This window comes from Natrinema sp. CGMCC1.2065 (assembly GCF_051225675.1).
Classification (GTDB): Archaea; Halobacteriota; Halobacteria; order Halobacteriales; family Natrialbaceae; genus Natrinema; species Natrinema thermotolerans.
In genome coordinates this window covers 1-190,487 of the sequence record NZ_JBPJSJ010000005.1, presented here as the reverse complement: position 1 = coordinate 190,487, position 190,487 = coordinate 1, and the positions used below count along the sequence as shown (strand labels likewise).

Annotated in this window: 199 protein-coding genes, 1 tRNA gene and 4 pseudogenes; 109 read left to right on the top strand and 95 right to left on the bottom strand. The window is 65.8% G+C overall.

What is annotated here, in order from left to right:
* Both ACSBP4_RS07915 and ACSBP4_RS07910 read left to right on the top strand, forming a co-directional pair.
* Window positions 1–239: pseudogene (locus ACSBP4_RS07915) on the top strand (hypothetical protein); the annotation flags it as partial.
* 135 nt (window positions 240–374) lie between these two features.
* Window positions 375–1,613: an MFS transporter gene (locus ACSBP4_RS07910; RefSeq protein ID WP_435551857.1), complete on the top strand. Its 1,239-nt coding sequence runs from the start codon at window positions 375–377 to the stop codon at window positions 1,611–1,613.
* A 154-nt stretch (window positions 1,614–1,767) separates the two neighbouring features.
* Here ACSBP4_RS07910 and ACSBP4_RS07905 read toward each other — a convergent pair whose 3' ends face one another.
* On the bottom strand, window positions 1,768–2,166 hold the full coding sequence (locus ACSBP4_RS07905; protein WP_435551856.1) for a thiol-disulfide oxidoreductase DCC family protein: 399 nt from the start codon (window positions 2,164–2,166) through the stop codon (window positions 1,768–1,770).
* A gap of 159 nt (window positions 2,167–2,325) precedes the next feature.
* Here ACSBP4_RS07905 and ACSBP4_RS07900 point away from each other — a divergent pair, with 159 nt between their 5' ends.
* The gene (locus ACSBP4_RS07900; RefSeq protein WP_435551855.1) at window positions 2,326–3,576 is read left to right on the top strand and encodes a hypothetical protein; all 1,251 of its coding nucleotides are present in this window, start codon (window positions 2,326–2,328) and stop codon (window positions 3,574–3,576) included.
* A 62-nt stretch (window positions 3,577–3,638) separates the two neighbouring features.
* Window positions 3,639–3,902 (top strand): hypothetical protein, encoded by a 264-nt coding sequence (locus ACSBP4_RS07895; protein ID WP_435551854.1) that lies wholly within the window; start codon window positions 3,639–3,641, stop codon window positions 3,900–3,902.
* A 372-nt stretch (window positions 3,903–4,274) separates the two neighbouring features.
* Here ACSBP4_RS07895 and ACSBP4_RS07890 read toward each other — a convergent pair whose 3' ends face one another.
* The 8 genes and pseudogenes from ACSBP4_RS07890 to ACSBP4_RS07855 all read right to left on the bottom strand — a co-directional run.
* On the bottom strand, window positions 4,275–5,552 hold the full coding sequence (locus ACSBP4_RS07890; RefSeq protein ID WP_435551853.1) for a hypothetical protein: 1,278 nt from the start codon (window positions 5,550–5,552) through the stop codon (window positions 4,275–4,277).
* A gap of 347 nt (window positions 5,553–5,899) precedes the next feature.
* Window positions 5,900–6,178 (bottom strand): HalOD1 output domain-containing protein, encoded by a 279-nt coding sequence (locus ACSBP4_RS07885; RefSeq protein WP_435551852.1) that lies wholly within the window; start codon window positions 6,176–6,178, stop codon window positions 5,900–5,902.
* A gap of 160 nt (window positions 6,179–6,338) precedes the next feature.
* On the bottom strand, window positions 6,339–7,238 hold the full coding sequence (gnd, locus tag ACSBP4_RS07880) for a phosphogluconate dehydrogenase (NAD(+)-dependent, decarboxylating) (RefSeq protein WP_373631657.1): 900 nt from the start codon (window positions 7,236–7,238) through the stop codon (window positions 6,339–6,341).
* A gap of 66 nt (window positions 7,239–7,304) precedes the next feature.
* Entirely contained in the window at window positions 7,305–9,728 is a 2,424-nt protein-coding gene (locus ACSBP4_RS07875; protein WP_435551851.1) for a PAS domain S-box protein, read from the bottom strand.
* Between the two features lie 69 nt (window positions 9,729–9,797).
* Window positions 9,798–10,232, bottom strand: a complete 435-nt coding sequence (locus ACSBP4_RS07870; RefSeq protein WP_435551850.1) for a hypothetical protein — start codon at window positions 10,230–10,232, stop codon at window positions 9,798–9,800.
* A gap of 90 nt (window positions 10,233–10,322) precedes the next feature.
* Window positions 10,323–10,787: a copper resistance protein CopD gene (locus tag ACSBP4_RS07865; RefSeq protein ID WP_435551849.1), complete on the bottom strand. Its 465-nt coding sequence runs from the start codon at window positions 10,785–10,787 to the stop codon at window positions 10,323–10,325.
* A gap of 80 nt (window positions 10,788–10,867) precedes the next feature.
* On the bottom strand, window positions 10,868–11,422 hold the full coding sequence (locus tag ACSBP4_RS07860; RefSeq protein ID WP_049905348.1) for a hypothetical protein: 555 nt from the start codon (window positions 11,420–11,422) through the stop codon (window positions 10,868–10,870).
* 42 nt (window positions 11,423–11,464) lie between these two features.
* Window positions 11,465–11,950, bottom strand: a pseudogene (locus ACSBP4_RS07855) (deoxyuridine 5'-triphosphate nucleotidohydrolase); the annotation flags it as partial.
* 299 nt (window positions 11,951–12,249) lie between these two features.
* Between ACSBP4_RS07855 and ACSBP4_RS07850 the strand changes: the two are divergent.
* The 3 genes from ACSBP4_RS07850 to ACSBP4_RS07840 all read left to right on the top strand — a co-directional run bounded on the left by ACSBP4_RS07850 (window position 12,250) and on the right by ACSBP4_RS07840 (window position 16,215).
* The gene (locus tag ACSBP4_RS07850; RefSeq protein ID WP_049965779.1) at window positions 12,250–14,223 is read left to right on the top strand and encodes an aconitate hydratase; all 1,974 of its coding nucleotides are present in this window, start codon (window positions 12,250–12,252) and stop codon (window positions 14,221–14,223) included.
* Window positions 14,224–14,389: 166 nt separating this feature from the next.
* Complete coding sequence (locus ACSBP4_RS07845) at window positions 14,390–15,313, top strand: LLM class oxidoreductase (RefSeq protein WP_435551848.1); 924 nt, start codon at window positions 14,390–14,392, stop codon at window positions 15,311–15,313.
* Window positions 15,314–15,519: 206 nt separating this feature from the next.
* On the top strand, window positions 15,520–16,215 hold the full coding sequence (locus ACSBP4_RS07840; protein WP_435551847.1) for a hypothetical protein: 696 nt from the start codon (window positions 15,520–15,522) through the stop codon (window positions 16,213–16,215).
* Between the two features lie 50 nt (window positions 16,216–16,265).
* Here the strand turns inward: ACSBP4_RS07840 and ACSBP4_RS07835 are convergent, their stop codons facing one another.
* The 6 genes and pseudogenes from ACSBP4_RS07835 to ACSBP4_RS07810 form a co-directional block, all read right to left on the bottom strand.
* Complete coding sequence (locus tag ACSBP4_RS07835; RefSeq protein WP_049965781.1) at window positions 16,266–16,697, bottom strand: hypothetical protein; 432 nt, start codon at window positions 16,695–16,697, stop codon at window positions 16,266–16,268.
* 85 nt (window positions 16,698–16,782) lie between these two features.
* Window positions 16,783–17,136, bottom strand: a pseudogene (locus tag ACSBP4_RS07830) (MBL fold metallo-hydrolase RNA specificity domain-containing protein); the annotation flags it as partial.
* Between the two features lie 202 nt (window positions 17,137–17,338).
* Window positions 17,339–18,121, bottom strand: coding sequence for a hypothetical protein (locus ACSBP4_RS07825; RefSeq protein WP_435551846.1), 783 nt, complete (start codon window positions 18,119–18,121; stop codon window positions 17,339–17,341).
* Window positions 18,121–18,990, bottom strand: coding sequence for a hypothetical protein (locus tag ACSBP4_RS07820; RefSeq protein ID WP_435551845.1), 870 nt, complete (start codon window positions 18,988–18,990; stop codon window positions 18,121–18,123). The genes ACSBP4_RS07825 and ACSBP4_RS07820 overlap by 1 nt, the downstream gene beginning before the upstream one ends.
* Before the next feature lie 181 nt (window positions 18,991–19,171).
* Window positions 19,172–19,915, bottom strand: coding sequence for a DUF429 domain-containing protein (locus ACSBP4_RS07815; RefSeq protein WP_435551844.1), 744 nt, complete (start codon window positions 19,913–19,915; stop codon window positions 19,172–19,174).
* A gap of 30 nt (window positions 19,916–19,945) precedes the next feature.
* Window positions 19,946–21,178, bottom strand: coding sequence for an MBL fold metallo-hydrolase (locus ACSBP4_RS07810; RefSeq protein ID WP_435551843.1), 1,233 nt, complete (start codon window positions 21,176–21,178; stop codon window positions 19,946–19,948).
* Between the two features lie 124 nt (window positions 21,179–21,302).
* Between ACSBP4_RS07810 and ACSBP4_RS07805 the strand changes: the two genes are divergently transcribed.
* Window positions 21,303–21,821, top strand: coding sequence for an Lrp/AsnC family transcriptional regulator (locus tag ACSBP4_RS07805; RefSeq protein WP_049965783.1), 519 nt, complete (start codon window positions 21,303–21,305; stop codon window positions 21,819–21,821).
* A 109-nt stretch (window positions 21,822–21,930) separates the two neighbouring features.
* On the opposite strand, the gene ACSBP4_RS07800 is transcribed toward ACSBP4_RS07805, so the two are convergent.
* Complete coding sequence (locus ACSBP4_RS07800; protein WP_435551842.1) at window positions 21,931–23,100, bottom strand: acyl-CoA dehydrogenase family protein; 1,170 nt, start codon at window positions 23,098–23,100, stop codon at window positions 21,931–21,933.
* On the bottom strand, window positions 23,100–24,473 hold the full coding sequence (locus tag ACSBP4_RS07795) for an aspartate aminotransferase family protein (protein WP_373631665.1): 1,374 nt from the start codon (window positions 24,471–24,473) through the stop codon (window positions 23,100–23,102). Before ACSBP4_RS07795 ends, ACSBP4_RS07800 begins: the two co-directional genes overlap by 1 nt.
* A gap of 341 nt (window positions 24,474–24,814) precedes the next feature.
* Between ACSBP4_RS07795 and ACSBP4_RS07790 the strand changes: the two genes are divergently transcribed.
* Window positions 24,815–26,221, top strand: coding sequence for an APC family permease (locus ACSBP4_RS07790; RefSeq protein ID WP_049965786.1), 1,407 nt, complete (start codon window positions 24,815–24,817; stop codon window positions 26,219–26,221).
* 24 nt (window positions 26,222–26,245) lie between these two features.
* Here ACSBP4_RS07790 and ACSBP4_RS07785 read toward each other — a convergent pair whose 3' ends face one another.
* The 3 genes from ACSBP4_RS07785 to ACSBP4_RS07775 form a co-directional block, all read right to left on the bottom strand.
* Window positions 26,246–26,650: an SHOCT domain-containing protein gene (locus ACSBP4_RS07785; RefSeq protein WP_435551841.1), complete on the bottom strand. Its 405-nt coding sequence runs from the start codon at window positions 26,648–26,650 to the stop codon at window positions 26,246–26,248.
* A 69-nt stretch (window positions 26,651–26,719) separates the two neighbouring features.
* The gene (locus tag ACSBP4_RS07780) at window positions 26,720–27,064 is read right to left on the bottom strand and encodes a hypothetical protein (protein ID WP_006647868.1); all 345 of its coding nucleotides are present in this window, start codon (window positions 27,062–27,064) and stop codon (window positions 26,720–26,722) included.
* Window positions 27,065–27,117: 53 nt separating this feature from the next.
* The gene (locus tag ACSBP4_RS07775) at window positions 27,118–27,396 is read right to left on the bottom strand and encodes a hypothetical protein (protein WP_006647867.1); all 279 of its coding nucleotides are present in this window, start codon (window positions 27,394–27,396) and stop codon (window positions 27,118–27,120) included.
* Between the two features lie 379 nt (window positions 27,397–27,775).
* Between ACSBP4_RS07775 and ACSBP4_RS07770 the strand changes: the two genes are divergently transcribed.
* The 4 genes from ACSBP4_RS07770 (at window position 27,776) to ACSBP4_RS07755 (ending at window position 29,924) form a co-directional block, all read left to right on the top strand.
* Window positions 27,776–28,171 (top strand): 30S ribosomal protein S6e, encoded by a 396-nt coding sequence (locus ACSBP4_RS07770; protein WP_006647866.1) that lies wholly within the window; start codon window positions 27,776–27,778, stop codon window positions 28,169–28,171.
* Window positions 28,172–28,192: 21 nt separating this feature from the next.
* On the top strand, window positions 28,193–28,630 hold the full coding sequence (locus tag ACSBP4_RS07765) for a DUF7112 family protein (protein WP_049905343.1): 438 nt from the start codon (window positions 28,193–28,195) through the stop codon (window positions 28,628–28,630).
* Between the two features lie 95 nt (window positions 28,631–28,725).
* The gene (locus ACSBP4_RS07760) at window positions 28,726–29,154 is read left to right on the top strand and encodes a DUF5807 family protein (RefSeq protein WP_049905342.1); all 429 of its coding nucleotides are present in this window, start codon (window positions 28,726–28,728) and stop codon (window positions 29,152–29,154) included.
* Window positions 29,155–29,228: 74 nt separating this feature from the next.
* Window positions 29,229–29,924: a hypothetical protein gene (locus tag ACSBP4_RS07755; protein WP_435551840.1), complete on the top strand. Its 696-nt coding sequence runs from the start codon at window positions 29,229–29,231 to the stop codon at window positions 29,922–29,924.
* A 291-nt stretch (window positions 29,925–30,215) separates the two neighbouring features.
* Here the strand turns inward: ACSBP4_RS07755 and ACSBP4_RS07750 are convergent, their stop codons facing one another.
* Window positions 30,216–31,481, bottom strand: coding sequence for a DHH family phosphoesterase (locus tag ACSBP4_RS07750; protein WP_435551839.1), 1,266 nt, complete (start codon window positions 31,479–31,481; stop codon window positions 30,216–30,218).
* A gap of 80 nt (window positions 31,482–31,561) precedes the next feature.
* Window positions 31,562–32,023, bottom strand: coding sequence for a universal stress protein (locus ACSBP4_RS07745; protein ID WP_435551838.1), 462 nt, complete (start codon window positions 32,021–32,023; stop codon window positions 31,562–31,564).
* Window positions 32,024–32,136: 113 nt separating this feature from the next.
* Here ACSBP4_RS07745 and ACSBP4_RS07740 point away from each other — a divergent pair, with 113 nt between their 5' ends.
* Window positions 32,137–32,595, top strand: a complete 459-nt coding sequence (locus ACSBP4_RS07740; RefSeq protein WP_006647860.1) for a universal stress protein — start codon at window positions 32,137–32,139, stop codon at window positions 32,593–32,595.
* Between the two features lie 96 nt (window positions 32,596–32,691).
* Here ACSBP4_RS07740 and ACSBP4_RS07735 read toward each other — a convergent pair whose 3' ends face one another.
* Together ACSBP4_RS07735 and ACSBP4_RS07730 are read right to left on the bottom strand one after the other, a co-directional pair.
* Window positions 32,692–33,267, bottom strand: a complete 576-nt coding sequence (locus tag ACSBP4_RS07735) for a GNAT family N-acetyltransferase (protein WP_435551837.1) — start codon at window positions 33,265–33,267, stop codon at window positions 32,692–32,694.
* A gap of 2 nt (window positions 33,268–33,269) precedes the next feature.
* Window positions 33,270–33,641, bottom strand: a complete 372-nt coding sequence (locus ACSBP4_RS07730) for a universal stress protein (protein WP_006180139.1) — start codon at window positions 33,639–33,641, stop codon at window positions 33,270–33,272.
* A 142-nt stretch (window positions 33,642–33,783) separates the two neighbouring features.
* Here ACSBP4_RS07730 and ACSBP4_RS07725 point away from each other — a divergent pair, with 142 nt between their 5' ends.
* The 3 genes from ACSBP4_RS07725 (at window position 33,784) to ACSBP4_RS07715 (ending at window position 36,633) form a co-directional block, all read left to right on the top strand.
* A complete protein-coding gene (locus tag ACSBP4_RS07725; RefSeq protein WP_435551836.1) occupies window positions 33,784–35,235 on the top strand; it encodes an ATP-binding protein in 1,452 nt (483 codons plus the stop codon).
* Window positions 35,236–35,409: 174 nt separating this feature from the next.
* A complete protein-coding gene (locus ACSBP4_RS07720) occupies window positions 35,410–35,739 on the top strand; it encodes a hypothetical protein (protein WP_006647857.1) in 330 nt (109 codons plus the stop codon).
* A 69-nt stretch (window positions 35,740–35,808) separates the two neighbouring features.
* Window positions 35,809–36,633 carry an MBL fold metallo-hydrolase gene (locus ACSBP4_RS07715; RefSeq protein WP_435551835.1) on the top strand — a complete coding sequence of 275 codons (825 nt, stop codon included), beginning with the start codon at window positions 35,809–35,811 and terminating at the stop codon, window positions 36,631–36,633.
* A 49-nt stretch (window positions 36,634–36,682) separates the two neighbouring features.
* Here the strand turns inward: ACSBP4_RS07715 and ACSBP4_RS07710 are convergent, their stop codons facing one another.
* Window positions 36,683–37,687 (bottom strand): DUF5787 family protein, encoded by a 1,005-nt coding sequence (locus ACSBP4_RS07710; RefSeq protein WP_435551834.1) that lies wholly within the window; start codon window positions 37,685–37,687, stop codon window positions 36,683–36,685.
* Between the two features lie 165 nt (window positions 37,688–37,852).
* Here ACSBP4_RS07710 and ACSBP4_RS07705 point away from each other — a divergent pair, with 165 nt between their 5' ends.
* From ACSBP4_RS07705 to ACSBP4_RS07685, 5 genes are read left to right on the top strand one after another with little or no spacing between them, the layout of a single operon-like run.
* Entirely contained in the window at window positions 37,853–39,085 is a 1,233-nt protein-coding gene (locus tag ACSBP4_RS07705; protein ID WP_435551833.1) for a translation initiation factor IF-2 subunit gamma, read from the top strand.
* Between the two features lies 1 nt (window position 39,086).
* Entirely contained in the window at window positions 39,087–39,479 is a 393-nt protein-coding gene (locus ACSBP4_RS07700; protein WP_435551832.1) for a PIN domain-containing protein, read from the top strand.
* Window positions 39,480–40,049, top strand: coding sequence for a DNA-directed RNA polymerase (locus ACSBP4_RS07695; protein WP_006180732.1), 570 nt, complete (start codon window positions 39,480–39,482; stop codon window positions 40,047–40,049).
* 2 nt (window positions 40,050–40,051) lie between these two features.
* On the top strand, window positions 40,052–40,249 hold the full coding sequence (gene spt4 / locus ACSBP4_RS07690) for a transcription elongation factor subunit Spt4 (protein WP_006180733.1): 198 nt from the start codon (window positions 40,052–40,054) through the stop codon (window positions 40,247–40,249).
* A gap of 3 nt (window positions 40,250–40,252) precedes the next feature.
* Window positions 40,253–40,822 (top strand): GTP-dependent dephospho-CoA kinase family protein, encoded by a 570-nt coding sequence (locus ACSBP4_RS07685; RefSeq protein WP_049965800.1) that lies wholly within the window; start codon window positions 40,253–40,255, stop codon window positions 40,820–40,822.
* 1 nt (window position 40,823) lies between these two features.
* Here the strand turns inward: ACSBP4_RS07685 and ACSBP4_RS07680 are convergent, their stop codons facing one another.
* The gene (locus ACSBP4_RS07680; RefSeq protein WP_435551831.1) at window positions 40,824–42,215 is read right to left on the bottom strand and encodes a cryptochrome/photolyase family protein; all 1,392 of its coding nucleotides are present in this window, start codon (window positions 42,213–42,215) and stop codon (window positions 40,824–40,826) included.
* A 110-nt stretch (window positions 42,216–42,325) separates the two neighbouring features.
* On the opposite strand from ACSBP4_RS07680, the gene ACSBP4_RS07675 reads away from it, so the two are divergent.
* The gene (locus tag ACSBP4_RS07675) at window positions 42,326–44,854 is read left to right on the top strand and encodes an efflux RND transporter permease subunit (RefSeq protein WP_435551830.1); all 2,529 of its coding nucleotides are present in this window, start codon (window positions 42,326–42,328) and stop codon (window positions 44,852–44,854) included.
* A 43-nt stretch (window positions 44,855–44,897) separates the two neighbouring features.
* A complete protein-coding gene (locus tag ACSBP4_RS07670; protein ID WP_006647851.1) occupies window positions 44,898–45,260 on the top strand; it encodes a hypothetical protein in 363 nt (120 codons plus the stop codon).
* 15 nt (window positions 45,261–45,275) lie between these two features.
* On the opposite strand, the gene ACSBP4_RS07665 is transcribed toward ACSBP4_RS07670, so the two are convergent.
* The 3 genes from ACSBP4_RS07665 to ACSBP4_RS07655 form a co-directional block, all read right to left on the bottom strand.
* Window positions 45,276–46,262 carry a fumarylacetoacetate hydrolase family protein gene (locus ACSBP4_RS07665; RefSeq protein WP_435551829.1) on the bottom strand — a complete coding sequence of 329 codons (987 nt, stop codon included), beginning with the start codon at window positions 46,260–46,262 and terminating at the stop codon, window positions 45,276–45,278.
* Window positions 46,259–47,083: a cyclase family protein gene (locus ACSBP4_RS07660; protein WP_435551828.1), complete on the bottom strand. Its 825-nt coding sequence runs from the start codon at window positions 47,081–47,083 to the stop codon at window positions 46,259–46,261. Before ACSBP4_RS07660 ends, ACSBP4_RS07665 begins: the two co-directional genes overlap by 4 nt.
* A gap of 83 nt (window positions 47,084–47,166) precedes the next feature.
* On the bottom strand, window positions 47,167–49,173 hold the full coding sequence (locus ACSBP4_RS07655; protein WP_435551827.1) for an SLC13 family permease: 2,007 nt from the start codon (window positions 49,171–49,173) through the stop codon (window positions 47,167–47,169).
* Window positions 49,174–49,414: 241 nt separating this feature from the next.
* On the opposite strand from ACSBP4_RS07655, the gene ACSBP4_RS07650 reads away from it, so the two are divergent.
* Window positions 49,415–50,506, top strand: coding sequence for a geranylgeranyl reductase family protein (locus ACSBP4_RS07650; protein WP_435551826.1), 1,092 nt, complete (start codon window positions 49,415–49,417; stop codon window positions 50,504–50,506).
* A gap of 88 nt (window positions 50,507–50,594) precedes the next feature.
* Window positions 50,595–52,031, top strand: coding sequence for an MATE family efflux transporter (locus ACSBP4_RS07645; protein WP_435551825.1), 1,437 nt, complete (start codon window positions 50,595–50,597; stop codon window positions 52,029–52,031).
* Window positions 52,032–52,204: 173 nt separating this feature from the next.
* Here ACSBP4_RS07645 and ACSBP4_RS07640 read toward each other — a convergent pair whose 3' ends face one another.
* Together ACSBP4_RS07640 and ACSBP4_RS07635 are read right to left on the bottom strand one after the other, a co-directional pair.
* Window positions 52,205–53,551: a TIGR00341 family protein gene (locus ACSBP4_RS07640; RefSeq protein ID WP_435551824.1), complete on the bottom strand. Its 1,347-nt coding sequence runs from the start codon at window positions 53,549–53,551 to the stop codon at window positions 52,205–52,207.
* Window positions 53,552–53,629: 78 nt separating this feature from the next.
* Entirely contained in the window at window positions 53,630–54,043 is a 414-nt protein-coding gene (locus tag ACSBP4_RS07635; RefSeq protein ID WP_435551823.1) for a hypothetical protein, read from the bottom strand.
* A gap of 167 nt (window positions 54,044–54,210) precedes the next feature.
* Between ACSBP4_RS07635 and ACSBP4_RS07630 the strand changes: the two genes are divergently transcribed.
* From ACSBP4_RS07630 to ACSBP4_RS07615, 4 genes are all read left to right on the top strand, one after another.
* On the top strand, window positions 54,211–54,870 hold the full coding sequence (locus tag ACSBP4_RS07630) for a helix-turn-helix domain-containing protein (RefSeq protein ID WP_435551822.1): 660 nt from the start codon (window positions 54,211–54,213) through the stop codon (window positions 54,868–54,870).
* A 71-nt stretch (window positions 54,871–54,941) separates the two neighbouring features.
* Complete coding sequence (locus ACSBP4_RS07625; protein ID WP_006647841.1) at window positions 54,942–55,223, top strand: 4a-hydroxytetrahydrobiopterin dehydratase; 282 nt, start codon at window positions 54,942–54,944, stop codon at window positions 55,221–55,223.
* A 7-nt stretch (window positions 55,224–55,230) separates the two neighbouring features.
* A complete protein-coding gene (gene lwrS / locus ACSBP4_RS07620; RefSeq protein ID WP_435551821.1) occupies window positions 55,231–55,623 on the top strand; it encodes an LWR-salt protein in 393 nt (130 codons plus the stop codon).
* 294 nt (window positions 55,624–55,917) lie between these two features.
* Window positions 55,918–56,472 carry an HTH domain-containing protein gene (locus tag ACSBP4_RS07615; RefSeq protein ID WP_435551820.1) on the top strand — a complete coding sequence of 185 codons (555 nt, stop codon included), beginning with the start codon at window positions 55,918–55,920 and terminating at the stop codon, window positions 56,470–56,472.
* 61 nt (window positions 56,473–56,533) lie between these two features.
* On the opposite strand, the gene ACSBP4_RS07610 is transcribed toward ACSBP4_RS07615, so the two are convergent.
* Entirely contained in the window at window positions 56,534–56,962 is a 429-nt protein-coding gene (locus ACSBP4_RS07610) for a VOC family protein (RefSeq protein ID WP_049965814.1), read from the bottom strand.
* 1 nt (window position 56,963) lies between these two features.
* A complete protein-coding gene (locus tag ACSBP4_RS07605) occupies window positions 56,964–57,335 on the bottom strand; it encodes a cupin domain-containing protein (RefSeq protein ID WP_435551819.1) in 372 nt (123 codons plus the stop codon).
* Between the two features lie 83 nt (window positions 57,336–57,418).
* Here ACSBP4_RS07605 and ACSBP4_RS07600 point away from each other — a divergent pair, with 83 nt between their 5' ends.
* The 5 genes from ACSBP4_RS07600 (at window position 57,419) to ACSBP4_RS07580 (ending at window position 61,393) form a co-directional block, all read left to right on the top strand.
* Window positions 57,419–58,312, top strand: coding sequence for an ABC transporter substrate-binding protein (locus ACSBP4_RS07600; RefSeq protein ID WP_435551818.1), 894 nt, complete (start codon window positions 57,419–57,421; stop codon window positions 58,310–58,312).
* Between the two features lie 9 nt (window positions 58,313–58,321).
* Window positions 58,322–59,341, top strand: a complete 1,020-nt coding sequence (locus tag ACSBP4_RS07595) for an ABC transporter substrate-binding protein (protein WP_435551817.1) — start codon at window positions 58,322–58,324, stop codon at window positions 59,339–59,341.
* Window positions 59,338–60,321: an ABC transporter substrate-binding protein gene (locus ACSBP4_RS07590; RefSeq protein ID WP_435551816.1), complete on the top strand. Its 984-nt coding sequence runs from the start codon at window positions 59,338–59,340 to the stop codon at window positions 60,319–60,321. The genes ACSBP4_RS07595 and ACSBP4_RS07590 overlap by 4 nt, the downstream gene beginning before the upstream one ends.
* 147 nt (window positions 60,322–60,468) lie before the next feature.
* Window positions 60,469–61,104, top strand: coding sequence for an HAD family hydrolase (locus ACSBP4_RS07585; RefSeq protein WP_006647833.1), 636 nt, complete (start codon window positions 60,469–60,471; stop codon window positions 61,102–61,104).
* 91 nt (window positions 61,105–61,195) lie between these two features.
* A complete protein-coding gene (locus ACSBP4_RS07580; RefSeq protein WP_006647832.1) occupies window positions 61,196–61,393 on the top strand; it encodes a hypothetical protein in 198 nt (65 codons plus the stop codon).
* A 23-nt stretch (window positions 61,394–61,416) separates the two neighbouring features.
* Here the strand turns inward: ACSBP4_RS07580 and ACSBP4_RS07575 are convergent, their stop codons facing one another.
* Window positions 61,417–61,677, bottom strand: coding sequence for a glutathione S-transferase N-terminal domain-containing protein (locus tag ACSBP4_RS07575; RefSeq protein ID WP_435551815.1), 261 nt, complete (start codon window positions 61,675–61,677; stop codon window positions 61,417–61,419).
* Window positions 61,678–61,819: 142 nt separating this feature from the next.
* Between ACSBP4_RS07575 and ACSBP4_RS07570 the strand changes: the two genes are divergently transcribed.
* Complete coding sequence (locus ACSBP4_RS07570; RefSeq protein WP_435551814.1) at window positions 61,820–62,149, top strand: hypothetical protein; 330 nt, start codon at window positions 61,820–61,822, stop codon at window positions 62,147–62,149.
* 183 nt (window positions 62,150–62,332) lie between these two features.
* On the opposite strand, the gene hemA is transcribed toward ACSBP4_RS07570, so the two are convergent.
* The 4 genes from hemA to ACSBP4_RS07550 form a co-directional block, all read right to left on the bottom strand.
* The gene (hemA, locus tag ACSBP4_RS07565; protein WP_435551813.1) at window positions 62,333–63,655 is read right to left on the bottom strand and encodes a glutamyl-tRNA reductase; all 1,323 of its coding nucleotides are present in this window, start codon (window positions 63,653–63,655) and stop codon (window positions 62,333–62,335) included.
* A complete protein-coding gene (locus tag ACSBP4_RS07560) occupies window positions 63,655–64,308 on the bottom strand; it encodes a precorrin-2 dehydrogenase/sirohydrochlorin ferrochelatase family protein (protein WP_435551812.1) in 654 nt (217 codons plus the stop codon). Before ACSBP4_RS07560 ends, hemA begins: the two co-directional genes overlap by 1 nt.
* Window positions 64,309–64,337: 29 nt before the next feature.
* Window positions 64,338–65,420 carry a siroheme decarboxylase subunit beta gene (gene ahbB / locus ACSBP4_RS07555; protein ID WP_049965827.1) on the bottom strand — a complete coding sequence of 361 codons (1,083 nt, stop codon included), beginning with the start codon at window positions 65,418–65,420 and terminating at the stop codon, window positions 64,338–64,340.
* Window positions 65,421–65,669: 249 nt separating this feature from the next.
* On the bottom strand, window positions 65,670–66,086 hold the full coding sequence (locus ACSBP4_RS07550) for a DUF5778 family protein (protein WP_006647826.1): 417 nt from the start codon (window positions 66,084–66,086) through the stop codon (window positions 65,670–65,672).
* 166 nt (window positions 66,087–66,252) lie between these two features.
* Between ACSBP4_RS07550 and uppS the strand changes: the two genes are divergently transcribed.
* On the top strand, window positions 66,253–67,185 hold the full coding sequence (gene uppS / locus ACSBP4_RS07545; protein ID WP_435551811.1) for a polyprenyl diphosphate synthase: 933 nt from the start codon (window positions 66,253–66,255) through the stop codon (window positions 67,183–67,185).
* 84 nt (window positions 67,186–67,269) lie between these two features.
* Window positions 67,270–67,644, top strand: a complete 375-nt coding sequence (locus ACSBP4_RS07540; protein WP_006647824.1) for a DUF7344 domain-containing protein — start codon at window positions 67,270–67,272, stop codon at window positions 67,642–67,644.
* A gap of 7 nt (window positions 67,645–67,651) precedes the next feature.
* Here ACSBP4_RS07540 and ACSBP4_RS07535 read toward each other — a convergent pair whose 3' ends face one another.
* Window positions 67,652–68,257, bottom strand: coding sequence for an undecaprenyl diphosphate synthase family protein (locus tag ACSBP4_RS07535; RefSeq protein WP_006647823.1), 606 nt, complete (start codon window positions 68,255–68,257; stop codon window positions 67,652–67,654).
* A 159-nt stretch (window positions 68,258–68,416) separates the two neighbouring features.
* Here ACSBP4_RS07535 and ACSBP4_RS07530 point away from each other — a divergent pair, with 159 nt between their 5' ends.
* Complete coding sequence (locus ACSBP4_RS07530; RefSeq protein ID WP_049965830.1) at window positions 68,417–69,742, top strand: DUF92 domain-containing protein; 1,326 nt, start codon at window positions 68,417–68,419, stop codon at window positions 69,740–69,742.
* A gap of 30 nt (window positions 69,743–69,772) precedes the next feature.
* On the opposite strand, the gene ACSBP4_RS07525 is transcribed toward ACSBP4_RS07530, so the two are convergent.
* From ACSBP4_RS07525 to ACSBP4_RS07510, 4 genes are all read right to left on the bottom strand, one after another.
* On the bottom strand, window positions 69,773–69,946 hold the full coding sequence (locus ACSBP4_RS07525) for a hypothetical protein (protein WP_172704490.1): 174 nt from the start codon (window positions 69,944–69,946) through the stop codon (window positions 69,773–69,775).
* A 130-nt stretch (window positions 69,947–70,076) separates the two neighbouring features.
* The gene (gene dnaG / locus ACSBP4_RS07520; protein ID WP_435551810.1) at window positions 70,077–71,513 is read right to left on the bottom strand and encodes a DNA primase DnaG; all 1,437 of its coding nucleotides are present in this window, start codon (window positions 71,511–71,513) and stop codon (window positions 70,077–70,079) included.
* A gap of 185 nt (window positions 71,514–71,698) precedes the next feature.
* Window positions 71,699–71,884: a DUF7344 domain-containing protein gene (locus ACSBP4_RS07515; RefSeq protein ID WP_435551859.1), complete on the bottom strand. Its 186-nt coding sequence runs from the start codon at window positions 71,882–71,884 to the stop codon at window positions 71,699–71,701.
* Window positions 71,885–71,910: 26 nt separating this feature from the next.
* Window positions 71,911–72,732: an ArsR/SmtB family transcription factor gene (locus ACSBP4_RS07510; protein ID WP_435551809.1), complete on the bottom strand. Its 822-nt coding sequence runs from the start codon at window positions 72,730–72,732 to the stop codon at window positions 71,911–71,913.
* Window positions 72,733–72,908: 176 nt separating this feature from the next.
* Between ACSBP4_RS07510 and ACSBP4_RS07505 the strand changes: the two genes are divergently transcribed.
* From ACSBP4_RS07505 to ACSBP4_RS07475, 7 genes are all read left to right on the top strand, one after another.
* A complete protein-coding gene (locus tag ACSBP4_RS07505; RefSeq protein ID WP_049965833.1) occupies window positions 72,909–73,160 on the top strand; it encodes a DUF3311 domain-containing protein in 252 nt (83 codons plus the stop codon).
* Complete coding sequence (locus ACSBP4_RS07500; protein ID WP_435551808.1) at window positions 73,157–74,632, top strand: sodium:solute symporter family protein; 1,476 nt, start codon at window positions 73,157–73,159, stop codon at window positions 74,630–74,632. Before ACSBP4_RS07505 ends, ACSBP4_RS07500 begins: the two co-directional genes overlap by 4 nt.
* Before the next feature lie 138 nt (window positions 74,633–74,770).
* On the top strand, window positions 74,771–75,409 hold the full coding sequence (locus ACSBP4_RS07495) for a hypothetical protein (RefSeq protein WP_435551807.1): 639 nt from the start codon (window positions 74,771–74,773) through the stop codon (window positions 75,407–75,409).
* 49 nt (window positions 75,410–75,458) lie between these two features.
* Complete coding sequence (locus tag ACSBP4_RS07490) at window positions 75,459–75,686, top strand: hypothetical protein (protein ID WP_006647816.1); 228 nt, start codon at window positions 75,459–75,461, stop codon at window positions 75,684–75,686.
* Between the two features lie 50 nt (window positions 75,687–75,736).
* Window positions 75,737–76,639 carry an HFX_2341 family transcriptional regulator gene (locus ACSBP4_RS07485; protein WP_049965837.1) on the top strand — a complete coding sequence of 301 codons (903 nt, stop codon included), beginning with the start codon at window positions 75,737–75,739 and terminating at the stop codon, window positions 76,637–76,639.
* A gap of 668 nt (window positions 76,640–77,307) precedes the next feature.
* Complete coding sequence (locus ACSBP4_RS07480) at window positions 77,308–79,974, top strand: valine--tRNA ligase (protein ID WP_435551806.1); 2,667 nt, start codon at window positions 77,308–77,310, stop codon at window positions 79,972–79,974.
* Window positions 79,975–80,376: 402 nt separating this feature from the next.
* The gene (locus ACSBP4_RS07475) at window positions 80,377–81,132 is read left to right on the top strand and encodes a glucose 1-dehydrogenase (RefSeq protein WP_435551805.1); all 756 of its coding nucleotides are present in this window, start codon (window positions 80,377–80,379) and stop codon (window positions 81,130–81,132) included.
* 29 nt (window positions 81,133–81,161) lie between these two features.
* Here ACSBP4_RS07475 and ACSBP4_RS07470 read toward each other — a convergent pair whose 3' ends face one another.
* Both ACSBP4_RS07470 and ACSBP4_RS07465 read right to left on the bottom strand, forming a co-directional pair.
* Window positions 81,162–81,797, bottom strand: coding sequence for a TetR/AcrR family transcriptional regulator (locus ACSBP4_RS07470; RefSeq protein ID WP_435551804.1), 636 nt, complete (start codon window positions 81,795–81,797; stop codon window positions 81,162–81,164).
* An 83-nt stretch (window positions 81,798–81,880) separates the two neighbouring features.
* The gene (locus ACSBP4_RS07465) at window positions 81,881–82,573 is read right to left on the bottom strand and encodes a DUF1405 domain-containing protein (RefSeq protein ID WP_435551803.1); all 693 of its coding nucleotides are present in this window, start codon (window positions 82,571–82,573) and stop codon (window positions 81,881–81,883) included.
* A 239-nt stretch (window positions 82,574–82,812) separates the two neighbouring features.
* On the opposite strand from ACSBP4_RS07465, the gene pdxS reads away from it, so the two are divergent.
* Window positions 82,813–83,721: a pyridoxal 5'-phosphate synthase lyase subunit PdxS gene (pdxS, locus tag ACSBP4_RS07460; RefSeq protein ID WP_049965843.1), complete on the top strand. Its 909-nt coding sequence runs from the start codon at window positions 82,813–82,815 to the stop codon at window positions 83,719–83,721.
* 97 nt (window positions 83,722–83,818) lie between these two features.
* Here the strand turns inward: pdxS and ACSBP4_RS07455 are convergent, their stop codons facing one another.
* The 4 genes from ACSBP4_RS07455 to ACSBP4_RS07440 all read right to left on the bottom strand — a co-directional run bounded on the left by ACSBP4_RS07455 (window position 83,819) and on the right by ACSBP4_RS07440 (window position 89,827).
* Window positions 83,819–85,318, bottom strand: coding sequence for a DUF7289 family protein (locus tag ACSBP4_RS07455; protein ID WP_435551802.1), 1,500 nt, complete (start codon window positions 85,316–85,318; stop codon window positions 83,819–83,821).
* Between the two features lie 125 nt (window positions 85,319–85,443).
* The gene (locus ACSBP4_RS07450) at window positions 85,444–85,776 is read right to left on the bottom strand and encodes a hypothetical protein (RefSeq protein ID WP_435551801.1); all 333 of its coding nucleotides are present in this window, start codon (window positions 85,774–85,776) and stop codon (window positions 85,444–85,446) included.
* Between the two features lie 7 nt (window positions 85,777–85,783).
* Complete coding sequence (locus tag ACSBP4_RS07445; protein ID WP_435551800.1) at window positions 85,784–86,671, bottom strand: homoserine kinase; 888 nt, start codon at window positions 86,669–86,671, stop codon at window positions 85,784–85,786.
* 114 nt (window positions 86,672–86,785) lie between these two features.
* The gene (locus ACSBP4_RS07440) at window positions 86,786–89,827 is read right to left on the bottom strand and encodes a methyl-accepting chemotaxis protein (RefSeq protein ID WP_435551799.1); all 3,042 of its coding nucleotides are present in this window, start codon (window positions 89,825–89,827) and stop codon (window positions 86,786–86,788) included.
* A 357-nt stretch (window positions 89,828–90,184) separates the two neighbouring features.
* Between ACSBP4_RS07440 and ACSBP4_RS07435 the strand changes: the two genes are divergently transcribed.
* The 3 genes from ACSBP4_RS07435 to ACSBP4_RS07425 all read left to right on the top strand — a co-directional run bounded on the left by ACSBP4_RS07435 (window position 90,185) and on the right by ACSBP4_RS07425 (window position 94,917).
* Complete coding sequence (locus ACSBP4_RS07435) at window positions 90,185–91,438, top strand: ABC transporter substrate-binding protein (RefSeq protein ID WP_435551798.1); 1,254 nt, start codon at window positions 90,185–90,187, stop codon at window positions 91,436–91,438.
* A gap of 341 nt (window positions 91,439–91,779) precedes the next feature.
* Window positions 91,780–93,117, top strand: a complete 1,338-nt coding sequence (locus ACSBP4_RS07430; RefSeq protein WP_049965850.1) for an ABC transporter substrate-binding protein — start codon at window positions 91,780–91,782, stop codon at window positions 93,115–93,117.
* Window positions 93,118–93,576: 459 nt separating this feature from the next.
* Window positions 93,577–94,917, top strand: a complete 1,341-nt coding sequence (locus tag ACSBP4_RS07425; RefSeq protein WP_435551797.1) for an ABC transporter substrate-binding protein — start codon at window positions 93,577–93,579, stop codon at window positions 94,915–94,917.
* A gap of 65 nt (window positions 94,918–94,982) precedes the next feature.
* Here the strand turns inward: ACSBP4_RS07425 and ACSBP4_RS07420 are convergent, their stop codons facing one another.
* Together ACSBP4_RS07420 and ACSBP4_RS07415 are read right to left on the bottom strand one after the other, a co-directional pair.
* On the bottom strand, window positions 94,983–96,248 hold the full coding sequence (locus ACSBP4_RS07420) for an MFS transporter (RefSeq protein WP_435551796.1): 1,266 nt from the start codon (window positions 96,246–96,248) through the stop codon (window positions 94,983–94,985).
* Between the two features lie 101 nt (window positions 96,249–96,349).
* Complete coding sequence (locus ACSBP4_RS07415) at window positions 96,350–96,928, bottom strand: DUF6149 family protein (protein ID WP_435551795.1); 579 nt, start codon at window positions 96,926–96,928, stop codon at window positions 96,350–96,352.
* Window positions 96,929–97,166: 238 nt separating this feature from the next.
* Here ACSBP4_RS07415 and ACSBP4_RS07410 point away from each other — a divergent pair, with 238 nt between their 5' ends.
* The 6 genes from ACSBP4_RS07410 (at window position 97,167) to ACSBP4_RS07385 (ending at window position 101,981) form a co-directional block, all read left to right on the top strand.
* Window positions 97,167–98,405, top strand: coding sequence for an NAD(P)/FAD-dependent oxidoreductase (locus tag ACSBP4_RS07410; protein WP_435551794.1), 1,239 nt, complete (start codon window positions 97,167–97,169; stop codon window positions 98,403–98,405).
* Between the two features lie 152 nt (window positions 98,406–98,557).
* Complete coding sequence (locus ACSBP4_RS07405) at window positions 98,558–98,806, top strand: hypothetical protein (protein ID WP_006647798.1); 249 nt, start codon at window positions 98,558–98,560, stop codon at window positions 98,804–98,806.
* A gap of 73 nt (window positions 98,807–98,879) precedes the next feature.
* Window positions 98,880–99,290 carry a DUF7124 domain-containing protein gene (locus ACSBP4_RS07400; RefSeq protein ID WP_006647797.1) on the top strand — a complete coding sequence of 137 codons (411 nt, stop codon included), beginning with the start codon at window positions 98,880–98,882 and terminating at the stop codon, window positions 99,288–99,290.
* 227 nt (window positions 99,291–99,517) lie between these two features.
* A complete protein-coding gene (locus ACSBP4_RS07395; RefSeq protein WP_006647796.1) occupies window positions 99,518–100,435 on the top strand; it encodes an ABC transporter ATP-binding protein in 918 nt (305 codons plus the stop codon).
* Window positions 100,432–101,304 carry an ABC transporter permease gene (locus ACSBP4_RS07390; RefSeq protein WP_435551793.1) on the top strand — a complete coding sequence of 291 codons (873 nt, stop codon included), beginning with the start codon at window positions 100,432–100,434 and terminating at the stop codon, window positions 101,302–101,304. The genes ACSBP4_RS07395 and ACSBP4_RS07390 overlap by 4 nt, the downstream gene beginning before the upstream one ends.
* 140 nt (window positions 101,305–101,444) lie before the next feature.
* Window positions 101,445–101,981 carry a DUF5815 family protein gene (locus tag ACSBP4_RS07385; RefSeq protein ID WP_435551792.1) on the top strand — a complete coding sequence of 179 codons (537 nt, stop codon included), beginning with the start codon at window positions 101,445–101,447 and terminating at the stop codon, window positions 101,979–101,981.
* A 17-nt stretch (window positions 101,982–101,998) separates the two neighbouring features.
* Here the strand turns inward: ACSBP4_RS07385 and ACSBP4_RS07380 are convergent, their stop codons facing one another.
* Window positions 101,999–104,371 (bottom strand): PAS domain S-box protein, encoded by a 2,373-nt coding sequence (locus ACSBP4_RS07380; protein ID WP_435551791.1) that lies wholly within the window; start codon window positions 104,369–104,371, stop codon window positions 101,999–102,001.
* Window positions 104,372–104,637: 266 nt separating this feature from the next.
* On the opposite strand from ACSBP4_RS07380, the gene carB reads away from it, so the two are divergent.
* Window positions 104,638–107,814: a carbamoyl-phosphate synthase large subunit gene (gene carB, locus ACSBP4_RS07375; protein WP_435551790.1), complete on the top strand. Its 3,177-nt coding sequence runs from the start codon at window positions 104,638–104,640 to the stop codon at window positions 107,812–107,814.
* Window positions 107,815–107,833: 19 nt separating this feature from the next.
* On the opposite strand, the gene ACSBP4_RS07370 is transcribed toward carB, so the two are convergent.
* Both ACSBP4_RS07370 and ACSBP4_RS07365 read right to left on the bottom strand, forming a co-directional pair.
* Window positions 107,834–108,634 carry an alpha/beta fold hydrolase gene (locus ACSBP4_RS07370; protein ID WP_435551789.1) on the bottom strand — a complete coding sequence of 267 codons (801 nt, stop codon included), beginning with the start codon at window positions 108,632–108,634 and terminating at the stop codon, window positions 107,834–107,836.
* 91 nt (window positions 108,635–108,725) lie between these two features.
* The gene (locus ACSBP4_RS07365) at window positions 108,726–110,396 is read right to left on the bottom strand and encodes a hypothetical protein (protein ID WP_435551788.1); all 1,671 of its coding nucleotides are present in this window, start codon (window positions 110,394–110,396) and stop codon (window positions 108,726–108,728) included.
* A gap of 212 nt (window positions 110,397–110,608) precedes the next feature.
* Here ACSBP4_RS07365 and ACSBP4_RS07360 point away from each other — a divergent pair, with 212 nt between their 5' ends.
* Both ACSBP4_RS07360 and ACSBP4_RS07355 read left to right on the top strand, forming a co-directional pair.
* The gene (locus ACSBP4_RS07360) at window positions 110,609–111,385 is read left to right on the top strand and encodes an ABC transporter ATP-binding protein (protein ID WP_006647790.1); all 777 of its coding nucleotides are present in this window, start codon (window positions 110,609–110,611) and stop codon (window positions 111,383–111,385) included.
* Between the two features lie 152 nt (window positions 111,386–111,537).
* The gene (locus ACSBP4_RS07355) at window positions 111,538–111,780 is read left to right on the top strand and encodes a hypothetical protein (protein WP_435551787.1); all 243 of its coding nucleotides are present in this window, start codon (window positions 111,538–111,540) and stop codon (window positions 111,778–111,780) included.
* Between the two features lie 61 nt (window positions 111,781–111,841).
* Here ACSBP4_RS07355 and ACSBP4_RS07350 read toward each other — a convergent pair whose 3' ends face one another.
* Complete coding sequence (locus ACSBP4_RS07350) at window positions 111,842–112,213, bottom strand: cupin domain-containing protein (protein WP_006647788.1); 372 nt, start codon at window positions 112,211–112,213, stop codon at window positions 111,842–111,844.
* A 192-nt stretch (window positions 112,214–112,405) separates the two neighbouring features.
* On the opposite strand from ACSBP4_RS07350, the gene folP reads away from it, so the two are divergent.
* Window positions 112,406–114,940: a dihydropteroate synthase gene (gene folP / locus ACSBP4_RS07345; RefSeq protein ID WP_435551786.1), complete on the top strand. Its 2,535-nt coding sequence runs from the start codon at window positions 112,406–112,408 to the stop codon at window positions 114,938–114,940.
* 27 nt (window positions 114,941–114,967) lie between these two features.
* Here folP and ACSBP4_RS07340 read toward each other — a convergent pair whose 3' ends face one another.
* From ACSBP4_RS07340 to ACSBP4_RS07330, 3 genes are read right to left on the bottom strand one after another with little or no spacing between them, the layout of a single operon-like run.
* On the bottom strand, window positions 114,968–118,726 hold the full coding sequence (locus tag ACSBP4_RS07340; protein WP_435551785.1) for a UvrD-helicase domain-containing protein: 3,759 nt from the start codon (window positions 118,724–118,726) through the stop codon (window positions 114,968–114,970).
* A complete protein-coding gene (locus ACSBP4_RS07335; RefSeq protein WP_435551784.1) occupies window positions 118,719–119,747 on the bottom strand; it encodes a hypothetical protein in 1,029 nt (342 codons plus the stop codon). The genes ACSBP4_RS07340 and ACSBP4_RS07335 overlap by 8 nt, the downstream gene beginning before the upstream one ends.
* Window positions 119,740–121,959 (bottom strand): hypothetical protein, encoded by a 2,220-nt coding sequence (locus ACSBP4_RS07330; RefSeq protein ID WP_435551783.1) that lies wholly within the window; start codon window positions 121,957–121,959, stop codon window positions 119,740–119,742. Before ACSBP4_RS07330 ends, ACSBP4_RS07335 begins: the two co-directional genes overlap by 8 nt.
* A 141-nt stretch (window positions 121,960–122,100) precedes the next feature.
* Here ACSBP4_RS07330 and ACSBP4_RS07325 point away from each other — a divergent pair, with 141 nt between their 5' ends.
* The gene (locus ACSBP4_RS07325) at window positions 122,101–122,505 is read left to right on the top strand and encodes a CBS domain-containing protein (protein WP_006180811.1); all 405 of its coding nucleotides are present in this window, start codon (window positions 122,101–122,103) and stop codon (window positions 122,503–122,505) included.
* 159 nt (window positions 122,506–122,664) lie between these two features.
* Here the strand turns inward: ACSBP4_RS07325 and ACSBP4_RS07320 are convergent, their stop codons facing one another.
* From ACSBP4_RS07320 to uvrA, 3 genes are all read right to left on the bottom strand, one after another.
* On the bottom strand, window positions 122,665–123,024 hold the full coding sequence (locus tag ACSBP4_RS07320) for a hypothetical protein (protein WP_049965868.1): 360 nt from the start codon (window positions 123,022–123,024) through the stop codon (window positions 122,665–122,667).
* 148 nt (window positions 123,025–123,172) lie between these two features.
* Window positions 123,173–123,589: a hypothetical protein gene (locus tag ACSBP4_RS07315; protein ID WP_435551782.1), complete on the bottom strand. Its 417-nt coding sequence runs from the start codon at window positions 123,587–123,589 to the stop codon at window positions 123,173–123,175.
* A 100-nt stretch (window positions 123,590–123,689) separates the two neighbouring features.
* The gene (uvrA, locus tag ACSBP4_RS07310) at window positions 123,690–126,653 is read right to left on the bottom strand and encodes an excinuclease ABC subunit UvrA (protein ID WP_435551781.1); all 2,964 of its coding nucleotides are present in this window, start codon (window positions 126,651–126,653) and stop codon (window positions 123,690–123,692) included.
* 225 nt (window positions 126,654–126,878) lie between these two features.
* Here uvrA and ACSBP4_RS07305 point away from each other — a divergent pair, with 225 nt between their 5' ends.
* Window positions 126,879–127,112, top strand: a complete 234-nt coding sequence (locus ACSBP4_RS07305; protein WP_006647780.1) for a DUF7385 family protein — start codon at window positions 126,879–126,881, stop codon at window positions 127,110–127,112.
* Window positions 127,113–127,243: 131 nt separating this feature from the next.
* Here ACSBP4_RS07305 and ACSBP4_RS07300 read toward each other — a convergent pair whose 3' ends face one another.
* Entirely contained in the window at window positions 127,244–127,513 is a 270-nt protein-coding gene (locus tag ACSBP4_RS07300; protein WP_049965871.1) for a DUF7571 family protein, read from the bottom strand.
* A 204-nt stretch (window positions 127,514–127,717) separates the two neighbouring features.
* On the opposite strand from ACSBP4_RS07300, the gene ACSBP4_RS07295 reads away from it, so the two are divergent.
* Window positions 127,718–127,924 (top strand): cold-shock protein, encoded by a 207-nt coding sequence (locus tag ACSBP4_RS07295; protein ID WP_006180818.1) that lies wholly within the window; start codon window positions 127,718–127,720, stop codon window positions 127,922–127,924.
* 254 nt (window positions 127,925–128,178) lie between these two features.
* Here the strand turns inward: ACSBP4_RS07295 and ACSBP4_RS07290 are convergent, their stop codons facing one another.
* From ACSBP4_RS07290 to ACSBP4_RS07265, 6 genes are all read right to left on the bottom strand, one after another.
* Window positions 128,179–128,895, bottom strand: a complete 717-nt coding sequence (locus ACSBP4_RS07290; protein WP_435551780.1) for a universal stress protein — start codon at window positions 128,893–128,895, stop codon at window positions 128,179–128,181.
* 425 nt (window positions 128,896–129,320) lie between these two features.
* Window positions 129,321–129,986, bottom strand: coding sequence for a potassium channel family protein (locus tag ACSBP4_RS07285; protein ID WP_049965874.1), 666 nt, complete (start codon window positions 129,984–129,986; stop codon window positions 129,321–129,323).
* 118 nt (window positions 129,987–130,104) lie between these two features.
* The gene (locus ACSBP4_RS07280; RefSeq protein WP_049966888.1) at window positions 130,105–131,634 is read right to left on the bottom strand and encodes a TrkH family potassium uptake protein; all 1,530 of its coding nucleotides are present in this window, start codon (window positions 131,632–131,634) and stop codon (window positions 130,105–130,107) included.
* Window positions 131,635–131,735: 101 nt separating this feature from the next.
* A complete protein-coding gene (locus ACSBP4_RS07275; RefSeq protein WP_049965876.1) occupies window positions 131,736–132,422 on the bottom strand; it encodes a potassium channel family protein in 687 nt (228 codons plus the stop codon).
* A 26-nt stretch (window positions 132,423–132,448) separates the two neighbouring features.
* Window positions 132,449–132,922 carry a universal stress protein gene (locus ACSBP4_RS07270; RefSeq protein ID WP_435551779.1) on the bottom strand — a complete coding sequence of 158 codons (474 nt, stop codon included), beginning with the start codon at window positions 132,920–132,922 and terminating at the stop codon, window positions 132,449–132,451.
* Window positions 132,915–133,274 carry a hypothetical protein gene (locus tag ACSBP4_RS07265; protein ID WP_049965878.1) on the bottom strand — a complete coding sequence of 120 codons (360 nt, stop codon included), beginning with the start codon at window positions 133,272–133,274 and terminating at the stop codon, window positions 132,915–132,917. The genes ACSBP4_RS07270 and ACSBP4_RS07265 overlap by 8 nt, the downstream gene beginning before the upstream one ends.
* Before the next feature lie 430 nt (window positions 133,275–133,704).
* On the opposite strand from ACSBP4_RS07265, the gene ACSBP4_RS07260 reads away from it, so the two are divergent.
* The 3 genes from ACSBP4_RS07260 to ACSBP4_RS07250 all read left to right on the top strand — a co-directional run bounded on the left by ACSBP4_RS07260 (window position 133,705) and on the right by ACSBP4_RS07250 (window position 136,111).
* Entirely contained in the window at window positions 133,705–134,448 is a 744-nt protein-coding gene (locus ACSBP4_RS07260) for an Lrp/AsnC family transcriptional regulator (protein WP_049965879.1), read from the top strand.
* A gap of 100 nt (window positions 134,449–134,548) precedes the next feature.
* Window positions 134,549–135,052: a hypothetical protein gene (locus ACSBP4_RS07255; protein ID WP_049965880.1), complete on the top strand. Its 504-nt coding sequence runs from the start codon at window positions 134,549–134,551 to the stop codon at window positions 135,050–135,052.
* Window positions 135,053–135,181: 129 nt separating this feature from the next.
* A complete protein-coding gene (locus tag ACSBP4_RS07250; protein WP_006647778.1) occupies window positions 135,182–136,111 on the top strand; it encodes a ribonucleotide reductase subunit beta in 930 nt (309 codons plus the stop codon).
* On the opposite strand, the gene ACSBP4_RS07245 is transcribed toward ACSBP4_RS07250, so the two are convergent.
* Window positions 136,074–136,322, bottom strand: a complete 249-nt coding sequence (locus tag ACSBP4_RS07245; RefSeq protein WP_049965882.1) for a hypothetical protein — start codon at window positions 136,320–136,322, stop codon at window positions 136,074–136,076. The genes ACSBP4_RS07250 and ACSBP4_RS07245 overlap by 38 nt on opposite strands.
* Before the next feature lie 314 nt (window positions 136,323–136,636).
* Here ACSBP4_RS07245 and nirK point away from each other — a divergent pair, with 314 nt between their 5' ends.
* On the top strand, window positions 136,637–137,695 hold the full coding sequence (gene nirK / locus ACSBP4_RS07240; protein WP_435551858.1) for a copper-containing nitrite reductase: 1,059 nt from the start codon (window positions 136,637–136,639) through the stop codon (window positions 137,693–137,695).
* A gap of 227 nt (window positions 137,696–137,922) precedes the next feature.
* Window positions 137,923–138,714: a hypothetical protein gene (locus tag ACSBP4_RS07235; protein ID WP_006181557.1), complete on the top strand. Its 792-nt coding sequence runs from the start codon at window positions 137,923–137,925 to the stop codon at window positions 138,712–138,714.
* Between the two features lie 27 nt (window positions 138,715–138,741).
* On the opposite strand, the gene ACSBP4_RS07230 is transcribed toward ACSBP4_RS07235, so the two are convergent.
* Window positions 138,742–138,981: a hypothetical protein gene (locus ACSBP4_RS07230; RefSeq protein ID WP_435551778.1), complete on the bottom strand. Its 240-nt coding sequence runs from the start codon at window positions 138,979–138,981 to the stop codon at window positions 138,742–138,744.
* Between the two features lie 180 nt (window positions 138,982–139,161).
* Here ACSBP4_RS07230 and ACSBP4_RS07225 point away from each other — a divergent pair, with 180 nt between their 5' ends.
* The 4 genes and pseudogenes from ACSBP4_RS07225 to ACSBP4_RS07210 all read left to right on the top strand — a co-directional run bounded on the left by ACSBP4_RS07225 (window position 139,162) and on the right by ACSBP4_RS07210 (window position 142,203).
* Complete coding sequence (locus ACSBP4_RS07225) at window positions 139,162–139,311, top strand: DUF7557 family protein (RefSeq protein ID WP_162834895.1); 150 nt, start codon at window positions 139,162–139,164, stop codon at window positions 139,309–139,311.
* Window positions 139,312–139,316: 5 nt separating this feature from the next.
* Window positions 139,317–140,008 (top strand): annotated as a pseudogene (locus tag ACSBP4_RS07220) (triose-phosphate isomerase).
* A gap of 109 nt (window positions 140,009–140,117) precedes the next feature.
* Window positions 140,118–140,534 (top strand): universal stress protein, encoded by a 417-nt coding sequence (locus ACSBP4_RS07215; RefSeq protein ID WP_006647772.1) that lies wholly within the window; start codon window positions 140,118–140,120, stop codon window positions 140,532–140,534.
* A gap of 418 nt (window positions 140,535–140,952) precedes the next feature.
* Window positions 140,953–142,203 (top strand): digeranylgeranylglycerophospholipid reductase, encoded by a 1,251-nt coding sequence (locus ACSBP4_RS07210; RefSeq protein WP_435551777.1) that lies wholly within the window; start codon window positions 140,953–140,955, stop codon window positions 142,201–142,203.
* Between the two features lie 62 nt (window positions 142,204–142,265).
* Here ACSBP4_RS07210 and ACSBP4_RS07205 read toward each other — a convergent pair whose 3' ends face one another.
* Window positions 142,266–143,906 carry a potassium channel family protein gene (locus ACSBP4_RS07205; RefSeq protein WP_006647770.1) on the bottom strand — a complete coding sequence of 547 codons (1,641 nt, stop codon included), beginning with the start codon at window positions 143,904–143,906 and terminating at the stop codon, window positions 142,266–142,268.
* Window positions 143,907–144,064: 158 nt separating this feature from the next.
* On the opposite strand from ACSBP4_RS07205, the gene ACSBP4_RS07200 reads away from it, so the two are divergent.
* Complete coding sequence (locus ACSBP4_RS07200) at window positions 144,065–144,862, top strand: ZIP family metal transporter (RefSeq protein WP_006647769.1); 798 nt, start codon at window positions 144,065–144,067, stop codon at window positions 144,860–144,862.
* Between the two features lie 66 nt (window positions 144,863–144,928).
* Window positions 144,929–145,372 carry a universal stress protein gene (locus ACSBP4_RS07195; protein ID WP_006181549.1) on the top strand — a complete coding sequence of 148 codons (444 nt, stop codon included), beginning with the start codon at window positions 144,929–144,931 and terminating at the stop codon, window positions 145,370–145,372.
* A gap of 32 nt (window positions 145,373–145,404) precedes the next feature.
* Here ACSBP4_RS07195 and ACSBP4_RS07190 read toward each other — a convergent pair whose 3' ends face one another.
* From ACSBP4_RS07190 to ACSBP4_RS07170, 5 genes are all read right to left on the bottom strand, one after another.
* Entirely contained in the window at window positions 145,405–145,809 is a 405-nt protein-coding gene (locus ACSBP4_RS07190) for a hypothetical protein (RefSeq protein WP_006181548.1), read from the bottom strand.
* A 116-nt stretch (window positions 145,810–145,925) separates the two neighbouring features.
* Window positions 145,926–146,507 carry a cysteine hydrolase family protein gene (locus tag ACSBP4_RS07185; RefSeq protein WP_435551776.1) on the bottom strand — a complete coding sequence of 194 codons (582 nt, stop codon included), beginning with the start codon at window positions 146,505–146,507 and terminating at the stop codon, window positions 145,926–145,928.
* On the bottom strand, window positions 146,504–147,301 hold the full coding sequence (locus tag ACSBP4_RS07180) for a YqcI/YcgG family protein (RefSeq protein ID WP_435551775.1): 798 nt from the start codon (window positions 147,299–147,301) through the stop codon (window positions 146,504–146,506). The genes ACSBP4_RS07185 and ACSBP4_RS07180 overlap by 4 nt, the downstream gene beginning before the upstream one ends.
* Window positions 147,302–147,458: 157 nt before the next feature.
* Window positions 147,459–148,151 (bottom strand): YqjF family protein, encoded by a 693-nt coding sequence (locus ACSBP4_RS07175; RefSeq protein WP_435551774.1) that lies wholly within the window; start codon window positions 148,149–148,151, stop codon window positions 147,459–147,461.
* A 260-nt stretch (window positions 148,152–148,411) separates the two neighbouring features.
* Entirely contained in the window at window positions 148,412–149,152 is a 741-nt protein-coding gene (locus ACSBP4_RS07170) for an SDR family NAD(P)-dependent oxidoreductase (RefSeq protein WP_049965893.1), read from the bottom strand.
* 105 nt (window positions 149,153–149,257) lie between these two features.
* Between ACSBP4_RS07170 and ACSBP4_RS07165 the strand changes: the two genes are divergently transcribed.
* Together ACSBP4_RS07165 and ACSBP4_RS07160 are read left to right on the top strand one after the other, a co-directional pair.
* Window positions 149,258–149,719 carry a universal stress protein gene (locus tag ACSBP4_RS07165; protein ID WP_049905330.1) on the top strand — a complete coding sequence of 154 codons (462 nt, stop codon included), beginning with the start codon at window positions 149,258–149,260 and terminating at the stop codon, window positions 149,717–149,719.
* Between the two features lie 98 nt (window positions 149,720–149,817).
* Entirely contained in the window at window positions 149,818–150,282 is a 465-nt protein-coding gene (locus ACSBP4_RS07160) for a universal stress protein (RefSeq protein WP_049905329.1), read from the top strand.
* A gap of 101 nt (window positions 150,283–150,383) precedes the next feature.
* On the opposite strand, the gene ACSBP4_RS07155 is transcribed toward ACSBP4_RS07160, so the two are convergent.
* Entirely contained in the window at window positions 150,384–150,806 is a 423-nt protein-coding gene (locus tag ACSBP4_RS07155) for a hypothetical protein (RefSeq protein WP_049965894.1), read from the bottom strand.
* A gap of 164 nt (window positions 150,807–150,970) precedes the next feature.
* Between ACSBP4_RS07155 and ACSBP4_RS07150 the strand changes: the two genes are divergently transcribed.
* The 17 genes from ACSBP4_RS07150 (at window position 150,971) to ACSBP4_RS07070 (ending at window position 164,799) form a co-directional block, all read left to right on the top strand.
* On the top strand, window positions 150,971–151,948 hold the full coding sequence (locus ACSBP4_RS07150) for an ROK family protein (RefSeq protein ID WP_006647760.1): 978 nt from the start codon (window positions 150,971–150,973) through the stop codon (window positions 151,946–151,948).
* A gap of 105 nt (window positions 151,949–152,053) precedes the next feature.
* Window positions 152,054–153,469, top strand: a complete 1,416-nt coding sequence (locus ACSBP4_RS07145) for an LVIVD repeat-containing protein (protein ID WP_435551773.1) — start codon at window positions 152,054–152,056, stop codon at window positions 153,467–153,469.
* Window positions 153,470–153,529: 60 nt separating this feature from the next.
* A complete protein-coding gene (locus ACSBP4_RS07140; protein WP_006647758.1) occupies window positions 153,530–153,895 on the top strand; it encodes a NifU family protein in 366 nt (121 codons plus the stop codon).
* Window positions 153,896–154,046: 151 nt separating this feature from the next.
* The gene (locus ACSBP4_RS07135; RefSeq protein ID WP_006647757.1) at window positions 154,047–154,613 is read left to right on the top strand and encodes a hypothetical protein; all 567 of its coding nucleotides are present in this window, start codon (window positions 154,047–154,049) and stop codon (window positions 154,611–154,613) included.
* On the top strand, window positions 154,613–155,560 hold the full coding sequence (locus ACSBP4_RS07130; protein WP_006647756.1) for a homoserine dehydrogenase: 948 nt from the start codon (window positions 154,613–154,615) through the stop codon (window positions 155,558–155,560). Before ACSBP4_RS07135 ends, ACSBP4_RS07130 begins: the two co-directional genes overlap by 1 nt.
* Before the next feature lie 235 nt (window positions 155,561–155,795).
* Window positions 155,796–157,061, top strand: a complete 1,266-nt coding sequence (gene tuf, locus ACSBP4_RS07125) for a translation elongation factor EF-1 subunit alpha (RefSeq protein ID WP_006181534.1) — start codon at window positions 155,796–155,798, stop codon at window positions 157,059–157,061.
* Window positions 157,062–157,370: a 30S ribosomal protein S10 gene (gene rpsJ, locus ACSBP4_RS07120; protein WP_004215311.1), complete on the top strand. Its 309-nt coding sequence runs from the start codon at window positions 157,062–157,064 to the stop codon at window positions 157,368–157,370.
* Between the two features lie 158 nt (window positions 157,371–157,528).
* Window positions 157,529–158,224: a rhomboid family intramembrane serine protease gene (locus ACSBP4_RS07115; protein ID WP_435551772.1), complete on the top strand. Its 696-nt coding sequence runs from the start codon at window positions 157,529–157,531 to the stop codon at window positions 158,222–158,224.
* Between the two features lie 201 nt (window positions 158,225–158,425).
* Window positions 158,426–158,497 (top strand) — tRNA-Ala (locus tag ACSBP4_RS07110).
* Between the two features lie 168 nt (window positions 158,498–158,665).
* Window positions 158,666–158,905, top strand: coding sequence for a DUF7563 family protein (locus tag ACSBP4_RS07105; protein ID WP_049965900.1), 240 nt, complete (start codon window positions 158,666–158,668; stop codon window positions 158,903–158,905).
* A 383-nt stretch (window positions 158,906–159,288) separates the two neighbouring features.
* A complete protein-coding gene (locus tag ACSBP4_RS07100) occupies window positions 159,289–159,795 on the top strand; it encodes a hypothetical protein (protein WP_435551771.1) in 507 nt (168 codons plus the stop codon).
* Window positions 159,792–160,328, top strand: a complete 537-nt coding sequence (locus tag ACSBP4_RS07095; RefSeq protein ID WP_435551770.1) for a DUF488 family protein, N3 subclade — start codon at window positions 159,792–159,794, stop codon at window positions 160,326–160,328. Before ACSBP4_RS07100 ends, ACSBP4_RS07095 begins: the two co-directional genes overlap by 4 nt.
* Before the next feature lie 2 nt (window positions 160,329–160,330).
* Complete coding sequence (locus ACSBP4_RS07090; protein WP_435551769.1) at window positions 160,331–160,528, top strand: hypothetical protein; 198 nt, start codon at window positions 160,331–160,333, stop codon at window positions 160,526–160,528.
* A complete protein-coding gene (locus tag ACSBP4_RS07085) occupies window positions 160,525–162,471 on the top strand; it encodes a hypothetical protein (RefSeq protein WP_435551768.1) in 1,947 nt (648 codons plus the stop codon). The genes ACSBP4_RS07090 and ACSBP4_RS07085 overlap by 4 nt, the downstream gene beginning before the upstream one ends.
* A gap of 368 nt (window positions 162,472–162,839) precedes the next feature.
* The gene (locus ACSBP4_RS07080) at window positions 162,840–163,268 is read left to right on the top strand and encodes a hypothetical protein (RefSeq protein ID WP_435551767.1); all 429 of its coding nucleotides are present in this window, start codon (window positions 162,840–162,842) and stop codon (window positions 163,266–163,268) included.
* A 131-nt stretch (window positions 163,269–163,399) separates the two neighbouring features.
* Window positions 163,400–164,287 (top strand): hypothetical protein, encoded by an 888-nt coding sequence (locus tag ACSBP4_RS07075; protein WP_435551766.1) that lies wholly within the window; start codon window positions 163,400–163,402, stop codon window positions 164,285–164,287.
* A 257-nt stretch (window positions 164,288–164,544) separates the two neighbouring features.
* Window positions 164,545–164,799, top strand: a complete 255-nt coding sequence (locus ACSBP4_RS07070; RefSeq protein ID WP_435551765.1) for a DUF7692 domain-containing protein — start codon at window positions 164,545–164,547, stop codon at window positions 164,797–164,799.
* Between the two features lie 269 nt (window positions 164,800–165,068).
* On the opposite strand, the gene ACSBP4_RS07065 is transcribed toward ACSBP4_RS07070, so the two are convergent.
* From ACSBP4_RS07065 to ACSBP4_RS07020, 10 genes are all read right to left on the bottom strand, one after another.
* Window positions 165,069–165,452 (bottom strand): hypothetical protein, encoded by a 384-nt coding sequence (locus ACSBP4_RS07065; RefSeq protein ID WP_435551764.1) that lies wholly within the window; start codon window positions 165,450–165,452, stop codon window positions 165,069–165,071.
* Window positions 165,449–165,715 carry a hypothetical protein gene (locus tag ACSBP4_RS07060; protein WP_435551763.1) on the bottom strand — a complete coding sequence of 89 codons (267 nt, stop codon included), beginning with the start codon at window positions 165,713–165,715 and terminating at the stop codon, window positions 165,449–165,451. Before ACSBP4_RS07060 ends, ACSBP4_RS07065 begins: the two co-directional genes overlap by 4 nt.
* 244 nt (window positions 165,716–165,959) lie before the next feature.
* Complete coding sequence (locus tag ACSBP4_RS07055) at window positions 165,960–167,135, bottom strand: hypothetical protein (protein ID WP_435551762.1); 1,176 nt, start codon at window positions 167,133–167,135, stop codon at window positions 165,960–165,962.
* Window positions 167,132–167,332: a hypothetical protein gene (locus tag ACSBP4_RS07050; RefSeq protein WP_435551761.1), complete on the bottom strand. Its 201-nt coding sequence runs from the start codon at window positions 167,330–167,332 to the stop codon at window positions 167,132–167,134. Before ACSBP4_RS07050 ends, ACSBP4_RS07055 begins: the two co-directional genes overlap by 4 nt.
* Window positions 167,329–168,138: a hypothetical protein gene (locus tag ACSBP4_RS07045; RefSeq protein ID WP_435551760.1), complete on the bottom strand. Its 810-nt coding sequence runs from the start codon at window positions 168,136–168,138 to the stop codon at window positions 167,329–167,331. The genes ACSBP4_RS07050 and ACSBP4_RS07045 overlap by 4 nt, the downstream gene beginning before the upstream one ends.
* The gene (locus ACSBP4_RS07040; RefSeq protein ID WP_435551759.1) at window positions 168,135–168,710 is read right to left on the bottom strand and encodes a hypothetical protein; all 576 of its coding nucleotides are present in this window, start codon (window positions 168,708–168,710) and stop codon (window positions 168,135–168,137) included. Before ACSBP4_RS07040 ends, ACSBP4_RS07045 begins: the two co-directional genes overlap by 4 nt.
* On the bottom strand, window positions 168,707–170,335 hold the full coding sequence (locus tag ACSBP4_RS07035; RefSeq protein WP_435551758.1) for a hypothetical protein: 1,629 nt from the start codon (window positions 170,333–170,335) through the stop codon (window positions 168,707–168,709). Before ACSBP4_RS07035 ends, ACSBP4_RS07040 begins: the two co-directional genes overlap by 4 nt.
* A gap of 88 nt (window positions 170,336–170,423) precedes the next feature.
* Window positions 170,424–170,945: a hypothetical protein gene (locus ACSBP4_RS07030; RefSeq protein ID WP_066297740.1), complete on the bottom strand. Its 522-nt coding sequence runs from the start codon at window positions 170,943–170,945 to the stop codon at window positions 170,424–170,426.
* Window positions 170,935–171,075, bottom strand: coding sequence for a hypothetical protein (locus tag ACSBP4_RS07025; RefSeq protein ID WP_158413756.1), 141 nt, complete (start codon window positions 171,073–171,075; stop codon window positions 170,935–170,937). The genes ACSBP4_RS07030 and ACSBP4_RS07025 overlap by 11 nt, the downstream gene beginning before the upstream one ends.
* 11 nt (window positions 171,076–171,086) lie before the next feature.
* On the bottom strand, window positions 171,087–171,521 hold the full coding sequence (locus ACSBP4_RS07020) for a hypothetical protein (protein ID WP_435551757.1): 435 nt from the start codon (window positions 171,519–171,521) through the stop codon (window positions 171,087–171,089).
* A gap of 121 nt (window positions 171,522–171,642) precedes the next feature.
* On the opposite strand from ACSBP4_RS07020, the gene ACSBP4_RS07015 reads away from it, so the two are divergent.
* Window positions 171,643–171,828 (top strand): hypothetical protein, encoded by a 186-nt coding sequence (locus ACSBP4_RS07015; protein ID WP_049965913.1) that lies wholly within the window; start codon window positions 171,643–171,645, stop codon window positions 171,826–171,828.
* A gap of 504 nt (window positions 171,829–172,332) precedes the next feature.
* The gene (locus ACSBP4_RS07010; protein ID WP_435551756.1) at window positions 172,333–172,593 is read left to right on the top strand and encodes a DUF7386 family protein; all 261 of its coding nucleotides are present in this window, start codon (window positions 172,333–172,335) and stop codon (window positions 172,591–172,593) included.
* A gap of 67 nt (window positions 172,594–172,660) precedes the next feature.
* Here ACSBP4_RS07010 and ACSBP4_RS07005 read toward each other — a convergent pair whose 3' ends face one another.
* Window positions 172,661–173,062, bottom strand: coding sequence for a type IV pilin (locus tag ACSBP4_RS07005; RefSeq protein WP_435551755.1), 402 nt, complete (start codon window positions 173,060–173,062; stop codon window positions 172,661–172,663).
* A 315-nt stretch (window positions 173,063–173,377) separates the two neighbouring features.
* Between ACSBP4_RS07005 and ACSBP4_RS07000 the strand changes: the two genes are divergently transcribed.
* From ACSBP4_RS07000 to ACSBP4_RS06990, 3 genes are all read left to right on the top strand, one after another.
* Complete coding sequence (locus ACSBP4_RS07000; protein WP_435551754.1) at window positions 173,378–174,175, top strand: hypothetical protein; 798 nt, start codon at window positions 173,378–173,380, stop codon at window positions 174,173–174,175.
* Between the two features lie 158 nt (window positions 174,176–174,333).
* Window positions 174,334–175,344: a Cdc6/Cdc18 family protein gene (locus ACSBP4_RS06995; RefSeq protein ID WP_435551753.1), complete on the top strand. Its 1,011-nt coding sequence runs from the start codon at window positions 174,334–174,336 to the stop codon at window positions 175,342–175,344.
* Between the two features lie 141 nt (window positions 175,345–175,485).
* Complete coding sequence (locus ACSBP4_RS06990) at window positions 175,486–175,767, top strand: hypothetical protein (protein ID WP_435551752.1); 282 nt, start codon at window positions 175,486–175,488, stop codon at window positions 175,765–175,767.
* 5 nt (window positions 175,768–175,772) lie between these two features.
* Here the strand turns inward: ACSBP4_RS06990 and ACSBP4_RS06985 are convergent, their stop codons facing one another.
* Window positions 175,773–176,015, bottom strand: a complete 243-nt coding sequence (locus ACSBP4_RS06985) for a transcriptional regulator (RefSeq protein WP_435551751.1) — start codon at window positions 176,013–176,015, stop codon at window positions 175,773–175,775.
* 255 nt (window positions 176,016–176,270) lie between these two features.
* On the opposite strand from ACSBP4_RS06985, the gene ACSBP4_RS06980 reads away from it, so the two are divergent.
* The 5 genes from ACSBP4_RS06980 (at window position 176,271) to ACSBP4_RS06960 (ending at window position 180,237) form a co-directional block, all read left to right on the top strand.
* Window positions 176,271–176,696 carry a PadR family transcriptional regulator gene (locus ACSBP4_RS06980; protein WP_435551750.1) on the top strand — a complete coding sequence of 142 codons (426 nt, stop codon included), beginning with the start codon at window positions 176,271–176,273 and terminating at the stop codon, window positions 176,694–176,696.
* Entirely contained in the window at window positions 176,689–177,024 is a 336-nt protein-coding gene (locus ACSBP4_RS06975) for a hypothetical protein (RefSeq protein WP_435551749.1), read from the top strand. The genes ACSBP4_RS06980 and ACSBP4_RS06975 overlap by 8 nt, the downstream gene beginning before the upstream one ends.
* Window positions 177,017–178,027, top strand: a complete 1,011-nt coding sequence (locus tag ACSBP4_RS06970; protein WP_435551748.1) for a tyrosine-type recombinase/integrase — start codon at window positions 177,017–177,019, stop codon at window positions 178,025–178,027. The genes ACSBP4_RS06975 and ACSBP4_RS06970 overlap by 8 nt, the downstream gene beginning before the upstream one ends.
* Window positions 178,028–178,251: 224 nt before the next feature.
* Window positions 178,252–179,364 carry a lipid II:glycine glycyltransferase FemX gene (locus ACSBP4_RS06965; protein WP_435551747.1) on the top strand — a complete coding sequence of 371 codons (1,113 nt, stop codon included), beginning with the start codon at window positions 178,252–178,254 and terminating at the stop codon, window positions 179,362–179,364.
* 150 nt (window positions 179,365–179,514) lie between these two features.
* Window positions 179,515–180,237 carry a helix-turn-helix domain-containing protein gene (locus ACSBP4_RS06960; protein ID WP_435551746.1) on the top strand — a complete coding sequence of 241 codons (723 nt, stop codon included), beginning with the start codon at window positions 179,515–179,517 and terminating at the stop codon, window positions 180,235–180,237.
* Window positions 180,238–180,341: 104 nt separating this feature from the next.
* On the opposite strand, the gene ACSBP4_RS06955 is transcribed toward ACSBP4_RS06960, so the two are convergent.
* On the bottom strand, window positions 180,342–181,199 hold the full coding sequence (locus ACSBP4_RS06955) for a hypothetical protein (protein ID WP_435551745.1): 858 nt from the start codon (window positions 181,197–181,199) through the stop codon (window positions 180,342–180,344).
* Window positions 181,192–182,394 (bottom strand): PQQ-binding-like beta-propeller repeat protein, encoded by a 1,203-nt coding sequence (locus ACSBP4_RS06950; RefSeq protein ID WP_435551744.1) that lies wholly within the window; start codon window positions 182,392–182,394, stop codon window positions 181,192–181,194. The genes ACSBP4_RS06955 and ACSBP4_RS06950 overlap by 8 nt, the downstream gene beginning before the upstream one ends.
* A gap of 172 nt (window positions 182,395–182,566) precedes the next feature.
* On the opposite strand from ACSBP4_RS06950, the gene ACSBP4_RS06945 reads away from it, so the two are divergent.
* The 4 genes from ACSBP4_RS06945 to ACSBP4_RS06930 all read left to right on the top strand — a co-directional run bounded on the left by ACSBP4_RS06945 (window position 182,567) and on the right by ACSBP4_RS06930 (window position 185,149).
* A complete protein-coding gene (locus tag ACSBP4_RS06945; RefSeq protein ID WP_006181526.1) occupies window positions 182,567–182,887 on the top strand; it encodes a 30S ribosomal protein S24e in 321 nt (106 codons plus the stop codon).
* Window positions 182,888–183,022 (top strand): 30S ribosomal protein S27ae, encoded by a 135-nt coding sequence (locus tag ACSBP4_RS06940; protein ID WP_006181525.1) that lies wholly within the window; start codon window positions 182,888–182,890, stop codon window positions 183,020–183,022.
* A gap of 124 nt (window positions 183,023–183,146) precedes the next feature.
* Window positions 183,147–184,775, top strand: a complete 1,629-nt coding sequence (locus tag ACSBP4_RS06935; protein ID WP_435551743.1) for a bifunctional N(6)-L-threonylcarbamoyladenine synthase/serine/threonine protein kinase — start codon at window positions 183,147–183,149, stop codon at window positions 184,773–184,775.
* Window positions 184,776–184,864: 89 nt separating this feature from the next.
* Window positions 184,865–185,149, top strand: coding sequence for a DUF5808 domain-containing protein (locus tag ACSBP4_RS06930; RefSeq protein ID WP_006181523.1), 285 nt, complete (start codon window positions 184,865–184,867; stop codon window positions 185,147–185,149).
* Between the two features lie 363 nt (window positions 185,150–185,512).
* On the opposite strand, the gene ACSBP4_RS06925 is transcribed toward ACSBP4_RS06930, so the two are convergent.
* Window positions 185,513–187,183 carry an NADH-quinone oxidoreductase subunit D gene (locus tag ACSBP4_RS06925; RefSeq protein ID WP_435551742.1) on the bottom strand — a complete coding sequence of 557 codons (1,671 nt, stop codon included), beginning with the start codon at window positions 187,181–187,183 and terminating at the stop codon, window positions 185,513–185,515.
* A gap of 83 nt (window positions 187,184–187,266) precedes the next feature.
* On the opposite strand from ACSBP4_RS06925, the gene ACSBP4_RS06920 reads away from it, so the two are divergent.
* Complete coding sequence (locus ACSBP4_RS06920; RefSeq protein ID WP_435551741.1) at window positions 187,267–187,920, top strand: helix-turn-helix domain-containing protein; 654 nt, start codon at window positions 187,267–187,269, stop codon at window positions 187,918–187,920.
* Window positions 187,921–187,943: 23 nt separating this feature from the next.
* Here the strand turns inward: ACSBP4_RS06920 and ACSBP4_RS06915 are convergent, their stop codons facing one another.
* A complete protein-coding gene (locus ACSBP4_RS06915) occupies window positions 187,944–188,270 on the bottom strand; it encodes a cupin domain-containing protein (RefSeq protein ID WP_006651091.1) in 327 nt (108 codons plus the stop codon).
* Window positions 188,271–188,383: 113 nt separating this feature from the next.
* Here ACSBP4_RS06915 and ACSBP4_RS06910 point away from each other — a divergent pair, with 113 nt between their 5' ends.
* Window positions 188,384–188,935 (top strand): XTP/dITP diphosphatase, encoded by a 552-nt coding sequence (locus tag ACSBP4_RS06910; protein ID WP_049965928.1) that lies wholly within the window; start codon window positions 188,384–188,386, stop codon window positions 188,933–188,935.
* A gap of 42 nt (window positions 188,936–188,977) precedes the next feature.
* On the opposite strand, the gene ACSBP4_RS06905 is transcribed toward ACSBP4_RS06910, so the two are convergent.
* Entirely contained in the window at window positions 188,978–190,114 is a 1,137-nt protein-coding gene (locus tag ACSBP4_RS06905) for a guanosine monophosphate reductase (protein WP_435551740.1), read from the bottom strand.
* 71 nt (window positions 190,115–190,185) lie between these two features.
* The coding region (locus ACSBP4_RS06900; RefSeq protein ID WP_435551739.1) for a DUF7384 family protein at window positions 190,186–190,487 on the bottom strand (302 nt) is incomplete at its 5' end.

Sequence of the window (190,487 nt, the reverse complement as noted above, 5' to 3'; positions counted from 1 at the left end):
ACGCGGCCGACGTCGCCATCGCCGACGACGACCTCGCCGCGGTCGAGCGCGCCTTCGCGCTGGCGCGGGCAGCCCGCGACCGGATCAGGCAGAACCTCGGGCTCGCGTTCGCCTACAACGCCCTCGCGATCCCGCCGGCGGTCCTCGGGCTCGTGAACCCGCTGGTGACGACCGTCGCCGTCGTGATCGGCACCCTGCTCGTCGTCGGCAACGCCGAGCGCTCGCTGCTCGCGGACTGATACGGTTTGCTGTCCCGATGTCCCACCGACAATGCCGGACAGTAGACCGTATGAACTGGCGCGCTCGGTTCCGGTGCCGGGGAGACGTACCGGGAGGACAAACTACAGGGATTGCCGTGACCGATCCACGGCCGGATGACTGGACGGATGGACCGTCGCCGCGCGTACGCGGCCGTCGTCGTCGGGACGCTGGGCTATACCTGCCTGATGTTCGTCTGGTTCTCGCTGCCGGCCTATCTCTCGACGATCATCGACGATCTCGGTCTCTCGGGGACCCAGGCCGGCGTCGTCGCCGGGGCGGTGCCGCTTACCTACATCCCGATCGCGCTGTTTTCGGGCGTCGTCGTCGACCGGATCGGGCCGGGCCGGAGCCTCGCCGCGGGCGTGTTGATCTACGGCATCGCACAGGTCACTCGCAGCTTCGCGGCCGGCTTCCCCTCCCTGCTCGCCGCGACCCTCCTGATCGGCGTCGGCGCGACCGCGATCACCTTCGGGCTCCCGAAGCTCGTCTCGGTGCTGTTCCCGCCCGACGAGACCGGCCTCCCGTCCTCGATCTATCTGGTCGGCGCGTCGACGGGGACTGCGAGCGTTTTCGCCGTCGGCCGGCCCGTTCTCGGCCCGCTGCTCGGGGGCTGGCGGCCCCTCTTTCTCTGGAGTGGCGTCGTCGCGATCGCGTACGGCCTGCTGTGGCTCGGCGTCGCGCACCGACTGGGGATCGACGCCCGCAATCGAGCGGCCAACGACGCCGACGACGCGGACTCCTCGCTCTCGCCTGCGGCGATCGCTCGCGACCTGAAACTCGTCCTCACTCACCGCGAACTGCAGCTGGTGGTCGTCGTCGGGACGATGTACCTGCTGATCGCCCACGGCACCCAGAGCTGGCTCCCGACGCTGCTCGAGGCCCGGGGCTACTCGGCGGGTCGGGCCGGCCGGACGACGAGCCTGCTGGTGGCCGCGAACGTCGTCGGCGTGGTGACCGTCCCGGCGGTCGCCGACCGGCTGGGGGTCCGCCGCACCGCCCTGATCGGCTGCGGGCTGATCGCCACGGTCGGCCTCTCGGGCGTCATCTCGAGCGGGCTCGGCCTTCTCCTGCTCGGGAGCGTCCTCGTCACCGGGTTCGGCTTCGGCGGTCTCTCGCCGCTCATCCGGGCGATCCCGCCGGAACTCGAGGGGATCGGCGCGCGGCTGACGGGCACCGCGGTCGGCTTCATCTTCGCCGTCGGCGAGATCGGCGGCTTCCTCGGGCCGGTGCTGGTCGGGACGCTGTACGACCGCACCGGCTCGTACGCGCCGGGGCTGGGGCTGTTGGCCGCGGCGGGGCTCGTCGTGGCGGTCGCCGGCGGCGCGTTGCGGTTTCGGTACGGCGACTCCTGACGGCCGCGGCCGCGCCGGCCTCGAGGGTCTGTCGCGCTCGCTCGAGGCGTCGGGGTCGCGAGCCACGGCCGGCACGACTCGGCGCTATAGTAGCCGCTGAAACGATTCACACACTGATCGCAACGCTGTCGTGCGATCAGGTGTGCAATGACTTTCAGCGGCTACTATATCCGTCGTCCGACTCCCGCCGCGCCGGCGGGGTCTTCGAGAGGTACGACCCCAACCGGCCGCGGTTGTCGGCGACCCAGCGGTAGGCGCGTTCCCGGACCCGTTCGTAGTCCTCGAACTGCCGGAGGAATTCGACGGCGTCGCCGGCGGGCTCGACGACGTCCGTCCGCCTGAACGCCTCCTCGATCGAGGCCCCGCAGGAGTAGACCCCCTCGTCGGTGATCATGTGGGAACACTCCTCGTAGTCCTCGGGCAGTCGCGCCAGGAGGTCGTCCGTGAGATCGCTGAAGCCGACGATCCGGAGGTCCGTCCGGTCGTCGAAGAAGTCGGCCCACCACGTACAGAACCCGCAGTCGTCGTCGTAGACGAGCGTCGCCTCGCTCATATCTCCCCTGTGGGCCCGACGCTACTAACCCTTGTTCTCGAGGCGGGGTGGCGATTCGGCGGGCTCGCGTTCGCTCGAGTCGGACGCGTTCGCGTCTGCGCCGACCGGCGCTCGGTCCCCCGCCGGAACCTTCTTCAAACCGCTGGGCAATCCTGAGCCATGAGCAGCGCGGCCCGGCCGCTGTCGGAACCGCGGGTACTCGCCCACGCCAAGCGGCGGCTCTTTCCCGCCGACGACGAGTCGCCCGCCTACGCGGTGGCCGACACCCAGTTCGCCAGCGAGGAGTGGCTCCCCGGCCGCCCGGTCGCGCCCGCGATCCGCGAGCGGCTGGCCCCGTTCAACCACGTCCGGCTGGGCAGCGGCTACCCTGATCTCGTCGGGGTGCGTGCCCTCGAGCCGGAGCTACTGGCGGTCGAGCGGGTCGGCGACGACCCGCCCCTGATCGCGATCGAGGCGAAGGGCGAGACCAGCGGCGGCGTCGACACCGAGCGCGGGATCGTCCAGGCCTACGACCGGCTCGGCGAGGCGAACGCGGCGTATCTCGCCGCGCCGATCGACGCGGTCTCCGAGACCGACCGCACGCTCGCGACCGAACTGAACGTCGGGATCCTCGGCGTCGACAGCGCGGGCTCGGTCGAGCCCCTCGAGGTGCCCCGCGTCGTCGGCAACCGGACGACGACCGAGGCGACGGCGCTGCGGTTCCAGGCGAGCGTGCAGGGGGTCGCCGACGCTTCCTTCGGGCTGAACCATCCCAAGAACTACCTGGGGTATCCGCTGGCTCACTACGCGGCCGGCGAGACGGCGACGCTGCTGTCGGAATACGACGTCGTCGGGGCCGTCGACGACGCGCGCCGCGGGGCCGCGTTCCTGGGCCTGCTCGAGGACCGGCCCGGTCTCGAGGGCGATTCCCTGACGCCGCTGGGCGAGGAAGTCGTCCGGTTCGCGAAGAGCCACTGCGGGTCGGTCGAGGCGGCGCTTTCGGAGTTCGCGGACTGGTACCGCTCGCGGAAACGGTTCGTCGATCTCGCGCCGGCGTGGGGCCGGCTCGCTCGGCGGGTCCTCTTCGACTACGAGGCGACGGGCCTGCTCGTCCGGGAACTCCAGCACATGCACGAGGACGGGATCGCCGATCCCTCGCTGGTCGACGTCGTCGAATACCTTCACGAACTCCACCCCTCCTTTACCGTCGAGTTGTTCGTCCGCGGCGACGACGGCGTCCGCGGCCGGGTCCTCACCGACGACGGCGAGTTGCGGTGCGAGCCGCTCGAGGACGGCGCGATCTACCACTCGCCGACCGTCTTCCAGCTGAAGACGATGCTGTTCCACGCCGGGATCCTCGATACGCGAGGGTGTGAGCCGCACCGGCTCGAGCCGCTCGCGGATAGTTGGGCGCTTCGGGAGCCGGTGTGACCGCTTCGGCTGGTCGCTTCGAGCGGCCGTTCGGTGATCCCCCAATCAGTATTCTTTCCGCGTTGGTTCTCGAACCAACGACAGAGCGGACGGTTTCGACCGCCGACGATCGCTCCGAGGCCTGCCGACACGTTCGGGAGATCAGAGCCGAGGCCAGCCACGTCGGCCTCCTGCTGTTCGGTCCCGAGATGGCGATTCCCTACGACCCAGCGGCCCACGACGGCGATACACCGGGGGTGTCTCGTAGTCGCTCGCTCACGACGGCGTTTCGGGGTCCAGAGCCCGGGACGCTCGAGCAGGATCGTCAGCAGGACAGCGATGGATAGGTAACGGCTTTGGTTCGTCAGGGCATGTATGAACAGACTCGGCTTATTTTCGATTTCGGGCCCTTGGAGGTCCACTCAGGTCTAATTTGAGGAACTAATCGCTTATCGAGGGACGCAGACGCAGATGGATAAGAAGCGACGGTTCGAATTCTCATACTCGCACATACGACCCGCCATTCACCAATTTCGGCTTACCACACCACTAATTTTGAACATGGGCGAGGGGGAACTTGTCGGCCACTCAGGGATGGATTCCATTCTTACCAGTAGCCCAACTCGAGATATGCTCACGAGGATTTGCGTCTCGTGTGCATATTCGGGAATCGGATTCTATCGACGTACAACCCTAGGGAAGGATGTATAGTCAAGTGGCTAAATCGATTTGTGGGTAAGAAGTTGATCGATAAGTTCCACTTCCCGCTTACGGTGACTCTTCATCTGTTGAAGTCCATGTTTGTCAGTTGATGCCGTATCTAGAATAAAGCGGAAGTCATCATAGTCCCAATCATTCCGGAAATCGATAAAGAACTTAATAAGTGACTCTAAGAGAGTTTTGAGCAGATTCAGATCTTCTTTCTCAGGATGAACATCCACCCCTTCATGCACAAGTTTATTCCTCATATTCCTAACACGCTCGAGACGGTCATCAAACAGTTTTGGATTCTTTGGTTCGATCAACGCCTTAGCTCGTTCTGGAATTTTTCCAAGCCGCTCTTCAGGGTTAGTCATTGTGAGTGTTTCAACAGCTCGCCAATAATGTAGAAAAGCTTCGTCAAGATCGGGTTCAGCTATTGCGGATTGGAATAACTGAAACCCAGAGATTATAACATCATCTACTTTGTTTGGGCTTTGACCGAAATCCGGGATTTCTGGCATTACTGCATCATATCGTCTTCTCTTCTGACTGGTAACTCGAGTTGTCTTTCGGGGGCTTGGATCGCGACTATAGTGATAGGAATTGTAGTATCCATCCTCAAAAACGAGATACACAAAGGGAGATCGAAGGTCAGCCCAACCAGAAACCCAGGGACCGGAATTAACACTCATTCCTTGTGCCCGTTTATAATAGATGGAATAATTTATTTTCCCACACAGCAGGTTGATAATCTCTGAAACTTTGTTAACGGCATAGCGTTCATCTCCTGCCCGGTAGGTCACCTTCCAGTATGTATGGTTGAGTGTATCTAAATCATTCGGTGACTTTTTCAAAAATCGCTCCAATTTATGGTCGTTATCTTTGGCCGGATTTGCATAGTCCTGCCGCCATTTATTCCGCCCAATCCGTTTCACCTGTGAATTAAGCATGTCAAATACCTGTGGTTCATCTCCAGCCGAGAATTTTATATTTAATGGGAAAGCAACTGTATAGTAGTTCTTTCCACTGATACCAAGGTCTCTCTGGATGTTGGAAAGTCGATTTTCAAATTCGTCAATGGGATTAGGATCATCATGTACTTCTTGGAGAAGTGATCTGATTTTTCCTTCAATGGTTTCCTCTGATACTCGGAATGCATGTCTATCTATAGGTATTTCCTTGACTATTAATGGCATCAGACGTTCAATTCTACTAATATTTTCATTCCGGATAACTCCATCATCGTCATGACAGTCAATAGCTTCGCTGATCCAAGACTCTAGCTTACCATTCATATATTATTGAACGAATAGGTGTAGTTTGAGCCTTCTGATATAGTGTCTTTTGTCTACATGAAGTTAACTGCAATTCACTAAGATAACTAGCTACCAATATTTTCGACGAGATATATTATGGTAGGGAATATTATTCACTAATATAATTATATATTATTGTACTAATTTATCCCGTTTCATGTGATTCAACTGGAGTTCTGTGCATAGAGGTGGTGGGGACACTGTAATTTTTGGCGCTGTCGCCTTGGCAACACCTCTGTCCGGAACCAAGACTCCGTCCACTGCACTACGCGCCCTTGAGCGAACCCACCACCACGAAAAGGAGACCAATTCCCTCCCCGAGCCGCCTACCGACCTCGTTCGGGTTCGGACGAGTCCTCGAGCGCGACCTCGATCCCACCCGCTTCAGCAGAGACGGTGATCGAATAGCCGTGATAGTCGAACGCGAGACTGTCGAAGCCCGCGGCGTCGGGCAGCGAGTCCAGAACGTCGGGATCGATCGCGTCGTAGAGTGGCTCGAGCGCCGTTGGATCGGCATCCTCGAGTTGGGAGACGAGGTCGATGACGGCCATACTGAGCTGCTCGCCTTCACTGAGAGAAACGGCTGTCGTCTCGATCGATTGCATCACTCTTGCTGGGGGGCCGTCGGTAAAGAAAATATCCCACTGTTGCAGCCCATCCGTTCTGGACGAAACGACAGTCAGGTTGTCCGATACGCGAGCGGCAGAGCGTCGGTGGGACGGCGGCGCTCTCGGTACCCCGGCCGTGGCGTCGCCGACCGCGGGCTCACTCCCGCCGGGGAACCTCGTGGCGACCGAAACCGTACCGCAGGCGGTTGGCGAGCCGTCGCGAGAACCGGCCGTCGTCGGCCCGCGAGCCGAACCGCTCGGAGAGGGCGGTGTAGATCAGCGGCAGCGGGACCTCCTGCTCGAGCCCCTCCTGGACGGTCCAGGTGCCGGTCGAGCCGCCCTCGACGCGGTCCGCGACGGTGCCCAGATCCGACCCCTCCTCGCGGAAGGCCTCCTCGCAGAGTTCCAGCAGCCACGAGCGGATCACCGCGCCGTTGTTCCAGACCGACGCGACCGACTCGAGGTCGAGGTCGTACCGGCCCTCGTGAAGCAGTTCGAACCCCTCGCCGTAGGCCTGCATCAGCGCGTACTCGACGCCGTTGTGGATCATCTTGACGTAGTGGCCGGAGCCGGCGGGGCCCATCCGCCCGTGGCCGTCCGGGCCCGTCGCGACGGCGTCGAAGACGGGCTCGAGTTCGTCGTAGGCCCACTGGGGGCCGCCGACCATCAGGGAAAAGCCCAGTTCCGCGCCGGCGGGGCCGCCGGAGGTACCGCAGTCGAGGTAGGCCGCGGGGCAGGACTCGGCCCGGCGCACCGAGTCCTCGAAGTAGGAGTTCCCGCCGTCGACGACAACGTCGTCGCCGTCGAGGTGGGGTGCGAGTTCCTCGAGCGTGACGTCGACGGCCTCGCCGGCGGGGACCATCAGCCAGATGCGTTTGTCCGCGCCCAGTCGCTCGAGGAGGTCGTCGATGGAGTCGGCGGGGGTCGCGCCCGCGTCGGCGGCCGTCGCGACGGCTTCCTCGTCGAGGTCGAAGGCGACCACGTCGTGGCCCGCCGCGAGGGTTCGGTCGACGACGATCTGTCCCATTCGTCCGAGTCCGATTACGCCCAGTTGCATGGATAGGGGTCAGCCGGCCGGTATGGTAGGGGTTGCGGTTCCGGGTTCGCGGGCGCGTTGCCGGGTTCAGTCCCCGTGACGCGAGGCCGACGGCGCGGGCTCGAGTGCGATTTCGACCCGGCTGCCGCCCAGGGCCGATTCGCGAAAGGAGACGCTGCCGCCGTAGCTGTCGACCATCCACCGGACCAGCCAGAGGCCGAGCCCGCTGCTGTGGGTCAACTGCGTGATGTCGCTTTCGCCGGTGACGACGTCGATCTCGGCGGGCGGGATACCGGGCCCGTCGTCGGCGACTGCCAGCCGGACCCGACAGTCCTCGTGTGCCACGGCGACCTCGACGGTCGGCTCCGGACCCCCGTGTCGGATGGCGTTCTCGACGAGGTTCTCGACGACCAGCCCCAGTCCGGGGTCGGCCCAGGCCGAGGGGTCGTCGGCCGCCGAGACGGAGACGGTCGCGCCGTCGGGGTCGAGCCCCTCGACGGTCTCCGTGACGGTCGCGGTGACGTCGATCGGCTCGAGGTCGCCGTCGCGATCGAGCGCGTACTGGATGGCACGGGTCTTCTCGCTGGTACCCGCGAGGTCGGCCGCGGTCTCTCTGAGCGTGTCGGCCGCGGCCACGAGGTCCGGGTCGTCGAGCCGTTCGCGGAGGAGTTCGGCGTAGCCGATGACGACGGTGAGATCGTTCCGGAGATTGTGCCGGAGGACGCGGTTGAGGACCTGCAAGTACTGTTCGCGTTCCTTGCGCTGGGTGATGTCCCTGACGACGCTGACGGTACCGTGGAACTCGTCGTCGTCGCCGTCGTGGGGCAACAGCGAACACTCGATCTCGACCGGGAACCGCTCCCCGTCGGCGGTCGTGTAGGTGGCTTCGAAGGTCCCGCTGTCGCAGTCGGCGTCCGAGAGCAGGTCCTCGATGTGGTCGACCGCGCGGTCGTCGGACTCGTCGGCGAAGATGCGGGACACGGGCTCGCCGACGAGTTCGTCGCGATCGTAGCCCAACCGCTCGGCGAGCGGGTCGGTCACGAGCGTCAGGCGAGCGTCGCCGTCGATGGCGTACACCATCCCCTCGACGGTCTCGAGGATCCGTTCGTGGCGCAGCAGTTCCTCGCCGCGTTCGGCCCGTTCTAAGGCGGCGGCCGCGCTGGCGGTCAGCAACTGCGCGAGCTGGACGTGCTGGTCGTCGAACGCGTCGACGACCGGCGACCCGACGTTGAGCAATCCGTGGTCCCCGAGCGGGACGCACATGCCGGCCTGCAGCTGGTCGTACTCGTGTGGCGAGTTGGTTCGGAGGTCCTCGATGAGGACCGGTTCGCCCCGGCGAAACGCCTCTCCCATCGGCCCCTCGCCGAGGCCGACTCGCGTTCGCCTTCGGATTTGATCGCCGCTTGCCTCCGAGACGGCCGTCAGGACGAGATCGTCAGAATCGGCGTCGTGAAGCCGGACCGTGGCGAGATCGAACCCGAGGACGCGTTCGGCGGCCTCGACGACGACCTCCGAGACGTCGGCACGTGACTCACAGGCGAACAGCGAGCGGGTCGTCTCGAGCAACCCGGTGACGACGTCCGCGCGGCGGCGGCGTTCGGTCACGTCGCGGACGACGCAGACGAACGCGATATCGTCCGAACCGGCCGCCGAAAGCGGCGTGACGTTAGCCTCGACGTGGACGACTCCGCCGTCGACTCGCTGGAGTTCGGTTTCGACCGTTTCGCCGGGGGTCGGTGATCCGACTACGGCCATCCAGTCACGGTACGCATCTTCGTCGATGATCGACGCCGCCGAACGCCCGACGAGACCCTCTCGGTCAGCACCCACGAGATCGGCGAAGGCATCGTTGACGTGGACGAATCGCCGATCCGAATCGACGACGATGACGGCGTCGTCGAGCCGATCGAGGGTGCGTCCGCGGGCGGTGCGACCCCGCTCGAGTTCGCGCCGTCGGGACCGGTCCTCGAGTCGCTCCTCGAACGGGTCGTCCCCGGACACGATCGCGTGGAGTCGACCGAGGATCGCGTCGCGCTCCGCAGGCCCGACCGGTGGGGCCTGCCCGTCAACCGTTTCCGTCCGAGCGGTGAGGTCGGTTCCCACGTCGGCCGAAGCGGGCGATTCGGTCGCGGCGTCGACCGTGGCCGGTCGGATCGTGCTGTCTCCCTCGCCGTTCGAGAGGGCCTCGATGCGATCGATGAGGGATGGTTCGCCCGTCCGGACGACGTACTCCGTCGCACCCGCCCGCGTCGCCGCGGCCGCGGCGCTCCCATCGGGCGTCGCCGTCGTATAAATGATCGGCACCGCCGGTGCGACGTCGCGGACTTCGGCGACGGTTTCAACGCGATCGCTGCCGGTCCCGTCGACGATCACACAGTCGACGCGAGTCGTCTCGAGGCAGTCAACGACCGCCGCCCGGTCGCCCGCCGTGACCACGTCGAAGGCGGCGTCGAGGTCACACGGCGGCGTCGGATTACCGACGAAAACGACGTGCTGGCCGGCTCGGGACACGGTCTGGCCAACGGTTGGTGCCGTTGGTCATTAATGTTGTGGCGAGATACCATGGGTCGAGGGAGCAACCTACGCGATCGGTTCCTCGAGGCGGGCCCAGCCGATCGCATCGAGGACGACGATGCGGTCGTTGTACCGGACGTAGACCCCGTTGTACTCGCCGCCGTCGGCGTCGTAGTAAGGCAGCGACTGGCGGATCCGGTCGACGACCGACCACGCGCCGTCGCGATCGAGCGTGACGTGTTCCCACTCCTCGTGTGCGCCGTTGCGGACCGCGCGATCGAGCGCCTGCCGCGCGCCGGGAATTCGTCCGAGTCGATCCGCCGAGGCGTCGACGACCGTGGCGTCGTCGGGGACCTCGTCCCGGCCGATAACCCGCGCGCCGAGATCGGCTTTCGATCGCGAGGAGCCGGTCGCCGACCGCTCCGAACTGAGTACGTAGCCGGCGACGGCGGCCGTCCCGACCGCAAGCAGCGATATGGCCATGTCCTTGCCCCTGATCATTAGCGAGTACCTTACAGTAACTGACTAAGTATCTTTCGCAAGAATGTTCGTTGCGAAGGTGTTCCGCCGGAAACCGACCGTCCGTCGCCGCTACAGGAAGCTGGCGACGTTGCCCGACAGCAGCCCCGCGACCACCAGCAGGCCGACGGCCGCGACCGCCGCCGCCCGGAAAACGGGCAGGGCGTCGCTGGCCGGCTCGCGGATCTTCTTGCCCGTGAGGCCGGTCTCGAGTCGCTTCGCCCCGATCTCGACGAGGGCAGTCAGCGCCAGCCAGAGCGCGAGCATCGAAAGGACGAGGTGGCCGTTCGTCGAGCCAAAGAGCGTCTCGCTGGTGTAGAGCCGCCCCGCCAGATGCCCGCCCGAGAGAAAGAGGACGAGCGAACTCACGCGCGAGACGGTCGTCAGCTTCCCCGAGATCACCTCGAGCGGGTGGGTCGTGTTGAACGCGCCGTCGCGTGCCAGCGGCAAGACGACGGCGGCGACGAAACAGACGCTGCCGGCCCAGAGGGCCGCGAAGACGAGATGGAGTGTTCTGGCTGCGAGAACGTCGATCATACGGCATCGCTCGAACAGCGGGCGTATCAGCGTTCCGACTTCGGATCGCCCGACTGTCGCGACGGCTGTCGTGTCCGCGGTCACTCGAGCCAGTCGGGCGTCCACGCGACCAGCCGTCGCCGACAGAGCGCGTAGAGCAGCGACACCGCGAGGCCGCCGGCGGCGGCGGTGACGAGCCATCCCTCGAAGACGAGCAGGGCCGGAACCGCGAGCGCGACGCCGAGAACGGCGTCTTCCGGCGCGCCGTCGTAGCGGATCCAGCGCCGCGGCCGGAGCCAGCGGCCGCGCACGTGATCGTAGACCGCGCGGTCGGAGCGGTCGTTCCACGGGTCCATCTCCGGCCCGCCGCCGATCGAGTCACTGACGGCGTGGAGCCAGGCCGTGACCGCGAACGCGGCGACCGCAAGCGTCGCGCTCGCCGGAGCGACGGCCGCGACGGCGACGGCGGGGGCGGCGGCCGCGAGCCCGGCGACCGGAAAGTGAAACGTCCGCCGATGCGCGAACGCGAGGTCGAGATCGGGAGCCAGTCCGCCGAGGATCGCCCCGAGCGCGAGCGCCGTCCCGAACTCGGGAACGTGGTACGCGACGGGGGCGACGACCGCGAGCCCGGTAAACACGTGCGTGGTCGCCATCATCGGTACGAGCGGCTACGAGGGGAACGGCAAAAACGGCCGCGGTCACTCGAGGTGTTCGCCCTGATAGCTCCCCTCGTAGACGTCCTCGTGATCGGCCCTGGCAAAGACCAGTTGGGCGATCCGCGCGCCGCGTTCGAGTTCGATGTCGTGGTGGACCTGCAACAGGCCCTCGCCGCGACCCTCGTAGCCGGCGTCCCAGACGGCTGTGTTGAGCATACAGGAGTTGCGCATGAGCGACGACCGGGGGTAGACGAAGCCGACGTGGCCCTCCGGGATCGCGATCCGCTCGCCGTACCGGACGACGTAGGCCCCCTTCGGCAGATAGTAGGTGTCGGGATCGGCCTCCTCGAGTTCCTCGAGCGGGCGGGCGATCCGGTCGCCGATCTGCTTCCCGTCCCGGGTGATGCGGCCCGGTTCTAACTGCTCGAAGACGACGTCGGCGGTCAGGTCAACCCCGTTGGGCTGGACCTGCTCGTCGGTCGTCGGCGAAACGTGGTCGGCGACGAACGCACCGGAACGGAACATCGTGTTGGTTCGACGCCGCGGCGTTGAGAAAAGCGTATCCGTTCGCGGTGACCCGACGGTGCGGTAGCATCCGTCACGCCGCGACCCAGCCCGTCACGGTCCCGTCCGCCGGTTCGTGCCGGCCGGCCCGTCGTCGCGTGTCCCTTGCGGGAGCATCTGGTCCTGCTGAAACTGCGTTCAACGAACGGGCAGCCGACCGGCAATATTTACGGATCGTGTTCCGATTCGGGAGGTGGTATTGGGCCCTACATCGGTAGAAACACGCTGGATTTATCAGGACGGACGGCCGACTTTTGGGTGCTATGGGACAGACTCTCACCGAAAAGATTCTCGACGACCACCTCGTCGAGGGCGAACTCGAGACCGGCGAGGAGATCGGGATCGAGATCGACCAGGTACTTACCCAGGACACGACCGGAACGATGGTCTGGCTCCAGTTCGAAGCGATGGGACTGGACGAAGTCCAGACCGAAATCGCCGCGCAGTACTGCGACCACCAGACTTATCAGTTCGACTTTAAGAACACCGACGACCACCGTTTCCTGCGTTCTGCGGCCGGTAAATACGGCGCTTACTTCTCTCGACCCGGCAACGGTATCTGCCACAACGTCCACCGCGAGAACTTCGCGGCCCCCGGCAAGACCCTGCTGGGTTCGGACAGCCACACGCCCACGCCCGGCGGCCTCGGCGAACTCGCCATCGGCGCCGGCGGGATCGACGTCACCGTCGCCATGGGCGGCGCGCCCTACTACATCGAGATGCCCGAAGTCGTCAACGTCCGCCTCGAGGGCGAACTCCCCGAGTGGGCCACCGCGAAAGACGTCATTTTGGAGCTGCTCCGTCGCCTGACGGTCAAGGGCGGCGTCGGCAAGATCCTCGAGTACACGGGCCCCGGCGTCGAGTCGCTGACCGCGCCCGAGCGGATGACCATCACCAATATGGGCACCGAACTGGGCGCAACCTCGTCGATCTTCCCGACCGACGAGCAGACCGAAGACTACCTCGAGCGTCTCAACCGCGGCGACGAGTACGAGCGGCTCCAGCCCGACGACGACGCCGAGTACGACGACGAGATCGTCGTCGACCTCTCCGACCTCGAGCCGCTGATCGCACAGCCCTCGATGCCGGACAAGGTCGTGCCGGTCCGTGAGGTCGCCGGCCAGTCCGTCGAACAGGTCATCGTCGGCTCCTGTACCAACGGCGGCTACGAGGACGTCCTCCCGGCCGCGAAGATGCTCGAGGGCCGCGAGGTCAACTCCACGACCGAGATGATCGTCGCGCCCGGCTCCAAGCAGGCCTCCGAGATGCTCGCCCGCGAGGGCTGGGTCGCGGAGATGATGGCCGCCGGCGTCAACTTCTCCGAGGCGACGTGTGGTGCCTGTATCGGCATCGGCCACGTCCCCTCCTCGGATTCGGTCTCGCTGCGGACGTTCAACCGCAACTTCGAGGGCCGCTCGGGTATCGAGGACGACAACGTCTTCCTCTGCTCGCCGGAGGTCGCCGCCGCCGCGGCGATCAAGGGCGAAATCATCGACCCGCGCGACCTCGCCGACGAGGAAGACGGTCTCGAGGCACCCGGCATCGAGCTGCCCGACGAGTACGACGGCTCGAAGACGGACCTCATCACGCCCGAGGAAGCCCCCGACGACGAACTCGTCAAGGGCCCGAACATCGGCGACGTCCCGCTGAAGGACCAGCTCGACGCCGACATCGCTGGCGAGGCCCTCCTCAAGATGGAGGACAACATCACGACCGACCACATCATTCCTGCGACCCAGGACATCCTGATGTACCGGTCGAACATCGACAAGCTCTCCGAGTTCACCCTCTCCCGTGTCGACGACACGTTCGCCGAGCGCGCCCGTGAGGCCGACGGCGGCGTCCTCGTCGCCGGCGAGAACTACGGACAGGGCTCCTCGCGTGAACACGCGGCGATGTGTCCGATGTACCTCGGCATCGAGGCCGTCCTCGCACAGAGCTTCGCTCGCATCCACCGCGCGAACCTCTTCAACTTCGGGATCGTTCCGCTGACGATCGACGAGGACACCTACGCCGACATCGACCAGGGCGACGAGGTCGAGATCGTCGACGACGTCTACGACGCCGTCACCTCCGGACAGGAGGAGTTCACCGTCCGCGTCAACGGCGAGGAGTACACCGCGACGCTCGACGCCTCCGAGCGCGAACGCGCGATCCTCGCGGCCGGCGGCAAGCTCTCCTGGACGAAAGAACAGGCCCAGAGCGACGAGGGCGGCGCGACGCCCGCCGACGACTGATCGGCTGCTCGCGACTCTCAATTCTGTCTTTTTTACCGGACTCGAGTGGCGACGCTCCCGGCGGTCGGTTCCCGTTACCCGATCATAGCCGAGGGCTGCCAACCGATGCCGGCAACGATACCGGACAACGCCACCGTCATACCGTTCGGCCGGATAGCACGACCGAATGCCCGTCGACGGACACGAAAACGCTGGGTATCGACGACTGTTCGAACCGGACGGCTTGACCTTCGGTGCCGGCTTTCCCCTGACCGGAGCGAACCGATCGACGCCCGACATCGAGGCCGAAGTCGAACTCGCGAGACACGCCGAAGCCGTCGGCTTCGACGGCCTCTGGGCTCGCGACGTGCCGACCTACTGGCCGAAGTTCGGCGATGCCGGTCAGACGTTCGACACCTGGCCGTGGCTCTCTCACGTCGCGGCCCGGACCGATAATATCGCGCTCGGCACCTCGAGCGTCGTCCTCACGCTCCGCCATCCGCTCCACGTCGCGAAGTCGGCCGCGACGGTCGACCGGCTGTCCGACGGGCGACTCGTCCTCGGGGTCGCCTCCGGCGATCGCGACCCCGAGTACCCCGCCTTCGACGTCGACCGCGAGGAGCGTGGCGCGCTGTTTCGGGAATCCGTCGACGCCCTCCGGACGGTCTGGCGCGAGGAGTTCCCCGAACTCGAGGGCCGGTGGGGCCGGCTCGAGGGCGACCTCGATGTGGTCCCGAAGCCGACGACCGAGACGATCCCGCTGTTGCCGACCGGCAACGCCCGCCAGTCCCAGGAGTGGATCGCCGACCACGGCGACGGCTGGCTGTTCTATCACCTCCCCGAATCGACCCTCGAGAGTTATCTTGCCGAGTGGCGCGCGGCCGCCGGCGACAAGCCCTTCGCCATCGCGGTCCGGGTCGAGCTGGCCGACGACCGGACGGCCGACCCCGAGCCGCTCCACCTGGGCTTTCGGGCCGGTGTCGAGTGGTTCCGGGACTATTTCCGCCGACTCGAGACGTACGGCCTCGATCACGCGATTATCGGGATTCAAAACGACGACCGTGAGGCCGCACTGGCGACGTTCGCCGACGAGATTATCGACGACCTGTAGCGACGGTTAGGGTTGATGAACCGTCGAGCAAATGAGTTCGTGTTATGCTGCACCTCCTGTTACCGCACGACCGCTATTGGTCCCACGGTAGAGATGATACCGTCCGCTGGTTCGGTTCGCCGACGAACGGGTCTCGGTCCGGGAGGGCTGCGTCTCGGATAGTTCGAATGAAACATTTATTCGACCTGACTGGAATGCATAACCGAATGAGCGAACCCGATGCGTACGATCCGATCGAATGTCCCGTTGAGGGCTGTGAATACGAGAACGGGATTCGATCGGTCGCGGCTCACATCAGTGGGACTCACGATGAAAACCACTCGTGGGATCAGCTCGGACACGATGGTGCGCGTGCGTTCGTTATGGCACGCAAACGGCAACAAGAGGATACCAACGAGACGGAAGCAAGCGAATTACCGATCGAATTCGCTTACGAAACACTTGCTTTCTTCGCGCTGGTCGACGAGTATGACTTCGACTCACTTGACGAGCTAGATCCGTTCCGTCTAACGAACCTGTATGCATTGTTGTCAACGATCACTCGATCTTCGAACGATGCCCGCGAGGTCGTCCGAGACGCGTTGCTAGAGCGAATTCACGATGATCGGGCCGTGGAATCTGATTACGGAGAGATTCGTCGGTATACTACGCAGCGACGGTACGTGAGGGATGAAGACGAAGTCCTCGATACGCTTGACCGTGCTGGTATCGATCCAAAGACGGTCCTCAGTGTCGACAAACAGAAGCTAGCAACCGCTATCGAAGAGACAGATATCGATGATGAACAAGTATTCGAAACAGAAGATGCACCCCGAATCCAACGGACCGATGTCAATGAACGAATGTGCGAAGAATACGTGGCATCGCTCCCGAAAGAATACCGCGATCTATTCGAGTTCTAAGCAGGATCGCTGATGGAGGTTCCTGCTTGACACGATAGCAGCAATCTCGATTATCGGTCCTTCGCCCGGTCGCGCAACCGCCGCTTCTGGCGGCGCTCGGTCACGTGGTCGACCCCGTCGGCCAGTTCCTCCCTGACTTCCTCCTCGAAGGTGTCGACCTCGTCGAGGAACTCCCCCGAGAACTCCTCGACGAGTTCGAAGGTCCACTCGTCGCTGATCGCGCCCGCGGGGAGATGCTCGTCCCGGAGGGCGTCGGCCCACTCCTCGTGGCCGGCCTCGCGGAGTCGGTCCTCGGCGTCGCCCATCCGATCCATCGCGTGCCCGAGTTCGTGGTGGAACTCGAGCAGGGTGCCGTAGGCGCGGTGGACGTGTTCGGTCCCGAGTTGGAGTTCGTGTAGCGCCGCCTGTTCGGCGTCGCTCAGCTCGAGGTCGTCGAGGTCGACGTCCGTCTCGGGACCGGCCGTGGAATCGGGATCGCTCATACTAGGTCCGACGGGGACGGCGGTCAAAACGGTCGGCGTTGAACGTGCCGGACCGGCTCCTGCGAGTGGCGGCTCGGCCACATCGTCAGCACTCGCAGCGGTCGCCGAGTTCCGGCGCGGCAGCGTCGAAGCCATCGGTACGAAGCTCCGCGGCGAACGCCGCACAGCGGTCGCCGTGGTTGACCAGCACGCGCGCGTCCTCGTAGGCCGAGAGGAACTCGCGGAGCCCGTCGCGGTCTGCGTGGGCCGAGAAGTCGTACTGCTCGACCTGCGCGCTGACCGGCAGCATCCGGCCGTCGATCTCGGCGCTGCCGGTCTCGAGCAGGTCCCGGCCCGGCGTCCCCTCGACCTGATAGCCGGTCATGGCGATCTTGTTGGTCGGGTGCGAGCGAACGGCAGGGACGTAGGTCATCGCGGGGCCGCCGTGGAGCATCGGAAACGAAGATATACAAGTAGTCTGCTAGCGGTCATGATCCTACTTTGTTACCCGACTCGCCGGTTACATTCAGGAGTCACAACTGTATCTCGCGTTCTTCCCGAGAGACTTCTTGACGATACTGAGTCGGTAACTCACAAGTTCCCATTACGCGCAGTGTTCAGTATGTCTCGGTCAGCAGGGCCACATGGCTGTAATCTCCTACTCACCTCGTATCAGATGCCGATGCGACCTTGTCGATGAACTCCTCACCATCCATATCGAGTACGAGCGGAAACTTTCGGCCGATTCCCTTCTGACCACCTTCGACGTTGTACTCATCGGCAAATCCCCGAGTGACACGGTACCACGGTGCTTGGTCAATCCGTTCACTAATCCGCACAGGCTGGTCAAGTTTTTTAGTCGGTGACAGCCCCTCGACGATTACGATGTCGTCGTGCTTTGGAGTTTCAGCCGCTTCTAACCGCTTTGTATGCGCGTTCTCGGGGAACTCACGCAGCGCGTTATGATATTCATCTCCATCTAACGTAGAGAGATCATGGACCGCCTCAACAGTCATATAGCCGTACAGGAATCGGTTGAGGTTCGAATCACTCGCTCCCTCTTTGAGGCCTGTGTAAAAGCCGAGAACATCTGTTTCATCAGATGAGCCGAAGTTGTCGACGAGCGTACTGCCTTTCCCGCCACCGCCTCGTCGATCACCGAACGTCATCGCTTCGAAGTTGGGGTCATGATGAACCGGATGCGACTCGATCTCGATGGGGTTGTCGATCCAATCACTATCCTCTCCTTTAGGACTGATCGCCGTGACGTAATCGTCTGCGGTGCCATCTCGGTGGTCGAGGTCCAGAGTTCCGTATGTCAGGGTCTCAGTTGTAGGATAAGATTCTGGAATCGGGATGTAGTCGAAATATCCCTCTTCTGTGAGCTGTAGTTTTGGCTTGAGATGCTCTGAATCGGCACCCACACCAACGAGGACAACCGTCATTAGAAGGCCTCGTGAAGGGAATCGACAATCGTGTCAGTACCCATTCTCCGGTCACTATCGTATGCACGAGTACCTTGCCCGCCACCGTATCGATCAGGTCCGTTCCCAACAGTCCAATAGAATGCTGGCTCATTCCAACTCATCCAATATTCAGACGTAGACACGAATTTGAGCCGGTTGGGATCTATATCCTTGTGATAGACGTGATCGTACTCTCGGTTGACAGTCTCCGAGCAGCCACAGGAGGATGTCCCGGAACTGGAGACGTGATCGTGCTCTGGGTATGGGGCATCTGTTCCGACGACTTCGTCGTTATCGACCAGTGCGTGGCAATCTCCGTACTTCCGTGCCCACGCAGAATCGTCGTCTGGGTCAGTCGAGATACGCGGCTTCCAAGCCGACTCGTTCTGGTCTAGCAGGAACCGCCCATAGTCCTCCATGTCACGGAATGCGTGCGTAACCAAGGCGATACTCACGATCCACCGGCGTCTCGATTCAGCCCACTCGGGCCGCTCTGAACCCTCTTTGCCAGCAGTAGTAAAGATGAATAACGGTTCCGTCGGCCGGAGGACACCGGAGTCCTGTTCCTCAAAGTAGTCGAAGAAGTGCTCCTGCCGCATATCATGCTTGCAGCAGGACAGCGACCAGATCCCACCCCAGTACGCCGGCGAACTGGCCGTTTGTACGTGCCCATTGTTTCTTGTATAGTTGATTGAGGATGCGGGATAGATTCTCCCGTTCACTGGCGATTGCTCAAAGGAATCAAGCCTACTATAGAGGTTCTCAACTAATCCGTCCAGGTAATCGACTAATCCCTTCCGGGTGGTGATGTCTTCCCCCTGTCCGTGTTCTAATATCCGCCGTGACATACTCTGGACATCTCTATCCTGTGATGAAAAGTCTGTTCCTAGCAATAATGTGGATACTGAGTAGGTAGAAATCAATCAAGGCCATCATTCCAATCTAGTCCGCCATTAGCGGGCTCTTTGGCGGAAATCGACCCCAAATAGATTGCGAAGGGAGTGGGAATAACGACAATAGAGTTAGTGTTTATTCGTAGGATGGATAGACAATCTCCATCGGCAGGCCTTCACCATCAGTTTGGCCGCCTAAGACCTCAGCTCCATGTTCATAACACAGTCGTGCAGTGGCGGCGAGTACAAGCGCGTCGACAACATCATCTAGCATTCCCACACCGATTCGTCGCTTCCAAGCAGCCTTCGACCTGATCTCCTCCTCCAGTCCTTCGAAGGCATTCCGATACGAGGGAGACACGGTTTCTAAGATCGATAACCGTCTCTCCATGCCCTCGGCATCGCTCTTGTCGGACATGACCGACTCAGATTTTGAGAGAGTAGCGAAGCAGACCTCTGGATGGCTCTCTCGAACGGAGACTTCTGGTGTTGATTCGCGCATGAAGAGGTCAACTTCGTGAATCCGCTCCATGATACCCCACGTCTGTGGGCCAATATCCTCACCTACGACTTTGAGATTCTTCTCACGGGCGCTCTCGTAGGTCGCAGCTTGTACTGCTTGGCGTGCTGGCACATCGAAAACCGATGCTTTCCGAGACGGGTGAACGAGTTCGCGGGCTGCTTCGTCACAGTCCCTAGGACTCATATTCGAGTCACCGGGAAGTCCAATTGGGATGTCTATGAGGAGTAGGTCAGCGTCGTCATGTCTGTCGCACACTGCCTGAAAAGACGGTTCAGTCGCAAAACTGAGTGTCCCATCATGTTCCTCGACAGTAACCCATCTTTTCCCACCCCAGTCCACACCGACGAAGGTACCCATACAAGTCGGATTCTCGTCTAGGTTGATTACTCAAATGGTCTCCACAGAGCCGACTTCAGGCGCAGTTGCCTCAAAGCCGGCCTCCTGAAGTTCAGTAGCAAAGCGCTCGCAACGGTCACCGTGGTTTATCAGGATGGGTGAATCTTCGTACGGGTCGAGAAACTCAAAGAGTCCATTGCGGTCAGCGTGTGCTGAAAAGTCATACTGCTCTACCTTGGCGCTGACCGGCATTACGCGCCCGTCAATCTCAGCGCTACCTGTCTCTACGAGGTCTCGCCCCGGCGTCCCCTCAACTTGATAGCCCGTCATCGTGACCTTGTTCGTCGGATTCGACCGAATTTCAGGGATATAGGTCATAGCGGGGCCACCAGACAGCATTCCACTGGTAGTGATGATCGCTGCTTTCTGGTCGGTAATTCGCTTCCGCTGGCCGTTCCGCCCGGTGACGAACCGGGCGTGAGATTTTGCTCGTCGAAACGCGTCTTCGTCCCGAACGAACTCGGGATACTGCTGGAGCATCTCTGTTACTTGCTTTCCCATTCCGTCGACGTAACAGGGAATGTCGTAGGCGTCACAGATGAGCATCATCTCTTGCGTTCGTCCGATCGCAAATGCAGGAACGACGACCGTCCCTCCCTCCCAGAGCGTTGTCTTAACGCTCTCGGCGAATCGTTTCTCAACCTCGGTTCGATTTTCGTGCTCGACGTCGGAGTAGGTACTCTCGCAGATGACAACGTCGGCGTCAGGTCGTGCGGTGGTTCCCGAGACCAGACGCTGATCGTCAGTGTGGAAATCTCCCGTGTAGAGCAGCCGCGTGTCGCCGTCGTCGACCAGTACGTGGGCGCTGCCGGGGACGTGGCCGGCGTCGAAGAACGTGACCTCGTAGCCCGCGGCCTCGAAGGAGGCCTCGTAGCCATGGGTCTCGGAGACTTCGGCGACGCGGGCGAGTTCCGCCTCGGTGAACGGGCAGTCGTAGCTGCCGCCGTGGAGCTTCAGCGTGTCCCGAGCGAGGACCATCGTGAGGTCGTAGGTCGGCGGCGTCCAGTGGATCTCGGGGCGGGCGTCGCCGGACAGCAGTGCCGGTACCGAACCGACGTGATCGAGGTGGCCGTGGCTGACGACGACGGCCCCGGGGTCGACGTCGCCGATCGGGAACGCCGGCGGGTTCCCCGAGTCCATTCCGAAATCGAGAACGAGCCTCTCGTCGATACAGAGCGCGCTCCGACCGATCTCGCCGGCACCGCCGAGAAACCGTACGTCCATTACCGAGCGGTAACGGTCCGGACCGTTTGACGCCATCGGTTACACCCGGCTGCATACTCGCGATCGGCCCGGCGGACTGATCACCGAAAGAGAATAGGCTCGGGTACGTCAAACGAACGCACGGATGAACAACACACTCGACGAGCGGGACGTCAAGATTCTCTTTGCGATCGCCGATCGGGAGACCGATAACACGGAAATCATCCACGAGGAAACGGGGATCCCGAAGTCGACGGTCCACTATCGCCTGCAGAATCTCAAAGAGGCGGGCGTCATCACGAACGATCTGTACGAACTCGATCTCGACGAAGTCGGCCTGGGGCTGACCGTCATCTCCGAGGTCTGGGCGGAGTTCGATGAGGGGTATCACGAACGGGTCGGCGAACAACTCGCCGATATCGAGGGGATCAACCAGGTGTATTTCACGATGGGTGACACCGACTTCATCCTCATCGGGCGACTGACCTCGCGGGATATGGTCGAACGACTCGTCGAGGACTACGAATCGATCGACGAAATCAACCGGACGAGTTCGAAGTTCGTCATCTCGACGATCAAGACCAGCGAGGGGATCGGCACCCTGCGCGACTACGATCGGGCATCGTTTCTCGAGGCACACGGTCTCTCGGACGAGACGGAATAGCGACGGCGGTATCTCCGCGACGCGTTCCGATCGCTCATTCGTATCGTGCCACTGACAGTCAATACACACCTGCTCACACGACGGCAGTGCGATCAGTGTGTCAATCGTTTCAGCGGCTACTATAGGCGGGGATGCCGGTGAACTCCTCGCCGAGGACGAGCGTGTGGATGTCGTGGGTACCCTCGTAGGTGTAGACCGTCTCGAGGTTGGCCATGTGTCGCATCGGCGAGTAGTCGGTGGTGATGCCGTTGCCGCCGAGCATCTCGCGGGCGATCCGCGACTGGTTGCGCGCCATCCGCACGTTGTTGCGTTTGGCCATCGAGACGTGCTGGGGACGCATCTCGCCGCGTGTTTTCAGCTCGGTGAGACGGGTGACGAGCAACTGGGCGAGCGTGATCTGGGTGCCCATCTCCGCGAGCTTGCGCTGCTGGAGCTGGAATCGACCGATCGGACCGCCGAACTGGTCGCGATCTTTCGCGTACGCCCGCGCCGTCTCGAAACAGTCCCGAGCGGCACCGACGGCACCCCAGGCGATGCCGAACCGAGCCTGTGTGAGACAGGACAGTGGCCCTTTCATTCCGGAAACGCCCGGGAGGACGTTCTCTTCGGGCACGTAGACGTCGTTCAGGCCGATCTCGCCCGTGATCGAGGCCCGCAGCGAGAGTTTGTCGTCGATCTTGTTGGTCGTGACGCCGTCGCGGTCGGTCTCGACGAGGAACCCGCGAACGGGGTCATCCTCGGCCGACTGATCACGCGCCCAGACGACGGCCACGTCGGCGATCGGCGAGTTCGTGATCCAGGTTTTGGAGCCGTTGAGGACGTAGCCGTCGCCGTCCGCTTCGGCACGGGTTTCCATCGCCGACGGGTTCGAGCCGTGTTCGGGTTCGGTCAGCCCGAAACAGCCGACGGCCTCACCGTTGCCGAGCTTCGGCAGCCACTCCTCTTTCTGTGCGTCTGAACCGTAGGTGTGGATCGGGTACATCACGAGCGCACCCTGTACCGAGGCCATCGAGCGCAGCCCCGAGTCACAGGCCTCGAGTTCCCGCATCAACAGGCCGTAGGCCGTCTCGGAGACGTTCGGCGAGCCATAGCCCTCGAGATTGGGGGCGTAAAACCCCATCTCGCCCATCTCCGGAATGAGGTCGGTGGGGAAGCTCCCGCTCTCGAAGTGGTCGCCGATGTTCGGGCGCACCCGATCGTCGACGAACTCGCGTGCCGTGTCCCGGATCAGGCGCTCTTCGTCCGTCAGTTCCGACTCGAGATCGAGGAAATCGAACATCAGTTCCGTCCCTCCGTGGTACTCGCTCGAATCGCGTTACAGAGGATGTTCATCCCGACTTCCGCCTGTTCGCGGGTGAGGACGAGCGGCGGGATCAGCCGCAAGACGTTCCCGTGTCGGCCGGCGTTCCAGACCAGGAGTCCGTTCTCGTAACAGCGGGTCTGGATCGTTTCGACGATATCGGCGCCGGGAGCGCCGTCGGCGTCGACGAACTCCGCGCCGACGAAGAGCCCCTTGCCTCGCACGTCCACCAGTTCCGGCGTCGTCTCCGCGACCTCGTCGAGCCGATCGCGGAGATACTGTCCGAGCGCCGTCGCGTGTGACAGCAGGTCGTGGGATTCGATGTACTCGATCGCTCGCAGCCCGCCGACCATCGCCGGCGCGTTGCCACGGAAGGTCCCGACGTGGCCGCCGGGCCCCCACGTATCGAAGTCCTCGTGATAGAGCATCGCCCCGATCGGCAGGCCGGTCCCGCCCAGTGCCTTCGCCATCGTGATCGCGTCGGGAGTCACGTCGAAGTGGTCGGTCGCGAACCACTCGCCGGTCCGACCCAGTCCGGTCTGGATTTCGTCGACGATCAACATCGCGTCGTTGTCGTCCGCGATGTCGCGAAGCCCCTGGAGAAAGCCCTCCGGGGGCACGACGACGCCACCCTCGCCCTGGATCGGCTCGACCCAGATGCCGGCGGGCGTTTCGTGACCGCCGTAGGGCGCCTCGAACTTTCGTTTGACGGCGTCGAGACACCGCTCACACGCGTCCCGGCCACCAGCGCCCGCGTCCCGCGTCGGATACGGGACGTGAACGGCGTCCGCCAGTAGCGGGCCGTACCCTTTTTTGTACTTCTTGCCCGCGGTGAGACTGAGCGCGCCGGCGGTCGTCCCGTGATACGCCCCCTCGAAGCCCAAAATTCCGTGGCGTCCAGTGTTGTGTTTGGCGAGTTTGATCGATCCCTCGATCGCGTCGCTCCCGCTCGGACCGCCGAACACGACGTTGCTCGAGCCGGCCAACCCGCCCGGGGCGATCGTTCGCAGTTTCTCGATGAGATCGACCCGCGCCTCGGTCGGGAAGTCGATCGTGTGTGCGATCGACTCGAGTTGCTCTTGGGTCCCCTCGAGAACGTAGGGGTTCGAGTGACCGACGTTCAGGACGCCGATCCCCGCGAAGAAATCGAGGAACGTGTTTCCGTCGGCGTCCCGAACCGTCGCTCCCCGGGCCTCTTCGAGCGCGATGGGGACGCGGCGCGGATACGCCACTGCGTTGCTATCGATTTCCCGTTGTCGTTCCAGTAGTTTCCGTGAGTTCGGTCCCGGCACCTCGTCGACCGATGGTTCGGTCGCGAAGTGAAGCTCGTCGATCGATGGGCCTACGGCCATGTGCCCTAGTCACACTCTTTGGATATATTTGGTTCGGTTCCTATCTCGGTGCAGCAGAATAGGAATATAGCCAACAAAGAATGGAATATCATATATTATCCAATTAGGTTGGAATCGTGACGTTCTGTGCGGTCCCTTCGAGTGGCTGTTCTCGAGTCCCTTTGGGCGTCCGCTCGCCGGTAATCGCCGGCCGAACGATTCTGCTAAATATACAATATTAGATGGTGAAGTTGGATAGCTAGCAGTGCAGATACCTGTTCCTGGTAAATATACAATACTGGCGGAAGATATAAGTGGGGGCGTATGCATGCGGTACATGTTAAGAAGTCACAAGACACACCATGTCAGAGACAACACAGAGCGGACTGGAGAAGGCGCTCGGAAGCAAAGAGATGCTGATTCTGGCGTTCGGAGCGATGATCGGGTGGGGATGGATCATCCTCGCCGGTGACTGGATCAACGATGGGGGCCCACTGGGAGCGATCGTCGCGTTTCTCGGAGGAGCCGTCGTCGTCGGTATCGTCGCGATCATTTACAGCGAACTCGCCGCTGCGATGCCGTTAGTCGGGGGCGAACACGTCTATAGCCTCCGCGCCCTCGGACCGACCGGATCGTTCGTTTGCACCTGGGCGATCGTCTTCGGATACGTTACCGTCGCCGCGTTCGAAGCGGTCGCGCTCCCGTCCGCGATGGCGTTTATCGTCCCCGGGTTCAATGCGATCCCGCTCTGGGACGTCGCCGGCGAACCGGTGTACGCGACGTGGATTCTCGTCGGCGTATTCGGCACGCTCGGTATCACGTACCTGAACTATATCGGGATCCGGGTCGCCGCGCAGTTCCAGATCATCATGACCGTCATCATCGCGCTCGCCGGCCTCATCCTGATCGGCGGGGCAGTTACCAACGGGCAACCGTCGCCCGATAGCTCGTTCGGCGCCGGGACCGCTGGCATCTTCACCGTCGTATTGATGACGCCGTTTATGTTCGTCGGCTTCGACGTTATTCCACAATCCGCCGAAGAAGCCGACATTCCGGCGCGGACGCTGGGCCTGCTGATCATCCTCGCCGTCGGGTTGGCCGCCCTGTTCTACATGGCCGTCATCTGGGGCTCGAGTCGCGCGCTCTCCGGGAGTGCCCTCGTCGATAGTTCGCTCCCTGCGGCGGCGGCGATGGCCGAACTGTACGACAGTTCGACCGCCGGCCAACTCATGGCTCTCGCGGGCGTCGCGGGAATCCTCACGAGTTGGAACGCGTTCATCATCGGCGGGAGTCGAGCGCTCTTTGCACTCTCGGAGTCGGGGATGCTCCCGGAACCCCTTTCGAAAGTCCACCCGAAACACAACACTCCGAGCAACGCGATCCTGTTGGTCGGCGGCCTGTCCGCGCTCGCGCCGTTTTTCGGCGAACAGATGCTTACGTGGATCGTCAACGCGGGCGGCCTCGGCATCGTCGTCGCCTGGTTCCTCGTCGTCGTCTCGTTTCTGGTTCTGCGCTACCGTGAACCCGAGATGAATCGGCCGTACGAGGTCCCCGGTGGCCCCGTCGTCGGTATCCTCGGGTTCGTGGCAACGGCGATTTTCATCACGCTCTATCTTCCGGGCGGCCAGTCGGCACTGTTGTGGCCCTACGAGTGGCTCATCGTCCTCGGCTGGTGTGTCCTCGGACTCGTCCTATACGCGGTCTCCGGCGACGGGTCGGTCGAAACGGCCGACGAAGTGGTGAGCAGAATCGAAGCGCTGGACGAGTAACGGCCGCGCCGATCCGCGGCTCCGTCACCGCCGCTCTCGTTCTCGGTGCCGACGACGCGATCGATCGGTCTCGATGTCGTCGACGCCGACCGTCTCCTCGCCGAGAACCCGCTCGAGTTCCCGTTCGAACTCCTCGTCGTCGAGGTCGCCGTCGACGTACCGGGAGCGAACGCGTTCCTCTGGATCGGGGCGGGTTTCGGCCGGCGTGTCCGAGTCGCTCCCGGCGCTCGAGTCCGCGCCGAACAACGAGAACAGACCGACGGCGGCCAGGACGACCAGCGACAGGACGGCAAGCGTCAGCACCAACGAGAGGACGGCCGCGATCACCGAGAGGGCGATGCCGACGATCGTGGCGACGACGCTCAGCACGACGACTGCGAGGACGACCGCGCCGAGCCCTTTGAGCAGGACGGAACTGAGACGTCCCATGGTCGTCGTTCGGTCGACGGGCACAAAAACACGCGGGGCCACCCCAGGCCGCCGTCGCCGGCGGGGTCGTCAGGAACTGTTCGAGCGACGGTCGTCCGCCCCGGCCGGCGGGAGGGTGGTCCGTTCGGCCAGCCCGATGAGATAGACATCGAGCAGACAGACCAGCAGGATCGTCAGCGGGACGGCGACGTCGGTGTAACTCACGGCGTCGAACTGCAGCGCCGTCACCACGAACGGTTCCTCGAGGCTGAGCGCACCCGAGACGGTTCGCGCGCTCAGGAACACGAGCGCGAGGCCGTAACAGAGGAACCAGATCCCGCCGCGTTTCCACCGGCCGAGATAACAGTGGCCGAGGCCGGCGACGAGTATCGATAGCGGGTACGCCGGCCAGACCGGTCGCGACAGTTCGCTCATCGGGGACCCCTACGGCCCGGAGGACAATCGGTGTTACTCTTCGTTGCGGATCGTTATTTCCGATACTGGCGGATGTCGAAGCGGCCGTAGCCGCCGTATGCAAGCTCGAGCGAGCCGATCCACCAGTTCCACCGCTCCGGTGGGGTTCCTTCGGGGGCGTCGGCCAACTCCTCGAGGACGATCTCGTTGGTCAGCGCGGTCCCGACGTCCGATTCGTATTTCCCGGCGTCCGCGAGGTCGACGGCCTGCCGGACGACGACCCGCGATTGGCCCATCGTGCCGCCGAACTCCTCGCGCAGGCGACCCTCGAGTCGCCCCGGATCGATGAACACGGCTCGAGGTAGGCGTTGCAGGTACTTGACTGTTCGAGCGGAACGGGCGGGCAAAGCGTCGAAGACGGTTCGATGGCCGGGAGGACGGCTCGAGCGTTGCGAGAGCCGTCCGACCCGGGGGAGGGCAGGCCGCCCCCCGTTTATCACCGCGAGCGAGGCCGCACGCGGCGCGTAGCGCCGCGATACGTCGAACGGCCGAAGGCCGTGAGACCGGGCGAGCGAGCGGGCCGACGACCGATGTGGAGAGCGCGGAGCGCTCGGAACGGAGGGAGGAGTGCTTTTCATCCAAGTTTTGCCGAGGGTCGGCGAAGCCGGCCCGCAGCGCAAAAGTTGGGTGACGATCGATGTTCTTTTGAGCGACGGCCGTCTTCCGTCGGGCATGGCAAGTTTCACTGTCGTTGTCGGCGACCCCGATTCCGGGTCGTCCTACCAGCTCGAGGCGGAGGAACAGGACGCGAACCGCTTTATCGGCAAGTCGATCGGCGAGGAAGTCGACGGCGGTGCCGTCGGGCTCGACGGCTACACGCTCGAGATCACCGGCGGCTCCGACGAGGCCGGCCGCCCGCTCAACGACGAGGTCGCCGGTTCGAACCTGAAGGAAGTGCTGATGAACGGTCGACAGACCGGCTACAAGCCGTCCCGTGACGGCGAGCGCCGCCGGATCACCGTCCGCGGCCGCGAGGTCTCCGACGCCGTCGCCCAGATCAACGCCTCGATCTCCGAGCGCGGTAGCAGCGATGTCGACGAACTCCTCGGCGACGGCGACGACGAGTAACGCCCTCGCCATCCGTTTTCCATGTCAGATAGAATTTCGAGCGATCATCCCTCGGTGCGGACGGTCCGTGCGACGTGTACGGAGACGGCCACCGGGGTCAAACTCGAGGTGCCGGCCGACGACCGCGACGCCTTTCCGACCGACGAGGTCGTCCGGCTCGTCCTCGAGGGCGAGGAACTGTTCGCACAGATCGAGCGCGCACTGACCGGCGACGAGCTGTCGGTGCCGGGCGTCTACGAGACGCCGGACGGTGCCCGCGATCCCAGCGGCGCGACCGACCGCCTTCCCGAGTGGGTCGACGATCACGACGTTCCCCTCGGCGGCTCGGTGCTTATCGACGTCGTCGAACCCGAGTTCCTCTACGGCTGTCGCGCGCCCGGCGAGACGGTCTTTTACGACGCCCGCGAACCGCCAAGCGACAGCCTCAGCGAGATCGCGAAGGACCTCGAGGACGGGTAGCCACGCGCGATCGGCCTGCCGTGGCTGTCGCCGACCGATGGCGCGGCGAACCGCGAATACGGTCCTTTTTCCACCTCGAGCGCGAATCCGGGGCCATGACTGACCAACGCGCGGAGTTCCTCGCCGGCGATCGCCCCGAGGACGTGGCGCTGTTTCTGGCCGATTCGTTCGTCTCGGACGACCGCTTGGCGCAGTTCGGTGAGCCCGTCGCGGACGGGACGCTGATCGTCGTCGACGGCGAACGGGGCCGTAACGCGTTCCAGGCGGCGACCGGTACCGGCGCGATGGAGTTCGCCAAGTCCGCGATGAGTACCGAAGGGGAGATCGACGACGACCTCGCGGGCGCGCAGTGTCCGGACGCGGCCGACGACGGCGACCACACGATCCAGTTCGTCTTCGCTTTCGCCGAGGAACAGAACGAAGAGGTCGGCGGTATCTACGCCGACGGCGACGTGATCCACGCCTACGCCCAGTGTACCTGTGGCACGGCGTTTTCCGACCGCTGGAACGTGACGGAGGCGTAAGCCCCGGCCCGGCTGCGAGAGTGCAGTCATCGGTAGGCCACAGGCTTTTGCGCCGCACCGGTGTTTCCCCCGTCATGAGCGCGACCGGAACGCCGTCCGAGACCCGCCGCGGGTTCGGTCTCTCGAGTCGGGACGCGCGGGTGATCGGCGGCGCGAGCCTCCTGCTGGCGATCAACGTCGCGGTGATGTACGCGCTGGCGACGACGCCGCTGGCGGCGGTCAACGACTTCCTCTTCTCGGTGCCGATCGTCGGCGCGCTGGTCTACGGCGCGGCGATCATGGCCGGCCAGCTGGTCGCCGAGCGCGGCGTCTCGGGCGGCGACACCGGGATCGCGGTCGTCGGGATGGCGATCCTCCAACTGGCCTTCGGGGTCTTCGGGGCCGGCGTGTTGCGGTTCGTGCCGCGGGAGTCCCAACTGACCGTCCTCGCCGCGACGGCCGTCGTCGTCGCGGTGCTGACGGCGGTCATCGCCGCCTACGTCTACGCCCGCTCGACGACGTTCGAACACTGGGGGTCGTACGCTAACTACGCCTTCATCGGCGGACTCGTCGCCATCGTCGCCGGGACGTTCTACGCGCCGGTCCTGATCGTCGGCTTCGTCCTGATCTTTCTGGGTTTTCTGTTGCGACTCGGCTGGGAGATCTGGAAGGTCCGGGACGAGCGGACCGCGTCGGTCGCGCTCCAGACGATCGGCGTCTACATCGCCGTCGCCGGCGTCTTCGTCCACGTGTTACAGCTCGTAATACGGTACTTCGCGTCTCGAGGCTAGGAGACGTACTCGAGCGGCTCTTTCACAAACGGCGTGATCGATACGGAACGTGGCTGTGGGACGGAGTTCTGCTATCGTGGCAACACGGAGGGGCCACGCCCTCCCCAGCCGATTCGCTCGGTCGCGAGACTCCCTCGCTCATCCCTCGCACAGTGTCGTCTCCCGTCCTCACTATCGTTCGGCCGGTCGACAGTGCGCGCCACCGCATACCGGCCGGTCAGCAGGGAGTGATGTCTCGATGGTTCCGCTCTTGTTAGCAAGAGAAACCGAGATGGGCGCTCTTCGAGCCGATCAGTTCTCGCCGTCGTCGCTACCGCTCTCGCCGTCCTCGGTCGCCTCGTCGACGACCTCGCGGAACGCGTCGAGGATGACCTGCTTGGTCACCGCGCCGCGGGTCGTCCAGTGGTTCGCGAAGTCGAGCATGTCGTCGTAGATGTCGGGCTTGCAGCCGGCGGCCTTCGGGTGGCCGCCGCCGTTTACCTTCCCCGCGACCTCGTGACAGCGGTCGAACGCGTCGGTGCCCCGGATCGAGGCCGAGCCGGCGGGCTTGACGATCACCGAGGCGTCGGCCCCTTCCTCGCGCATCGCCTCCGCGACCTCGTTTTGCGAACAGCGGCCGTAGGTCACGCCGACGGTGTAGCCGCCGATCTCGCGGTACGCCGCGCGCCCGACCGCCCGGTCGATCAGCGCCTCCTTCTCGACGCGGCGCTCGGTGATGTAGTCCTCGGCCCACGCGGGCAGGTCGGCGCCGTACTCGCGGACGACCTCGACGTATTCGGCGGGGTCGGTCCAGTAGGCGTAGTCCGCCAGATCGTCGCTGCGGGGGTCCTCCCGTAGCCAGAGGTCGTGGTCCCGCGTGACCGCCGCGAGTTCCTCGTACATCGGGTCGAACTCGTACTCGAGCGAGCGATAGACCACGTCGGCGGAACACTCCTCGTCGGAGTCGCCGATCACGAGGTCGACGCCGGCCTCGCGGACCGCCGCCGCGACGTCATCGCCCCACTGGTGGTGATCGTACCACGAGACCCGGTCGGCCGTCTCGAGGGCCGCGTCGAGTTCCGACTCGACGTACTCGTATTTGTCCGGCGCGAGGTCACAGACATAGAGGTCGATCCCCTCGTCGCCGTACTCGGCGACGCGGGCCAGTGCGTCCTCGACGTCGTGGGGGCTGGCGGGGATCAAGGCGACGCCGTGGGGCGTCGGCTCGGGTTCCTCGAGCGGGTCGTCGTCCTCGCCGGCCGCGACGGGAGGCGCCGCCTCGTCGATGTCGTCGGTCGCGTCGGCGACCGGTTCGGCACCGTCGTCCCCGGCCCCGGAATCCTCCGGTTCGGGTACGTTCCGGACGTCGTCGTAGGCCTCGCGAAGCAGGGCCACGCAGGCCAGTCCGTCGGCGTCCGGGTCCGCAACGACCGCGACCTCGGCTCCCTCGAGGGCGGCCGCGGCCTGTTGTTCTTCGAGGTCCTCCTCGAGTTCGTCGGGCAGAAAGAAGCCGGTTCCCGGGAGGACCGATTTCCGCGAGAGCGGGAGATCGCCGCTCTCGATGAGTTCGTCGTACATGGTTCCCCGTGGGTGACCGGCGGGGAAGTAACCGCCGGTCTCGAGAGCGCCACGGGCCGGCATCGACGCGCCCGGCGGGGTCAGGCGTCGACCGCCGACTCGCCCCCGTCGTCTCCGGCCGGCTCGAGCTGGCGGACAGTCAGCACGGGCACAGGTGAGGTACGGACGACCCGCTCGGCGACGCTGCCGAGCAGGAGCCGGTTCTCGCCGTGGCGACCGCGGGTCCCGGTCGCGACGACGTCGGCGTCGACCTCGCGGGCGTACTCACAGATCTCGGCGGCGGGCCGGCCGTCGCGTATCGCGGTCGTTACCCCCCTGTCGGCTCGGTCCTCGACGGTGGCCAGCGCCGCGTCCGAGGTCGTCTCGAGCGCGGTGCGGAGTTCGTCCCGGAGCTGCTGGGGCGAGGCGTCGACTTCGCTCGCGTCGACTACCGAGAGGGCGTGGACGTCGGCCTCGAAGCGGGCGGCGAGATCGAGCGCGACGTCGACCGCTCGCGTGACGCTGTCGGAGCCGTCGGTCGCGACCACGACGGTATCGAACATAGCGGGGGTTTCGGTCGGGAACGCTTAAACCTCCCCGTTCGACGGGGCGAACGGGCGTCCCGGTGCCGCCGCGGTGGGATGGCTTTTTCATGCCGGCCCACCCACTGCCGCGTATGGACGCCAGCGAGCCGGTTACCGTCGACACCGTCCTGGTGACGGTCGACGGGAGCGAGGAGTCAGCCACCGCCGTCGAGTACGCCGTCGCGGTCGCGGACCGCTACGACGCCAGCGTCCACGCGCTGTTCGTCCTTGGACGCGGGGTCGTCCGCGGGTTGGACGCCGGGACGGTCGACGAGACCGACGTCGCGGAGACGACACAGGAGTTCTTCGACGACGTCCGGCGGATCGCCGCCGACGCGGACGTCGACCTCGCGACCTCCGTCGACGACGGCTTCTCGCAGACGCGCAAGACCCGCCATCCGGGCAACGTCGTCCTCGACACGGCCGACGCCGTCGACGCCGACTTCGTCGTCCTCCCTCGAGAACCGGTTACTGGCACCGAGGCGGAGGTCTTGGAGCAGGCGGCCGAGTACGTCCTCTCCTACGCGAGCCAACCCGTGCTATCGGTGTAGCGACGGCGACCGTTCCATACGGGCGACTGCGAGTCATCGCCGGTGGGACCGCGATCGCCCTGCGGTTCCACCGTCAACTCGTTACAGTAGACCGTGTCAGCCCTCGGGATCGAGCAGGATCGCCATCTCCTGTTCGAAGCTCTCGGTCCCCGTCGATTCGAACCCGACCCGTTCGTAGAGGGCGATCGCCGGGTTGTTCCAGCGCTCGACGGTCAGCCAGACGCGTTCGATTCCGATCTCGGCCGCGTGGCCCAGTAGGTTCTCGAGCAACACGGTGCCGATCCCGGCCTGCTGATAGGCCTGCAGGACGAAGATCGCCAGCTCCCACTCGATCTCGGCGTTGTCCTCGATCGCCGACGGATCGTCGGTGTCGGGGACCAACATCGCGTGGCCGACGGCGTCGCCATCGTGGGAGGCGACGACGTTGACGCTGTCCTCGCCGATCGTCTCGAGCCAGTTGCGGATGCGGCTCTCGCCGGTCGGCGGGATCCCCTGTGCCCGATCGGCGGGATCGAACGCGAGGTACATCTCGACGACGTCCTCGAGTGCCCCCTCGGCGAACGAGCCGACGGCGCGGATCTCGATGGGGCGGTCCTCGCGGTCCTCAATCGTCGTCGGCGGCGCGGGAAACGGTCCGGACGGGTCGTCCGGGTACTGACGCGAACCCGACATCGTTATCGCACCAACTTGACCGTCGTGGGGGCGTTCAACAGGACGAACTCGGTGATCGGCCCGAGCTGTATCTTCCCCATCGGACTCAGCGTCCCGCCGCCGATGACCAGCTGATCGTACTCGCCCTGTTCGGCGTAATCGACGAGCGCGCTGCCCGGATCGCCCTCGAGTTTCTCGACGGGCCTGTCCTCGAGGCCAGCCTCGTCGAGGGCTTCGCGGGCCTGCTGGCACATTTCGTCTTGCGATCGCTTCGACTCGGGTTTGTCGACGATGGCGACGGTCAGGTCGTCGCCGACGTCGGTCGTTCGCTCGATGGTCCGTCGCAGCGTCTTCACCGACTCGTCGCTGCCGCCCAGACCCAGCAACACGTTCATACACGTGACTGTGAGCCGATACACGAAAACGGTTGTGCCATTTGCCCCCGAATCGCGTCGAGCCGACCGTTCGCGAGCCAGCCAATCGCAGACGTTGTGCAGGACGACGCTGTTAAGAGCGTGTAGTGAATACGTTGACCGAATGAGTGATGCAGCGCTCGATGTCGTGGAGTTCCTGCTCACGACGAGCGTGTATTCGGACGACCGGACGCTAGACGAGAACGATCTCCCGCCGGCGTTTCGCCGGGTCTACTGGACCGGTGGCGTCGACGAGGACGGGGACGACGGGGGCTCGAGCCGCAAACCCGCGGGGATCGATCGCCCGCTCTCGGTCACGACCACGACCGCCCGCGAGGCGACCGATGTCGACCGGCCGTGGGAAGCCATTTCCGACCTGATGTTCACCGAGCGCGACGAGTTCTCGGGGACGATCACCCTCGCTCAACGGAACATGGCCGAGGAGTGGTTCGCCGAACGCGTCGACGCGGAGCGCCTGCTGGAGAACCCGACGCTGGCGAAACACTTCGAGCGCCACGACGACTACGATTTCGACGTTTCCCACGAGGCAGCCCGGGAGCGCAACCGGCCGATCCAGGCCGATCGGGTCTGGATCGACGGCCTCCTGAACGAGTACTTCGACGAGGAGGAAGACGAGGAAATGTTGGACCTCGTGGAAGTCCGCGCGCCCGAGGAGGTCGACATGTCGCTGGACGACCTCGTGCTGACCGACGACCAACAGAACGAACTCAACAAGATCTCGAAGGCGATCGAACACCGCGACTACCTCGCCGACATCGGCCTGCGCGAGATCGGGAAGCTGCTGTTCGTCGGGCCGCCGGGCACCGGGAAGACCTCGACCGCACAGGCGCTCGCACAGGACATGGACCTGCCGTTCGTCGAGGTCAAACTCTCGATGATCACCTCGCAGTACCTCGGCGAGACGGCGAAAAACGTCGACAAGACCTTCGAGGTCGCCAAGCGACTCTCCCCGTGTATCCTCTTTATCGACGAGTTCGACTTCGTCGCCAAGACCCGCCGCAGCGACGAACACGCCGCCCTGAAGCGAGCGGTCAACACCCTGCTCAAGAGCATCGACAACATCTCGCTCATCGAGGACGACGTCTTGCTCATCGGGGCGACCAACCACCCCGACCAACTGGACGACGCCGCCTGGCGGCGCTTCGACGAGATCATCAACTTCCCCAAACCCGACCAGGGCATGCGGGCGGACATCCTCGGGCTCATCACCCGGACGATGGACATCGACGAGTTCGACCCCCAGCTCATCGCCGACGTCACCGAGGGGCTGACCGGCAGCGACCTCCGGATGGTCCTCCGGGAGGCGGTCCTCGAGGCCCTCACCGAGGACCGGACGACGCTGACCCAGCAGGACCTCCTGAACGCCGTCGAGGAGTTCGAGGAGCGGGACACGTTAAAGAACATGGACATGATGGAGGGCGACCACGACGCCTTAGTCGCTGGCGGGGACCTCGACAAGGCCAGCGACGGCGGTGAGCCGAGCGACGCGAGGCGATCCTCGTCGGACCACGGGTCCGACGGCGGCCACTCGCACGACCACGATCACGACCACTGAGCCCTGCGGCGCCCGTCTGAGGCCGTCCCGATACGTTTTCGCAGCGGGTTCGATTCCGCCCCTCGAGCGTTGGCTTCGGGGACGGCGCGACCTGGGGTTGCGTCGCCAACGGGGGCGATGGAGCGCCCGTCCTGCGGGGAATACCCTTTATGCGACGGCTGTCAAGGGGCACCTATGAGCGATGACGCCCCAGCGGGAGACGCCGCGGCGACGTTCGCGGCCCGGGCACAGGACGACCACGGCGAGGCGATCCGCGACCTCGTCGTCTTCGGCGACGCCGTCCGGGGCGACGACCGCGGCGTCCACGCGTCGGTCGAGGTACTGCTGGTCCTCGAGGAGGCGGACCCGGAACGCGAGCGGCGACTCGAGGCCCTCGCCGAAACCGTGGGGGCCGAACACGGCGTCGTCTTCGAGGTACACGTCCTGCCGGCCGAGCGGGTCGAGGCGAATTCGGACCACCCGTTCATCCGGACGGCGCTCGAGGAAGGCCGATCGTATGTGTAGGCGACGAGTCGGGAGTCGCGACCGCCTCGAGCCGGCCCGCCGACACGCCGCCGGGGGGATAAACTGACGATGCGGGTGACCCTGCTCGGCACCGGCGACACGACCGGGACGCCCACCGTCGGCTGTGACTGTGACACCTGCGTAGCGGCTCGAGAGCGCGGCGTCGAACGCACGCGCTTTTCGGTCCACGTCGAGAACGAGCGCGTCGACGAGTCGCTGCTGATCGACTTCAGCCCCGACTTCCGGTACCAGTTCCTCCGGGACGAGGTGCCCCTGCCCGATGCCGCCGTCATCACCCATATCCACTTCGACCACCTCGATGGGCTTGGCAACGTCTTTCGCGTGCTAGACTCCCTCGAGGTCTACGCGGCCGACGAGACCGACCCCGAGACGGGCAAGAGCGTCGCCGAGACGGTGGACGACGACTACCATTATCTCGATCCCGTCTCCGTGGTGCCGACGACGCCGCTCGAGACGGTCCGGATCTGCGGGCTCAACGTGACGCTGGTGCCGGTCGACCACCCGCCGCTGGTCTGTTACGGCCTCTCCGTCGAGGACCCCGTGACGGGCGCGAAGCTGTCGATCACGGGCGATACGAGCTACGACGTTCCCGAGGCGTCCCGAGATGTCCTCGCCGACGCCGACCTCCTGCTGGCCGACGGCATCGTCCCCGCGAGTCTGGCCGACTACCACCCGCTGGGCGGCCGCCACGAGGACGCCGACGGCGTCGCTCGGACGTTCGGCACGAAACACATGACTCGCGAGGGCGCGCTCGCGCTGGCCGAGGAACTGAACGCCGACCGGACGCGGCTGGTTCATCTCGCGCATTTCTACCCCGCCGAGGAGGCCTTCGCGGAGCCGCTGGCGGTCGACGGCGAGGTCTACGAACTATAGATCCGGGGGAACGTGTCCGTCCGGCGCTCGAGCGGCGGCCGCCGGGCCGTCAGCCGAACCGATCGAGTCCCGACTGTCGCCGCCGTTTGCCGTCGGGATCGGCCGTCCACGCGGTCCGGCGGTCGCGTTCGGCCTCGAGGTCGGTCGAGAGGTCGGCCGCCGACTCCGGTTCGTGGCCCGGACAGTCCGGGCCGCACTCCGAGTTGGCGTCGACGACCCGGCCCTTCCACTCGCAGTACGGCAGCGTCGCCCCGCTCGCGTCGTCGGGACGACAGGCCCCGCAGCCGGGGAACTCGTAGGTCCGCCAGCCCTTGCCGTAGGCCCGCTCGGCGAGGCGGCGGCGCGCCCGCGCCTTCGCGTCGGGCGACACGACCTCGATCTCCGTCCGTCCCGGGTGGGCGGCGACGGGCTCGATCCCGGGCTCGTCGGGGGCGAGCGGCGCGGGCTCGCGGACCACGTCGATCTCGAGGCCGTCGCCCGCGTCGGTCTCGTCGCGGTAGACCCGCCAGACGCCGACCGCGTCGGGGATGCGGTTCAGGTGCGCGCGCGTGACGTAGCTCTCTGTCGCGAGGATCGCCTCGTCCAGCAGGGCGAGGCTCACGTCGGTTCGCAGTTGCATCTCGAGGTCGCCCGGCCGGCCCAGATCGGGCTTGTTCTCGATCCCGACGATGCGGTCGTACCAGTCGGGGTAGCGAGCGACTTGCCGGACGTACTCGCGGTTGCTGGCCGCGCTGGCCTCGCGGTCGCGCTCGAAGAAGCCGATCTCGACGGCGCGCTCGGTTGCGCTGCGGGCGCGTTCGGGATGGCAGTCGAAGGCGTCCTTCCAGTAGCGGGCCCGCCCGGTGCCGACCGCCGACTCGATCGCGGCGTCGGGGATCGTCTCACTGGTGAGTTCGACGCGCTCCTCGAACTCGGGGCCGGGCTCGACGCAAAGTACGTCGAGGATCCGGCCGCCGGGATCAGCGACGCTCCCCCCGAGCTGGCGGGCGACGATTCCCTCGCCGCGCTCCTCGAGGTGGGCACACAACTCGAGTTCGAACGCGAACTCGGACACGGTACGTGTGAGGGGCGGACGGGAGATAAGTCGTCGGGATCGCCGGTGTGGAACCACAGCACGGGTGATATTCTCTCGGTTCCGTCGGCCCCGGAATCGACGGGATAGCTCGCAACCTTTATCAGTCGCACAGGGGAATCACTACCCAAGATTACTCATCGTCTTATGGTAGGAAATCGACAACCGGAGGTGAACATCGGGCTCGTCGGTCACGTCGACCACGGCAAGACGACGCTGGTGCAAGCGCTCAGCGGCTCGTGGACGGACCAACACAGCGAAGAGATGAAACGCGGAATCTCGATCAGGCTCGGCTATGCCGACGCCACGTTCCGTCACTGCGAGGGACTGGACGAACCCGAGTGTTACACCGTCGAGGAGGAGTGTCCGGACGGCTCCGAGAGCGAGCCGCTGCGGACCGTCTCGTTCGTCGACGCCCCGGGGCACGAGACCCTGATGGCGACGATGCTGTCCGGCGCGTCCCTGATGGACGGCGCGGTGCTGGTCGTCAGCGCCAACGAACCCGTCCCCCAGCCCCAGACGGAGGAACACCTGATGGCGCTGGACATTATCGGAATCGACAACATCGTCATCGCCCAGAACAAGGTCGACCTCGTCGATGCGGAGACCGCCCGGAACAACTACGACCAGATCAAGGAGTTCGTCGCGGGCACCGTCGCCGAGGACGCTCCGATCGTCCCCGTCTCCGCGGGCCAGGAGGTCAACCTCGACCTGCTGATCCAGGCGATCGAGGAGGAGATCCCCACCCCCGATCGGGATCCCGACGCCGATCCCCGGATGCACGTCGCCCGCAGTTTCGACATCAACAAACCCGGTACGTCCGCGAAGGACCTCGCCGGCGGCGTCCTCGGGGGCAGCCTCGTCGAAGGCGAACTCGAGGTCGGCGACGAGATCGAGATCCGCCCCGGCCGCGAGGTCGAGGAGGGCGGCCAGACGGAGTACGTCCCCATCGAGACGACGATCCGCTCGCTGCAGGCCGGCGGCGAGACCGTCGACACCGTCACGCCGGGCGGCCTGCTCGGCGTCGGGACCGGGCTCGACCCCTCGCTGACCAAAGGCGACGCGCTGGCCGGCCGGATGGCCGGCCCGCCGGGGACGCTCCCGCCGACCTGGAACGAGTTCACGATGGAGGTCGACCTGCTCGAGCGGGTCGTCGGCGCGGACCAGGGCGAGACGGTCGACGAGATCAGCACCGGCGAACCGCTGATGATGACCGTCGGCACGGCGACGACCGTCGGCTCGGTCACCAGCGCCCGCGAGGGCGAGTGCGAGGTCCGACTCAAGCGACCCGTCGCCGCCGAACCGGGGACGAAAATCGCGATCAACCGCCGCATCGGCGCGCGCTGGCGGCTGATCGGTCTCGGTACCCTGACGGACTGAGATGGGACAGTCGACGCGGGTCGCCCTCGACACGAGCGCGCTCATGATGCCGGTCGAACTCGACGTGCGGCTGTTCGAGGAACTCGAGCGGCTGTTGGAGCGCTACGAGCCGACGATCCCACAGGCCGTCCTCGAGGAACTCCGGCGACTTTCCGAGAAGGGCGGGCAGGAGGGAACGGCCGCGACCGTCGGCCACGACTTGGCGACCGAGCGCTGTCTCGCCGTCGACACGGAGGCATCGTACGCCGACGACGCACTGGTCGAACTCGCCCGCGAGGGCAACGTCGACTACGTCGTCACGAACGACCGCCCGCTGCGCGACCGGGTCCTCGAAGCGGGGAGACCGGTAATTGCATTACGCGGGAGAAACAAGTTAGCGATCACTCAACCATAGATGTACAAACGGGTTAGACTGAAGGACACGGTAGAAGTACCGCCGGAAGAACTCGGCGACGTTTCGCCGGATCGAGTCAAACGACTGCTCCAGGACAAACTCGAGGGGCGCATGGACGAGGAGGTGGGCAGCGTCGTCTCCGTCACGGAGGTTCACGATATCGGCGAGGGGACGGTCCTGCCCAACCGCCCCGGAGTGTACTACGAGGCCGAGTTCGACGCGGTGACGTTCGATCCACAGATGCAGGAAGTCGTCGACGGCACCGTCGTCGAAGTCGTCGAGTTCGGTGCCTTCGTCGGCATCGGCCCCGTCGACGGCCTGCTCCACGTCTCGCAGATCAGCGACGAATACCTCGCCTTCGACGGCGAGAACCAGCGGCTCTCATCGAACGAGTCCGACCGCGCGCTCGGCGTCGACGACGCCGTCCGCGCCCGCATCGTCACCAAGAGCATCGACGAACGCAACCCCCGGGACTCGAAGATCGGGCTCACCGCGAAACAGCCCGGCCTCGGCAAACACGCCTGGCTCGAGGACGAACACGAGAAACGCGAAGCCACGGCGGGTGAATAACCATGGCATCCGATCGGCTCGTCTGTCGCGAGTGTCACCGGGTCAACGAACCCGACAACGAGACGTGTGACGCCTGCAACTCCTCCTCGCTGACCGAGGACTGGGCGGGCTACGTCATCATCGCCCACCCCGAGGACAGCGAGATCGCGACGGAGATGCAGATCACCGAACCGGGCGCGTACGCCCTGAAGGTTCGCTGACGCGTGACTCGCGACGACACAGACGACGCGTTCGCCGACGACGACCAGCTACTGGTCCTGCCCGACGCCTTGCGCCACGAACTCAAAGAGCCGATGGGCCCGATCGAGACCGACGCCGACCGGCTCCTCGAGGGCGTCGACGGCCCCCTGATCGCCGTCGGCGACGTCGTCACCTATCACCTCCTGCAGGCGGGCCGCCGGCCCGACGTGGCCCTCGTCGACGGCCGGACCAAACGCACCGAGGTCGACGCCGAAATCCGCGAGGCGGTCACCGAGGGCGCGAGTATCGAGGTCCGAAACCCCCCCGCCGAACTGGGCGTGCCGGTCGTCCGGGCGCTCCGGCGCGCGCTCTCGACCGACGACCCGACCACGATTCTGGTCGACGGCGAGGAGGACCTCGTCGCGCTGCCGGCGATCGTCGCCGCGCCCGAGGGCGCAAGCGTCGTCTACGGCCAGCCCGACGAGGGGATGGTCCACGTGACCGTCACCGACGACCACCGCGCGGAGATGCGCGAGTTACTCGAGCGCTTCGAGGGCGATACCGAACGGTTCTGGGAGTTGCTCGAGGGCTGAGTTACCCGTCGTTTCGTTTTCCGAGCGCCCGCTCGAAGACCCGCTGGGCCCGCTCGTACGCGGCCGTTCTGTTGACGATCGGTGCCGGATAGTCGGGCGCGAGTTCGGCCTGGCGATCGGCCGGCAGCGTCGGCCACTCGACGATCGCCTCGGCGGGCACGTCGGCCAGTTCGGGGACGTACTCGCGGACGAACGCCCCGGTGTCGTCGTACTTAGCGGCCTGTGCGACGGGATCGAAGATCCGAACGTCGACCGAGTCGGTCCCCGTCGAGGCGACCCACTGCCAGTTCCCGGGGTTGACTGCGGGATCGTGATCGACCAGCCGCTCCCGGAAGTGGGCCGCGCCGCGTCGCCAGTCGAGCAGGAGGTGTTTCGTCAGGAAGCTTGCGACGACCTGTCGCGGCCGGTTGTGGATGTACCCGTCCCGCTCGAGCTGGCGCATTCCGGCGTCGACGAGTGGATACCCCGTCTCGCCGCGTTGCCAGGCGCGGAAGTCGGCGTCGTCCGTTCGCCACGCGATCTCGTTCGGGAACTGCTTGTAGTTTACCGTCGCCAGATCGGGGGTGTGGGCGAGCAGGTGGTAGTACAGTTCTCGCCACGTGAGTTCGAACGCGTACTTGTCGACGTTGCGCCGCTCGTCGCCGTCGACGGCGTCCCGGACGTCCGTGACGGTTTCCCAGACCTCGCGGATTCCGATCGCACTGGCGGCCAGATACGGCGAGAGCCGCGAGACGGCCTCGAGCGGGCGCTCGACCGCGGCCGCGAGATCGTCCCGGGTGTCGGCGTAGCGCCGCAGTCCGGCGTCGCGGAATGACGCGAGGCGCTCGCGGGCGGCTTCGGTCCCCGCCTCGGGGAGATCGATATCACTGTTCGCGATCGGGATCGGCTCGTCGGCGGTGACGTCGGCGAGCGCGTCCGGGGCGGGCTCGGGTGCCGGGGCCGGCTTCGGCCGCTCCCGCCAGTCCGCGTGAAACTGGCTGTGGGTCGGGTACGAGGGCTCGAGCGTTCGCGGGTCGACCAAGACCGTATCTACGTGGGTCTCGAGGGGGACCCCGAGCGCGGCGTCGACGGCGGCCGTCCGGTCCCGCCGAACGGGATCGTAGCACTCCGTCGTGACGACGCGGTCGACACCGTACTCGTCGCAGAGGTCGGCGAGGACGTCGGGAGCCGCTCCCGAGCGTACGAGGAGATCGCTCTCGAGGTCGCGGTATCGCTCTCGGAGCGCCCGGACGGTCCGATCGACGAACGCGCGTTTGCGCACCCCGAGTCGGTCGGTGACTGCGGGATCGAACACGTAGACTGGAAGGACGGGTCCGTCCGCGGCGTCGACCGCGGCGGCCAGTCCCCGATCGTCGGCCGTCCGTCGATCGCGCCGGTGCCAGTACAGGAGCATGGTGGTGCTAGCGACTCGAGGGTGTAATGTCCTCCGCGTGGTGGCCGAACTTCAGGCTCGGAAATCGTGATTTCCCGTTTATGGGTTCCCTCGATAGAGGGGGACACGAAATGGTCCGTGACGCACTCGACAGGTGTATCGACGCGGTCACGACCCACAACCGGATCGTGATCGTCGTATTGCTACTGTTGACCGCCGGCGCGGTCGCCGGGATCGGGAACCTCGACACGTCCAATCAGGCCGGCAGCGGCGACGTCGGCGAGACGACGCCCGCACAGAAGGCCGACTACATCGCCGACAACTACGGCGAGCCGGGCGGCGAGTCGAACGTCTCGGCCGCGCCGGTCTACGTCCGCCACGAGGACGGCAACGCCCTCTCGAGGGCGGCCCTGATCGAGTCCCTCGAGTACCAGCAAGCGGTGCTGGACAACGACTCGGTGTCGGCCGCCCTCGCCGACGACGGTGGCGTTACCGGCGTCGCGAACGTCGTCGGGACGCGGGCCGCCGAGGACCCCAACGCGACCCGCGAGGAACGGATCGCCGCGCTCGAGTCGACCGACGACGACGAGTACGCGGCGCTGCTTTCGGAGTCGCTGACGCCCGAGTCGGGCGCGCTCTCCTTGCTGCCACAGCGCTACGACCCCGGAAGCACGACCGCCGAGAGCCACCGGATGGTCTTCCGGTTCGAGACGGACGGGGCGGACTCGGCGGGGGTACCGAGCGACGCGCAACGCGCCCTCTACGAGGCCGCTCAGGACAGTGACGAGCCGAACTACTTCACGCTGGGCGAACACGCGGTCGGCGATCTGAACCAGCAGATGACGGCGAACACAACCACGCTGATCCTGCCGGTCGCGCTGGCGTTGATCCTCGGGATCCTCGCGTTCACCTACCGCGACCTCGTCGACGTCGTCGTCGGGATGATCGGCGTCGTCGTCTCCATCCTATGGATGTTCGGCATCCTGGGCTGGCTCGGGATCTCGGCCGGGATGACGATGATCATCGGGCCGGTGATGATCGCCGGGCTCAGCATCGACTTCGGGTTCCACGTCTTCATGCGGTACCGGGAACAGCGGGGGAGCGACGAGGGGATCCGCCCGCCGATGACGCGGTCGGTCCGCTCGGTCGCCGTCGCGCTTGCACTGGTCACCGTGACGACCGCGATCGGCTTCCTTTCGAACGTCGTCAACCCCGTGACTTCGATCCGCGATATGGCCATTGGGATCACGCTCGGGGTCGTCTCGGCGTTTTTCATCTTCGTGACGCTCGTCCCCGCGTTGAAGATCAGTATCGACGGCCTTCTCGAGCGGGTCGGCGTCGATCGGCACAAGCAACCGCTCGGCTACGGTAGCTATCTGGGCCGCGTCCTCGGCGGCAGCGTCACCCTCGCGAAACGGGCGGCCCCGGTCGTCATCGTCGTCGCGCTCGTTGCGGGGTCTGCCGGCGCGGTGGCCTGGCCCGCGCTCGAGCAGGAGAGTTTCCAGCAGCGGACCGAGTCGGTCGCCGACTGGAAGACAGAACTGCCGGGCCCAATGGCCTGGGAAGAGTCGGCGTTCGTCGAGAACCAACTGTACGTGACCGATCAGTACCGGTCCAGTAACGACGGCGCCGGTCGCTCGGCCGTCCTCATCGAGGGGACCGTGACCGCCGACGGGACCTTGCAACGGATCGACGAGGGGAGCGATACCGCCCGTGAAACCGGTGTTGCCTTCGACCAGCAGGGGGTCGAGTCGGTCCGCTCGCCGCTGTCGGTCATCGAAGCGACCGCCGCGGAGAACGACTCCTTCGCCGCGACGGTCGACTCGGCCGACGCGGACGACGATGGGGTGCCAGATCGGAACCTCGAGTCGGTCTACGACCACCTCTTCGAGGTCGCCCCCGCGGCGGCGGGACAGGTGATCGAGCGCACCGACGACGGGGAGTATCGCTCGCTTCGCATGCTCGTCACCGTCGACCGCGGCGACACCTACGACGATCGTGCCGACGACATGCAGTCGGTGGCCACGGCGATCGAGGACGGCGACGGGGACCTGACCGCCACGGCGGCCGGCCCGGCGGCGGTCACGCAGGCCGAACTGGGCGAGGTCACCGGGGGGATCCTCTACGTATTGCTCCTCGCGCTCGGCGTGATCGCGGTCGCCCTGATCGGCATCTACCGACTGAGCGAGGGCAGCGCGACGCTGGGGGCCGTGACGGTCGTCCCGATCGCGCTGGTCGCCGGCCTCGTCATCGGGAGCATGTCTCTCCTCGAGGTCCCCCTGACGCTGCTGACCGCGCTCCTGATGAGTCTGGTCATCGGGCTGGGGATCGACTACAACATCCACCTCAGCGATCGCTTCGCGCAGGAACTCGGGCGACACGGCGGCGTCTACGACGCGCTCGAGGCGGCCGTCGTCGGGACCGGTGGCGCCTTGCTCGGGAGCACGCTCACTTCTTCGGCGGCGTTTCTGGCGCTACTCCTGCACCCGCATCCGCAACTCCAGAGCCTCGGCCTGTTGGTCGTCCTCTCGCTCGTTACCTCGTTCCTGGTGAGCGTGTTGGTCCTCCCGAGCATGCTCGCGCTGTGGGCGCGCTACGCCGACGTGACCGGCGTCGCAGCGGGTGCGGAACCGACGGCGGCCAGCGCCGGCGACGACTGACGGCGACGGACACGTTTTTATCAGACGAACAACAATACGAACCGTGAACAGGGCACTCCCTGCCGGGTTCGGCATCGGACTGGTCGCCGGCGGCAGTCTCCGCGTCGCGTTCGGGTCGAACTGGTTTCTGGTCCTCGCCGTCGTCACGCTTTATACCGGATTGGGATACTTCACCGTGGAGTATCGCCGACTGTTAACCCGCGAGTATCCTCCGTTCGATCGGTCGGTCGATCGATTCGGCTACGCGATCGGGCTGTTCGGTCTCAGTATCGGTCCCATCGCCGTCAGCCAGCAGTTCACGACGGCCGACGTGAGCCTCCAGCTCTTCGTCGCCTACCTCGGCGTCGTCGGCTTTCTGCTCACCTCGAGCGCCGCGGCGATCGAGAGCGAGCGCGACGCCCGGTAAGGCGCGAGCGGCGGGCTACCTGACGACCGTGTGCTCGAGGGTGCCGATCCCCTCGACCTCGAGTGCGACTGTATCGCCGTCCTCGAGCCACTGGCCCAGCTCGAGGCCACAGCCCTCGCCGACGGTGCCGCTGCCGATGACGTCGCCGGGGTGGAGTGTCTCGGACTGGGAGATATGCTCGATGATCTCGGCGAAGGTGTGATACATCTCGTCGACGGTGCCCTCAGACCAGACCTCGCCGTCGATCCTGGCGGTCATCGGGGCCTCGAGGACGTCGATGTCCTCGCGCGGGACGAAGTAGGGGCCCAGCCCGTTCGCGAAGTCCTTGCCCTTCGCGGGGCCGAGCCGCCCCTCCATCTCCTCGCCCTGGATGTCGCGGGCGCTGAAGTCGTTGAAGACGGTATAGCCGGCGATGTGGTCCTCGGCGTCGGCAGCCGAGATGTTCCGGCCGCGTTTCCCGATCACAGCCGCGATCTCGAGTTCGTAGTCCATGATCTGTGAGTAGTCGGGCCACTGGATCGTCTCGCCGGGCGCGACGACGCTGTCGGCGTTGCCCTTGTAGTAGACCGGCAGCTCGTACCAGACGTCGGCGATCTCGCCGTCCATGCTGTTCTGGACGTGTTCCTCGATCGCCATGCAGTCCCGCAGCGAGTTGGGACGTGGCAGCGGTGGGAGCAGCCGGTATTCGCCGGGCTCGTACCGGAGTTTCGCCTCGCCGGGGCCGCGCTCGGCGTCGGTCTCGGCCGCGTACGCGAGGGCCTCGCGGGCGTCCGCGATCGCCCGGTCGCCGCGCTCGAGGAAGGCGATCATCTCCGGCGGGACGTGTGCGTGGGCCAACTCCGCGGGTGCCGGTTCGCCCTCGGCCTCGAGGACGGCTCCGTAGGCCGCCGTCAGATCGACGAGCGTCGCGTCGCCGGCCGCGGTGTCGTCGGACTCGTCGACGGCACCGATGCGCTCGACCGGACCGACCGGGGTATCGACTTCGAACGTTGCGAGTTTCATGCGCTCTCACCTCCCGTCTCGTCCCCGATAAGGGCGACCGGTCGCACCCAGCCCGCGCTCGCGTCTTCGATTTTGATGGGGAACGCGACAAGGGGGATGTCGGTCTTGCGCGGCAGTTGATCGAGGTTGGCCATCTTCTCGATCTGGCAGTACTCGACGTCTCGCCCCGCGAAGTGGGCCGGCCACAGTTCATCCTCGTCGCCCGACTCGACGTAGCGTTCGCCCATCGCCGCGAATGGCTTGTCGAAGCCGTAGGCGTCCGTCCCGATCACCTTGATCCCTCGCTCGACGAGGTATTTCGTCCCGTCGGCGCTCATTCCAGGGAATTCGGTCAGGTACTCCGGTCGACCCCACAGCTCGTCGGCCCCGGTCTGTATCAGGACGATCTCGCCGGGCGAGAGATCGTGATCCAAGTCCTCGAGGGCGGCCTCGAGGTCCGCGACTCCGATCTCCTCGCCGGGATCCATCGATCGGAAGTCGAGGACGACCGCGTTCCCACGGCACCACTCGAGGGGGATCTCGTCGATCGTCTTCGCGGGCTCGCCGTCGACCTCGGGGCCGTAGTGCCACGGCGCGTCGAGGTGGGTGCCGGCGTGGGGGATGACCGCGAGGTCCTCCCACGCCAGCCCCATCCCCTCGGGGAAGTCCTCGGGGTCGACGTCGTAGCCCTGTTCCTGCAGGGTCTCGGCGAGGCGTTTCGCGCCCGCCTCGTGGTCGAAGGCGTCGATTTCCGGTGGTGTCGGCTCGCTCGCGACGCCGTCCTCGAGGCCGATGCTGAGATCTATCAGTTCGGTCTCGTCGAATGTCAACAGTTCGCTCATGACAACCACGACTGGGGGAACCCATTTGAAACTGACTCACGAGCGACTCGCCGGTCGAGGACGACGGTCACGACCGCCGGCGATCAGAGTCCCCAGATGAGCGTAATGCCGACGGTCGTGACGACCGCCAGCAATAGCTGGAGCGGGCCGCCGACGCGCAGGAAGTCGGTGAACTCGTAGCCGCCGGGCCCGTAGACCATCAGGTTCGTCTGGTAGCCGACGGGCGTCATGAAGGACGTCGCGGAGGCAAACAGCACCGCGAGGAGAAACGAGAACGGCGCAGCGCCGAGGCTCGTCGCCGCGTCGACCGCGATCGGGATCATCAACACGACCGTCGCGACGGGCGTGATGACGTTCGCCAGCAGTCCAGTGACGACGGTAAACAGCAACAGCACCGCCACGAGCGGCAGGTAGGTGGCCGCCGATACCAACCCGGTCGCGATGACTGCCGAGCCGCCGGTGGCCTCGAGGGCGATCCCCAGCGGAATGACCCCCGCCAGCAGGAAGACGACGTTCCACGAGACGGCGTCGTAGGCGTCGTCGATCGAGAGACAGCCGCTGACGACCATCAGGAAGACGCCGGCGAAGGCCGCGATCACGATCGAGAGCAGCCCCAGCGCGGCCGCGCCGATAACGCCGGCCATGATCCCGATCGCGATCGGCGTCTTCGGCGACAGCGGCGCGACGTCCTCGAGGTCGGCGTCGGCCAGCCGGTTGACGGCGTCGTCGACGACGAGCAGGTCGTTCGACGCGGTGAAGTGGGCGATCGCGTCGTCGGAGGTCTGGACCAGGAGGAGGTCGCCGGGGGCGAGTCGGACGGCCGCGAGGTCCGTTCGGAGGAGGTCGCCGCCCCGGCGGATCGCCAGCACGGTCGTCCCGAAGAACTCCCGGAGGGCCGTCTCGCCGAGGCGCTCGCCGGCGAACGCCGACGACTCGGGAACGACGGCCTTCACGAGGACGTCCTCGCTCGGGGCCTCCTCGAACGTCTCCTCGGTCACCGACTCCCGGGCCAGCTGGTGTACCCGCTGGGCCTCGACGAACCGGTTGATCGCTTGCAGGCTCCCATGGACCGTGAGCAGGTCTCCCTCGCGGATCCGCTCGTCGGTCGCGGCCGCGACGAACGACTCGCCATCGGCGGGGATCGACGCCGCGTCTGCCTCGAGTCGCGTCCGGCTGTCGCCGGAGCGCTGGCCGGGGGGCGACGCCTCGGGCCCCGCCTCGAGGGTCGCCTCCCGCTCACCGTCGTACTCGAGGACACGGTCCGCCGACGCGGTTTCGCCGTCACTCCCGTCGCCCGCCCGGCGGAGCTGGAGAACGCGGACATCCGCGTCCGCGCGCGCCTCGAGGTCGTCGACCGTCCGACCGACCGGTGCCGAATCGGCCCGCACTCGAACCGTCGCGAGGTGGTCCTCGAGTTCGAACTCCTCGACGAGGTCGGCGTCGACCGGGATCCGCGCGGGCGTCAGCCACCGACCGACGGTCGCGAGGTATGCGAGCCCGACCAGTAGAATCACGACGCCGAGCGCGGAGAACTCGAACATGCCGATCGGCTCGCGGCCGAGCAGTTCGACGGCGAACTCGCTGGCCAGCAGGTTCGTCGACGTCCCGATCAGCGTCAGCGTGCCGCCCAGAATCGCCGCGTACGACAGCGGCAGGAGGAGCTTCGACGGGGAGATCCCGGTCTTCTCCGCGAGGTCGGTGATCATCGGGACGAAGATCGCCACGATCGGCGTGTTGTTGATAAAGCCCGCGAGCGGCCCGGTCGTACAGATCGTCGCCAACAGCGCCCGCTTCTCGCTGCCGTTCGTGATCGTCGCGAGATAGACGCCGAGACGCTGGACTACACCCGTTCCCTGAATCGCCGCACTGAGCATGTACATGGCGACGATCGTCACCGTCGCGGTGTTGGCGAACCCGGAGATGGCCGCTCTGGGACCGACGCCGGTCATCGGCTCGAGGGCCGCCAGCGAGACGATGATCCCGATCGCGGTCACGTCGGTGGGGATCGCCTCGGTCACGAACAGGACGAGCGCGACGGCGATGAGGCCGAAGACGACCAGCGCGCCGGTCGAGAGTTCCGCGGGGATCACGGTGCGATCAGCTCGCGTTCGCCCCGGGCCATCGCCTGTCTCTCGGTCGGAGTCGGCGCTCGCGTCGCGTTCATATTGTGTGAGATCGGACAACTCACAAAACTGTATCCGTTTATCGACTGTCAGTCGCCGGTCCCGACCATCGTCGGCGTCGGTCGACGGCCGGGACGTTTCGAACGTGTCCGACAGCAGCGAGCGAATCTCGAGAACCTATTTACCGTCCGGCGTGAACGTCCCGAGCATGTACGATTTCGTCGTCGTCGGCGTCGGCCCGCCGGGGGCGCGCTTCGCTCGCCGGGCCGCCGAGGCGGGCTACGACGTCCTCGCCCTCGAGAAAGGGACGATCGGCGAGCCGCTCGCCTGTTCGGGCCACGTGAGTACGGACATCTGGGAGTTCACCGGCGAGGGGGCCCGCGAGGACCTCTTTCAGAACGAGATCTACGGCGCTCGCTTTCACGTCGGCGGACCCGGCAGCGACGCCTATCCGTTCTACAAGGACGCGGTCGCGTCGAACGTCATCGACCGCGTCGGACTCGACCGCCACCTCGCCGAACTGGCCCGCGAGGCGGGTGCGGACGTCCGCGAGAACCACACCGTCACCGGCGTCACCGAACGTCACGACCGGGTCGAGATCGTCGCCAGCGGCCCCGACGGCCGCCTCGAGGTCGAGGCGAAGATGGTCGCGGGCTGTGACGGGCCGCGCTCGCGGGTGCGGGACGAACTCGGCCTCCCACAGCCCGACGAGTTCCTCCACGGCGTCCTCGCCTTTTCGGAGGAGGACGATCACCAGGACTTCGTCGATGTCCATCTCACGCCGCCGACCTTTTTCGCGTGGCGGATCCCCCGCGGCGAGGCCGGCGTCGAGTACGGGCTGGCGGCCCCGCCGGGCGTGCAGGTCACCAAGCACTTCGAGGAGCTGATCGACGGCTACGAGATCGACGTCTCCCATCGCTGTTCGGGCGCGATCCCGGTCGGGCCGCCCGATCGAGTAACGTCCCGACGGGCGTTCCTCATCGGGGACGCGGCCGCCCAGACCAAGCCCTTCACCGGCGGCGGCATCCTCTATAGCATGACCAGCGCCGATCACGCCGCCCGCGAGATCGACCCCGATCGACCGACGACGCTGGCGGCCTACGAGCGCGCCTGGCGCGACGACTTAGCGCGCGAACAGCGACTCGGTCACTGGATCCGGCGCGCCTACTCGCTGCCCGAACCCGTCCAGCGGCTGGGACTGGGCGCGCTGTCGGGCGAGATCGGTGTCCACATGGACCGGCCGACCTCGCTCGTCTCGCCGACCCACCTGAAAGCGATGCTCTCGCGGCTGCGCGGGTAGGCGCTTCGCGGGCTCCACGCGGGAGGAAAGGCCGCCTCGAGTGCCGGAGCCGACAGACCGAAGGCGTCGGTCGCGCAACGGGGGAGCGATGACGGGCCAGCAGTGGCGGGCGACCGCGCTCGCGTTCGTCGCCGGGGCGCTCGAGCGGGCCGGCATCATCGACGGGGAGCGGTTTCGCCCGACGATGGAACTGGCCTGGCCCCGGATCGTCACCGGCTTCGCGATCATGTCCAAGCAGACGGCCGACCTCGCGATGGTCGGGGCCGCGGTCGGGACGGCCGGCACGGCGGGGCTGGCGTTCGCGCTGGGCTACTGGCAGATCGTGACGCTGCTCGGCCTCGGGGTGGCTGGCGGGACCGTCACGCTCGTCTCGCAGAACTACGGCGGCGAGGCGACCGATCGCGCGTCGGTGGCGGTCAACCAGAGCGTCGTCCTCGCGACCGCGCTGGCGGTGCCGATCGCGCTCCTGTTCGTCGCCGTCCCCGGGCCCCTAATCGCCCTGCTCGGCGCCGGACCGGACGCGCTCGTCCACGGGCGGATCTATCTCGTCTACGTCGCGCCCGCGGTGGTCTTCGAACTGCTCAACCTGATCGCCAGCCGCACCTACACCGGCGTCGGCGACACGTTCACCGAGATGGTCGCCCGTGCCGGCGGCGCGGTCCTCAACGTCGCCCTCAGCGGACTCCTGATCTTCGGCTTCGGTCTCGGGGCCGCGGGCGCGGCCATCGGTACCACCCTCGCCAGCGGGTTCGTGACGGTCGTCCTCGCGTGGGGGATGCTCGGGCGCTCCTACGGCCGGCTCGGAATGGAACCCAGTCCAGTCCCGATCACCCGGTCGGGACCGTGGCTCGAGCCGACGCTGTTGCGCCAGCTGATCGAAATTTCCCTGCCGGAGATCGGCCGCCGACTCGCGCAGGGGGCGGTCGTCTTCCCGCTGCTGTGGATCGCCGCCTCCTTCGGCCCGGTCGTCGTGACGGCGCTCGAGGTCGGCCGCCGGGTGCGGGCCCTGATAAACAGCGTCAACTGGGGGCTGTCCCTGGCCGCGAGTTCGCTGGTCGGCCAACATCTCGGCGCGGGCGAGGAGGCGGAGGCAGGGGCCTACGGCGCGGCGATCATCCGGCTCTCGACGGTGATCTACGCTGTCGCGGGGGCGCTGGTCGTGGTCTTCGCGCGGCCAATCGCGGGGCTGTTCGTGAGCGACCCCGCGGCGGTCACGCAGGCCGCCGTCTTCGTCGCCGTCGGCGCGGTCAGTTCGGTCGGCTACGGGCTCGACGGAGCGGCCGCCGGGGCCTTGCTCGGTGCCGGCGACACCCGTTGGCCGTTCGTCGCGTCGCTGCTCGGTCGGTACGCCTTCGCGCTTCCCGCGGCCGCGCTCGGACTCGTCACGCCGCTTGCCGTCGGTGGGCTCTATCTCGCGCTCTTCCTCGAGACGGCCGTCCCGGGCGGGATCAACTACTGGCTGTTCCACAGCGGGCGCTGGAAGGCAGTGAGCCGGCGGTACCGGCCGTCTTCCGAACCCGGCTGACGGCGAGCGTCGACGCGAACCCACCGCGGGAATCGAACCGACGCGGTCGAGCGTGGTCCGGGAAGACGACGAGATCCCCGATCGGCTGTCGAGTCGCCTCATACGGTTTCCGTCGTCGCCAGTGGGGCCGCAGGACGGTCGCGATCCCACCGGGATCGGGACAGCAGCCCGTATCAGGGATCGCTCGCGGTCCGCAACGCCGCGTCCCCGTCCCCGTTTCCATCCTCACCTCGTTCCTCGGCGACCACGTACTGGACTTCGACGACCAGCGGCCCATCGCTGTGGGGTCTGATCGCCTCGTAGAGTCGATCGGCGAGACCCGATTCCGGGCCGGGTTCGCGCTCGGAGACCGTCACGACGACCCGGTCGACCGACTGAATCGGGTAGTCGCCGTCGAGTTCGACCGCGACGTCGTCGCTTTCGAGGCCGTCGTAGCGGGGCTGTGCGAGGACCGCCTCGACCTCGTCCTCGGCGGCGGACTCGAGTTCCGTCGTGTGGAAGTCGAGCAGCGTGACGCTCGCCAGCGGCGCGGCGAGCACCAACAGCCCGACCCCGAAGACCGCCGCGTAGGCGTAGGTCGGCGTCCGGGTCGGCGACACGTCGAAGGGGCCCTGCGGGCGGTAGCCGGCGATCCACAGCGTCGCCAGCGCGGCGAGGTTGATCGACAGGAGGTTGACGACCACGAGGCCGGCGGCACCGATCGCCGCGCCGGACATCCCCCAGGCGACCGTGATGCCGACCGCGGCCGACGGGGGGATCAGCGCCGCCGCGATCATCACGCCGACGATGGCCTCCGAAAAACCCCGCGTGAGACTCAGGATGCCGGCGATTCCCGCGCCCAGCGCGACCGCCAGCGAGAACAGGTTCGGCGCGACCCGTTCCTCGAGTTCGGTCGCGGCGACGATGTCGACCCCGGCGGGCTCGAGGCCGGCCAGCCGAGCCAGCGTCGCGAGGCCGACCGAGGCGGCGATGACCATCGCCACGCCGACGAGCTGATAGGAGAAGCCGGCCCGTTGGAGTCGGTCGTCGCCGGTCACGATGCCGACGTTTGCGGCCAGCGCGGGTCCCAAAAGCGGCGCGATGACCATCGCACCGATCACGACCGCCGGCGAATCGGCGAGCAGCCCCGACGTGGCGACGACCGCGCTGATCAACAGCATGACGGTGTAGATCGCGAAGGGCGGCGTGAGTTCGTCGGCCTTCGTTCGCAGCACCTGCCGCGAGGTGCGCGAGCCCGTCTGGCCGCCGCGGCTGTATCGTTCGCGCAGCGTCGCGAATTCCTCGGAGACGACCGTTTCGGCGTTGATGACGACGACGCTTGCCTCGTCGCCGATCCCGGTCCGCTCGAGCCGATCGAGCAGCGGTTCGACGGCCTGAGTCGGGACCGGAAACCGGACGACCGCCGCCTCCCCGCGACCGCTGGTCTCGTCGCTGACGACGTAGTCGAATCCCTCGTCCTCGAGGACGTCGAGAACGGCCCGCCGCTTCCCCTCGGGGACCGTGATCTCGAGATAGCGCATACGGGGGCCACACCGGAGTCGCGGATAGTCTTCGGGTCGGCAGTGGACGGGTCTCCGTCAGTCGCCGGTGTCGTCGAGTCAGTCCGCGTCGTCGGTCCCGACGATTCCGCAGGCGATCGCTTCGGGCTCGAGCAGGTCCGTACCGTCGACGGCGTCGGGATGGACCACGAGGACCGTGTCGTCGGGCATCTCGCTCTCGACCCGTACGCCACAGCCCAGGGCCGACTCGAGGTCGCCGACGTCGTCGATCCCGGACTCGCGGTCGACGCACAGGTCGGCGTTGGCCCGCGAGCAGACGACCACGAGCGCCCCCGGCTCGAGGTGTTCGCTCTCGGCGGCTTCGAGCAGGGTCTCGAGCGCGTCGGCGCGGACGGCCTCGAGCGAGCGGATCGTCACGCGATCGGTGCCGGAGCCGGGCGCTCGCTGGGACTGAGTGCGGACGCGGGCGGCCAGTTCCGCGAAGTCGGTCTCGGCGTCGAGATCGGCGGTCATGGGCGGTCGTCGGCGGCGGCCGGCCTTGAGAACTCGGCCGGCCAGTTCCGGCTCTCGAGAGCCGCCGCGAGGCGACTCGACCGCGACGGAAGCGGCGGTATCAGCCAGCGCGACAGTCAGGTTCGTCGCGACAGCGGTTTTTACGCACTGGCGGTGTACGACGCCCGATGTCGACGATAGCCGACCTTCGGCTGCCGGCCGCGGAGACGGCGCTTGCCACCGCCTTCGAGCGCGCGCCGGCGGCCACGTTCGAACTCGAGTCCTCGGTATCGAAGACCCGGCCCTCACTGTGGGTGGCCGACGTGGACCGGGAGACGGCCGACGCCGCCTTCGACGCGGACCCGTCGGTCGAGGCCGCCGAACTGCTCGTCGAAACCGACGCCCGGCTGCTGTACGACGTGACCTTCGCCGACGACGCGGGGACGACCCGCCTCTGGGAGGATCTGCTAGTGGATGGCGGCTCCCTGCTCGAGGCCCGGGCCAGCGACGGCTGGTGGCAGGTGACGGTCCGCTACCGGGACCGCGAGACGCTCTGTGAGGCCTACGAGCGGCTGCTCGACCGCGGGATCAACGTCGAACTCCGGCGCGTGACCGACGTGACCGATACCGGCGGCCACGCGACGCGGCTCACGCCCGAACAACAGGAGGCCTTGGAAGCCGCACTCGAGTACGGCTACTTCGAGATCCCGCGCGGGGTCTCGATGGAGGAGCTGGCCGACGAGCTGGGGATCTCGCATCAGGCGCTCTCCGAGCGGTTCCGCCGGGCCTACGAGACGCTGGTCGACGCCGAACTCCAGCCGGCCGGCGAGGGGTCGCGGTTCGATTGACCGCCGACCCCGCCGCCCTCAGGTACGAACGCGGCACAATCGTTATTTGACTGGCTTGCGTTCGGCTCCACATGGCTGATCTGCTTTCCGACGACGAGATCGAAGCGGAACTCCCCGACGGCTGGGACCGCGAGGGGGACGAGATCGTTCGGATCTACGAGTTCGACGACTACCTCCGCGGGGTCAACTTCGCCCAGATGGTCGGCGAGATCGCCGAGGCCCAGTTCCACCACCCCGAAATCATCATCCGCTACGCCGAACTCGAGATCCGATTGACCTCCCACGAGGAAGGCGGCATCACCGAGGACGACATCGAGATGGCGGAACTGATCGAGGCCGAACGCGGGGACTGAACCGACCGTGGACGCCCGCTACGTCTTCCGCGTTCGCGTCCACATAGAGCCCGCTCGGGCGGTCGTCTCGCTCGAGCCCGACAGCGCCGAGACGACGGTGACGCTCTACCGGGACGCGCCGGAACCGGGCACGGAGGGGTGGCTCTTCTTCCGAAACACGCTCTGGCGCGGCGCGGTCGGCGACGACGACTACGCCCGCCGGCTCGCCGCGGAGTGGCTGGGTGTTCCCGAACGGACCGTCGACGCCGTCGATTTCCGCGAACTCCAGACCGACGAGGCGTACCTCGACGCGCTAACGGAAGCGATCGCGGCCGATCTCGAGGCGTTCAAGGCCGACGACGTCGACGACGCGCTCTCGAAGTATCTGGGCTCGAGCATCCGCGTGACCGATGGCGATTGACGGTCGGTGGTGACGATCGTGTCACGGGAACGGGGTCTCGGGAGCCGCAGATAATGGGTGTTGGTAACAACCTTCGCCTACCTTTATATACTCGCTTGTGGCCGCTGTTGGTGATGATCGCGAGCGAACACCGATCGGCGGTTCGGGAGAGACGCGGCTCACGAGGGGCGCGACGTGTCGTGCGTTCCGTCCGCGGCGGCTGGACAGGCCCCGGACGAACGCTCGGGCCGGCGGACGTTCTCGCCGTCGAAGGACGCATCGGCGCAGCAGCCGTCGGACCGACCGGAGGTGACGATGTCCGACCGTGAGCCAGCCGTGTCACTGATCGCCGACCCCGATACGGGCGGGGCGATCGGGGTCGACTGTTACGTCCGCTCGAGCGTCCCGGCCGCCGTCTCCGAACGGATCGCTGCGGTCACCGAGCGGCTTCGGACGCTTCGCGACCGGGGCTACGTCGACGAGTTGCGAATCGACCAGTGGCCGTCCCAGCACGCGACGGGACCGATGCGGACCCGCGACGAACTCATCGCCGAGTTCGAACGCTGGGCGGATCGACACGACTACTGCCTCGAGCCGGGGTTTCGCCGCCGAACGGTCCCGCGATCGCCGTTCGGCGTCGACGTCGACTCGCACGAACGGGTCCGCGTCCCGCTGGTGGCGCTGGCGCTCTACGAGGACGCGGCCGACGGCGAGACGCTGCGGGCCGTCCTCCCGTGTACGGAACTCTCCTACACCGGCGACGAGCGGACCTACACCGTCGACGAGTGGCTCACCGCCGTCGAAACGCGGGCGTTCGACGAACCGGCGTGCGCGTCCCGGATCGACGGACCGGCGGCGCTTCAGGGATAGCCGGCGACCGGGCCGACAGCCGATCGTCACGCTCGCGCCTTCCGTGCCCGCCGACTCGGGACTACGTCACGTCGTCGTGGGTCAGCAGCGGTCGCGTCCGCTCGCCAGCGGGCGGTTCGTAGGTGACGACCTCGAGCAGGTTCCCGTCGGGATCGAGGAAGTAGAACCCCTCGAACTCGCCCCAGTCGTAGGGCCCTTGGTTCGGGAACTGGCCCTCGAGCCGGTCCAGCAACGCGTCGTAGTCCGTGCGGTCGGTCTCGAACGCCAGGTGGGCCTTGTCGAGGGGGTGATCGAGGCCCGTCCGGTCCCAGTTCTCGGCGCGGCCGGTTTCGGCCAGCGTGACGACCGTCTCGCCGGCCCGGAACATCGCGTGATCGCCCTGAAAGTCGTCGGGCGGTCTGACTACCTCCAGACCGAGCGTCTCCCGGTAGAACTCGTAGCAGGGCTCGAGCGCGTCGACGTCGACGTTGACGTGATCGACGGCGTCCATGCTACGACTCCGGTTCGACCCGCGATCGCGACGGGGTTCGTCGCCACTCCGGTCCCTCTCGGGGCGGCGCGAGGACCCCGATGCCGACGGCCGCCTCGTCGCTTCGGTTCTCCGCGCCGTGGCGCTCGTTCGGGTGGAACATGTACGCGTCGCCCGCCCGAAGCGGGTACTCCTCGCCCTCGACGACGGCGACGAGGTCCCCCTCGAGGACGAACCCGATCTGTTCGTTCGCGTGCGTGTGCGAGGGCAGCGTCGCCCCGGGCTCGATCCGCCAGTAGACCATGCTCGCCCGCTCGCCCGCCGGGAGGTCGGCCAGCGACACTCCGTCGGCGACCTCCTCGAACGCCGCGTCGGTCGTCGATACTCGTTCCATGGGAACACGGCTCACTCCCCACGCCGACACTGATAAACGTATCATGAAAACCCTTTAAGCACCTCTTCGGTGTGGGGTGTCCCATGCTAGCACAGAAATCGGTCCGACTGTTCCACCTCCCGTTCTCGTTCATGCTCCCACAGAAGGTAGCCGCCGAGGCGGGATACTTCCGCGAGGAAGGGCTCGCCGTCGAACTGGTCGAACGGGACCGGCGCGACGTCTCCGTCAAGTACATCCCCGCCGAGGAAACGCTGACCGGGGCGTACGACGTGGATCTCTACCCCATCTGTAAGTGGGAGAGCATCCGCCGGACGTGGGAGATGGACGACGGCCGAATCGTCGCCAACGGAACGTTCGCGAACCTTCCCTACACCGTCGTGACCCGTCCCGACTCCGATATCGAGTCCCCGGCCGACCTCGCGAACGTCCCGGTCGGCGTCAACCTGCGAACGGGGCAAGAGTACACCGCACGGAAGGCCCTCGAGGACCACCTCGAGCCCGACGAGATCGACCTCGTCGGCTGCGGAATGCCGACCGACCGGCTACAGGCGCTTTACGAGGGACGGGTCGACGCCGTGACGCTCATCGACCCGCACACCACCCTCGCCGACCACCTCGGCTTCCAGCGGCTGCTCGAGTACGACAACCACATGGGAATCGTCGGCGACGAGAGCATCGATCGGGACGTCCTCGAGGCGTTCCTTCGGGCCTACGGCCGCGCGGTCGAGGACGTCAACGCGCGCCCGGAGGCCTACCGCGAGACCTACCTCGAGATGCTCGCGGCCGACGCCGCGGTCGCGCCCGCACTGTTCGACGACGTGGACATGGATGCGGTCCGCGAGGACCTCACCGTCCCGCGCTACGAGGTGCCCGATCCCGTCGATCCCGACGAACTCGACGGCCACCTCGAGTGGATGCGAGCGCGCGGCCTGATCGACGACGAGGCGGCGATCGACGACATCGTCGCGTCGCTGTGAGTTCCAGCCATGACCGACATCGACATCAGTACCCAACAGGCGGCGATCGACGAGTATCAGGGCGACCCCGGCGACCGACCCGTTCTGCGGGCCCGATTCGAACACAACGGGAGCCCGCGGTACATGCTCTATACGATCACGCGGTTCGGCATCGATCACGACCACGGCTTCCACCTCGACCTGCAACTGGTCTCGGACGAACTGGACGAGGGCCGCGAGACCGTCGAGGCGAAACTCCAGGAGGGCGACGCCGACCTGATCGACATCGACTACGTCTCGACGGCGCGGGAGCGCGCCGCGGGCGCGCCGATCGTCGCCTTCCATCCCTACGGCCAGACGGTCGGCGGCCTCGTCGTCCCCGAGGATTCCCCGATCGACGGGCCCGAGACCCTCTCGGGCCACCGGATCGGCGTCGTCAGACGCCTCGACAAGAACTGGATCCTCGTCCGGGCGGCCTGCCGCGAGTTCCACGGCTTCGATCCCGACGAGACGGCCACCCCGGTCGAGGCCGGCTCGAAGGTCGAACTCACGCGCCTGCTCGAGGACGGCGAGGTCGACGGCGTCCTCCAGTTCTGGCAGATAATTCCCGAAATCGTCGAAACCGGGCCGTATTGCGAGGTCCTCCCGATGTCGCGGGTGGTCGACCGGCTCGCGGACGCCGATGCCGGCGGTGAGGATCGACCGATTCCCGTCTCGACGTTCCTGACGAGCGAGGACTACCTCGCGGCTCACCCCGATGCAGTTCGTGGGTTCCAAGGCGCGTATCGCGACGCGGTCGACCGGTTGCAACGCGACGACGACCTCTGGGACGAGATCGGCGAGCGGCTCATGTACGAGGACGATCCCGCCGTCGTCCGTGCCGTACGGGACCGGTGGCGCGAGATGGTCGTCCGCGACTGGGACGAGGGCACCGTCGACGGGATGGAACGGCTGTTCGACCGACTGAAAGGAGTCGCCGGCGCGGACGCCCTCGGCGTCGCGGAACTCCCCGACGGGCTGTTCCGGCTCGACCTCGAGGTGAAGACATGAGCGGACCCGCTCCGCTCGCCTTCCAACTCAACTGGGAGCCCAACGGCTTCCAAGCACCGTATTTCCTCGCCCGTGAGGCGGGCCACTACGAGGCCGAGGGCCTCGCGGTCGAGTTCGTCGAGGGCCACGGCTCGCCGTACGCGGCCGAACGCGCGGCCCAGGGCGGCGCCGATATCGCGCTGGCCGGGGCCAGCGCCGTGCTGGCGAAACGGAGCGAGGGGTTCGAGCCGCGGGCGATCGCCGCGGTGACCCAGAAGACGCCCGCGGCCGTCTACACCTTGCGCGACGTCTTCGGCGAGCCACTCTCCGAGCCCGAACAGCTGGCCGGGCGGACCGTCGCGCCCTCCGCGACGAAGACCCGGATCCTCACCGCCCAACTGCTCGAGGACGCGGGGATTCGCGACGAGGTCGACCTGCTCGAGGTCGATCCCCACACCCACCACCGCGTCCAGCACAAGGTCATCGACGGGACCGTCGACGCGGCGGTCGGCGTCGTCACGAACGGAATCGAGATCGGCCGCGAACACGACCGGACGCCCGACGAACTGCCGATCGGCGAGTTCCTCGACATCTACGGGATGACGCTGGTCACGAGCCCCGAGTTCGCGGCCGACCACCCCGGGCGGCTCCGATCGTTCCTCCGGGCGACCGCCCGCGGCTGGGCCGACGCGACCCGCGACCCCGAGCGGGCGATCGACGTCCTCGTCGACCGGAACGCCACCCTCGAGCGCAATCGAGCGATCGAGCGGTTGAAATTCGAGACCGCCGCCAACCGGCTGCAGTTCACGCCGTTCGTCCGCGACCACGGCTGGGGGGCACAGGACCCCGACCGCTGGGATCGCCTCGGCGAGACGCTGTCCGAGACGGCGCTGCTCGAGGGCGAGATCGACCCCGACGCCGCCTGGACCGACGAGTTCCGACCGACCGACGAGCAGCTGGTGGCAGAGTACGCCGCCCGGACCCGGCCGACGGCCGACTGAGACGGTTTGTCGTACCGATTTCCCGGTGGGACCGCAGGGCGGTCGCGGTCCTCCCGGCGATGACGGACAGGAGACCGTCCGAGACCGGGCCGGACCCGCGTTCGGGCGACAGGCATTTACTCCGGTAGCCGCTACATTTGTGTCCGAATGACCCTCGACCACGACTACGACTTCTGGTTGCTCGATCTCGACGGGACCCTCGTCGACGTCGAGTGGTCCTACACGCGGGGGGTCTTCGACCGGGTCGGCGACCGGCTCGGTCGCGAGTTTTCCGATCGGCAGGCAGAGATCATCTGGAACGGCCTGACCGGCTCCCGGGACCGCCAACTCGAGGCGTGGGGGGTCGATCCCGACGCGTTCTGGACGGCCTTCCACGAGGAGGAGGACCCGATCGAGCGGGCCGAACGGACCTACCTCCACGAGGACGCCGCCGTCGTCGCCGATCTCGAGGTTCCGGTCGGGCTGGTCACGCACTGCCAGGAGTTTCTCACCGAACCCGTCCTGGATCACCTCGATATCCACGACTGGTTCGACGCGCGACTGTGCTGTACCGAGGAGACGGGCTGGAAGCCGGATCCGGGGCCCGTCGAGCGGGTGATGAACGACCTCGGCGTCGGCCACAACGGCCATCGCGGCGTCCTCGCGGGCGATGGGGCCTGTGACGTGGGTGCGGCCTGGAACGCCGGCCTCGACGCCATCCACGTCGAGCGCGTCGGCCACGAGCAACGGGGCCGCTGCGTTCTCGGGGACCACCGGGTCACGTCCTTCGACGAACTGTACTGACCGGCCTCGTCGTTCGGCCGCTTCGAGAGCGATGGGCGACCCACCGTCTCACCGAAAGGGCTTCAGGAGTACAGTCGGACTCGGAGTTACGATGAAGTACTGTCTCGACTGCGACTGGCACGCGACCGCCGCCGACGACCCCGACCAGCGCGACCGCTCTCGAGCGGCGATCGACCACTACGTCGAAACGGGCCACACGATCGACTCGAGCGAGTCGCTCGTCCGACCGACGACGCCCGACGGACTCGGGACGGTTCTGGCTCGCGAACTGGCTCCCTCGAGCGACTGACGTATCGAACGGCGCGGCCGTCGCTACCCGTAGTACTCCTCGAGATAGTCGACGATCTCGTCGCTCTCGTAGCGCTGTTCTTGTCGGTCGGTGTCGACGAGGAAGGGGATGGCGTCCGTGCCACCGAGGACCGTCATGGCCTCGTGGGCCCATTCGTTGCAAACCTCGCCGTCGCTTCCGGGCCGACGGGGGTTGTGAATCACGTACGAGACGCCGAGTTCCGTCAACGTCTCCCGAACCGTCGCGCTATGCGGGCAGTCCTCCGCCTGATAGAGTTCGAGCATTCGTCGGTCCGACCACACGGATCGCCATCAACGTTGGCCGGGCAGCCGCCGGCGTCGACCGGTCACCTGACCGTCGTATTCACGCCATCTTACCATTATTTCGACAGGAAAGCTTATGCCGGGACCCTCGCGTTATCGAGCCATGGCACGCGACACTCCGGTACAGAACAGTACAGCCGCGGACGCCACCCAGACACTTCCGAACCTCGTCACGATCGTCGGACGGGGCGTTCCATCGAACTTCGAGATCTCGGTCGACGGCGACCTCGAGATGCTGGCCGACGACCCTGTGGCCGAGGGGACCGTCGTCTCCGGCGGCGTCGCCGAGGGTGCGATCGACGTCGGCGTCCAGCGGTTCCGGTTTTCGGGACAGATGGCGAACGTCCGACTCGTGGACTGGAACGGCAACGAGGCGGCCGACTCCGCGAGCGTCCCGACGGTCCACGTCGAGTACGGCTCAACACAGCGATAAGCAGTCGCGACACCCCGTGGACCTGGGGTAGGGTTTTCCGGCTCACGACGCTTCGATAGTCGCCACTGACAGTCACTGTCCATCCGATTGCACGACGGCGTTGCGATCAGTGGTTTCAACGGCTCCTATCGCGACGGCCCCGCGGCTCTCGACAGTTGATCGACTCCTCGAGAACGGTACCGGTCAATCGTCGTCGGTCGCGCCGATGCTCGCCTCGCCGCTCCCGGTGTTGGGTGCGATCGAGGGGGGAGCGATCGGGCCGTCGTTCTCGCCGAACTCCGGATCGAACAACTGCAAGGCGGTGTGGATCGTACTCCAGTCGTCCTCGGCCGCGGCCTCTCGCAGGCTCTTGGTCGGCGCGGCGAGCAGTTGGTTGATCAGCGAGTCGGCCATCGACTCGAGGACCTCGCGGTGTTGCTCCGACGGCTCCTCGAGATGCGAGAGGGCGGTCTCGACCTCCCGTTCTTTGATCCGCTCGGCGGCCTCGTACATCGCCGCGATGGCCTCGTCGGCGCGGGCGCGCTTGTACTGTTCGGTCAGGAGATCGAACTCCCGATCGACGATCGCCTCGACCTCGCGAGCGGCGTCGGTGCGTTTGTCGCGCGTCTCCGCGGTAATCGACTCGAGGTCGTCCAGATCGAAGACTCGAACGGACGACAGGTCGTCGGCCGCCGGGGCGACGTCTCTGGGCTGGCCCAGATCGACGACGACCTGCTCGCTTGGGCCCTCGAGGTGGCGGGGTTCGAGGACCGGCTCCTCGCTACCTGTCGCCGTGACGACGACGTCGGCACGCGAGGCGACGGAATCGAGCGCCTCGAGTGGTGCGGCCCGGGCGTCGGTTTCGGCCTCGAGATCGGCGACCAGATGGTCGGCATGGGCGATGGTCCGGTTGGCGATGACGACTTCCGCGACGTCGGCGGCCGCGAGACTCCGCGCGGCGAGTTGTCCCATCTCGCCGGCCCCGACGACCAGCGCGGTCGCGTCCTCGAGCGCGATCTCCTCGGCGGCCCGGCGGGTCGCGGCCGAGCCAAGCGAGACGACGCCCTCGTTGATCGCGGTCTCGGTGCGGGCGCGTTCGCCGACGTGGATCGCCTTCGTGACGCCGGCCTCGAGCATCGAGCCGATGCCGCCGGCGTCGCGCGAATCCTCGTAGGCGGTCCGGACCTGCCCGATGATCTGGTCCTCGCCGAGGATCACCGACTCGAGGCCGGCGGCGACACGCATGAGATGGCGTAAGCTCTCGTCGTGGTCGGTCACGACGACCGCCTCGTCCGCGACGCCGGCGAAGAACTCCTCGAGGGCGGCTCGACCGACGGCGTGGTCCGGCCCGACGACGTAGGCTTCGACCCGGTTGCACGTCGAGAGGACGTACGCCTCCTCGATGTCGGGAACGGCCAGCAGCTCCTCGACGGCGCTTGACTGGCCGTCGGGACTGGCAGCGGCGAGCTGGTCGACGCTACCGCTTCCGTGTGTCACTCGCGCCGCAGTGACGACTCCGGTCGACATCACGTTCGATCACCCCCTGAGCGTTCCTCGCCGAGCACGTCCTCGATCACTTGGGCACAGTTGGAAGTACCCGTACGTAAAGCTGTCCAAAGGTCCGGGGAATTGACGACGTCGGTGACGATCGCCCGGCGGCGCTCCGCCGGCACGTCGCGGGCCTTGAGTTCCGCCCGCAACTCGCCACAGACCCGCGCCATCTCGCCGGCCCCCGAAAGCGTCTCCTCGAGTTCTTCACGAAGGTACTTGCTCAGCGCGGGCGCGGTGCCGCCGGTCGCGACGGCGACGGTCACCGGATCCTCGCGGACGGTCGCGGGGACGACGACGCTGCCGACGTCGCGTTCCCCCGAGCGATCGGCACGGTTGACCAACGCCCCCCGCTCGCGGGCCGCGTCGGCGACGGCCTCGTTGACCGCCGCGTCGTCGGTCGCGGCGACGACCAGAGCGGGCTCGGTCCGCTCGAGCCACGCCGGGACGTCCGCGGGGTCGGGCGCGGCTCGGACCCGTTCGGCCCCGCCGAACTCGCGATCGGCGAAGGCCGGGCTGACGACGATCACCCGCGCCTCGCGGGCGAACCGCCGGGCCTTCCGGGCCCCGACGGGACCGCCGCCGAAGATCAGCACCGTCTCGTTCGTGAAATCGTGCAAAAGCGGTATCATTGTCGAAGATCTGTGTCGGACGGGCGGCGTTACTGCGCTCTCGTGTTCGCGTCCGCTCGTTCCGCCATTCGTATGCCGGTCTTCTTCAAGATCTGCGTCGAGTGCAAGGTATCCCAGTCGTTGGCCGTTACGTCCCAGTACTCCTCCATCCGTTCCCGAACGTGTTCGACTCGCTGCTGGCTTTCGGCCTCGCTACGGCCGTGGGTCATCGCGAAGAAGTTGTACGGCCAGACGCCCTCGTGACGCGGACGCCGGTAACAGTGTGTCACGAACGGAAGTGCGGCGATTTCGGGGCCGACCTCGGGAACGATTTCATCGGGGACGTTCCAGACCGTCATGCCGTTTTCCGTGTACCCCAGGGCGTAGTGATTCGGCACGACGCCGATCCGGCGGATCTTGCCCTCGCGTTCGAACCGCTTGATCGTCTCGAGGACCCACTCGCGGTCCTGCCCGATCGCGTCGGCGACATCGGCGTAGGGCGTCGCCGTCAGGGGCATGCCGTCCTGGACCTCGATCACGAGGTCGCGTTCGGCCGGGGCAAGCGTCGCCGCGTCGGTCGGCTCGATCGTGGGCCCCAGATCCGAGCGGTCGATGCCGGCCGCCTCGACGTCCCCGTCGCCGTCCAGCGGGCCGTCGACGTAGAACTTGGCCTCGACGCGGAACTCCCGCTGTTTCGGCAGATTGTACGTCTCCTGTCCCGTTTCGGCCTCGATCTCGTCGAGGACCGCCGCGACGCGGTCCTCGTCCGCGACGCTCACGACGAACCAGACGTTGAGGTGGGGGTGTTCGCGCTCGTAGTTGTGGGCCACCTCGCGGTGATCGTTGACCGTCTCGACGATCTCGTCGAACCGGTCTTCGGGGGCGTGCATGGCGACCAGCGTCGCCGCGCCGCCGATCTCCTGGGCGTTGACGAGCGGCCCGAACCGCGAGAGAACGCCCCGGTCGTCGAGGTCGCGGATCGTCTCGAGCAGCTCGGTGGCCGTAATGTCGACCCCGTGGTCGCGCATGGCGGCTGCCGCCGGTTCGAACGGTCGTTCCACGACGGGGAACCCGCCCTGATAGGCGTTGACGACCGCCCGCTCGCGCTCCGTGAGATCGACGTCCGTGGTCATACGAACCCCTCGGGACTGACGGTGTATAAGCGGATTGGAACCTCGGATCCGGCCGTCCACACGGCCGGCTGTCTGCTGCCGACGGTTCACGCCAGTAGTGCGGTACCGGTCGGTATGAAGCAGGTCGTCGACTCGAAATAGCCCGTCTGATCCGCTTCGCGGGCACGACGGACGGCATCGTCCTGCCCCCGAACACGTCGGCCGACCGACAGCGGTTCGGGCACCGGCTGTCGGTCACACGCGACGGTCTTACTCGCCTTCGACGCCGGTCACGTCGAACCCCAACTCGCGGATCCCCTCGAGGATGGCTTCGTGGTCGGCCGTGGCCCGGTAGTAGATGACGATGTCGAAGCTGCCCTCTCGCAGCAGTTGCTGACACTCCCAGACGAACTCCTCGTCCTCCAGCGTCAGGCCCTGGTGTTGGTTCGAGGAGAAGTCGGGGTCGTCGTTGCCCGAGTGGACGAAACAGTCCGTCGGGTCGTAGCCCGACTGTTCGGCGATGATATCGCCGACGTCGATCGTCGCCTGCATCATCTTGACGTCCTCCTGACCGTCGTAGTCGGTGTGGACGATCGCCCCGTTGAGGTCGATCTCGCCGGGCTCGAGCAGTGCCTTGGTCCGCTGGTAGAGGTCCTCGTCGATCGGCTGTTGGTTCGCGTCTGCCATTGTCAGAACCGTGAGGGGCCGGGCCCAAAGCCGTCACGGTTCGGACGGGCCGATCGACCCGTCGTTCGGCGGGATTTTACCCGTCTCGATACACGGTATCAAACCGGTTTCGCGCTCGGAGAAGGACACGCAAGACACATACGCGTCGGTGACCTTCCTTCGAGTAATGAAGCGGTGGCTCCGAAAACGCGTCGACGCGGCGTACGAGCGGTTGCTCGCCCGCGAAGTGTCGGGTGCGCCGACCCACGTCGCCGTCATTCAAGACGGCAACCGACGATACGCCCGCAAACGGGGCAGCGATGCCCACGAAGGCCACCGTGCGGGGGCCGAGACGACCGAACACGTCCTCGAGTGGTGTCAGGACATCGGCGTCGAGGAGTTGACGCTGTACACGTTCTCGACGGAGAACTTCGACCGTCCCGACGAGCAAAACGAGGCGCTGTTCGACCTGCTGTGTGAGAAACTCCACGAGTTCGCGGACGCCGACCGCGTCCACGACAACGAGGTCTGCATTCGCGTGATCGGCGAGACGGACATGCTCCCCGAGCGGGTCCAACACGCCGTCGAATACGCCGAACGCCGCACGCACGACTACGACCGGTTCACGCTCAACATCGCGCTTGCGTACGGCGGTCGCTCGCGACTGCTCGAGGCCACCCGCGGAGTCGCCGCGGACGTGGAGGCGGGCGACCTCGACCCCGAGGAGATTGACATCGAGGACATCGAACGCCGGCTATACGACCGGCCGATCCGGGACGTCGACCTGATAATTCGACCCGCCGGCGAAGAGCGTACCTCGAACTTCCTGCCCTGGCACGCCAACGGCAACGAGGCGGCCGTCTTCTTCTGTACACCCTACTGGCCGGAGTTCTCCAAGGCCGACTTCCTCCGGGGGATCCGAACCTACGAACACCGGGCGGAATCGTGGCGGCGGACCCGCGCCCGGCGCGCGCTGGCCCTGCTCGGTGCCGTCAGCGAGACCGAACTCGCCGAGGCCCGAGCGATCGTCGATCGGTTCCGCGACTCGCTGCCCTCCGCCGAACGGCCCGACGCCGACGATCTCGAGGCCGGTGACTCGGGTAGTCAGGCCGCGGACTGACCGCATCGGTTCTCGTCCCCACCGGTAACGACTACTTCAGCCACCAGAAGACATTTCACTGTCATTATGGCAGTAGTAGTCGTGATGCCGACTCCGAACACCGCCCCTCCAGTCGACGTCGAACGGTTCGTTCGGCTGACGAACGTCCCGCTCGACGAGGCGTACACGCTCCTCGCGAACCCGCGGACGCGTCTCGCCTTGCACGCGCTATCGGCGGCCGAACCACCGGTTTCGGTCACCGAATTGGCCGCCGTCGTCGCCGACCGGGACGGCGCCGACGAGCGGACCGTTGAAGCGTCGCTCGTCCACGTCGTCCTCCCGAAACTCGCGGGTGCGGACGTTCTCGAGTACGACGGTGAAACCGGTCGAATCCGTCTCGAGCGCCCGGTCGTCGCGGCCGCGGATCCGTTCACGGACCCGTCGCTGCCCGACCGATCGGGGCCGAACGCGTCCCCGTGACCCGCGATCAGCGGCCGAACCGCCGCGACCGGTTACAGTACTCTCGGACCGCCCGGAGGAAGTCCCGCTTGCGGAAGTTCCGCCAGTTCACGTCGGTGAAGTACAGTTCCGAGTAGACCGACTGCCAGATCATGAAATCCGAGAGCCGTTCGGCTCCGGTCTTGATCACCAGATCCGGCTCCGACGGGAATATCAGGTGGTCCTCGACGCTGTCGTCGTCGATCTCGTCGGGCGCTAACTCGCCCGCTTCGACCCGTTCGGCCAGCGTCCGGACCGCGCTGGTGAACTCGTGTTTCCCGCCGAGCCCGATCCCGATTCGGATCGGCGCGTCGGCCCGGGCCCGATCGCCCGGGCCGCGAACCGCGACCGGCCGCGGCGCATCGATCGTCTCGAGTTCCCGTTGCAGGGCCGGCACCGCGGCCTCGTCGAGGACGCTCACGTAGACCGTAATCCGCGATGCGTACTCCGTGGCCCACTCGAAGAAATCGGTCAGCGTCTCGTAGGCTCCCCGTTCTAGGAGATCGCGTTCGGTGATCACGAGCGCGACGTGATCGGGCGGGTCGCCGTCGTGACGCCGGATCCGAAAGGCGAGGTACCGTTCGTACAGTCCCACACCGGCGATTTTCTCGGCGGCTGCTATACCGGTTACGGGTTCGGACCGGTCGTTCGACGGCCGGCCGATTCGTCCGGAGTGGGGCCGCTGAGTGCGGTAATACCCGCCTCGAGCGGTTCACGAAGCTTGAAGTAACCGCCACAGAAAGGGATCGATATCGTGACAGCACCCGTTCGGCGAGCCGGCGTGTTCGCGGCGCTCTGTACGCTCTCGCTCGCCGTGCCGCTCTTCGGTCCGCAGGTAGGTGCCGCCGTCGCGGGCGTCGTCCTGCTCGGGGCCTACCTCGTCCCCGAGGGGTCGCTGTTCGACCTGCTCGCCTACCCGGGCGACTACGAGGACGCGCGGCTGTACGGCCTGATCACGTTCGTCCTCGCGGGGGTCGCCCTCGGGCTCATCGCGACCGCGGCGTCGATGCCGGTCGCCGTCTTCGTCGGGACGATCCTGCTGGTCGGCTACGGTAATCTCGGCGAGCAACTCGTCAGGCTCCGGACGGACAACGACGTCGTTCGCGTCGCCGGTTTCTGTCTCGCGGGGAGCCTGGCCGCCGTCGCCGGACTGGCGGGGACGCGGGCTCTCGCCGGCGATCCCGTCGCCGCGGCGCTGCCGGTCGTCGTCTTTCTGGCCGCGAGCGGTGCCGTTCTCGGCGCGTTGCTCCGGGACATGCTGTTGCGGTCCGACGACCCGATCGTCGTCCTCTCGGTCGGCCTCCTGCTGTGGCTGCTCGCCGAACTCGGCCCCTCAATCGGCCGCCTCGAGATCGTCGTCGCGCTCGCGGTCACGGTCGCGCTCGGCTACGCCTCCTACGCCCTCGAGACGGCCTCGATCGCCGGGATGCTCACCGGCGTCTTGCTCGTCTTGCTGACGATCGTTCTCGGGGGGTACGGCTGGGTCGCCGTCCTCGTTTCCTTTTTCGCCATCGGCGGCCTCTCGACGAAGTTCCGGTACGACCGCAAGACGGAACTCGGCGTCGCCGAGGACAACAACGGGGCCCGCGGCAGCGGCAACGTCCTGGGCAACGCCGCGGTCGCGCTCGTCGCCGTCCTCGGCTACGCGGCCAGCGACGCCGGATTGCTCCCCCACGAACCCGAACTCTTTCTCTTCGCGTTCGCCGGGTCGATCGCGACCGCGATGAGCGACACCCTCTCGAGCGAGATCGGTAGCGTCTTCGATCGCCCCCGGCTTATCACGACGCTCGAGCCGGTCGAACCCGGCACCGACGGCGGCGTCACCTGGCAGGGCGAACTCGCCGGTCTCACGGGCGCGACCGTCGTCGCCGCCATCACCGCCGGCGTCTTCCCCGAGATCGACCTCGTCGGCGGGGCGATCGTCGTCGCGGCCGGCGTCGTCGGGATGACCGTCGACAGCCTCCTCGGGGCAACCCTCGAGGGGCCGCTGCTGGGTAATCAGAGCGTGAACTTCCTCGCGACGCTGTCCGGCGCGCTCGCCAGCGCCGCGCTGGTGATGGTCGTTCCTCTCCTCGGCTGACGTTGGCGTGAACGAAAACCGGCACACGAGTCAGTCGTCCGCAGTCGAGAACGACGGCTCCTCGAGTGACTGTTCGGACTGTTCCTCGAGACCGAATCGATCGTCGGCCCGCGCTTGCCCTCTGGCGGCGGTCGTCGTCGCCCATAGGGTCACGAGAATCCAGACGCCGAGCAGCGCGAGCGCGGCGGTCGCGGGTGGTGCCATTACCGGCCGCTCGGCACTCGCCGCCTATCAACGGTTCGGACCGCTCCCGGCCGGTGAGGACGCCGTCGGAGCCACTGCCAGCACTGTCCACCCGGCCCACGACTCTCCTGCGATCAGTACGAAACCCGGTTCAGTGGCTCTTGTTCGTCTCCGGCGGTCGCTCGGCGATCTCGTCGATCGCGTGGATCCGGACGGCCGTCGGCCGTTTGGTGAACTGCCCGAGCGAGCGGGCGACGATCCGGTCGACGCCGCGGTCGGCCGCCAGATCGAGCAGCCGCTGTCCCAAGGCGTCGTCGAGGACGACCGTCGTCGGCACCGGCTCGAGGTCCTCGAGGGCGTCGTACGCGTCGCCGGTGTGGACCTCGTCGATCGTCTCCCCGTCGCCGTCGAGGAACCGAACGCGGTCGGTCTCCGCACGGACGACGGCGGCTGCGTGGCCGTAGACGGTTTCCGGTGAGCGATCGTCGTCCGATTCGGCCTCGTCAGCGGCCGTCCGGTCACCGCCGGATGCCGGGGACGACTCCGCACCGGTTCGGTTCGGTCCGGACTCGTCCGCCGATCGGGTCGTGGCCGTCCGTTCGGTCTTCGCTTTCGCCGGCTGCGTCGGGTCGGCATCGGCGGCGGTCGCCCCGTCGCCGGTCCCGGTCTCGGTCGTGGCCGTCGTCTCTCGACGGTCGGTCGCGTCGGGTCCGGCGTCCGACGGCGGCGGGGACGGCGTCGCACTGCCGTCGGTCGCGGCGACCGCCTCCCGGGGTTCGTTCAGTTCGGCGACGGTGTCGTAGGGGACCTTGTTCCGGAGGGCGGCGAACAGTTCGTGATGGTCCAGGTCCTCGACGGAGCCCTCGGCCGGGGCGAAGGCCACGTAGTCGATGTCGCCGACCTGTGCGAGTTCCTCGAGGATCAGATCGCCGCCGCGGTCGCCGTCGAGGAAGGCCGTGACGGTACGGTGTCGGGTGAGTTCGGCGACCGCGTCGGGGACGTTCGTCCCCTCGACGGCGATGGCGTTTTTGATGCCGTATTTCAACAGCGTGAGGACGTCTGCCCGTCCTTCGACGACGATGATGGCGTCGCTGTCCGTCACCCGGGGACCCGCGGGCAGCCCCTCGTACTCGGTGATGTCCTCGACGCGGACCTGCTGGCGGACCTCCGCGAGGATCTCGTCGGAGGACATGATCGTGTCGTCGAAGCCCGTCCGGAGCAGTTCCTTCGCCCGGTCGACGACTTCCTTTCGCTTTGCCGCCCGGACGTCCTCGATCTCGCGGATCTCGAGGGCGGCCCGACAGGGACCGACCCGCGAGATCGTCTCGAAGGCGGCCGCGAGGGTGGCGGTTTCGACTTTGTCGAGGCTCGTCGCGATGGTTACCTGGCCGTGTGACTGGCCGCCGGTACTCGTGATTTCGACGTCGATACGGCCGACTTTGCCGGACTGACGGAGGTCGCGAAGGTCGAGGTCGTCGCCGAGCAGGCCCTCCGTCTGGCCGAAGATGGCACCGACGACGTCGCTGCGTTCGACGACCCCGTCGGCCGTCACGTCCGCGTGAATGAGGTATTTCGAGGTGTCTTCCATGGGAGATCTGTCCCCGTGAGGGGCGGTGACGCGGGAAACGCGTACAGAGACCGATTTATATACGATTTCGTTCGTGAAAGGCAAATAGCTGTTGACCCGTGCCAGCCTTGCATCCCGGCTCCCGGTCGGACACTCCGTGACTCGTCTCGTGTGATCTCGCGAGGGTGCGGTCGCCGCTGGCTGTACTAACCGTTCGTGGTCGATCGCTCGGCCGCGAGATAGCGCCGGGGTTGCTCGAGGTGCGCTACGTGATCCAGGAGCGCGACCTCATCTCGCTCCTGACTGTAGCGGACGTGGTCCGCGTCCGCCAACTTCGGGACCTGCGTGTGAGAGAGCGAGACGGAGACCCGCTTGACTGCCTCGGCCGAAATCTCCGGCAGCGGGCGGTCGTACTCCCTCAGTACGCCGGTCGGTACCAGTACCAGTAGGCCGCGACCGCGAGCAGCACGGTCAACCCGCCGAGGAAAAACAGCAGTCCCGGCGGAACGGTTCCGAAGACTGCATCCGCCACTTCCGCGCCGCCGTCGGCAACGTTGCCGACCGTCTCGTTGTCCGTGGCGTTCTCGAGGAGGTCGCCGTCGGCACCGTCTGCACCCACATCACCGTCGGCACCGTCCGCACCCGCATCGCCGGCGGTTCCGTTGTCGTTTTCGCCAACGTCTGTCGTCCCCATATCGTTCCCGTCCTCGGTCGATTTAGGGCTCGAGCCGTCGTCGGCCCCACCGTCCGCCCCGACGGGCTGTGCCCCGCTATCGTCCGTCGGCTGCCCGTCCGTGGGTCCGAGCCACCGCGTCGCCGCGTACTGGACCAGCAGGCTTCCGCCGGCCAGCACGCCGACGCCGCCAAGCAGCCGCGAGAGCGCCTCCTTGAGCCGCGTCGCGCGGGACTCGTCGCTGGTCACGATCAGTGGCCCGTCGGTCGTCGCGTAGACGCTCATCTCGTTGCCCCGCGAGGAATACCACGTATCGACGATTTCGACCAGCCCCGCGTCCTCGAGTTTCTCGAGGTGGTAGCGGACGTTCTGGATCGAGGAATCGACCGCCTCGGCGATATCGCTCGGCGTCGCCGGCTCGCCGTCTAGATGCGCGTAGATCCGCCGTGCCGTCGTCGACGAGAGCGCGGCGAAGACCGCGTCGGCGTCCTCTCCCTCGAGATCGACGACGCGGGGCGTGCCTTCCTCGGCGTTCGTTTCGGAGCGAAAGGGAAACAGACGAGCCATACAGGTGTCGGTTCCTATTCGATGACAAACACATATACTCTTTTTCCTCGGTGAAAGACCGATTTCACCTACCGGAAACCGCAGGACATGGTGGGGATGCCCTATCGATGAATATATTTCTTCGATATCGGTATTCGAAGGGCAAGAACTACCCATGTCGGGACGAACGATCCGACATGCGCCGGACTGAACTGTTGCCGTGGCTCGCAGCCGCGGTCGTCCTCGCCGGACTGACCGTGCCGTGGTTCCTGTGGGGCTCCTCGACCGTCGTCGCCGGACTGCCGGTCTGGCTCTGGTGGCACGTCGGCTGGATGTGTCTCGCGTCGGTCGCCTTCTGGCTGTTCGCCCAGCGGGCCTGGGGACTCGGCATCGAAACGGCCGCTGACGGCTCGCGCGACGGGACTGACGTCAGAGGTGACCGCCGATGAACGCCGTCGCCATCCAGCTGTCGATCATCATCGGCTACCTGCTGTTGGCCCTCGCCGTCGGGTTGGTCGCCTACCGGCTGACCGACCGCACCGCCGAGGACTTCTATCTGGCGAGCCGAACCCTCGGAACCGTCGTCCTGCTCTTTACGACGTTTGCGACGTTGCTGTCGGCGTTTACCTTCTTCGCCGGCCCGAACGTCGCCTACGCGCAGGGCCCCGAGTGGATCCTCGTCATGGGGCTGATGGACGGGATCATCTTCGCCGTCCTCTGGTACGTGATCGGCTACAAGCAGTGGCTGCTCGGCCGGCAACACGGCTACGTCACGCTCGGCGAGATGCTCGGCGACCGCTTCGGCTCGCGGTGGCTTCGCGGGCTCGTCGCCGCCGTGAGCCTCGTGTGGCTCTTCCCGTACGTCATGCTCCAGCAGGTCGGGGCCGGCACCGCCCTCGAGGCACTCACGAACGGCGCGGTCTCCTACGCCGCGGGGGCCGGGCTGATCACCGCGTTCATGATCCTCTACGTCGTCGCCGCCGGGATGCGCGGGATCGCCTGGACCGACACGTTACAGGGCGTGTTCATGCTCGTGACCACGTGGGTCGCGCTGCTGTGGGTGCTGTCGGCCGTCGGCGGCCCCGGCGCCGCGACCGAGGCGCTGGCGTCGAACCCGGACACCGCCGGCTTCCTCTCGCTTGGCAGCGACTACTACACCGTCAAGTGGATCCTCTCGACGGCGATCACGATCGGCTTCGGCGTCGCGATGTTCCCGCAGGTCAACCAGCGCTTCTTCGCCGCGGGCTCGAAAACCGTACTCAAGCGTACCTTTGCCCTCTGGCCGATCCTGTGTGTCCTCCTGTTCGTTCCGTCGTTCATGCTCGGCGCGTGGGCCGCCGGCCTCGGCGTGCCGAAGCCCGAGGGCGGGAGCATCCTGCCTGCCGTCCTCGCGGAGTACACCCCGACTTGGTTCGCCGCCTTGGTCATCGCCGGCGCGATGGCCGCGATGATGTCCTCTTCCGACTCGATGCTGCTGTCGGGCTCGTCGTACTTCACGCGGGACCTGTACCGACCGGTCGCCGCCTTTTTCGGCCGGGACCTCTCAGACCGACGCGAGGACCTGATCGCCCGCATCGGGGTCGTCGTCTTCGCGACCGCGGCGTTCGTCGGCAGTCTCCTCCGGCCTGCCGGCCTGTTCGAACTCGGCGAGGCCGCGTTCAGCGGCTTCGCACAGCTCGCGCTGCCGGTCCTGCTCGCGCTCTACTGGCGGTCGATCACGCGGGCCGGCATCACCGCCGGGATCCTCGCCAGTCAGGGCTTTTACCTCTCGAGTCTCTTCCTCGCCGTCGTCCCCGGCTCCTACGCCGGCTGGACGGCCGGCATCGTCGGAATGGGGCTGAGCCTCGTCGTCACCGTCGCCGTCTCACTGGTCACGTCGCCGGCGGCCGAGGAGCGCCGCGCGATCTATAGTAGTCTCTGAAACGGTTCGCGGCCGATCGGTCGCCGTCGGTGATCGGGCGCGGACTGACTTTCAGTGACTACTATCCTTCGATCGACTCGGCGCGGACTGACCCGCGAACCGCCACGCTGAACCGCCCCGCCGTCGTATCCGTCGGCGATGGCTATCGATCTGCCGCCCGCAGTGGCCGACGACTGGCACCACGTCGGCGGCCGGACCGACGACCGGAGTCTCTCGCTGGCCACGATCACCGCCGAGACGGCCGTCTTCCGCCACCGGCCGACCGCCGACGCCCTCGAGCGGCTCCGCGCCGACGGCTCGGTTCCGGCCCGGTCGCTGTTTACCGTCGACCTCGCGATCAGCCCCTCCCTCTCGGCGATCGGGCTCGACCCCGGCGACGCCCTCGAGCTGGCCGCCCCGAAGGCCCGCGACGGCGTCGTCGAGACGCTCGCCGACGACAGGATCGAGGTCGGCGCGGAACGCGCAAACGAGTACATCGACCGGCCCGACGGGGCCATCGGCCACCTGACGGTCCTCGAGGCCGCGTACCCGATCGATGCGAACGCGGCGACCGACGACGGGACGCCCGACGACGACCCCGCGACCATCGACGCCGAGGTCCACGTCGCGGTCTGGCCCGACGGCGAGTCCTACACGCTGGCCGGCGGCCTCCTCCCGCTCGAGGCCCCCGAGTCGGACCTGCTGGCGGCCGCCCTCGACGTCGATCCGGCCCGCGATCGCGAGGCGATCGTGGACCTCTTCCGGGGGCTCGACCTCGAGGCCTCCGACGGCGACTGACCGTCGCTCTGTCGTAATAATTAGGTGATCGGGGCGTGATCACCCAACCATGGCACACTACGGCGGTCGGAACTATTCGAAACTGACGAAGACCGGCTTTTTTGTCGGCCTCGCGCTCTTCGTCGTCGGAACGGGGACCGAACTGGTCGGTCACGCCCTCTTCGGCTCGCTCCCGCAGTGGGAGAACACGCTGCTGTTCGCGATGGCGCTCGTCGGCTTCGCGATCGGATTCGCGTCGCCGTTCGTGTTCGGGATCATCATGCCGCTGACCGAGTGACGCGGCCGAGATTCGAGGGGTTTTGTATCGGCCCGGTCTAATCCCCAGCCATGCAAACCCACATCGTCCCGGTCGGCTTCGACTACGACCGGCTGATCGCGCCGCTGGTCCGCGATCAGATCGACGTCGACAGCGTCATTCTGCTCGAGGGCGCGGTCGGGAGCGAGGCCAACGTCGAGTACTCCCGCCACCTCTCTCAGAAACTCGAGACCGATTTCAAGAACCTGCTGGGGGCCGACACCGATCGGTTCGTCCTCGAGGACGTCTACGACTACGACGACGCCTTCGAGCAGGCCTACGAACTCATTACTGCGGAACTGGACGCCGGCAACGAGGTCTGGGTCAACGTCGCCGCGATGCCCCGGACGGTGAGTTTCGCCTTCGCCAACGCCGCCCACTCGCTGATGGTCGAGCGCCAGGAGGACCGCGAGGGAATCCACACCTACTACACCGCCCCCGAGAAGTACCTCGAGACGGAACTCGCCGAGGAACTCCGTGAACAGATCGCCCTGCTCGAGGACCTCCGGAACGACGACGACCCCGAAGACGACCGGATCGCGACCCGCCTCGAGAGCGCGCGGGACCTGCTGGCCGAGTTCGACGAGCGTGGGACGACGATCGGCGCGAAGGAGATCGACGGCAAACACATCGTCGAGTTACCGGTCGCTTCCTTCTCGAACGTCAAGCCCTTCGAGGAACTCATCCTCTACAAGCTCGGCGAGGACGGCGAGTTCGACTCCGTCTCGGAACTCGCGGAGTCGCTGGCCCGCGAACTCAACGAGGAGTACACCGACAGCTTCCGCTCGAAGGTCATCTACAACGTCGACCGGCTGGGGCCGGGCGGCAAGGGCTACATCGAGCGCGAGGAACACGGGAAATCCTATCGGACGCGGCTGTCGCGGATCGGCGAACTGTGGGTGCGGGCCCACTCGGACGACGATGCAGACGAATGAGATCCTCGGCGGTTGATTTTCTTCGACAGACCATAATATAGACAAAAGTTACTTCAGAATAGAAATTGATTTCATATCTGTATGCGAGAGGCTTTCGGAGGTATCTCCGGTCTCGGAGATCCATGGGTGATCGTTCCTATTTCGCTTGTTATCGCGTCTCTCGGCCTGTATCTGCATCTACATACCGAGCGAAGAGACAGTAGTCGAATTCTGTCTGCTGTGGCGTTCTCACTCCTCGGATATTACACCTATCTTTCGAATCAGCTTCTACTCACAGTATTACTCTCAATAGCAGCAATTTCGACGCTGTTCTCTTTGGCGCATGTGCGATACCTCAATCGATAATACTCGACTAGTATAGTGGTTGGGTGAACGAGTAGAAGACCGGTAATTCTCCGAGTAGCGATCGACAGTGGACGACGAAACACCTAACACCGTTCCCGGGGCAAGTGAGACGTATGATCGAGTCCGTCGCGGCGAACGACCCGTTCGACGGCCCGTGCGGCACCGTTTTCGTAGGGGCCCCGTAGCCCCGCATTCCCACCCCGTTTCGACGGATGTATTGTCGCCGACCAGCATTCACAGCACAACGACCGCTCTATGGACGACGATCGACTGCACGTTCGAACTTCGACGGATCGACGACGCCCGCGACGGGCGGTGAGAGCATGAGCATGGATGCGCCCGACCAGGAAGACGCACCGAGCCTCGAGGGCGGCTACGACCCCGAGGCGGTCGAGTCGCGCTGGCAGGAGCGCTGGGTCGATTCGGACGTCTACGCCTACGACGGCGACGAGAAGCGCGACCCCAACACGGTCTATGCGATCGACACCCCGCCGCCGACGGTCTCGGGGAGCCTGCACATGGGCCATCTCTACGGCTCGACCCTGCAGGACTTCGCCGCGCGATTCCAGCGGATGGCCGACGGCGACGTCCTCTTTCCCTTCGGCTACGACGACAACGGGATCGCGAGCGAGCGCCTGACCGAGAAGGAACTGGACATTCGTCATCAGGACTACGAGCGCCGGGAGTTTCAGGAACTCTGCCGCGAGGTCTGTACGGAGTACGAGGCCGAGTTCACGGAGAAGATGCAGGACCTCGGGACCTCGATCGACTGGAACAACACCTACAAGACGATCGAACCCCGCGTCCAGCGGATCTCCCAGCTGTCCTTCCTCGACCTCTACGAGAAGGGCCGCGAGTACCGCAAAAAGGCCCCGGCGATCTGGTGTCCCGAGTGCGAGACGGCCATCTCGCAGGTCGAGATGGAAGACGACGAGCGCGGCTCGCACTTCAACGACATCGCGTTCGAACTCGCGAGCGACGGGACGGACCGCGACGAGTTCATTATCTCGACGACGCGCCCCGAGCTGATCCCCGCTTGCGTCTCCGTCTTCGTCCACCCCGACGACGAGGAGAACCAGGACCTCGTCGGCGAGACCGCTCGCATCCCGATCTTCGGCCACGAAGTGCCGATCATCGCGGACGAGCGCGTCGACATGGAGAAAGGCAGCGGCGTCGTGATGTGTTGTACCTTCGGCGACCAGAACGACATCGAGTGGTACCAGGCCCACGACCTCCCGCTGCGGGTGGCCATCGACGAGTCCGCGACGATGACCGACCTCGCCGGCGACTACGAGGGCATGTCCACCGAGGAGGCCCGCGAGGCCATCGTCGAGGACTTGGACGACGAGGGTGCCCTCCGTGACCGCTGGGAGATCTCCCACGCCGTGCAGGTCCACGAGCGCTGTGACACCCCCGTCGAGTACCGCGTCTCCAAGCAGTGGTACGTCGAAATTCTGGATCACAAGGAAGAGTACCTCGAGGCCGGCCGGGAGATGGACTGGTACCCGGAAAAGATGTTCACCCGGTACAAGCACTGGATCGAGGGCCTCGAGTGGGACTGGCTGATCTCGCGCCAGCGCGACTCGGGGATTCCGTTCCCGGTCTGGTACTGCGCCGACTGCGATCACGAGGTCATGGCCGCAAAGGAGGACCTTCCGGTCGATCCGCTGAGCGACGACCCACCCGTCGATCACTGTCCGGAGTGTGGCCACGACGAGTTCGCCGCCGAGGACGACGTCTTCGACACGTGGGCGACCTCTTCGCTGACGCCGCTGATCAACGCCGGCTGGGACTGGGACGACGACAGCGAGGCGTTCACGATGGACAACCCCGAACTCTACCCCTTCGATCTCCGTCCGCAGGGCCACGACATCATCTCCTTCTGGCTGTTCCACACCATCGTTAAGTGCTACGAACACACCGGCGAGGTGCCCTTCGACGCGACGATGATCAACGGCCACGTCTTAGACGAGAACCGCGAGAAGATGTCGAAATCGAGAGGGAACATCGTCGCCCCTGACGAGGTCCTGGCGGAGTATCCCGTCGACGCCGTCCGGTTCTGGGCGGCGAGCGCCGCCGTCGGCGACGATTTCCCGTATCAGGAGAAGGACCTCACCGCGGGCGAGAAACTCCTCCGGAAGCTCTGGAACGCCTCGAAGCTCGTCGACACCCTCGCACCGCGCGAGCCCGACGAACCCGCCGACCTCGAGGCGATCGACCGCTGGCTACTGGCGGAACTCGACGACGCCGTCGCGGATCTGACCGCCCACTTCGAGGACTACGAGTTCGCGAAGGCCCGCGACCGCCTGCGGACCTTCTTCTGGAGTACCTTCTGTGACGACTACCTCGAGATCGCCAAGACCCGCGAGGACAACCCGTCGACCCAGTACGCGCTGCGGACGGCCCACCGGACCTTCCTCGAACTCTGGGCGCCGTTCCTGCCCCACGCGACCGAGGAGATCTGGCAGGCCGTCTACAGCGACGACCCCGCGGCCCTCGAGGCGACCAGTATCCACGTCCGCGACTGGCCCAGCCCGCAGGGATACGAGGCGGATCTCGAGGCCGGCGAGACCGCCATGGAAGTCATCTCCGCGCTGCGCCGGTACAAGAGCGAGAACCAACTGCCGCTGAACGCCGACCTCGAGTCGGTGTCGGTCTACGGCCCGGTCGACGGCTTCGAGGCCGCGATCCGGAACGTGATGCACGTGCGGGACCTCACGCTCCTCGAGGACGAGCCCGAGATCTCGACCGAGGTCGCCGAAATCGACCTCGATTACTCGACGCTCGGGCCGAAGTTCGGCTCGAAGGTCGGCGAGATCGACGCCGGCATCGAGAGCGGTGAGTACGAGATCGACGACGAGGACGGCGTGCTGCGCGTCGCCGGCAAAGAACTCGATGACGAGCTGTTCGAGGTCGAACTCGAGCGGACCTACTCCGGCGACGGCGAGATGATCGAGACCGAGTCGGCGGTCGTCATCCTCGAGGGCTGAAACGGCCGCCCAAAGCGGGTCCGTCGGAGCCCCGTTGGAACGTCGAGAAATCAGTACTGCAGTTCGCTAACTGCCGCCGTTCGTCGCGGCTGACTGCTCGATCGCGAACGGTGCTGGCCGTTTTCGCCATTCGTCGCGGTCGGCGACCGGAACGGTCCTCTGGCGCTCGCACCGAGGGTCGTACGGCGTGACACCTACCCGACTGGGCAGTGTTCGGACGATTCTGTGAGGTATTCGCGATAGTGAGGAGCTGTTGTCCCCGTTCGGTGACCCGGAGCGATCCGGATCGCTTCGAGACGGGACGAGTCCGAACCGAGTACACCGTGTTTGGCCTGAACGTGTCGTCCGTTGAGGAAGAGTGTGGCCCAGGATTTATATATTAACCAAATATTCAATACAAGTATGACGGACGAATTCGACGGGAAGACGGTGATCGTAACGGGAGCGGGATCGGGTATCGGACGGGCGTCGGCAGAACAGTTCGCATCTCGAGGGGCACGGGTCGTCGTCGCCGACGTCGACGAGGACGGCGGAACCGAGACCGTCGCCGGGATCGAAGCGGACGGTGGTGAAGCGACCTTCGTGTCAGTCGACGTCACCGACGAAGACGACGTCGAACGGATGGTCGAAACCGCGTGTGAAACCTACGGCGGCCTCGACGTGGCCCACAACAACGCGGGTATCGAGGGGGAAAACGCGCCACTGACCGAACAGACGGCGGAGAACTGGCACCGCGTTCTCGACATCAATCTGACGGGCGTCTGGTTGTCGATGAAATACGAACTCCCGAAACTCGTCGAGGGGGACGGCGGTGCGATCGTCAACACGTCTTCGATCGCCGGCCTCGCAGCTGATGGGACCGCACCCTATACGGCGAGCAAACATGGCGTCGTCGGGCTCACCAAATCTGCGGCCGTCAACTACGCCGATCGGGGTGTTCGCGTCAATGCGGTCTGTCCGGGCGTCGTCAGGACCCCGATGGTGGAACGATCGCTCGAGGAACACCCCGATGCGGTCGAACGGATCACCGGCGAACAGCCCCTCGACAGGATGGCAGAACCGGCGGAAATCGCCAGTACGGTCGCGTGGCTCGCCTCGGCGGACGCGTCGTTCGTGAACGGTCACGCCCTTCCGGTCGAAGGCGGAAAACTCGCCTGAGTGGAGAGCCCCGATCCGACGAGTCCAGTTCAGTCGTCGTCCGCTCGGGGCGCGCTCGAGTCGGCGTCGGCCGAGATGCGGTCGATGTGGGACTCGATCGCGGCCTTGAGCGAGTCGATCGACTCTGCCGGCTCATAGACGGTGAGACGCCGTGCCCGCGTTCCGATCAACAGCGAGAGGAACAGTTCCGCCTCCACTGCCGGATCGATCCGTTCGAAGTCTCCGGCTTCGAGACCGCGCGAGAGGATGTCCGTGAGATGCGATTTGAGTTCGTTGTCGACAGCCAGGTACTGTTCCCGACAGTCGTCGTCGTGGGGCGCGTTGACCCGGAGTTCGAACATCGCGAGCATCACGCGATACGGCTCCTCGTCGACGGTCGTCGGTAACAGCGTGTCGACGAGCGTTTCGAGTTCGTCTCGAGGCGACTCCGAACTGGCCGGAAGTTCCGCGAGAAACCGCTGTAGAACGTAGTCGAGGAAGTCGACGAGCAGTTCGCTTCGCCCGTTGTAGTGGTAATAGATCAGTGTTTTGCTGTTCTCGAACTCGTCCGCGATGTCTTGGATCGTGAGGTCGCTGTACCCGTGTTTACTGACGGCAGTGTACGTCGCCTCCATGATGTCTCGCTTCCGGGGGTCCATCTCGTCGATCGCGTCCGAAGCACACATACCCGAGTCCTGCCGCCCCAGTAGCGTGTTCCTTTCGGGTCCCGAATCGAGGTCGATCGCTGCTTCGCTCCGCCCGTTCCCGTTTACGTCTCGAGTTTTTGCACCCGGATCGCGAGCGCGAGAAACAGTGCCAGCAGGACGAACGTGACCTCGCCGGCGGCGATCACGCCCAGCGCGTCGGCCTCGAGGAACATCGCCGCGTCGCGCTCGACGGGGATGATCGTGTGGTGGGGCTCGCCGACGATCGGGACGAAGTAGTCGACGATCAGGTTGCTCCAGTACCAGACGGCGGCGACGCCGACGGCCCACACCGGGAAGTCGCTGATCCGGTGGAGGACGAAGGCCTGGACGACCATCGCGAGGTGACTCCAGAAGAGGAAGTGATACATCCAGACGGGGAGGTACGCGTAGGAGTCGGCGAAGGCAAGCAGCGTGTACGGCGTCCACAGGCCGAGGACGACGTTGCCGAAAAAGGCGAGCGCGGTCAGCCACGGCTGCTCGCGACCCAGTTTCCAGGCGGCGATCGCCAACGCGATAAACAGCGTCGCGAGCGGACTGTCGGGCACCCAGGGCCACAGCGCGGTCGCGGTCCCGGCGAACTGTCCCGAGTAGTACCAGAAGCCAAAGGCCGTCCCCGCGAGGTTGATCGCGACGACCAGCCACGCAAAGCGCAGGCCGAGGTCCTCGAGCGCTCTCGGGACCGGCGCGAGATAGGCCGGGAGCGACTCCTCGTCGTCCGCGCGTCCGCGCTCCGCCGTCCGAGTCGACGCGGTCATCGTCCGGCGCGACGGACGGCACCCGCAAAACAGTAGCGGTCTCCGAACCGGCACGCGCTGCCTCAAGCAGTGGTCCGGTCCGTGACCGCGGCCGGCCTCGGGAACGTCTCGCGAGCGATCCGACGGCCGACGGCGCAACGGCGGCGATCGACCGCCGGGCGAGGCAAACGATTTCGGGGTCCGCGGCCGGACCGTTCCCAAAGAACACGCGTAAGTGCGACGACTCCTAAGCGCGCAGTATGTCGGAACCAGCCGATCTCGAAGAACTACGACGCGGGACCGATCTCGTCAAGCGCGGGTTCGCGCGGATGCAGAAGGGCGGCGTCATCATGGACGTCGTCAACGAAGAGCAGGCCCGAATCGCCGAGGACGCCGGCGCGGTCGCCGTGATGGCCCTCGAGGCCGTTCCGGCCGACATCCGCAAGCGCGGCGGCGTCGCCCGGATGGCCGACCCCGCCGACGTCGAGGCGATCGTCGACGAGGTCTCGATCCCGGTGATGGGCAAGTCCCGGATCGGCCACACCAAGGAGGCACAGATCCTCGAGGCGATCGGTGTCGACATGATCGACGAGTCGGAGGTCCTGACCCCGGCGGACGACGCCTACCACATCGACAAGCGCGACTTCACCGCGCCCTTCGTCTGTGGCGCGCGCAACCTCGGCGAGGCACTGCGCCGGGTCAACGAGGGCGCGGCGATGATCCGCACCAAAGGCGAAGCCGGCACCGGCGACGTCAACCAGGCCGTCCACCACCAGCGGACGATCAAGGGCGCGATCCGCGAACTCGAAGGGATGACCCACGAGGAACGCGAGGCCTACGCGCGTGAGATCGAAGCGCCCGCGGAACTGGTCCACGAGACCGCCGAACTGGGCCGGCTCCCGGTCGTCAACTTCGCCGCCGGCGGTATCGCGACGCCGGCCGACGCCGCCCTGATGATGCACCACGAGTGTGACGGCATCTTCGTCGGCAGCGGGATCTTCGGCGCGGAGAACCCGCCCGCGATGGCCGAGGCGATCGTCGAGGCGACGAACAACTGGGACGATCCCGAGCGCCTCGCCGAGATCTCGAAGAACCTCGGCAAGGGGATGAAAGGCGACGCGAACGCCGACCTCCCCGAGGAAGAGAAGCTGCAGGACCGCGGCGTCTGATCGGCCACGACTCGTTTCCTCGACGCCTCGTTCTCCGCTCGTCACGGACGCTGCACACCGACCCACGCAGCGTTCGTCGTCACCGGTCAGTCCACACTCACTCCTCGAGCGACACGTCGTAGGCGGTCACGCCGAGACGCCGGAGCCGCGGTCCGGTGGCGGCGACTTCCGCGGCGGCGATCCGCTCGTCGTACGCGACTCCACCGGGTCTGACGTTGCCGACCGCAACGCGTTCGGCGACGATGCCGCCCCGTACTGTCGGGTTTCCCTGCAGCGAGACGCTCGAGTCCGGCGCGTAGACCAGTCCCGCAACCGTCGGGGTGCCCGTCGCAGTCGTGACGGTGCCGTCGGCCGAGACGAGCAATTGCGTTCGGCCCGGGTCGGAGTCGTTCCCGACGACGGCGTTTCCGCCGACGGAAACCGGCCCGTCCACGAGGAGAGTCAGGTCGTTCTCGCCCACGTGACGGAGGGCGTCGCCCCGAACGTCGATCGAGTCCCGGACGACGACCTCGACGTCCCCGTCGGACGTATCGAACGTGTGCCCGTCCTCGAGCGCCTCGACGCAGTAGCGACCGGCCTCGAGGACGTCGTCGGGCTCCTCGAACCCCGTTCGTTCACACGCCGCGACGCGGCCGGAGACGTAGCTATCGACCGACGGGTGGTCGTAGCCCGCTCCGGAGACGCTCCCGTCGACCCGGTCGGCGTCGACGCTGGCCGCGTTGACGTCGCCCTCGATCGGCGGCGCGTTCCGGTGGATGTCGACCTCGTGTGCGGCGATGGCGGTATCGATACCGCCGATGTCGGGCGGGTCGGTCAGTTCGAACCGAACGCGGTCGGTCCGCCCCGCCGAACATCGTTCGGTGACTCCGCCGGAGAGCGTCGATTCGATCTCGCGCTGCCAGCCCTCGCAGTAGGTACTCTCGATCTCGATCCGCACGTCGCCACTTCCCGCCGACCGGCGGTCGCCCCGGCCGACGCGTGTCGGCGATTCCGACCGACTCACGACGCCGTCGATGGCGTTCCCTCGAGTCCGCGTCTCGACGAACCGAACGACGGGGAACCACAGCGACCCGTCCCGATACTCGAGCGGCGGCGCGGAGACGGCGACGGTCCCATCCCCGTCGGACCGCCACACGCCGCCGCCCTGGGACGCGATCTCGGTGTCGCCGTTGGCGTACGTGACCGCTCCGAGCGGTTCGTCGTACAACACCTCGGTCCCCGACCCGTCCTCGCGGACGATCCGCACGCGGCCGGCGTCCGCTCGCGTCTCGAGCGTTCCGCGATCGAGCCCCTCGATCGTCACCGGCACCCGATCGCCGCCCGCTTCGGTCGCGGTCCGGGTCGCGTGCGTGAACTCGACCAGCGAGCGCTCGGCGTGTTCGATCTCGACGGCCGATTCGGATGCCTCGAGGCCGGAACCGCCGAACAACAGGACCGCTCCGGATCCGACGACGACGATACCGACGAGCAACACGTAGCCGAGCAGGTGTGTCTGTCCTCGATCCAGATCCGTCGGGACGCCGCCGGACGACGTTTCGGCGTCCCGCTCGATCCTCGGTACTCCCCCGCTCCGCGGCGCGTCGAACTCCCCCCGCATACGGGAATCGATCCCTGACTGTCACGGATAGTTATCAGTCGAGTTCCGACCCGTAATCGGCGGCCTACCAGGTGGTAGACGGTCGTTACGGCGGTTCGATTCGACGAACTGCCCGGAGAGTTCGACTACCTGGCACGCGATATGACGACGGCAAACAGGAACAGCAGGTACGTCACTAGCGTTCCGATCCCCGCCGAGAGGACTGCCGTCGGTGCGAACGCGACGCCGAGCCCGACGATACCGAACGACAGCGCGAGCGCCGCGAGCTGGACCGGCCTGCGCTCCCAGTACGCCCGGACCGTCCCGTAGTACTGGAACGCGACCAGCTCGAAACCGATCGTCCCGACACAGCCGAGTACAAAACAGGAAATCGAGAGCGGGGAGCCGACGTGAGCGAACGCGATCACGAACCCGGCCAGTGAGATCGACGCAAGTACCGCGTCGGTTCGGGTACCCATCGCCGAGCTACGAGCCGTCCCGGTACAGCGTCGCCCCCTCGCTGACGGTCGTCTGGTAGGCCCGGCTCTCGACGCCGGCGGCGTCGAAGGCGTCGACCATCGCCGAGGCGATCGCCCGCTGATTCTGCCGATGACAGACCGCCAGAATCCCGGGGCCGGCTCCGCTGACGGTGACGCCGGTCGCGCCCGCCTCGAGGGCGGCCTCCCGAACCCGGTCGTAGCCGTCGATGAGTTTGGTGCGCTCGGGCGTGACGACCGTGTCGGCCATCCCCGTGCCGACGAGATCGGGATCGTTCCGGCTCATGCCGACGGCTAGCGTGGCGGCGTTGCCGACGGTATCGACGAGTTCGTCCATCGTCGCCGACTCGGGGACCACGCCGCGCGCATCGCGCGTGGAGACGGAGATATCGGGGAGGCAGACGACGACGGGGACCGAGGCGTCGACCTGCGTGACCCCGTCGTCGGTGACGACGGTAAACCCGCCCAGTAGCGAGGGTGCGACGTTGTCCGCGTGGGCCTCGCCGGAGACGAGCGCCTCGCCCTCGGCGGCGATCGGCACGAGTTCCTCCCGGGTGCGACCGCGGTCGTACAGGGCGTTCAGGGCGACCGCCGCGGCGGCCGCGCTCGCGGCCGACGACCCCAGCCCCGACGAGGGACGGACCCCCTTGTCGATTCGGATGCGAGCGGGGGCGTCGAGCGCCTTCGCAACCGCACCGACGGTGTTCTTCTCGGGGTCTTCGGGGATGTACTCGCTGCCGGCACCGGTGACCGAGATCGTCGTCTCCGGTGCGCGTTCGACCCGGACGACGTCGGCGGGCGTCCCGAGAGCGACGCCGAAGACGTCGAAGCCGCTCCCGAGGTTCGCACTCGTCGCGGGGGCCCGCACGGTGAGCATGCCGATTCCTTTCCAGACTGCAGTCAAAAAGGTAGCGAACGACGACGGCAGCCGCGGCGGCTGCCGTCGTCACCTCGAGCGGTCCCGATCGGGAACCGGCTCGGTCGATCGTCGTTACTCGTCGTCGGCCGTGCCGAACGTGAAGACGTCGTCGTCGGCGGCGTCGTCAGCGTCGGTTCCGCCGTCGTCAGCGTCGTCGACCGGCTCGAGCGGTTCGGCGGCCGCATCGTCGCTGTCGGCTTCCTCGTCGACTTCGAATCCGGGACTCTCGTCGGCCGCGGGTTCGCCCTCGGTCGCCGATTCCGTCTCGTCGGCCAGCGGGTCGGCCGGCTCACTGTCGTCGGCCAGCGGATCCGGTTCGTCGGCGTCGGCCAGCGGGTCGTCCGTCTCGCCGTCGTCCGCGAGCGGATCCGTTTCGGTGTCGCCGCCGAGCGGCTCGGCTGACTCGTCGTCGGCCAGCGGATCCACATCGTCGGTCGCGGTCGCTTCGTCGGCGTCCGTCAGCGGCTCCGCCGCCGCTTCGTCCTCGATGCCGAGAATCTCCTCGGCACCGATCTCCTCGGGGGTGTCGGCGTCCTCGACCGCGGTCGCGGGCTCGGCGTCCGTTTCGTCGGCGCTCGATTGCGTCGCCTCGAGGGCGTCCCCGTCGTTGTCGTCGTCCGTCGGCTCGGCGTCGGCCGCGGGCGCGTCGTCGTCACCGATGCCGGGACTTGCCGCCGTCTCGGTGTCGTCGGCGTCGGTATCGAAGGTAATCCCCTGTTCCTGTTCGTCGGCCCCGTCGTCGACCGCGTACTCGGGTTCGGTCTCGCTAAGTTCCGTATCGACGTCGAACGCCGACTCGAGTTCGACGTCCGCGAGGTCGATCTCGGTGTCGAACCGGTCGAGCGCTTCCGAGAGCTGCGAAGCCTGTTCGGAGAGACTCGAGGCGGACTTGGTGACCTCGGTCAGTGCAGTGGTCTGTTCCTCGGCGGCGGCGGCGACGTTTTCGGCCTCGGAGGTCGTCTCCTCGGAGATCGTGGCCGCGTCGTCGACCATCGCGACGACCTCCTGAGTCGAGGCCGCCTGCTCTTCGGTCGCCGCGGAGATCTCCTGGACGCCGACGTTGGTCTCCTTGGCGAGGTCGGCGATCTCCTCGAGTGCGCTGACCGCCTCCTGGACCTGCCGGCTGGCGTTCTCGATGTCGCTACTCGTGCCCTCGACCTCGGCCGCGGACTGCTCGGTCCGATCGCGGATCGCCTCGAGGCGGTCCTCGGCCTCGTTGGCGGCCTCAGCGACGTCTTCCGAGAGTGCCTTGACTTCCTTGGCGACGACGGAGAACCCTTCGTCGTCGCTGCTGCCGCCCGCGGAGCGGGAGGCCTCGATGTTGGCGTTCAGCGCCAGCATGTTGGTCTGGCGGGCGATCTCGGAGATCGTGTTGATCAGCTCGTCGATCTGCTGGACCTCCTCCTCGAGCCGGCGGATCTCGCTGACGGCCGACTCGGACTCGGTCTCGATCTCTTCCATGGCGGCGATCGCCTCTTGGGCGGCTTCCTGCCCTTCCTGTCCGGTGTTGACGGTCCGTTCGGCGATGTCGGCGACCTCGTTCGAGGAGGCGGCGATCTCCTCGGTCGTCGTCGAGAGGCCGCTCATCTCCTGGTTGACCGACTGTAGCGACTCGTTCTGTCGGTCCGCACCGTCGGAAATCTCCTGAATCGATTCGGTGACCTGCTGGGAGGCCGAGCGGACCTCCTCGCTCGAGGCGGTCACCTGTTCGGAGGCAGTCGCGACGTCGGTCGCGAACCGGTTGAGTTCGGCGATGGTCTGCTCGATCTCGTCGAGCATCTCGTTGAAGTCCTCGCCGATCTGTTGCATCTGCTCGTTGTCGCTGTTGGCGTCCGCGCGGGCAGTGAGATCGCCGTCGGCGGCGTCGCCCATGACCGCACAGTACTCGGCGGCCTTGTCCTCTAGGTGGTCGTTGATCTCTTTGACGCGTTCGCGCTCCTGTTCGGCCTCCTCACGGGCGGCTTCGGCCTCGCGGATCTGTTCGCGAAGGGCGTCACGCATCGAGTCGAAGCCGTTGTAGAGCCGGCCGATGTTGTCGATCCGTTTCGTCTCGAGGTCGACGTCGAGGTTGCCCTCCTCCATCTGGCCGGCCTTGTCGGTCAGTCGGTCGATGGAGACGGCGGTGTTCCGGCCGAGGACGGCACCCACCATGCCGATCATGAGGACGCCGAGGATCGTCGCGTAGATCCCGTACTGGTTGACCGCGTTGACGAACCCGAAGGCCTGATCGGCGGGTTCGTGGGTCACGACGACCCAGTCGGTGCCGAACACGCGTGCGGAACTCGTGACGTACTCGTCGTGGCCGTCCGATCCGAACCCGTAGGCATCGTTCTCGAAGGAGAGTGTGGAACTATCGGTCTGCTGGGTCGTCGCACCCTCGGTCCGTGCGGACTCTAACAGGCTACTGTTGCCGGCGTAGGCGGTCCCCAGCGTCGAGTGGTTGCCGCCGTAGTTGGCGTTGTCGAGCATGATCTCGTCGTCGCCGTCGACGACCATCGTCGTGACCTTCTCGTCTTGGAGCTGGTTGGCGTAGGCCTGCAGGTCGGCGGTGTAGACGATCGCCCGATCCTCAGTTTCGGGCGAGTACTGGACGTACGTGATCACCGTCGTCTCCTCGCCGAGTTCGCCCTCGGCGAGGTAGGCGTCGGAGACCCACGGAACGTTCGTGGTCGCCTCCTCGTAGGCGCTCGCGTCGACGTTGTCCATCTCGGTTGCGGTCGTCCCACGAAGCTCCGCGTCGGTGCTTGCCGTGACCGTGTCGTTGCTGGTATCGACGTAGGAGATGTCGAACGTGTCGGCGTCTAGGTGTTCCTCCCAGTCGAGGAACCGCTGTTGGATCGCCTCCGGATCGTCACTGGCGACGACGTCCGATCTGGCGATCGTACTGATCGTATGTTCGTTCTGTTCGTTCCACATCTGCAGGCTCTGTGCTTCCTGTCCCGCTGCAGACGCGTGGTCGTTCTGCACCCGATCCTCCACCTGGTTGGTAATTGCCCCCGTTGCAGCGTATCCGATGAGACCGACGGAGAGTCCGAGAATCAACAGCGCGATTCCGAACTTGACGGCGTACCGCCGTCGGATAGCTGTCGGCACCAGTCGTCGAGCGAAATCCATGGATAGATCACGCGTGATTTCGTCGGTACATAAATTGTCAGGCGTGGTTATCGAAGCTGATAATGGCACCGTTTCACCACATCGTCACACACATAGTCGAAATCCTCTCCCTTGTCCAATCCTTCCGGGCCAATATAGTAAAATAAAGTATTTCGAACCGTATCGGTGGCTGGAACGAATGTCTCTCCTGCCGCTCTCGACGAGTCACAATGCTATACTTTCGAGATCGGTAGCTTCGCAAACGTTAAGAAACGGAGGTCGAAACGACCGTTCAATATGGCTGAAGATAGCTGCGGCCGTCGGAACGGCGGGCGCGCTCCAACCGATACGCCAGCACGTGGGCCGAACCGCCGCCACGTGCTGAAAACGACGGCCGGCGGTGTCGCCGGACTCTCGCTTGCGGGCTGTCTCGAGACCGCCGGATCGATCGTCGGCGATGAGGAGGTCGAGCCGGTTCGGATCGGCGTGCTGGCACCCGACCCGGATAGCAATCCGACGGGGCAATCGATCGTTTCCGGTGCTGCGATCGCCCGCGCGCAACTCAACGACAACGGCGGCATCGACGGGCGGGATGTCGAACTGGTCCTCGGTGACACGAACGGAAGTCCGCTCGAGGCGCGCCGCCAGTACCAGCGACTGATCCTCGATGAGAAGGTAGACGCGACTATCGGTATTGCCACGACCGAGGTGCTGATGGCGTTGATGGACGACATCGCCGAGCAAGCGGTTCCGCACCTCACTGTCGGTTCCGCGACGTCGGGGGCGAGTCAGTTGGTCAACGACCAATACGAGAAGTACAAGTATCACTTCCGTGCCGGCCCGATCAACGACGTCAATCTCGCCGAAACCCAGATCGACTTCCTGGACGATATGGGCGGCGAAATCGGCTGGGACTCCGTTGCGATTCTCGTGGAGGACTACGACTGGACTGAGAGGCTGTGGCGGGTGTACCAGAACCGACTCGGTGACGTGAACGTCGACGTTGCGATGCAACGACGATACCCGCCGGCAACTGACGACTTCTCGGACATCTACGACGAGGTCGAACGATCGGGTGCCGACGCAGCGATCGTTTCGGCGGCCCACACCGGTACCCAGGCCGTCATGGATTGGGGGCCGGCGGAGCGGCCGTTCGCCTTCGGCGGGATTCACGTCCCGATGCAACTCTCCTCGTACTACGAGAAGGTCAATGGTGCGTGCCGTTACGCGGCCGGCTACGCCTTCGCGACACCGACCGCTGAAACCACCGACAAGACCCAGCCGTTCGTTCAGGAATATCAGAACAGAAACGGAGGGGACGCCCCCGTTTACACCGGCTATATCGCGTTCGACGCGATCAAACTCTTCGCCGATGCGGCCGAACGGGCCGGTACGTTCGATTCCGACGACCTGGTTGGTGCGCTCGAATCGACCTCCTTTACCGGAACGACCGGAACGATCGAGTTCCACGACGCGGACCACGAACACGCCCACGACGTCATCTACGGGGAGGATAACGTCCATCCGCTGTACTTCCAGTGGCGGGAAAACGACGACGGCGAGGGCGTTCAGCGGACGATCTGGCCCGACACGTACTCGACGACCGACTACGTCGAACCCGACTGGTTCTGAGGGGGATTCGGCAGGCAACTGCCTATCGCTCTCTCGCGACTGCCGGCGGTACAGCCAGCGTCTCGGTCGTGGCTGTCTGGCACCATCGAAGTCCGTCGGAACCTCGTCCAGCGGCAGCGAAGCGATGCGGACGGCGAGACGAGACAGCAGGGTGTGACCCGGCCACCAGACGTGGTGATTGCCGACTGCAGTCCTCGTTTCGTCCTTGAGCAGTGACTGCGCGGCGAAGGTGGCGGATGATACGAGCCCCACTCGCCAAGTAGCATATCACATAATATGTCCAATATGTTGATTGTAATATTCGAAAACACTAAGAAACAGAGGTTGAAACGATCGTCAGGATGAATGCGTACAAGGGACGTGGTGGGGAATCGAACGACCGAACGACGTCTCGTTCTCGGAGGGTCGACCGCCGACGGTTCTTGAGGGCGACGGGCGGGATCGCCGCTGGTGCATCGCTTGCGGGCTGTCTCGGGACGTATGGCTCGATCGTCGGGAACGACGAGGCCGAGCCGGTTCGGATCGGCGTGCTGGCACCGGATCCGGACAGCGATTCGACCGGCCGCTCGATCGTGCAGGGCGCTCGGATCGCCGTCGACGAACTCAACGAGAACGATGGGCTGCTTGGCCGAGACGTCGAGATGGTCGTCGGCGACACGAACGCGAGTCCGACGGAAGGTCGTCGCCAGTACCAGCGGCTCATCCTCGAGGAGGACGTCGACGTCACCGTCGGCATCTCGACGACCGAGGTCCTCGAGCCGCTGATGGACGATATCGCCGAACAGGAGACCGTCCATCTCACGGCCGGCTCCGCGACGACGACGGCCAGCGAGAACGTCGGCTCGGACTACGACAAGTACAAGTATCACTTCCGAGTCGGGCCGATCAACGGGACCAACCTCGCACAGGCACAGATCGACTTCCTGACCGAGAAAAGCGAGAGCATGGGCTGGGACTCCATCGCCGTTCTCGCGGAAGACTACGACTGGACCGACGGCCTGTGGGCGTTCTACCAGAGCCAGTTCCCGGACACCGACATCGACGTCGCCACGTGGGAGCGGTATCCGCCGGCGACCGAGGACTTCTCGGACATCTACGATGACGTCGAGGCGTCGGGGGCCGACGCGGCGTTCATCTCGACGGCCCACACCGGTACTGCGGCCTTGCAGGACTGGCGACCGGCCGAACGTGAGTTCGCGTTCGGCGGTATCCACGTGCCGATGCAACTCCCCTCGTACTACGAGGAGACCAATGGTGCCTGTGAGTACGCCGTCGGCTACGCCAGTGCAGTGTCCACCGCGGAGATCACGTCCAAAACGCAGGATTTCGTCTCCACGTACCAGTCCAAACACGGCGGGACGAGTCCGGTCTACACCGGCTACATCGCGTACGACGCGGTCAAGGTGTTCGCGGATGCGGCCACGCGCGGCGAGACCGTCGCGTCGACGGATCTGGTCGGGCCGCTCGAGGAGACCTCGTTTACCGGTACCACCGGCACCATCGAGTTCCACGGCCAGGACGGCCCACACCCCCACGACGTCATTTACGGCGAGGGCAACGTCCATCCCGTCTACTTCCAGTGGCAGGAGACCGACGACGGCGAGGGCGAGCAGACGGTCATCTGGCCCGACGAACACGCGGCCGACGGCGACGAGTACGAACAGCCGGACTGGTTGTAACCCGCTCGAGTTTTTCCCGTTTGCCGCCGTTTCGGCGCTGGTTCCATCCGATAGCGGTCGGTCCTCACGACGACTGCCGTCGTTTTCACCGGTCTCGACGAGCAGCGACGGCCCCGTTTGTCGGTCCAACCTGTACCGCCGAGATATCCGTTCGGATGGGAACTCGGACGACCGGTTAGGCCGATGGCTGGCGCTTGGCCACATCGATTGCGTTCGGAGCGTCCGTCCAGCGACAGTACAGCGATACAGGCGGGAAGTAGGCGACGCAGGAGCCGAGATCCGGTCGCCGGATTCGCCCTGGCCAGTCATCGATTCCCGGTCCCGCTCCGAGCGGCGACTGCCCGGTGGTGCGGACCGGCACGAGCTGCTATGCGTATCGACACGTGTCATTCAATAAGTAATATTCTGATTGTAACTATGCGAAAACACTAAGAAACCCAAGGAGAAACGCTTGTCAAGATGAATGGGAGCAAGGGACACGGTACCGAACCGAACGACCACTCGACGTCGCGTTCTCGGGCACTCGACCGCCGACGGCTCTTGAGAGCGACGGGTGGAGTTGCCGCCGGCGCATCGCTTGCGGGCTGTCTCGGCACGTACGAATCGATCGTCGGCGGAAGCGCTACCGAGGGACCGGTCCGGATCGGGTTGCTCGCACCCGATCCGGACAGCGATCAGATCGGCCGGTCGATGGAACGCGGGGCGTCGGTCGCGGTCGACGAACTCAACGACAACGACGGAATCGACGGGCGGGACGTCGAACTGGTCGTCGGCGACACGAACGGGAGTCCGTCCGAGGCCCGGCGGCAGTATCAGCGGCTCATTCTCGAGGAGGGCGTGGACGTGACGATCGGCGTCTTCGCCAGCGAGGCACTGATGAACATCATCGACGACATCGCCGAACAGGAGACGGTTCACCTCACGTCCGGTGCGGCGACGACGGCGGTAAGCCAGCGCATCAGCGAGCAGTACGAGAAGTACAAGTATCATTTCCGGGTTGGGCCGAACAACAATCACGACCTCGGCCAGATGCAGGTCGACTTCCTGACCGACAAGGCCGACGATATCGGCTGGAACTCCGTCGCCGTCCTCGTCGAGGACTACGACTGGACCGAGGAGCCGTGGAAGGTCTACCAGAACCAGCTCCCGAACGCGGGCGTCGACGTCGTCATGGAAGAGCAGTATCCGCCCGCGACGGAGGACTTCACGGCGATCTACGACGAGGTCGAGGCCGCCGGGGCGGACGCGGCGTTCATCACGACGGCCCACACCGGCACCGACGCGCTCCTGGACTGGGTCACGCCCCAACCGCGCCCGTTCGCGTTCGGCGGCATCCACGTGCCGATGCAACTCCCCTCGTACTACGAGGCGACGAACGAGGCCTGTCGGTTCGGGGTCGGTCAGAGCAGCGCGACGGCACAGAGTGAGCGAACCGACAAGACGGAGCCGTTCGTGAACGCGTATCAGGACACCTACAACGGCTCGAGCCCGGTGTACACCGGCTATCACACGTACGACGCGGTCGCCCTGTTCGCCGACGCCGTCGAGAATACGGGGACGTTCGACGCCGACGAACTCGTCTCGTATATGGAAGAGGTTTCGTTTACCGGCACCGCCGGGACGGTCGAGTTCTACGGTCGGGACCATCAATACACGCACGATCTCCGGTACAACAGCTCCGATCCGGACCCGGTCTACTTCCAGTGGCAGGAAAACGAGGACGGCGAGGGATCACAGGAGATCATCTGGCCGGAGGACCGAGCGACGGCGGAGTACCAGACGCCCACCTGGCTCGCGTAATCTTCCGCTCGAGCAAGCGGCGGCGACCGCGTTTCTCCCCGTCCTGCGTGGGAGCCCAGTGTCGGCTACTCCTTCGCCCCGGCGGGGCGTTCGGCCCCGGTGAAACGACCGAGACCGGCGAGCAGCGCCACCGAGAGGCCGGCCCCGGCGAGGGCGAAGGTCGCGATCACGCCGAAAAATGCCGCCAGCGACGCCTCGCCGAGGACGAACCCGCCGACGGCGATGCTCGCAGCACCGATCCCGAACTCCCCGAGGTAGGTATAGCCGTAGGAGAGCCCCCGGGTGTCCGGCGGCGTGTACACCGCGACGGCGTTCTGGTAGAACGGCTGGATCGCGAAGAGGAAGAACCCGAACACGCCACAGAGCGCGACGACGGGGAGCAGTCCCAGTCCGGTCACGGGAACGAACGCCAGCGCCAGCGCCGCGAGGACGCCGAAAATCGCCAGCAGACCGCGGGCCGGCTCGAGCCGATCGGTCAGTTTCCCGCCGGCGTACTGGCCGCCCATCCCGACGACCAACAGGCCGACGTAGATGTAGTCCGCGGGCTCGATCCCCTCGAGGCCGGCGGGGACGACCAGTCCCTCGATTGCCGGCAGCCCGTGGAGAATCTCCGGGAGGTAGGTGAGCATCCCCCGGTAGTACAGCCCCTCGACGGCAACGATGGCGAAGATCAATGCGAAGGCGCTGGCGAACAGCGCCCGCGAGTCCGCGAGGAACTCCGAGAGCGACAGCGCGTCGTCGGGGCTGGCGTCGACGCCCTCGGCGACGGCCGCGGTGGGATCGAACTCCGCACTGAGTCCGTACAGCACCGCGAGGACGCCCGGCACGGCCAGGAGGGCGGCGACGAGTTGCCACTCGAGGACGATCAGCAGGGTCGCGGCGACGAAGGGGCCGAGCGCGATGCCGGTGTTGCCCGCGATCCCGTGCCAGGCGAAGACGGTGCCCCGTTCCTCGACGCCGGTGCTGATCAGCGCGAGGCCGGCGGGGTGGTAGACGCTGGCGGCGACGCCCCACAGGACGAGGCCGACGGCGATCGCGTAGATCGACGTCGCCAGCGAGAGGACGAGGAAGGCGGCGCTCATCCCAGCCAGACAGGCGACGATGAGCCGCTTCGTGCCGTATCGGTCCGCGAGGACACCGCCGGGCAACGCGCCGAGCCCGAAGGGGGCATAGCCCAGCGCGACGACGACCCCGAACAGGCTCACGCCCGCGTCGAACTCGGCCAGCCAGACGACCAGAAAGATCGGAATCGAGGTTTCGAACCAGTGAACCAGCGCGTGGCCGGCCATGGTAAACGCCGCGATCGATCGGTCGTTGCCCTCGAGTGCCATGATCGAGCCGTTGCTCGAACCGGAACGCTCCGGCTACTTAGCCGTGTGGGAACCGGCTGCCGCCGACCGGGAGAAGCACACGAACAGCGTCGACGCCCCTCTCAGTCCTCGTCCGTGACGACCTGTGAGACGTCGACGTCCTCGGGTTCGTCCTGCCCCCCGACGATCAGCTCGCCGTCGTCGGTCTCGACGTAGACGTCGTCGGCGAACCCGCCCTCGGCGTGTGGGTGATCGGGATCGTCGAGCCGTTCGGGGGTCGACGGTGCCTCGGGCAGTCCCTCCGGCGGGGCGAACTGGCCCAGCGGCTCGTCGATGGTCACGTCCCAGCGCTCGAAGAACTCGCCGTAGCGGTCGTAATGGGCCTCGAGTTCGTCGGCCGGGAACTCCATCATCTCGGTCCAGCCGTGGTTGTAGAAGTCGAAGTTGGCCTGGATATGGGTGATCTCGCGGGCCTCGGCCTCGGAGTACCCCTCCTGGAGCGCCCGCAGGTAGGTGTCCATCGTCGCGTCGAAGAGACCGTCGAGGTGGGCTTTCCGTTCCTCGGCGCGGGCCGGGTCGGCCTTCCCGGTGAAGATCTTGGTGTGGAGCCTGACCAGCCCCGAGTTGGCGACCGAGCGAATCCCGGGCGTCTCGAGGGCCTTGCGATAGGCGAAGTGTTTCGCGTTCTGTCGCAGTTTCATGCCCGACGATTGGGGGGATATCCTAAAGAACGGTTCGGACAACACTGTTAGGGACCGCGATCGTCGGCGATGCCAGCAATCGTTGCATGCTCGAGAAATGGTGCCGGATGGCTCGAGATCGGTAAACTCTGGTGAATATATTCGGCGTTCAGTTTACGCTCGTAGTGTCAAACACTGTCGTCCGGCAAAATAGACGAGATAGCAACCCACTTTAACCCGGATTACGAACCATCGGGATATGACTCAGTACGTCATCATCGGTGACGGGATCTCGGGCAGTTCGGCCGCCGAGACCCTCCGGGAAGAGGACCCGGACGCGAAGATTACCGTCATCACCGATGAGGGGGAGCCACTGTATAACCGGATTCTCATCAAGGAACACGCGAAGGGCAAACTCCCCGAAGCCCCGATCTCGATCCACGACGAGGACTGGTACGAGGACCGCGACATCGACCTCTCGCTCAATACCCACGTCACGAGCGTCGACACGGAGGGGAAGGTCGTCCACACTCACGACAGCGGGGAGATCCCCTACGACAAGCTGCTCGTGGCGACCGGCGGAACGCCGACCCAACTGCCCGTCGAGAACAGCGACGCCGACGGAATCCATCACTTCTGGACCTTCGAGGACGCTCGCGGGATCCGCAACCACGCCGACGAGGCCGACAGGGGCGTCATCGTCGGCGCGGGCCTGCTCGGAATCGACTTCGCCGCGGTCTGTGGCGCACAGGGGATCGACGCCGACTACCTGATGCGCGGTGATCGCTGGTGGCGCTACGCCCTCTCGGCCGAGGGTGCCGAGATCATGCACGAGGGCATGCGCAGCGTCGGTGTCGAGCCGGTCTTCGATAGCGGCGTCGACCACTTCGAGGTCGACGACGACGGCCGCGTCACCGCCGCGGTCGACCCCAACGGCGACCGCTACGAGTGTGACTTCGCCGGCGTCGCTATCGGCCTGTCGTTCAACACCGAGTTCCTCCGCGGGGCCGGCATCGAGCAGGACAACGGGATCGTCGTCGACGAGTACATGCAGACCAACGTCGACGACGTCTATGCGGCCGGCGACCTCACGCAGTTCCACGACGTCCTGCTGGGCGAGCAGGCCCAGAACGGCTCGTGGGGCTCGGCCAAGGAACAGGGTCGGGTCGCCGCCATCAACATGGCCGCCGACGCCGAGGAAGAGGGCTTCCAGTGGGTTTCGTCGTACTCCATTACGCACTTCGACTTCCCGTTCCTCTCTTTCGGTCATCCGACACGCGGCGACGAACACGCCGAGCGCAAATACAGCGACACCGAGTGGCGACGCATCGCCTTCAAGGACGGCAAGATCGTCGGCGGCGTCCTCATCGGCGACCTCTCGCCCCAGAGCAAGTTCAAACAGCTGATGCGCGAACAGCGCGTCGTCGCCGATCAGGCCGAGGTCCTCTTAGAGCAGTCCGTCGACCTCGACGAACTCGCCCCCACGCAGGAGCAGTAGCGGCCACCTCCGTTTTCCGATCCGTTCGCGGCGCTTTTCCGACGAATCGAACCGAGAGACCGGCGTCTCCGCGACGACGAACTGTTCTCCCGTCTCGCCGCCGCCACTGCCGGAAGCGGAACGCTTAACACAGATGGGTACATTTGGTAACAATGAACATGGCGACCAGTGAACTCCAGTCCCGATCAGTACGTCCCGAGTCCGCTGCTGTGCGACTCGAGCGAGTCCCGTCCGTGCCGGCGGACGCGACAGTCCGTCACGTCGATCAGTTCGAGACGGAGACGCTGGACGCCATCTATCGCGCCGTCACCGAGGACCGCCCCGTTTCGGCCGCCGAGACCGACCTCGAGCCGGGCGAGGTGATCGTCTTCACGGACTACTTCCGCGTCGAACGGGTCTGAGCCGCCGGGGCTCCGTCTCCTTCCCGGGGGCGGTATCGAAGTCGTTTTCCCGTGTGCGCGCTTTCGATGACGCATGAACGGCGACAGCGACATGACACTGGCGTTCGAACTCGAGGCGCTCAAGGAACTCGCCTCGCCCGAGCGCGTGTTCGAAGACGCCAGAGGGTGGACCGAGTACATCGGCGTCGTCTCCGAGAAACCGACCTACGTCGTCACGAACTTCACCCGAAAGAACCGCATCCGACAGGACTTCTTCTCCGGGCCCCGGGGCAAAGCCGAGAGCCTCGAGGGCGTCAAAGACCAGTTCGACACCGGACGCTACGTCTACGTCGGAGCCAGCGAGGAGGACGAACAGTTGGCCGAGGAGGTCGACTGGGAGTATCTGGCGGTCGAAGACGCCGCCGACGCGGCCGACTGGATCATCGCCTCGAGCGCCGACGACGAGGACGACGACGCCGAAGAGGTCCGCGACGACTGGCCCTGAGACCGTCGCAGCGACGGCCGGTCCCGTTCCGGGGGAGCCGCGCCGTCCCTGTGTAACCGCATTCGGGACCGACCGCGGCCCCGGCGCACGTGCCCCGTGCCGTGAGTTGCCGTCGTAGCCGACTCCGCGGAAAGACGCTAATCCTTATCGTAGTGGCCGTCCACGAAGCCGTATGCAGACTGTACAACCGCGATCCCTCGGTCCGTCGGCGGTCGGGAGGCTCGGTCATGGCCGCGATTGAACTCGAGGGACTGACCAAGCGGTACGGGGACGTCGTCGCCGTCGACGGACTCGATCTGACCGTCGAGGAGGGCGAAATCTTCGGCTTTCTCGGCCCGAACGGCGCGGGAAAGTCGACGACGATCGACATCCTGCTCGACTTCACTCGACCGACCGGCGGGACCGCGTCCGTGCTGGGTCACGACGCCCAGTCGGAGGGGTTGGCCGTCCGGCAGCGAACCGGTGTGCTTCCGGACGCCTACCACGTCTACGACCGACTCAGCGGTCGCCGGCACGTCGAGTTCGCGATCGAGATGAAAGGCGTCGACGACGATCCCGACGCCCTGCTCGAGCGGGTCCGGGTCGCTGACGCGGCCGATCGTCCCGCCGGCGGCTACTCCAAGGGGATGCGCCAGCGGCTGGTGTTGGCGATGGCGCTGGCCGGCGATCCCGACCTGCTCGTCCTCGACGAGCCGTCGACCGGGCTCGACCCGAACGGCGCTCGGGAAATGCGCGAGATCATCCGCGAGGAGAACGCCCGCGGCACGACCGTCTTCTTCTCGAGTCACATCATGGAACAGGTCGAAGCGGTCTGTGACCGCGTCGCCATCATCGATCGGGGCCGGCTCGTCGCCGTCGACACCATCGACGGCCTCCGGGACGCGACCGAGACCGGCGAGACGCTGTACGTGTACGTCACGGCGCTCGATGAGGGTGTTCTCGAGCGCGTGCGTGGCCTCGATGGCGTCGGGCGAGCGGCGATCGACGAAGGCCGGTTGCGGGTGACCGTCGACGGCGTCTCGAAGTTCGCCGTGTTGCACGCGATCGACGAGATCGCGCCGGTACAAGACTTCTCGGTCGTCGAGTCGTCGCTCGAGGACCTGTTCGTCCGATACACGACCGAGAAACAGGAGGTCGAGGCGTGAGCTGGGTCGCAGTCGCGAAGAAGGACTTCCGGGACGCCGTCCAGTCGCGCGCGCTGTGGGCGCTCGTGGCCGCCTTCGTGGTCCTGTCGATCGTCTCGACGTACGCCTACGTCGAAGCGCCCGCGTTGCTTGGCTCGACGACGGCGGCGACGTTCGGCGGCTTGCTGCTCTTCACGGTCGGTCTCGTCGGCCTCTTCGTCCCGTTGGCCGCGATCGTCGTCTGCTACAAGTCCCTCGCCGGGGAGCGCGAACTCGGGAGCATCAAGCTCTTGCTTTCCCTGCCGACCACGCGTCGGCGGGTCTTCGCCGGGAAGGTCGTCGGCCGTGCCGCCGTCCTCGCGTTCGGGCTGGGCGTCGGCCTCCTCGTCGGTCTCGGGGTCGGTGCGGCACTGCTCGGTGACCTCGACGCCGCCGCGGCACTGCTTTTCGTCCTCATCACGCTGGCGTTCGCGGCCGTCTACGCGACGATCGTCGTCGGCATCTCGGCGGCGACCGGCTCGACGTCCCGGGCGACGACGCTGGCACTTGGCTTCTTCGTCGTCTTCGAACTGCTCTGGGACGTGATCCCGATGGGGATCCTCTACGTCCTCGAGGGCTTTACGATCCCGTCGACGATGCCGGACTGGCTGTACCCCCTGTTGCAGCTGTCGCCCTCGTCGGCGTATCTCTCGACCGTCGTCGCCTTGCTGCCCGACCTCGCGGACGCGTCGGGCACCGAGCCGACTCAGGCGGGAGCCGGCGTCGAAGTCGCGGCCGACGCGGCCGAGCCGTTCTACGCGAGCCCCGAGATCGGCGTCTTCGTTTTGCTCGCGTGGGTCCTCCTATCGCTGGTAATCGGTCTCGTCCTGTTCGACGGGACCGACCTCTGATCGGGACGACTCGCCGCCGCTCGAGGCGAGCCGTCCGTCGTCGCGTTTCCCGGTGCTGGTGTGCGATCCGGCTGGCGTTGCCGCGCCGATCGAGGGTACGAGTCGTCGCCCTTAAGCCCGCTGCGGGCCAACGGCGGGCAATGGCAGGCCCCGGCGCTGCAGGTGCGGACGGCGGCGATCGGCTCGAGTTACCCTGCGGGACCCACCTCGACCCCCACGAGATCGATCTGGGGATGCGCGAGTACGACTGTCCTTGCGGTGACAGCCACGCGGTCGTCACGGACGTCCACCCGCCCTCTCGGTTCTTTCCCGAATCGCTGGTGACGGTCCTGCGGGAGACGATCGACACCGACGACGAGTTCGAGGAGTTCGGCACCCCCCACCTGCTGGGGGTCGTCCTGGAGGAGTTCCCCGAGGCGGTCGTCGTCCACGACGCCAGCGACGACGGTGCGGTCGGCTACACACTCGTCTGGGTCACCGACTTCGACGCCCGCCGACTCCACGAGGTCGTCGTCGAACTCGTCGTCGAACTCATGGAACACGCGATCAGCCACGCCGACGACGACGCCGCCGTCTCCGAGTTCGAGTCCCAGATGCTCGAGTTCGACGTCGAGGCCTTCGTCGAGCAGTACCGGCAGGAACGGGAGTTCGAGAGCGAACACGACCGCGCGCTGTAGGCCGCCCGCCTTGGCGTCTACTCCTCGAACGAAACGGCCAGCCGGAGCCCGCCCGCGTCGCTTTCCTCGACCGCGATCGACCAGCCGTGGGCCTCGATCGCCTCGGAGACGATCGCCAGCCCGAAGCCGGTCCCCTCCGGATCGGTACTGTAGCCGGACTCGAGGATGTCCGTACGTTCGGCTGGCGGGACGCCGGGACCGTCGTCGGCGATCGCGAACCCGTCGGCAGTCCGCTCGACCGTGACCGTCACGTCCTCGCCGACGTGTTCGCGGGCGTTGCGGAAGGCGTTCTCGAAGCAGACGAGCAGCCGCTCCGGATCGGCCTCGACCGTCGGGAGCGAGTCCGCGTGGACGAGGTCGAGGTCGGGATCGACGGTCCGGTGTGCCCGCTCGACGATCTCGTCGAGATCGACCGCGTCCGTCTCCGTCAGGTGCTGGCCGCTCCGGGCCAGTGTGAGAACGTTCTCGATGAGCGTGTTCATCCGCTCGAGCGCCCAGTCGATCTCCTCGCGGTAGCGTTCGCCCTCGCTATCGACGTGGGCCTCGAGGTTCTCGAGGTGGCCCGCCGCGAGGGTCAGCGGGTTCCGCAGGTCGTGGGAGACGGTGCTGGCGAAGGCGTCCAGGCGATCGTTCTGGCGCTCGAGTTCGGCCGTCCGCGCGGCGAGTTCGGCCTCGCGATGGGCCCGCTCGAGGGCGGCCTCGACGTTGGCCGCGAGGATGCGCGCGAGGGTGACCGTCTCGGCGTCGAAATCGTTGGGCGTCGTCGAACCGGCGATGAAGATCCCCGCGTCGCCCAGCGGGATGTGGATCTCGCTCCGCATCGACGTCTCGGGGTTGCGAACGTTATCGGCACGGCGGACGTCGCCGTGGACGAGCGTTTCCCCGGCCGTGAAGGCGTCCCAGGCGATGCTGTCGGGGCCGAGTGCTGGCACCGTCCCGAGCAACTCTTCGGTCCGGTTGGTCGTCGCCGCCGGAACGAGGACGCCGTGTTCGTCCCGTCGTTCGCTGGGGCGGCCGGTCCCTGCGCTCGCGTCGGTAGCCGACGTGGACCGGATCGTCGGCCGCTCCTCGTACAGGTGGACGGCGTTGAGTTCGAGCGACAGCGCGTCGCGGGCGATCTCGGTCGCGACGCGAGCGACCTCGTCGGTGCGTTCGGCCGCCATCAGGCGACGGGTACCCTCGTGGAGGCGGTGGATGCGTCGCTCGCGTTCCTTGCGATCGCTGATGTCGCGGATCACGCCGACGCTGCCGGTGAACGTCCCGTCTTCGTCGACCAGCGGCGCGACGTTGTTCTCGACGAGCAACGGGTCGCCGTCGACGGGCTCGAACTGCATCTCGTAGGTCTCCCACGTCCGATCCTCGTCGGCAAGGATCTCACGGAGGGTCGCTTTCGCCCGTTCGACGTCCTCGTCGGGCATGTAGGCGCTCGGGTGATCCCCGACGAGGTCGGCACGCGTTGTTCCGAGGACGGCTGCCATCGCTTCGTTGACCATCTCGATCCGCCCGTCCGCGTCGAGGACGAACATCGGATCGCCGACGGTATCGACGAGCGTTCGGTACCGCTCGAGGTCACGCTCCCGGCGCTTCTGTGCGGCGATGTCGGTGTAGATCGCATACTCGTGGATCTCGTCGCCGAGATCGACGGCGAACACGCGAAGCAGGAACTCCCGGGGCCCCTCCGCCGTCACCCGCTCGTCGATGGTGGTCACGCTCCCGCCGGGACCCCTTTCCCCGTAGGCGTCGATCGGCTCCGAGCCGTCGGGGACGAGCCGATCCTCGATCGTCGTTCCAACCAGCGTCTCCCGGTCGTACCCGAACATCTCCTCGAACGCCGGATTGACATCGAGAATTCGATTGCCGTCGTCACGAACCGTCAACACGACCGGATCGGGGATGTTCTCGAACAGCGAGCGAAACCGGCCCCGCTCGGTTTCGACGGCCCCGTCCGACCGGGGATCGATCGCCGTCTCGTCGCGTCCCGCCTCCTCGACGGCCCGTCGGATCTGTGCGAGCAATCGCTCGAGTGAATCCTCGCGACCTCTCGGAACGTAGCCGGCCAGTCCGGCCCCGATGGCGTCGCTCGCGAGCAGTTCGTCGCCGTCGCCGGTGTAGAGGACGAACGGGACGGGCGGCTCCTCGCCGGCCGTGACCCGGTCGTACAGCGTCACCGCGCTCGTCCCGCCGAGGTCGCGTTCGGTGACGACACAGGTGCGATCGGACGCCCCTGCGAGCGCGTCGCGGAGCGCGGTCGGCGTCGCAACGGGGACGACCGTGAGTGTGTTCGCTGCCGACTCGAGGGCGTCGACCGTCCGCTGTCGGCGTTCGGTGGATGGATCGGCGTAGATAACGGTCGTCGGTCGAGAGAACTGATCCGAGCCGGGCCTAACCATCTGATTGCTCCGAAGCAAGGAAACGGGCCGTGATAAGAAATTCGGCCGACATATGTGGGTATGACCGCCGATAACGGGAACGGCACGGGGGATCGAATTACGCACGTAATTCATGCTTAACCGGCGGAGATCGGTCGTCGAAACCCGAAACCGGTGTCTCCGGTACCCGTCCGACGCCGTGGGTTCGAATTTCGAAAATCGATTTCGAGATTCGTACTGTATCGTGGGGCTTATTACGATGTGCGAACTCCGATTCGACAAGACAAATGAGTACGGACACCGCCACCGACGCCGAGACGGGCGACGGCCGCACGATCCTGTTGATCGGCAGCGGCCCGATCCAGATCGGACAGGCCGCCGAATTCGACTACTCGGGCGCACAGGCCTGCCGGGCGCTCCAGGAAGAGGGCGCTCGCGTCGTCCTCGTCAACTCGAATCCGGCGACGATCATGACCGACCCGGAGATGGCCGACGAAGTCTACATCGAGCCGATCACCACCGACGCCATCGCCGAGATCATCCGCAAGGAAAACCCCGACGGCGTCATCGCCGGGCTGGGCGGCCAGACCGGTCTGAACGTCACCGCCGAACTCGCCGAGGAGGGCGTCTTAGAGGAGTACGACGTCGAGATCATGGGGACGCCGCTGGATACGATCTACGCGACCGAAGACCGCGACCTCTTCCGCCAGCGCATGGAGAAGATCGGCCAGCCGGTCCCCGCCTCGACGACCATCTCGCTCGAGGAGGGCGAAGAGGTCTCGGAGATGACCGAGGAGGGCCTGAAAGAACGCGTGCAGGCCGCCGTCGACGAGGTCGGCGGGCTGCCGGTCATCGCCCGCACGACCTACACGCTGGGGGGCTCCGGCTCCGGCGTCGTCCACGAGATGGACGAACTGCTGCGCCGCGTCCGCAAGGGCCTGCGCCTCTCCCGGAACAGCGAGGTCCTCATCACCGAGTCCATCGCCGGCTGGGTCGAGTACGAGTACGAAGTGATGCGCGACGCCGACGACTCCTGTATCATCATCTGTAATATGGAGAACATCGACCCGATGGGCATCCACACCGGGGAGTCGACGGTCGTCACGCCGTCCCAGATCGTCCCCGACGAGGGCCACCAGGAGATGCGCTCGGCGGCGCTCGACGTCATCCGCGAACTCGGTATCCAAGGTGGGTGTAACATCCAGTTCGCCTGGCACGACGACGGTACCCCCGGCGGCGAGTATCGCGTCGTCGAGGTCAACCCCCGTGTCTCCCGTTCCTCCGCACTCGCGTCGAAGGCGACCGGCTACCCGATCGCCCGCGTCACCGCGAAGGTCGCCCTGGGCAAGCGCCTCCATGAAATCGACAACGAGATCACCGGCGAAACGACGGCGGCGTTCGAGCCCGCGATCGACTACGTCGTCACCAAGGTGCCACGGTGGCCCAAAGACAAGTTCGACGACGTCGACTTCGAGCTGACGACGGCGATGAAGTCGACTGGCGAGGCGATGGCCATCGGCCGCAGCTTCGAGGAGAGCCTCCTGAAGGCGCTTCGCTCCTCGGAGTACGAACCCGACGTCGACTGGGCCGAGGTCAGCGACGCGGAACTCGAGGAACAGTACCTCGAACGGCCGTCGCCCGACCGCCCCTACGCCATGTTCGAGGCGTTCGAACGCGGCTACACCGTCGACGAGGTCGTCGACCTGACGGGCATCTTCGAGTGGTACACCGAACGCTACAAGAACATCGCCGACTCGACGCTGGCGGCCCAGGAGGGCGACTTCACCGAGGCCGCCATCGCCGGCCACACCAACGCGACGATCGCCTCGGCCGCCGGTGCGGACATCGATACCGTCGAAACCGAGGTCCCCGGCCGCACCTACAAACAGGTCGACACCTGCGCCGGCGAGTTCGAGGCCGAGACGCCGTACTACTACTCCGCGCGCAAGTCCGAGTTCGAGTCCGGCCCGCTGCTGGGCGACGCCGCCGCGGGCGAACTCGAGGTCGATCGCGACATCGAGAGCGTGATCGTCGTCGGCGGCGGCCCGATCCGCATCGGACAGGGCGTCGAGTTCGACTACTGTTCGGTCCACGCCGTCCGCGCCCTGCGCGAACTCGGCATCGACGCCTACGTCGTCAACAACAACCCCGAGACGGTCTCGACCGACTACGACACCTCCGACGGGCTGTTCTTCGAGCCCATCACCGCCGAAGAGGTCGCCGACGTCGCCGAGGCGACCGGTGCCGACGGCGTGATGGTCCAGTTCGGCGGCCAGACCTCCGTCAACATCGGCGAACCCCTCGAGGACGAACTCAACCGTCGCGATCTCGACTGCGAGGTCATGGGCACCTCCGTCGAGGCGATGGACCTCGCGGAGGACCGCGACCGCTTCAACCTCCTGATGGAGGAGATGGGTATCTCCCAGCCCGACGGTGGCACCGCCTTCTCGGAGGAGGAGGCGCTGGAACTGGCCCACGACATCGGCTACCCCGTCCTCGTGCGCCCCTCCTACGTGCTGGGCGGCCGCGCGATGGATGTCGTCTACAACGACGACGAACTCGAGACCTACATCGAGGAGGCGGTCCGTGTCGCACCCGACAAGCCGATCCTCGTGGACGACTTCCTCGAGGACGCGGTCGAACTCGACGTCGACGCCGTCTCGGACGGCCGCAACGCCATCATCGGCGGCATCATGGAACACGTCGAGAGCGCCGGGGTCCACTCCGGCGACTCCGCGTGTATGATCCCGCCCCGCTCGCTCGAGGAAGACACGCTCGAGCGCGTCCGCGAGGTCACCGAGGACATCGCCGAGGCGCTCAAGACCAAAGGCCTGCTGAACGTCCAGCTCGCGGTTCGTGACGGCGAAGTCTACGTGCTGGAAGCGAACCCGCGCTCCTCGCGTACCGTGCCCTTCGTCTCGAAGGCGACCGGCGTCCCGATCGCCAAACTCGCCGCGAAGGTCATGGCCGGCGAGACGCTCTCGAGCCTCGAGGCCGACGAGCAGATCCCCGAACACACCTCGATCAAGGAGGTCGTCCTGCCGTTCGACCGCCTGCCGGGCTCGGACCCGCGTCTCGGCCCGGAGATGAAATCCACCGGCGAGGTCATGGGCACGGCAAGCGACTTCGGCACGGCCTACTGGAAGTCCCAGCAGGCGGCCGGCAACGCCGTCAGCGAGGGGACCGCCGTCGTCGACTTAGACGTCGACGGCTTCGAGACCCACTTCGACGTCGCCGAGTTCGACGACGTGCCCGCGGCCATCCGCGAGGGCGACGTCGACTTCGTCGTCAGCCGCGATCGCGACTCGCTCGAGATGGCCGTCGAGGAGGAGATCCCCTACCTCTCGACGGTCGCCAGCGCCGAGGCCTACGTCGAAGCGCTCGACGAGTTCGATGGGGACCTCGAGGTCGCGTCGGTCACCGAGCGGCCGAAGCGCACCGCGAAGTGGGGCGTGTCGGAGTAAGACCGCTCGCCGACGGCGTCTATTCTCGAAGCCGTTCCGCCGTTTCGCCGGTACAGGCGAGTATCAACCGCGCCGCCTCGTCGGGGGCGTCCCAGTGGGGGTAGTGCCCGGCGTCCTCGAACCAGTACACCCGCGCGTTGGGGAACCGCTCCGCGGCTCGTTTCGCCTGCCGTGGGAGCGTGACGCGGTCCTTGCGCCCCCAGCCGAGGACGACCGGTCCCGGCGTGTCGTCGGCGCCCGGTTGGCCGGGTCCGAAGGCCAACCCAGACAGGAGTTCGTCGAACGACGGCGAGTCCGCGAAGGTCCGCATCTCCGTGAGCGCCACGTCGGGAGGCAACGCCCAGGGTCGCGCCGAGAGCTGGGCCAACAGGGCGGTGCGACCCGCGGCGCTGTTCATCAGTCGCCCCATCACGGGCTGGAGCAACCGAACGAGCCGGATCGACGGGGCCAGCGTCGCGTAGAAGAAGTACCGCTCCCAGCCCTCCCAGAACCCGCCGGGGTCGAGCGCGACCGTCGCGCCGATATCGCCCCGCCGCGCCAGTTCGAGGACGAGCCGCCCGCCCATCGAGTTGCCGACGGCGTCGACCCCCTCGAGGTCGTTCGCCGTCAGGAACGAGCCGACGGCGTCGGCGAGCGTGTCGACGGACGATTCGCCGGGCAGCGGCGGCGTCTCGCCGTGGCCGGGGAGGTCGACGGCGATCACCTCGCGCTCGGCGGCCAGCGACTCGAGGATCGGCGTCCACGTTCTCCAGCTCCCGCCCAGCCCGTGAACGAGCAGTAACGGCTCGCCGCTCCCGCGGCGCACGGTATTCATTCGCATGCGCTCCCCATGTGCGCCGACCGTGTAGAACCCCTGCATGATGGCAGATTACGGACACCGGCGCGGTGACACGACGGAGAGCGGGAATCGGCTACTCGAAGTCGTACCAGTCGAACCGCTCGACGCCGTAGCGGTAGGAAAGCGGCGGTGCGAGCAGGCCGGCGACCAGCACGATCCAGGCCCCGATCGTGATCGCGCGGGCCGAGACCTCGACATCGGGCAGCGGCGTCCACGCGGCCGCGGCCCGGAGCAGGCCGGCGATCGTCTCGGGGGCCTCGAGGTAGAGGACGGCGGCCGCGATCGCCGGCAGCGCGATCGCCAGCGTGTAGACGAGGAACGCGGTCTTGCTCGGCATCACCGCCTCGCGGTTGTTGGTCACGCTGACGCTGCCAAACCGGGGGAACGCCGAGCCGATCCCCGACGCCAGCGCCGGCGTGGCGATCGCCCCGACGACGGTCCCGGCGACGAGGACGCCGGTCCGCTCGAGCGAGAGGGGACTGACGACCCCGAGGACGAGCGGAACGACCACCGCGAACGGGACGGCGACGAGGGCAGCGGCGACGATCCGGCCGCGGATCGCCTGCCGGCCGGTGAGCGTCGACGTGACGACGGCGGGTAGGGCCGGGCCGAGGTCGCCGAGCGGATTGAGCGTGAACAGCGCCCCGGCCGCCCAGACGACGTACAGACAGAACAGCGCGACCATGAACGACGGGACGGTCCCGGACTCGATGATCTGCTGGACGAACCCGATGGCACCGAGCAGCGGGTAGCCGACGTACGCGAGTCGGATCGGCGAGCGTTTCGTCCGTCGGATCGCCGTCACGGCTACGGTTCGGACCGGCCGTGTGAGGACACCCGAGAGGGCACCCGTGAGCCGGTCGTCGCCCCGTTCGACGGTCGGGTCGGGCTCGTCCTCGGTTCGGGCCGCATCGGCGAACCAGTGGGTCCGTGCGCCGGCCGTCCCGACGACGAGGGCGACACCGACGACGAGCAGCGAGCCGACCGCCGCACCACCGATCGCGACCATCGACGAATCGATGATGGGGACGCCGACCAATAGCAAATGGCCGGGCCAGCCCAGCGGGCTGGCCTGCAGGTGCCGAAAGAGTGTCGCCGCGATCTCGTTGATCCCCCCGGTCATGATCACACCGAAGTACGCGACCCAGAAGGCGGCAAACAGCAGCGTCCGGTACTTGGCGATCGGTTCGTAGGCGGTGATCAGGTGACGAACCCAGACGCCGACGGCGAACCCGACCGGGACGGCGGTCGCGATGATCACCACTAGGAAAAGCGGCGCGACTAGGACGGGTACTACAGTTCCCGCACCGGAGGCAAACGCCGCGGCGAACACCACCGCCGGCAGCAGTACCCAGGTCAGAAAACGGGCGATCTCCGCACCGACGAGGCCGACGACGGCGTTGCGGACCGACGTCGACAACAGGAGAAAGGCCGGCTTATCGACGTCAGCGGTCGTCGTGACCGCCCGCATGACGCCCATGACGACCAGAAACAGCCAGAGGAGCGCCGTTCCACCGGTGACAAACTCCGTGATCGTTGTGGTGCCGGACGCCGACAGCGAGCCGGCGGCGGCACGTTCGCCCAATTCCGGCAGGAAGAGGACACCGACTGCCGTAATCGGGCCGAGCGCGATCAGCAGGGCGATCGCGATCAGAAACAACCGCGTCCGGTTGCCCGCGATAGCGCGAGCGGTCCGCCGGAACTCCGTTTCGGTAATCGTACGGGCGATAGCGGCTTGTCCCATCAGCGATCACCTCGAGTCGATCGCAGCGTGCGGGGATGGACAGGGCTCATAGTCGGGCCTGCGTAACGCATTCAGTAAAATATTCGGTTTTTGTCATCACTGCGGCGTCGCTCGGTCGGCCGAATCGGCTCCGACTCGAGGCGGTCGCCCGTGGCCGTTGACGGCCGACACTTATGACACACATTTAACTATAGCGGTACGAAAAGACGCCTATGAGCCCTGTCGACGCCCTCGCTATCGAAACCGATGGCCTGACGAAACGGTACGGCAACACGACGGCGGTCGACGATCTGACGATGCAAGTCGAGCGCGGGACTGTCTATGGCTTTCTCGGCCCCAACGGCGCGGGGAAGACGACCACGATGCGGATACTGACGACGCTGACGAAGCCGACCGCAGGAACGGCGAGCGTCGCCGGCCACTCGATCGTCGACCGCGAGTCGGTCACTCCCCACATCGGCTACCTGCCCGAGGAGCCGCCGGTCTACGACGAACTCACCGGCCGGGAACAGCTCGAGTACGCCGCCGGGCTGCGCGATCTGCCCGACGACGAGGCCAGCGAGCGCATCGAGTCGCTGCTCGAGCGGTTCGACCTGCTCGACGACGCGAACAAGCGCATCGAGGACTATTCGAAGGGGATGCGCCAGAAGGTCGGCGTCATCCAGGCGGTATTGCACGAGCCCGACGTCGCCTTCCTCGACGAGCCGACGAGCGGGCTCGACCCCCGCGCGGCCCGAACGATGCGCGACACCATCGCCGACCTCGCCGACCACGAGATGACCATCTTCCTCTCGACGCACATCCTCCCGGTCGTCGACGAGCTGGCCGATACGATCGGCGTCCTCCACGACGGCGAACTCGTCGCCGAGGACGACCCCGAACGGCTCAAGACCCGCGCCGAAACCGGCGACGCCCGCAGTCTCGAGGACGCCTTCCTCGAGATCACCCGCGATCATGACGAGACGGCGGCCGAGCCCCGCGCCGAGTGACCGGCCGTTCGACCCCCCGATCCCTCGAGACGGCTTTTCGCGCCGAAACCGCGTTAGATGCACGGAAAGACTCGTATCGGCGAGCTACGGCGTTCGATTCCCCATAGTTTTTAGTAAGTCGCGATCGTACGCTCGTCCGGAGGTGAGAATCGATGGTAGGGAGAGACATCACTGGCCTCGATACGGTTGCTCGCATCGCCGACCGCCTCTCGACGATCGACCGATACGATTGCCTGCTCGGACTGATTCCGACGGCGCTGACGGTCGCGGCGCTCGTCGGACAGGTCCTCGATCTCCCCACCGAGGCGGCCCTCCTCGGTGGCGTTGCCATCGCCTTACTGGCCCTGCTCGATGGACTGTTCTTCCGCCCGCCGACCGGGCTGCAGGGCGCGTGAACCGTCCGTCGCCGCCTCGAGTCCGGACCGGAGTCGAGTCGCCGTCACGACGACGGCCGCGCTACGGATCGAAGACGCCGCGTCGCAACCCCTCGCGGACGGGGTCGTGTTCGGCGTCGGTCGGCGGCGGGCTCGTGACCAGCAGGGCCTCGAGCCGTTCGTCCTCGCTCGCTCGAATTCCCCGGTCGACGTCGGCTTCCACGACGACGATGTCGTCGGGTTCGACCGCGTGTTCGGTCTCGCCCTCGCGGACGACGCCCGTGCCCGACCGGACACAGATCGTCACGTCGCTGCCCGGCGCGTGGACCGGGATGAACTGTCCGGGCTCGAAGTAGCCACAGACGACCTTGATCCGGTCGTTTTTGAACACCGGCTGTGCGCTGAACTGGTCCTCGTCGTACGCCCGTTCGGCGTCGAAATCGGTTGCTGGCATGGCTGAATTGTCGACGGATCTAGGTCCGCCTAATTCCGTACCGGAGGAGAGACGGGCCGACGGGGTCGGTCTTCCCCCGAACATATTGGCCCGTCCTGGGGAGCGCACGGGCAGCCGGGAACGGCCGCCTCGAGGCGACGCGAGCGGTCCGCGAACGGAATACTCTAAAACGACCGGGTGCTGTGGTTTCGTATGGAGTATCACGAGGCGGCGGACTTCTTATTCGATCTGCGTCGGTTCCGCCCGAAGCCGGGCACCGAGTCGACGGCCCGGCTACTCGCCCACCTCGGGACCCCCCACGACGACGTCGACTGCGTCCAGATCGCCGGCTCCAACGGGAAGGGAAGCACGGCCCGAATGGTCGAGCGCACGCTGCGGGAGGCCGGCTACTCCGTCGGCCTCTACACCTCGCCACACCTCGAGGACCTCCGCGAACGCGTCCGTATCGACGGCCGGAAGATGCCCCGGTCGGCCGTCTGCGAGTTCGTCGAAACCGCTCGCGAGTACGTGACGACCCGCGGTGCCGACGGCGAGTCGCCGACCTTCTTCGAGACGATGACCGCCATGGCGCTGTGGCAGTTCGGCCGCGAGGACGTCGACGTCGCCGTCCTCGAGGTCGGTATCGGCGGCAAGTACGACGCCACCAGCGTCGTCGATCCGGTCGCCAGCGCGGTCACGAGCGTTACGCTGGAACACACGGGGATCCTCGGCGACACCGTCACGGAGATCGCCCGCGACAAGGCCCACGTCGCGCCGAGCGAGGCCCCGCTCGTGACCGGCACGACCGGGGACGCGCTCGCGGCGGTCCGCGAGGTCGCCGGCGACGTGGTCACCGTCGGCCCCTCACCCGCGGGGGAGTCGGACCCCACCGCGCCGGACGTCCACGTCGCCTACGACGGCCGGACCAACCACACCGAAGCCGCCGTCTCGATCGACGCCGACGACTGGGGTCTCGAGACCGAAATTCCGCTGCTGGGCGAGCATCAGGCCGTCAACGCCGGTATCGCGGCCGCCCTCTCCCGTCAGATCGGTGACGTCTCCGAAACCGACCTCGCCCGCGGCCTGCGCAGCGCCCACTGGCCGGGCCGGTTCGAGGTGATGGACACCGAGCCGCTGGTTGTCCTCGACGGCGCGCACAACCCCGGTGCCTGCGAGGGGCTCGCGACGACGCTCGAGACGTACGACTACGACGACCTCCACCTCGTCTTCGGTGCGATGCACGACAAGGACCACCGCGAGATGGCCGCCGCCCTGCCGACGCCGGACTCGGTCGTGACGACCGAGCCGACGCTGGACCGGGCCGAGGAGCCGGCGGTCCTCGCCGAGGCGTTCGCCGACGCCGGTGCCGGCCGCGTCCGGACCGAGGCTGCCGTTCAGGACGCGCTGGCGACCGCGCTGGCCGACGCCGACGCCGACGACTGCGTCCTCGTGACCGGCTCGCTGTTCGCGGTCGCGGAGGCCCGCTCCCGGTGGACTCGCACCGACGTCCCCAAACGGATTCGGGACCGCTCGGACGCCCGCGACGCCCTCGCGGAGGCCAACGTCGCGGCGGGCGACGTCGAGCGACTGGACGGCGACGCCGTCCACCGGGTCGTCAGGACGGCCCTGCGGGACCGACAGGCGTCGGTCCTCAAGGAGGAACTGCTACGGCTGGGCGGCGAGTGTGCCCTGTCGGGCCTCGAGCGCGACGACGAGGCCGTCGACGCCGTCCTGATGGGAACCGTGGCCCAGTTCGAGTCCCTCGTCGAGGCCCTCGAGGCCCGCTCGCGACCCCACGGGCTGGCCGACGTGGCCCGCGAACTGCGGGCGAGCCTCGAGATCGACGCCGACGACGAGTCCGGTGCCGGAGCGGGGGCTCGGTCCGCCGACCGGCCGCGATCGGTCCCCAGCGCCGACGGCGCGAGTCCGTACCCCTGGGCCGACCGGACGGCCGTCATGGGCATCCTGAACGTCACGCCCGACAGCTTCCACGACGGCGGCGAGTACGACGCCCTCGAGGACGCCGTCGCCCGCGCCGAAACGATGGTCGCGAACGACGTCGATATCATCGACATCGGCGGCGAGTCGACCCGCCCCGGTGCGGACCCCGTGTCGGTCGACGAGGAACTCGAGCGCGTGGTGCCCGTCATCGAGCGGATCGCCGATCTCGACGCGCAGATATCCGTCGACACGCGCCGTGCGGAGGTCGCCGACGCCGCGCTCGAGGCCGGGGCGGACATCGTCAACGACGTGTCGGGGCTCGAGGACCCCGAGATGCGGTTCGTCGCCGCCGACCACGACGCGGGGCTAGTCGTGATGCACAGCATCGACGCGCCGGTCGTCCCCGACCGCGACGTCGACTACGACGACGTGGTCGCGGACGTGATCGACCAACTCTCCGAGCGCGTGTTGCTCGCCGAAAAGGCCGGCCTCGACCGCGAGCAGATCATCGTCGATCCCGGCATCGGCTTCGGCAAGTCCGCCGCCGAGAACTTCGAACTCCTCGACCGGATCGACGAATTCCGGGCGCTTGGCTGTCCCGTCCTCTTCGGGCACTCCCACAAGTCCATGTTCGCCAAAGTCGGTCGCGAGGGCGGCGAGCGACTCGAGGCGACCGTCGCGGCGACGGCGCTCGCGGCGGATCGCGGGGCCGACATCGTCCGGGTCCACGACGTAACCGAGAACGTCGCCGCGGTCCGGACGGCGCTGGCCGCGCACGATCCGGAACGGTTCGACTGGCGGTCGTAGGAGCTACTTTTTCCGCCCGTCCGAGCCTCAGTCGTCGTCCGAAACACCCGTATCCGGCGTCCACTCGTCCGGTCCACAGCCCAGCGACCGGTGCGGACAGTGTCGGCAGTGGTCGCCCGGTGTCGTCTCCGTGAACGAGGGCTCGTCGACCGCCGCGAGCGTCTCGAGGACCGACTCCCAGGCCGGCAGTTCGTCGGGGCCGAACAGGTCGACGCGGGGGTCGTCGATGTCGCCGACGTAGACGTAGCCGACCGCGGCGATCGGGTCGTCGAACCGCTGCTTGCAGGCCCGCAGATATAGTGCCAACTGGACGGCGTCCGCGGGCGCGATCCGCTCGGCGGTGGCCTTGTAGTCCAGCACGGCCAGCCCGCCGTCGGGGAGCCGACGGACCGAGTCGACGTAGCCGACCACGTCCCCGCTCACGTCCGCGACGTCCTCGAGCGAAAACGGGAGTTCCGCGGCCAGGGGTTCCCAGTCGGCGACCGGCCGGTCGTATGCGGGCGCAGTCGCCGCGAAGTACCGATCGATGCAGGCGAGGACGGGCTCGCGGTGTTCGAGCAGGTCCCGCGCGGTGAGCTGGCGGACGGCGGCCTCGCGCCAGGCCTCGCGGCCGTCGTACTCGCGGTGGAACGCCTCCTCGGCGACGTCGTGGAAGACGGTGCCGACGAGCCGAGAGGCCGCGTCGTCGGTTTCCGTCGCGGTCCCCTCCGTGTCGTCTACTGTCCTGTCCGCCGGCTCCGCCGTCGCCGGCGGATCGTCGAACGCCCGAACGACGTGATCGAGATAGTGCTTTCGCGGACAGGTCTCGTGGGTGTCCATCGCGGAGTAGCTGTGTCGCATCGCGACGGGCAGTTCGGCCGCAGTCCCGAGCGTCTCGACGGGGAAGCGGACGGTGTCGGTCGTCAGCGCCGACGGGCGGCGGCCGCTCGGTACCACCTGGCCGTCCGCGTCCGCCTCGAGGCCGCCGTGGCTCGCGGCGTCGGCGGCGGGCAGCAGCGAGCCGTCCCGGAGCTGTCGGCCCAGTCGGTGGACCGTCTCGATCGCCTCGCGGGTCTCGAGGGGTTCGATGGGGCGGTCGCCGTAGCCGGCGTAGTAGGTGATCGTGCCGGGGGTCTCGCCGGCCGAGGCGGCGATCTCGTCGGTGCGGTCGACCACGGTTTCGGGGTAGGTCTCTCGGACCTGCTCGACGCTCTCGGTCAGCGACGTCCAGAGGTCCATCCGCCGGCCGGTCACCGACCACGCGATCTCGTCGGCCAGACAGGCGTCGGCGGTCTCGGCCGCGAGCCCGTCGGCCGGGTCGTACTCGTACTCGGCCCCGAAGAGAAACAGGTGGTTGGCCGCGCGGGTGAGTGCGACGTGGAGGACCCGCCACTCCTCGGCGACCGAGTCGGCGGCCAGATCGGCCGTCAGCGGCGAGTCGACGTCGTCATCGAGCGTCGCCGCCAGCAGGCGGTCCCGGGCGCGGTCGGCGTAGTCGCCCTCGACGCACCACTCCTCGTCCGAGAGGTAGGGGACGAGGACGGTGTCGAACTCCAGTCCCTTGGCCTGATGGACCGTCATCACGTCGACGCAGTCCGCCGAGTGGCTCCCCCGGGTACGGTCGCCCCCGCCGCTTCGCAGCGTCGCCGCGAGCGCGTCCACGAACTCCCCCGAGAGCGACTGGACGACCCCATCGGATTCGTAGGCCTCGACGAACCGCTCGATGCGGTCGAACTCCGATCGCTCCTCGCCCGTACAGAACCACTCGAGCCGGGTCAGGTCCCTGAACCGCCGCACGAACCCCGACAGCGGATAGACGTCGCGGTACTCCTCGAGGATCGCGAGGTGGTCTCGGACCGTCTCGAGTCGGTCGGGTGCCTCGAGATCGAGCGCCGATGGCTCGGCGGCGGTCACGGCGTCGTACAGCGAGCCGTCCCGTCGCTGGAGCGTCGCCAGATCGCTCTCGGAGAACCGGTACCGATAGAGTAACACGCGCCGGAGGTGGGCGTCCGCGCCCGGGTCGACCAGCACCCGGAGGTACGACAGCGCCGTCTGCAGGCCGGGCGAGACCTCGCCCCGCGGCGAGCCCGACACTTCGTAGGGGATTCGCAGCGACCGGAGTTCGTCGGCCACCGCCTGCGCGTGGCGGTTCGTCCGGACGATGACCGCGAGATCGCCCAGCGATCGCTGCGGGACGTTTTCCGCCTCGCCGTTGAGGAGCCGCGAGACCGTCGTCGCGACCTGTTCCGGCGTCGACTGGGGAATCTCGTCGCTCTCGATTTTGACGACGCGATCCGGCGGGTCGGCCTCGTCGTAGGTCCCCTCGGTCCGGCCGTGTTCGCGCAGCGTCTTCGAGGACTGGTGGGCGTAGTCACAGGCGTTGGTCAGCGCGAGGATCTCCTGGCGCGAGCGGAAGTTGAGTTCGAGTTCGATCCCGCGGTGGTCGGCCGCGGTCGTCGCCAGGCGGTCGAGCCCCTCGCGGTCGGTGCCGCGCCAGCCGTAGATGGCCTGGTCCTTGTCGCCGATCGCGAGCAGGTCCGGCCGGTCGGGGCCGTCGGTGAGTTCGGTCAGTAACGAAAACTGGGTCGCGTCGGTATCTTGGAACTCGTCACAGTAGACCTGCGTCCACTGGCCGGTGATCGCCGGGGCGACGGCGTCATCGTCCAGCAGGTCCGTCGCCGTCCGCACCAGTTCGTCGAAGTCCAGCGCCCGCTCGGCCTCGAGGTGGTCGTGGTAGTCCGCGTAGACGTCGGTGTAGTGGCGGGCCAGCCGGAGGAACTCGACGTAGTGTTTAAGCCGGCCGAAGGGGGTTTGCTCGAGCCGTTCCGTGGTCGACCCCCAGATCTCGTTGCCGAACAGCGCCCGCGGGAGGTGTTTCGTGGTCGGCTCCGCGAGGTCGAGCGCCTCGATCGCGTTCGTCACGCAGGTCTGGAGCGCCCGCAGATAGCCGTCGATGTCCCGAACCACGTCCTCCGCCCGGAAGGCGTCCGGCGCTTCGGCGATCTTCTCGCGGCAGTACTCGATGAGCTTGCCGTAGTCGACCAGCGACTCGCGGGCGGTCTCGAGGTGGGCCTCGTCGTTGAACCACCGCAGCGCCTCGTTGTCGAAGGACAGCTCCGCGTCGGCGGTCCGCTCGAGCCAGAGGACGAACTCGTTGCACAACTCGAGGGTCCGGACCGCCGGCAGCGCCGACCGGAGCCGCTCGGGGGTGATCCCCTCCCGACTCATCGCGGCGATAAAGTCGTCGACCGCGTCGGCGAGATCGGCCGTCCCCTCGTCCGGGCGGGCCGAGGCGGCCGCGAAGTCGTAGTCGTTGCTCGCGAGCAGGCGGCCGACGATCCGGCGGCGCTTGCGCTCAGTGACGACCTCGAAGTCGGGCGCATAGCCGAGGTAGTAGGCGTACTCGCGGACGAGCCGGTAACAGAACGAGTGGTAGGTGTAGACGTCGATCGCCGCGGCGGCGTCGGGTGAGAGCCGCTCGGCGACCGCGTCGCGGATGCTCGCGGCGGCCTCGTTGGCGAAGGTCAACACGAGGACGTCCTCGGGGTCGACGTCGCCGCGCTCGATGGCGCGTTCGATCCGCAACAGCATGGTCGTCGTCTTTCCGGTGCCAGCCCCCGCGTCGACGGAGGTACAGGCCGCGTCGCTCTCGATGACCGCCCGCTGGTTGCCCTTGGGGTCGACGCCGGCCGCGAACGCGTGGCCGGGCGCGTCGCCGGCGTCGGCTCGGCTCGTTCCGCGGTCGGCCCCGGCCTTGAGCCCGTCCGTCAGATCGCGGTCGGGGCCGCTGCTGCGGTCCTCAGCCATCGAATCCCACCTCCCGGGCGATGTAGTCCTGACAACAGACGGTGTACTCACACGTCGGGCAGGCGTGGTCCTCGATCGCCGCCCACCGCGCCGTGGGGTCGTACGGCCCCGAAACCAGCTCGGTGGCGACCGCCGCGAGGCGGTCGTCGACGGTCTCGTTGCGATGCTCGTGGGTCATCCCGAAGGTGTGGTGATCGACGTAGCCGTCGGTCAGGTCGACGATCTCGAGGCTCGTCTCGACGTCGTCGCGGACCCAGTTTACCGCCGTCCCCGACCGATCGGCGAGTGGAATCTGCACGTAGCGACAGGTCCGATCGCCCAGTCCGAGCCGGTCGCGGAGCCCGCGGAGGCCGTCGAGGACGACGGCCGTCTCGAGGAGCGCGCCGACGGGAGCAGGGTCGAACGCGGCCGACTCGGGGTCGAAGTGGTCGGTAAAGAGGGCAGCGACGTCGCCCTCCCAGTCCGATCGGTATCGGAGGAGGCCAAGCGGCGCGACCGTCGGTACGAACCGGACGCCGACGAGCGACGAGCCGTCGACGGTGACGTAGTCGACCGTCGCGTCGATCCGTACCGCGTCGGTCTCGAGACTCGGCTCGGACAGTTCAAGCGTACTCGAGAGCGGGAGCCCCGGTCCGACGAGTTCGCCACCGATCGCTTCGGCCTCGAGTCGCTCGATCCCCGCGGCGTGGTCGATGCCGACGGCCTCGACGTACGCGGCGGCCGTCGCCTCGAGGACGCGCCGCTCGTGGCGGCGCTGGGTCGCCGAATGAAAGCGCTCGTCGTGGTCGGCCCACAGCGTCGCCAGCCGGTCCGCGGCGATCGACTCGAGGGCCTCGCGGTCCGCATCGGCGCTCCGGAGCGCGTCACAGAGGGCGGTCCGCAGCAAGTCGACCCGGTCGTCGCCGGCCGCCGGCTCGCCCTCGAGTTCGTGGACGTGGGCGAACTCGTACTGGCGGGGACAGCGGAGGCCGGTCCGGAGCCCCTCGACGGAGAGCGTGGGAACGGCGTCGGCGTCACTCATTCCGGACCACCTCGCCCGCGGCGAATTCGAACTGCGACCGGACCGCCTCGGCGAGTTCCGTGTCGATATCGCCGTCGTCGAGGACGACCGCGATCTCCTCGAACAGCGTCTCGGTCTCGCCGAGGTCGGCCTCACCCCCCGTACTCGCCTCCCGGAGGAGCCGCTCGAGTTCACCCCGCGGCTGGGAAAGCAGCGCCTCGACGGCGTCGGTCTCGCCGTGGATCGCCGCCCCGGCCGTCGCGTCGACGGACTCGAGGGCGAGCCCGCGCGTCGCGTCGATCAGTTGCAAGTACCGCGACTCGTCGTGGGTCCGGCGCAGGCCGCCCGACCCCCGCTCGTAGGAACACAGATAGAGGGCGCGTTCGGCGGCTCGAGCCCCGAGTGCGAGCCGGCGTCGGGACCGCTGTGCGTGGTAGGTCTCGAAGCGGTCGCCGACGCCGTCGGCGTCGACGGTGGCGAAGGTGTCGGCGATGGCGTCGACCGACGGGTCGGTGACCGCGGGGTAGCTCGGCATCGATCGGAGCCACGCCCCGGGGAACAGCTGGGTGAGAAACTGCTCGCCCGGATAGGTCTCGTCGGTCAGATCGAGCAGGAACACTGCCCGCCGCGAGTCGTATTTGAGGTCGCCGACGGCACAGACGGTAACGCCGCCGGTCGGCGGCCGCGTCTCGACCGAATGCACGTACGGCGCGTCGTACTGGATCGTCCGCCGGAGCATCCGGCGCAGTCCCTGCCAGTCCGGCCCCACGAGGTCCGTCTCCTCGACGAACGCGGCGATCTCGAGAACCCGGCGGACACCCTCGTAGCCCTCGCGGGCGTCGACCCACGCTTCCTCGCGGGCGATCCGCCCTTTGAGGTCCGTCCGCCGGATCCAGCGCTCGAGCGAACGCCGGACGCTCGAGCCGGCGGTCTCGGCGAGCAAATCAGGCGAGAACGCCGGCACCCGGGCCCGGAGCCGATCCAACGACGTAGTCAGGGAATCGGGCCGGTCCCGGTCGGGGTCGACGGGATCGGCGTCGGCCCGCTCGAGTGCGTCGCCGTCCCGTTCCCGCTCGCACTGACAGGTAACGACCGCGTAGAGTTCGTTGACGGCGGGGTCTTCGGCCAGCGAGGGAGTGCCGATCGTCGCCGTCGGGACGCCGGCCTCGCGGAGCCGCCGTCTGGTCTCGGGAACGCGCTCGATCCGCGGGACGGCGACGGCGAACTCGTCGAACGGCCAGCCGTGGCGGTCGCGCAACGACTGGATCTCGGTAGCGACCGCCCGGACCTGTTCACGAGCGGTCTCGGTCCGGAGCCGTCGGGCCCGACCGACCGGCTCCGACTCCGCGCTCCCCGGCACCTCGCCGGTCGCGAGGAACCGCGTGATCGCCCGGTGTGGCGGCCCGTCGGCGTTCGGTCTCGGGGGCTCGAGCGACTCGACCTCGAGGCCGGCTTCGGTCGCGATGTCGGCGACTCTTCCGGGCTCGACCCGCGTCCGTTCGACGCTGGCGTGGCGTTCACCGAGACAGACGAGATCGGCGTCCGCCGACAGCGCGGCGAGATAGTGGCGGTCGAGCCGGCGGTACTCCTCGAACTCGATGGCCAACACGGCGTCGAAGGCGGCCGTCACGCGGGATCGCAGGCCGTCCGCGTCGGCCTCGAGCAGGTCGACCGCCCGCGGGATCACGTCCGCCCGCTCGACGTAGCCCCGCGCGGCGAGTTCGTCGTGGAATCGGTCGTTCATCGCGTAGAGGAAAGCCAGACAGTCGTGAGGGTCGTCGAGATTGGCGAGCCTGATCCGCTGGCGGGTCGCCTCGAGCAGGAACTGGCCCACGTCGCGGGAAAACCCCTCGTGGTCGGCGGCGCGCTCGAGGTAGTCGGGGACGGAGCGGCTCGCGCCGTCGATCACCAGCGAGATGAGTTCGATGCGTTCCTCGTACTCGAGGCGGTCGAGGGTCGGGTCGTACGCCTCGATGGTCTTGGAGGCGTGTTCCGGCAGCGACTCGACGCGGGGCGAGCGGGGGCCATCGGCGCGCTCGAGGGGCGCATCGGCCAGCGCCTCGGTCAGCGATGCCAGGCCCGCCGGATGCCGTTTCAGCACCAGCACGTTCCGCGGGCCGTGATCGGCGGCGAGGGCGGCGTACTCGTCGGCGGCGGCCGCGAGGAGAGCGTCGCTGGGCGCGGGTTCGGGGAGGAGTTTGCACGTTCCCTCGAGGGTTGGCGAGGACGGCATGACACGTCACCCTGTATGGCCGATTTCGTATTTAAATGTGCGCCACTCACCCGTCCGGTCGCTCGGAGACGGCTCGGCCCCCCCTCCGTCCGCCTTCCGCAGTCCGACAATTCTTATATTGTCTACCGAATACCGTACGGTATGGAAGACATTTTCGTCGCGCGAGTCATGTCAACGGATGTCTATACGGTCGCGCCGGATACGCTCGTCGAGGACGCCGCGGGCGAGATGCTCGACAACGGAATCGGGTCGGTCGTCGTCGTCGACGACGACAACCGGCTCGAGGGGATCCTGACGACGACGGACTTCGTTCGGATCGTCGCCGAGCGAAAGCCCAAGGACCGGACCCCGGTTTCGACCTACATGAGTACGGACGTCGTCACTGTCGGGGCACAGGACAGCATCCGCGACGCCGCCGACGTGATGGTCGAACGCGGCTTCCACCATATCCCCGTCGTCGACGAGGACGAGGGCGTCATCGGAATGGTCACGACATCGGACTTGGCCGGCTACATCTCGCGGGTACAGGAGCCGAGTCCCGAGTAGCCCCCCGGTTCGGGCTCCGACGGACTCTCCGGTCGTCGCTCCCGATGCGTCGCTCCGGCGTACAGCTTTTCATACCACTCGTAGCCGTCATTCGCCGACCAGTCATACGACTGCCGGTCGGCGGTCCATGCCCGACGGGCGAGCCGAGTCCCGTGTCCGTTACGACGAGTCGACCTCGTCCCCGGGCGCGTCGCCCTCGGTCATCCAGCGGACGACCTCGCCCAGACGTTCCCGCAACCGCCGCGCCTCCGTCGGCGTCAGCTCGACGTCCGCGTGGCCGGTCGCGTGGTCCCCCGCCATCGCGTCGATGCTCAGCACGACTCGGTGGCGGTCCTCCGCTTCGGGCCGCACCGAGATATCGGCCCGCTCGGGATACTCCCGCGGCGGCCCCATCTCGAGGTCGAGTTCGCCCCGCGTGACGCCGATCCGGACCCGCTCGGCGTCCTCGAGGTCGAACGAGTCCGTCCGCGCCTCCTCGGTCGCCGGCGGTTCGTCAGTGTGTGTCTCGTTCTCTCCCATGTCCTGGGGTTGACCGTCCGTCCCCTTGGCTGTACGCCCGGTCGTCACTCCGAAAGTTGCGCCACGAAGGACCGACGGCGACGACGGCATCGTGAACGGGCAGGCCCGAGACCGACAGCCGGTACGACCCGCCGCTGTGGCTCTCCCGTCACTCGACCGCGAAGATCTCCGCGTCCAACAGCCGCCCGCCGGTCCAGCACTCGCGGGCGAACCAGCCGAAATACCCCACCGCGAAGACGGTTAGTGCGGCCGTGAGCAGCCACGGCACGCTTCCGACGGCGAACGCGCCGAGTTGGGTGAGGCCGAACCCGCCACAGCCCACGGCGAGCAGACAGATGCCGACCGCGGCCACGCGGGGCCAGCCGACGGTGCGTCCGGCAATCGCGAGTCGCTCTCGCGTCCCTGCAAGGAGGAGCGTGACGCCGACGGCACCGAGCCACCCGGCCGGAACCAGCGTCGAGACTGCGCTCGGCTCGCCACCGACGACGAACAGTCCGGCCAACAACAGGGTCGCGACGCCGCCGCCGGTGAACCCGCGGCGAACGACGGTCTTCAATCGACTCATCGCTCGAGCGGTTCCGACGGAACGCAGTTATACTGTTCGCTGTCGAGTGCCGAGCGAGCGGTCCTCGTGTCGGCCCGGTGGCCGACACCGCTCGTCGCCGTCAGTCGTCGTCCATCGGCGCGGTCACGGGCTCGACCCGCTCGCCGCGAGGCCCCTCGAGGTCGATCTTCGGCAGGAGATCGCGCAGATAGCGGCCGGTGTGGGAGTCGTCCAGACGCGCGACTTCCTCGGGGGTTCCGGTCGCGACGATCTCGCCGCCGTTCTCGCCGCCCTCGGGGCCGAGGTCGATGATGTGGTCGGCGTTTTTCACGAGGTCGAGTTCGTGTTCGATGACGACGACGGTGTTGCCGTCATCGGTCAGTCGGTGGAGGACGTCGATGAGTTTGCGCTCGTCCTCGCTGTGGAGTCCGGTCGTGGGTTCGTCGAGCAGGTACAGCGTCTCGCCCGAGTCTTTCTTCCCCAACTCCTCCGCCAGCTTGATCCGCTGGGCCTCACCACCGGAGAGCGTCGTCGATGGCTGGCCGAGTTTCATGTAGTCCAGCCCGACGTCTTTCAGCAGCTTCAGCCGGCGGCGGATCCGGCTCGAGGACTCGAAGAAGTCGTAGGCCTCCTCGACGGACAGCTCGAGGACGTCGGCGATCGTCTTCCCCTTGTAGGTCACGTCGAGCGTGGCGTCGTTGTACTGCGCGCCGTCACACTCCTCGCAGGGGACGTGGACGTCCGAGAGGAAGTTCATCTCGATCTTGACGGTTCCCTGCCCGCCACACTCCTCACAGCGGCCGCCCTTGACGTTGAAGGAGAACCGCCCCTTCTCGTAGCCACGCTGTTTCGACAGTTTCGTCTGGGCGAACAGCTCGCGGATGTAGTCGAAGACGCCGGTGTAGGTCGCGGGGTTCGACCGGGGCGTGCGACCGATCGGCGACTGGTCGATCAGCCGGACCGTCTCGATTTCCTCGAGGCCTTCCAAGCTGTCGTGGTCGCCCGGGATCACGCTCGTGTTGTCGTTCATCTGGCGGGCCAGCCCCTTGTAGAGGACCTCGTGCATGAGCGTGGATTTGCCCGAACCCGAGACGCCCGTAATTGCAGTAAAGCAGCCCAGCGGGATGTCGACGTCGAGGTCCGTCAGGTTGTGCTGGCGCGCCCCGAGGACGGTCAGCGCCCCCTCCGGGTCGCGTCGCTCGTCGGGCACCGGGATCTGCTTGCGGCCCGAGAGGTAATCGCCGGTGATCGACTCCTCGGTCGCTTTGACCTCCTCGACGGTGCCGTTGGCGACGACCTCGCCGCCGCGCTTGCCGGGGCCGGGCCCCATGTCGATGACGTTGTCCGCCCGCCGCATCGTCTCCTCGTCGTGTTCGACGACCAGCAGGGTGTTACCGAGATCGCGCAGTTCCTCGAGCGTGTCGAGCAGGCGGTCGTTGTCCCGCTGGTGGAGCCCGATCGAGGGCTCGTCGAGGACGTACAACACGCCGACGAGGCCGGAGCCGATCTGGGTCGCGAGTCGGATGCGCTGGCTCTCCCCGCCCGAGAGGGTGGCGGCCTCCCGATCGAGCGTGAGATACTCGAGTCCGACCTCGACCATGAAGCTCAGCCGCGCGCGGATCTCCTTTAAGATCTCCTCGGCGATGACCTTCTCGCGCTCGGTGAGGTCGGCTTCCATCGACTCGAAGTGATCGAGGGCGTCGCCGATGCTCATCGCGTTGATCTCCGTGATTGCGGTGTCGTCGACCAACACGGCGCGACTGGCGGGCTTGAGCCGCGTACCGTCACAGGCCGGACACTCCGTGACCGACATGTAGTCCTCGATGTGGTCCCGCGTCGAGTCGGAGTCGGTCTCGATGTAGCGGCGCTCGAGGTTCGGGATGACCCCCTCGAAGCGCTTCCGTTTCCGGCGGGTGCCGTTCTTGGTGCTTCGCTTGAACACCACTTCCTCGTCCGTCCCGTAGAGGAAGGCCTGCTGGATCGATTCCTCGAGGTCCTCGAACGGCGTCGACAGGGAGACGCCGAAGTGTTCGGCGACGGCGTCGAGCCGGGTTTGGTAGTACGACCGGTTGTAGCTCCAGGCCTCGAAGACGTGCTTGAGCGGCTTGGACTCGTCTTGGACGACGAGGTCTTCGTCGACCTCCTTGGTCTCGCCCAGTCCCTCGCACTCCGGACACGCGCCGTGGGGCGAGTTGAACGAGAACGAACGCGTCTCGATCTCGGGGACGTCGATCCCGCAGTGGGTGCAGGCGAGGTCCTTCGAGAACTCGACGACGAAGCGGTCGTCCTCCTCGCGTTCCTCGCCCAGCGCGCCGGTTCGGCGGGCTTCCTCGCCGAGGTCGGCGGCGACCTCCTCGGATGCATCCGGGAGGATGACCTTCAGGACGCCTTCGGCCTCGGCAAGCGCCGTCTCGACGCTGTCGATGATCCGCGGCCGGTCCTCGGTACTGACCTTCACGCGGTCGACGATCACGTCGACGGTGTGATCGAAGTTCTCGTCGAGATCCGGATCGTCCATCGTGAGGTCGTACTCCTCCCCGTCGATCTCGACGCGGGCATAGCCCTCCGAGACGAGTTCCTCGAAGAGGTCCTCGAAGGCCCCCTTCTGGTCGCGGACGACCGGTGCCGCGAGCTTGGCCTTGGTCCCCTCGGGCAACTCGAGGATGCGCTCGACCATGTTTTGCGCACTCTGCTCGCCGACTTCGCGGCCACAGTCGGGACAGTGGGGCGTGCCGACGCGTGCGTAGAGGAGCCGGAGATAGTCGTGGAGTTCCGTCACCGTCCCGACCGTCGAACGGGGGTTGTTCGCGGCGTTTTTCTGGTCGATCGAGATCGCCGGGGAGAGTCCTTCAACGGTCTCGACCTGCGGTTTGTCCATCTGGCCCAGGAAGTTCCGGGCGTAGGCCGAGAGGCTCTCGATGTACCGCCGTTGCCCTTCGGCGTAGACCGTCTCGAACGCCAGCGAGGACTTGCCCGACCCCGAGAGGCCGGTGACGACGGTAAACTCCTCGCGGGGGATCGTCACGTCGAGGTCCTTGAGGTTGTGTTCTTCCGCACCGCGGACGTCGATAGTGTCCTTGCTCATCGTTCGCTCGCAAATCGGGACTGTTCGGGTCGGCGATACGGTGTCGAATTCATTGTACTGAGTCAGTGGCCGGAAGAACTTAACGAGTCTGAAAGCCCAATGCCGTGGTGTGCGTTGACATTCAGAATCGGTCCGTGAGGCCGTCCCCTCGAACCGCATAGCCGTCCGAGGTCGCGAGTCGCGACTTTCGCCCGTCTTTATGCCGCCGGGGTCGAAACGGGACGTATGGACGAGATCGATCTCGAGGAACTCGCGGCATCGCTGACGCTGCGCGAGGAGAACCAGGCGATCAAGAGCTACCAGAACACGGTCGCGGTCGCCTGCCCGGCCTGTGACGAGCAGTTCGACGACCTCGTCGTCTGCAAGGAGAACCCGACGAGTCTGAACCTCTCGAAACAGCTGGACCTCTGTGTCGGCTCGGCCGACGGCAAGGGCGTCATCTTCACCCACAAAAAATAGCGATCCGACACGTCGACCGCTCCGTCGTCGCTCGAGTCGGGACCGCCGTTCATACGGTCTACTGTAAGTCATTGCCGCTGGGACCGCGACCGTCCTGCGGTCCCACCGGTACATCGTTACAGTAAACCGTATCAGACCGAGGGCAGATCGCGATTCCATCCGGGGTCGTGGCCGGTCTGCTCGATGAGATCGGACCGACACGCCGGACAGTAGTCGGGGGTGGCGGATTTGCCTCGAGGGACGTACACCGCGTTGCCGCATTCCACGCACGCGTCCGCGACGATGGTTACACAGTCCGCACAGACGTTGAAGTCGTCGACCGTGAGGTCGCGCAGGGGTTCGAGTTGTTTATCCAGGAGATACTCGTCGATGACCGCCTGACAGCTGTGACACGGTTTCATAGCGATGCTTGTAGGCCCATGTTACCATGGCGTAAATACTTGTCTCCGTGAGCGATGGCCGCACCGTCGCGCCCGCTCTCTCCGGACGGCCGCATCGCTGGCATACGGACGAGTACGCCGGACTAACGACCGATTCCGACGGCGAGCCGTGACGGCGGGTCTTTCGGAAGTGTTATCCCCGAGTCGGGACTACGAGTGGTTGTAATGGCAAACGGTAAGGTTGACTTCTTCAACGACACGGGCGGCTACGGTTTTATTTCGACTGACAGCGACGAAGTAGACGACGACGAGGACGTGTTCTTCCACATGGAAGACGTCGGCGGTCCGGACCTCGAAGAGGGACAGGAAGTCGAGTTCGACATCGAATCATCCCCCAAGGGACCCCGCGCGACGAACCTCGTCCGCAAGTAATACCGACCGCCCGCTGTCGCTCATCGCGACGAACGGCGATCGCGTTTTTTCACAGCGCTACACACGATAGCGATAGTAGCCGCTGAAACGAGTTACACACTGATCGCAACGCTGTCGTGCGATCAGGTATGCAATGACTTTCAGCGGCTACGATACTGCCACCGCCCCGTTCCGGGCAGAGTCCCTCCGTCTCCCAACGGCTTGCTCTCCGCTCTCTCCCCCTACGGTCGGTCGACGCTTCGGAGAGACCGCCGTCAGTTTACGGACTCGCGCTCGTCTCCGCTCGCTTCGATACCCCGCTTCCACCGGTAGTAGAGCGACCGCGTGGTTCGATCAGCGTCTCGAGCCACGAGGACGGTTGTCCCGTGCAGTTCCGAAAGCGTCTGCTGAACCGATTCGAAGACTAACTGTTCCAATCGGGATCGCTGCTCCGGGGCCCCTATCGATGTCAGATCGTGTGTCTTCGCTTCCCGTACGATCTCGTCGGCCGTCTCGGGGGCCTCTCTAAGTTCCACTTCGGACGTCACGTCGGAGCCAAGGACGTATTCGGCGAATTTCAGTAGCTCTGTCCCCTCAGCCGCCGTCTGGGCGGGTGCATCAGGGGGAATCACGTGGAGGACGGTGACTGACGCATCGACAGCGCGTGCCAGCGCGCGTGCTGCTTCCGCAGCGAGGGCGGCGTGTGGGCCCCCTCCGACGGGCAACAGTATCGAGTCGATCGGCGTCGCTTCGGCTTCCGCGAGCGAAGCGACAGTGTGGTCCTCGACGTCCGGGACGTACAGCGGGGTCTCTTCCCCTCGCACGCTCGGCGTTTCGACGAACACGTCACACTCGGCGTCAGCCAGGTTCGAATCAATCCTCCCCACGCTGCGTCGCCCGTCCGCACCGAACCCGGTGTCCCGGAGCAACAGAACCGCCGTTTCACTCCCGTCATCGATGACGGCACGAATCCCGTCCGTGGCATCGCTCACGACCCGAACGACCGGCCGAATCGGGACGCTCGGCTCGAGGTCTCGAGCCCGCTCAGCTATTCGGGCGACGTGCTTGCGTCGCTTTTCGACGGTCTCAGGTACTTCCGCGTCGGAGTCGGCCGATCGTTCCCGTCGGAGATACCGTCGAACCGTCTCGAGTGACGCGTCGTTCGGCACGGTCTCGAGGCCGAGCAACAGTACCCGGCCGTCGTTGTCCGCTGCGAGTGCAACTGCTGTCCGGAGGAGCCGCCGGACGTTGCTCCGCGTCTCGGTATCGAGCAATACGTCGGTCACGGGGACGACGACGGTATACTCCGGCGTCCGGATGAGCGGTCCGCTACGGAGGGACGAATCCACATCCGAATCGACGGACCGGCGTGGGACGGTGATGCGAACGGCCGTTCGCTCGGAACCGTCGACCATGGTTACGACCCCGTGAACGCATCCGTGACCCGGTTCGTTGCCCCGTTTCTTGCGAAGATCGTGACAACGTCATCCGCTCGGATCTCGGTCTCTCCCTGTGGAATGACCAGGTCGTCGTCCCGTACGATCGCCACGATAATCGTCTCTTCGGGCAGCAGGCCGTCCCTGTCAGCATCGATCAGGCTGCGGCCGTCGATCGGCGCGCCCGCATCGACCGTGACTTCGAAGATTTCCGCTCCACCCGCTATCGGCATAAAGTCCTGGATCGCGGGGTGTTGGACCGCGCGATAGAGATACTGGCCGTTGAGTCGGTGGGGACTCTCGACGATACTCACACCGAGGTCCTCGAACAGTTCCATGTGGGCGGGGTCGTTGATCGAACTCACGAGCGTCTCGACCCCGTACTGCTTGCCGAACATGGTAATCATGAGATTGACCGAATCGCTCTCCGTTGTCGAAATGAGCGCGTCCGCCTCTTCGATGCCGGCTTCGAGCAGGATCTCTTTCGATGCCGCATCCGCATTGAGGACCAGACAGTCGTAGGTCGTACTCACTGCTTCGGCTAGTTCCGTATCGCGTTCGATGACGACCACCTCGTGGTCGTCCCGCGTTGCGAGGTCGATGACAGTGTTTCCGGTGCGGCCCGCGCCGATGATGATTACGTACATTGTGATGGTGTCTGACGGCGATAGTCGACGAGCGATACGACCGCGGGATCACGACCGGTCGGCGGGCCGGGCACGTCGAGGACGGGCGTACTGGATTCGGTCCGGTTGAACATCCACGTCACCTCCTGAAGAGACTGTTAAGCAGGACGAGGACGGGGATGATCTCGAGGCGCCCCATCCACATCTGACCGATGAACAGTAGCTCCGCGATAACCGGCATGTCCGGGCCAGTGATCCCCGACGAGAGTCCGACGGTACCCTGTGCAGTCGCCACTTCGAAGATCCCGTCGGCGAGCGTGAAGTCCGATGGGAGAACCGCCAACAGCACGAACAGCGAGACGGCCAGTACGATGAGATAGATGAACGCAAAGGTCGTTGCGGCCCGTATCTCGTCGTTGGCTTCATCGGCCGTAACTCTCCGTTGTCCGATGCGGAGATCATCGATCGCGTGCTTCGGGAGGAACACGCGGGATATCTCCCACCGAATCCCACGCGCGATGATGTGGCCGCGGATGATTTTGATTCCGCCGACCGTCGCACCTGCGGACCCGCCGAGCAACATGGCACCGAGGACGATGACCATGACTGCGCCGCCGTTCCAGTCGCCGATCGCGGACGTCTGCCAGCCGGTGGTCGTCTGGGCACTGATAAACTGGAAGAGCCCGTCACGGAGCGCCTGACTCGTCACCACGTTACCGAGGTACGCTATCGGATCTCCGGTATAGGGAACGCCGACCCAGCGAGCGAGGAACGCTGTCAGCCCGACCACACCGACGATGAACATTGCACAGAGTCCCCTGACCTGCGGATCTCGAGTGAACTCCCGGACGTCACGCTCGGAAAGCACCCCGTAGTAGACCGGGATCGAGATCGCGCCGGTAATCATCGCGGGGATGTGGACGAGTTCCATCGCGTAGGAATCGTAGCCGGCGATGGAGTCGTCGAGCGTGCTGAACCCGCCGGTGGACTGCCCGGTCATCGCGTGATTGATCGCGTCGAAGATCGTATTCTCGATGCCGTAATTCGGGGCGATGAGGAACGTCGCCGCTGCGAGGTACACGGCGACCAGAGCGGTAACACCGACGTAAATTTTCCAGATCGCACGCGCCGTACCGGCGATACTGGGCCGTAACTTCTCGTTTCGTCCTTCCGACTGATAGAGCGAGATGCCTGCGACCCCGTGGGGCTGTCTGAGAATCGCCAACGAGAGGACGATCATCCCCGCGCCACCGATCCACTGCATCTGTGACCGATACCAGAGGAACCCGTGCCCGACCGAGGGTTCATGCACGCTCATCGTCAGCCCCGTCGTCGTATACCCGCTCATACTCTCGAAGAAGGCATGGAGAGGGTTCCGAAAGTAGCGGAGACTCGAGCGGTAACTCTCCCCCGCCGGGACGAACGATTCGAGTACGGCCGGTGGCGTGATGTGGGCGGCAACGATGAACGGGAGGGCACCGAACGCCGCAGTGACGAACCACCCGAGCGCCGCAACGATCATCGCGTGATGGCGTTTCGGTTCGGGAGCGTCTTCGCATATTTTATACACGGTTGCGCCACCGAGGGCGGTTATCATCCCCGCAATCAGAAACGCAACTGCGCTATACCATTCCTGATAGAGGAGCGATACGAGTAGCGGTACAGACATCAGTCCCCCGATGAGGACCTGGAGGGCACCGATGTCCCTACTGACCGTTTTCGATGCAGCCACGAACCCGGAGCGACCGACTGTCGAATGTGACATGTGAGTTACACCAATTGGTCTTCGTAATGGCCGAAGATGTCCGTGAGTTCTGGATCAGCGCCGGTCGCGGAATAGACCGTCAGCAGGTCGTTCGCCCGGATTCGGGTGTCTCCTCGTGGCGTCTGTGGCTGGTCTTCGCCCTCCCGTTCGATAGCGACGATCAGGGTATCGTCCGGTAGGAGCTGCCCCTCGCCTGCTTCAGTGAGGGTCTTGCCGGCGATCGGTGCCTCCGCTGTGACCCTGATTTCGAAGACTTCCGCCTCCTCCCCGATTCGCATGTAATCGACGATAGCCGGCCTGGCCACCGCCCGATAGAGGGAGCCCGCGATGAGCTGTTGCGGGTTTTCGATCGTGTTCACCCCCGCCTGACGGAAGAGGTTCATGTGGCTCGTATCGTGAACCACGGACGTGATCGCGGGAACGCCAAACTCCTTTGCGAGTAAACAGACCATGACGTTCGTTGCGTCCCAGTCCGTCGTCGAGATGACTGCATCCGCTCGGTCGGCACCGGCTTCACTCAGCGTTTCTTTTATCGTCGCATCCGCATTCAGCACCAGGCAGTCGTACGTGCCGGCGATCTCGTCGGCTTTCGCTCCGTCTTTCTCGATCACTACGACCTCGTTTCCGGAGCGAGTAGCGATGTCGATCAGTGGCGATCCGATATCTCCCGCTCCGACGATGATTATATACATATGTGTGTTGTCTTATATTTTAGCAGCTAGTCTCGAGCGTTCCGTCTGATCTCACTTGCGCTTCGCTCACCGTTCGGCCGGGGGAGAACGAGAACGGGGATATCACTGTCTTCGATGAGGTTGTGAGAGACGTCTCCGGTCAACAGTTTCCGCCAGCGACTGCCCCCTCGTGGTGTGAACGCGATCGCACTCGCGTCACTGTCGTGGGCCGCGACGATGATGGCCGTCGCAATGTCGGTTCCGTAGCGAAGATCCGTTTCAATCGATATTCGGGAATCGTCGAACTCGTCGGTAACGATGGCGAAGACGTCTTCCGCATACCGCTTGCGTTGCTCAACCGACGCCTTATCCGGTGCGCCACTACTCTTCTCGATAACGTGGACGACGATTACGGTACGATCCGTCCCCGCAACGTGCGGGCGGAGTGCGGTAGCGGTCGCTGTCGCGTCGTCGCGGTTTGCGATCGGAACGACGATCCGTCGGAAAAGTGGCTCAGTCATCTCGGTCCCCCTCGACTCCGCCGTAGACTCTTCCGAGGTAGTGCCACCGGTACGTTCCCCCTTCGTCGTTGATGTGGGGTTCCCACCTGACACGGTAGGCGAACGGTCCTCGTGCCTCGCCCGTCTCGTCCGGGCGTTCGACGACGACGTTCGTGTATGCGTCGTACTCCGCTATGCGAACGAGTTCTTCCCCGTTTCGTGCTTCGATTGTATCAGTGAGGGGCGGCTGCTCTCGGAGGCATCGTTGCGCGTAGTTGATTATCTCCCTGAGCTGACTATCACTGCTGTCTTCGAGGACAGCAGCGATCTCTTCGGGGACGGTCTCCGGGGGATCGGCATCAGTCGTTGTCATACTTTGAGTTGGATCTCCGCCGTTTCCGTTCGGCTACGGACTACGACGGCCGGTCATGCGGTCCGCGAACGATACGTTAGCTGTCACGACACGTTCCTGCTCTGATCCAAATTTCTCCTACACCATAAATATGCCTGGTTCTATTTCGGTATAGCGAATCTAAAGCCAGGAAAATTTTTGTATGCGGAAATAGTGGCACCAGTATGATCGGTAGCAAGTGTCGGATCGCGTCAGACTCCGACCCCGCCGACTCCGATTCACCCGCCCGACAACGACGCGGACGGGTCGTCGTTACGAATCGGTTGAATCGCTTCACTCAAACGGAGACGAATACCGCGTGTGCGGGTCTGCGGGAGTTTCGGCGCCAGCATCGCTGGACGAACGCGGGAGTTCAGAGAAGACATTTATGAGCCCTGAACGTAGTTTCCCTATGACCCAGCGCGTCGATGAAATCGACAAACGCATCCTCTATTATTTGGCACTGGATGCACGGAACACGGCAACATCGGATATCGCCGAAGAAATGGAGGTGACGCCGGCAACGATCCGAAACCGGATCGCACAACTCGAGGAGCAGGGGATCCTTCGCGGGTATCTCGCTGATATCGATTACAAGTCCATCGACGGGTACGTCACCTATCATTTCAGGTGTACGGCCCCCATTCCGGATCGTGCCCGGCTGGCCCAGTCGGCCCTGGAAATTTCGGGCGTCATAACGGTCCAGGAGTTGATGGCCGGATCCGCGAACTTGGGGATCACGGTCGTCGGAGCGGACACGAACGAGATTAACAAAATCGCGGGCGAACTCTCCGATCTCGGGTTGGAGATCGAAGACGAGAGCGTTATCGAAGGCGAGTATCACACGCCGTACAACCCGTTCGGCCCGGAAAACGTGCCCAAGGGACCGTCGTTAACCGACTTCATGAGTCTGGCCGGAGACGCGGAAGTCGTCGAATTTACCGTCTCGGAAGGGGCCGAGATCGCGGACACGACTATCGAAGAGGCGGTCGATGAAGAACTGCTGGCCGACGAAATGCTTGTCGTCGGGATCGAACGGGACGGAGACGTCCTCACGCCGAAAGGCGAGACCGTTATTCAAACGGGCGACGTCGTCTCCCTCTTCTCGAAGGCCCCGTTGGAAACGGACTCTCTGGAAGTGTTCGGGACGCAGTGAAATCCGGACCGAGTGCGGAGCGGACGCTTCGGAGTCGAACGGTCGTCCGGCCCCACCGTCGGGACCAAAGTGACTTCGGCCGGCAGCCCCAAGGGAGACTATGAGCGACGACGCCGCGGACCCACTCGCGGTCGACGACCTCGTCGAGTACTGTCGTACGCAGGCCGGCCTGCTCTCGGGCAGCGTCGAGACGATGGCCGCGGAAGCCGACGACCTCCTCGACGAGATCGACGCCGAGATGGCCGAGATCCGCTCGCGCCTCGAGGCCCTGCCCGACGAGGTACCGGCGACCGAAACCCCCTCGACCGCCGATGTCCCCGACGCCGGCGAGGTCGACGTCGCGGCGATCGAGGAGTTACAGGCGGAACTCGAGGAGAAACAGCTCCTCGTCGAGGCCAAACAGGCACGGATGCAGGCGTTTCAGGATCTGGCGGCCGACTATACCGATCTTGCCGAGGAGTTGGCTACGGATGTCGAGGACGGCCAGACGGCCCTGACCCGGGTCATCGAGTTCGAGGCCGACGCCGACGCGCCGGCCTACTTCGACGAGCGGGAGACGATGCTCGAGACGGCCGCCGCGTCGGCCGATTCGGCCGCCGAGTAGCGGTTCGGAAACGGATGGCTGCGGCGTCCCAGACCGCCGGATACCGGTTCGGCCGACTGCTCTCGTTCCCGACGACAGTCGGTGAAACCGACCGGAACGTTGATTATGGTATCTGTTGTCGTGGCCCACATGACAATCGACTATAGCGATCGCGAGACGTCGTACGAACTCTATCGGAAGGGCAAACGGGAGGGGACGTGGGACCCCGACGAGTACGACCTCGAGCGGGATCGGGAGGACTGGGCGTCGTTCACCGAGGCGGAACAACACCGGTTCCTCGCGACGTGTTCGGGCTTCTACGACGGCGAGGAGGACGTCACCCGGACGCTCGCGCCGTACATGATGGCGCTGGACGCCCTGCCCAACGAGGAGATGCCCTTCGACACCGTCCAAGAGGAGATGTACCTGGCCCAGCAGGTCTACGAGGAGGCCAAACACACCGACCTCTTCAGCCGGTACTTCGAGGAGGTCTTCGGCACGCAGGAGACGGCCCCCTACCGCGAGGGCGGCTATCAGGAGCAGGGGTACAGCACGGACGACCTCTACGACACCGCGGACGACCTCCTCGCGGCGATCAACGGCGGTGACCGGACCGAACTCGTCTACACCCTCGGGGAAGCCTACCTGAACTACATGGGGATCGTCGAGGCGCAACTCGCCCGCGGCGGCTACCTCAGCTTCGATCAGATGATCGAACTGAAAGCCGAGGCAATGGGGCGGGACATCGTCCTCGAGTCGTTCCAGGAAGCCATCGGTAAGGTCCGACAGGACGAGACCCGCCACATCGAGAACGGCCGCTGGGTCTTACAGCAGTTGGCCGTGGCCGAACCGGACATCGTCACCGACGTCTACGAGCCCCGCATCGAGGAGTACGTCGAGAATCGACTGCTCGCCGACCCGATCTACGACGAGCAGCCCTTCGACGGCTACGACCAGCAACAGATCGGCAAACAGCTCGCCCAGTACCTGCAAGACACCGTCGACTACATCGGTGCCGATCGGTTCGAGCGGTACGGCGACGTTAGATCCGCCCTCGAGGAGCGACAGGCCGCCGACTGACTTCCGCCGGTCCGGTTTCGCGAATCGCTACAGTGCCTCGAGCAGCGTCCGCGTCGGCCGCGCTGTTGAACGCGTGGATCGACGCCCGGATCGCGTCGGGCGTCGATAGCGGTCGGGCGACGATCCCCCGCTCGGTGACGCCGGCCCCACAGTTACAGTAGACGCTCGACTCGAGGACGGGCACCGCCTCGCGTAACTCGATCGGATCCATCGGCCGACCGTTCGTGCCGTCCCGTGTTCGCTCTGGCGGCCTCCCCGACGGTCGAGCGGGCCTTCTCGTATCGGGAAATCGAGGACTCGACGTCAGCTGTCGATTTCTCCCCCGTCTCGATCCGCCTGAAACCTCTCTTTTCGGTCGAATCAATTCGGTATTCGATTCGCCACTTAAACACCCACGATATATCGGGAACGGTCAATTCTCTTACCACTGCTCGAGAATCGTCGATGCCCCTGTACGTATATCCCCGATACGACCACGTGAGGAGAAGACCAATGACCCAATCCAATCTCACCCGACGACGGGCGATGCAGGCGATCGGAGCGACCGGCGCGTTGGCAGTCGCCGGCTGCCTCGGTGGCGACACGCAGACCGACAGCGGCAACGGCGACCAGTCGGCGGCTGAGGACGAGGGGCTGCCAGCGGCCAAAGCCGTCGACGTCGACCGCATCGCGCGGGACCCGACGGACATTCCGGACCCGGTCGACTGGAACAAGCCCCGCGAACACGACGTCACGATCCGGACCGAGCGGGTCACGGCCGAGATCGAGCCCGGGGTCACCTTCGACTACATGACATTCGAGGGGCAGGTGCCCGGGCCGATGCTCCGAGTGCGCCGCGGCGACCGGGTGAACCTCACCTTCGACGTCCCCGACGACCTGAACGTGGCCGCCCACAACATGGACTTCCACGCGGTCTACGGCCCCGGCGGCGGTGCCGACGCGACCACGATCGCGCCCGGCGACGACCCCACCCAGATCAGCTTCACCGCCGATTACGCCGGCGTGTTCATCTACCACTGCGCGATCCCGAACATGGACCAGCACATCAGCGCGGGCATGTTCGGTTCGATCCTCGTCGAGCCCGAGGACGGCCTCCCCGAGGTCGACAACGAGTTCTACCTCGGCCAGCACGAGATCTACACGGACGGCGACCTCGGCGAGGAAGGCCACCACGGCTTCGACTTCGATGCGATGCTCAAGGAAGAGCCCACCTACGTCGTGTTCAACGGCCAGGCCTACGGCTTCACCCCCGACGGCGGCGTTCCCATGGAAGCCAACACCGGCGAAACTGCGCGGGTGTACTTCGCCAACGGTGGCCCGAACCTGCTGAGTTCGTGGCACGCGATCGGCAACGTCTGGAGTCGCTTCTACCGCGACGGCGACCTCCTGACCGACCCCGATCTGAACGTCGAAACCGCACCCGTCGCACCCGGGACCACCGCTGCGGCCGAGATGGAGTTCCCGGTGCCGGGACCGGTCAAGATCGTCGACCACGCCCTGACTCGCGCCGCCCGCCGCGGCGCCCTCGGCGTCGTCGACGTCACCGGCGAGCCCACCCGCGACATCTACGACGAGGACCCGTGAGCGGAGACTCGGCCGCTGATTCCTTTCTCGCCGCCTCGGAATTCGTTTGACCGCGTCTGGACCGACGGCCGTCGCCTCGAGCGGGGCGACCGCGGTCGCCGAACCGACTCGTCACTGGTCGGTACGTCAGACGCTGGGGCAGACGACCCGCGGTCGCCCGCGACGGCTTCCCGAGCGGCGGAAACAGGGATACATACTTATACTGGCGCGGCTGTCACGTTCATCCGATGGTGTTCGCCCCTATTTCGTCGATCACGTTCGATGCCAGCGATCCGGCCACGACGGTCGCGATCGGACGGCTGTTCGCGTACCTCGCGATGGGCGTCGCAGCTGTCGTATTGCTCTATTATGCTATTATCTACGTGCGAGAGGTGCTGGCCGTCGAAGCCACCACCGAACAGTGGTATCTGTTGATCGGCATCGGCGCGGCGATCGTCTACGCCGTCTCAGGCGTCGCCTCGCTGTTGCTCGAGCCCGAGTGGATCGGCCGGTTCGTCGACGGCGCGATCCTCTTTTTCTTCCTCTTTATCGCGTTGGCGATCCGTGCGATGTACCACGACCAGCCGGCTGCGGGCGACCGGTCCCGGCTGTTGCCGGCGTGGGCGGATTACGTCGTCATCGCCGGCTTCGTCGCCGCGTGGTGGGGGGCCTTCCTCGCACAGACCGCCTCGACCCGGCTGGTGGTCGCGGTCGGCTGGATCGTCACCTCCGCGTGGGCGGTGTTGTACGGCGTCCGCGCCGTGCGGGTCCACGAGGGGACGACATTCGCCGCCCTGACGCGACACCTGCTGCCGGCGATCGTCTGTGTCACTGCCGTCGTCTTCGTCGATCTGGTGACGAACCACCTCGCAGGCTACGGGGCACTCGCCGACGCCGCGTGGCTCGTCGGGACCTCGCTGGTCGCCGCGTTCCTGTTCAACACCGCCGTGGCAATCCGCCAGCAGGGCGGCGAACTCGAGCGGATGTACGACTGGACGACCTGGCGCGAACAGTCGCTGGACGACGGGTCGTTCGAGTGACGCTGTCGGCCGGTGCGAACGCAGCGACTAGAGTTCGCCCCGCAGGACGACCTCGTTGTCGACGCGGCGAAGCATGTCCTCGGTAACGACGTAGTCCTCGTCGTCTTCGCCCTCCCAGCCGACCGAGGCGAGGACCTGTTCGGTCAGACTGGGATCGGGATCGACGTACGCGCTGCCGTTCTCGACGTTCGCGACGATGCCCAGTTCCTTGCCTTCGACGTCGACGACGGTCTTGCCGACCGCGTCGTCGGTCAGTGGTGCTGTCACGGGGAGCGGATACGAGGGGGATCGGGGTAAACGACCGGCCGTCCCGTGCCGGCGGGGGACGGCCGCAGGCGAGAATCGGCCGGCATCCGGCCGATTTCGGCTGTGTGTCCCCGGACTATTTGCCGCTGGGTGCAGACCGTACGGCTGACGGAACGCGGACCGGCCGCACCACACGTACCCATGACACAGACACTCGAGATCGGCGACGATCTGGCGGAGCGACTCGAAAGCCACTGCGAGGAGGGCCAATCGCCCGAGGAACTCATCGAGGAACTGGTCTCGATGTACGAGACCGAGGGAGCGTTCTTACAGGAGGGCTACTCCGAGTAACGGGGATGGGCCTCGAGTACCCCTTCTTCCTGGTCAATTTCAAGACCGCCGAGGGGACGGCCGGCGACGACGGCCTCGCGTTCGCGGAGACGATCGACCGCGTCGCCGACGAAACGGGGCGTCGGTTCGCCGTCGCTCCGCAGCCCCCCGACCTCCGGCGCGTCGCCGAGCGAACCGACCTGCTCGTCGTCGCGCAGGCGGGTACCCCACGGGCGGAGTGTGGCGTGGGCGACCTCTCCCTCGAGGCGGTCGCGGCCGCGGGGGCCGACGCCGTCTTCGTCTCGCATCCCGAGAACGAGGTCGCGTTCACGGCCCTCGAGCGTGCGTAGACCGGTGTCGCGAACTGGGCCTCGACTCGATCGTCGCCGTCGAGAGTCGGGCGACGACCCGGATGGCGCTGGCCGCCGAGCCGGACTGTCTGCTCTTCGAGCGGCCGACGGATATCGGCAGCGACGCGGGGCTGATCCGGAGCGACCCCGAGCGGATCGCGGCGTTCGTTGAGACGGTCGCCGACGAACGCCCGGCGACGAGGACGTTCGTCGGCGGCGGGGTCCGCACCGCCGCGGACGTCGCCCGCGCGTTCGAGTGTGGCGTCGACGCGACGGGGGCCGCCTCCGCGGCCCTCAAGGCCGCGGATCGGGAGTCGTGGCTGCGATCGATCGCGACGGCCGTCCCACCGGCCGGATCGGCTGAGTGACTGCAGCCTGAGTCGATTCGCTCGCGGCAACTCGGTTTGCGGGACAGTCAGTCGTCACTAGGTGTGAGGGAGCCTGACACTCAAGTGGGTGGTCGGCGTACGGTCCGGTATGCACCAACTGGTCGCGCTCGATGACTCGGAACCGGGGTGGGCGGCCCTCGAGTTCGCCTGCCGGGAGCATCCCGACGACGACCTCACCGTCGTCCACGCGGTCGATCCGACCGATAGCGGCTACGGCGAGATGGCGCATCTGGGCCCGGAGGGACTGCTCGAGCGCCAGCGGGAGGCCGCCGAGGAGTTGCTCGTCGAGGCCGAAGAGCGCGCGGCCGAGTACGACTGTGCGCTCGAGACGGAGACGATCGTCGGCCAACCGGCCGAGACGATCGTCGACTTCGCCGTCGAGAACGGCGTCGACCGGATCGTCGTCGGGAGTCACGGCCGGACCGGGTTCTCGCGGGTACTGCTCGGCAGCGTCGCCGAACGGATCGCCCGACAGGCGCCCGTCCCCGTGACGATCGTTCGGTAGCGACCCGTCGTCTCGTGTACTCGCCTTTCGGTTTCTGCATCCGACTGTCTGCAGATGTCCAAGAGCGTCCGCCTCTCCGGGGACGCGTACGAACCCCTCGAGGCGCACAAACGGGCGGACGAGACCGTCTCCGAGGTATGGGTCTCGAGGCGCGCGTAGACGACCGCCTCGAGCGGCGTCTCGTCGTGGACGGCCTCGAAGAACTCTCTGTTCTATGGCAACTATGCCCACGGCGTTACGTTCGAGACGGCAATTCGTTCCGCCGGACCTGTTCGATTGGCGGAGTATCTCCCGGTATCGATGCTGTACGACCGGTCTATCGGTTCTCCCGAGTCAGGCCCGGTACTCAAGGGATTCCACTACGTACCGCCCATCGTAACTGGACAAACTAATTAAGGTCCGCCACAGTCCCGATTACATGAACGACCGCTACGACGTAGTCATCGCCGGTGCCGGTCCCGCCGGCGCACAGTGTGCCCGCGATATCGCTGCCAGGGGGTACGACGTCGTCGTCCTCGAGACCGAAGCGGAGGACGAGTTCCCGCGCCAGAGCAACAAGTCCACTGCGGGAACCTTCCACTCGATGATGGCCGCGTTCGGTATCCCCGACGACGTAGTGATGCAGTACACCGACAGCGTCGTCCTCGAGTCCCCGACCGAACACTACGTCCGGGACCAGCCCGGTGCGGTACTGGAGTTCGCGGACTTCAAGCGGTACCTCGTTGAAGACGGGCGCGAAACGGGTGCGGAGTACCGGTTCGACGCCCGCGTGACCGCGCCGATCATGGAGGGCGGCGAGATCGCCGGCGTCAGATACAACGGCGACAAAGAGGTGTACGGCGACATCGTCGTCGACGCGACGGGGCCGAGCGCCCCCCTCGCGAAGCAACTCGACGTCGTCGACCTCAAACGCGAGAACCACGCCATCGGCATCGAGTACGAGTTCGAGGGGATCGATATCGACCGCCCCGGCTTCGCCGACCTGCGTGACGCGATGATGCTCCGGCTCGACCACGAGATCGCGCCCGGCGGCTACTCGTGGATCTTCCACACCGGCGAGGACACCGCCAAGGTCGGCCTCTGTTACATCCAGAACGAACACCACAGCCGCTACGCCAAGGACGGCCACACCATCGACGACTACATGGAACACTGGCTCGAGACCGACCCTCGATTCAGCGAGGCCGAAAAGATCGCCGGCAAGCAACACCGCGGCTCGGCCCACATCCAAAAGCCCGGACAGCTCCACACCGACCGGTTCATGGCCATCGGCGACACGGTCCCGACCGTCGACCCGCTCTGGGGCGAGGGGATCAACAAGTGCATGCAGTCGGGCCGGGTGGCCGCCATGGCCGCCGACAGCTGTCTCAAACACGACGACATCGAGCCCACCGCCGAGAACCTCGCGGTCTATGACACCCTCTGGCACCGCGACGTCGCGCCCAACGTCGACAACCGGCTGCTGATGACTCGCCTCCTCTATCTCGCACCCAACGAGCGCTACGACAAGCTCATGCGGGACCTCGAGCGCCTCGACGACGACACGCTGGCCAAGGCGAACAAGGGGAACTTCCGTGCCATCGCGCGCCTGCTCGAACTCGAGGACGCGCCGATGCTCGCCCAACTCGCGAAACAGCACTTCGATCTGGACCTCCGATCGCTAGTATAGGCGGCGGCCGCCGGCCCGCGATACCGAACTGACCCGCGACGACCGAACCGCGTGCCGCGTTCTCAGTCGAGAAACAGCGTCTCGAACGAGCGGACGCTCTCGTCCGTCCCGGCGATGACGACCTCGTCGCCCGCCTCGAAGACGAACGCGGCCGGATCGAACTCGGTGATCGTCTCGCCGTCTCGAACCGCAGCGAGGACGGTACAACCGGTCCGGGAGCGGACGTCGGCGTCGACGACCGTTCGCCCGGCCAACTCGCCGGCGGGGAGTCTCACGACGTCGACCTGTCTGTCGACGGCCAGGACCTCCTCGTCCTCGAGGACGGTCGAGGCGAGCATCCGCCCGCTGACGGTCGCCAGCGACTGGACGTAATCCGCACCCGCACGGTACAGTTTCTGGACGTTCTCCGCGTCGTTGGCCCGAACGATGATGTCGACTGATGGGTCCAGGTCCCGGACGACCAGCGTGGCAAAGATGGCGCTCGTGTCGTCGTCCAGCGTGATGATCACGGCCGACGCACCGTCGATCCCGACCTCGTCGATCGTCGCCGGATCGCGCGCGTCTCCGACGATATCGACGCCGTCCTTGTCGTCGCTGTCGAGGACGGTCACCCGGGTGTTCGTCGCCGCGAGCGCCTCGCCGGCCGCCATACCGGCCTCGCCGTAGCCGGCGATCACGACACGCCGTGCCGCGAAGGGATGGACCGTCGACGCGGCCTCGGCCCGCAACTCGTCGATCCGGTCGGGCTCGCCCGCTACGAGCAGTCGCGTCCCCGTCTCGAGGTCGCGATCGGGCGGAATCGGGCTCTCGAAGTCCCCGTTGAACCAGGCACCGATCCCGTCGACGCCGAACCGGTTCCGGAGCCCGACCGCGTCGGCGGTCTGCCCGCAGAGGTCGCTTCCCTCGGCGATCGAGAGTTCGACGAGTTCCAGATCGTTCCCGATCTCGACCCCTTCGTCGACCGCGGTCGTGACGGCCGTCGGTACCCGGTGGGCGAAGCTCTCGCCGAGCAACTGCCGGGGTGAGAGGACCTCGTCGGCCCCCGCGATCCGGTGATACTCCCCGAGGCGCTGATCCTCGACCAGCGTCACGACCCTGATCTCGGGGTTTGCCTCCTGCGCCGAGAGAACGATGCTCGCGTTCGTGTCGTCCGCCGCGTCGGCCACGACCGCCCGCGCCCGTTCGATCCCCGCGTCCTCGAGAACGTCGATGGATTCGGGATCACCGTGAACCACCCGCCGATCGGTCTCGTGGAGTTCCCTCGCCGCTCCTTCGTCGGACTCGACGACGACGTACTCCTGTCCGCGGGACTCGAGTTCCTCGATGAACGCCTCGCCGCGGGGCGAGTACTCGCAGACGATGACGTGGTCCTCGAGGTCGGATGCGGTCGTCGGGGGCGTCGTCGCGAGCGCCGACCGGAGCCACGGGACGGCAAAGATGTCGACACCCGTGAGGATCAGCCCGATTCCCGTCAGTTGGAGCCCGATCATCAGGAAGTTCATCTGGGGCGTCGACCAGGGCGCATCCTCGCCGTAGCCGGTCGTCGTAAAGGTCTGGAAGACGACCTCGAGCGACCGGTAGAGCGGCTGGGGATCGTTCTCCAAGGTCGCCATCCCGTAGTTGTACAGTAGCGTTGCGGCGACAGTGGTTCCGGCCACCAGCGCGAGGTAGGAGCCGGCCCGACGCGATCGCCACAGTGACATACACGTGCCATTCGACGGGTGGCTGTTGACGGTATCGGTCGGCGATCTCGGAGCGACCGTCCCCGCTTCCCACCGTATGAGGGGACGACCCGTCGATAACACGGTTACGAACGCCGCTTTCGCCGCCGATTTATACGTTTATCACCGATATCCGGCAGATGGTTGCTCTGGAGAACCTCGTACTGGTGTTTATCGCCGGCCTGATCACGGCGCTGGCGACTGGCCTCGGCGCGCTCCCGTTTTTCTTCTTCGATGGCATTAGCGATCGGCGTAACGTCGTTCTCTGGGGCCTGTCCTCGGGGATCATGGTGTCGGCGTCGCTGTTCGGACTGGTCGAGGAGGGGCTGGCCGAGGGGACACCCCTCGAGATCGCGATCGGAATGGTCGCCGGCGTCGCGCTGGTCGTCATCGCACACGATGTCCTGATGGACACCGAGATCGATCCGCGGGAGTACGAGCAGGCCGACTTCAAGAAACTCGTCCTCATCCTCGGGATCCTGACGGTTCACAGCTTCCCCGAGGGGGTCGCCATCGGCGTCTCCTTCGCGGACCTCGGTCTCGAGGGCGGCGCGCAGTTCCTCGGCTTTACCGTCCCCGTACTGGCGATCTTCATGACGATCGCGATTTCGATCCACAACGTACCCGAGGGGACCGCGATCTCGATCCCGCTGCGTTCGATGGGCGTCTCCGAATGGAAGATGGTCTGGTGGGCCGTCTTCTCGAGTCTCCCCCAGCCGATCGGGGCGGTGCTGGCGTTCGGCTTCGTCCGCTACGCTCGGGAGTTCCTTCCCTACGGCTTCGGCTTCGCCGCGGGCGCGATGATCTACCTCGTCCTCACCGAGTTCATCCCCGAGGCGCTTGACGTCGGCGAGGGACTCCCTCGCGGCGGCAAGCGGGAACTACTCGCCGGGATCGCCGTCGGCGTGGCCGTGATGGTGCCGCTGGCGTTCGTTTAATCCGTCGGCCCCGATCGAAGTCACGTTCCGGTAGGAATTTCACCGCGCCTGTCGTACGACCGAGAAATGTTTGACACGATCGTGCTTCCGACGGACGGGAGCGACCACGCCGAGGTCGCCGCCGAGACCGGTATCGAACTTGCGACCGCCCACGACGCGGCGGTACACGTCGTCAGCGTCGCCGACACCGGTCTGCTCGGCGGTCTCCGCCTCCCGGGCGAGGCCGCCAGCGCCGAAGACGCGATGCGGGGTCGAGCGCAAGAATCCGTCGATGCGGTCGTCGAGGCCGCCGAGGCCGCCGGCCTCGAGCCCACCGGGGCGGTCCTCGACGGACCGCCGGCGGAGGCGATCCTCGAGTACGCCCGCGACGTCGACGCCGACCTCATCGTCATGGGGACCCGCGGACGGGGCGGCGTCCACCGGATGGCGATGGGCAGCGTCACGGATCACGTCGTCCGGTTCGGTGACGTGCCGGTCTTCGTCGCCAACTCCGAATCGAGCGTCGAGTGAGCCGGGCCCGACCGGACGAGCAGCCGGCGGGACTAGCGGACGATCTCGTTGATCGCTTCCGTCCGGCGGCCGATCGACCAGCCGATCAGTGCGAGGCCGGCATAGATGCCAAGCGCCGGCAGGGCATAGACCGGCGCGGTCGCTTCGGACGCGAGTCCGACGGCATCGAGCGCCAGCGCGATCACCAGCGAGACCAACAGGAGCGCGATACCGATGTCGGCAAACCGCATGTTCGGCAACTCCCGGGGAGCGGACTGGAGTCGTCCGATCGCGTAACATAGCAACGTCACGCTCGCCCAGCCGGCTATCAGCGCTAGTCCGGCCGACACCGGTTCGTTCGGGAGATATCGCGGGAGCAGCCAGAGATGAACGAGTCCCGCCATGGCCAGCGCACTCCCCAGTAACACGACCACGAACGGTCGTCGATCGTCACTCATTGGTCTCCCTGACTGTCTCCCGTTCTATTACTGTTTTGTCATCGGTACGGTCGGCGACCCCCGTCCGATTTCCCGGTGCGATCGCGACCAGTCCGCACGTCGCGTCGTCCGCGGGATCAGGAATCGACGGCGAGCAACTCGTCGGTGCATGCGATCTCGGCGAACTCGCCCTCGAGGTGGGCCAGCGCGGTTCGGTGGACCGTTTCGGGATCGAACGAGTCGCCGTCGAACGTCCGCCCGAACGTCGCGGTCGCGTCGGCGACGACGATCGGCTCGAAGCCGAGGTTCTCCGCCATCCGGGTCGTGGTCGAGACGCAGTGGTCGGTCGTGAGCCCGACGAGGACGAGCGTCTCGATCTCCCGCTCGCGGAGTCGCTCCTCGAGGTCCGTCCCGACGAACGCGCTGTTGACCGACTTGACGAGCGTCGGCTCGCCGTCGGCCGGCGCGGTCTCGGGCTTGAACGCGAACCCCTCCCCGTCGCGCCGGAGCGGCGAGTCGGGCTCCGTCGAGTCGTGCCGGACATGGACGACCGGGCGATCGGCCTCGCGCCAGCGCTCGAGCAGGGCCGCGGCGTTGGCTTCGGCGTCGGGGTTGTTCCGCTCACCCCACGATGGGTGGTCGAACCCTCGCTGGAGGTCGACGAGGACGAGCGCGGCGTTCTCGAGCCGGTCGCCGATCGCGACCCCGTCCGCCGTCATGGCAGTCGCGCGGCGGGTTTCGGGTGCGTTCGCGTGATCGTGATCGGACACGTCGACGGGGCCTGTTCCTCGTCCGACGAGAGCATGTACTGGGGCCACTCCCGGTCGCCATCGACGCCCCAGTCGCCGATGTCGGCGTGGGGACAGACGCCGTCGTACTCCTCGAGGCGGTCCTGGATCACGTCGCGGGCGCGCTGGCCGGCCTCGGTGTCGGCAGTGACGTCGAGGGACTCGAACAGCGCCCGCGGCTGGAACGTGATCTCGAGGCCGATCGGGCAGTACCGGCTCTTGCGCCGATCATAGAAGGGTGCCCGGCAGGTCGGGAACATGGGGTCGCCGCCGAGACAGAACTCCCAGTAGGGGTCGTCGGGATCGGTCGGGATGTCCGCGGGCCAGGGCTCGGGGTCGTGACAGTGCAGCGTCTGCAGAACGTGCCAGAGCGCGTCGTGGTACTCCCGCTCCGACAGCGGCTCCGAAGGCGGTTTGAAAAAGGTCACCAGCGACGCCCGGTCGGAGTGGTCCTCGTAGACCTCGAGGTACTCGAGGAGCCGATCGCGCAGCGTCAACAGCGCGTCGGCGTCGCTCATCGAGGGCACTGCGGTGTAGATCGGCTCGCCGTCCCGGACCGATTCGGCTCCGAAGAAACACGGAAACGACGTGTCGTTTCGCTCGCCCAGCAGCCCCTCGCGAAACGAGTGCCAGTGGTCGGCGACCCACTCGGGGGCTTCGCCGGTGCGAACGCGCCGGTCGAGCGTCTCCTGGTCCATCAGCGACTGGATGCCAGGTTCGTTCATCGTACGTGGCCGTTCGGGCTCACGAACATGTAGGTTCCGCTCTTTCCGGTCGACCGGTAACTACTGGGGCTCGAGGTCGTCGCCGACGCACGCGGCGACGCCGGACGTTCGGCTCGAGAGAGCGGTCAGAGGCGCGTTCGACTGCCCCGCGGTCGACTCACTCCCACCGCCGATTCCGCGAGGACGCGATGTCGACGCCGCGGCTGTAGTAACAGACCGGCGTCCCGGCGGGCGCGTCGAACCCGTTGGCCTCGAACAGCGTGTTCCGCTCGATCTCGGCCGTCGCCGCACGGAGCGCCCATGGCTCGTGGTCGATGTCGGCGTAGCGAAGCGTCCCGTCTCGAGCCGTCGTGTAGTAGCGGTAGTGTTCGGTGAGAAACGCCGCGAGCGAGCCGGGCTCGGGCGCGAACGCGTCTCCGACCGGTTCGTAGGTGCCGACGAACTCGGCCGGTGCGGCGCCCGGGTGCCGGCGCTCGCTCGCGAAGGCGATCCCGCGCTCGGTCCCGGTGATCTCGATGTCGGCGTAGTAGTACGGCAGCCGGTGGAACAGTCGCGCGCCGAGGACACCGAGGGCCCCCTCGGCGTCGAGGCTGAAGAAGTAGACGCCGGGCTCGCCGTCCCGGCTGACGTAGGTCCGGAGGTTGAGTTCGGGCAGATCGACGCCGGCGGCCGCGGGCACGCCCCGCGGACGGACGTCGACGTTGAGATACGGTACAACCGAGAGCCACGCCCGGCCGTCGTAGGTCTCGACCTCGAGTCCGTCCGGCAGTCGGGCCGCGACGATCCCAGGATCGACCGCCCAGTTGGCAAAGAGCAGGTGCCGCCACCCCATCGCGATCGGGAGACTCATACTCTGGTTAGCGTCCGAGCGCGTGAAAGGACGGCCCCAAACGTTGTCAACCCCGGCCCCTCGGTCCTGTCGGGCCCGTACGAGGGCCACTTCAGGTCCGATCGGATCACACCGTCTCGGGCAACCAGCCGCCGTCGACCTCGAGGTTCTACACCCACCTTTTTACTGCGTCGGGGTCTCTCACGCCGTTCGAGACCCACTCCTTGCAAAAATCTGGACCAAAAACTATCCGCGGCACATCACGCCGCGGGTCGATCGGATTACACCGTCTCGGGCAACCAGCCACCGTCGACCTCTATGTTCTCGCCGCTGACGTACCCGCTGTCGGGATCGAGGAAGAAATACAGCGGCGCGATCAGGTCCTCGAAGCTCGCGGGCCGGTCCCGCGGGAGGTCCGCGGGGAACTCGTCGGAGTTCTCAACGACGTACGGCGAGACGGCGTTGACCGTGATCCCGTCGTCGGCCGTGTCGGCCGCAAGCATCCGCGTAAACATCAGCACCCCCGTCTTCGCGACGAAATAGGGGAAGTTCTTCGGGCTCACCATGGCCCGCTCGCTCGAGGCGTACCCGATATTGACGATCCGACCGTACTCGTTCTCGCGCATCGCCGGCAGCGCCCGCTTCGAGCAGAGGTAGGTCCCGTTGAGGTTCGTCTCGAGGACGCGGTTCCAGGTCTCGAACGCGAGGGACTCCCAGTGGGCGGGCGCGAAGTCGCCGACGTTGTTCACCAGTACGTCGACATCCCCGAGTTCGGCTTCGACGGTTTCGAAGAGATCGTCGACGCTGTCGGGGTCGGTCACGTCGGCCTGTACCGTCGTCGCCGCCTCGGCACCGCGCTCGCGGGCGTCGGCGGCCGTCTCGCGAGCGGCGTCGGCACTCGTGTGGTAGTGGACCGCCGTCTTCGCGCCGCAGTCTGCCGTCGCCAACAGGAGTTCGCGGCCGACGCCGCGGCCGGCACCGGTGACGAGTACCGTCTGCCCCGTGAGGTCTGGTCCGTCCATGTCTTCCCCGTCGGCGAGAACGTGGAAAAATCGCCCGGGACGGGGCCGTCACCGTCCGCTTCCGTGACCCTCGGATTTACGTCGCTGCGCGAGCAATCCCTGTCCATGCTAGAGACAGTATTGCTTGCTGTCGGTCCCGGTGATTCCGACCGAAGCGGACTGCTGGCCGAGGCTGCCCTCGAGGTAGCGAACCCCGCCGACGCGACGGTCGTTCTCGCGCACGTGTTCACCAGCAGCGAGTACGACGACGTCCTCGACCGCCTCGAGTTCGATCCGACCGTCAACGAGATCGACCCCGACGAGGTGGCCTCGCGTCACGCCACGATCCACGACATCCGGGACGTCCTCGAGAACCACGACGTCGACTACGAGATTCGGGGTGCGGTCGGCGAACACGGCCCGTCGATCGTCGAACTGGCTGAGAGCGCCGGTGCCGATCGGGTCATCGTCGGTGGTCGCCGGCGGTCGCCGACGGGGAAGGCGATCTTCGGCTCGACGGCCCAGGAAGTGATGCTGTCGGCCCCCTGTCCCGTCACGTTCGTCCGCAGCGACGGGTTCGAGGAGTAGTCCCGCCACGACCCGTCCGCGCCTGGGTCCCGTCGGGTATTTCTGGAATACTGCAACGACGAGAATACTTAAGCGGGTGGCCCAACCACTGTGACGGTATGGCAATCGATACAGTACTCCTTGCGGTCGGACCGATGGACACAGTACGCGCTCCGGAACTCGCCGAGACCGTTCTCGAGATCGCCGATCCACTCGACGCGACGGTCGTGATCGGCCACGCCTTCACCGAAGACGAGTACGAGGACATCCACGAGGAACTGGGCTTCGACGCTCGCGCCGAGGACGTCGACCCCGACGCAGTCGCCGCCGAGCGCGCGCCGGTGCCCCAACTCGCGGAGCGCTTCGAGGACGCCGGCGTCGACTACGAGATCAGGGGCGCGCTCGGCGAGGTCAGTAGCGAGGTCGTCGACATGGCGGTCGACGTCGACGCCGATCGCATGGTCGTCGGCGGCCGCCGGCGCTCGCCCGCCGAAAAGGCCGTTCTCGGCTCCGTTTCGCAGGAGATCATCCTGCAGGCCCCCTGCCCGGTCACCTACTTCCGCGACCTCGACGTGATGGAGTAGGCCACGATCCGCCGTCTCGCTTTCGCCCGATTCCGTGTCCCGGCGGCGACGCGACAGACGCCCACTCACGAACGGCGTTCGGCGACCGACAGCATCGGTTATCACTTCTCCGCCCGTCGCTTCCACTCCCGTTCCTGTCGGCGTTCGCGGACGTGTCGTTTCCCGTCGGCCAACTCGCGCCGGACCCGGCGCTCGAGCGATCGGGTCTCCGCGAGCAGCGTGGTCTGGAAGTTCTCGAGGACGTCGTAGGACCAGCGGTCCTCGTCGACGACACCGTGGGGGAGCAGTTCGGTTCGGATCGCGTCCGCGAGGTCGTCGTTACCGGCCTCCCTGAGCAACTCCTCGCTCCGGGCGAGGTGGTCCATCCCGTGGCCCGTTGCGTGGTGGAACTCGAGCAGACAGCCCTGGGCCCGCTGGATCCACTCGAGTCCGAGTTCGACCTCGTGGAGGGCCTCGAGTTCGGCGTCGGACGGCACCGCGGCCGGGTCGGCGTCGCGGTCGGGGTGTGGCTCGTCGGTAGCCATACTATGGCTATGTCATAGAGTAACATACGAGTGTCGCCGACGGCGGGACGCCCCGATCACGGACCGGACGGCGGGCAACGCCGGCCGTGACGTATCGAGATCGCAACTCATCGGCGAGTACAATCTGGGTAGTTAAGTAGGGTCGCGGTCGTCCCTAGGACAGCATGGTCTACTATGCGGGCGTCGATCTCGGTGCGACCAACGTCCGGGCGGTCGTCGCCGAGGCCGACGGGACGAGGATCGGTGCGAGCCGCCGATCGACGCCGCGCGGGCCGACTGGTATCGATGTGACGGAGGGCGTGCTGCGAACGCTTCGGGGGGCGTGTGCGGAGGCAGGGATCGACCCTCAGCGGATCGCCGCGACCGGAATCGGGTCGATCGGACCGTTCGACCTCGCCGAAGGGGCGGTGATCGACCCAGCGAACCTCCCCGATTCGATCGATCGGATCCCGCTGACCGGGCCGATTTCGGAACTGATCGGCAGCGACGACGTCTTCCTCCACAACGACACCACCGCCGGCGTCATCGGCGAGCGCTTTCACGCCGATCGCAACCCCGACGACATGGTCTACGTGACTATCTCCTCGGGGATCGGTGCCGGCGTCTGCTGTGACGGCGAGGTCGTGGGCGGCTGGGACGGCAACGCCGGCGAGGTCGGCCACTACGTCGTCGACCCGCGCGGCCGACTGACCTGTGGCTGCGGTCACGAGGGTCACTGGGAGGCCTACTGCTCGGGCAACGCCATCCCCGACTACGCCCGCCTGCTGGCCGAGGACGACCCGACGATTTCGACGAGCCTCCCGCTCGAGGGCCCCGACTTCACCGCGAAGGACGTCTTCGAACTCGCGGGCGAGGACGAACTGGCCGATTACGTCATCGAGCAACTGGCCCACTGGAACGCGATCGGCGTCACGAACGTGATCCACGCCTTCGCCCCGCTCGTGGTCTCCTTTGGCGGCGCGGTCGCCCTGTACAACGAGGAGTTGGTCGTCGATCCGATCCGCGAGCGCGTCTCGGAGATGGTGATGACCAACGTCCCCGAGATTCGCGTCACCGATCAGGGTGACGACGTCGTCGTCGAGGGGGCGCTGGCGAGTGCGCTCACCGAGGGCACCGGCGACCGGCGGCGACTGCGGGAGTGATCGCCCGCCATCCGTTCGCGACCGACCGCGGCCCGCGTTCCGTGACCGCACTGCCCGCTCCGCTCGAGTAGGACCTTCTATGTAGCTGGACGAGAGCGAACACGTATGGAGCGACGAGCCTTCCTCCGGGCCAGTGCTGCCGGGTTGTCGCTGGCAGGCGCGACCACGATCTCGGCGGTCCAAGCGGCGCCGGCGGCCGCACGGCAGGCGTCGTACGAACCGCTCGGTCGGGTCACCGTCGAGGCCGCCGCCGAGGCCGTCGTCGGCGACGACGGCGAGACGGCGTACCTCGCGACCACGACCGGGTTCGCGACCGTCGACGTGAGCGACCCCACCAACCCGACGGTCCTCGCCGAACATGATGTCGAGATCGGTGGCGAGTCCCTGCGCAATATCCTCGACGTGAGTGTCGACGGCGACCGATTGGTCGTCGCAGGGCCTGCCAACCCCGACTACGAGCCGATGGGGGTTCGCTGCTACGACGTGAGCGACCCCGCCGACCCGACCGCCGTCGACGAGTACGCGACCACCTTCCACATCCACAACTGTACGCTCGAGGGGGACCTGCTGTTCGTCGCCGAGAACGAGTCCGAGACGGACACGAACGCGCTCGCGATCTTCGATGTCGACGGCGAAATTACGCGGATCGGCTCGTGGTCCCTCCTGGATCACGAGCCGGGCTGGCGTGACCGTCCGTTTCTCGGGCGATATCTCCACGACGTTTCCGTCCAGGACGACATCGCCGCCCTTCCCTACTGGAACGCCGGCACCTATCTGGTCGACGTGAGCGACCCGACCAACCCCGCGTACATCACCCACGTCGCCGACACCACTCTCGAGGCCCAACGAGGGATCGGTTACGAGGACGCCGTCTACGGGTTGCCTGGCAACGACCACTACGCAGCCGTCGACGATACCGGCGAGCTTCTGGCGGTCGGCCGGGAGGCCTGGGCGACCGACGGCGAGCCCGACCGGCCGGGTGGAATCGACCTCTACGACGTGAGCGATCCCGCGGCCCCCGTCCACCGAAGCTCGATCGACCCGCCCCGGACCGACGACGAGAGCCACGGTGGCGGGCGCTGGACTACCTCACACAACTTCGATCTCCGCGGCGACCGGCTCTTCTCGTCGTGGTATCAGGGCGGGGTGAAGATCCACGACATCTCCGATCCGAGTGACCCCGAACGGCTCGCGTGGTGGCGCGATCCCGACGAGACCGGGTTCTGGACGGCCCGCGTCGCCGACCCCGGCGAGACGTTCATCGCTTCGAGTACGGAAGCGATTCCCAACACCGCGCTCGAGGGGGCACTCTACACCTTCCCGATCGAGTCCGGCGAACAGGCCGATCCGCCGTCGCTGCGAGAGTCCGGTCCGTCCAACGGGTCCGACAGGAACGGGGCGGGGGACGATGCCGCGAGCGACGATTCGATTCCCGGGTTTACCGGACTCGCCACCCTCGCCGGGGGCGCGGCCGGCCTCGAGTGGTGCCGCCGACGCGGGAACGGAAACGTTCAGGATTAATTCGGCTGTTTTCGCGGTCGTGACCCAACTTATACCACGCTCGAGCGCCTAGCATGGCACATGACCAACTCCGAGGACGAGCCGTCACTGCAGGAACGCGTCGAGCAGTGGATGGCCCGAGAGATGCCGATCATTCAGATGCACGGCGGGACCAGCGCGGTGCGGGCGGCCGACCCCGAGACGGGCGAGGTGATCATCGAACTCGGCGGCGGCTGTAAGGGGTGTTCGGTCAGCGACGTGACGACCGGCAACATCGAGGCCGAACTCATCACGTGGCCGGAGATCGACGAGGTCACCGTCCGTGTCCCCGACGCTCGAGATAGCCTCGGCGGCCCCGACCAACCCGAGTCGATCATGGGCGTCGACCGGACCGAGGGCGGCCGCGGCGACTGGGGCTCGTCGAACCCCGGGAAGGACCACCTCTGACGGCTCGGATACTGGGTCACGCTTCGTCTTCCCCCTGTGTCCCACGTTGACAGGGCCGGACAGTTTTGGCAAGTCCTATATCCTTTTACGCGCCCGTTACGGACATCAGATATCATGACGAGTAGACGCCTGCAGGCAGGAGGTGTCGGCGATGGGTGACGCGCCCGATTCCGGCGAGGACGAGCCCGACGCCGAGACCGACGGCGGCGTCCGCGCGTACACCGTCCGGCTCGAGCTGGTCGACGAACCCGGCGAGTTGCTTCGCGCGCTCGCCCCGATCGCCGACAACGGCGGCAATCTGTTGAGCATTCACCACCAGCGGGGCAACATCACACCGCGTGGGCACATTCCCGTCGAGGTCGACCTCGAGTGTCCGCCCGACCGGTTCGACGACATCGTCGACGCCTTGCGCGGTGCCGGCGTCAACGTCATCCAGGCCGGTGAGGAACACTACGGCGAGGAAGTCAGCGTCGTGCTGGTGGGCAACCTCGTCGAGACCGATCTCTCGAATACCCTCTCGCGGATCGAGGACGAGGCCGACGCCGTCGTTCAGGACCTCTCACTGGCCGCGCCCGAGGGTACCGACGGCATCTCGAGCGCCCGCGCCCGGCTGGCGATCGATTCCGGCCGCTCCGAGGAGGCCCTCGCGGCCATCCGCTCGATCGGCTCGGACAAGGAACTGACCGTCGTCGAACCGCTGCTCGGAGGTGAGGCCTGATGCGACTCGCAATTTTGGGTGCCGGCGACGTAGGCCGTTCGGTGGCCGATCTGGCCGGCGAGTACGGCCACGAGGTCGTCGCGCTGGCCGACTCGACCAGCGCCGCGGTCGATCCCGACGGGATCCCCGTCGAGGCGGCCCTCGAGCGCAAGGCCGGCGACGAGGCCATCGGGCCGGCCGATCCCGAGGACGTCCTCGAGACCGAGTACGACGTCCTCGTCGAGGCGACGCCGACGACGCTGGACGACGCCGAACCCGGCTTCAGTCACGTCCGACGCGCGCTCGAGGCCGACCGCCATGCCGTGCTGGCGAACAAGGGGCCGGTCGCCGAACGCTACGAGGAACTTCGCGCGCTCGAGGCCGACAGCGCGGGCTCGATCCGGTTCGAGGCGACCGTCGGCGGCGCGATCCCGGTGTTGTCGACGATCGAGGACTGCACGCCCCAGTCGGTCACCGCCGTCCGCGGGGTCCTCAACGGCACCGCGAACTTCATCCTCACGCGCATGGCCGCGGAGGGACTCGATTACGAACACGTCCTCGCGGAGGCCCAGGACTTGGGCGTCGCGGAAGCCGATCCGACCTTCGACGTCGACGGCACCGACGCCGCGCTGAAGTTCGTCATCCTCGCGAACGTGCTTGCCGACGGCGGGTTCTCGCTCGCGGACGCGACCGTCGAGGGCATCCAGTCGATCCCCGGCAGCGCGCTCGACCTTGCGGCCGAGGACGGCCGCACGATCCGGCTGATCGGCGAGGCGACCCGCGACGGCGTCCGCGTCGGCCCGCGACTCGTCCCCGAGAACGGCGCGCTCGCGGTCACGGGCACGCGAAACATCGTCCAGATCGAGACCCGCAACGCCGGCTCCTTGCACTCGAGCGGCCGCGGCGCGGGCGGCCCGGAGACGGCGACCGCGGTGCTGTCGGACGTCGGCCGTCTCCCGCCGCTGTAACCCGCTTTCTTCCCCCGTACGCACCGTGTTTCGGCTCTTCCGTTCGAATAGTTCGTCCTCGACGACGTGGGTGTCCGAGCGACCTCTACCCCGGCCGTTCGAACGGTCCGTGTCGTGTGAATGCTAGCCAAACCGCAAGAAGGCGGCGGGATGGACCGAATACGCTTTCGAAATGGTTTTAACCGCAACGAGCCAAAGGGACCGATATAAGCGCCTCTGCGCGTGAGCTACAACAATGAGCGACCAACACCAGAACCTGGCCATCATCGGTCACGTCGACCACGGGAAGAGTACGCTCGTGGGGCGACTCCTCTACGAGACGGGGAGCGTACCCGAGCACGTCATCGAACAGCACCGCGAAGAAGCCGAAGAGAAGGGTAAGGGTGGCTTCGAGTTCGCCTACGTCATGGACAACCTCGCCGAGGAGCGAGAGCGTGGTGTCACCATCGACATCGCCCACCAGGAGTTCTCGACGGACGCCTACGACTTCACAATCGTCGACTGTCCGGGCCACCGAGACTTCGTCAAGAACATGATCACCGGGGCCTCGCAGGCCGACAACGCGGTCCTCGTCGTCGCCGCCGACGACGGTGTCGCGCCCCAGACCCAGGAACACGTCTTCCTGGCCCGCACCCTCGGTATCGACGAACTCATCATCGGCATCAACAAGATGGACATCGTCGACTACGAGGAGTCGACGTTCGACGAGGTCGTCGAGGAAGTCAACCAGCTGCTCAAGCAGGTGCAGTTCCAGACCGACGACGCCTCGTTCATCCCGATCTCGGCGTTCGAAGGCGACAACATCGCCGAGAAGTCCGACAACACGCCGTGGTACGACGGCGAAACCCTGCTCGAGGCCCTGAACGACCTGCCGGAGCCGGAGCCGCCGACGGACGCGCCGCTCCGACTCCCGATCCAGGACGTCTACACGATTTCGGGTATCGGTACCGTCCCCGTCGGACGTATCGAGACCGGCCTCCTCAACACCGGCGACAACGTCTCCTTCCAGCCCAGCGACGTGGGCGGCGAGGTCAAGACGATCGAGATGCACCACGAAGAGGTGCCCAAAGCAGAGCCCGGTGACAACGTCGGCTTCAACGTCCGCGGCATCGGCAAGGACGACATCCGACGTGGTGACGTCTGTGGCCCCGCCGACGACCCGCCAAGCGTCGCCGAGACGTTCCAGGCGCAGGTCGTCGTCATGCAACACCCCAGCGTGATCACGGCCGGCTACACCCCGGTCTTCCACGCTCACACGGCTCAGGTCGCCTGTACGATCGAGTCGATCGACAAGAAGATGGACCCCTCGAGCGGCGAGGTCGCCGAGGAGAACCCCGACTTCATCCAGTCGGGCGACGCCGCGGTCGTCACCATCCGACCGCAAAAGCCCCTCAGCATCGAGCCGTCCAGCGAGATCCCCGAACTCGGGAGCTTCGCCATCCGCGACATGGGTCAGACCATCGCCGCCGGCAAGGTCCTCGAAGTCCACGAGAAAGAATAAATGCAGCAAGCACGCGTTCGACTCGCGGGCACGAGTCCAGACGACTTAGACGACATCTGCGACGATGTCCGCGAGATCGCGAACAACACCGGCGTCAACCTGAGCGGTCCGATCCCGCTGCCGACGAAGACCCTCGAGGTGCCGACCCGGAAATCGCCTGACGGCGAGGGCACTGCGACGTGGGAGCACTGGGAGATGCGCGTCCACAAGCGCCTGATCGATCTGGACGCCGACGAACGCGCACTCCGACAGCTCATGCGCATTCAGGTGCCGAACGACGTCTCGATCGAGATCGTCCTCGAAGACTGACGGTCCGATCGCGACTCGAGAGCGAGTTTCACGTTTTCGCCGTTCCCGTTCGACCAGCGGCCGCCGTCTCGATCGGTATCCGAGAGGGCCCGCGCCGACCGTCGACACCACACCAGTAAGCGCCGGGACTTTTGCCCACCGCCGTCCCAACTCCCTTCATGGCCCGTCCCTCCACGTCCCAATCGACGATCGACCTGCGACCCGACTCCGGGAGCGAGGAGTCGGGACCCCGCTCGAGCAGCGCCGTCCTCGAGGTGCTGGCCGTCTTCGTCCTGGTCTTCGTCGTCCAGGGGCTGACCGCGCTGGTCGGCGTGATGGGAACGTTCTTCGTCCTCAGACCGCCGCTGGCCGCCGACCCGTGGACGATCGTCACGAGCGTCTACGCCCACGACGGCCTCGGCCACCTCGTCTCGAACGGCCTCGCCCTGATCGTCTTCGGCTGGCCGGTCGCGCGGGCGACGACGCGGGCCCGCTTTCACGTCTTCGTCGCCGTGACGGGTGCGATCGCCGGCACTGCCCAGATCGTCCTCACGCGACTGCTGGCGTCGGTACCGCTGATCCCCGTCGCGCCCTCGCCCGGCGTCCTCGGAGCCAGCGGTGCCGTCTTCGCCCTGCTGGGCTATCTCCTCGCGTCGAACCGCCTCTCGAGCGGGCTGGGCTCGCTCGTCGACGTCCCGCCCTGGCTGTCGGCGCTCGTCGTCGTCGGCCTCGCGGTCGCGGTTACCGTCGCGACCGCCTCGCCCGGCGTCGCCCTGCTCGCGCATTTCGTCGGCTTCCTCGTCGGTGCCGTCGCCGGACGGGCGCGCATTCTCGCGGTCGGGTCGAGTGACGGCTCGGACGCCACGAGGATTTGAACTCCGAGCAGGGCCGTCTCCCGGTGACCGACTGTGGATCGCGACGACCGTCGTTTCGTGCCGTCGCACCGAGGGAACCCCCGATCACGACAACCGCATTTCGCGAGCGACGACCCGGCTCGAGCCACGACCGTGGTGGTGTGTCCCGATCCCGCTTCGAAACACAAGCCTCAAATAGAAACCACGGATATGAACGTTCGAGGGCTCGTAGATCAGTGGTAGATCGCTTCCTTCGCAAGGAAGAGGCCCGGGGTTCAAATCCCCGCGAGTCCATTCGACTCTTGTAACGTTTCGAATTACCCGGTTAGTCGCGAGTCTCGCGACTGTTACCGAATTATACGCGGATACCGAACCCGTACAAACCCCCGTAGAAAATCGAGGGACGAACGATGCCGAATTCGGGTCCGCGCTGTCCCGTGATTTCTGCGAAGGAAATCCGGGGTGGTCGGCGTGAGTACCACACTCTCGAGACAGGTAACGCAGTCTACCTGTCTCCATTGTGGTACTCATGTTACGGACCGGTTCCGCCGCGTCTTCGGCGACGACGAGGACCGGGCCCACCGCTGTGGTGACTGCGATACGTACGCGCGTCTGAGCCGCGGGTCCGCCGCTGGTGTCGACGTGGCGGTCCCCGATCCGGAAACCTCCGAGGGTCGGCACGGGGGAGAGGCTGATGCGTAGCGGGTTCGTCCGGGCGAGCGAACTGTACGATGCGGAGAGCCGGACGCCCATCGCCCATCCGGCCCATCAAGCGACCGACGCCGACGTTCGCCGCGCGTTCGGGGACCGAGAGGTTCGGGCCGACGGTGGACGGTCCTCGAGCGGCGGTGATCGGTGCGACACCTGCGGTCTTGAGAAGATCGGCGGTCGGTGCTTAACGCGGTGGTGTGACGACCGCCATCCGACCGTAGACGAGGTTTTCGGGGATCGAACGGACGGTGGTTCGCGATGAGCCGCCTCGTCGAATCCGACGAGTGCGAACGCTGTGGTGACCGCGTCGACGCGCTTCGCCGACTGTGTCCCGAGTGTACGCGTGCGGTTCGGAACGCGCGGGAGGGCCCGCTATGAGTTCTCAGCAGTCCCAACTCGCTGCCTCGAGACAGGCTGGCGATCGGTCCGAATCGGTCGTCCTCGAGTACGTCGATGAACTGCGGTACGTCCCAGATACGGAGTCGCCGCACTACGATGCGATCGCGGAGGCGATCGTCGAGCCAAGCGACGAACTGCCCTTCGTCGGCATCGTCGTCCTCGAGGAGGGAACGTCGGTCGAGATCAAAAGCGTCGCCGTCGTCTACGGCGAGAGACAGCGCCGCGGACGCCTCCAGCTCCGCCGGACGCAACACGAGGAACTACTCGAGCGTGGAGGGGTCTACCTGTTCGCCGTCTGTGCGCCCCACGATCGGGAGTTGATCGCCGCGAAGATCGTCCCGGCGACGCAGATCGACCACCTCATCAGCGCCATTACCGACGGGTGGCGGTCGGCGGGCGAGGGTCGCAGCGAGGAATACGTTCAGTTCAGTTGGGCGCGCGTGTTCGACCCTGCGGAGATCGAGGACGGTGATCGCCCATGACCGTCCGAACGACCTACTTTGGCGGGCTCAACTCGAGCTTCGAGCCCGCGGACGGGGATGCGGTCTTCGGCGTCGTTCGCTATCCCCAGGATTTCGTCGAGCGGATCACGGACCGGAACATCCCCGCGGTCGCACCGCCGGAGGAGCTGCTGAACGCGTACAAGACCGTCGAGGAAGCCGCCGACGAGAACAACGAACCGAACCCGGCCGCGATCGCGTGGGAATCGGTCGACTTCGAGCGCCGGTACCGCGAACATCTCGAGCGGGCGGGTCCCCAAGAGGTAATCGGGGAGCTGGCCGACCGGGCTCGCGAGCGGGACATTTGGCTCGTCTGTTGGGAAAAGGACGCCCGCTGGTGCCACCGGCGGTTGCTCGCGAACGCGGTCGCCGCCCAGCTCGAAGACGTCGAGGTCGTCCATCACCCGGACCCGTCGACGATCCCCATCGACGAGGCTGACGACGACCCTGATTCGGACGACGATCCCGAGGCGACGCTGGCCGACTTCGCCGGACCAGAGGCCGGAGGTGCGTGACCGTGGCCGCCCTGACAGCCTTCGGCCTCGAGCCGCAGGACCCGCCAGCGGACGACGGTGACGACGAGACTGACGAGCCGGGTACGCAGTGGCCCGAGTGTGTCGATTGTGGCTACGATGGGCCGGAGGTCAAGACGCGGTTGAACCAGCCGGTCCCGTTGTGTACGGCTTGCTTCGCCGAACGGGAGGGGTTGCTGTGAGCGCACAGCGGTTCCTCCGGTTCCAGTGCCACGAGTTCGACGGGCACTTTCACCTCGTGGGCGATGGGCTGAAACCGTACTACCAGCTCACGAACGTCCGGAAGGATCACGACTGGGTTGCCGACGGGAAGCCGACCGGCACCTTCGAGGCCGGCGGCGAGACTTGGCGCGTGTGTCTCGACTACGATGACCAGCCGATCGTTCCGTGGGACGATCCCCAGTACCGCCTCGAGACGGCCTATCTCTACCGGATCTACTTCGTCTGTGAGGATTCGACGTACGACGGCGAACGCGCCGATCGGAGTCAGCGGATCAAGGGCGGGACGATCACGTTCCGTCCTCGGTGGCCGGATATGAAGCGCCAGAAGAAGGCCGACGAGGACGGCGACGGTGAATGGACCGGCCCGATCACGGACGTTGACGGGTACATGGACCTCGGTGTGCCGTACCTGGATGCACAGGTACAAGGGTCGAATATCGATTTCGACCGCTATCCTCAGCTCCTTACCGAGGCCGCGGCGACCTTCGGACTCCCGCGCCGGTACTTTCACGAGTTCTACCGCACGTCGAATATCACCGATGCGGCGGTGTACGTGCGTCTGTTGCGGTCGGAGTCCGGCCCGATTTACGCGGCCGACGGGCCGATCGCCCGGATGCACTCACTTCTCGAATCGGACCGCTCGGGGTATCGAAAGCACGTCGAAGACAACCGCGAGCGGCCCGGTGACTACGTCGCCAGCGTCGTCGACGCCCGCCGGGCGGGGAAGGTGATCCGAGGCCACGAGATCGGGAAAGAGGCCAAGCACTACTACATGAAGGATCCGGACAACTACGATCCCGACGAGTTCGGCTGGCATCCGAAACTCGAGATCGGCTACCAGACGAGTGTGACCGATCGCACGGTCTACTGGGAGCGCGACGACGACGAACTCGACCGCCACGATCTCCGGCGTGAACTCGAGGAACTCCTGGTGAACGTCCTTGATTGGGGCGGGCTCGACGTGACCGGTGGCGAACAGTACCAGAAGGACGCGTACTTCAAACCGGACGACCGCGAGCGCCGATCGCTGAAGCTCGTCGACTGCCCACTGCCGGAAATCGAAAGCGAACAGGAACAGACGATCATGCGGCTGTGGGGCGACATGAACCCGTCGGACCGGGCGGTCGTCGACACGTTGCTCACTGACGGCGGCGAGGTATCGCCACAGGACGCGGCCGACGAGACCGGTTTTTGCTACGACACGATCCTCCGGGCTGTCGATCGGCTCGAGGGATTCGTCGAACACGCGTACGGGGAGCTGGCGATCGAGAGCGACTACGCGGCCCAGGCGATGCTGAAACGGGTGCGGTCGGCCGAGGAACAGTTCCGACGGTCGCTCGGGTCGACGGCCATGCAGGTGGCCGACGACGCCCAGGGCGTCGAGACGGACGCGCTCGAGCGATTCGTTCGGAACTACGACGTTGGGGTCGACGAGCGTCGCGACGACTGCCGGGCGCTGTTGAAGCCGCGCTACGTCGCCGCCGACCGAGAGGACGCGAAGAACCTGGCGCGAGAGGCCTACACCGCGGTCTGTGACCGACACGGGACCGCGTACGGGTTCCACATGCGGGTCGAACTCGCGGACGGATCGATCAAGCGGTTCCGCGATCTCAATCAGGGATGGGCCGGAGCCGATTGGGACCGCGACGCGCACCGTCGCAAGCGCGAGCGCCAGCTCGAGGAACAGGCCGACCTGGACGATCGCGACATCGACCCCGAGGAGATCGACCTGGAGGACGCGTGGACGAACTTCGCCGACCGCGATGAGTGGGTCACGTACTCGACGCTCAAGGTGATCGTTTCGTCGGTGACCGACGAGGTCGACCAGGCGCTCGAGTCGCTCCAGGAGCGCGGCGAGATCGTGACCAAACAGGGCCGCGGCTTCGGACTCGCGCCCCGGTAGCGCGGTCCTCGTGAGTGGCAACACTATCCTTCGGACTTATTTTCATCTTTTCGTGACTGTATTGTCGGTCGAACCGGGCTCGCGGCGCGTGCGGCCGGGGCCGATCCTCGCATTCGCTCCGGTCGGCCCCGGCCGCACCCATCCCGGAATCCGACCCTGCGGGTCGAATTCCGGATTAGAGGGTGTGGCTAAGGCCAAGGTCCCAAACTAACCGCCCCGCCTCCGCACCGCGGAGTTGAAACTGAAGGTGTTGGGATCGCGCCAAAGATGGGCACGCGAAAATTGGGAGTCTCCAGTTGCTCCCTACGAAACGGAGGTATCTGCCTACTCGCCGTTGTATTTATTAGATGTTAGTCATTGGTTAGAGTATGGTTGATCCATCTGTACTTGGCCCTCTAGCAGGTGTTTCTGAGAGTGTATCCGAATATTATGAGTTCTGGAAGGAATACAAAGGAGAAGAGATTCTTATCCGTGATCATTCAGTTACACTAGATGATGATGAAAAGGGCAAGATTAAGCAGAACGTCCATGTGATCCGAGGTACAGTAGAGGATGTCACATCATTTCCCCCAGGATTTCTTCTAAAAGACGTTGAGGAGTATATCGAGTTAAGTAATGTTAGTCTTCTATGGGGGGCGAATTCAACGACTCCTCTGGATGCAGTAGGTGGTTCAGAAGGGCGTCAGCCCCTTCGAAAGGTTGACGAGAAATATGTCTCTTTTAGCTCAATAGAGCAGATCGAGCGGGCAGAAGTCGCAGATGATGCTATAGAGCCATTTCGAACTGAAGATGAGTAGTACAGGCAGGACAAATTGCCGGTGCGGAGAGTATGTGCGACGCTTGCGAGAGTTTAAGTTTACCAGAAAAGATGCCACGGTAGAGAGCCATCCGTGATTCATTCTATCGAATACTATTCATACATTAAATAATGAGTCCAGAATCAATACTATTCACATATTTACTTTTGATAAATATATTATTCATTGCCAGTTCATTAGCGTTATTTTGGAGAAGAAAACGCATAAAGGAGAGGTTAGAACCGAATTGGCTAACCTCGCTCCGATCATGGACAGCTCAAGTTCTTGCAGGCCAAATTGCGAGAATTCTCGGCAACCGAACCTCGAGGAATAGCCGTATCGTGAATTGGATCAGGATCTACACTATGAACTCGCTTATTGTACTTTTATCTATAATATTATCGATGCGGATAACACAGTTAGCATACTATCCTCGGCCATTACCCTATTCAGATATAATCCAAGCTATCGGAAGCCTCTTGGTAGCTATAGGCACAATATATCTTGCTCGGACTACATTCTCATCCGAATATTTCCCAAGAATAGAAGATAGCAAGAATAAAAGTAGAATCCGCAAGGAGAAAGAGCTATTTGAATTTATAAAGGGATTCATATTTGTGTTCTGGGGATCCTCGATATTACTGGTAGGTTACACGGTTCCTCTGTGGGAATTTCTTTATCCAGGCTTTAATAGTTGGATTCCCCTATCCGAGATCCACCAAATCGTGATACTTTCTGTAATATTCGTTTTCTTATCAGTCGGTGTGGTAGACACATTGGTGCCTGCAATATCTATGATGAGTACGGTGTTTGGTTTTCTTACCTTCGTTATTGGCATAGTCACTAATTGGTTTGCTCTCTTCGTTGGATTAGCAACACTCATAATATCTATTATATCAACATCTCATGTATATAAAAACATGGAATTTGTAACTGGATCTCATGAAATTAGAGTAGAGGGGGTTTTCGACTCTACTATTCAAACAGATACTCATTCTGATTGCGAAGATTCGAATTAATGTACTAAAATAGCAGCCTCAACCATATTCTGATGCTGTTCTTCTCTACCTTCCACTCCCTTGGGGTCGCACGTCGACAGAATCCGATTCCCGAATATGCACACGAGCCGCGACACCTCGTGTGCATATCTCGAGTCGATCCATCGCTTGAACCGTCGTCCGTCTCCGACTATCCGACAGGTTCCGCCGGTTTTGGGCCGAAATGAGTCGTCCAGTGAGTCGAAAAAACTAGGATTTCGGGGGTCGTGTGTACGAGTATGCGAATCAGGACCGACGGCGACTACGCGTACCGACGGGATGCGATCGAACGCGCGGCCGACTTCTACGACTGCAACAAGACGAAAGCGGTCGTGAGCGCCTGCGACGACGTACCGAAGTTCGTCCAGGCTGCCCGCCAGGTCCTCGAGCGCGACGACCTCACCCTCAAGCAGCGGCGGGAGATCGCCGAGACGCTGTCGACGCGAGCGATGACGTTCGATATCGAAGACGAGATCGTCGTCACTACAGAGTGAATCAGTCCCTCGAGAAACGCCGGCGGAAGCCAGCGTTGAAGCCCCCTTCCGATGATGGGAATCAATCGGAGGGTCTGAGATCGCTGTCAATGTGGCCATTGGCGTCGGAACGATCTCATCGGCGAGGTGCCGCTTGTCTCGGAGTCGGCGGATTCTGTCGGGAACGACTGAATCGTGCCTCGCCGTCCGTGACTTCAAGTTAGACTACAATAGCCCTGTTGGCCATCCGGATTAGAAACAAGCAAACGGTGCCGGTTAGACACTCTCTCCTAAAAGATCGAGTCGATCGAAACTTTCGCCTGTTCGGTCCCGCGGTGATCGCCGCCACCGTGCCAGCGGAGTAGCGGGAGATCGCCCGCGCGGACCATCTTGTCCCGGAGGACCGTACAGCCCGAGCGCCCATGTGGCCGGTAGACGACGAAACAGTACCAGCCGTCGTGCCGCCGGAGTTTCTCGTGATACTCTCGGTAGACCTTCCAGTTGCCGGGCTGGCCGTCTGCGTGTTCGTGCATGGTCGACTTGATTTCGACCGGCGTTCCGTTCCCGAACCGGGCGTCGTGCCAGCTCGCCCGCTCGAGGTCGAACCGGCGCTTCTCGGCCATCCGTTTCTCGACGGCGGTCCCGAAGTGGTTGGCGCGCTTCGATCGGTTCACGGTTCCCTCCGGTCGTCTCGCCAGCGGCGATCCGCTCGAGCGGGCCCGTAGGTGAAGAAACCGGCGAGTAGGAGCGACAGGGCCGCGACCGACCACTCACCCTGCCCGAGCGCGAACACCGCGACGGCGATCGCGACGCCGATCAACCCGAGAGTCTGTCTCGAGAACACCCCACGCTCGAGGTCGCGCCGGAGCTGGTGGGCGAGATCGACGGCGGTGAACCGAGCGACGAACGCGAGGTTCCGGAGGAAGGTCACCGGCACGCCGATCGCCCTCCATGACGTGCGTCGCGATTTCTTCGAACTCGCCCTTCGAAAATATCACTTTTCTGGTGGCTACACACGCGCTCCGCGCGTTGATATATATCCTCCTCCGCTGACTGCAGCGACGGCGGGCCCATCGCTCTCCGTTCGCTCCCGACCGGGAGCGAGCGCGGTGGGCCGTGGGCGGTGGGCCGCTTTCTAAAGGGGGGCAGGTTACGCTTTACAGGTTTCCACCCCGACGCCGTCATGCGATCACCCGCTCAACGGTGTTAACCCACTCGCGCTTCTCACCGCCCTCATCGATGTCGTTCCACCAGTTCGAGACGGTAGCGTGACTGTACGGGACGAACTCGGCGGTTTCGCGGGCGGACATGCCCTGTTGGCGGCACTCTTCCATCGTCCAGGCAGCGACCCGTTTCACCTCGTCCTCGGCGATCGCCGGACCGTCGTCCTCGCTCGAGGGAGCCGACCACGACCAGTCGGCCTCGTCGTTCGTGTGCGGTTCGAAGTCCGCGGGCGGGATACCGGTGAACGGTCGTGGGTCTACATCCTGCAGTTTGCCACCGGAGATCCGGTCGGCGACGATTGCCTTGCCCTTGTTGTTGCGATCGGGCTTCTTGATGATCGTCCCGACGCGCCAGAGCATCGGATGGATTGACGACTCGTCGTGACCGATGTAGATCAGCATCCCGTTGTACTTGCGGATCTTGAACACCAGCGGCCCCATCAGCTTCCGGACCTTCTGGCCGTCTGAACCGGTCCCCGAGGCGTTCGTCGAGAACTCGTCACCGACGAATGCTTTCGGCTGTTGGGGGTTCTCGACCGGGTTACCGTCCTGGCCGACCCACTCCTCGAGCAGCGGGAAGTTGGGAATCCAGCCGTCCTCGACGGTGCCGTCGTCCCGTACCCAGTCGTCGTTTCGCGGAAGCGTCCGGATGTTCGAGCCGACGAGGAGATCGCCGTCGACCCAGCGGTCACGCAGCTGCAGGAGCAGACACGCGAGGTTCGTTTTGCCAGCCCCCATTTCGCCGAGAACGACAATCACGGGCGCGGGCCCGGCGACGATCTCCTGCAAGCGCGTGATCGCCTTGATACCCGAGAGGTCGGCCTGTTGGCTCGGATCACCGATGTAGTGTTTCAGCGTGAGCGTGTCGCCGTTCTCGAGGGCCTGCCGGGCAGTGTGGCCGCCCTCGCCCTTGAGGATGTCGCGGTTCTTCTGTACGTCCATGTAGGTCGCTGCCGCCTTGCCCTCCCAGCGGTCGGGATCGTGGTGGAGCGCACGGACGGTCATCTGGCGGTCGATCTGTTCGTCGCGGACGAAGCCCGAGTGCGGAAGGACCTCGTCGGGATCTTTCGCTTGGTTGCCCTGTTGCCACTCGGCGAAGCCGCCGACCGTGAAATTGTCCTGTTCGTCGCTCATCGATCGGTCCACCTCCACTGGCACGGTTCATGGCCGACGAGTAGCGGAGTGGTGGCTGTTTTCCGCTGTTTCAGTAGTGCCGTCCTGAGCGCGGTATTCGTCCGTCCGGTCCCGGTAGTTGCCAGCTCATCGAAGACGAACACGGTCGGTGGGTCGATCGTCCGGTTCCGTAGTTTCCCGTCGTGGATGTATCTCATCGGTTCGTTCCTCCGTCAGTCGCTGCAGGCTGTTCTGTGGCCGATTCGTCCGCTTCGACCGGTGTTCGATCACCGTGTGTCTCGGTGTAGTCGTCGACGTACTGAGAGACGTCCTTGATCTCGTCTACGTCTCGAGCCTCGGCGTCGTCCTTGGCCGCTTCGAAGCGTTCCTTCACGGCCGTCCGCGGGTTCATCATGCCGCGTTCGTCGGCTTCGGCTTCTTCGTTGACTACGTCGCGCTGGATCTCGAGCCCCATCTTCGAGATCCGACCGCGAAGCCGATTGTACTCGAGGAAGGCGTCGACGAGATCGCCGTGGATGTCCTCGAGCATGGCTTTGATCGTGACGAGTTTGGAGTCGGCGAGTTGGCTGAAGTAACAGCCGCGGACGACGAGCTGGCCGGTGTCCTCGTGGTAGGTAAACTCGCGGACTTCGAAGGCATCGCCGTCGTTGCAGTTGTACGGCGACGGGCCCTCGACGGTCTTCTCGCTCCAGACTTCGGGGGCGACGTAGAGTTTGCGGCGAGTGTCGTCGACGCCGTTGATGTGGTACACATCGACCATCCGGCGGTTGCGGAGCTTCCGGGCCCCGCTGACGAACATCGCGAACAGCGGAGGTCCCAGGAGGATCGCCGCGGCGAACCATCCCACCGCGATCGGCGGGATGCCCGGCACCGACGGACGGATCCATAGGAGCGCGACGCCGACCGAGAACAGGACGGCGAAGACGAGTAACTGCGCCTCGGCGAAGACGTAGGTCACGCGGTCGCGCCAGCTGCCGAACGTACCGCTGGTCTCGAGGCTCACGCTTCGACCACCCCGTCCTCTTCCGAGCGGACGACGTACCAGGCTCCGAGCCCGGCGAAGCCGGAGGTCATCGCGACGCCGGAGAACAGGCCGCTCGTGCCCCCGAAGTTGCTGAACGGGTTGCTTTGGACTGTCCCGGTCGAGACGACCGCGCCGCCGCCGTTCTCGAGGGACTGTTGTGTGGCGATCGCGACGGCCGCGCCCTTGCCGCCCTGCCGCGGCGCGACCATGAACGTGACCGTCTGCGTTCCTTCCTCGAGTTCGTGTTCGGCGTAGTTGAAGCTCTCCGCGTCCTCTTCGAACGACCCTGACTCAGTGAGGCTGATCGTGGTCGGCTCGTCGGCTTCGATCTCGAGGGAGAACCGGCCGGGGCTGTAACTCCAGTCAGTGACTCGCGTCTGGTTGTCGATCGTCCGAAGGGCGTTGTCGCCTTCGGGGTCGACCACCGGCTCTTGGTCGGTCTGGTTCGCTGTTTCGTTGGCTTGCTCTTGCGCGGCGACCGGCCCAAGGCCCATGCCCATGCCCATCGCGACCGCGATCGCGACCATGACGAAAGCGACTGCCCGCTTCATGGTCGCCCTCCCCGTGTGACGATTCCGATGACGGCCAGTACTGCGACACCGATCACCACGAGCCCGACGAACGCGCCCCCGGCTTCTGGGAGGCCGATGGACGGGAACCCGATCCCGCCCTCCTGTTCCTCACTTTCCTGTTTTTGCTGCTCGAGTTCCTCAATCCGCTGGAGAGAGGTGTTCAGGTCACTGACTAGCTGCGCAGTATCGACAGTGTCGTAGTTCTCGGGGAGTTCGTCGGTCGTTGTGTTCTCGACGTTATCTCCGTCGGTATCTACGATCTCGTACAGCGTTACGTTTTCCGAGGCGTTGATAGTGTACTGTTCGCCGGTGTCGGTCGCCATCATCAGCGGCGTCGAGTTCTCGATTTCGTTCGGAGTATAAGTAGTGTTCGCGGACCAGCTACCACTCTCGGGTGACGACGACGACAACAGCATTCCCTCCTGAGTAATCGGGTCGGGATTAGAGCCGGCTTCCGGCGTGAACTCCACGCTCATGTATCCGGTCGAATTTAGGTCGGGTGTCGCCAGCCCCATCGAGGACAGGGCGACGACAACGTCGTCCATCGTTGCATTCTCGCCGACGGCATCTTGCGAGAATCCTTCAAGTTGGGTAAGACGGCTGACTACGTCGTTTGCGTTGATCCGGCCTTCTTCGTAGGCGGACCAAGTGTTAGAGACGAAGCTCTCCGAGTAGTTCAGCATCTCGTCACGCTGATCCGTGATAGTAGATCGTCGGTTCTCGAACTTAGACACGTCCAGATAGACATGCTTCGGATAGGTCGCTGGATCGACTGCGTGCCGCAGGTTGATCTGAGTAAACGACATATCGAAACTCCCTGTCTCAGAACCGTCGGTATCCTCAAACTGTAGAGTGTGCGCATCCGTGGCGTTTAGAAGCGTGAATCGGGCCGTCGAGGTGACATTCACCTTCCCATACGAACTGTGAGTGCCGATCGAGCCCAACGTCGTCTCCATGACCGGCATTTGGACCGTGGTCGAGTTGTCCCCTAACTCAACGGTCGTGCTGCCGACGATCCGAAAGGAGCCAGTGAACGAATAGGAGTACCCCTCAGAACTCGACCCGACAAGACGGGTCGTATTCTTCGGGTCGAAGCCGGAAGTCTCGGTCCGCTGGACCATCCCATCAGCAAGATGGAGGGATGTGTTATAGGTTCGCAGAAGATTCTCCTCTTTGACGGTGTAATACTCCGTAACTGCGGCCCGAGCGTCGCTTGTTGCCTTGATCTCAGAACTACCGTTCTGGTACGCCTGAGAGACAGCTACCTGCATCCGCATCCGTGCAGGAGACCGCGTATCATTCAGGTAATTATCGAAGAACGTGAAGGCGGCCTCGGTCCCCGCCATTCCGTTCAAACCATAATTATAGATGTCGTTCGCATCCTGCAGGTCGTTGATCTCTTGATTCAGGAACGACGTAGGACAGCTACCGACACCGCCGGGGAAACTCAGGAAGTCCGCCGTCGTGCAACCACTCGGGAGCGTCGGACTCGACTGTGCCGCCGCTGGTTGTGTCGCCCCGATCGGAGCGACGGCCGAGCCGACCAGGAGGAACGCGAGCAGGACGGTAAAGGCGCGATGGGCTATGGGCCGATGGGCCGACATCAGGCCACCTCCGTACCAGCTATCGAAGCGGATCTGTACAACTCAGCGTCCGTACTGTCAAAGATTGATGGAATCATTGATGTATCTCTTAGTCGCGAATGGTCCAGAGCGCCGCACCGATTGCGGCGACCCCGATCACCGCGCCTCCGACGAGTATCCCGCCGCCGAGTGAGTCACCGCCGCTCGGCAAGACGCCGCCGAGGTAGCCAGAGCTGTCTTCAACTGATGCACTGTCGATCGCCGACCCGCCCGAAACGACGACTCGGTAATCCGTGTCCAGTTCGAGACCGCTGGCATTCTCGTCGTAGCTGGCCGTCGTCGTGTTCCCAGCGTCGGCCCCGATCGTGTCCTCGAGGGCGATCGTGGCGTTGGCCGGGTCGTTTGCGTATTCGGTTTCGTTGTAGAACGTGACCGACGCCGACGTGTTCGCCGGGTCCGTGACGGATTCGTTCCACGTGACCGAGACGTTGATCGGAGTCGAGTCGTTCGAGACGGTCACCGTCTCGTTGGTGGAGAATTCGGACGACTGTGCAGTGCCGATCGCCACGAAGCCGACGAGCGAGCCGAGGACGACCAGCGCCAGCAGCGCAGTCGCGAGTCTATTCGACATGGATCGCCTCCCGCCGAATTCCGGCGCTCTTCAGCGTCGCGATGATCCGGTCGCGCTCGAGACCCTCGCTGAAGTTCTCGAGGACGATTCGGGGCGTTTCCGCGCTCGAGTCGTTAGTAGTGGTTTCCATCGTTCGGTCCCTCACTTGTAGGCGATCAGGTAGAACCCGGCCCCGTTCAGGAACACCATGAACCAGCCGAGCGGCCACGTCGATGCGACCGCGACCGAGACGGCCGGCACGAGGGCGCTCAGGATGTTCAGGATGAACATCAGGAGCAAGACGACCGTCTCCATGTCCGTGTAGTCGTCCACCGTTGTCTGACCGTTCGTGACCCACGCGACGACGATCGTAATCATGGAGATCAGGAACCCCCACGTGATTTCGGTTCCATTGCTCGAGACCAGAACACCCTCGAAGCCGGTGTTGAACGGCGCGTTCAGGGTGAACGTGCCGACCGCGGCGACCGAGATCGACGCGAGGACGAACAGGGGCGCGAGAACGCTATCAATCAGGTCGATACCATCTTCCCGGCGCACGGCGTCCGGGACTGTACTTGCTGGCAAACTCAGTGCCATACGCTCGGTCGGCAACCCGCCTCTCCGAAAAACCTCGGAATAAAGGGATACTCCCTTGGGGTACCCACTTGGAACCCAGAGAGTCACGAAGTTTTATGAGAGGGCGGGTTGCCCGCCGGATATGGCGCTGAACAAACTGCGAAAGATCGATCGCGATTCGGTCGGCATCACGATGCCGAAAGACGACATGCGAATCGAGGGCCTTCTCGACGAGGACGGCGAGATCGACGGCGACTATCACATGCACATCCGTCACGTCGACGACGGCCAGTGGTCCCTCGAGCTGGTCGAGGAGATCGAGGCATGATGGACGAGTTCCTGGAGGAGGCCAGACGCGAGCAACGGCGAGACCTCGAGCATGCGAAGGAACTCGCCGGGCTCGAGGCCACCGACGCTACGGAGAAATCGGACCAATGAAATGCGAAATTTGCGGAGACAACGGAGCGGAACAGCGAGACGACCACGAACCGGAACCGGCGACCCTCTGCGACGGCTGTTACCAGCGAGACCGAGAGTCGTTCCCCGACGCGTATCCGTCCGACAACGGAGGGGAGGCGGAAGCGTGATTGAGAGCTGTGGAATCGGGTTCTCAGATCCGACCCCACGGGGTTGCGTTCAGATGTATACGGAGATCTCGATGTATGCACCCTGCCGTGGGCTGTGGGCCGTACGAGTGCATAGCATCGGACCCAACCCGGACAGCACCCACCGTGATCACGCCGGGGCACCGACCCCCATTCATAAAGGACCGACCAGTCGCTCACCCGCGAGCGACGCGAACCGACCCCCCGTGCATACCCTCGCTTAAACAATGACCAAGCGCACCAGTCTCAAACTCACCGACGAACGACAACGCAAACTCGAGCGCGTGAGCGAGATCGTGGCCGAAGACGATCTCGACGACCCGCCGATGTCCGTCGTCATCGACGCCGCGCTCACGCACCTGGTTGAGTCCGAGCAGAACATCGACGACGCTCGGGGCGAGTTCGATCCTGAGACGATTCAGGAAATCGCGAATACACCGATGATCGGACTTCGGTATCGCACGAGTGTTGAAAGTCGATGGCGATAGTGATAGACAGATGGCTCTAATTCATATGGAATTAATAAATAAAATTCTATAATATTTAGCGGCTAGATTAGGGACTCCAAGTCGAGACAGTGGTATTACTGCCATCGTAGCTCGCCACGACTGAGATTGATGCTGAATTATCACAGTTCACACTACCTCCTACCTCCCCAATTGCACCGCCTTTACTGGTGGTAGCATCTGGACAGTTAACAGTCACAGTCCCGTCAGTTCGACCATCTTCAATCCAAGTCACTTGTACTGTAGATTCATTTGGAGTGTTATTCTCGAACTCCATGCCTGCAGATGCACTGGCACTCTGACTTTGGCCCATGTCAAGCACGAATGCCGCGATAACGGCTGCGAGAATAACAGTTATAGCTACCATCAGGATGACACCTATAACTGGTGACACTGCACGCTGGTCATCCGATCCGATCAATTTCTGCCGTACCGCTTTCCCGTCTAACATTGATTCTCACCACACCGGCGCGTGAACGGTGAGAAAGCTTATTGCCGACCTCGCCGAAGCGAGATCCGCAGTCAGGGGATTGGAAACCAACCGTCGTCCCCGCTTTCTCGAACCGCCGTCACCGATGCACATCACCGACAGGTAACTGGTATCATATATAGTTACCTGATAGTCCGCTTCCGTTGGGTTTCAAAACTGAGAATCAGCGGGTGCTATCCGGGTTCCAGTGGGTGCTTGAAGCGCTGTAGTCTTGCGATTACCTGCTCGAATGGACGAACCAATACCGCTATACTCGCTCGTCTGTAGGAAGCGTTCATGTCCGAGTCGCTCGTCCCTGAACGCGAGTTCGCGCGCACCTACAACGGCGGGACCTACGATGACGCCTGGGCTGTCGTCCAACAGTTTCGGAGCGCGATCACCTACCACCGTGATCACCCCGACGCCGGGATTGCCGAAATCATGCGCGTTTCGGGAGCCGATCGTGTAGCGACCGTTTCGTGGATCGACGACGGCGCGACCCCGCTGGTCGTGCAAGGACTACACACCGCTTACGGCTACAATATTCTCGGAATTGGCTACGACGAGATCACTCCGCTGAACGTCCTCGTCGCGGCGGCGCTGTCGGCGGGTACGATCGACGCGCACAACCACCAGCCGATGTTCACGGTGGAATCGACCGACAATTCGCTGGTCGTCAATAGCCTCGATCTGATCGGTGTCGGTTCCCGCGACATCGAGAACGGCTCCGGTGACACACCGACTGCTGCGCCAGCTGAGGACGCGGCGGTCCTCGGGCGCGTCCTCGAAGTACTTGGCGTCCCGGTCGGGAGCAAGACCGACGCCGATGAGTTGGCCTTGCCACCGTATCTCGAGGACGCCCCCGCTGCCGTCCGTCGGCAGTTCGTCGATGTCTATCTCGAGAACCGCGGCCAGCCTAAAGCTGACAGTGACGGATTGGCGATCAAAGAGGAGCGGCCGGATACCTACCAGGAGGGGCTCGCGGATCTTATCGAATCGGTTGCGGATGAACCCGTGACAGTCACCGACAGTGGGATCATGGTCTCGGCTGCGGCGGCGCGTGCGCTCGGGTTCGAGCGGGCTGAACCGGCATAATAAAAACTGCAAGTACGGGAATCGACCACTCTCGATAATCAGCGTCGTCGTTTCCACGATTTCTGATCGAATGAGTTATTCACTTTAGTGGAGCCTGCTCTCGATTCATAGTCTGATTTCCCATCAGTAATTAATGGACTGTCCAACAACGATAGTTTATGATTACTGACGCTCGGGCCCTCCGCCCGTCGTACGTCCCAAGCGATCTCCATCACCGGGACGCGAAAATCGAGCAGTTAGCTGACGCGCTCCGGCCCATTGCAGATGGTGATATCGGGGAGAACGCGCTCATCTTCGGTCCGAGCGGGACGGGAAAGACGACGCTCGCACGGTTCGTCGTTCGCGAACTCGAGCGCGAGACGTTCAATCTCCGCTGGGGCTACCACAACTGCATTTCTGGCTCGTCGAAAGCCGAGGTCCTCTACGGTATCATGCGGGACGCAGGTCTCGGTGCGGATCTCAAGAAGATGGGCTCGCCGACGAGCGCGTTCATCGATCGGCTCCGCGAGAGCGATCGGCGCGTCGTCGCGATCGTCGACGAGGTCGACGTACTCGAGGACGACATGACGCTGCAGGCGCTCATCGACATTCCGAACGTGACGATCGTCGCGATCACTATCGACGAAGACGATCTCTTCGCCCACCTCGATTCCCGTGTCCGGAGCCGCCTCCGCAGCGCCCAACCGATCACGTTGGATCGATTCACGCACGGGCAACTGGTCGACATCCTTCAGGCCCGCATTCGGGCCGGGCTGCGTCCGGGAACGATTTCGACCGACGCGATCGGCTACATCGCCGATGTCGCCGCCGGCGACGCTCGCGAAGCGATCGGAATCCTTCGAAGCGCCGCGCGAGCCGTCTCGAGGGACTGCGATCGATCACAGATCACGATCGATATCGTCGACGAGGTTCGGACGGCCGCCCTCGAGGAAATCCACCTCGAGCGCGTCGAGGACCTCGGGACGCACAAGCGACTTCTCTACGATATCATCGAGGCATCGGGAACGATCCCCGGCTCGGAACTGCACGATACCTACGAACAGCGGGCACAGAACCCGAAGGCGAAAAGCACCCGGCGACGGTATCTCTCGAATCTCGAGGAAAAGTACGGGCTGATCGAATCGAACGGAAGCGGGAGAGGGAAAACCTACGCCGTCCCCGAGTTTTGAGATTCCCGCTCATTCCGTTCGGTTTCCGCTCACCGAAATAGAAGCCTTCTACCGGCTGGTATCTGGGCCGAGAGACGATTTCGGCCATTTTCCGTTCACCTCCGCTCTGGACTTATTCACGGCTGTGGCTTTCACTCACCCATGTCCGTTCAATCAGGCCGCTCGAGGCCCGACGAACCACGGTTGCGTAGCGAACTCAAGGACGGTCGGTCCGTCGACGTCGAGGTCACCGGCTCGCCGGATAACAAGAGGCGGATCGATGTTCGCGTCGAGCGTGGGCGACACTGGGTTTTCGCCGTCCAGGACCAGACGGCCGGGTTGATTCTCACGCTGAACGGGAACGGCCAGCGAATCGACGACGAGATCCCCAGCTGGCTCGAGCCGCTGCTCCGACGGATCGGACTCGAGGGGATCAAAGCGTGATGGGATCAGTCTTCCGCCGGCTCGAGATCGTCGGCGTCGAGTTCCCCCGCGAGATACTGTTCGCCGAGGTCGGTGATACTGTAGTAGCCGTCTTCGGGACTGTCAACGAGCCCGTATTCGCGGAGAGTCCGGAGACGATCGCTCACCGTGACGCGGTGTTTCTCGATATTCTTCGCGATCGCCGTCGGCCCCAGCATCAACCCGGTATCGAGTACCTCCAGAATCCGCTCATCGGTGGGATTCTGCATCCAGCTACCGGGCTTTCTCATTACCCGACAGTGGCGGATCGGATTCTTACGTCCATCGATATATCAGAAATAGGCTACGGAATCGAAGTTCTTGAACTACGGTATCGTAGTCAGATTTATTACGATGGGCTCTCGAGTGATCGGCTAACGCGAGTTTCACGTGGACCCGACTGTCCGTTGGGTCCGTACGAAAACTGCGGGCCGGTGTTGGTGGCACCGGGTCCGCGCGGCTCGCGTAGAGACGGTACGCAAGCCATGTACGACGATAATTCGCGGGACCTTGAAAGTCCCGACACGACCGACGCATCAACTGTTTCTGACCAGCGGCTCGTGGCCGACGGCGGCACGATGTGGGGAGATCTCACTGGGTTCCAGCGCGACGCCCTGGAGGCGATCGCTCACCTCGAGCGCGACGACGAGACCTGCTACGGGCTCGCGATCAAGCGCCGGCTCGAGCCCCAGTACGGCAAAGTAAATCACGGACGGCTGTACCCGAACCTCGATACGCTCGTCGAGCGCGGGCTCGTCGAGAAGTCCGCGCTCGACAAGCGGACGAACGAATACGTCCTCACCGACGATGGGCGTGGGCTGCTACGCCAGTGCCTCGAGCGACTCGCCGACGCGTGCGAACTCGAGGTCGCCGCGACCGACGGCTCCGGGGACGGTGATCACGATGAGTGACGAGTTTCTCGCCCTGGAGGCACAGCTCGAAGTCCTCGAGCGTCAGGCCAACGCGGTCGAACGACAGACCGAGGCGCTCGAAGCGATCGCGACGGAGATTCGGTATCAGAACGCGGCGCTGGTCGAGATGATCGCGTGTCTCGACGACCTCTCGGCTCGCGTCGAAGACCATCACTGTCCGGATCACCCGCCGCACGATCGGTCCGGGCCCGCGCTGCAGACGTGGATTCAGGATCGCCTTTTCGAGCGCGACCAGCTGGAGGACGATCGCCCGCAGTTCCGCTGGGGGAGTCCCGAGAACTGGAGCGGTGGTGATCGGAATGAGTGACGACCTGCAACCGCTGTCCCCGGAGGAGGGCGTCGATCGGTTCCTCCGTCACCACCGCCCCAGTGTCCGCGATACGTCGTTCCGGAACGCGAAGCACCGGCTGTCGGTGTTTCTCGAGTGGTGCGACGAGCGGGACATCGAGAACCTGAACGACCTCGACGGTCGCGAACTCGCGGATTTCGTCGATTGGCGACGAGCCGATGTCGCGCCGATCACCCTGCAGAAGCAGCTGAGTAGCGTTCGCCAGGCGCTCCGGTGGTGGGCCGATATCGAGGCCGTCGACAAAGGGCTCGCGGAGAAGCTTCACGCTCCGGACCTCCCCGACGGGGCGAAGTCCAAGGACGTCTTTTTGGACGCCCAGCGGGCGAAGACGGCACTCGAGTACTTCGACCGGCATCACTACGGCTCGCGGGATCACGCGCTGATCGCGCTGCTCTGGCGGACGGGGATGCGCCGAAGTGCCGCACAGTCGATCGACGTAGACGACCTCGAGCCGGACGACCACGCTGTTCGTGTGGAACACCGGCCGGATTCCGGGACGACGCTAAAGAACGGCGACGACGGGAACCGCTGGGTCTATCTCGGGCCGAAGTGGTTCGCCGTTCTCACCGCGTATCGGGATAACCCGGACCGGCCGCGAGTCACCGACGACCACGGTCGTCAGCCGTTATTTACGACCCAACAGGGAACGCGACCGACGGGCGATACCATCTACAAGTGGGTCGTCCGGGCGCTGCACCCCTGCACGTACGGGGAGTGTCCGCACGACGAGACGCCGCGCTCGTGCGACGCTCGAGGGAGTGACGGCCATCCTGCACAGTGCCCGTCGGCGCGATCGCCCCACGCGATCCGCCGGGGAGCGATCACGCACCACCTCAATCAGGAGACGACGCCGGAGATCGTCAGCGAGCGCATGGACGTGTCGCTCGAGGTTCTGTACGAACACTACGACGCCCGCACCGAGCGCGAGAAGATGGAAGTCCGACGAGAGAACCTGCCGTAACCTATCACAATCATGAGAGAGACGAGCCAAACCCTACGACTCGACCGAACCTGTACATCCCCGCGAGTCCATCCCCCCCCCCTGTTTTGATATTTAGAACTACCCGCTGAGTTGCATCGTTAGCGCTCGAGCCATGATATCGTCCTGTTGGCCGTCGTTACTGTCCCCGACCCGGGACGGAATGGAGAGACTACCAAATAGGGTGCCCCGTCTGTCGTCGATCAATGGCACAAGGGACCGGCGGCGAAGCGCGCTCGAGACTCCGTCGCGTCGGGGCGGTGCTGTCCGAACACGTCAGCCCCACGGTCGATGCGGACTCGAGCCTCGAGATCGAAGTCGTCGATTCGGTCGCGGAGGTCGGTCGGGAGCGCTGGAACGGGCTGGTCGAGCGCTCGAGTCGGGGGAGCGTCTTTCATCGCTACGAGTGGCTCGCGGCGATCGAGTCGGGGCTGGGGTATCCGGCCAAACACCTCGTGGTTCGGAAAGACGGGAACGTGATCGGCTGCATGCCGAACGTCGTCGTTGGGATCGAGAAGACGCCGTTCAAGCGGCTTTCGTCGGCCTATCCTGGCTTCGGCGGACCGCTGTTGCCGACGGACACGACGGACGCGCTCGAGCGGGTACTCGATGCGGTGCCGTCGCGCTGTGGCGGACGGACGATCGTCCACCAGATTCGGGGACTGGACGCGGGGTATCTGCGGTACAACGATCCGCTGCAGGAGCGCGGGTACCGACCGTACCGGCGCGAGTGTCGGTTCCTGCTGGACCTGACGCGGGGTCACGACGAGATCCGCGCGGGCATGAGCCGGACCCGACGACGGGGGATCGAACGCGGCGAGGACGCCGACTACGAGATCGTCGCGGAGGACATCACCCGCGGGAACCTCCGGCGGTTCCACCGCGCGTACGAACGGGTCATGGACCGCGTCGGCGCGGAGACCTACCCGTTCTCCTTTTTCGATGCGCTCCGGCCGATGGCCGATCGACTCCTCCTGTTGACGATCCGGATCGACGGCGAGTACGCCGGCGGGATGCTCGAGGTCCTCGACGACGAGCGGGACGCAGTTCATGGCTTTTTCGCGGCTGTGCCGCGGGAGTACTTCGACGATCACGCGTCGGAACTGCTCTACGATCGGGTGTTTCAGTGGGGAATCGACCACGGCTACGAGACCTACGACTTCGGGAGTACGACCGCGGACTTCGAGGATGGCGTCTTCCGGTTCAAGGAGAGTTTTGGCGGCCGGGCTGTCCCGGTCTTCGTCTGGGAGCGGGGCTGTAGTCCCCTCTGGCGACTGGTGAAGATCGGCCGGTCGCTGTACTGGCCGTATTACACCTGAATCGGAGTCCGAAAGCGCACTCGATTCGGTCTGCGGGGGCTCCTATGGACGGGGCGCTTCCCGTCGGTCGTTTAGCCCGCTTGTTTTGTCGTTCAAATAATCCATTCGAACGCATAACTGTTATTTATGACGGGTTCGTAATCCAATAGCATGCGGTACGTGACATACGTTATCACGCCACCACGAGGGTACTTCGATCGGGGTGCGGAGCGTCTCCGGGAACTTGGGGTCACGTTCGATGCCGTTCGGAACGTCGAGCAACTCAACGACGGGACGATCATGACACAGAAAGTGCTGCGGGGGGATCGGGCCGTCGCCGAGCGGGCACTCGAAGAGACGGGGCCGACGGTCGTCGACTACCAGTTGACTGACGCCGGCGATAGGTCGATCCTTCAACTCCACTACGAGCCGAGCGACCTCACGCGGGAGTTACGGGCGATACACGACCGGCACGCGGTGTTGCTCGACTACCCGCTCGAGTACACCGGGCCGGCAAACCGGAGCCTCCGCGTCTCGGAGATCGGCCGCGAGGACGCACTCCGTCGTCTCATCGAGGAGACGCGGGCGATCGTCGACGTCGAAATCGAGCGACTCGGCAGCTACGATCCGTCCGCCGAACGGCCCTTTACCGAACTGACCGATCGCCAGCGGGAGGTGTTACGCGTCGCCGTCGAGGAGGGATACTACGAAGAGCCCCGGCAGGTCACCTACGGGGATATCGCCGCCCGGCTGGACTGTTCTGCGGGAACGGTCGGCCAACACCTCCGCCGGATCGAGGCCCGGCTCATGTCGTCGCTCATCAGCGGCGACGCCGAACGGGCGGCCGAGACCGACGGGCACCCCGATTCTCCGGCGACTGGCCCGTCCCGATAGCCGACCGTCGCGCTCGAGCGGGGACGGTCGTCCGTGGGTCGGTCCGGTTGCCGCAGTCGAGCGCCACCGAACGTGGCCGGCGAGCCGGTCGGCGCGTTGCCGCGTCACCCGCCAGTATCAGCGGGTCTCCCGTCTCGGACGGTGGCCATCGTTACGGCCAGTGTCGAGCCGACGAGAGCCGTACTCAGCGCCGTTCCCACGACCGGAACGAGTCCCAACAGCCACGCCGCGAGGCCGAAACAGACGACGAGCGCGAGCAGCCGCCAGCCGATCCCGCGGGTCGCACGAGCGCTCCGGGCGAGCGCGGTGACCGGCCCCGATCCGGTGACGACGAACGCGGGCGCGGGGAAGAACCGCACGAACGCGGCGAAGAGGGGGACTGCGAGTATCACGCCGACGACGAGCCCGACGTCGCCGATGGAGCCGATCGCCCGCCCGACCGCATCGAACAGGACGATCAGTCCGAGATACGCCAGCCATCGCCGTCCCCACTGTCGCCAGCTCCAGCCGTCGTCGCTCTCGAGCGTTCGCGCGATGGTCGCGGTTCCGGCGGCCGCGACGACAGCCATCGCGAGCGCCTCGAGGCCGACCGCCCAGGCGAGGTAGGGGAGTTTCAGGTCGATGAGCGCCCCGAGCGAGCGGGCCGTGTCCGGGACGCCGGTCGGGTAGCCGGCGTATTCGATCCCGATCGAGACATCGTCGCCGGTGGCCAGCGTCGGAATCGGGTCCCACCGCCGGAGCCGGTCGAGGAGCGCGAGGACGAGCCCGGCCACGGTAAACGGCACCAGCAGCGCCGGATCGCGCCGGAGACGCGGTATCGCGCCGGCGATCCCGGTCGGCGGCGTGTCGGCATCGTCGCTATCGGTCTCAGAGGCCGCCTCGTCGGTCGGTGCCGGTGTCGCCGAGTCGTCGCTGATGGTCGGCTCCCGTTCCCGTCCGTCATCGCCCTCGTCGTCACTCATGATCTCCCTCCAGCGCGAGGACGCGGTCGCCGTCGACGACGTAGAGAACGCCGTCGCCGACCGCCGGTTGCGAGAAGAACCAGTCGGTTTCGCGGGTGAACCGCCGGTCACCCGTCGCTGCGTCGAGGATCATGAGGTCGTAGCCGCCGGTCACGTAGACGACGCCGTCCGCGACGACGGGGGCCGCTTCCCGGGTGAACGCCAGCGTCCACTCCTCGGCTCCCGTCTCGAGGTCGCGTGCGTGTAGCGACTCGGTTCCGTCGGCGAAGAACACCCGGCCGTCGGCGACGGCGGCCGCGCCGCCGGTCGCGTTGCCCGCGAGATCCCGCGACCAGCGAACGTCGCCGTTCGCCTCGTAGACTGTGAGGCCGCCTCGAGTCGGGACGACGACCCCGTCGGCCGTCGCCGTCGGCGGGAGTACCATCGCTTCGTCGAGTTCGTCCTCCCACACGACGTCGCCCGTTTCGGCGTCGAGAGCCCGGACCTGAGACGGCCAGCCGGTGACGAAGACGGTCTCGTCTTTCACTGCCGGCCGTCGTACGGTCACGCTGAACTCGTCGCCGGCGTCGAGCCGTCGCCGCCACTGCTCGCTGCCGTCGGTGGCCCCGAGCGCGACGATCTCGCCGCGGTCGGGGGCGGCGACGTACACCGTCCCGTCCGCGGGGACCGGCGGCGGGCTCTCGAGCGCGTTCACGGGCGGTGACGAGGGGGACGGCCCCGGCCCGCGCCACCGGTTCGCACCGAACTGGACGCCGAACGCCCGGAGGCCGCCACCGGCGTTCAGCCCGGCGATGCCGTTGTCCGTGCTGACCGTCAGCGTTCCGGTCCGGTAGATCGAGGGGGAGACGTAGGCGGGGCTGGAACGGAACGTGCTGTCGTACGAGAACCGCTCGTCGCCGTCCGTGGCGTCGAATGCGGTGAGGTTCTCGTTGCCGGCATAGACCGTCCCGTCGACGACCACGGGCGGCGTGACCGCGAAGCCGCCGGTGTCCGCGAGTCGCCCCTCCCATGCGAGCCGCAGGTCGTCTTTCGGGCCCATCGCGTCGGGGCTGTGGCCGGTTCCGGCGGCGTCGTAGCGGGCCATCGGCCAGTCGATCGTCGCGGCGTCGGCTCGATCGTCAACGGCCGCGTAGCTGCCGAAGAGGCCGCCGACCCCGAGAACGCCGCTCGCGAGCGCCTGTCGTCTGGAGGGCATTCTACTGAACCTGTAAGTTCAATAAATAAATGCGTTCACATTTCGATCCGATCGGACCACGGAGCCGGGCCGCGGTTTCGGACTCGTCGGAGAACGCCTCGAGTCCCATCGGTGGCCGCTTCGAAATCCTTTTAGGCGCTACACGGGGATAGTAGGGTAACTGAGTGATATCATGGACGTCGACATCATCTCCGAAACGGAGAACCCCATGTTGCATCGGACCGACGTGACCTTCGAACTCTCCCACGAGGACGCGACTCCCGAGCGACTGCAGGTTCGGGACAGTCTGGCCGCGAAGCTGAACAAGGACGCCGACGAGGTCGTCATCCGCAAGCTCGACACCAAGTTCGGGATGCGCAAGACCGTCGGGCAGGCCAAGGTCTACGAGACCGCAGACGACGCCCGTGACGTCGAGCAAGACCACATGCTCGAGCGGAACAAGATCGGTGCCGACGAGGAGGCCGACGCCGAGGCAGAACCGGAGGAAGCCTAAATGGCTCGCTACGAACTCTACAACGACGATGGGAGTACGGAGCGCGAACAGTGTCCCCGCTGCGGTGACGTGTTCCTCGCTGACCACGGCGACCGCAAGCACTGCGGGAAGTGCAGTTACACCGAGTGGGAGTAAGGCGATGTGCCGAGCGACCGCGAGGCACATCGAAACGCGAGCGGGACGTGAAACGACCCGCGAGCGCGCGGTCACCCGACCGTAGCGGGATGTCTCGACCGCCGATGACTACCCGTTTTCAGCCGTGACTGACACCCGCATCCTCGGCATCGAGGGCACCGCCTGGGCCGCCAGTGCGGCCGTCTTCGACGCCGCACGCGACGACGTGTTCATCGAGAGCGACGCCTATCAGCCCGAGAGCGGTGGCATCCACCCTCGCGAGGCCGCCGAACACATGCACGAGGCCGTCCCCCGCGTCGTCGAACGCGCCCTCGAGTACGCCCGCGAGACCCACGACGGCCCCGCGAGCGAACCGCCGGTCGACGCGGTCGCCTTCTCTCGCGGGCCCGGCCTGGGCCCCTGTCTGCGGGTCGTCGGCACCGCTGCCCGCGCGCTGAGCCAGGCGCTTTCGGTGCCGTTGGTCGGCGTCAATCACATGGTGGCCCACCTCGAGATCGGTCGCCACACCTCCGGCTTCGACGCGCCGGTCTGTCTGAACGCCAGCGGCGCGAACGCGCACCTGCTGGCCTACCGCAACGGGCGCTATCGGGTCCTCGGCGAGACGATGGACACCGGCGTCGGCAACGCCATCGACAAGTTCACGCGCCACGTCGGCTGGTCCCACCCCGGCGGGCCGAAGGTCGAGGAGGCGGCGACGGAGGGCGACTACGTCGACCTGCCCTACGTCGTCAAGGGGATGGACTTCTCCTTTTCGGGCATCATGAGCGCCGCCAAGCAGGCCTACGACGACGGCGTCCCCGTCGAGGACGTCTGCTTCTCCCTGCAGGAGAATATCTTCGGCATGCTGACCGAAGTCTCCGAACGCGCCCTCTCGCTGACCGGCAGCGACGAACTCGTGTTAGGCGGCGGCGTCGGCCAGAACGACCGCCTGCGCGAGATGCTCGGAGAGATGTGCGCCCAGCGCGGGGCCGAGTTCCACGCCCCCGAGCCGCGGTTCCTGCGGGACAACGCCGGGATGATTGCCGTGCTTGGCGCGAAGATGTACGACGCCGGCGATGCCCTCGCGCTCGAGGACTCCCGCGTCGATCCGGATTTCCGGCCGGATCAGGTCTCCGTCACCTGGCGCTCCGACGAACCGGACCTCGCAGTGGGGCGTGCGGACGGCGACACGCAAGTCCGCGGTGCCGAGGCGCTCGTCGACCTCGAGCCCGCGGCCGGCCGCGTCACGAAACGCCGCGAGGCCAAGACCTACCGCCACCCCCAACTCGACGACCGGCTCCGTCGCGAGCGGACGACCCTCGAGGCCCGCCTGACCAGTCTGGCCCGCCGCGAGGGGGTGCCGACGCCGGTGCTGTCAGACGTCGACTCCCGCGAGGCGCGGCTGGAACTCGAGTACGTCGGCGAACGTGACCTCCGCGCGGCGCTGACGGCTGCGGGCGTTCGTGACGTCGGCCGGCACCTCGCCCGACTGCACAACGCCGGCTTCGTCCACGGGGACCCGACGACCAGAAACGTCAGGGTCGACGGGGACCGCACGTACCTCATCGACCTCGGGCTCGGCTACCACACGGACCACGTCGAGGACTACGCGATGGATCTCCACGTCTTCGACCAGAGCCTCGTCGGGACCGCCGACGACCCCGAACCGCTGCGCGAGGCGGTCCGTGCGGGGTATCGCGAGGTCGGCGAGGAGCGCGTCCTCGAGCGGTTGCGGGACGTCGAGGGCCGGGGCCGGTACCAGTCGGACGCGTAGCGACCGGCAATCACACCACTGCCGTCTCCCGGTCTCGGTGACGGGGTCAGCACACAATCCCTTTATCCGGGGAAGACGTATCACCGAGCATGGCAGACAAGTCGACGTCCGGTGAGATCCTCGGGGTACCGTACAACTTCGAACGACCGAGCATCAGTCGCATGCTCTCGTCGTACTGGCAGCCCGGCGAGGGGATGCTCGTCGAGAAACCCTTCGGCGTCGGCTACACACTGAACCTCGCCAACTGGCGCTCGTGGATCGTCGTCGCCGTCGCCGGTGCGCTGCTCTGGCAGCAGGAACAGGGCGCGTCCGGGGACGACGAGGAGTCGGTCGACGAGCCCGTCGAGGTCATCGTCGACGACACCGACGACTAAGCGCGCTTCCTTTTTAGCCGCGCTAGTAGCTCTGAGAGCGCCTATGCCTAATTCCGTATATCGGTGTATCTCTCCCCTATTCTTTTGGTTAAATGTTTTATTATGGGTGCGAAATAGATGCTAAAATGGAGGAGATATTACTGTCAATCGCAGTACTCGCGATCACAGTTCAATATCTAGGCTATCTTCTTCTCCGCATTGATATCCGACGCAGAGGGTATACCGACCCGAAAATAAAACACCTTCCGACGTTAACTGCGAGACTTCCGCTTCTCGGTGTGGTCGTTCCGCTGTGGTACGTCTATCGTCGGAGTGATTTCGAAGAGAATGGTGGTAATCGTTGCAATTAACTGACCGACGCGATCAGCGATCGACTTCGCCCATGATGCAGTCGAGGCTCCCGATCGCCGCGATGAGGTCGGCGACGTACTCGCCGCGGGCGATCTCGGGCAGCGCCGAGAGGTTCGAGAAACACGGACTGCGGATCTTGAACCGCGCCGGCGTCTCAGTCCCGTCCGACCGAATGTAGATCCCGAGTTCGCCTTTCGCGCCCTCGACGGCGCGGTAGCTCTCGGCGTCGGCCTCGGGCTTGAGCGTTCTGGGGACGTTGCTCTGGATGGTGCGTTCGTCCGCGGGCCAGTCCGCGAGCAGGTCGAGACACTGATCGACGATCTTCGCTGACTCCTCGATCTCACCCAGTCGGACGAGCAGTCGGGCGAAGTTGTCGCCGTCGGGTTCGGTGACCACGTCCCACTCGAGGTTCGGATAGTAGCCGTAGGGGTCGTCTCGCCGGAGGTCGTAGTCGATGCCGGAGCCGCGGGCGACGGGGCCGGTACAGCCGTAGTCCTTCGCGGCCTCGGGTTCCAGGACGCCGGTGTCGACACAGCGGCGCTGGAAGATTTCGTTCGTCACGAGCAGGTCGTGGTACTCCTCGAGTTTCGCCGGGAAGCCGTCGAGGACGTCCCGAACGTTCGCGATGAACTCCCCGCGGGGTTCGGGCAGGTCCCAGGCGACCCCGCCCACTCGGAAGTAGTTGAACATCATCCGTTGGCCGGTCAGCGCCTCGAGACAGTCGAGGACGAGTTCGCGGTCCCGGATGGCGTATTGGAAGGCGGCACAGAACTCGCCGACGATGTCCAGCGCGTAGGTGCCGACGGCGATGAAATGCGAGGCCAGCCGCGAGAGTTCGGCCCCCATCGTCCGGATCACCTGCGCGTACTCCGGGACGTCGATGTCCGCGAGGGACTCGATCGTGCGGGCGTAGGCCCACTCGTTGCACAGTCCGGAGGATACCCAGTCCCAGCGGTCCGGGTACGGCATGATCTGATGGCGGTACGTACTCTCCTGGCACATCTGTTCCTCACATCGGTGGATGTAGCCGATGTCGGGATCGACGTCGACGACCGTCTCACCGTCCAGCACGGCCTTCACGTGGAGGACGCCGTGGGTCGAGGGGTGGTGGGGACCGATGTTGAGAAACATCGTCTCCGAGGTGGTGTCGTGTTCGTCGCCCGCGATCGGGTTCGCGTGTTCCGAGAGGGTGACGATCTGAGATTGCTCCGCATCGTAGTCCAGCGAGAGGGGATGTCCCTGCCACGTCTCCGGCAGGAGGATTCGCCGCAGGTCGGGGTGGGCCTCGTACTCGGTCCCGATCAGGTCGTAAGCCTCGCGCTCGTGCCAGTCCGCCGTCTCGAAGACCGGCGCGGCCGACTCGCTTTTCGGTTCGCGGGTCGGCGTCGGCACCACCACGCTCACCTCCCGCGTCGGGTCCGCGTAGGACTTCAAGTGATAGATCGTCTCGAACCGGTCCGGATACTGCTGGGCTGTCACACAGGAACAGTGATCGAATCCCGCCTCGTCGCGAAGCGTCGCCAGCACCGCCTGTACCTCGTCGGGCCGGATCACGACCGCCGGCGCGTTCTCGTGATCGTCCCGCCCGAGGACCGCGTCCCCGAGCAGGCCCTCGAGCGTCTCCTCCCCGTCCGCGTCGCCCCGTTTTACCGGCCGCGACTCGAGCGTCGAATCCGCTGTCATAGCCGGCGGTTCGGCCGCTCGAGGCGAGTCGGTTCTGCGTCACGGGCTAGGCTATTTATATACGCAGGCCGGACCCTCCGGTCGTGAAGACCGTTCGGCTCACGCTGCGGTTCGACGCCGAGACGATCCACCCGATGCACCGGTTCGTCGCCGAGAGCGACGCGTTCGAGTCCTATCGGCTGGTCCACGGCAACTTCGCTGGCGAAAACGACGACAACGTCTTTATCTTTCACGTCGTCGGTGACGCCGACGTCTACGAGGCCGCGCTCGCCGAGACCGACCGCGTCGACGACTACGAACTCACGCGGACCGGCGATCGAACCTTTACCGTCTACGTCCGCGATCTGCCGGCCGACGTCGATGCGAGGCTCCTCAAGGGCCTCACCGCCGGCAGTCTCGTCGTCCTGCCGCCGCTTGAGTACCGGTCGGACTGGACGGTCCGGTTCTCCGTCGTCGGCGAATCGGCCGATCTCCGGGCGGCACTCGAGGAGATGCCCGACGGCATCGAGACGACCGTCGACCGCGTCGGCGAGTACGACGGGGCCGACGCGGCGGTCAGCGCACTGACCGCCCGCCAGCGGGAGACGCTCCGGGTCGCTCGCGAGTTGGGGTACTTCGAGGTCCCACGCGCGGCGGGCGTCGAGGACGTCGCCGCCGAACTCGACTGTGCGCCCGGGACGGCCGCCGAACACCTCCGGAAGGCGGAGGAAACTGTGATGGACGCTCTCGATCTGTAGCCGACGCGTCGCGGTTCCGATCCCTACTCCGTATACGCCTCGAGCGGCGGTGTGAACGCGTCGATGACGCGACACGGCTCGAGGGCACGCACACCATGGATCGTCCCCGGCGGGACGGCGTAGGAATCGCCCGCCTCGACGATCCGCGAGTACTCCCCGCGGAGTTCGAGTCGCCCCTCGATGACGAACGTCGCCTGCGTCGCCTCCTCGTGGGCGTGTGGTTCGCCTTCCGCGCCCTCCTCGAGTGCGTAGTGAACCAGCACGAGATCGTCGGTCGACGACAGTACGCGCCGCTGCCCGCCCTCGAGGTCGTCGATCCGTTCGGGGTCGTCCCACTCGGTGATGTCCATGATGTGTCATCCAGGCACCATATGATGGGTCTTTCGGGGCCGGAAGACCGGCTCCCGAACCGTCGGACGGGGCAACCGACGCCTATTTTCGGCCCGCGGCCCCCCGCTCGGATATGACCGTTCGATTCGTTACCGGCAACGCGGGCAAGGCGCGCGAGGCGCGGGACTATCTCTCGGGCATCGAGCCCGTCGAGCAGATCGAGTACGACTACACCGAGATTCAAAGCGACTCGCTCGAGGAAATCGCGGCCCACGGGGCCCGGGAGGCCTTCGACGAACTCGGGGGCGAGGAGCCGGTACTGGTCGACGACGCCGGCCTCTTCGTCGACGCGCTCGGCGGGTTCCCCGGCCCGTACTCTGCGTACGTCGAGGACACCGTCGGCGTCGAGCGGCTCTGGCGACTCGCGAGCGAGGAGGAGAACCGCCGCGCGCACTTCCGGACCGTCCTCGCGTACGCGGACGAGGACGGAACGGAGACGTTCGAGGGATCGGTCGCCGGAACGCTCGTCGCGCCCCGCGGCGAGGGCGGGTTCGGCTACGATCCCATCTTCGAGTACAACGGGCAGACGTTGGCCGAACTGAGTACCGAGGAGAAGAACGCGATCTCTCACCGCGGGCGCGCGCTGGCGGCGTTCACCGAGTGGTACGCCGACCGCGACGCGTAACGGGCGTGGCTCCCGCGGCTCGGCGATCAGTACGCTCGGTCGTCAGTCGTCGCTTTCTGCCGGCGGACTCGAGCCGTCGTCGGCCACGAGGTCCGCCTCGGTGACGGTCTCGGATTCGCTCTCGACGCTGACGCCCTCCCAGTCGTGGTCCGTGTGGTACCCCTCGCGGTCCTTCGCGCTGGGCGCGACGCGGATGAACTCGGCACCGTCCCGGGCGGCCGGGATGGTGTGTCCGCCGCAGTAGGAGAGCCCGGATCGGATGCCGGCGCAGAACTCCTCGACGACGTCGGCGACCGGCCCCTTGTAGGGGGTCAGGGCCTCGACGCCCTCGTCGGCGTCGACGTCGACGTCCTTGTCGTCGCGGTCCTCGGCGGCCGCGGTGGTCGCCATCCCCCGCGAGCGCTTGTATCGGGTGCCGTCGACCTCGACGACAGCGCCGGGTGCTTCCTCGGTGCCGGCCAGCAGGCTCCCGACCATCACGGTGTCGGCCCCGGCCATCAGCGCCTTGACCGCGTCGCCGGAGGTACGGATCCCGCCGTCGGCACAGATCGTCACGTCCAGGTCCTCGGCGGCGCTCGCACAGTCGTCGACGGCCGTCAACTGCGGGACGCCGGCCCCGGCGACCTTCCGGGTCGTACAATGCGAACCGGGACCGATCCCGACCTTCACACAGTCCGCGCCGGCCGCGGCGAGATCCTCGACGCCGGCGGGCGTCGCGACGTTCCCGGCGACGAGATCCGTCTCCGGGAACGCTTCGCTCAGTTGCTCGACGGCCTCGAGCGTCCGCTCCAAGTGGCCGTGGGCGACGTCGACGACGATCGCGTCGACGCCGGCGTCGACGATCGCGTCGCTTCGCTTGACGTAGTCCTCGTTGATCCCGACGGCGGCGGCCACCTGCTCGTCGGCCTCTTTCACTCGTTCGACCTGCTCGGCCTGTTCGGCTACCGTGAGAAACCGGTGTAACACGCCGAGGCCGCCGGCCCGTGAGAGTTCGACCGCCAGCTCGGCCTCCGTGACGGTATCCATCGCGGCCGCGACTAGCGGCGTCTCGAGGTCGACACTCGGCGTGAACGGCGTCTCGAGGTCGACGGTACTGCGGCTGTCGACGGGCGAGCGCTGCGGGACGAGGAGAACGTCCCCGTAGCTCAGTCCGGTCCGGAGATCACGTAGATTGGTCATTCCCCTCATAAATCAGGGGCTCCCACCGCATAAGTCACACGTTCTTCGTGTAGCGGTCCCGTCGCCGGCGGTTACGCTCGCGGGTCCCGGTCCGGCCCAGGGTACTCGCCATCCTCGACGGCCGCGTACAGACTCTCGGGATCGAACAGGCGCGCGAACGCGTCCGGCGGCCGGACGCTGACCGAGACGCGGGGCTGGAGCGTCAGGCCGGCCTCTGCCGATCGTAGCCGCTCGTCGTAGGAGAGCAGGTGCGCCGCCTCGCCCCGATAGGCCGACGCCAGCGCGGGATGGTCGCCCTCGGGCTGGTCGACCGCGACCCGCTCGGCCTCGAGGCGCTCGCGGTGATCGGCGGCGAGGTCGGCGTCGGCGAGTG

What these genes read in the sequence shown, in the direction of transcription:
- ACSBP4_RS07910 (WP_435551857.1), top strand. Translation starts at nt 375, where the DNA reads ATGACTGGACGGATGGACCGTCGCCGCGCGTACGCGGCCGTCGTCGTC.
- ACSBP4_RS07905 (WP_435551856.1), bottom strand. Translation starts at nt 2,166, where the DNA reads ATGAGCGAGGCGACGCTCGTCTACGACGACGACTGCGGGTTCTGTACG.
- ACSBP4_RS07900 (WP_435551855.1), top strand. Translation starts at nt 2,326, where the DNA reads ATGAGCAGCGCGGCCCGGCCGCTGTCGGAACCGCGGGTACTCGCCCAC.
- ACSBP4_RS07890 (WP_435551853.1), bottom strand. Translation starts at nt 5,552, where the DNA reads ATGAATGGTAAGCTAGAGTCTTGGATCAGCGAAGCTATTGACTGTCAT.
- ACSBP4_RS07885 (WP_435551852.1), bottom strand. Translation starts at nt 6,178, where the DNA reads ATGCAATCGATCGAGACGACAGCCGTTTCTCTCAGTGAAGGCGAGCAG.
- gnd (WP_373631657.1), bottom strand. Translation starts at nt 7,238, where the DNA reads ATGCAACTGGGCGTAATCGGACTCGGACGAATGGGACAGATCGTCGTC.
- ACSBP4_RS07870 (WP_435551850.1), bottom strand. Translation starts at nt 10,232, where the DNA reads ATGATCAGGGGCAAGGACATGGCCATATCGCTGCTTGCGGTCGGGACG.
- ACSBP4_RS07865 (WP_435551849.1), bottom strand. Translation starts at nt 10,787, where the DNA reads ATGATCGACGTTCTCGCAGCCAGAACACTCCATCTCGTCTTCGCGGCC.
- ACSBP4_RS07860 (WP_049905348.1), bottom strand. Translation starts at nt 11,422, where the DNA reads ATGATGGCGACCACGCACGTGTTTACCGGGCTCGCGGTCGTCGCCCCC.
- ACSBP4_RS07850 (WP_049965779.1), top strand. Translation starts at nt 12,250, where the DNA reads ATGGGACAGACTCTCACCGAAAAGATTCTCGACGACCACCTCGTCGAG.
- ACSBP4_RS07845 (WP_435551848.1), top strand. Translation starts at nt 14,390, where the DNA reads ATGCCCGTCGACGGACACGAAAACGCTGGGTATCGACGACTGTTCGAA.
- ACSBP4_RS07840 (WP_435551847.1), top strand. Translation starts at nt 15,520, where the DNA reads ATGAGCGAACCCGATGCGTACGATCCGATCGAATGTCCCGTTGAGGGC.
- ACSBP4_RS07835 (WP_049965781.1), bottom strand. Translation starts at nt 16,697, where the DNA reads ATGAGCGATCCCGATTCCACGGCCGGTCCCGAGACGGACGTCGACCTC.
- ACSBP4_RS07825 (WP_435551846.1), bottom strand. Translation starts at nt 18,121, where the DNA reads ATGACGGTTGTCCTCGTTGGTGTGGGTGCCGATTCAGAGCATCTCAAG.
- ACSBP4_RS07820 (WP_435551845.1), bottom strand. Translation starts at nt 18,990, where the DNA reads ATGTCACGGCGGATATTAGAACACGGACAGGGGGAAGACATCACCACC.
- ACSBP4_RS07815 (WP_435551844.1), bottom strand. Translation starts at nt 19,915, where the DNA reads ATGGGTACCTTCGTCGGTGTGGACTGGGGTGGGAAAAGATGGGTTACT.
- ACSBP4_RS07810 (WP_435551843.1), bottom strand. Translation starts at nt 21,178, where the DNA reads ATGGACGTACGGTTTCTCGGCGGTGCCGGCGAGATCGGTCGGAGCGCG.
- ACSBP4_RS07805 (WP_049965783.1), top strand. Translation starts at nt 21,303, where the DNA reads ATGAACAACACACTCGACGAGCGGGACGTCAAGATTCTCTTTGCGATC.
- ACSBP4_RS07800 (WP_435551842.1), bottom strand. Translation starts at nt 23,100, where the DNA reads ATGTTCGATTTCCTCGATCTCGAGTCGGAACTGACGGACGAAGAGCGC.
- ACSBP4_RS07795 (WP_373631665.1), bottom strand. Translation starts at nt 24,473, where the DNA reads ATGGCCGTAGGCCCATCGATCGACGAGCTTCACTTCGCGACCGAACCA.
- ACSBP4_RS07790 (WP_049965786.1), top strand. Translation starts at nt 24,815, where the DNA reads ATGTCAGAGACAACACAGAGCGGACTGGAGAAGGCGCTCGGAAGCAAA.
- ACSBP4_RS07785 (WP_435551841.1), bottom strand. Translation starts at nt 26,650, where the DNA reads ATGGGACGTCTCAGTTCCGTCCTGCTCAAAGGGCTCGGCGCGGTCGTC.
- ACSBP4_RS07780 (WP_006647868.1), bottom strand. Translation starts at nt 27,064, where the DNA reads ATGAGCGAACTGTCGCGACCGGTCTGGCCGGCGTACCCGCTATCGATA.
- ACSBP4_RS07770 (WP_006647866.1), top strand. Translation starts at nt 27,776, where the DNA reads ATGGCAAGTTTCACTGTCGTTGTCGGCGACCCCGATTCCGGGTCGTCC.
- ACSBP4_RS07765 (WP_049905343.1), top strand. Translation starts at nt 28,193, where the DNA reads ATGTCAGATAGAATTTCGAGCGATCATCCCTCGGTGCGGACGGTCCGT.
- ACSBP4_RS07760 (WP_049905342.1), top strand. Translation starts at nt 28,726, where the DNA reads ATGACTGACCAACGCGCGGAGTTCCTCGCCGGCGATCGCCCCGAGGAC.
- ACSBP4_RS07755 (WP_435551840.1), top strand. Translation starts at nt 29,229, where the DNA reads ATGAGCGCGACCGGAACGCCGTCCGAGACCCGCCGCGGGTTCGGTCTC.
- ACSBP4_RS07750 (WP_435551839.1), bottom strand. Translation starts at nt 31,481, where the DNA reads ATGTACGACGAACTCATCGAGAGCGGCGATCTCCCGCTCTCGCGGAAA.
- ACSBP4_RS07745 (WP_435551838.1), bottom strand. Translation starts at nt 32,023, where the DNA reads ATGTTCGATACCGTCGTGGTCGCGACCGACGGCTCCGACAGCGTCACG.
- ACSBP4_RS07740 (WP_006647860.1), top strand. Translation starts at nt 32,137, where the DNA reads ATGGACGCCAGCGAGCCGGTTACCGTCGACACCGTCCTGGTGACGGTC.
- ACSBP4_RS07735 (WP_435551837.1), bottom strand. Translation starts at nt 33,267, where the DNA reads ATGTCGGGTTCGCGTCAGTACCCGGACGACCCGTCCGGACCGTTTCCC.
- ACSBP4_RS07730 (WP_006180139.1), bottom strand. Translation starts at nt 33,641, where the DNA reads ATGAACGTGTTGCTGGGTCTGGGCGGCAGCGACGAGTCGGTGAAGACG.
- ACSBP4_RS07725 (WP_435551836.1), top strand. Translation starts at nt 33,784, where the DNA reads ATGAGTGATGCAGCGCTCGATGTCGTGGAGTTCCTGCTCACGACGAGC.
- ACSBP4_RS07720 (WP_006647857.1), top strand. Translation starts at nt 35,410, where the DNA reads ATGAGCGATGACGCCCCAGCGGGAGACGCCGCGGCGACGTTCGCGGCC.
- ACSBP4_RS07715 (WP_435551835.1), top strand. Translation starts at nt 35,809, where the DNA reads ATGCGGGTGACCCTGCTCGGCACCGGCGACACGACCGGGACGCCCACC.
- ACSBP4_RS07705 (WP_435551833.1), top strand. Translation starts at nt 37,853, where the DNA reads ATGGTAGGAAATCGACAACCGGAGGTGAACATCGGGCTCGTCGGTCAC.
- ACSBP4_RS07700 (WP_435551832.1), top strand. Translation starts at nt 39,087, where the DNA reads ATGGGACAGTCGACGCGGGTCGCCCTCGACACGAGCGCGCTCATGATG.
- ACSBP4_RS07695 (WP_006180732.1), top strand. Translation starts at nt 39,480, where the DNA reads ATGTACAAACGGGTTAGACTGAAGGACACGGTAGAAGTACCGCCGGAA.
- spt4 (WP_006180733.1), top strand. Translation starts at nt 40,052, where the DNA reads ATGGCATCCGATCGGCTCGTCTGTCGCGAGTGTCACCGGGTCAACGAA.
- ACSBP4_RS07680 (WP_435551831.1), bottom strand. Translation starts at nt 42,215, where the DNA reads ATGCTCCTGTACTGGCACCGGCGCGATCGACGGACGGCCGACGATCGG.
- ACSBP4_RS07675 (WP_435551830.1), top strand. Translation starts at nt 42,326, where the DNA reads ATGGTCCGTGACGCACTCGACAGGTGTATCGACGCGGTCACGACCCAC.
- ACSBP4_RS07665 (WP_435551829.1), bottom strand. Translation starts at nt 46,262, where the DNA reads ATGAAACTCGCAACGTTCGAAGTCGATACCCCGGTCGGTCCGGTCGAG.
- ACSBP4_RS07660 (WP_435551828.1), bottom strand. Translation starts at nt 47,083, where the DNA reads ATGAGCGAACTGTTGACATTCGACGAGACCGAACTGATAGATCTCAGC.
- ACSBP4_RS07650 (WP_435551826.1), top strand. Translation starts at nt 49,415, where the DNA reads ATGTACGATTTCGTCGTCGTCGGCGTCGGCCCGCCGGGGGCGCGCTTC.
- ACSBP4_RS07645 (WP_435551825.1), top strand. Translation starts at nt 50,595, where the DNA reads ATGACGGGCCAGCAGTGGCGGGCGACCGCGCTCGCGTTCGTCGCCGGG.
- ACSBP4_RS07640 (WP_435551824.1), bottom strand. Translation starts at nt 53,551, where the DNA reads ATGCGCTATCTCGAGATCACGGTCCCCGAGGGGAAGCGGCGGGCCGTT.
- ACSBP4_RS07635 (WP_435551823.1), bottom strand. Translation starts at nt 54,043, where the DNA reads ATGACCGCCGATCTCGACGCCGAGACCGACTTCGCGGAACTGGCCGCC.
- ACSBP4_RS07630 (WP_435551822.1), top strand. Translation starts at nt 54,211, where the DNA reads ATGTCGACGATAGCCGACCTTCGGCTGCCGGCCGCGGAGACGGCGCTT.
- ACSBP4_RS07625 (WP_006647841.1), top strand. Translation starts at nt 54,942, where the DNA reads ATGGCTGATCTGCTTTCCGACGACGAGATCGAAGCGGAACTCCCCGAC.
- ACSBP4_RS07615 (WP_435551820.1), top strand. Translation starts at nt 55,918, where the DNA reads ATGTCCGACCGTGAGCCAGCCGTGTCACTGATCGCCGACCCCGATACG.
- ACSBP4_RS07610 (WP_049965814.1), bottom strand. Translation starts at nt 56,962, where the DNA reads ATGGACGCCGTCGATCACGTCAACGTCGACGTCGACGCGCTCGAGCCC.
- ACSBP4_RS07605 (WP_435551819.1), bottom strand. Translation starts at nt 57,335, where the DNA reads ATGGAACGAGTATCGACGACCGACGCGGCGTTCGAGGAGGTCGCCGAC.
- ACSBP4_RS07600 (WP_435551818.1), top strand. Translation starts at nt 57,419, where the DNA reads ATGCTAGCACAGAAATCGGTCCGACTGTTCCACCTCCCGTTCTCGTTC.
- ACSBP4_RS07595 (WP_435551817.1), top strand. Translation starts at nt 58,322, where the DNA reads ATGACCGACATCGACATCAGTACCCAACAGGCGGCGATCGACGAGTAT.
- ACSBP4_RS07590 (WP_435551816.1), top strand. Translation starts at nt 59,338, where the DNA reads ATGAGCGGACCCGCTCCGCTCGCCTTCCAACTCAACTGGGAGCCCAAC.
- ACSBP4_RS07585 (WP_006647833.1), top strand. Translation starts at nt 60,469, where the DNA reads ATGACCCTCGACCACGACTACGACTTCTGGTTGCTCGATCTCGACGGG.
- ACSBP4_RS07580 (WP_006647832.1), top strand. Translation starts at nt 61,196, where the DNA reads ATGAAGTACTGTCTCGACTGCGACTGGCACGCGACCGCCGCCGACGAC.
- ACSBP4_RS07575 (WP_435551815.1), bottom strand. Translation starts at nt 61,677, where the DNA reads ATGCTCGAACTCTATCAGGCGGAGGACTGCCCGCATAGCGCGACGGTT.
- ACSBP4_RS07570 (WP_435551814.1), top strand. Translation starts at nt 61,820, where the DNA reads ATGGCACGCGACACTCCGGTACAGAACAGTACAGCCGCGGACGCCACC.
- hemA (WP_435551813.1), bottom strand. Translation starts at nt 63,655, where the DNA reads ATGTCGACCGGAGTCGTCACTGCGGCGCGAGTGACACACGGAAGCGGT.
- ACSBP4_RS07560 (WP_435551812.1), bottom strand. Translation starts at nt 64,308, where the DNA reads ATGATACCGCTTTTGCACGATTTCACGAACGAGACGGTGCTGATCTTC.
- ahbB (WP_049965827.1), bottom strand. Translation starts at nt 65,420, where the DNA reads ATGACCACGGACGTCGATCTCACGGAGCGCGAGCGGGCGGTCGTCAAC.
- ACSBP4_RS07550 (WP_006647826.1), bottom strand. Translation starts at nt 66,086, where the DNA reads ATGGCAGACGCGAACCAACAGCCGATCGACGAGGACCTCTACCAGCGG.
- uppS (WP_435551811.1), top strand. Translation starts at nt 66,253, where the DNA reads ATGAAGCGGTGGCTCCGAAAACGCGTCGACGCGGCGTACGAGCGGTTG.
- ACSBP4_RS07540 (WP_006647824.1), top strand. Translation starts at nt 67,270, where the DNA reads ATGCCGACTCCGAACACCGCCCCTCCAGTCGACGTCGAACGGTTCGTT.
- ACSBP4_RS07525 (WP_172704490.1), bottom strand. Translation starts at nt 69,946, where the DNA reads ATGGCACCACCCGCGACCGCCGCGCTCGCGCTGCTCGGCGTCTGGATT.
- dnaG (WP_435551810.1), bottom strand. Translation starts at nt 71,513, where the DNA reads ATGGAAGACACCTCGAAATACCTCATTCACGCGGACGTGACGGCCGAC.
- ACSBP4_RS07510 (WP_435551809.1), bottom strand. Translation starts at nt 72,732, where the DNA reads ATGGCTCGTCTGTTTCCCTTTCGCTCCGAAACGAACGCCGAGGAAGGC.
- ACSBP4_RS07505 (WP_049965833.1), top strand. Translation starts at nt 72,909, where the DNA reads ATGCGCCGGACTGAACTGTTGCCGTGGCTCGCAGCCGCGGTCGTCCTC.
- ACSBP4_RS07500 (WP_435551808.1), top strand. Translation starts at nt 73,157, where the DNA reads ATGAACGCCGTCGCCATCCAGCTGTCGATCATCATCGGCTACCTGCTG.
- ACSBP4_RS07495 (WP_435551807.1), top strand. Translation starts at nt 74,771, where the DNA reads ATGGCTATCGATCTGCCGCCCGCAGTGGCCGACGACTGGCACCACGTC.
- ACSBP4_RS07490 (WP_006647816.1), top strand. Translation starts at nt 75,459, where the DNA reads ATGGCACACTACGGCGGTCGGAACTATTCGAAACTGACGAAGACCGGC.
- ACSBP4_RS07485 (WP_049965837.1), top strand. Translation starts at nt 75,737, where the DNA reads ATGCAAACCCACATCGTCCCGGTCGGCTTCGACTACGACCGGCTGATC.
- ACSBP4_RS07480 (WP_435551806.1), top strand. Translation starts at nt 77,308, where the DNA reads ATGAGCATGGATGCGCCCGACCAGGAAGACGCACCGAGCCTCGAGGGC.
- ACSBP4_RS07475 (WP_435551805.1), top strand. Translation starts at nt 80,377, where the DNA reads ATGACGGACGAATTCGACGGGAAGACGGTGATCGTAACGGGAGCGGGA.
- ACSBP4_RS07470 (WP_435551804.1), bottom strand. Translation starts at nt 81,797, where the DNA reads ATGTGTGCTTCGGACGCGATCGACGAGATGGACCCCCGGAAGCGAGAC.
- ACSBP4_RS07465 (WP_435551803.1), bottom strand. Translation starts at nt 82,573, where the DNA reads ATGACCGCGTCGACTCGGACGGCGGAGCGCGGACGCGCGGACGACGAG.
- pdxS (WP_049965843.1), top strand. Translation starts at nt 82,813, where the DNA reads ATGTCGGAACCAGCCGATCTCGAAGAACTACGACGCGGGACCGATCTC.
- ACSBP4_RS07455 (WP_435551802.1), bottom strand. Translation starts at nt 85,318, where the DNA reads ATGCGGGGGGAGTTCGACGCGCCGCGGAGCGGGGGAGTACCGAGGATC.
- ACSBP4_RS07450 (WP_435551801.1), bottom strand. Translation starts at nt 85,776, where the DNA reads ATGGGTACCCGAACCGACGCGGTACTTGCGTCGATCTCACTGGCCGGG.
- ACSBP4_RS07445 (WP_435551800.1), bottom strand. Translation starts at nt 86,671, where the DNA reads ATGCTCACCGTGCGGGCCCCCGCGACGAGTGCGAACCTCGGGAGCGGC.
- ACSBP4_RS07440 (WP_435551799.1), bottom strand. Translation starts at nt 89,827, where the DNA reads ATGGATTTCGCTCGACGACTGGTGCCGACAGCTATCCGACGGCGGTAC.
- ACSBP4_RS07430 (WP_049965850.1), top strand. Translation starts at nt 91,780, where the DNA reads ATGAATGCGTACAAGGGACGTGGTGGGGAATCGAACGACCGAACGACG.
- ACSBP4_RS07425 (WP_435551797.1), top strand. Translation starts at nt 93,577, where the DNA reads ATGAATGGGAGCAAGGGACACGGTACCGAACCGAACGACCACTCGACG.
- ACSBP4_RS07420 (WP_435551796.1), bottom strand. Translation starts at nt 96,248, where the DNA reads ATGGCACTCGAGGGCAACGACCGATCGATCGCGGCGTTTACCATGGCC.
- ACSBP4_RS07415 (WP_435551795.1), bottom strand. Translation starts at nt 96,928, where the DNA reads ATGAAACTGCGACAGAACGCGAAACACTTCGCCTATCGCAAGGCCCTC.
- ACSBP4_RS07410 (WP_435551794.1), top strand. Translation starts at nt 97,167, where the DNA reads ATGACTCAGTACGTCATCATCGGTGACGGGATCTCGGGCAGTTCGGCC.
- ACSBP4_RS07405 (WP_006647798.1), top strand. Translation starts at nt 98,558, where the DNA reads ATGAACATGGCGACCAGTGAACTCCAGTCCCGATCAGTACGTCCCGAG.
- ACSBP4_RS07400 (WP_006647797.1), top strand. Translation starts at nt 98,880, where the DNA reads ATGAACGGCGACAGCGACATGACACTGGCGTTCGAACTCGAGGCGCTC.
- ACSBP4_RS07395 (WP_006647796.1), top strand. Translation starts at nt 99,518, where the DNA reads ATGGCCGCGATTGAACTCGAGGGACTGACCAAGCGGTACGGGGACGTC.
- ACSBP4_RS07385 (WP_435551792.1), top strand. Translation starts at nt 101,445, where the DNA reads ATGGCAGGCCCCGGCGCTGCAGGTGCGGACGGCGGCGATCGGCTCGAG.
- ACSBP4_RS07380 (WP_435551791.1), bottom strand. Translation starts at nt 104,371, where the DNA reads ATGGTTAGGCCCGGCTCGGATCAGTTCTCTCGACCGACGACCGTTATC.
- carB (WP_435551790.1), top strand. Translation starts at nt 104,638, where the DNA reads ATGAGTACGGACACCGCCACCGACGCCGAGACGGGCGACGGCCGCACG.
- ACSBP4_RS07370 (WP_435551789.1), bottom strand. Translation starts at nt 108,634, where the DNA reads ATGCGAATGAATACCGTGCGCCGCGGGAGCGGCGAGCCGTTACTGCTC.
- ACSBP4_RS07365 (WP_435551788.1), bottom strand. Translation starts at nt 110,396, where the DNA reads ATGGGACAAGCCGCTATCGCCCGTACGATTACCGAAACGGAGTTCCGG.
- ACSBP4_RS07360 (WP_006647790.1), top strand. Translation starts at nt 110,609, where the DNA reads ATGAGCCCTGTCGACGCCCTCGCTATCGAAACCGATGGCCTGACGAAA.
- ACSBP4_RS07355 (WP_435551787.1), top strand. Translation starts at nt 111,538, where the DNA reads ATGGTAGGGAGAGACATCACTGGCCTCGATACGGTTGCTCGCATCGCC.
- ACSBP4_RS07350 (WP_006647788.1), bottom strand. Translation starts at nt 112,213, where the DNA reads ATGCCAGCAACCGATTTCGACGCCGAACGGGCGTACGACGAGGACCAG.
- folP (WP_435551786.1), top strand. Translation starts at nt 112,406, where the DNA reads ATGGAGTATCACGAGGCGGCGGACTTCTTATTCGATCTGCGTCGGTTC.
- ACSBP4_RS07340 (WP_435551785.1), bottom strand. Translation starts at nt 118,726, where the DNA reads ATGGCTGAGGACCGCAGCAGCGGCCCCGACCGCGATCTGACGGACGGG.
- ACSBP4_RS07335 (WP_435551784.1), bottom strand. Translation starts at nt 119,747, where the DNA reads ATGAGTGACGCCGACGCCGTTCCCACGCTCTCCGTCGAGGGGCTCCGG.
- ACSBP4_RS07330 (WP_435551783.1), bottom strand. Translation starts at nt 121,959, where the DNA reads ATGCCGTCCTCGCCAACCCTCGAGGGAACGTGCAAACTCCTCCCCGAA.
- ACSBP4_RS07325 (WP_006180811.1), top strand. Translation starts at nt 122,101, where the DNA reads ATGGAAGACATTTTCGTCGCGCGAGTCATGTCAACGGATGTCTATACG.
- ACSBP4_RS07320 (WP_049965868.1), bottom strand. Translation starts at nt 123,024, where the DNA reads ATGGGAGAGAACGAGACACACACTGACGAACCGCCGGCGACCGAGGAG.
- ACSBP4_RS07315 (WP_435551782.1), bottom strand. Translation starts at nt 123,589, where the DNA reads ATGAGTCGATTGAAGACCGTCGTTCGCCGCGGGTTCACCGGCGGCGGC.
- uvrA (WP_435551781.1), bottom strand. Translation starts at nt 126,653, where the DNA reads ATGAGCAAGGACACTATCGACGTCCGCGGTGCGGAAGAACACAACCTC.
- ACSBP4_RS07305 (WP_006647780.1), top strand. Translation starts at nt 126,879, where the DNA reads ATGGACGAGATCGATCTCGAGGAACTCGCGGCATCGCTGACGCTGCGC.
- ACSBP4_RS07300 (WP_049965871.1), bottom strand. Translation starts at nt 127,513, where the DNA reads ATGAAACCGTGTCACAGCTGTCAGGCGGTCATCGACGAGTATCTCCTG.
- ACSBP4_RS07295 (WP_006180818.1), top strand. Translation starts at nt 127,718, where the DNA reads ATGGCAAACGGTAAGGTTGACTTCTTCAACGACACGGGCGGCTACGGT.
- ACSBP4_RS07285 (WP_049965874.1), bottom strand. Translation starts at nt 129,986, where the DNA reads ATGTACGTAATCATCATCGGCGCGGGCCGCACCGGAAACACTGTCATC.
- ACSBP4_RS07280 (WP_049966888.1), bottom strand. Translation starts at nt 131,634, where the DNA reads ATGTCTGTACCGCTACTCGTATCGCTCCTCTATCAGGAATGGTATAGC.
- ACSBP4_RS07275 (WP_049965876.1), bottom strand. Translation starts at nt 132,422, where the DNA reads ATGTATATAATCATCGTCGGAGCGGGAGATATCGGATCGCCACTGATC.
- ACSBP4_RS07270 (WP_435551779.1), bottom strand. Translation starts at nt 132,922, where the DNA reads ATGACTGAGCCACTTTTCCGACGGATCGTCGTTCCGATCGCAAACCGC.
- ACSBP4_RS07265 (WP_049965878.1), bottom strand. Translation starts at nt 133,274, where the DNA reads ATGACAACGACTGATGCCGATCCCCCGGAGACCGTCCCCGAAGAGATC.
- ACSBP4_RS07260 (WP_049965879.1), top strand. Translation starts at nt 133,705, where the DNA reads ATGACCCAGCGCGTCGATGAAATCGACAAACGCATCCTCTATTATTTG.
- ACSBP4_RS07255 (WP_049965880.1), top strand. Translation starts at nt 134,549, where the DNA reads ATGAGCGACGACGCCGCGGACCCACTCGCGGTCGACGACCTCGTCGAG.
- ACSBP4_RS07250 (WP_006647778.1), top strand. Translation starts at nt 135,182, where the DNA reads ATGACAATCGACTATAGCGATCGCGAGACGTCGTACGAACTCTATCGG.
- ACSBP4_RS07245 (WP_049965882.1), bottom strand. Translation starts at nt 136,322, where the DNA reads ATGGATCCGATCGAGTTACGCGAGGCGGTGCCCGTCCTCGAGTCGAGC.
- nirK (WP_435551858.1), top strand. Translation starts at nt 136,637, where the DNA reads ATGCAGGCGATCGGAGCGACCGGCGCGTTGGCAGTCGCCGGCTGCCTC.
- ACSBP4_RS07235 (WP_006181557.1), top strand. Translation starts at nt 137,923, where the DNA reads ATGGTGTTCGCCCCTATTTCGTCGATCACGTTCGATGCCAGCGATCCG.
- ACSBP4_RS07225 (WP_162834895.1), top strand. Translation starts at nt 139,162, where the DNA reads ATGACACAGACACTCGAGATCGGCGACGATCTGGCGGAGCGACTCGAA.
- ACSBP4_RS07215 (WP_006647772.1), top strand. Translation starts at nt 140,118, where the DNA reads ATGCACCAACTGGTCGCGCTCGATGACTCGGAACCGGGGTGGGCGGCC.
- ACSBP4_RS07210 (WP_435551777.1), top strand. Translation starts at nt 140,953, where the DNA reads ATGAACGACCGCTACGACGTAGTCATCGCCGGTGCCGGTCCCGCCGGC.
- ACSBP4_RS07205 (WP_006647770.1), bottom strand. Translation starts at nt 143,906, where the DNA reads ATGTCACTGTGGCGATCGCGTCGGGCCGGCTCCTACCTCGCGCTGGTG.
- ACSBP4_RS07200 (WP_006647769.1), top strand. Translation starts at nt 144,065, where the DNA reads ATGGTTGCTCTGGAGAACCTCGTACTGGTGTTTATCGCCGGCCTGATC.
- ACSBP4_RS07195 (WP_006181549.1), top strand. Translation starts at nt 144,929, where the DNA reads ATGTTTGACACGATCGTGCTTCCGACGGACGGGAGCGACCACGCCGAG.
- ACSBP4_RS07190 (WP_006181548.1), bottom strand. Translation starts at nt 145,809, where the DNA reads ATGAGTGACGATCGACGACCGTTCGTGGTCGTGTTACTGGGGAGTGCG.
- ACSBP4_RS07185 (WP_435551776.1), bottom strand. Translation starts at nt 146,507, where the DNA reads ATGACGGCGGACGGGGTCGCGATCGGCGACCGGCTCGAGAACGCCGCG.
- ACSBP4_RS07180 (WP_435551775.1), bottom strand. Translation starts at nt 147,301, where the DNA reads ATGAACGAACCTGGCATCCAGTCGCTGATGGACCAGGAGACGCTCGAC.
- ACSBP4_RS07175 (WP_435551774.1), bottom strand. Translation starts at nt 148,151, where the DNA reads ATGAGTCTCCCGATCGCGATGGGGTGGCGGCACCTGCTCTTTGCCAAC.
- ACSBP4_RS07170 (WP_049965893.1), bottom strand. Translation starts at nt 149,152, where the DNA reads ATGGACGGACCAGACCTCACGGGGCAGACGGTACTCGTCACCGGTGCC.
- ACSBP4_RS07165 (WP_049905330.1), top strand. Translation starts at nt 149,258, where the DNA reads ATGCTAGAGACAGTATTGCTTGCTGTCGGTCCCGGTGATTCCGACCGA.
- ACSBP4_RS07160 (WP_049905329.1), top strand. Translation starts at nt 149,818, where the DNA reads ATGGCAATCGATACAGTACTCCTTGCGGTCGGACCGATGGACACAGTA.
- ACSBP4_RS07155 (WP_049965894.1), bottom strand. Translation starts at nt 150,806, where the DNA reads ATGGCTACCGACGAGCCACACCCCGACCGCGACGCCGACCCGGCCGCG.
- ACSBP4_RS07150 (WP_006647760.1), top strand. Translation starts at nt 150,971, where the DNA reads ATGGTCTACTATGCGGGCGTCGATCTCGGTGCGACCAACGTCCGGGCG.
- ACSBP4_RS07145 (WP_435551773.1), top strand. Translation starts at nt 152,054, where the DNA reads ATGGAGCGACGAGCCTTCCTCCGGGCCAGTGCTGCCGGGTTGTCGCTG.
- ACSBP4_RS07140 (WP_006647758.1), top strand. Translation starts at nt 153,530, where the DNA reads ATGACCAACTCCGAGGACGAGCCGTCACTGCAGGAACGCGTCGAGCAG.
- ACSBP4_RS07135 (WP_006647757.1), top strand. Translation starts at nt 154,047, where the DNA reads ATGGGTGACGCGCCCGATTCCGGCGAGGACGAGCCCGACGCCGAGACC.
- ACSBP4_RS07130 (WP_006647756.1), top strand. Translation starts at nt 154,613, where the DNA reads ATGCGACTCGCAATTTTGGGTGCCGGCGACGTAGGCCGTTCGGTGGCC.
- tuf (WP_006181534.1), top strand. Translation starts at nt 155,796, where the DNA reads ATGAGCGACCAACACCAGAACCTGGCCATCATCGGTCACGTCGACCAC.
- rpsJ (WP_004215311.1), top strand. Translation starts at nt 157,062, where the DNA reads ATGCAGCAAGCACGCGTTCGACTCGCGGGCACGAGTCCAGACGACTTA.
- ACSBP4_RS07115 (WP_435551772.1), top strand. Translation starts at nt 157,529, where the DNA reads ATGGCCCGTCCCTCCACGTCCCAATCGACGATCGACCTGCGACCCGAC.
- ACSBP4_RS07100 (WP_435551771.1), top strand. Translation starts at nt 159,289, where the DNA reads ATGAGTTCTCAGCAGTCCCAACTCGCTGCCTCGAGACAGGCTGGCGAT.
- ACSBP4_RS07095 (WP_435551770.1), top strand. Translation starts at nt 159,792, where the DNA reads ATGACCGTCCGAACGACCTACTTTGGCGGGCTCAACTCGAGCTTCGAG.
- ACSBP4_RS07080 (WP_435551767.1), top strand. Translation starts at nt 162,840, where the DNA reads ATGGTTGATCCATCTGTACTTGGCCCTCTAGCAGGTGTTTCTGAGAGT.
- ACSBP4_RS07075 (WP_435551766.1), top strand. Translation starts at nt 163,400, where the DNA reads ATGAGTCCAGAATCAATACTATTCACATATTTACTTTTGATAAATATA.
- ACSBP4_RS07070 (WP_435551765.1), top strand. Translation starts at nt 164,545, where the DNA reads ATGCGAATCAGGACCGACGGCGACTACGCGTACCGACGGGATGCGATC.
- ACSBP4_RS07055 (WP_435551762.1), bottom strand. Translation starts at nt 167,135, where the DNA reads ATGAGCGACGAACAGGACAATTTCACGGTCGGCGGCTTCGCCGAGTGG.
- ACSBP4_RS07050 (WP_435551761.1), bottom strand. Translation starts at nt 167,332, where the DNA reads ATGAGATACATCCACGACGGGAAACTACGGAACCGGACGATCGACCCA.
- ACSBP4_RS07040 (WP_435551759.1), bottom strand. Translation starts at nt 168,710, where the DNA reads ATGAAGCGGGCAGTCGCTTTCGTCATGGTCGCGATCGCGGTCGCGATG.
- ACSBP4_RS07035 (WP_435551758.1), bottom strand. Translation starts at nt 170,335, where the DNA reads ATGTCGGCCCATCGGCCCATAGCCCATCGCGCCTTTACCGTCCTGCTC.
- ACSBP4_RS07030 (WP_066297740.1), bottom strand. Translation starts at nt 170,945, where the DNA reads ATGTCGAATAGACTCGCGACTGCGCTGCTGGCGCTGGTCGTCCTCGGC.
- ACSBP4_RS07025 (WP_158413756.1), bottom strand. Translation starts at nt 171,075, where the DNA reads ATGGAAACCACTACTAACGACTCGAGCGCGGAAACGCCCCGAATCGTC.
- ACSBP4_RS07020 (WP_435551757.1), bottom strand. Translation starts at nt 171,521, where the DNA reads ATGGCACTGAGTTTGCCAGCAAGTACAGTCCCGGACGCCGTGCGCCGG.
- ACSBP4_RS07015 (WP_049965913.1), top strand. Translation starts at nt 171,643, where the DNA reads ATGGCGCTGAACAAACTGCGAAAGATCGATCGCGATTCGGTCGGCATC.
- ACSBP4_RS07010 (WP_435551756.1), top strand. Translation starts at nt 172,333, where the DNA reads ATGACCAAGCGCACCAGTCTCAAACTCACCGACGAACGACAACGCAAA.
- ACSBP4_RS07005 (WP_435551755.1), bottom strand. Translation starts at nt 173,062, where the DNA reads ATGTTAGACGGGAAAGCGGTACGGCAGAAATTGATCGGATCGGATGAC.
- ACSBP4_RS07000 (WP_435551754.1), top strand. Translation starts at nt 173,378, where the DNA reads ATGTCCGAGTCGCTCGTCCCTGAACGCGAGTTCGCGCGCACCTACAAC.
- ACSBP4_RS06995 (WP_435551753.1), top strand. Translation starts at nt 174,334, where the DNA reads ATGATTACTGACGCTCGGGCCCTCCGCCCGTCGTACGTCCCAAGCGAT.
- ACSBP4_RS06990 (WP_435551752.1), top strand. Translation starts at nt 175,486, where the DNA reads ATGTCCGTTCAATCAGGCCGCTCGAGGCCCGACGAACCACGGTTGCGT.
- ACSBP4_RS06985 (WP_435551751.1), bottom strand. Translation starts at nt 176,015, where the DNA reads ATGCAGAATCCCACCGATGAGCGGATTCTGGAGGTACTCGATACCGGG.
- ACSBP4_RS06980 (WP_435551750.1), top strand. Translation starts at nt 176,271, where the DNA reads ATGTACGACGATAATTCGCGGGACCTTGAAAGTCCCGACACGACCGAC.
- ACSBP4_RS06975 (WP_435551749.1), top strand. Translation starts at nt 176,689, where the DNA reads ATGAGTGACGAGTTTCTCGCCCTGGAGGCACAGCTCGAAGTCCTCGAG.
- ACSBP4_RS06970 (WP_435551748.1), top strand. Translation starts at nt 177,017, where the DNA reads ATGAGTGACGACCTGCAACCGCTGTCCCCGGAGGAGGGCGTCGATCGG.
- ACSBP4_RS06965 (WP_435551747.1), top strand. Translation starts at nt 178,252, where the DNA reads ATGGCACAAGGGACCGGCGGCGAAGCGCGCTCGAGACTCCGTCGCGTC.
- ACSBP4_RS06960 (WP_435551746.1), top strand. Translation starts at nt 179,515, where the DNA reads ATGCGGTACGTGACATACGTTATCACGCCACCACGAGGGTACTTCGAT.
- ACSBP4_RS06955 (WP_435551745.1), bottom strand. Translation starts at nt 181,199, where the DNA reads ATGAGTGACGACGAGGGCGATGACGGACGGGAACGGGAGCCGACCATC.
- ACSBP4_RS06950 (WP_435551744.1), bottom strand. Translation starts at nt 182,394, where the DNA reads ATGCCCTCCAGACGACAGGCGCTCGCGAGCGGCGTTCTCGGGGTCGGC.
- ACSBP4_RS06945 (WP_006181526.1), top strand. Translation starts at nt 182,567, where the DNA reads ATGGACGTCGACATCATCTCCGAAACGGAGAACCCCATGTTGCATCGG.
- ACSBP4_RS06940 (WP_006181525.1), top strand. Translation starts at nt 182,888, where the DNA reads ATGGCTCGCTACGAACTCTACAACGACGATGGGAGTACGGAGCGCGAA.
- ACSBP4_RS06930 (WP_006181523.1), top strand. Translation starts at nt 184,865, where the DNA reads ATGGCAGACAAGTCGACGTCCGGTGAGATCCTCGGGGTACCGTACAAC.
- ACSBP4_RS06925 (WP_435551742.1), bottom strand. Translation starts at nt 187,183, where the DNA reads ATGACAGCGGATTCGACGCTCGAGTCGCGGCCGGTAAAACGGGGCGAC.
- ACSBP4_RS06915 (WP_006651091.1), bottom strand. Translation starts at nt 188,270, where the DNA reads ATGGACATCACCGAGTGGGACGACCCCGAACGGATCGACGACCTCGAG.
- ACSBP4_RS06910 (WP_049965928.1), top strand. Translation starts at nt 188,384, where the DNA reads ATGACCGTTCGATTCGTTACCGGCAACGCGGGCAAGGCGCGCGAGGCG.
- ACSBP4_RS06905 (WP_435551740.1), bottom strand. Translation starts at nt 190,114, where the DNA reads ATGACCAATCTACGTGATCTCCGGACCGGACTGAGCTACGGGGACGTT.